This window comes from Paraburkholderia sp. BGA-UO-ETr-F21 (genome assembly GCF_059567925.1).
Map to the genome: position 1 here is coordinate 113951 of NZ_JCAQOY010000017.1, position 200128 is coordinate 314078.

General features: G+C 62.1%; 171 protein-coding genes, 1 tRNA gene and 2 pseudogenes (1 of these 174 only partly in view). 94 read left to right on the forward strand and 80 right to left on the reverse strand.

The window, feature by feature from the left end:
• The 4 genes in view from AC57B1_RS12960 to cobC are tightly spaced (at most 36 nt apart) and all read left to right on the forward strand, a layout consistent with a single transcriptional unit that may run on beyond the window.
• Window positions 1-771, forward strand: partial view of an ABC transporter ATP-binding protein gene (locus tag AC57B1_RS12960; protein WP_496417678.1) — the 3' portion only. The gene continues 66 nt to the left of window position 1, outside the view; only the last 771 of its 837 coding nucleotides appear in the window; the start codon falls outside the window, past its left edge; the stop codon is at window positions 769-771.
• Between the two features lie 36 nt (window positions 772-807).
• Entirely contained in the window at window positions 808-1869 is a 1062-nt protein-coding gene (gene cobT, locus AC57B1_RS12965) for a nicotinate-nucleotide--dimethylbenzimidazole phosphoribosyltransferase (protein WP_496417679.1), read from the forward strand.
• Between the two features lie 33 nt (window positions 1870-1902).
• A complete protein-coding gene (locus tag AC57B1_RS12970) occupies window positions 1903-2679 on the forward strand; it encodes an adenosylcobinamide-GDP ribazoletransferase (RefSeq protein ID WP_408186376.1) in 777 nt (258 codons plus the stop codon).
• Window positions 2664-3254, forward strand: a complete 591-nt coding sequence (gene cobC / locus AC57B1_RS12975; protein WP_408186375.1) for an alpha-ribazole phosphatase — start codon at window positions 2664-2666, stop codon at window positions 3252-3254. The genes AC57B1_RS12970 and cobC overlap by 16 nt, the downstream gene beginning before the upstream one ends.
• 28 nt (window positions 3255-3282) lie before the next feature.
• Here cobC and AC57B1_RS12980 read toward each other — a convergent pair whose 3' ends face one another.
• From AC57B1_RS12980 to cobU, 4 genes are read right to left on the reverse strand one after another with little or no spacing between them, the layout of a single operon-like run.
• A complete protein-coding gene (locus AC57B1_RS12980) occupies window positions 3283-4194 on the reverse strand; it encodes a cobalamin-binding protein (protein ID WP_496417754.1) in 912 nt (303 codons plus the stop codon).
• 59 nt (window positions 4195-4253) lie between these two features.
• On the reverse strand, window positions 4254-5333 hold the full coding sequence (gene cobD / locus AC57B1_RS12985) for a threonine-phosphate decarboxylase CobD (protein WP_496417680.1): 1080 nt from the start codon (window positions 5331-5333) through the stop codon (window positions 4254-4256).
• Complete coding sequence (cbiB, locus tag AC57B1_RS12990; protein WP_408186373.1) at window positions 5326-6261, reverse strand: adenosylcobinamide-phosphate synthase CbiB; 936 nt, start codon at window positions 6259-6261, stop codon at window positions 5326-5328. The genes cobD and cbiB overlap by 8 nt, the downstream gene beginning before the upstream one ends.
• Window positions 6261-6815, reverse strand: coding sequence for a bifunctional adenosylcobinamide kinase/adenosylcobinamide-phosphate guanylyltransferase (gene cobU, locus AC57B1_RS12995; protein ID WP_408299267.1), 555 nt, complete (start codon window positions 6813-6815; stop codon window positions 6261-6263). The genes cbiB and cobU overlap by 1 nt, the downstream gene beginning before the upstream one ends.
• A gap of 277 nt (window positions 6816-7092) precedes the next feature.
• Between cobU and AC57B1_RS13000 the strand changes: the two genes are divergently transcribed.
• On the forward strand, window positions 7093-8553 hold the full coding sequence (locus tag AC57B1_RS13000) for a cobyric acid synthase (RefSeq protein WP_496417755.1): 1461 nt from the start codon (window positions 7093-7095) through the stop codon (window positions 8551-8553).
• Window positions 8554-8696: 143 nt separating this feature from the next.
• Window positions 8697-9113 carry a DoxX family protein gene (locus AC57B1_RS13005; protein WP_496417681.1) on the forward strand — a complete coding sequence of 139 codons (417 nt, stop codon included), beginning with the start codon at window positions 8697-8699 and terminating at the stop codon, window positions 9111-9113.
• 80 nt (window positions 9114-9193) lie between these two features.
• On the opposite strand, the gene AC57B1_RS13010 is transcribed toward AC57B1_RS13005, so the two are convergent.
• Window positions 9194-9613 (reverse strand): PaaI family thioesterase, encoded by a 420-nt coding sequence (locus AC57B1_RS13010; RefSeq protein WP_091796430.1) that lies wholly within the window; start codon window positions 9611-9613, stop codon window positions 9194-9196.
• 210 nt (window positions 9614-9823) lie between these two features.
• On the opposite strand from AC57B1_RS13010, the gene AC57B1_RS13015 reads away from it, so the two are divergent.
• On the forward strand, window positions 9824-10462 hold the full coding sequence (locus AC57B1_RS13015) for a ParA family protein (RefSeq protein ID WP_091796429.1): 639 nt from the start codon (window positions 9824-9826) through the stop codon (window positions 10460-10462).
• Window positions 10463-10646: 184 nt separating this feature from the next.
• On the opposite strand, the gene panD is transcribed toward AC57B1_RS13015, so the two are convergent.
• From panD to AC57B1_RS13035, 4 genes are all read right to left on the reverse strand, one after another.
• The gene (gene panD / locus AC57B1_RS13020) at window positions 10647-11033 is read right to left on the reverse strand and encodes an aspartate 1-decarboxylase (RefSeq protein WP_074285121.1); all 387 of its coding nucleotides are present in this window, start codon (window positions 11031-11033) and stop codon (window positions 10647-10649) included.
• A gap of 51 nt (window positions 11034-11084) precedes the next feature.
• A complete protein-coding gene (gene panC, locus AC57B1_RS13025; RefSeq protein ID WP_091796428.1) occupies window positions 11085-11918 on the reverse strand; it encodes a pantoate--beta-alanine ligase in 834 nt (277 codons plus the stop codon).
• A gap of 187 nt (window positions 11919-12105) precedes the next feature.
• Window positions 12106-12981, reverse strand: coding sequence for a segregation and condensation protein A (locus AC57B1_RS13030; RefSeq protein WP_496417682.1), 876 nt, complete (start codon window positions 12979-12981; stop codon window positions 12106-12108).
• Window positions 12982-12985: 4 nt separating this feature from the next.
• Window positions 12986-13171 (reverse strand): DUF3460 family protein, encoded by a 186-nt coding sequence (locus tag AC57B1_RS13035; protein ID WP_007175923.1) that lies wholly within the window; start codon window positions 13169-13171, stop codon window positions 12986-12988.
• A 551-nt stretch (window positions 13172-13722) separates the two neighbouring features.
• On the opposite strand from AC57B1_RS13035, the gene AC57B1_RS13040 reads away from it, so the two are divergent.
• Together AC57B1_RS13040 and AC57B1_RS13045 are read left to right on the forward strand one after the other, a co-directional pair.
• On the forward strand, window positions 13723-15558 hold the full coding sequence (locus AC57B1_RS13040) for an autotransporter assembly complex protein TamA (protein ID WP_408299272.1): 1836 nt from the start codon (window positions 13723-13725) through the stop codon (window positions 15556-15558).
• Between the two features lie 28 nt (window positions 15559-15586).
• On the forward strand, window positions 15587-19891 hold the full coding sequence (locus tag AC57B1_RS13045; RefSeq protein ID WP_496417683.1) for a translocation/assembly module TamB domain-containing protein: 4305 nt from the start codon (window positions 15587-15589) through the stop codon (window positions 19889-19891).
• Window positions 19892-19996: 105 nt separating this feature from the next.
• Here AC57B1_RS13045 and metG read toward each other — a convergent pair whose 3' ends face one another.
• Together metG and AC57B1_RS13055 are read right to left on the reverse strand one after the other, a co-directional pair.
• Window positions 19997-22129: a methionine--tRNA ligase gene (metG, locus tag AC57B1_RS13050; protein WP_496417684.1), complete on the reverse strand. Its 2133-nt coding sequence runs from the start codon at window positions 22127-22129 to the stop codon at window positions 19997-19999.
• Window positions 22130-22519: 390 nt separating this feature from the next.
• Window positions 22520-23173 (reverse strand): YiaD family glycine zipper/OmpA-like lipoprotein, encoded by a 654-nt coding sequence (locus tag AC57B1_RS13055; RefSeq protein WP_091796422.1) that lies wholly within the window; start codon window positions 23171-23173, stop codon window positions 22520-22522.
• Between the two features lie 349 nt (window positions 23174-23522).
• Between AC57B1_RS13055 and apbC the strand changes: the two genes are divergently transcribed.
• From apbC to AC57B1_RS13080, 5 genes are all read left to right on the forward strand, one after another.
• Window positions 23523-24611 (forward strand): iron-sulfur cluster carrier protein ApbC, encoded by a 1089-nt coding sequence (gene apbC / locus AC57B1_RS13060; protein WP_408186365.1) that lies wholly within the window; start codon window positions 23523-23525, stop codon window positions 24609-24611.
• Window positions 24612-24752: 141 nt separating this feature from the next.
• The gene (locus AC57B1_RS13065; RefSeq protein ID WP_007175917.1) at window positions 24753-25286 is read left to right on the forward strand and encodes a superoxide dismutase family protein; all 534 of its coding nucleotides are present in this window, start codon (window positions 24753-24755) and stop codon (window positions 25284-25286) included.
• A gap of 367 nt (window positions 25287-25653) precedes the next feature.
• Window positions 25654-26223: a dCTP deaminase gene (gene dcd, locus AC57B1_RS13070; protein WP_007175915.1), complete on the forward strand. Its 570-nt coding sequence runs from the start codon at window positions 25654-25656 to the stop codon at window positions 26221-26223.
• Window positions 26224-26310: 87 nt separating this feature from the next.
• Window positions 26311-28596: an arginine/lysine/ornithine decarboxylase gene (locus tag AC57B1_RS13075; protein ID WP_091796420.1), complete on the forward strand. Its 2286-nt coding sequence runs from the start codon at window positions 26311-26313 to the stop codon at window positions 28594-28596.
• A gap of 47 nt (window positions 28597-28643) precedes the next feature.
• A complete protein-coding gene (locus AC57B1_RS13080) occupies window positions 28644-29330 on the forward strand; it encodes a lysozyme inhibitor LprI family protein (RefSeq protein WP_496417756.1) in 687 nt (228 codons plus the stop codon).
• 36 nt (window positions 29331-29366) lie between these two features.
• Here the strand turns inward: AC57B1_RS13080 and AC57B1_RS13085 are convergent, their stop codons facing one another.
• Together AC57B1_RS13085 and AC57B1_RS13090 are read right to left on the reverse strand one after the other, a co-directional pair.
• The gene (locus AC57B1_RS13085) at window positions 29367-30293 is read right to left on the reverse strand and encodes a bestrophin family protein (protein ID WP_496417757.1); all 927 of its coding nucleotides are present in this window, start codon (window positions 30291-30293) and stop codon (window positions 29367-29369) included.
• A 71-nt stretch (window positions 30294-30364) separates the two neighbouring features.
• Complete coding sequence (locus tag AC57B1_RS13090) at window positions 30365-31207, reverse strand: EamA family transporter (RefSeq protein WP_408344807.1); 843 nt, start codon at window positions 31205-31207, stop codon at window positions 30365-30367.
• A gap of 190 nt (window positions 31208-31397) precedes the next feature.
• Here AC57B1_RS13090 and gcvA point away from each other — a divergent pair, with 190 nt between their 5' ends.
• Together gcvA and AC57B1_RS13100 are read left to right on the forward strand one after the other, a co-directional pair.
• A complete protein-coding gene (gcvA, locus tag AC57B1_RS13095) occupies window positions 31398-32318 on the forward strand; it encodes a transcriptional regulator GcvA (protein WP_496417685.1) in 921 nt (306 codons plus the stop codon).
• Between the two features lie 545 nt (window positions 32319-32863).
• The gene (locus tag AC57B1_RS13100; RefSeq protein WP_408299288.1) at window positions 32864-34015 is read left to right on the forward strand and encodes a porin; all 1152 of its coding nucleotides are present in this window, start codon (window positions 32864-32866) and stop codon (window positions 34013-34015) included.
• Window positions 34016-34158: 143 nt separating this feature from the next.
• On the opposite strand, the gene AC57B1_RS13105 is transcribed toward AC57B1_RS13100, so the two are convergent.
• The 5 genes from AC57B1_RS13105 to AC57B1_RS13125 all read right to left on the reverse strand — a co-directional run bounded on the left by AC57B1_RS13105 (window position 34159) and on the right by AC57B1_RS13125 (window position 42508).
• On the reverse strand, window positions 34159-36984 hold the full coding sequence (locus tag AC57B1_RS13105; protein WP_496417758.1) for a 2-oxoglutarate dehydrogenase E1 component: 2826 nt from the start codon (window positions 36982-36984) through the stop codon (window positions 34159-34161).
• A 493-nt stretch (window positions 36985-37477) separates the two neighbouring features.
• Entirely contained in the window at window positions 37478-39019 is a 1542-nt protein-coding gene (locus AC57B1_RS13110) for an efflux transporter outer membrane subunit (RefSeq protein ID WP_091796409.1), read from the reverse strand.
• The gene (locus tag AC57B1_RS13115; RefSeq protein ID WP_496417686.1) at window positions 39016-40092 is read right to left on the reverse strand and encodes an HlyD family secretion protein; all 1077 of its coding nucleotides are present in this window, start codon (window positions 40090-40092) and stop codon (window positions 39016-39018) included. Before AC57B1_RS13115 ends, AC57B1_RS13110 begins: the two co-directional genes overlap by 4 nt.
• A gap of 11 nt (window positions 40093-40103) precedes the next feature.
• The gene (locus tag AC57B1_RS13120) at window positions 40104-41729 is read right to left on the reverse strand and encodes an MFS transporter (protein ID WP_496417687.1); all 1626 of its coding nucleotides are present in this window, start codon (window positions 41727-41729) and stop codon (window positions 40104-40106) included.
• Window positions 41730-41833: 104 nt separating this feature from the next.
• Window positions 41834-42508, reverse strand: a complete 675-nt coding sequence (locus tag AC57B1_RS13125; RefSeq protein WP_496417688.1) for an antibiotic biosynthesis monooxygenase family protein — start codon at window positions 42506-42508, stop codon at window positions 41834-41836.
• Window positions 42509-42930: 422 nt separating this feature from the next.
• Here AC57B1_RS13125 and AC57B1_RS13130 point away from each other — a divergent pair, with 422 nt between their 5' ends.
• Window positions 42931-43863 (forward strand): LysR family transcriptional regulator, encoded by a 933-nt coding sequence (locus AC57B1_RS13130; RefSeq protein WP_091796401.1) that lies wholly within the window; start codon window positions 42931-42933, stop codon window positions 43861-43863.
• Here the strand turns inward: AC57B1_RS13130 and mug are convergent.
• Together mug and AC57B1_RS13140 are read right to left on the reverse strand one after the other, a co-directional pair.
• Window positions 43824-44354 (reverse strand): G/U mismatch-specific DNA glycosylase, encoded by a 531-nt coding sequence (mug, locus tag AC57B1_RS13135; protein WP_496417689.1) that lies wholly within the window; start codon window positions 44352-44354, stop codon window positions 43824-43826. The genes AC57B1_RS13130 and mug overlap by 40 nt on opposite strands.
• Window positions 44351-45376, reverse strand: coding sequence for a GlxA family transcriptional regulator (locus tag AC57B1_RS13140; RefSeq protein ID WP_496417690.1), 1026 nt, complete (start codon window positions 45374-45376; stop codon window positions 44351-44353). Before AC57B1_RS13140 ends, mug begins: the two co-directional genes overlap by 4 nt.
• A gap of 509 nt (window positions 45377-45885) precedes the next feature.
• Between AC57B1_RS13140 and AC57B1_RS13145 the strand changes: the two genes are divergently transcribed.
• The 8 genes from AC57B1_RS13145 (at window position 45886) to AC57B1_RS13180 (ending at window position 55065) form a co-directional block, all read left to right on the forward strand.
• Entirely contained in the window at window positions 45886-46464 is a 579-nt protein-coding gene (locus tag AC57B1_RS13145) for an AraC family transcriptional regulator (protein WP_496417691.1), read from the forward strand.
• 76 nt (window positions 46465-46540) lie between these two features.
• Window positions 46541-48403 (forward strand): biosynthetic-type acetolactate synthase large subunit, encoded by a 1863-nt coding sequence (gene ilvB / locus AC57B1_RS13150; protein WP_496417759.1) that lies wholly within the window; start codon window positions 46541-46543, stop codon window positions 48401-48403.
• A gap of 123 nt (window positions 48404-48526) precedes the next feature.
• Window positions 48527-48826 carry an ArsR/SmtB family transcription factor gene (locus AC57B1_RS13155; RefSeq protein WP_408299364.1) on the forward strand — a complete coding sequence of 100 codons (300 nt, stop codon included), beginning with the start codon at window positions 48527-48529 and terminating at the stop codon, window positions 48824-48826.
• A gap of 231 nt (window positions 48827-49057) precedes the next feature.
• Window positions 49058-49495 (forward strand): MarR family winged helix-turn-helix transcriptional regulator, encoded by a 438-nt coding sequence (locus AC57B1_RS13160; protein WP_496417692.1) that lies wholly within the window; start codon window positions 49058-49060, stop codon window positions 49493-49495.
• Window positions 49496-49555: 60 nt separating this feature from the next.
• Window positions 49556-51118: an efflux transporter outer membrane subunit gene (locus tag AC57B1_RS13165; protein ID WP_496417693.1), complete on the forward strand. Its 1563-nt coding sequence runs from the start codon at window positions 49556-49558 to the stop codon at window positions 51116-51118.
• Window positions 51119-51162: 44 nt separating this feature from the next.
• Window positions 51163-52416 (forward strand): HlyD family secretion protein, encoded by a 1254-nt coding sequence (locus AC57B1_RS13170; RefSeq protein ID WP_408344841.1) that lies wholly within the window; start codon window positions 51163-51165, stop codon window positions 52414-52416.
• Between the two features lie 94 nt (window positions 52417-52510).
• Window positions 52511-54070, forward strand: a complete 1560-nt coding sequence (locus AC57B1_RS13175; protein WP_408344844.1) for a DHA2 family efflux MFS transporter permease subunit — start codon at window positions 52511-52513, stop codon at window positions 54068-54070.
• Between the two features lie 86 nt (window positions 54071-54156).
• Window positions 54157-55065 (forward strand): LysR family transcriptional regulator, encoded by a 909-nt coding sequence (locus AC57B1_RS13180; protein WP_496417694.1) that lies wholly within the window; start codon window positions 54157-54159, stop codon window positions 55063-55065.
• A gap of 16 nt (window positions 55066-55081) precedes the next feature.
• Here the strand turns inward: AC57B1_RS13180 and AC57B1_RS13185 are convergent, their stop codons facing one another.
• Window positions 55082-55615 (reverse strand): cytochrome b, encoded by a 534-nt coding sequence (locus AC57B1_RS13185; protein WP_408344850.1) that lies wholly within the window; start codon window positions 55613-55615, stop codon window positions 55082-55084.
• Entirely contained in the window at window positions 55612-56673 is a 1062-nt protein-coding gene (locus tag AC57B1_RS13190; RefSeq protein ID WP_408344853.1) for a catalase family peroxidase, read from the reverse strand. The genes AC57B1_RS13185 and AC57B1_RS13190 overlap by 4 nt, the downstream gene beginning before the upstream one ends.
• 331 nt (window positions 56674-57004) lie before the next feature.
• Between AC57B1_RS13190 and AC57B1_RS13195 the strand changes: the two genes are divergently transcribed.
• Entirely contained in the window at window positions 57005-57307 is a 303-nt protein-coding gene (locus AC57B1_RS13195; protein WP_496417695.1) for a hypothetical protein, read from the forward strand.
• A 124-nt stretch (window positions 57308-57431) separates the two neighbouring features.
• Here AC57B1_RS13195 and AC57B1_RS13200 read toward each other — a convergent pair whose 3' ends face one another.
• From AC57B1_RS13200 to zwf, 3 genes are all read right to left on the reverse strand, one after another.
• On the reverse strand, window positions 57432-59348 hold the full coding sequence (locus AC57B1_RS13200) for a bifunctional transcriptional regulator/glucokinase (protein WP_091796378.1): 1917 nt from the start codon (window positions 59346-59348) through the stop codon (window positions 57432-57434).
• The gene (gene pgl, locus AC57B1_RS13205; protein WP_408344859.1) at window positions 59326-60033 is read right to left on the reverse strand and encodes a 6-phosphogluconolactonase; all 708 of its coding nucleotides are present in this window, start codon (window positions 60031-60033) and stop codon (window positions 59326-59328) included. The genes AC57B1_RS13200 and pgl overlap by 23 nt, the downstream gene beginning before the upstream one ends.
• 180 nt (window positions 60034-60213) lie before the next feature.
• On the reverse strand, window positions 60214-61677 hold the full coding sequence (gene zwf / locus AC57B1_RS13210; protein WP_091796374.1) for a glucose-6-phosphate dehydrogenase: 1464 nt from the start codon (window positions 61675-61677) through the stop codon (window positions 60214-60216).
• 543 nt (window positions 61678-62220) lie between these two features.
• On the opposite strand from zwf, the gene AC57B1_RS13215 reads away from it, so the two are divergent.
• The 4 genes from AC57B1_RS13215 (at window position 62221) to AC57B1_RS13230 (ending at window position 66673) form a co-directional block, all read left to right on the forward strand.
• Window positions 62221-63468, forward strand: coding sequence for an ABC transporter substrate-binding protein (locus AC57B1_RS13215; RefSeq protein ID WP_091796372.1), 1248 nt, complete (start codon window positions 62221-62223; stop codon window positions 63466-63468).
• Between the two features lie 200 nt (window positions 63469-63668).
• Window positions 63669-64607 carry a carbohydrate ABC transporter permease gene (locus tag AC57B1_RS13220; RefSeq protein ID WP_091796369.1) on the forward strand — a complete coding sequence of 313 codons (939 nt, stop codon included), beginning with the start codon at window positions 63669-63671 and terminating at the stop codon, window positions 64605-64607.
• The gene (locus AC57B1_RS13225; protein WP_091796367.1) at window positions 64597-65454 is read left to right on the forward strand and encodes a carbohydrate ABC transporter permease; all 858 of its coding nucleotides are present in this window, start codon (window positions 64597-64599) and stop codon (window positions 65452-65454) included. Before AC57B1_RS13220 ends, AC57B1_RS13225 begins: the two co-directional genes overlap by 11 nt.
• 103 nt (window positions 65455-65557) lie before the next feature.
• Complete coding sequence (locus AC57B1_RS13230) at window positions 65558-66673, forward strand: ABC transporter ATP-binding protein (RefSeq protein WP_408187306.1); 1116 nt, start codon at window positions 65558-65560, stop codon at window positions 66671-66673.
• 78 nt (window positions 66674-66751) lie between these two features.
• Here AC57B1_RS13230 and AC57B1_RS13235 read toward each other — a convergent pair whose 3' ends face one another.
• Entirely contained in the window at window positions 66752-67669 is a 918-nt protein-coding gene (locus tag AC57B1_RS13235; protein WP_091796363.1) for a LysR family transcriptional regulator, read from the reverse strand.
• A 122-nt stretch (window positions 67670-67791) separates the two neighbouring features.
• Window positions 67792-68451, reverse strand: a complete 660-nt coding sequence (locus AC57B1_RS13240; RefSeq protein ID WP_408187305.1) for a glutathione S-transferase family protein — start codon at window positions 68449-68451, stop codon at window positions 67792-67794.
• Between the two features lie 283 nt (window positions 68452-68734).
• On the opposite strand from AC57B1_RS13240, the gene fliD reads away from it, so the two are divergent.
• Complete coding sequence (fliD, locus tag AC57B1_RS13245; protein ID WP_496417696.1) at window positions 68735-70243, forward strand: flagellar filament capping protein FliD; 1509 nt, start codon at window positions 68735-68737, stop codon at window positions 70241-70243.
• Window positions 70244-70340: 97 nt separating this feature from the next.
• Here the strand turns inward: fliD and AC57B1_RS13250 are convergent.
• A pseudogene (locus tag AC57B1_RS13250) lies at window positions 70341-70643 on the reverse strand (trimeric intracellular cation channel family protein); the annotation flags it as partial.
• Between the two features lie 284 nt (window positions 70644-70927).
• Between AC57B1_RS13250 and AC57B1_RS13255 the strand changes: the two are divergent.
• Window positions 70928-72766: a GmrSD restriction endonuclease domain-containing protein gene (locus AC57B1_RS13255; RefSeq protein WP_496417697.1), complete on the forward strand. Its 1839-nt coding sequence runs from the start codon at window positions 70928-70930 to the stop codon at window positions 72764-72766.
• A gap of 76 nt (window positions 72767-72842) precedes the next feature.
• On the opposite strand, the gene AC57B1_RS13260 is transcribed toward AC57B1_RS13255, so the two are convergent.
• The 3 genes from AC57B1_RS13260 to trxB all read right to left on the reverse strand — a co-directional run bounded on the left by AC57B1_RS13260 (window position 72843) and on the right by trxB (window position 75425).
• Window positions 72843-73463 carry a trimeric intracellular cation channel family protein gene (locus tag AC57B1_RS13260; protein ID WP_091800716.1) on the reverse strand — a complete coding sequence of 207 codons (621 nt, stop codon included), beginning with the start codon at window positions 73461-73463 and terminating at the stop codon, window positions 72843-72845.
• A 13-nt stretch (window positions 73464-73476) separates the two neighbouring features.
• Window positions 73477-74244 carry a Smr/MutS family protein gene (locus tag AC57B1_RS13265; protein ID WP_496417698.1) on the reverse strand — a complete coding sequence of 256 codons (768 nt, stop codon included), beginning with the start codon at window positions 74242-74244 and terminating at the stop codon, window positions 73477-73479.
• A 179-nt stretch (window positions 74245-74423) separates the two neighbouring features.
• Window positions 74424-75425 (reverse strand): thioredoxin-disulfide reductase, encoded by a 1002-nt coding sequence (gene trxB / locus AC57B1_RS13270; protein ID WP_408187302.1) that lies wholly within the window; start codon window positions 75423-75425, stop codon window positions 74424-74426.
• 345 nt (window positions 75426-75770) lie between these two features.
• On the opposite strand from trxB, the gene AC57B1_RS13275 reads away from it, so the two are divergent.
• Entirely contained in the window at window positions 75771-78083 is a 2313-nt protein-coding gene (locus tag AC57B1_RS13275) for a DNA translocase FtsK (protein WP_408344874.1), read from the forward strand.
• A gap of 425 nt (window positions 78084-78508) precedes the next feature.
• On the forward strand, window positions 78509-79246 hold the full coding sequence (lolA, locus tag AC57B1_RS13280; protein WP_496417699.1) for an outer membrane lipoprotein chaperone LolA: 738 nt from the start codon (window positions 78509-78511) through the stop codon (window positions 79244-79246).
• Between the two features lie 81 nt (window positions 79247-79327).
• Here lolA and AC57B1_RS13285 read toward each other — a convergent pair whose 3' ends face one another.
• Entirely contained in the window at window positions 79328-80248 is a 921-nt protein-coding gene (locus AC57B1_RS13285; protein WP_408187202.1) for a LysR family transcriptional regulator, read from the reverse strand.
• A gap of 172 nt (window positions 80249-80420) precedes the next feature.
• On the opposite strand from AC57B1_RS13285, the gene speB reads away from it, so the two are divergent.
• Window positions 80421-81410 (forward strand): agmatinase, encoded by a 990-nt coding sequence (gene speB / locus AC57B1_RS13290; protein ID WP_496417700.1) that lies wholly within the window; start codon window positions 80421-80423, stop codon window positions 81408-81410.
• A 112-nt stretch (window positions 81411-81522) separates the two neighbouring features.
• On the opposite strand, the gene cytX is transcribed toward speB, so the two are convergent.
• On the reverse strand, window positions 81523-82839 hold the full coding sequence (gene cytX, locus AC57B1_RS13295; RefSeq protein WP_496417701.1) for a putative hydroxymethylpyrimidine transporter CytX: 1317 nt from the start codon (window positions 82837-82839) through the stop codon (window positions 81523-81525).
• A 344-nt stretch (window positions 82840-83183) separates the two neighbouring features.
• Between cytX and AC57B1_RS13300 the strand changes: the two genes are divergently transcribed.
• The 5 genes and pseudogenes from AC57B1_RS13300 to AC57B1_RS13320 form a co-directional block, all read left to right on the forward strand.
• The gene (locus tag AC57B1_RS13300; RefSeq protein WP_091796345.1) at window positions 83184-84497 is read left to right on the forward strand and encodes a replication-associated recombination protein A; all 1314 of its coding nucleotides are present in this window, start codon (window positions 83184-83186) and stop codon (window positions 84495-84497) included.
• Window positions 84498-84598: 101 nt separating this feature from the next.
• On the forward strand, window positions 84599-85894 hold the full coding sequence (serS, locus tag AC57B1_RS13305) for a serine--tRNA ligase (RefSeq protein WP_408344886.1): 1296 nt from the start codon (window positions 84599-84601) through the stop codon (window positions 85892-85894).
• A 161-nt stretch (window positions 85895-86055) separates the two neighbouring features.
• Window positions 86056-86145, forward strand: a tRNA-Ser gene (locus AC57B1_RS13310).
• A gap of 181 nt (window positions 86146-86326) precedes the next feature.
• The gene (locus AC57B1_RS13315; RefSeq protein ID WP_496417702.1) at window positions 86327-86743 is read left to right on the forward strand and encodes a hypothetical protein; all 417 of its coding nucleotides are present in this window, start codon (window positions 86327-86329) and stop codon (window positions 86741-86743) included.
• 28 nt (window positions 86744-86771) lie between these two features.
• Window positions 86772-87119: pseudogene (locus AC57B1_RS13320) on the forward strand (integrase core domain-containing protein); the annotation flags it as partial.
• Window positions 87120-88258: 1139 nt separating this feature from the next.
• Here AC57B1_RS13320 and AC57B1_RS13325 read toward each other — a convergent pair.
• Window positions 88259-89278: a helix-turn-helix domain-containing protein gene (locus AC57B1_RS13325; RefSeq protein WP_408344897.1), complete on the reverse strand. Its 1020-nt coding sequence runs from the start codon at window positions 89276-89278 to the stop codon at window positions 88259-88261.
• 195 nt (window positions 89279-89473) lie between these two features.
• Between AC57B1_RS13325 and AC57B1_RS13330 the strand changes: the two genes are divergently transcribed.
• The 7 genes from AC57B1_RS13330 (at window position 89474) to AC57B1_RS13360 (ending at window position 94482) form a co-directional block, all read left to right on the forward strand.
• Window positions 89474-89836 (forward strand): hypothetical protein, encoded by a 363-nt coding sequence (locus AC57B1_RS13330; RefSeq protein ID WP_408344900.1) that lies wholly within the window; start codon window positions 89474-89476, stop codon window positions 89834-89836.
• Window positions 89837-89928: 92 nt separating this feature from the next.
• Complete coding sequence (locus AC57B1_RS13335) at window positions 89929-90105, forward strand: hypothetical protein (protein WP_496417703.1); 177 nt, start codon at window positions 89929-89931, stop codon at window positions 90103-90105.
• Between the two features lie 43 nt (window positions 90106-90148).
• Window positions 90149-90415, forward strand: coding sequence for a transposase (locus AC57B1_RS13340; protein WP_496417704.1), 267 nt, complete (start codon window positions 90149-90151; stop codon window positions 90413-90415).
• Between the two features lie 176 nt (window positions 90416-90591).
• A complete protein-coding gene (locus tag AC57B1_RS13345) occupies window positions 90592-91893 on the forward strand; it encodes an NAD(P)/FAD-dependent oxidoreductase (protein ID WP_496417705.1) in 1302 nt (433 codons plus the stop codon).
• A complete protein-coding gene (locus AC57B1_RS13350; RefSeq protein WP_496417706.1) occupies window positions 91890-92744 on the forward strand; it encodes a DUF1365 domain-containing protein in 855 nt (284 codons plus the stop codon). Before AC57B1_RS13345 ends, AC57B1_RS13350 begins: the two co-directional genes overlap by 4 nt.
• A 12-nt stretch (window positions 92745-92756) precedes the next feature.
• On the forward strand, window positions 92757-93968 hold the full coding sequence (locus AC57B1_RS13355) for a class I SAM-dependent methyltransferase (RefSeq protein ID WP_496417707.1): 1212 nt from the start codon (window positions 92757-92759) through the stop codon (window positions 93966-93968).
• A 1-nt stretch (window position 93969) separates the two neighbouring features.
• Entirely contained in the window at window positions 93970-94482 is a 513-nt protein-coding gene (locus AC57B1_RS13360; RefSeq protein ID WP_408187210.1) for a chalcone isomerase family protein, read from the forward strand.
• Window positions 94483-94524: 42 nt separating this feature from the next.
• Here AC57B1_RS13360 and AC57B1_RS13365 read toward each other — a convergent pair whose 3' ends face one another.
• The 3 genes from AC57B1_RS13365 to AC57B1_RS13375 all read right to left on the reverse strand — a co-directional run bounded on the left by AC57B1_RS13365 (window position 94525) and on the right by AC57B1_RS13375 (window position 98107).
• Window positions 94525-95595 (reverse strand): alpha/beta hydrolase, encoded by a 1071-nt coding sequence (locus tag AC57B1_RS13365; RefSeq protein WP_496417708.1) that lies wholly within the window; start codon window positions 95593-95595, stop codon window positions 94525-94527.
• Window positions 95596-95682: 87 nt separating this feature from the next.
• Complete coding sequence (locus AC57B1_RS13370; protein WP_496417709.1) at window positions 95683-97008, reverse strand: Nramp family divalent metal transporter; 1326 nt, start codon at window positions 97006-97008, stop codon at window positions 95683-95685.
• 121 nt (window positions 97009-97129) lie between these two features.
• The gene (locus AC57B1_RS13375) at window positions 97130-98107 is read right to left on the reverse strand and encodes a ferritin-like domain-containing protein (RefSeq protein WP_496417710.1); all 978 of its coding nucleotides are present in this window, start codon (window positions 98105-98107) and stop codon (window positions 97130-97132) included.
• Window positions 98108-98509: 402 nt separating this feature from the next.
• Between AC57B1_RS13375 and map the strand changes: the two genes are divergently transcribed.
• The 7 genes from map (at window position 98510) to AC57B1_RS13410 (ending at window position 103164) form a co-directional block, all read left to right on the forward strand.
• Window positions 98510-99295 carry a type I methionyl aminopeptidase gene (map, locus tag AC57B1_RS13380; protein ID WP_091796311.1) on the forward strand — a complete coding sequence of 262 codons (786 nt, stop codon included), beginning with the start codon at window positions 98510-98512 and terminating at the stop codon, window positions 99293-99295.
• 173 nt (window positions 99296-99468) lie between these two features.
• Window positions 99469-100002 carry a GNAT family N-acetyltransferase gene (locus tag AC57B1_RS13385; protein ID WP_496417711.1) on the forward strand — a complete coding sequence of 178 codons (534 nt, stop codon included), beginning with the start codon at window positions 99469-99471 and terminating at the stop codon, window positions 100000-100002.
• A 245-nt stretch (window positions 100003-100247) separates the two neighbouring features.
• Entirely contained in the window at window positions 100248-101090 is an 843-nt protein-coding gene (gene minC, locus AC57B1_RS13390) for a septum site-determining protein MinC (RefSeq protein ID WP_408344930.1), read from the forward strand.
• Window positions 101091-101192: 102 nt separating this feature from the next.
• The gene (gene minD / locus AC57B1_RS13395) at window positions 101193-102008 is read left to right on the forward strand and encodes a septum site-determining protein MinD (RefSeq protein WP_006048490.1); all 816 of its coding nucleotides are present in this window, start codon (window positions 101193-101195) and stop codon (window positions 102006-102008) included.
• A 14-nt stretch (window positions 102009-102022) separates the two neighbouring features.
• On the forward strand, window positions 102023-102277 hold the full coding sequence (minE, locus tag AC57B1_RS13400; RefSeq protein ID WP_091796304.1) for a cell division topological specificity factor MinE: 255 nt from the start codon (window positions 102023-102025) through the stop codon (window positions 102275-102277).
• 334 nt (window positions 102278-102611) lie between these two features.
• Window positions 102612-102923: a YXWGXW repeat-containing protein gene (locus AC57B1_RS13405; protein WP_496417712.1), complete on the forward strand. Its 312-nt coding sequence runs from the start codon at window positions 102612-102614 to the stop codon at window positions 102921-102923.
• Between the two features lie 10 nt (window positions 102924-102933).
• Window positions 102934-103164 carry a hypothetical protein gene (locus AC57B1_RS13410; protein ID WP_496417713.1) on the forward strand — a complete coding sequence of 77 codons (231 nt, stop codon included), beginning with the start codon at window positions 102934-102936 and terminating at the stop codon, window positions 103162-103164.
• On the opposite strand, the gene AC57B1_RS13415 is transcribed toward AC57B1_RS13410, so the two are convergent.
• A complete protein-coding gene (locus AC57B1_RS13415; protein ID WP_496417714.1) occupies window positions 103158-104699 on the reverse strand; it encodes a chloride channel protein in 1542 nt (513 codons plus the stop codon). The genes AC57B1_RS13410 and AC57B1_RS13415 overlap by 7 nt on opposite strands.
• 210 nt (window positions 104700-104909) lie before the next feature.
• Here AC57B1_RS13415 and waaC point away from each other — a divergent pair, with 210 nt between their 5' ends.
• Both waaC and AC57B1_RS13425 read left to right on the forward strand, forming a co-directional pair.
• Window positions 104910-105914, forward strand: coding sequence for a lipopolysaccharide heptosyltransferase I (gene waaC, locus AC57B1_RS13420; protein WP_408344936.1), 1005 nt, complete (start codon window positions 104910-104912; stop codon window positions 105912-105914).
• A gap of 536 nt (window positions 105915-106450) precedes the next feature.
• Window positions 106451-106588, forward strand: a complete 138-nt coding sequence (locus AC57B1_RS13425) for a hypothetical protein (protein ID WP_177205004.1) — start codon at window positions 106451-106453, stop codon at window positions 106586-106588.
• Between the two features lie 35 nt (window positions 106589-106623).
• Here the strand turns inward: AC57B1_RS13425 and AC57B1_RS13430 are convergent, their stop codons facing one another.
• The 5 genes from AC57B1_RS13430 to AC57B1_RS13450 all read right to left on the reverse strand — a co-directional run bounded on the left by AC57B1_RS13430 (window position 106624) and on the right by AC57B1_RS13450 (window position 112052).
• A complete protein-coding gene (locus AC57B1_RS13430) occupies window positions 106624-106803 on the reverse strand; it encodes a hypothetical protein (RefSeq protein WP_496417715.1) in 180 nt (59 codons plus the stop codon).
• Between the two features lie 201 nt (window positions 106804-107004).
• Window positions 107005-108312 carry an MFS transporter gene (locus AC57B1_RS13435; protein ID WP_091796293.1) on the reverse strand — a complete coding sequence of 436 codons (1308 nt, stop codon included), beginning with the start codon at window positions 108310-108312 and terminating at the stop codon, window positions 107005-107007.
• 490 nt (window positions 108313-108802) lie between these two features.
• Window positions 108803-109261, reverse strand: a complete 459-nt coding sequence (locus AC57B1_RS13440; RefSeq protein WP_408344939.1) for an energy transducer TonB family protein — start codon at window positions 109259-109261, stop codon at window positions 108803-108805.
• A 433-nt stretch (window positions 109262-109694) separates the two neighbouring features.
• A complete protein-coding gene (argH, locus tag AC57B1_RS13445; protein WP_496417716.1) occupies window positions 109695-111101 on the reverse strand; it encodes an argininosuccinate lyase in 1407 nt (468 codons plus the stop codon).
• Between the two features lie 138 nt (window positions 111102-111239).
• The gene (locus AC57B1_RS13450; protein WP_091796285.1) at window positions 111240-112052 is read right to left on the reverse strand and encodes a helix-turn-helix transcriptional regulator; all 813 of its coding nucleotides are present in this window, start codon (window positions 112050-112052) and stop codon (window positions 111240-111242) included.
• Window positions 112053-112221: 169 nt separating this feature from the next.
• Between AC57B1_RS13450 and AC57B1_RS13455 the strand changes: the two genes are divergently transcribed.
• On the forward strand, window positions 112222-112974 hold the full coding sequence (locus tag AC57B1_RS13455; RefSeq protein ID WP_408187219.1) for a class I SAM-dependent methyltransferase: 753 nt from the start codon (window positions 112222-112224) through the stop codon (window positions 112972-112974).
• 119 nt (window positions 112975-113093) lie between these two features.
• Here AC57B1_RS13455 and ppc read toward each other — a convergent pair whose 3' ends face one another.
• Window positions 113094-116336, reverse strand: coding sequence for a phosphoenolpyruvate carboxylase (gene ppc / locus AC57B1_RS13460; RefSeq protein ID WP_496417717.1), 3243 nt, complete (start codon window positions 116334-116336; stop codon window positions 113094-113096).
• 402 nt (window positions 116337-116738) lie between these two features.
• Here ppc and hemC point away from each other — a divergent pair, with 402 nt between their 5' ends.
• Genes hemC through AC57B1_RS13475 form a run of 3 tightly spaced genes read left to right on the forward strand, consistent with a single transcriptional unit; the run spans window position 116739 to window position 120948 of the window.
• Window positions 116739-117737, forward strand: coding sequence for a hydroxymethylbilane synthase (hemC, locus tag AC57B1_RS13465; protein ID WP_091796279.1), 999 nt, complete (start codon window positions 116739-116741; stop codon window positions 117735-117737).
• Window positions 117737-119755 (forward strand): fused uroporphyrinogen-III synthase HemD/membrane protein HemX, encoded by a 2019-nt coding sequence (hemDX, locus tag AC57B1_RS13470; RefSeq protein ID WP_496417718.1) that lies wholly within the window; start codon window positions 117737-117739, stop codon window positions 119753-119755. The genes hemC and hemDX overlap by 1 nt, the downstream gene beginning before the upstream one ends.
• Before the next feature lie 2 nt (window positions 119756-119757).
• Window positions 119758-120948 (forward strand): heme biosynthesis protein HemY, encoded by a 1191-nt coding sequence (locus AC57B1_RS13475; RefSeq protein ID WP_496417719.1) that lies wholly within the window; start codon window positions 119758-119760, stop codon window positions 120946-120948.
• Between the two features lie 173 nt (window positions 120949-121121).
• Here the strand turns inward: AC57B1_RS13475 and AC57B1_RS13480 are convergent, their stop codons facing one another.
• On the reverse strand, window positions 121122-121586 hold the full coding sequence (locus AC57B1_RS13480) for a hypothetical protein (RefSeq protein WP_496417720.1): 465 nt from the start codon (window positions 121584-121586) through the stop codon (window positions 121122-121124).
• An 800-nt stretch (window positions 121587-122386) separates the two neighbouring features.
• On the opposite strand from AC57B1_RS13480, the gene AC57B1_RS13485 reads away from it, so the two are divergent.
• A complete protein-coding gene (locus AC57B1_RS13485; RefSeq protein ID WP_496417721.1) occupies window positions 122387-124015 on the forward strand; it encodes an HNH endonuclease in 1629 nt (542 codons plus the stop codon).
• A gap of 187 nt (window positions 124016-124202) precedes the next feature.
• On the opposite strand, the gene AC57B1_RS13490 is transcribed toward AC57B1_RS13485, so the two are convergent.
• The 5 genes from AC57B1_RS13490 to AC57B1_RS13510 form a co-directional block, all read right to left on the reverse strand.
• Window positions 124203-125813 carry an ORC-CDC6 family AAA ATPase gene (locus tag AC57B1_RS13490; RefSeq protein ID WP_496417722.1) on the reverse strand — a complete coding sequence of 537 codons (1611 nt, stop codon included), beginning with the start codon at window positions 125811-125813 and terminating at the stop codon, window positions 124203-124205.
• A gap of 5 nt (window positions 125814-125818) precedes the next feature.
• Window positions 125819-126538: a hypothetical protein gene (locus tag AC57B1_RS13495; protein ID WP_496417723.1), complete on the reverse strand. Its 720-nt coding sequence runs from the start codon at window positions 126536-126538 to the stop codon at window positions 125819-125821.
• Between the two features lie 281 nt (window positions 126539-126819).
• Window positions 126820-128139, reverse strand: a complete 1320-nt coding sequence (locus AC57B1_RS13500) for an MFS transporter (protein ID WP_408297434.1) — start codon at window positions 128137-128139, stop codon at window positions 126820-126822.
• Window positions 128140-128293: 154 nt separating this feature from the next.
• Window positions 128294-129052 (reverse strand): SDR family oxidoreductase, encoded by a 759-nt coding sequence (locus AC57B1_RS13505; protein WP_095417145.1) that lies wholly within the window; start codon window positions 129050-129052, stop codon window positions 128294-128296.
• Between the two features lie 51 nt (window positions 129053-129103).
• Window positions 129104-130543 carry an aldehyde dehydrogenase family protein gene (locus AC57B1_RS13510; protein ID WP_496417724.1) on the reverse strand — a complete coding sequence of 480 codons (1440 nt, stop codon included), beginning with the start codon at window positions 130541-130543 and terminating at the stop codon, window positions 129104-129106.
• Between the two features lie 252 nt (window positions 130544-130795).
• Here AC57B1_RS13510 and ppa point away from each other — a divergent pair, with 252 nt between their 5' ends.
• On the forward strand, window positions 130796-131323 hold the full coding sequence (gene ppa, locus AC57B1_RS13515; protein WP_496417725.1) for an inorganic diphosphatase: 528 nt from the start codon (window positions 130796-130798) through the stop codon (window positions 131321-131323).
• Between the two features lie 289 nt (window positions 131324-131612).
• Here ppa and AC57B1_RS13520 read toward each other — a convergent pair whose 3' ends face one another.
• On the reverse strand, window positions 131613-133196 hold the full coding sequence (locus tag AC57B1_RS13520) for an aldehyde dehydrogenase (NADP(+)) (protein WP_496417760.1): 1584 nt from the start codon (window positions 133194-133196) through the stop codon (window positions 131613-131615).
• A 647-nt stretch (window positions 133197-133843) separates the two neighbouring features.
• Between AC57B1_RS13520 and AC57B1_RS13525 the strand changes: the two genes are divergently transcribed.
• The 4 genes from AC57B1_RS13525 to AC57B1_RS13540 all read left to right on the forward strand — a co-directional run bounded on the left by AC57B1_RS13525 (window position 133844) and on the right by AC57B1_RS13540 (window position 138104).
• A complete protein-coding gene (locus AC57B1_RS13525) occupies window positions 133844-134659 on the forward strand; it encodes an enoyl-CoA hydratase/isomerase family protein (protein ID WP_408345352.1) in 816 nt (271 codons plus the stop codon).
• Window positions 134660-134735: 76 nt separating this feature from the next.
• The gene (locus tag AC57B1_RS13530) at window positions 134736-136103 is read left to right on the forward strand and encodes an MFS transporter (RefSeq protein ID WP_496417726.1); all 1368 of its coding nucleotides are present in this window, start codon (window positions 134736-134738) and stop codon (window positions 136101-136103) included.
• A 43-nt stretch (window positions 136104-136146) separates the two neighbouring features.
• The gene (locus AC57B1_RS13535; protein ID WP_496417727.1) at window positions 136147-137094 is read left to right on the forward strand and encodes a hydroxymethylglutaryl-CoA lyase; all 948 of its coding nucleotides are present in this window, start codon (window positions 136147-136149) and stop codon (window positions 137092-137094) included.
• A gap of 110 nt (window positions 137095-137204) precedes the next feature.
• Window positions 137205-138104, forward strand: a complete 900-nt coding sequence (locus AC57B1_RS13540) for an MBL fold metallo-hydrolase (RefSeq protein ID WP_408344984.1) — start codon at window positions 137205-137207, stop codon at window positions 138102-138104.
• A gap of 40 nt (window positions 138105-138144) precedes the next feature.
• On the opposite strand, the gene AC57B1_RS13545 is transcribed toward AC57B1_RS13540, so the two are convergent.
• Window positions 138145-139056, reverse strand: coding sequence for a LysR family transcriptional regulator (locus tag AC57B1_RS13545; RefSeq protein ID WP_408344987.1), 912 nt, complete (start codon window positions 139054-139056; stop codon window positions 138145-138147).
• Between the two features lie 336 nt (window positions 139057-139392).
• On the opposite strand from AC57B1_RS13545, the gene AC57B1_RS13550 reads away from it, so the two are divergent.
• The 3 genes from AC57B1_RS13550 to AC57B1_RS13560 are packed head-to-tail and all read left to right on the forward strand — an operon-like array spanning window position 139393 to window position 144360.
• Window positions 139393-141432: a hydantoinase/oxoprolinase family protein gene (locus tag AC57B1_RS13550; RefSeq protein ID WP_496417728.1), complete on the forward strand. Its 2040-nt coding sequence runs from the start codon at window positions 139393-139395 to the stop codon at window positions 141430-141432.
• On the forward strand, window positions 141429-143177 hold the full coding sequence (locus AC57B1_RS13555; RefSeq protein ID WP_496417729.1) for a hydantoinase B/oxoprolinase family protein: 1749 nt from the start codon (window positions 141429-141431) through the stop codon (window positions 143175-143177). Before AC57B1_RS13550 ends, AC57B1_RS13555 begins: the two co-directional genes overlap by 4 nt.
• Before the next feature lie 31 nt (window positions 143178-143208).
• Complete coding sequence (locus tag AC57B1_RS13560; RefSeq protein ID WP_496417730.1) at window positions 143209-144360, forward strand: CaiB/BaiF CoA transferase family protein; 1152 nt, start codon at window positions 143209-143211, stop codon at window positions 144358-144360.
• Between the two features lie 75 nt (window positions 144361-144435).
• Here the strand turns inward: AC57B1_RS13560 and AC57B1_RS13565 are convergent, their stop codons facing one another.
• From AC57B1_RS13565 to AC57B1_RS13575, 3 genes are all read right to left on the reverse strand, one after another.
• On the reverse strand, window positions 144436-145425 hold the full coding sequence (locus AC57B1_RS13565; RefSeq protein ID WP_496417731.1) for a D-2-hydroxyacid dehydrogenase family protein: 990 nt from the start codon (window positions 145423-145425) through the stop codon (window positions 144436-144438).
• 113 nt (window positions 145426-145538) lie between these two features.
• Window positions 145539-146900: an MFS transporter gene (locus tag AC57B1_RS13570; protein WP_408345358.1), complete on the reverse strand. Its 1362-nt coding sequence runs from the start codon at window positions 146898-146900 to the stop codon at window positions 145539-145541.
• Between the two features lie 109 nt (window positions 146901-147009).
• Window positions 147010-148212 (reverse strand): CaiB/BaiF CoA transferase family protein, encoded by a 1203-nt coding sequence (locus AC57B1_RS13575; protein WP_496417732.1) that lies wholly within the window; start codon window positions 148210-148212, stop codon window positions 147010-147012.
• Between the two features lie 575 nt (window positions 148213-148787).
• Between AC57B1_RS13575 and AC57B1_RS13580 the strand changes: the two genes are divergently transcribed.
• Window positions 148788-149888, forward strand: coding sequence for a LacI family DNA-binding transcriptional regulator (locus AC57B1_RS13580; RefSeq protein WP_496417733.1), 1101 nt, complete (start codon window positions 148788-148790; stop codon window positions 149886-149888).
• A gap of 91 nt (window positions 149889-149979) precedes the next feature.
• Here AC57B1_RS13580 and AC57B1_RS13585 read toward each other — a convergent pair whose 3' ends face one another.
• A complete protein-coding gene (locus tag AC57B1_RS13585; RefSeq protein ID WP_408345003.1) occupies window positions 149980-150735 on the reverse strand; it encodes an IclR family transcriptional regulator in 756 nt (251 codons plus the stop codon).
• Between the two features lie 130 nt (window positions 150736-150865).
• Between AC57B1_RS13585 and AC57B1_RS13590 the strand changes: the two genes are divergently transcribed.
• The 3 genes from AC57B1_RS13590 to AC57B1_RS13600 all read left to right on the forward strand — a co-directional run bounded on the left by AC57B1_RS13590 (window position 150866) and on the right by AC57B1_RS13600 (window position 155291).
• Window positions 150866-152044 carry a fumarylacetoacetate hydrolase family protein gene (locus AC57B1_RS13590; RefSeq protein WP_496417734.1) on the forward strand — a complete coding sequence of 393 codons (1179 nt, stop codon included), beginning with the start codon at window positions 150866-150868 and terminating at the stop codon, window positions 152042-152044.
• A gap of 72 nt (window positions 152045-152116) precedes the next feature.
• Window positions 152117-152914 (forward strand): 4-hydroxy-tetrahydrodipicolinate reductase, encoded by a 798-nt coding sequence (dapB, locus tag AC57B1_RS13595; protein ID WP_496417735.1) that lies wholly within the window; start codon window positions 152117-152119, stop codon window positions 152912-152914.
• A 277-nt stretch (window positions 152915-153191) separates the two neighbouring features.
• Window positions 153192-155291 (forward strand): FUSC family protein, encoded by a 2100-nt coding sequence (locus AC57B1_RS13600; protein ID WP_408345012.1) that lies wholly within the window; start codon window positions 153192-153194, stop codon window positions 155289-155291.
• A 30-nt stretch (window positions 155292-155321) separates the two neighbouring features.
• Here the strand turns inward: AC57B1_RS13600 and AC57B1_RS13605 are convergent, their stop codons facing one another.
• Both AC57B1_RS13605 and AC57B1_RS13610 read right to left on the reverse strand, forming a co-directional pair.
• On the reverse strand, window positions 155322-155648 hold the full coding sequence (locus AC57B1_RS13605; RefSeq protein ID WP_496417736.1) for a GIY-YIG nuclease family protein: 327 nt from the start codon (window positions 155646-155648) through the stop codon (window positions 155322-155324).
• 9 nt (window positions 155649-155657) lie between these two features.
• Complete coding sequence (locus tag AC57B1_RS13610; protein ID WP_408345018.1) at window positions 155658-156827, reverse strand: GNAT family N-acetyltransferase; 1170 nt, start codon at window positions 156825-156827, stop codon at window positions 155658-155660.
• A gap of 133 nt (window positions 156828-156960) precedes the next feature.
• On the opposite strand from AC57B1_RS13610, the gene AC57B1_RS13615 reads away from it, so the two are divergent.
• Both AC57B1_RS13615 and glnK read left to right on the forward strand, forming a co-directional pair.
• The gene (locus tag AC57B1_RS13615) at window positions 156961-158649 is read left to right on the forward strand and encodes an NAD+ synthase (RefSeq protein ID WP_496417737.1); all 1689 of its coding nucleotides are present in this window, start codon (window positions 156961-156963) and stop codon (window positions 158647-158649) included.
• Between the two features lie 136 nt (window positions 158650-158785).
• Window positions 158786-159124 carry a P-II family nitrogen regulator gene (glnK, locus tag AC57B1_RS13620; protein ID WP_006048444.1) on the forward strand — a complete coding sequence of 113 codons (339 nt, stop codon included), beginning with the start codon at window positions 158786-158788 and terminating at the stop codon, window positions 159122-159124.
• Between the two features lie 262 nt (window positions 159125-159386).
• Here glnK and AC57B1_RS13625 read toward each other — a convergent pair whose 3' ends face one another.
• The 5 genes from AC57B1_RS13625 to AC57B1_RS13645 all read right to left on the reverse strand — a co-directional run bounded on the left by AC57B1_RS13625 (window position 159387) and on the right by AC57B1_RS13645 (window position 164431).
• A complete protein-coding gene (locus tag AC57B1_RS13625; protein ID WP_095417013.1) occupies window positions 159387-160538 on the reverse strand; it encodes a porin in 1152 nt (383 codons plus the stop codon).
• Window positions 160539-161128: 590 nt separating this feature from the next.
• On the reverse strand, window positions 161129-161908 hold the full coding sequence (locus AC57B1_RS13630; protein ID WP_091796244.1) for an ABC transporter ATP-binding protein: 780 nt from the start codon (window positions 161906-161908) through the stop codon (window positions 161129-161131).
• A gap of 46 nt (window positions 161909-161954) precedes the next feature.
• On the reverse strand, window positions 161955-162668 hold the full coding sequence (locus tag AC57B1_RS13635) for an ABC transporter permease (protein WP_091796242.1): 714 nt from the start codon (window positions 162666-162668) through the stop codon (window positions 161955-161957).
• Window positions 162665-163354 carry an ABC transporter permease gene (locus tag AC57B1_RS13640; protein ID WP_496417738.1) on the reverse strand — a complete coding sequence of 230 codons (690 nt, stop codon included), beginning with the start codon at window positions 163352-163354 and terminating at the stop codon, window positions 162665-162667. The genes AC57B1_RS13635 and AC57B1_RS13640 overlap by 4 nt, the downstream gene beginning before the upstream one ends.
• A 300-nt stretch (window positions 163355-163654) precedes the next feature.
• A complete protein-coding gene (locus AC57B1_RS13645; protein ID WP_496417739.1) occupies window positions 163655-164431 on the reverse strand; it encodes an ABC transporter substrate-binding protein in 777 nt (258 codons plus the stop codon).
• A 493-nt stretch (window positions 164432-164924) separates the two neighbouring features.
• Between AC57B1_RS13645 and AC57B1_RS13650 the strand changes: the two genes are divergently transcribed.
• Window positions 164925-165635, forward strand: a complete 711-nt coding sequence (locus tag AC57B1_RS13650; protein ID WP_496417740.1) for a pirin family protein — start codon at window positions 164925-164927, stop codon at window positions 165633-165635.
• A 172-nt stretch (window positions 165636-165807) separates the two neighbouring features.
• On the opposite strand, the gene AC57B1_RS13655 is transcribed toward AC57B1_RS13650, so the two are convergent.
• Window positions 165808-166353 carry a Spy/CpxP family protein refolding chaperone gene (locus tag AC57B1_RS13655; RefSeq protein ID WP_496417741.1) on the reverse strand — a complete coding sequence of 182 codons (546 nt, stop codon included), beginning with the start codon at window positions 166351-166353 and terminating at the stop codon, window positions 165808-165810.
• A 220-nt stretch (window positions 166354-166573) separates the two neighbouring features.
• On the opposite strand from AC57B1_RS13655, the gene AC57B1_RS13660 reads away from it, so the two are divergent.
• Window positions 166574-167299, forward strand: coding sequence for a response regulator (locus AC57B1_RS13660; protein WP_012432166.1), 726 nt, complete (start codon window positions 166574-166576; stop codon window positions 167297-167299).
• Window positions 167283-168602, forward strand: coding sequence for an ATP-binding protein (locus AC57B1_RS13665; RefSeq protein WP_496417742.1), 1320 nt, complete (start codon window positions 167283-167285; stop codon window positions 168600-168602). Before AC57B1_RS13660 ends, AC57B1_RS13665 begins: the two co-directional genes overlap by 17 nt.
• A gap of 101 nt (window positions 168603-168703) precedes the next feature.
• Here the strand turns inward: AC57B1_RS13665 and AC57B1_RS13670 are convergent, their stop codons facing one another.
• Window positions 168704-168970 (reverse strand): double-stranded DNA-specific endonuclease, encoded by a 267-nt coding sequence (locus AC57B1_RS13670; RefSeq protein WP_007175813.1) that lies wholly within the window; start codon window positions 168968-168970, stop codon window positions 168704-168706.
• 144 nt (window positions 168971-169114) lie between these two features.
• On the reverse strand, window positions 169115-170806 hold the full coding sequence (locus AC57B1_RS13675; RefSeq protein ID WP_408345037.1) for a sensor domain-containing diguanylate cyclase: 1692 nt from the start codon (window positions 170804-170806) through the stop codon (window positions 169115-169117).
• A 708-nt stretch (window positions 170807-171514) separates the two neighbouring features.
• Here AC57B1_RS13675 and AC57B1_RS13680 point away from each other — a divergent pair.
• Window positions 171515-173266 (forward strand): ABC transporter permease, encoded by a 1752-nt coding sequence (locus AC57B1_RS13680; RefSeq protein ID WP_091796226.1) that lies wholly within the window; start codon window positions 171515-171517, stop codon window positions 173264-173266.
• A 19-nt stretch (window positions 173267-173285) separates the two neighbouring features.
• Window positions 173286-174632, forward strand: a complete 1347-nt coding sequence (locus tag AC57B1_RS13685) for an ABC transporter ATP-binding protein (protein ID WP_091796224.1) — start codon at window positions 173286-173288, stop codon at window positions 174630-174632.
• A gap of 103 nt (window positions 174633-174735) precedes the next feature.
• On the opposite strand, the gene AC57B1_RS13690 is transcribed toward AC57B1_RS13685, so the two are convergent.
• The 3 genes from AC57B1_RS13690 to AC57B1_RS13700 form a co-directional block, all read right to left on the reverse strand.
• Window positions 174736-175305: a hypothetical protein gene (locus AC57B1_RS13690; protein ID WP_408345042.1), complete on the reverse strand. Its 570-nt coding sequence runs from the start codon at window positions 175303-175305 to the stop codon at window positions 174736-174738.
• On the reverse strand, window positions 175302-175880 hold the full coding sequence (locus AC57B1_RS13695; protein WP_408345045.1) for a hypothetical protein: 579 nt from the start codon (window positions 175878-175880) through the stop codon (window positions 175302-175304). The genes AC57B1_RS13690 and AC57B1_RS13695 overlap by 4 nt, the downstream gene beginning before the upstream one ends.
• Window positions 175881-176203: 323 nt before the next feature.
• Window positions 176204-177262 (reverse strand): sigma-54 interaction domain-containing protein, encoded by a 1059-nt coding sequence (locus AC57B1_RS13700; RefSeq protein WP_408345048.1) that lies wholly within the window; start codon window positions 177260-177262, stop codon window positions 176204-176206.
• A 373-nt stretch (window positions 177263-177635) separates the two neighbouring features.
• Between AC57B1_RS13700 and AC57B1_RS13705 the strand changes: the two genes are divergently transcribed.
• From AC57B1_RS13705 to otsA, 6 genes are all read left to right on the forward strand, one after another.
• A complete protein-coding gene (locus AC57B1_RS13705; protein WP_408345361.1) occupies window positions 177636-177953 on the forward strand; it encodes an ElaB/YgaM/YqjD family protein in 318 nt (105 codons plus the stop codon).
• Between the two features lie 47 nt (window positions 177954-178000).
• A complete protein-coding gene (locus AC57B1_RS13710; RefSeq protein ID WP_408345051.1) occupies window positions 178001-178270 on the forward strand; it encodes a hypothetical protein in 270 nt (89 codons plus the stop codon).
• Window positions 178271-178577: 307 nt separating this feature from the next.
• Window positions 178578-179978 carry a sigma-54-dependent transcriptional regulator gene (locus tag AC57B1_RS13715; protein WP_091796213.1) on the forward strand — a complete coding sequence of 467 codons (1401 nt, stop codon included), beginning with the start codon at window positions 178578-178580 and terminating at the stop codon, window positions 179976-179978.
• 134 nt (window positions 179979-180112) lie between these two features.
• Window positions 180113-180382 (forward strand): hypothetical protein, encoded by a 270-nt coding sequence (locus AC57B1_RS13720; protein ID WP_496417743.1) that lies wholly within the window; start codon window positions 180113-180115, stop codon window positions 180380-180382.
• A gap of 153 nt (window positions 180383-180535) precedes the next feature.
• Window positions 180536-180748, forward strand: coding sequence for a hypothetical protein (locus tag AC57B1_RS13725; RefSeq protein ID WP_091796209.1), 213 nt, complete (start codon window positions 180536-180538; stop codon window positions 180746-180748).
• A gap of 212 nt (window positions 180749-180960) precedes the next feature.
• The gene (otsA, locus tag AC57B1_RS13730; protein WP_091796207.1) at window positions 180961-182388 is read left to right on the forward strand and encodes an alpha,alpha-trehalose-phosphate synthase (UDP-forming); all 1428 of its coding nucleotides are present in this window, start codon (window positions 180961-180963) and stop codon (window positions 182386-182388) included.
• A gap of 149 nt (window positions 182389-182537) precedes the next feature.
• Here the strand turns inward: otsA and AC57B1_RS13735 are convergent, their stop codons facing one another.
• The 5 genes from AC57B1_RS13735 to AC57B1_RS13755 form a co-directional block, all read right to left on the reverse strand.
• Window positions 182538-183995: an MFS transporter gene (locus AC57B1_RS13735; RefSeq protein ID WP_496417744.1), complete on the reverse strand. Its 1458-nt coding sequence runs from the start codon at window positions 183993-183995 to the stop codon at window positions 182538-182540.
• A 125-nt stretch (window positions 183996-184120) separates the two neighbouring features.
• Window positions 184121-184624: a YbhB/YbcL family Raf kinase inhibitor-like protein gene (locus AC57B1_RS13740; protein WP_408297402.1), complete on the reverse strand. Its 504-nt coding sequence runs from the start codon at window positions 184622-184624 to the stop codon at window positions 184121-184123.
• Window positions 184625-184786: 162 nt separating this feature from the next.
• The gene (locus AC57B1_RS13745) at window positions 184787-185233 is read right to left on the reverse strand and encodes a very short patch repair endonuclease (protein ID WP_091796200.1); all 447 of its coding nucleotides are present in this window, start codon (window positions 185231-185233) and stop codon (window positions 184787-184789) included.
• Window positions 185234-185287: 54 nt separating this feature from the next.
• The gene (gene dcm / locus AC57B1_RS13750; protein ID WP_091796198.1) at window positions 185288-186568 is read right to left on the reverse strand and encodes a DNA (cytosine-5-)-methyltransferase; all 1281 of its coding nucleotides are present in this window, start codon (window positions 186566-186568) and stop codon (window positions 185288-185290) included.
• 289 nt (window positions 186569-186857) lie between these two features.
• Window positions 186858-187184 (reverse strand): hypothetical protein, encoded by a 327-nt coding sequence (locus tag AC57B1_RS13755; protein WP_408186092.1) that lies wholly within the window; start codon window positions 187182-187184, stop codon window positions 186858-186860.
• A gap of 175 nt (window positions 187185-187359) precedes the next feature.
• Here AC57B1_RS13755 and AC57B1_RS13760 point away from each other — a divergent pair, with 175 nt between their 5' ends.
• The 3 genes from AC57B1_RS13760 to AC57B1_RS13770 all read left to right on the forward strand — a co-directional run bounded on the left by AC57B1_RS13760 (window position 187360) and on the right by AC57B1_RS13770 (window position 188925).
• A complete protein-coding gene (locus AC57B1_RS13760; RefSeq protein WP_095420133.1) occupies window positions 187360-187551 on the forward strand; it encodes a CsbD family protein in 192 nt (63 codons plus the stop codon).
• A gap of 210 nt (window positions 187552-187761) precedes the next feature.
• Entirely contained in the window at window positions 187762-187983 is a 222-nt protein-coding gene (locus tag AC57B1_RS13765; protein WP_408345064.1) for a hypothetical protein, read from the forward strand.
• A gap of 234 nt (window positions 187984-188217) precedes the next feature.
• Window positions 188218-188925 carry a glutathione binding-like protein gene (locus AC57B1_RS13770; RefSeq protein ID WP_408345067.1) on the forward strand — a complete coding sequence of 236 codons (708 nt, stop codon included), beginning with the start codon at window positions 188218-188220 and terminating at the stop codon, window positions 188923-188925.
• Between the two features lie 275 nt (window positions 188926-189200).
• On the opposite strand, the gene AC57B1_RS13775 is transcribed toward AC57B1_RS13770, so the two are convergent.
• Window positions 189201-189374: a hypothetical protein gene (locus AC57B1_RS13775; RefSeq protein WP_408345070.1), complete on the reverse strand. Its 174-nt coding sequence runs from the start codon at window positions 189372-189374 to the stop codon at window positions 189201-189203.
• A gap of 244 nt (window positions 189375-189618) precedes the next feature.
• Here AC57B1_RS13775 and AC57B1_RS13780 point away from each other — a divergent pair, with 244 nt between their 5' ends.
• Window positions 189619-190692: an acyltransferase family protein gene (locus AC57B1_RS13780; protein ID WP_408345073.1), complete on the forward strand. Its 1074-nt coding sequence runs from the start codon at window positions 189619-189621 to the stop codon at window positions 190690-190692.
• A gap of 208 nt (window positions 190693-190900) precedes the next feature.
• The gene (locus AC57B1_RS13785; protein WP_496417745.1) at window positions 190901-191929 is read left to right on the forward strand and encodes a methyltransferase domain-containing protein; all 1029 of its coding nucleotides are present in this window, start codon (window positions 190901-190903) and stop codon (window positions 191927-191929) included.
• Between the two features lie 66 nt (window positions 191930-191995).
• Here the strand turns inward: AC57B1_RS13785 and AC57B1_RS13790 are convergent, their stop codons facing one another.
• The 3 genes from AC57B1_RS13790 to AC57B1_RS13800 all read right to left on the reverse strand — a co-directional run bounded on the left by AC57B1_RS13790 (window position 191996) and on the right by AC57B1_RS13800 (window position 195119).
• The gene (locus AC57B1_RS13790) at window positions 191996-192205 is read right to left on the reverse strand and encodes a hypothetical protein (protein ID WP_091796186.1); all 210 of its coding nucleotides are present in this window, start codon (window positions 192203-192205) and stop codon (window positions 191996-191998) included.
• A 78-nt stretch (window positions 192206-192283) separates the two neighbouring features.
• Window positions 192284-193027 (reverse strand): YoaK family protein, encoded by a 744-nt coding sequence (locus AC57B1_RS13795; protein ID WP_091796184.1) that lies wholly within the window; start codon window positions 193025-193027, stop codon window positions 192284-192286.
• 175 nt (window positions 193028-193202) lie between these two features.
• On the reverse strand, window positions 193203-195119 hold the full coding sequence (locus AC57B1_RS13800; protein WP_496417746.1) for a TonB-dependent siderophore receptor: 1917 nt from the start codon (window positions 195117-195119) through the stop codon (window positions 193203-193205).
• Here AC57B1_RS13800 and AC57B1_RS13805 point away from each other — a divergent pair.
• The 3 genes from AC57B1_RS13805 to AC57B1_RS13815 all read left to right on the forward strand — a co-directional run bounded on the left by AC57B1_RS13805 (window position 195079) and on the right by AC57B1_RS13815 (window position 197139).
• Window positions 195079-195663 carry a hypothetical protein gene (locus tag AC57B1_RS13805; RefSeq protein WP_496417747.1) on the forward strand — a complete coding sequence of 195 codons (585 nt, stop codon included), beginning with the start codon at window positions 195079-195081 and terminating at the stop codon, window positions 195661-195663. The two genes, AC57B1_RS13800 and AC57B1_RS13805, sit on opposite strands and share 41 nt — an antisense overlap.
• 469 nt (window positions 195664-196132) lie before the next feature.
• Window positions 196133-196714 (forward strand): Panacea domain-containing protein, encoded by a 582-nt coding sequence (locus AC57B1_RS13810; RefSeq protein ID WP_496417748.1) that lies wholly within the window; start codon window positions 196133-196135, stop codon window positions 196712-196714.
• A gap of 68 nt (window positions 196715-196782) precedes the next feature.
• Window positions 196783-197139, forward strand: coding sequence for a hypothetical protein (locus AC57B1_RS13815; protein ID WP_496417749.1), 357 nt, complete (start codon window positions 196783-196785; stop codon window positions 197137-197139).
• 112 nt (window positions 197140-197251) lie between these two features.
• Here AC57B1_RS13815 and AC57B1_RS13820 read toward each other — a convergent pair whose 3' ends face one another.
• Both AC57B1_RS13820 and AC57B1_RS13825 read right to left on the reverse strand, forming a co-directional pair.
• Window positions 197252-197461 carry a hypothetical protein gene (locus tag AC57B1_RS13820; protein ID WP_496417750.1) on the reverse strand — a complete coding sequence of 70 codons (210 nt, stop codon included), beginning with the start codon at window positions 197459-197461 and terminating at the stop codon, window positions 197252-197254.
• Between the two features lie 255 nt (window positions 197462-197716).
• Window positions 197717-199096: a hypothetical protein gene (locus AC57B1_RS13825; RefSeq protein ID WP_496417751.1), complete on the reverse strand. Its 1380-nt coding sequence runs from the start codon at window positions 199094-199096 to the stop codon at window positions 197717-197719.
• Between the last annotated feature and the right edge of the window lie 1032 nt (window positions 199097-200128).

A 200128-nucleotide genomic window follows, 5' to 3' on the forward strand; every position in this document is an offset into this window, starting at 1 on the left:
CGCACTTTGCTCGACGCTTTCACGCACACGTTCTACGAAGGCGAGATCTGGTGCGTGGCCGGCCCGAACGGAGCAGGCAAGACGACGTTGCTCTCCACGCTGGCAGGTCTGTTGCAACCGTCGGCGGGCCATGTCGAACTCGACGGCTTGCGCGTGGCCGACTGGCCGCCGCTCGCGCTCGCGCAGCGCCGCGCGCTAATGCCGCAAAGCGCACCGGACGCATTCAGCGCGAGCGTGTTCGATATCGTGATGCTGAACCGCTTTCCGCATCTCAGCGGCTGGGGCTGGGAGCGCGAGGCCGATCGCACAGCGGCGCATGCGGCGCTGGACCTGCTGGGCCTTGCCGCCTTTGCCATGCGTGATGTGCTCTCGCTCTCCGGCGGAGAGCGTCAACGCGTGGCGCTCGCGGCGGTGCTGTGCCAGGACGCGCCGTTGCTGCTGCTCGACGAACCGTTGTCGCATCTCGATCTGCATCATCAGATCGACTGCCTCGAGGCGCTCGCCGCGTGGACGCGAGAGCCTCGGCGTACCGTGATGTTTTCCTGCCACGACCTGAACCTCGCGCGCCGCTTCGCAACGCATGCGCTGCTGCTCGACGGCGCCGGCGGCGTTTATGCCGGACCGGTCCGCGACGTATTGACGCCCACGCTCGCAAGCCGGGCGTTCGGTTACCCGTTGATCCTGATTCGCGACGGCGAACACGAGGCGCTGATTCCTGCGCCGCGCGCCCGTCACGAATCGTCTGCCGGTCATGACACGGCCGCAGGCTGATTGCTTCATCCCAACATACTCTTTGCAGACACGCTTATGACTTCATCGCCACGCTTGCCCGGACTGCCCGAAGTCGAACCGCTCGATCAAACGCTGCGCGCCGAGCTGCAGCGCATCATCGATACCAAGACCAAGCCGCCCGGCAGTCTCGGCCGGCTCGAAACGCTCGCGCGTCAGATGGGCCTGATTCAGCGCACCACGCATCCCACCGTGACGCGCCCGGCGATGATCGTTTTCGCCGGCGACCACGGCGTGGCCGACGAGGGCGTGAGCCCGTATCCGCAAGCGGTGACCGCGCAAATGGTCGCCAACTTCCTCGCGGGCGGCGCGGCGATCAATGCATTGAGCCGCGTATCGGGCATCGAGCTCGAAGTGGTCAATGCGGGCATCGCGACGCCGCTGCCGTTGGTGGAGGGACTCGTCGACATTCCGATTGCGGCGGGCACGCGCAACTTCGCGCGTGAACGGGCCATGACCCGCGACCAGGCACTCGCCGCCATGCAAGCGGGCGCGGCGCGCGTGCGGCATCACGCGGCGCTCGGCACCAATGTGATCGGCTTTGGCGAGATGGGCATTGCGAATACGTCGGCGGCTGCGTGTCTGATGAGCCGCTTGTGCGGCGTGCCGATCGACGAATGCGTCGGCCGTGGAACGGGTCTCGACAACGCGGGGCTCGCGAGGAAGCGCAACGTGCTGGCCTCGGCGCTTGCGTATCACCCGATGTCCAGCGATCCGCTCGACGTGCTCGCCACCTTCGGCGGCTTCGAGATCGCGATGATGGCGGGCGCCTATCTCGCGGCGGCCGAGGCACGCATGACAATTCTCGTCGACGGCTTCATCGCGGGCTCGGCCTTGCTGATCGCCGACGCACTCACGCCGAGCGTGCGCGAGTACTGCGTGTTCGCGCATGCGTCGAACGAAGCGGGGCATCGTCGCATGCTCGATCATTTCGGCGCGCTGCCGTTGCTCTCGCTCGATATGCGGCTCGGTGAAGGCACCGGTGCGGCGCTCGCGGTGCCGCTGCTGCGCGCGGCAGTGGCGTTCGTCAACGAGATGGCGAGCTTCGAATCGGCCGGCGTCGCGAATCGCGATGCGTGATCGTTCGGATAGACACGCTCGCGCGGCACGGTCATGAACCCGCTCACGGAACTGCGCTATTTCTTTACGGCGCTCGGCTATTTCACGCGCGTGCCCGTGCCGCGCTGGGTCGGCTATGAACCGCATTATCTGAATGCGGCGGCGCGTTATTTTCCGCTCGTCGGCGTATTGATCGGCGGATTGAGCGCGCTGGTCTATCTCGCCGCGCTGCACGTATTGCCGGCTGGCGTGGCGGTGCTGCTCTCGATGGCCGCGTCGCTCATCGTGACCGGCGCGTTCCATGAGGACGGTCTCGCGGATTGTGTCGATGCGTTCGGTGGCGCCTATACGCGCGAAGATGCATTGCGAATCATGCATGATTCGCGCATCGGTGCTTTCGGCGCCATTGCGCTCGTGATTGCGCTCGCATTGAAGTGGCAAACGCTCGCCGCCATGCCGCCGATGCGTGCCGCAAGTCTGATGATTGCCGGGCATGCGGCGAGCCGAACGTGTGCGATCAGCTATCTGGCCACGCTCGACTACGTGCGAGCCGAAGGCAAAGCCAAACCGGTGGCGCAACGCCTGAACGGCGGTGCGTTGGTGAGCGCCGCGATGTTCGGCTTGCCGTGGCTGCTGTGGCCGAACGGACTCGCTGCGCCGGACTGGCGCTTCGCGGGCTCGGCGCTGGTGGTTCTGGTCGTACTTCGCGTGGCAATGGGCCGTTATTTCGTCAGACGCATCGGCGGTTATACCGGCGACTGCCTCGGTTTCGCGCAGCAAATTTTTGAGTTGAGCATTTATCTGGTGGGGCTGATATGGATATCGTCCTGATTCGTCATCCCGCGGTCGCGCTCGATGCGGGCGTGTGTTACGGCCACAGCGACGTGGCGCTCGCCGAAGCTGCCGAGGTGTCGTCGACAGCGCTCGCCTTGAAGCTCGCCACTTTGCAGGTGCCCGCGCCACGCGTGCTGTTGTCGAGTCCTTTGAAGCGCTGCTCGGCGCTGGCTGCCGAGATGGCGAACGACTTCGGCTGTGTGATCAGTCACGACGATCGTCTGATGGAAATGAACTTCGGCGATTGGGAGGCGCAACGCTGGGACGCCATCGATCGCGAGCTACTCGACGACTGGGCGGCCAACTTCGAACATGCGCGTGCGCACGGCGGCGAGAGCGTGGCGCAGTTCGTCGCGCGGGTGCGGGCATGGCTCGACGCCTTTGCGCTCACGCGCGAGTTGTCGCCCGCCTATGTGGTTACGCACGCGGGCGTGATGCGGGCCATCGCGTCGATCGTGCTGGACGTGCCGCTGGAGCGCTGTCTGCGATGGTCGCTCGATATGAGCGGCATTGTCTGGTTGCGCAGAAACGATGAAACGCAGCACTGGTCGCTGGTGCGGTGGAATGCGTAAGTCGTGCAGGGCGCTGATCGCCCTGGCATCATGGCGTGGCGGACTTTCTGCGTGAGCGCGCCACGTCGAGGTCTTCGCACATTTGCTTCGCGCCTTGCGCGATGCGTGGCGCCGGGCGGTTGATCAGATCGCCGTCGATCGCAAAGAGGTTGTTGTTCGCCACCGCGGTCAGGCTCGGCCACGCTCGCCATGCGCCGAGTTGCGGCAAGGTGGTATCCGGTTTCGTCGCGCCCGGTGCTGCGGTGACGATGGCCTCCGGATTCGCCGCGAGCACCGCTTCGGTCGAAACGGTCGGCACCAGCGGTTCGAGTCTCGCGAATACATTGCGGCCGCCGCACAGCGCGATCACGTCGCTGACCATATGCTCGCCGTTGAGCGTCATCAACGGTTGATCCCAAACCTGATAGAACACGCTGACGGGCGGGCGGCTCGCATACCGGCTGCGCAGCGCCGCGATGTCCTGGCGGTAGGCGGCCGCCGCGGCATTCGCCACTGGCGACGTGCCGAGCAATTGTCCAAGCTTCGTCAGCGACACGGCCACGTCGTCGAGATGGTGCGGTTCGCTGAAGAACAACGGAATGTGCATTTCGCGCAGGCGATCGAGCTGACGCTGCGCATTGCCGTGCCGCCACACCACGATCAGATCGGGCTTCAGCGCGACGATGCGCTCCAGATCGAGCGCCTTGTTATCGCCGACGCGCGGCAACTGTTTTGCTTCCGGCGGATAGTCGCTGTACGACACCGCACCGATCACCTTGGCGCCGCCGCCCGCCGCATACAGCAATTCGGTGACGTGCGGCGCGAGGCTGATTACACGTTGCGCGGGAGCGGGCAGGGTGACGGTCGTGCCGGTGTCGTCAGTCACTGAGATGGCGGCAAACGCATGCAACGCGTTGATGAAGAGCGCAGTGGCGAGGGTGAAGCGGACGAGTCGGTTCATCGGGCGAAAATGCGGCAGACGTTTGATGAGCGTGGCAAGAATGCGAGGTCTGTGCTGCATCAACCCGCTCGCGTGGGATCGATCTCTCGAACGGCGTCGCGCAAACTCTCGTTAAAGCGGGTCCATTCGGTCTCGCTCGCAGGCAAGCCGAATCGAACGCTGCCCGAGGGCATGAACAGACGCGTCCACACGCCGCGCCGCGCCAGCGCTTCATGCAAAGCGGCGGCGCGTGCGTCGACGGTCCACGCGAAGAGCGGCGTGCTGCGCGTGTCGAAACCTTGCGCATGCAACAGGCCGACGAGGCGCGCGCTTTCGGCGTCGAGCCGCGTTCGCATCTGCCGTTGCCAGACTTCGTCGGCAAAGGCGGCTTTAACGGCGTGACGGGCCGGGCCACTGACTGTCCACGCGCCGAGCGTGCTGCGCAAACGTTCGAGCAGCGCAGGCGCGCCGAGCACGAAACCCGCGCGTACGCCGGCGAGGCCAAAGAACTTCCCTGGCGAGCGCAGCACGAGCAGGCCGTCGTGATACGTGCTCGCCGCTAGCGACGCCGCCGGCATCGTATCCGCAAAGGCTTCGTCGACCAGCAGCGTGCCGCCGCGCGCGCTCAACTGGGCATGCCAATGCAACAGCCTGGCGGCGCTCAAACGGGTAGCGGTCGGATTGTTCGGATTCACGACGACTGCATGCGTGAGCGCGTCGGGCAACGTTTCGTGAGAGACGTCGAGCACCATCGTCTGATGGCCGGCGCGTTCGAATGCGGGCGCGTATTCGCCGTACGTGAGCGGCGCGATGCCAACCCGTGCACGCGGCAGCAGCGCGGGCAGTGCGCGAATCGCCGCCTGGCTGCCCGCAACGGGCAGCACGTGCGCGGCATCGGGTGCGCCGTAGTAGCGCGCGGCGCAGGCGGCGAAATCGTCGCCGTCGTCGGGCAGGCGGCGCCACGCGTCGGCGGGAACCGGTGGGACCGGATAGCCGTGCGGATTGATCCCCGTCGACAGATCGAGCCACGCTGCGTACGGAATGCCGTAGCGCCTTGCCGCTTCGTGCAGGTTACCGCCGTGCGCGACGGTGTCGATTGCGGTGGCCCTTTCGGTCGGCTCATCGGCTTCGTTCGCACAGCCGTTCAGTCGATCAAACATGGAACGGCACGCTCAGCAACGCCAGCACGATCAGCACGGCAAGCCAGAGAATGACCGTGCGCTCGACCAGCATCAACGCGGCGTTCACGTCGCCGGCGTTGGCCGCGTGTCCGAAGCCGAGTGTCGGCCGGTATTCGACGGCGCCGTGATACACCGCCGGGCCGCCGATCATAACGTTCAGACTTCCCGCGCCGGCCGCCATCACCGGCCCGGCATTCGGGCTGTCCCAGCGTGGCGCCTGGTCGCGCCAGCAGCGCCACGCGGTGTGCGTGTCGCCGAGCAGCGCGTAGCTGGCGGCGGTCAGTCGCGCGGGAATCCAGTTGAGCACGTCGTCGATACGCGCGGCGGCCCAGCCGTAGCGCAAATAGCGAGGCGTGCGGTATCCCCACATCGCGTCGAGGGTGTTGGCGAGACGAAACCCGAGTGCGCCCGGGCCGCCCGCGATGGCGAACCAGAACAGCGCGCCGAAGATCGCGTCGTTGCCGTTTTCGAGTGTGGATTCGACGGCGGCGCGTGACAGCGCGCCTTCGTCCGCATGCTCGGTTTCGCGCGAAACGATGCGCGCGGTCAGCAGGCGCGCCTGGGGTAGGTCGCGCTGCGCCAACGCCTGCGCGATCGGCGCAATGTGATCGTGCAGACTGCGCGCGCCGAGCGCGAACCACAGCAGCGCGATATGCACCGCGCAGGCCGCGAAAAAAGGCAGCACGGCAACCAGACACCAGGCGATCAGCACCGGCGGCATCACGGCTAGCGACCACGCCAGCAGACCCTTGAGCCGCAAGCGCCGGCCGGTGTTGTAGCGCGTTTCGAGACGCAGCGCCCATTTGCCGAATCCCACCAGCGGATGAGCGATGCGCGGCTCGCCGAACCAACGGTCGACCACCACGCCCGCGGTGGCCAGCGTCACGAGTAGCGGGAGCGAGAGCATTACGCGTGGCTCGCGGTTTTCAACGCGAGCGGCAAACCGGCGACCATCATCGTGGCTTGCGTGCTCAGCGCGGCGATGCGCTGGTTGAGCCGCCCGAGTTCGTCGACGTAAAGACGCGTGGCCGCGCCGAGCGGCACGACGCCCAGGCCGATTTCGTTGCTGACCACGATGACCTTGCCTTTGGCGTTGACGAGCGCCGATTCGAGCGCGGCGACGCGTGCGTGATATCGATCGACCGGCATGGCGTCGCCTTTAGGCGGACAGAGCAGGTTGGCGAGCCACAGCGTCAGGCAATCGATCAAAGTGCAGTGGCCGGGCGCGTCGCATTGCGTCACCGCGCCGGCGAGATCGACGCCAGCTTCGACCAGTTGCCAATGCGCCGGACGCCGTTCGCGATGGTGGGCGATGCGCGCGTTGAATTCGGCGTCGTCCGACGTGGGCGCGGTGGCGATGTAGGTGACGGGCAGGGCGCTGCCGGTGGCAAGCTGTTCGGCGTGCACGCTCTTGCCTGAACGGGCGCCGCCGAGAACGAAGGTGAGGTCGCGGGAAGTCATCGCGTGATTGTACCGGCGTGCAGTGCGGGCGGGCGCGATGGGATAATGCCGCCTTCCATGCGTAGCGTGGCAGTGCATCGCATGCGGCCGACGCTGCGCGGCTCCTTACGGGCACACGCCGATGCCTGATGAAAACGCTCGGCTGGCGCCCCGCATGAGCGCTGCGTTGCCGCCTGCTTCATGTCTTGCTTCATTATCTGTCTACCGCCAAACCCGACACTCCGTGACCACCACTTCGACCTCGCATGACGCCGTACCCGTGCCGCGCGGCACGCTGATGATCCAGGGCACCACGTCCGATGCCGGCAAGAGCACGCTGGTCGCCGGTTTGTGCCGGCTCGCGCGCCGCGCCGGGGTGCGGGTCGCACCGTTCAAGCCGCAGAACATGGCGCTCAACAGCGCGGTGACCGTGGACGGCGGCGAGATCGGCCGCGCTCAGGCTTTGCAGGCGGTGGCCGCTGGCATTGCCGCGCACACCGATCTGAACCCCGTGCTGCTCAAGCCGACCAGCGACCGCGGCGCGCAGGTGATCATCCACGGCAAGGCGCGCATGAATCTCGACGCGCGTGCGTATCACGACTACAAGCCCGTCGCCTTCGAAGCGGTGCTGCAATCGTATGCGCGTCTGCAGGCGGCGTACGACACGATCTTTGTCGAAGGCGCGGGCAGCCCGGCCGAAATCAATCTGCGCGACCGCGATATCGCCAACATGGGTTTTGCGGAGGCCGTGGATTGCCCGGTCGTGCTGGTGGCCGATATCGATCGCGGCGGGGTGTTCGCCCATCTCACGGGCACGCTCGCTTGTCTGTCGGCGAGCGAGCAGGCGCGGGTGCGCGGTTTCATTATCAATCGCTTTCGCGGCGACATCAGTTTGCTGCAACCTGGTTTGGACTGGCTGGAGGCGCAGACCGGCAAGCCGGTGCTCGGTGTCGTGCCTTACCTGCACGGTCTGACGCTGGACGCGGAAGATATGCTGCCGCCCGAATTGCGCGCGGCGCACAGTGGCGGCGCGGCGCGCATGCTGCGGGTGGTCGTGCCGGTGCTGCCGCACATCAGTAATCACACGGATTTCGACGCTTTGCGCGCGCATCCGCAGGTCGATTTTCAATACGTGCGAAGCGGCACACCGTTGCCGCCGGCCGACCTGATCATCCTGCCGGGCTCGAAGAACGTGCCCGGCGACCTGGCATTTCTGCGCGCGCAAGGCTGGGATGCGGTGCTGCAAAAGCACTTGCGCTATGGCGGCCGGGTGATCGGCATTTGCGGCGGCATGCAGATGCTGGGGCGCGAAGTGGCCGATCCGCATGGCGTGGAGGGCGCGCCGGGTACATCCCCGGGACTCGGTTGGCTCGATTACTCGACGGTGCTCACGCGCGACAAGACGCTGAAGAACGTGACCGGCCGCCTCGCGTTGCCCGGCTCGCCCGACGTGGCCGGCTACGAAATCCATATGGGCGAGACTTACGGGCCGGCGCTGGACACGCCCGCTTTGCAACTGGGCGACGCGCGGGATGCGCGCCCCGACGGCGCGATCTCCGCCGATGGCCAGATTCTCGCTACCTATGTTCACGGCCTGTTCGACACACCGTCCGCCTGTGCCGCGTTGCTCGCGTGGGCCGGTTTGAGCGATGCCGAGGCAATCGACTACCCGGCGTTGCGCGAGGCGTCGCTGGAACGCCTCGCGGACACGCTCGCCGAGCACCTCGATCTGCCGAGACTTTTTGCTGCGATTGGTTGATCAGGATCAACGAGGAAGGCTGGATTAAATCTTATTGGGAAATAATCAAAGCTTGGGTGGTAGTTTTTCGCTTCATATGGTTCGAATAGAGTGCTCACATCGACGGCCGTTTTCCGCGCCGTCTCTCTCTTCGAGGACCTGTCATGAACCCGAACCGTTCCGCCGATCTGGCCGCTCTACTCCTTCGCGTCGCCCTGGGCGTGCTCTATCTCGCTCACAGTCTGCAAAAGATTTTCGTCTTCACGCTGCCGGGCACGGCGCAGTTCTTCGTCTCGTTGGGCTTGCCGGGTTGGCTCGGCTATGTGACGGCCTTCGTCGAACTGTTCGGCGGCATTGCGCTGCTGCTCGGCGTGCAGGTCCGCTGGGTCGCGCTGGTGCTGCTGCCGTTCATGCTCGGCGCGATGTCGCAGCATCTTCAAAATGGCTGGGGTTTTGCGTCGCCGCACGGCGGCTGGGAATATCCGGCGTTCTGGGCGGTGACGTTGGTGGTGCAGTCGCTGCTCGGCGGCGGGGCGCTGTCGTTCGGTGGGGTGAAGGCGCCGCGGGCGGTGGCCGCCTGAGCGGTTAGCTGGATCGTTGGAAAGGCACGCGCCGTAAGGCCGCGTGCCTTTTTTCATGGCGCCGTCCTACCGTCGCCCCATCAATACAAAACGATCTGCGTACACCGGAACAACGCCATTGTCTTGCCCTTCGGATCCGTGACCGTGGCGTCCCACACCTGCGTGCTGCGTCCCAGATGCACGCTCTTCGCGACCGCGCGGATCGTCCCCTCGGTCGCCGTGCCGAGAAAATTGCTTTTCACCTCGATGGTCGTGAAATTGCGCGCCGTCTCTGGCAAATGCGCGAGGCAGGCGTAGCCGCAGGCGGTGTCGGCGAGGCCGATCACGGTCGCGGCATGCAAAAAGCCGTTCGGCGCGAGCAACTCCTTGCGCACGGTCAATTCCGCGATCAACTCGCCTTCGTCCAGCGACAGGACATGCACGCCCAGCAGGCCGGGCAGCGAGCCTTTCTGGCGTTCGTGGAGGCGTTCGACGGTGTATTCCGGGCGCAGTTTGCTCATGAGATTCGGGTCCTGGTTGGATAAATCGGCAGCGCACGGTGGCCATTTAGCCGTCAGGGGGCTTCGGCCAACGTGCATTTGTCGATATTATCAACGGCTGGATCGGCAGGTGTGCCTGAAAACCGGTCCGGTTCCGGGCACACTTGCGCATGTCAGAGCAATACGCGGCAAACCGGCTGGCGGGGCCCAGCCTTCTTTCCGGGAGAATTCATGACGGTGATCGTGGTGGCGAATCCGAAGGGCGGCGTGGGCAAAAGCACGCTGTCGACCAATCTGGCCGGCTATTTCGCCGCAGCTGGCGAATGGGTCGCGCTGGCGGACCTGGACAAGCAGCAGTCCGCGCACGCGTGGCTGTCGCTGCGGCCCGACACGCTGCCGGCCATCGAGACCTGGGAAGTCAATCTGGACGAGCCGGTCAAGCCGCCCAAAGGGCTGGAGCACGCTGTCGTCGACACACCGGCCGGCCTGCACGGCAATCGCCTGAGCATCGCGCTAGATCTGGCCGACAAGGTGATCGTGCCACTCCAACCGTCCATGTTCGATATTCTCGCCACTCAGGAATTCCTCGAGCGGCTGGCCAAGGAGAAGGCGGTCAGAAAAGGCGCCATCGAAATCGGTGTGGTCGGCATGCGCGTGGATGCGCGCACGCGCTCGGCGGAGCAACTGCATCGCTTTGTCGAGGGGCTGAAACTGCCGGTGCTGGGTTTTTTACGCGACACGCAGAATTACGTGCAACTGGCGGCCCACGGGCTGACTTTGTGGGACGTCGCGAAAAGCCGTGTGGAGAAGGATCTGGAGCAGTGGCAGCCGATCGTCGAATGGACAAGCGGAGCCGGCAAGAAGGGTTGAGGCGGCAGGGCTGGTGGCCGCGCCGCCTGCCGGATCAGGCCGTCCACGCAGTGAATTCCCTCGCGGATCGCCTGCGCGGCAGGCGTCTCAGCGAACTACAGAGCGGGACGATGAAGCTAGGCTACGGCGCTGAACGAAAGAGCTGGACGACAGCGCTGAAAGAGCGAGCTGAACGACAGAGCGTTCAGGTCCAGTTCTGCGTCGGCACGTGATCGCGGCTGCCCTTGATCTTGTTGTTGTCGTCTACGAATACCAGGTCTGGCTTCCAGCCGGCCCTCAGTTCCGCTTCATCCACCACCGCGAACGCCGCGATGATCACCAGGTCGCCCAGCTGCGCGCGCCGCGCGGCCGAACCGTTCAGCGAGATCATGCCGCTGCCGCGCTCGCCCTTGATCGCGTAGGTCGAGAAACGCTCGCCGTTGTTGATGTTCCAGATGTCGATCCGCTCGTTTTCGACGATGTTCGCCGCTTCCAGCAAATCTTCGTCGATCGCGCACGAACCCTCGTAGTGCAGTTCGCAATGCGTGACCGCGACGCGGTGGATCTTCGACTTCAGCATGTTGCGTTGCATGACCAATCCTGTGTGATTTCTTATGCGTGTCGACGTCTGTCCAAGACGACTTCAGATTTCAAGGTTGTCGATAAGACGAGTGGCGCCGAGCTTGGCGGCAGCCAGCACGACCAGTTCCTCGTTCGCGTCTTGCGGACCCGGCGGCAGCAGGTTCGAACGCTTGCGCACCGCGATGTAGTCGGGTTGCCAGCCGCGCGCGGCCAACGCCGCCATCGCCGCCTGTTCGATCTTCCTGAAGTCGCGCTCGCCGCCGAGCACGGCTTCGCGCACGCGGTTCAGTTCAGCGGCCAGCACCGGCGCCTCGGCGCGTTCGGCGGCCTGCAGATAGCGATTGCGCGAGCTGAGCGCGAGGCCGTCGGCGTCACGCACGGTTTCGGCGGCGATGATGTCGGTGGGCAGCGCAAACTGGTTGCACATGCGGCGCACGATCATCAACTGCTGGTAATCCTTCTTGCCGAACACCGCGACGCGCGGCTGCACGCACGACATCAGCTTCATCACGACCGTGCACACGCCCTGGAAGAAGCCCGGCCGGAATTCGCCTTCGAGGATGTCGCCCAGATCGTGCGGCGGATGCACGCGGTACTCCTGCGGCTCGGGATAGAGGTCTCGCTCCGTCGGCGCGAACAGCACGTAGACGTTTTCCTTCTGGAGCTTTTCGATGTCCGCTTCCATCGTGCGGGGGTATTTGTCGAAATCCTCGTTCGGACCGAACTGCAGCCGGTTGACGAAGATGCTCGCCACGACCGGATCGCCGTGCTGACGCGCGAGGCGCATCAGCGACAGATGGCCCTCGTGCAGATTGCCCATGGTCGGCACAAAGGCGGTGCGATTCTGGCCGCGCAACTGGTCGCGCAATTCATGGATCGAGCTGATGACTTTCATGATCGGACAGGGATTTCCTCGCGCGGCGCGAGACTGGGTGGACGCAAAACCCTAAGGAATCGCGCGGGCCGCCGCCTCACTGGTAATGACAGGTTCGGAGCGCGGGATTGTAGTGGATTTGAGCGGCTGCCGCACCGAAAAGAGGCTTACTCTCCCGCGCAGCGGAATTGTGCCCCGTTTGAGGGCCTCAGGCGGGCAGGTAGGCGAGGCGCACATAGATCGGCGCGAATGGTTCCGCCTGGGTGATTTCGACGAGCGACTCGCGGCACAGTTCGAGCACGGCGATGAAATTCACCACCACCACCGGCACGCCTTTGCTCGTGTCGAACAGGTCGGAGAACTCGACGAAGCGGGCGTTTTGCAGCTGCCGCAGGATCGAGCTCATATGCTCGCGCACCGAAAGCTCTTCACGCGAAATCTTGTGATGCTGGACCAGCTTGGCGCGCTTGATCACGTCGGCCCACGCGGCGCGCAGGTCTTCGCTGTTCACGTCGGGAAAACGCGGCGTGATGCTTTGCTCGATATAAACCTCGGCGCGCAGAAAATCGCGCCCGAGCTGCGGCAACTGGTCGATGCGCTGCGCGGCGAGCTTCATCTGCTCGTATTCGAGCAGGCGCCGCACGAGCTCGGCACGCGGATCTTCGGCTTCTTCGCCGCTGTCGGCCTTTTTCACCGGCAGCAGCATGCGCGATTTGATCTCGATCAGCATCGCGGCCATGAGCAGATACTCGGACGCGAGTTCGAGATTGGTCTGGCGCAACTGGTCGACGTAGCCGAGGTACTGCACCGTGACGTCCGCCATCGGAATGTCGAGCACGTTGAAGTTCTGCTTGCGGATCAGGTACAGCAGCAGATCCAGCGGTCCTTCGAACGTTTCGAGAAACACCTCGAGCGCATCCGGCGGAATGTACAGATCCGTCGGCATCTTGAAGAGCGGCTCGCCGTACAGGCGTGCAAAAGCAATGCCGTCGACGGTGTCGGGTGTCGAATCGGTGGCGGGCGCGGCTAGCGCGGCGTCGGCGGGGGCCGGCACTGCGCCGTGTGCCTCGTCGGCGTGACTCACGCGCTTAGAAGTTCTGATAGTACGAGTAAGGCGTCTGTTCTACGCGCGAAGCTTTCTGCTCGGCGCGTTCTTCGAGATCGATCGGCTGTTTGTCCCACAGCAGCGCGCGGCCGCGGCGTTGTTCGGCTTCCAGATTGGGTTTCTGTTGCTTGAGCTGGTTCAGGAACTGGGTGATGTCCGATTGATACATGGCTCGACGTCCGTGGTATGGGAATTGGCGGCTGCCCGGCGGTCATTCGCCAGACACCACTGCTATCCGATAATTTTACCGCATGCGCGGCCCGCGGTCGAAAAACGGCGGCGGTGCCGGGCGGCCGGCGCACCAGAATGTCCGGAACCCGTGCGGCGCGGCGGGCGTCAAAGGCGGGCGCGGCGCCGGCAGGGTGGCTTGCAGGCGGCGTTGAGTTTGCGTCGAGGGGGCTGGGTGCGACGTTGGGTTTGCGTCGAGGTGGCTTGCAGGCGGCGTTGGGATTGCGTCCAAGGTGGCTTGGAGGCGGCCTTGAGTTTTGCGCCCAAGGTCGCCTGGAAGTGGCGTCATCGCAGCGGTATCTCCGCCGCGGGCGTCAGGGTGCTGCGCGGCGAGTCACGGCGCGCGCGAACCGGACGGGGAGGCCCGCCCGCACGCCGCGGACGCATTTTTAGAGATCTCGCGGCGGCTCGCCGATGTGGTCAAATAGCGAGCTTCGGCCGCCGCGGCGCGCCCGAGCGATAAAATTCATCAACCACGGCCGGAGGTCCTGTTTGGCGGGGTGTGCGATCGACAAGCCGCGGCTGCGGCGCGGCAAGGCCGGTGACGGGCATGGGCTTGTCACGCCCATGCGGCACTGGCTGCGCGCGTGGCTGGCTTTCGGCCTCGTCATGCTGACGCTGGCGGCCGGCAACGCTCATGCGGCGAAAGCCGCGGCCAGCTACAAGGTCGATATCGAAGCCACGCCGCGCGCTCTGCGCAAACTGCTCGAAGCCCATCTGGATATCGCGCGTTTCGCCAAACGTCCCGATATCAGCGACGACCAGTTCGAGTTTCTGATCACCGCCACGCCTCAGCAGGTGCGTGATCTGGCTTCCACGCAGGGCTATTTCACGCCGGTCGTGCGCACCGACGTGCGCACCGTCGACGATACGAAACGCGTCACGGTGAGCGTCGATCCCGGCCCGCAAACCCTCATCACGTCGATTTCGCTGTCGTTTCGCGGGCCGGTGCTGACCGAGGATCCAGCGCAGGAGAATGCCGCACGCTTTGCGTTTTCGTTGCACGAAGGCGATCCGTTCTCACAAGGCGAGTGGGACGACGCGAAAAATGCGTCGCTCAAGGCCTTGCAGTCGCGCCGCTATCTGGGCGCGAAGATTTACCACTCGGAGGCGCGCGTCGATCCGCGCACGCATGAGGCGAAACTGTCGGTTACGTACGAAAGCGGGCCGACCTTCACGATGGGCAAGCTCGACGTATCCGGCACGCGGCGCTACCCGGAACAGATCGTCGACAATGTGAACCCGATTTCGGTGGGCGATATTTACGACGTGCAGCGCGTCGCCGAATTACAGCGCCAGTTGCAAAACACGCCGTACTACGCAAGCGTCGCGATCGACGTGGATAGCGACCCCGCCAAACCGGTCGAGACGCCCATGCACGTGAAGGTGTCGGAGTATCCGTACAACAGCATTCGCGGCGGCGTAGGCTATTCGACGGACAACGGCCCGCTGGTCCAGGGCGCCTATTCGTACCTCGACACGTTCGGCAAAGCGTGGCCGTTCACGGTCCAGGGCCGCGTCGACCAGGTTCAGCAATACGGGCAAATCGAACTCTCCATGCCACCGGGGCAGCGTGCGTGGACCAACAGCATGTTGGCGTCCTACACCACGACCGACGTTTCCGATACGCGTATCTACAGTATTCGCGGCGGCGTGCAGCGAGCCCGGACCTCGCAATTCATCGACTACAACTACGCGCTGCTGTTCTACCAGGACCGGCTCGATCAGAACTCGGCCGCGCCGACTACGAGCCGCGCGCTGGTGCCGTCCTGGTCGTGGACCCGGCGCAACACCGACGACCCGCTGTTCCCGCGCAAGGGCAACCTGATTCACGTCGAGGCAGGCTTCGCGGTCAAAGGCGTGCTCACCGACCAGACCTTCATTCGCGGCTACGCGCGCGGCCAGCAGTATCTGCCGATCGGCAAGGAAGACCTCGTGCTGATTCGCGCCGAACTCGGCGGCGTGTTTACGAGCGGCAGTTCGAGCGGTATTCCGGCCTCGCTGCTGTTTCGCGCGGGTGGTTCGAATTCGGTGCGCGGCTATAGCTATCAGAGCATCGGTAATAACGTCGATGGTTCGGTGCTGCCCACCAAGTATCTCGTCACGGCAACCGCCGAATATCAGCATTGGTTCAACCACGACTGGGGCGCGGCCGCGTTCTTCGACGTCGGCACCGCCACCGACACGTGGGGCGAAAAGGTCTTTTATCCGGGCGTCGGCGTCGGGGCGCGCTGGCGCAGCCCGGTCGGCCCGGTCAACGTCGATGTCGCCTACGGGATTCGCAACAGGAGCGTGCGACCGTACCTGACGCTCGGCATTGCCTTCTGATGGAAACCTGCTTCTACATGAACCCCGCATGACCACGGACGTTTCCGCCCAACCTCCCGCGCAGCCGCCCGGTGCTCCACCAGGAGAGCCGCCCGGACAGCCGCCGCCACCCGAGCCGCCGGCGAGGCGCAGGCTCGGCCGGCTGCTGCTGAAAACATTCGCGTGGACGGTGGCCGTGGTGGTGCTGTTGCTGGCGTTGGCGGTGGGTTTGCTCTACGGCGCACTGACGACCGAGCGCGGCACCGCCTATGCATGGCAGGCGGCGGTGAAGCTGCTGGGCGGCAAGCTGAGCGGCACGCTCGAAAGCGGCGCGCTCGCCAACGGCCTGCAATTGCGCCAGGTGCGCTGGCGCAGCCTCGACGGCAGCGGCACCGATATCCAGATCGACCGCGTGGCGGGCCGCTGGGCACTCACGCGCGAACCGTGGCGGTTCACCATCGAGTATCTGCATGTCGGCACGGTGGACGCGCGCATCGGCGCATCGTCGTCGAGCAGCGGGCCGATGAAGCTGCCGCAAGACTTGCGCTTGCCCATGCAGCTCGACGTCCGCGATGTCCAGCTCGACAAACTGCTGCTGCATCAGGGCGCGTCGACAACCGAGTTGTCGCGCTTCGTGTTTCATGGCCGCAGCGACGGGCGCCATCACGAGGCCGCGATCGAGCGGCTGGATACGCCGTTCGGCGCGGTGACGGCGACGGCCAGACTCGACGGCGTGCGGCCGTTTCCGCTGAGCGGGGACGTCGGCTATTCGGGCAAGGTCAACAACGAGGCGGTGCAGGTGGGCGGCCATCTGAGCGGTTCGCTGGAGAATCTCATCGCGGAACTCGATGCGAGCGGCATGAAGCTCGCGGGTCACGCGAGGGTCGAGGCCGAGCCTTTCGGCGACGTGCCTTTACAGCGCGCCACGCTGACTTTCGATCACATCAACCCGCAGGCCTTTGCGCCCGGCGCCCCGCAGGCCGATCTGGCCGTGCGGGCGGAATTGCAGCCGGTCGGGCAGGGTGCGGACGTGGCGCGGAAGAGCGAGGCGGGTGCGGCCAGCACGGCACAGCCTCCCGTTGCCGCAAGCGGCAAACACGGCGCTCAGTCTCACGCGTCTGGCAAAAGCACCGCCGGGTTTGCGGTTGCCGGGCATGTCTCGATCGTCAACGCCAAACCCGGCGCGATCGACCAGAACCTGCTGCCGCTGATCGACGCCAACGCGGACGTGCGACTCGACGCCCAGACGCAGCGTATCTCGAACCTGAACGTGCGCCTCGTGAAGAGCGCCACGCTCACCGGCGGCGGCGCGCTGAGCGGCAAGCGCGGACAGTTCGATCTGCGGGTCGCCGGGCTCGACCTGAACGCACTGCAAGCGACGGTGCGGCCCACGCAGCTTTCCGGTCCCATCGGCATCCGCCTGAACGACGACGTGCAAAGTCTGACGCTCGACCTGGCCGACCCGAAAGCGGCGCTACGTGCCCAGGGCAAGATCACCTTCGATCCAGCCCGCATGAGCTTCAACGACGTGCGCATCACGTCGGGCAAAGGCCGCATCGATCTATCCGGCGCGCTCAAGCACGACGCGAATTCCACCTACAACGTGAAAGCGCAACTGACCGATTTCGATCCGTTGACGCTGGCTTCGCAGATGCCGTCGCGCACGCCGGTGGCCGGCCCGGCGCCGGCGGCGAGCAGTGCGCAAAAGAGCGCAAGCGCGGAGGCCGCGGCGCAAGCCGGCAGTACCGCCGGCGCGAAAAGCGCCGCGCCCGCTGACAAAGCCGCCGCCGCCGTGAAAAACACCGCGAAGGCGGCAGTCAAAACCGAAGTGGTCCAGCGCAAAACGCCGTCGCCGAAACGCGGCGCGCCACCTGCCCGCAAGATCGAGGCGCGCGTGAACGGCACGCTCACCGCGGCCGGCATGCTCGGGCCGGTCTTCACGACCAAGGCCGACTTCAAGCTCGGCCCGAGTGTGTACGACGGCCTGCCGCTAACCGGCGGCGGCACGATTCAACTGGCGGGCTCGCGCATTCTGCCGAGCCGCGCGAACCTCTCGGTGGCGGGCAACCAGGTGGATCTGCAGGGCAGCTTCGGCGCGCGCGGCGACCGGCTGAAGTTTCGCGTCGATGCGCCGGAACTGGAGCGCCTCGGCTTCGGCCTCGCGGGACTCGTCGCTGCCGATGGCGACATCACCGGCTCGTTCGCGCATCCGAATGTGGTGCTGAACTACAAGGCGGACAGCGTGGTGTTCAGCAGCAACCGCGTCGGTCATGCGGAAGGGCACGCTGAATTGCGCGACGGCGCGAACGGCGCGCTCGTCTTCACCACCGACGCGCGCAATCTCAGCGCGGGCGGCGTCGATCTGAGCACGCTCACGGCGCGTTTGTCCGGCACGCGCGCCAATCACACGCTCGAGGCCGCGGCCACCGGCAAGCTGCAGGACCGTCCGCTCGATCTCACGCTCGCCGCCAACGGCAAGCTGACCGAAGCGCGCGACGGCACGCGCTGGGACGGCACCGTCACCCGCCTGCAGAATCGCGGCACGCCTTCGCTGAATCTGGAGTCGCCGCTCGCCGTCAGCGCCGGGCCAAGCCACCTGACGCTCGGGGCAACGAGGCTCACGCTCGAAGGCGCGGTACTGAGCCTGAAAACCTTCGCCTTCGACCATGGCAAGATTCAGTCGACGGGCAGCCTGACGGGCATTTCGGCCGTGCGGTTGCAGGATCTGCGGCGCGAGATCACCGGTGAGCCGCCCGTCGTCAAAACCGATCTGGTGTTCGACGGCGACTGGGACTTCGCGCTCGGCAGCACGGCGAGCGGCCATATCCAGCTGAAGCGCCGCAGCGGCGACGTCACGGTGGAAATTGGCCGGGGTCTCGCTTCGCTGGGTATCACGGATATCACCGCGCGCGCCGAGTTCAGCGGCGGCAATCGCCTCAACGCCACCGTGCACGCGCAGGCGAGCCGCATCGGCGTGATCGACGCGGATGCGCACACCACGCTGGTCATGCGCGACGGCTTCCTGACCGTCAGCGAAGAGGGCGCGCTGACCGGCAATGTGAATGCCAATGTGCCGTCGCTGAAAACGACCGGCGGCCTGTTCGGTCCGAGCTATCTGCTCGACGGCCACCTCGCGCTCAAGCTCGCGCTCGGCGGCACCGTCGCCAAACCGAACCTGACCGGCTCGCTGCTCGGCGAGGGCCTTTCCGCGACGATGGTCGACCAGGGCGTGCAGTTGAAGGACGGCGTGGTGCGCATCGCGTTGTCGCACAATCTGGTCGACTTCCAGCAGGTCGAATTTCATGGCGCGAGCGGCACGCTGCGCGCAACGGGCCGCGTGCGTCTGGACGGCGCCGAGCCGGACCTGACTGCGAGCATTGTTGCGGACAAGCTCGAACTGTTCGCGGCGCCGGATCGTAATCTGTCGCTGTCGGGCAGCGCGAGCGTGGCGAATGGCGGGACGCTGGGTGGTATGGAGATCAACGGTAAGTTCATGGTCGATCACGCGTTGTTCGATATGCCGGAGCAGTCCGCGCCGAAGCTCGGCGACGACGTGGTGGTGGTGCGTCCCGACGGGTCGGTGGCGGGCGAACGGACGCGGCCCGTGGCGGGCACCAACAAGCCGATCGGCCCGTTCGCGCCGCGCGCCAATATCGACATCAACCTCGGTAACAGCTTCCGCTTTCGCGGGCAGGGCGCCGATCTGGGCCTGAGCGGTACGATCACCGCCATGAGCGCGCCGAATCTGCCGCTGCGCGCGGTGGGGAACGTGCGTGTCACGCCGGGTTCGACCTACACCGCGTTCGGCCGCAAGCTCAATATCGAGAACGGCTTTTTCACGTTCAACGGTCCGGTGGCCAATCCCGGCATCAACATCCTCGCCATGCGCCGCAATCAGCAGGTGGAGGCGGGCGTGCAGGTCACGGGCACGGTTCAGTTCCCGACCGCGAAGCTGGTGTCGGAGCCGAGCGTGCCGGACAACGAAAAGCTTTCGTGGCTGCTATTCGGTCACGGCACGGATCAGGGCAACAACCTGGGTCAGCAGAGCACCATGACCACGGCGCTCGCGTTGCTCGGCAGCGCGAGCGGCAAGCGGATTGCGCAGACCTTCGGGCTGGACGAGTTTTCGATCGGCCGAAGCGAAGTCGGACTGACCGATCCGCAAGTCGTGATGGTGTCGAAGGCGATCAACGAGTGGCTCGTGATCGGCTACGAACAGGGGCTGCAATCGGCGAGCAATGCGATCAAGGCGACGGTCAACCTCACGCGCTACTGGTCGGTCGCGGCTTACGGCGGCACGTTCGACGGCGTCGATCTGCTCTACACGCGTCGCTTCGACCGGATCCGTTGGTGAGGCGCGTAATGCGGACTTGAACCGCCGCGCCCAGGCAAAAAAAACGGCACGCCCTTTGGAGCGTGCCGTTTTCATTCGTGCCTGCGGCGTGAGCCCCCGCGCGCTTTACTTCACGCGCATGCCCGGCTTCGCGCCGCTATCCGGTTCGAGCACGTAGAGGCCCGGTTCGGCTTTCTCGTCGGTCGCGGAGGCGGCCAGCACCATACCTTCGGACATGCCGAACTTCATTTTGCGCGGCGCGAGGTTGGCCACCATGACCGTCAGCTTGCCGACCAGTTGCTCCGGCTGATACGCGGACTTGATGCCCGAAAACACGTTGCGGGTTTTCTCCTCGCCGACGTCGAGCGTGAGTTGCAGCAGCTTGTCCGACCCTTCCACCGCCTTGCAGTCGACGATCTTCGCAATGCGCAAATCGATCTTCGCAAAGTCGTCGATCGAGATGATGCCAGGCGTTTCGTCGTTGGCTGCGGCCGCTTTGGTTGCCTTCGATTTGGACTTGGCGTCGGCCGGCGCGGCGGCTGTCGGCGTAGCTTGCAGCGAGTCACGATTGGCCGCGATCAGCGCTTCGATCTGCTTCGGATCGACGCGCGTCATCAGATGCTTGTACGCGTTGATCGGCCGGGTGGAACTGAGCGGCACGTTGGCGTCCGCCCACACCAGCGGCTCGATGCCGAGGAAGCCTTCGACCGCTTCGGCGAGCTTCGGCAGCACCGGCTTGAGCGCCAGTGACAACAGGCGGAAGGCTTCAATGCTCACGGTGCACGTTTCGTGCAGCGCGACGCCGTTCGCCGGGTCTTTGGCCTGATCCCACGGCTTGGCGGAGTCGACGTACGCGTTCACGGCGTCGGCCAGTTCCATGGTCTGACGCAACGCGCGGTTGTACTCGCGGGCTTCGTAGTTCGCGGCGATTTGCGGCACGGCGGCGCGCAACGAGGCGAGCAGCGGATGCTGCATCGCGCTGTCCTGCACGCGGCCGTCGAAGCGCTTGATCAGGAACCCGGCGGCGCGGCTCGCGATGTTCACGTACTTGCCGACCAGATCGCTGTTCACGCGTGCCTGGAAGTCGTCGAGGTTCAGGTCGAGGTCTTCCATCGTGCTGTTCAGCTTGGCCGCGAAGTAGTAGCGCAGCCATTCCGGATTCAGGCCCGTTTCGATCACGCTTTGCGCGGTGATGAAGGTGCCGCGCGATTTCGACATCTTCGCGCCGTCCACGGTCAGGAAGCCGTGCGCGAACACGTTGGTCGGCGTGCGGTGGCCCGAAAACTCGAGCATGGCCGGCCAGAACAGCGTGTGGAAATACAGAATGTCCTTGCCGATGAAGTGGTACTGCTCGGCCTTCGAACCCTTGCGGACCCACGCGTCGAAATCCAGGCCGCGTTTTTCGGCGAGGTTCTTGAAGCTCGCGTAATAGCCGACCGGCGCGTCCAGCCACACGTAGAAATACTTGCCCGGCGCCCCCGGAATTTCGAAACCGAAATACGGCGCGTCGCGCGAGATGTCCCAGTCGGCAAGCTTGGCTTCGCCGGCGTCGCCGAGCCACTCGCGCATCTTGTTGGTGGCTTCCGGCTGCGCCAGACCGCCCACCCATGCGCGCAGGAAATTCTCGCAACGCGGATCGGAGAGACGGAAAAAGTAGTGCGTCGAGGTCTTGCGAATCGGCGTGGCGCCCGAAACGACGGAATACGGATTGATCAGTTCGGTGGGCAGATAAGTCGAACCGCATACTTCGCAGCTGTCGCCGTACTGGTCTTTCGCGCCGCACTTCGGGCATTCGCCCTTGATGAATCGATCCGGAAGGAACATTTCCTTGACCGGGTCATACGCCTGTTCGATATCGCGCGCGTCGATCAGGCCGGCTTCCTTGAGCGCCAGATAGACGTTTTCGCTGAGAACGCGGTTCTCTTCGGAGTCGGTCGAATAGTAATTGTCGAACGAAATCCCGAAGCTGTCGAAATCGCGCTTGTGTTCCTGCCAGACGCGGTCGATCAGCTGCTTCGGCGTGAGACCCTCTTTCTCCGCGCGCAGCATGACCGGCGTGCCGTGCGTGTCGTCGGCGCCAACGTAGTAGACCTCGTGCCCGTGCATTCGCAACGTCCGGACCCAGATGTCCGTCTGGATATATTCGACCAGATGGCCAATATGGATTTGCCCGTTCGCATACGGAAGGGCCGACGTGACGAGAATCTGGCGGCGGCCTGAGGGCGCGCCTACGGAGAGATCGGTTGCGGGTGCTGACATAAGGATGATGGGAGCCTGCGGTGGGACGAAGGGTTGATTCTAGCAGGGCAGGCACCCGGCGCGGGGCGGGCCGGGTGGGGCGCGGCCTGAGTCGTAGCCGGCCAGGACGGTATGTGCCCGGGAGGACTACCACGGCGCGTAAACCGAGCGCCCAAAAAAAACCGGGGCTATTAACCCCGGAGCAACAACGACAAGAGGAGAATGGTGACGCGGCGGCATCGCCAGCCACGTACCGTAAAGACAGACAGCGGATTTTCCGCAGAGTTCGAAATTTTTTTCGTTCTCGTGCGAGATTCCTTTCTCCCGCCTTCCACGGCTTTCTCAAGCAGAGCGCTCGCGGGCGCTGCAGCCCCGGCGAGCGGTTTCCTCCAATCTCCTCAAGTACTGTGCTTATTGCGTGGCGTGCTGAGCCGTGGCGCGCAGATAGATTTCCACGCGGCGGTTTGCGGCACGGCCGGCTTCGGTGTTGTTGTCGGCGATCGGCTGGGTCTGGCCCATGCCTTGTGCCGACAGGCGCTGCGGCGCGACGCCGCGCTGGCCCAGGTAACCCGTCACGCTTTCGGCGCGGTTGACCGACAGCGTCTGGTTGTAGGCCGGCTGGCCCGTGCTATCCGTGTGGCCGACCACCTGAGCGATCAGTTCCGGATTCTGCTGCATGGTTTGCGACAGTTGGTCCAGCACCGGCGCGAACGACGGCTTGACTGCGTAACTGTTGGTGTCGAACGTCACCGAGCTCGGAATGTTCAGCTTGAGCGAGCCGTCCGGTTGTTCCGTGATCTGCGTGCCGGTGCCCTTGGTGGCGCCCGACAGCTTGTTATGAATGGCTTGCCAGTTGTAGCCGGTAATGCCGCCCACCGCCGCGCCGACACCAGCGCCGATCGCCGCGCCCTTGCCGCCGCCGAAGATCGCGCCCAGCGCCGCGCCAGTACCAGCGCCCACCCCCGTACCTACCGCCGTGTTGGTGCCCTGTTGGGTGGCGCAGCCTGCCAGCAATGAACCGGCAACGGCAAAGACAGCCAGGCGAGTCATGATTTTTGCATTCATTTTAAATTCCTCTTGAGTAAAGCGAGTCAGGCAAAAAAGGCAGCGACAAGCGACCAATCTATACGGCGAACATGACGGCAGTAAAGCCGTCGGCTCGATAATAGGAGAAGTCCTACACCTGATTCAGCCTCGGTCCGACAGTGAAGAAGGGTCTTCCGGCAAGGCGTGGCGCCAGCCACTACAATGGTGGTTGAAGCACGCAGCGATGCGGCCCCATTGCGTTCCGCCTGCCCGAAGGGTGCCCGGCGCACCGGGTTTTCGCAATGCTGTCTAACAATTTCTTTCAAATTCCGGCGCGTGGCCGAGACTTCGATTCCGCTGCGCCGCAGGTGTTCCCCACGGAGTGTCAATGAGTATCGATCGGGCTTTGGTCGACGCTGCCCTCGCAGCCGTCGCTGACCCCAACACCGGCCGGCCGTACGCGGCGGCCAGGAACGTCAAGAACGTCGCCGTGCAGGGTGACACGGTTAGCGTCGAGGTGGTACTCGGCTATCCGGCCATGCGTCAGTTCGACGCTATCCGCGCGCAGTTCGCCGATGCGCTGCGCGCCGTGCCCGGTGTGGCCGACGTGCAGGTGCAGGTGTCGCAGCAGATCGCCGCGCATACCGTGCAGCGCGGTGTGAAACTGTTGCCGAACGTCAAGAATATCGTCGCGGTGGCGTCGGGCAAGGGCGGGGTGGGCAAGAGCACCACGGCCGTGAACCTGGCTTTGGCACTGGCGAGCGAAGGCGCATCCGTCGGCATTCTCGACGCGGACATCTACGGCCCGTCGTTGCCCATGATGCTTGGCATCGTCGGCCGCCCGGAGTCGCCCGACGAGAAGTCGATGAACCCGATGACAGGCCACGGCTTGCAGGCCAACTCGATCGGCTTCCTGATCGAGCAGGACAACCCGATGGTGTGGCGCGGCCCGATGGCCACTTCCGCGCTGGAACAGCTGCTGCGGCAGACCAACTGGCACGATCTCGACTATCTGATCGTCGACATGCCGCCGGGCACCGGCGATATCCAGCTGACCCTCTCGCAACGCGTGCCGGTGACGGGCGCCGTGATCGTCACGACGCCGCAGGATATCGCGCTGCTCGACGCGAAGAAGGGCCTCAAGATGTTCGAAAAGGTCGGCATTCCGATTCTCGGCATTGTCGAGAACATGGGCATGCATATCTGCTCGAACTGCGGCCACGAAGAGCATATCTTCGGCGCCGGCGGCGGCGAGCGCATGGGCAAGGAATACGGCGTCGACGTGCTCGGCAGCCTGCCGCTCGACATCGCGATCCGCGAGCAGGCCGACTCGGGTAAACCGACCGTGGTGGCGGACCCGCAGGGCCGTATCGCGGAGATCTACCGGTCGATCGCGCGCAAGGTGGCGATCCATATCGCCGAGCGCGCGCGCGACATGACGTCGAAGTTTCCCAACATCGTCGTGCAGAACACCTGAGAAAACGCTGGGGCGCTCCTGACAGCTCTTCGGACACGGGCCCAAGGCGTCTGTTTGCGCCTGGTCTCGCGGTATCATGTCGACTTCACGAGTTCGGCTCGGCGGCCGCAGGGGCGGCCACCAGGCCGGCAAGAGGATCGCATGGGAAAACGAATCGACGGGCAGGCGGTGCATGCGTTCATCGTCCTGGCTGCCACCAGTGTGCTGTTATGCGGCTGCAGCGCGTTCCTGAGACCACAGGAAAAACGCGCCGACGCGCAGCTGCTGCCCACCGTGGGCAATCAGGCGCGCGGCCTCGTCACGTTCATCGAGCGCTCGGACGGCGTGCAGGTCACCTACAATCTCGCGGGCATGCCGCCCAATAGCGACCACGCATTGCAAGTGCACGAACGCGGCGACTGCAATGCCGCGGACGGCTCCAGCGCGGGCCAGGTGTTCTCGCCGGCCGCCGAGCGTCTGAAAACCGGCGCGCGGGTCGAAGGCGATCTCGGCAACATTCACGCGGACGCGAACGGTGTGGCCACGGGCTTCATCGTCGCGCCGGACGTCTCTCTGGACGGCATCCGTTCGGTGCTGCAGCGCGCGGTTCTGCTGCATCACGACGCGACCGATCCGTACGCCTACCCGCAGCATGGCGCGGGCCCCGCGCTCGCTTGCGGATTGATTCGTCAATGAGTCGCCAGATCAGCCGCGAATGAACCGCGAACGCGCCGCGCAGTCGCGGGCGGTGCGCCTCGCGAGTGCTCGGCAAGGCGGTCTCGAGACAGGCCAAGCAAGCGTTCCCGGCCCCACCCGCAGCAGCATTCTCACTATCGCGTAAAATAAGCGCCTTTCGTTCGGCAGCCCGGCCGGAATGCCCGCCCTGGCCACGCTGCCACGGCATTCAGCCGGGAGCGTAGCGCGTCTGAACGGCACGCCGTCAGGGCCCGCACCCGCCAGTGAGCGCAGTGCGGGCGCGCACGCAGTTAGCCCCAAGTGACCCGGGACTTACCGGGTTGTTATCCGTCACACCCCTGTCATTCACGTCGAGCAGCGTTCACCTATGACTATCAAATCCGACAAGTGGATCCGGCGCATGGCCGAGTCGCACAAGATGATCGAGCCGTTTGCGCCCGATCAGGTTCGCGTCTCCGAAGACGGCCGGAAGATTGTCAGCTACGGCACGTCGAGCTACGGCTACGACATCCGCTGCGCCGACGAATTCAAGATCTTCACGAACATCAACTCGACCATTGTCGATCCGAAGAATTTCGACGAGAAGTCGTTCGTCGACTTCAAGGGCGATGTCTGCATCATCCCGCCGAATTCGTTCGCGCTCGCGCGCACGGTCGAGTATTTCCGCATTCCGCGCAGCGTCCTGACCGTGTGTCTGGGCAAGTCCACGTATGCGCGTTGCGGGATCATCGTCAACGTGACGCCGTTCGAGCCGGAATGGGAAGGACACGTCACGCTCGAATTCTCGAATACGACACCTTTGCCTGCGAAAATCTACGCGAACGAAGGCGTCGCCCAAGTGCTGTTTTTCGAAAGCGACGAGATTTGTGAAACGTCGTACGCGGATCGCGGCGGCAAATATCAAGGCCAGCACGGCGTCACGTTGCCGAGAACGTGACGTCCGCAGCGTACTGAACCACCAGCCATACCGGGTGACCGCTGCAATTGACACAATGCAGCGGTCGTTCTTTTTGGAGAATCGCCCATGAAGTTTCGTTTTCCCGTCGTCATCATCGACGAAGATTTCCGCTCCGAGAACATCTCGGGTTCCGGCATCCGGGCTCTGGCCGAAGCCATCGAGAAAGAAGGCGCGGAAGTGCTCGGGTTGACGAGCTACGGCGATCTGACCTCGTTCGCGCAGCAGTCGAGCCGCGCCTCGTGCTTCATCCTTTCGATCGACGACGACGAGCTGCTGCCGTACGTCGATAACGTGGTGGTGGAAGGCGAGACGCCGGAGCTTGCGGCCGCGATCGTCGCGCTGCGCGCGTTCGTGACCGAAGTGCGCCGCCGCAACGCCGACATTCCGATCTTCCTGTACGGTGAAACGCGCACCTCGCGTCACCTGCCGAACGACATCCTGCGCGAACTGCACGGCTTCATCCACATGTTCGAGGACACGCCGGAGTTCGTCGCGCGCCATATCATCCGCGAGACCAAGGTGTATCTGGATTCGCTCGCGCCGCCGTTCTTCAAGGAACTGGTGCAGTACGCGGACGAAGGCTCCTATTCGTGGCACTGCCCGGGACACTCGGGCGGCGTCGCGTTTCTGAAGAGCCCGCTCGGCCAGATGTTCCATCAGTTCTTCGGCGAGAACATGCTGCGCGCGGACGTGTGCAATGCCGTCGACGAACTCGGCCAGCTGCTCGATCACACGGGTCCGGTGGCGGCCTCTGAACGCAACGCCGCGCGCATCTTCAGCGCGGACCACGTGTTCTTCGTGACCAATGGCACATCCACGTCGAACAAGATCGTCTGGCATGGCACGGTCGCGCCGGGCGACATCGTGCTGGTTGACCGCAACTGCCACAAGTCGATCCTGCACGCGATCACCATGACCGGCGCGATTCCGGTGTTCCTCACGCCGACGCGCAACAACTTCGGCATCATCGGGCCGATTCCGCGTAGCGAGTTCGAGCCGGAAAACATCAAGAAGAAGATCCTCGCGAACCCGTTCGCCCGCGAAGCCCTCGCGAAGAATCCGGAACTCAAGCCGCGCATTCTGACCATCACGCAAAGCACGTACGACGGCGTGATCTACAACGTCGAGATGATCAAGGAAATGCTCGGCGACTGGCTCGACACGCTGCACTTCGATGAAGCCTGGCTGCCGCACGCCGAATTCCACGAGTTCTATCAGGACATGCACGCGATCGGCGCGGGCCGTCCGCGCATCGGCGCGCTGGTGTTCGCCACGCACTCCACGCACAAGTTGCTGGCCGGCATTTCGCAGGCTTCGCAGATCGTCGTGCAGGATTCGAAGAACAGCCGCTTCGACAAGCATCGCTTCAATGAAGCGTATCTGATGCATACGTCCACCAGCCCGCAGTACGCGATCATCGCCTCGTGCGACGTGGCCGCGGCGATGATGGAAGCGCCGGGCGGCACGGCGCTGGTCGAAGAGTCGATCGCGGAAGCGTTGGATTTCCGCCGCGCGATGAGCAAGGTCGACGCCGAATACGGCGACGACTGGTTCTTCAAGGTGTGGGGCCCGGAGACGTTCGCCGAAGAGGGCATCGGCTCGCGCGAAGACTGGATGCTGCGCCCGAACGACGCGTGGCACGGTTTCGGCCCGCTCGCCGAAGGCTTCAACATGCTCGACCCGATCAAGGCGACGATCGTCACGCCGGGACTGGATATGGACGGCGGCTTCGGCGAGTCAGGCATTCCGGCCGCGATCGTCACGAAGTATCTGGCCGAGCACGGCATCATCGTCGAGAAGACCGGGCTGTATTCGTTCTTCATCATGTTTACGATCGGCATTACGAAGGGCCGTTGGAACTCGATGGTCACCGAACTGCAGCAGTTCAAGGACGACTACGACAACAACCAGCCGCTGTGGCGCGTGCTGCCCGAGTTCGTCTCGCATCACCCGATGTACGAGCGCGTCGGCCTGCGCGATCTGTGCGAGCAGATTCACAGCGTCTACCGCGCGAACGACATCGCGCGTCTCACGACCGAGATGTACCTGTCGAGCATGGAACCGGCCATGAAGCCGTCGGATGCGTTCGCCAAGCTCGCGCACCGCGAAATCGACCGCGTGCCTATCGACGAACTCGAAGGCCGCGTCACGTCGATCCTGTTGACGCCGTATCCGCCGGGCATTCCGCTGCTGATTCCGGGCGAGCGCTTCAACAAGACCATCGTCAACTATCTGCGTTTCGCGCGCGAGTTCAACGAGCGCTTCCCGGGTTTCCACACGGACATCCACGGGCTTGTCGGCGAAACGATCAACGGGCGCATCGAATACTTCGTCGATTGCGTGCGCGGCTGACCGTGCGGCAAGTGACGTCCCCGTCGGGCACGCGCCCCGCTCGGCGTGTGGTCTGCGCGCTGTCGCTGGTCGCGGCGGCGGTATTCGGCGCGGCGTCGTTGCCGGCGCATGCCGAAGTCGCCGCCGCCGATCCGATCGATGCGTCGATGCGCGCGTGCCTCGCGCGCAGCGACATGTCGTCGACCGCGGGGCAGGTGCAGTGCATGGACAACGCGCGCATCGGCTGGAAGACCGCGTTGGACAACGCATGGCAGCAGCTTCAGCAGAAGTTGCCGCCCGCGCAGCGTAAGCAGTGGGAAAAGAGCCAGGCGAGCTGGCAGGCCTCACGCGACGCCGAGAAGCAGTTGCTCGCGGCGGTGTTCGCCACGACGCGCGGCTCCATGTACGTGCTCGCCGAAGCCGATATGCAGTTGCAGCCGGTACGCGACCGCGCGCTCGCGTTGCGCAGCGCGGTCGCGAAGGCAAACGCGGCTGGCGATCCGCCGCCCCGGGTGCGCGCCTGCGGTGCGGACGCGCAGTGCGAACACGCCATGTTCGATCTGAACCGCTACTACCGCCGCTTGCAGTCGAAGATGCCGGCGCGCACGCGTCCCACGTTGACGCGCGCGCAGAAGGCGTGGACCGCCTATCTGAATGCCACGACGCCGGTGATCGACGAGCGCGGCCGCATCGATATCATCGGCGCGCGGGTGGCGACGCTCAAGCGCTTGTCGGAAACAGCCGGCAACAGTTGAGCGTGCGTTGGGCGGCGCGCTTCAGGTGAAGCGCGCTCAGTTGAGTATGTAGCCTTCGGCTTCCGGGTTCGGCAACGGGAGAGCCGGTTCGCCGAGCAGGTCGCGCATGGAGTCCTCGATCACCGTCGACATCATGTGAAGTGCGAGGTCGTTGTCGTCGGTGCCGAAAGGCTCTTCGATCTGCGACGCAATGGCTTCGTGCGCCATGAACGTGTAGGCCACAAACACCGCGAACACGGGCGTGAAGATGCCGATGCTGTCCACCAGTCCAAACGGCAAGGACGCGCAGAAGAAGTACACCGTGCGGTGAATCATCACCGAGTAGGCGAACGGCAGCGGCGTCGAAGCGATGCGCTCGCATCCGCCGATCACATCCGAAAGTCCATTCAGATTCCGATCGAAAGCGATGACCGCCATCGGATCGATCGCGCCTGCGCGAGCCTGTCGTTGCACCCATTCGCCAAGGTAGAGCATCAAGGTGGCCGGCTTGTAGCGCGACGCCATGACGCGCTCGAAAAGCGCTTGCGGCAGGCGTGCGGCGAGGTCTTCGTGCGGGTCGCTTTTGCGCAGTTGATGACGCAGCGCGTGGGGAAGGGCGCTGAGCGCGGTGAAAAATTCCCGGACGTCTTCTTTCGGCAACGGCCGGGATGGCAAGGTGAGCACCTGACGGATGAGCGAGCGCGACTCGTTCAGCAGTTGTCCCCAAAGCTTGCGAGCTTCCCACCAGCGGTCGTAGCTGGCGTTGTTCCGGAAGCCGAGAAAAACCGCGAGCGCAATGCCGATCAAGGAGAACGGCGCGGTGGTGTTGAGATTCAGCGAGATCGGCAGCAGATGGTCGTGAGCCGCCACGGCCACGATCGAAATGCAGAAGATCAGAAAGAGCCGCGGGAGCAATCGCGGCAGGACTGAGCCCTGCCAGGCGAGCAGCATGCGAAACCAATGGAGATGCGGGCGGATGATCATTGGGGTGTTTTTTTGCGCCTGAGGCCGCGGGATGCCTATTATCGCTTTTTTGTGTTTCGAGTTTTGCGGCTTTAAAGCCCCAGACAAACCGCCCCCGCCGCAACGATCACGCACGCGAGCCAGCGCTGTGCGCTGACTGTTTCCCGCAGCAACACCCGCCCGATCAGCACCGCGAACACCACGCTAGTCTCGCGCAACGCCGATACCGCGCCCATCGCGCCCGACTGCATCGCCCAGATCACGATGCCATATGCCGCGATCGACACCAGGCCACCGGCGAGCGAGGAACCCACGGCCATCGGCGTTACCCAAACCGGTGTGCACAGCGCCGAGAGTCCGCGCATCGCGATGAACAACACGGGCATCAGCCAATAGAACAGGAACATCCACGCGGTATAGGCGAGTGCGCGGCCGTCCGATAGCCGCACGCCCATGCCGTCGACCACGGTATAGAGCGCGATCGTCGCGCCGGTTGTCAGCGCGGCCAGCGCACTCGCGCGCGATACACGCCCACCTTGCAGCGCGATTGCGATGATGCCGCCGGAGATCATCACGATCCCGAGCGCGTGCAAGGGGCCGATCGCTTCGTGAGCGAAAAGCGCCGCGCCGAGCGTGACGAGCAGCGGCGATGAGCCGCGCGCGATCGGATACGCTTGCGCCAGATCGCTGCGCCGGTACGCCCGCACGAGGGTCGCGTTGTAGACGATATGCAAGAGCCCCGACGCGACGATATACGGCCAGGCCGCGCCGCTCGGCGACGGCGTGAACAGGACCACGAGCGAGGCGACCGCCGCGATGGCGATGCTCATCCACGTCATGGAGAGGAAGCGGTCCCGGTTGCCGTGCAGCATCGCATTCCAGCTTGCGTGGAGCAGGGCGGCAACCAGAACGAGACCGCCGGTGTAACTGAGCATTGAGGCTCCAGACTCGAAAGGGTGTGGGAGATTGCGCGCCGCGAAAGGCAAGAAGTGGCCGTCCGATGTTCTCGCTGACCGTTTATGGCTGTCGCCGCTCAAATCGGCCGTGCAGCAAGCAGGATATCTATCTTGTCGTTCGTCAACAAACGAGTTAAATTGGGTCGTCGTGTTAGATAAACTATCGTGAATGAAACGGGTCCTGCCTCCACTCAATGCATTGCGTGCCTTCGAAGCTGCAGGGCGGCTCGGCAGCTTCAAGGAAGCGGCAGCCGAATTGCACGTCACGCACGGAGCTGTAAGTCAGCACGTGCGTCTGCTCGAGGAGTGGCTGGGTGCACCGTTATTCGAACGGCACAACCGGCGTGTGGCGCTGACTCCCGCGGCGCGGGCGTACCTGGAGGAAATCGGTCCGTTGTTCGAGCAGTTGTCGCAAGCAACGGCGAGATATGGCTTCCCCGCAACGCTCTCGCGAACCTTGACCGTGAATGCGCCCGCCACGTTCACGCTGCGCTGGCTGGTGCCGCGACTGGCCGCGTTCCGCGCCGAGCATCCGGACGTGGAGGTCAACGTGGTGACCTCGAACGAGTCGGCGGAGAGTCTGAAAGACGTCTATGACATCGTCATCCGGGGTGGTCCGGATACGTTCTATGGCTATTCGATGCGGCCTTTCCTGTCTGAAGAGCGGATCCCGGTTTGTAGTCCGGCGCTATTGCAGCGACTGCCGCTTCGAATACCCGACGATATGCGGCAGCATACGTTGCTGCACACGTCGAGTCTTCCGCGGCTTTGGCCGGACTGGCTGGCAAGCGCAAAGCTTCCCGCACTCAGGCCGGCTGCCGCGCTCACTTTCGACCATTTCTATCTGACGTTGCAGGCTGCCATCGACGGGATAGGCATTGCGATGGGGCCGACTGCGCTGGTATCCGACGATCTTGCGGCTGGCCGGCTTGTCGCGCCTTTCGCTGGGCCGCGTCTGCCGTCGCGGAGCTATTGCACCTATGTTCCGGATGGCAAGTCCGCGGACGACCTGGTCGTGCTGTTCCGCTCATGGCTGGAACGCGAGGGAATGCGGTCCCAAACTGCGACGCCGTGCCAAAACGCGGACTAGTTGAGCGATCTGCCGGCAGAGTGTCCGGCTTTCTCAAGCGTACTCGCAACGAGTAGGCGCGAGCTGCGACTCGACTATCAACTCATGGTATCCGACAGCGTCTGTCTGACGCATGGCTCGCGTCGATGCGGACGACGGCCTTGTCCGGGAATGCCGCTCATTAGCCTTCACAGTCGATCACGGAATGGTGAAGTCCGTGTCGCAAACTGGAAGGGTCTGTTACACGGCATAGATGAATCGCAGTAACCCGGTTCGCGCGAAGACTAATGAGAATCTGTTTTCTTGCGCTTTGCAGTGCAGAGAGGATGAGTGGCTGGTCAAGCGAAAATCGCCACCCGTCAACGGTTTTCACAACATATCCTGTACCGGCAAAGTAATTAGGATGCCGTTATATAAAGTCGTCACGACGCCATCGTCAAAAAACCAATAACACGATCGGTGATTTGTATATGACAAGAGATCAGTTCCGCTGCAGCGGACAGACTTCTAGCATCGACTCCCTCTGACGGCACAACTCGCACTGTCACCATTTCCCGGAGTCAACTTTGACCAAGAAGCTCTTCCTGGGCGCTACTGTCGCGGCCAGCCTGATCGCTCCGCTGGCGCATGCCCAGAATTCAGTCACACTTTATGGCCTGATTGACGCCGGCATCATGTACACGAACAACGTCAAGAAAGGCTCAAGCGCAGGCTCTCTCATTCAGGCGACGAGCGGCAACATCAACGGTAGTCAGTTCGGCCTGCGCGGCAACGAGGATCTCGGTGGCGGACTGCATGCGATCTTCGTGCTCGAGAACGGCTTCAACATCCAGAACGGCAAGCTCGGGCAGAACAACCGCCTGTTCGGGCGGCAGGCTTACGCCGGTATCGATGCGGCTCAGTACGGCACGCTCACATTCGGCCGCCAGTACGACTCGGGTGTCGACTTCGTCGCGCCGCTCTCCGAGGTGGCGTCGACGTTCGGGAAGACGGGCTTCGCTCACCCATTCGACAATGACAACCTGGACTACTCGGTACGCATCAACAACGCCGTCAAGTTCAATAGCCACAGCATTGCGGGGTTGAAATTCGGAGCGCTTTACGCGTTCTCGAACAGCACGGACTTCAGCTCGAATCGCGCCTACAGTGTCGGTGCAAGTTACGGCAACGGACCGTTGAACTTTGCCGCCAGCTATTTGCAGATCAATGGATCGAATAGCACCAACACATCGGGCGCAATCGACACGGCTGAATCGACAGCCAACGGCACCGGTGGATTCGTGCTCGGCGCGGATGTGCAGCGCGTTGCCGCCGCGGGTCTGAACTACGCGTTTGGCCCGGCCGTACTCGGCTTCGTGTATTCCCACAGCCAGTACCAAGGCACGAAGTCATTCGGGTCGGCCGGTGGCACAGTGCGCTTCGACAATTTTGAAGTCAACGGCCGCTACGCACTGACGCCGGCGCTGAAGCTGGGTGCCGCTTACGTCTACACCGACGGTCATGCCACTCGCACGACGACCTATGGCGCAGACCCCAAGTGGAATCAGGTCAATGCGCAACTGATCTATTCACTCTCGAAGCGAACCGATGTCTACGCGGAAGGGATGTTTCAGCATGTGAGCGGCAAGCAGTACGTTGCGTTTATCAATACATCGGGCGGCGCGTCGTCGACTGCAAACCAGGTGGTTGGAACCGTCGGATTACGAACCCGGTTTTGAGGGGCTCAGCGAGGAGGGCGGCACGCCGTGAAGATACATCGTGATCGAAAGTCAGGGGCACGCGAATTCACATCCGCGCCCCTGTGAGCTTGCCAGCGAAGGCGAATCAGCGACATCGTCTCCGATTCGCCTTCACGGCCGCCTTACTCCTCGATAGCCGCATGCAGGAATTTTTCCTGACGCGCAGCATGCATCGACCGGTAACCCGGTGCAGTCGATGCCGTCGCCTCCGGCCCGACATAGCGCAGCGCCGCGGGTGCCTTCACAATTTCCAACAGCGGTTCCAATACGAAATTCCACGCACCCTGGTTTTTCGATTCTTCCTGACACCACACCACATCCTTCAGATTCGGATACCGCTCCAGTTCCGCACTGATCCGCTTTCCAGGGAACGGATACAACTGTTCAACGCGAATCAACGCGATATTGTCTTTCTGGGCCTTGCGCCGACGCTCCAGCAGTTCGAAGTAGACCTTGCCCGAACACAGGATGACCCGGTCCACCTTGGACGCTGCTTCCTGGGTAGGCGACTCGCCAAGAATCTCGTTGAATCGGCCTTGCGCGAGATCCTCGAGGTTGCTGACAGCCTCAGGGTGGCGCAGAAGCGACTTCGGCGTCATCACAATGAGCGGCACGCGATCACGCAGCACGGCTTGCATACGCAACAGATGGAAAATCTGCGCCGGCGTCGTGGGCTGCACAACCCGCATGTTTTCCTGGGCACACAGTTGCAGATGGCGCTCGAGTCGGGCGGACGCGTGTTCCGGACCTTCACCTTCCTGACCATGTGGAAGCAGCATCGTCAAGCCACTGTGTTGCCCCCACTTTGCAGCGCCCGCGGACAGAAAGTTGTCGATCACAACCTGCGCGCCGTTCGCGAAGTCGCCGAACTGCGCCTCCCACATCACGAGCGCGTTTTGTCGAACAACCGAGTATCCGTATTCGAAGCCCAGCACCGCGGCTTCCGACAGAACCGAGTTGGTGACCGAGAATCGCCCCTGGTCATCCGACACGTTCTCCAGCGGCACGTAGGTGCCCTCTCCCCGAATCGACCGCTTCTGATCGTGAAGCACCGCGTGGCGATGGCTGAACGTGCCCCGTTCACTGTCCTGCCCACTCAGACGTACATCGATTCCGGCGGAAAGCAGGGAAGCGAAAGCGAGATGCTCGGCCATACCCCAATCTAGTGGACGCTTGCCTTGCGCCATCTCGCGGCGGGCGCTCATCACTTTCCCAACGAGCGGATGCAGCGCATATTGCCCAGGTACGCTCGTGATCTTCAATGCGAGCTTCTGAACGAGATCTGGCAACGGAGCCGAGTAATAGATGCGGTCGACGTTTCCATCGAGCAACTGCGGCCAGGTCACCTCTTCGCTCTTTGTATCGACCGGCTTCTTCTCTTCGTTGGCTTGCGCAGCGTCAAGATGCTCACGGTAGTCGTGGACATATTTCTCCACGTCTTCGGTCGTCACGACCCGTTCGTCCACGAGCTTCTTCGCGTAGAGCGTGCGGACACCCGGATGGCCTGCAATGGAGCGATACATCAACGGTTGAGTGATGTTCGGCGTGTCCTGTTCCTGGTGACCATGACGGCGGAAGCAGACCAGATCGATAACGACGCTCTTCCCGTACACGGCGCGAAAATCGATCGCGAGGCGCGTCGCGGCAACCACTGCCTCGGGGTCGTCGCCGTTCACATGCAGGATCGGCGCCTCGATCATCTTGGCAATGTCGGTGCAATAGAAAGACGAGCGCACATCGCGCGGATCGGACGTGGTGAAGCCCACCTGGTTATTCACCACCACATGGATCGTGCCGCCGGTGCCGTAGCCTCTGGTATTCGACAGGTTCATCGTCTCCATGACGATACCTTGCCCCGAAATCGCGGCGTCCCCGTGAATCTCCACTGGCAGGACCGCAGCCGCGCCTTGCCCCAATACTTCGGCGCGCGCGCGAGCGATCCCTTGAATAACCGGGTTCACGATTTCGAGGTGCGAAGGGTTGAACGCGAGTGTGACTTCCGCTGGCCCGGTTGCAGTCGGGAGCAGGCCGGTAAAGCCCTTGTGATATTTGACGTCACCCGCCGGGAGAAGATGCGCGGTTTTTCCGTCGAACTCGTCGAACAACGCAGCCGGCGGCTTTCCGACAATATTGACGAGAACGTTCAGTCGCCCACGGTGCGCCATGCCGAGAATCGAGCTCTTGATGCCCTTGGTGGCGCCGTACGCAACCAGCTCATCCAGCAGCACGATGAGCGACTCGCCACCCTCGAGCGAAAAGCGTTTCTGACCGACGTAGCGGGCATGGAGGTATTTTTCAAGGCCCTCGGCTGCTGTCAGCCGTTCGAGGATGTGCAGCTTGTCGCCGGTATCCAGGGGCGCCTTCGCACGCGAAGACTCGAGACGCATCTGCCACCAGCCACGCTGATCGGGATCGGCGAGATGCATGAACTCGGCGCCCAGCGTCCCGCAATACGTTTCTGTGAGCGCCTGCACCAGATCGCCGAGCGTCGCGTCTTCGTCGGAGAAGTAAGTGCCGGACATGCTGAACTTCGTGTTCATGTCCGCGTGGGACAGGTCGTAGTAGCCCGGGTTCAGATCACGCACCGGCGCCGGCGCGCTCCAGCGCAGTGGATCGAGATGAGCGTTGCGGGTGCCGACCATGCGATAGGCCGAAATCAGTGCCTGCACCGCGACCTGCTTCTGCGCGAAACGGAGTACGTCGTCCTCCGAGCGTCCTCCGGTCCGCACCTGTCTGGCCAACTCGACAAAGCGCGATACGACCGGTGCGTGCGCAACGTCGCCTGCGTCTGATCCATCCACCGCGGGCACGCCCTGCAACGCGTCAAAATAGCCTCGCCATTCATCCGACACTGTGTTCGGGTCGGCAAGGTATGCCTCGTATTGCTCCTCGACGTAAGGAGCGTTGCCTCCAAACAGGAAGGAGGTACTGCGATTGCGCATCATCATGATGACTCTGTCCTCAGCCGGGACCATGCCCGATATCCGCCACGAATTTACCCAGGGCAGCACCCGTTTCCGCCTTGGCCACGCCAAAGCTTTCGCAGGGACACGAAGACAAAACTTGGATGCGAAACGAGGTGAGATTCCACGCCACGTAATTCGCGTCAACTTGTGCAAGACCCCGTGACTCATGCCACCAGGTCCCTGTGCCCGCCAGGACCAGCAGTCTCCTGACTGCTGGTAAACACAGTCTATGTTTTGCGGGTCCTTTCTGACGCTTCGATTGTGATGGCTTTGGGACACTCTTCGTTGGTTCCTGGCCACGACGCCAGCGCTTCCAGAATCTCGTATGTGTGCAAGGTCGAGCTGGTTCGACGCGAGATCGAGCCGCCAGAAACGGCGTTCAATCTCGCCCGATGCGACGCTTCGGCTCTGCACAGGCGCGCAGTGAGAACACGCCAGGCCGACGCCCGTCACTCAGCAGTCGGCCGCGCTCCAATCAACGCGACGCCTGGGGGTTGGCGTAAGTGGACTCCCAGCCGCCGCCCAGCGCTTTGCAGAGGGTGATCAGGTTGGCGGCTGCGCTCGCCTTGCTTTGTTCCAGGTTGCTCTCGCCGTCGAGCAGCTGCTTCTGCACGTTCAGCACGTCGAGATAGTCGAGCGCCCCGGCCTTGTAGCGCTGCTGCGCTATCGAGAGCGCGCGCTGGTTGAGCGCAACCACCGTCGTCAGCTTGTCGCGGCGCAGCTGCTCGGCATCGTAGACGACAAGCGCATCGTCCACTTCGCGCCAGGCGTTGAGCACGGTGTGTTTGTATGCGACCGCGGCTTCCTGTTGTTGTGCCTCGCGCAGGTTCAGTGTTCCCTTGAGGCGGCCGCCCTCGAAGATCGGCATCGTAATGGAGGGGCCGACAACAAACTGTCCGGACGCCCAGTTGGCAAGACTCGAAAGCTGAAGACTCTGAAAGCCCGCGCTGCCATTCAGCGATATGCGCGGATAGAAGTCGGCTTTCGCCATGCCGATCGACGCCGTGGCCGCATGCAACTGCGCTTCCGCCTTGCCGATGTCGGGTCTGCGTTGCACCAGTTCAGACGGAAAGCCGATCGGCACCTGTAGCGGTAGATCGGGCACGTCGCGCGGTTCGGCGAGCGTTTGCCGAAGCGCGCCTGGTTCCTCGCCGAGCAATACGCCAATCGCGTTGATCGTGGTCTCGCTTCGCGACTCGAGTGTCGGAATCAGACTTTCGATCGACGCCACCTGCGCGGATGCGTTGGCCACGTCGAGATCCGTCGTCACGCCTTCATGCGCGCGTACTTGCGTGAGCTTCGTGGCGTTGCGAGCAATCTCCAGATTCTGTCTCGCGATCCGCAGCAGCGACTGGGTGTCGCGCAACTCGATATAGTCTCGCGCGAGTTCAGCACGAGCAGACAGCAGAATTGCGTTCCGGTCCTGGTAAGAAGCATCCGCCAGCGCGGACGCGGCTTCGACACCGCGTCGAACTCCGCCCCAGATATCGATTTCCCAGGACGCGTCGAAACCGGCCTGATAGAGGTTGTATGCCGGCGAACCTTTGGAGCCCGGCAGCGGCGCCACGCCAAGCGGCGCGCTGCCCGAAGCGGATTGCGGCTGGGATTGGGTCGGGCTGACGCCGAGCAGCGACAGAATGCCATTCGGACTTCCGCGTTCGCGGTTGTACGAGGCTGCACCGTCTAGCGTCGGATATTCCGCTGCCCCCGCAACGCGCTGTTCGGCCCGGCTTTGCCGAAGGCGTGCCGACGCCGCGGCCACATCGAGGTTCGCATCGGCCAGTTTCTGTTCGAGCGTGTTCAACGTGGGGTCGTTGAACAGCGTCCACCAATCGGGATTGAATCCGGCCTCGACGGCCTTGCTCGAGGCTTGTGCGGATTGGGTGCGCTCAAAGACCTGCGCGGGCGTCGACGCCTTTGGACGTTCGAAATCCGGTCCAACGGTGCAACCCGCTATCACCAGACACGCCAGTATCTCCAGCGCCAACACGCGGAAGGAAAAGTCGCTCGCATTCATTTTTTATCTCCCGCCTCCGCCAACGTGTCGGCGTGCTGACCGACGGCGACTTCCGTTTCGACAGACAGCCCCACGCTCAGCGCGGACGCCGCCTCCTGGCCTCGGTCGATGGTGATCTTGACAGGCACGCGTTGGACGACCTTGGTGAAGTTGCCCGTCGCGTTATCGGGTGCGATCGGCGCAAAGCTCACACCGGTTGCGGGAGCAAGACTATCGACACGGCCGCGGATCACAACGCCAGGAAAGCTGTCGACCTTGATCCGCACACTTTCGCCAGGCCGCATGTGGGTGATCTGGTTTTCCTGGAAGTTGGCGACAACGTAGGCGTCGGAAAGTGGCACGATCGCGAGAATCGTCGCGCCTGGCGTCACGAATGCGCCGACTCGCGCGGAACGCCGTCCGACCTTGCCGTCCACCGGCGCATGAATCTCCGTATACGACAGGTTGAGCTTTGCCTGCTCAAGCGCCGCCCCGGCACGTGCAAGCGCGCCGGCTGCCTTATCGCGCTGGGTGCGCAGCACGTCCAGGTTCTGCTCGGTCGATGCCAGCACGGCCCGATCGTGCGCCTCGTGCGCGAGTTGCTCGGCGAGCGCGCTCGACGTGTGCTGTTGCTCCTGCGCTGTCCCCGCACCGGCTTCCGAGAGGTTCTGGTACCGCGCGGCGTTGGCCCGTGCGAATTCGATCGACGCATCGTCGGCCTTGAGCGTTGCGCGCGCCTGCTCGACGAGCGAGGGCTGCCGCGCGATCTCGGCGTCATAGTTCGCGACGGCGGCCTGTGCCGCGGCCACGTCCGCCTCCGCACTCATCAAAGCGGCCCGGAAGTCGCGGTCGTCGATGCGGACCAGCAATTGCCCCGCTTTGACCGCCTGGTTGTCGTTGACGAATACGTCGGATATCTGGCCGGCGACACGCGGCGCCACGAGCGTGAAATCGGCCTCGACATAAGCGTCGTTGGTGGATTCGGTATTCGAGCCGCCTGACAGGCTTGAGCAAGCCCATGCGCCTACGCCGACCGCGACGACCAGCGCGGCGATACGAACGATTTTGAGGGGAGATCGAGCAATGGTTGACATGATATCGGCCCTTAATGGGAAGAGGGCGGCGTAGTGCTCCACGGCGGGTAAATACGCACGGGCAACACTGGCACGAGGAAAAGAAGCGCGATGGCCACACCAGCCATCACGCGATAGAGATCCGCCGAGGTCAGTACCACTGCCTGCTCGTGGATCCGGTGAGCGAGTTCGCCGAGACTGTGAGTCGCGTCGACACTCTGGCTAGTCACGAGCGCGTGGTTGCCTAAATGGTCCACGAGCATGTTCGAGTGAAGACGTTCGCGATGCGTGCCCAACCCTTCGATGAGCGCCGTCGCCACGGCCGCGGAAAATGTCTTGAGCGAGTTGAACATGGCCGAAGCGAATGGACCGTCGGTCGGCGCCAGGCCCGTCGTGACGCCCATCAGGATCGCGAGAATCACCATGGGCTGCGCGACGATCTGTATGGATTGAAACCAGTAGAAGTTGTCGCGGATCCACTCGGACGTGATGAAACTACCCATCAGGCACGTGGTGATCATGAGAGACAAGCCAATGGCCATGACCCAGCGGTGGTCGACCCGCCGCAGGTTCAGGACGGCAGCTGTCAGAGGCAGTGCGATCAACAGCGGGAGCGCGACCAGCAACGACAAGGGGGCGGTCTGCAGCGGCCGGTAGGCGTGAACCCTGGCGAGATATTGGCCGGGGATGGCCGCCACGCCGACCAGCAGTATGACCGCGCCTAGGAGTGTCGTCAGTCCATGCGCGAAGTTTCTGCGCGACAGCAATTGCAGCTTGAAGAAAGGCAGCGGGTGAAACCACTCGTTGACAAGGAACGTGGCGAACAACAGCGCCCCGCCAATAAACATCACGCGAATGAACCCGGAGTCGAGCCAATCGAGACGATCACCTTGTAGAAGGCCGATCACGAGCATGGCGACGGCCGGGAATCCCGTCAGAAAGCCGGTCCAGTTGAATGCGCCGAGTCGTTCGAGTTTGAGCGGATCCGCCGGAAGCCCTTGCTGGATCGCCACGCAGCTGACGATGCCAAGCGGCACGATTTGCCAGAAGGCCATTTGCCAGCCGACGTACTCGGTCCACAAAGCCGCCAGCGGTGTGCCGAGCGCCGGTCCGAAGGTGGCCGTGAGCGCGTACCCGGCGAGTCCGTACAGTTTTACTTTCGGCGGAAGATAGCGCAGCGCCACGATGATCAACATCGGGGGAAGGCATCCGCCGGCGATCCCCTGAAGAACGCGCAACACATAGAGCGTGAGCAGGTTCGGTGCAAAGGGGCAAAGGATGCCGAGGAACATCGTTGCGATTACGGCGGCGATCGTAAACCGCTTGAGCGTGAAGGTGATCCCGAACCACGGAGCGAACACCATCGTAGCCACGTTAGCCGCTTCGAACAGGGCGGTCAGCCAGGTGCCGTCGTCGTGACCGATCGAAAGCGCGCCCTGGATATCCGCCATCGACACGGCAGTGACCTGCTCGTTGAGAATAGCCAGCAGCGACGCGAGCAGCATGCCGACGAGGCCGGTGGCGAGTCGAAGCGAAAGCGCGGATTGACGGGGCGTCGGCTGCGCAGGAGCCGCTGTCCCGGGCACGGCTGCGGGCGCTTGCGAGCGCTCGACGATCGGTGCGTGCGCCTCAATGCTCGAAGGATTGCCAGTAGTCATAGGGGCCTCGTTACTGCTCATGTTCAATAGGGCATCTAAGGATCGGCGCCGGAACTCGTATGAGAGAGAAGATGCCAGGATCCGCGCTCAAACGAATCCAATCCTCACGGCTTACGCTGTACCTCTTCAAAGTATTGCGGCGCTTCGCGGCGATCGAACATGCCGTATTCGCGGACAATGCGGATACTCCGCCGGCGCAAGCCATCCGCCGTTTGCGCAGCGCGTTCGAACGCTTCGACTGCCGCCTGGTCTTGCCACGTCACCACTACGATCACGTCGCCGGGTGTCATCAGTGCGTCGAATACGTCCCATGAAACGAGGCCGGGCGCGTTCGTATCGACGCCAAGCGACTTCGCCACTCCTTCTGCCCCGGTCTGCTCGAGCCACGCCGGCGAGCACTTCGCATCGAGCAGCGTCACTGCGGTGCCACTGCCCGCTTCAGTGACATCCAGGCGCTGCTCGCGCAACACCTGCCCGGCGGGCAGCTGGTTATCGCTGACTACCTGGCCAATGCGCAAGCGGTAGTCGGCAAATACGCGGTCACGCGCGGCTTGTTGTATCTTGTGGTGCGCCGTCGTGGTGCGCCAGCGCACGAGCGATTTCTCGTCGCGCCAGCTCGACAGCGAAAGAAGCCATCCTTCGCGCGTGAGACTCGCATAGCGGTTGTTATCGATGAATCCTTCGATCTTCTCGAGTTCAGGCCGCAACATTTTGGCCATGCCGAGGTAGGCGTCGAACTGTTCGGGTTTCGGGTTGACTTCAAGCATTGCGGAGAACATGAGGACCTCTTACATTGAGTTGGCAATACGACGCGATGTGTTGAATCGAATGCGCGCTGCGGGCGCCTTTGGCCGATTCGTTGCGGTATTGCAGATAGCAGGCGCGTACAGGCATTGTGCGGGACGGGCCGATTAATGGGAGTCCAGGCTAGTTGAGTATTGGGCCAATGAATTGGCGATTTTTGCCAATTGGCAATGAATCGCCGGATAACCCTCACTGCCTGAAAGAGTGTCTTTCGAAGCGATGAGGTGATTGGTTCGGTATGGAAAATATGTGGAGGCGGATTCTCAAACGTGGAAAGAATCTGGCCTTGGACAATTTGTGTCTTCTTTGAGCCACTCGGCGTCGTGGCTCGTTACCATGCGGATCACTGCGCATAGAATCACGACGTGTGGACGTGGTGAAAAAGGTAAGAAGCGGAATGGAAAGATTGCGTGAGATGGAGGTCTTCGTTGCCATCGTCGACCGGGGCAGCTTTACTGGTGCGGCCGAAAAATTCAGCATGTCAGCCGCAGCGGTGTCGCGAGCGGTCAGTGCGCTGGAAGCCCGTCTCGGCACGCACCTGCTCGCCCGCACGACCCGCTCGGTTCGTCCGACCGATGCGGGCATGACATACCTTGAAGCCTGCAGGAAGGTGCTGGACACCATCACGGACGCGGAATCGATCATCGCAGCCGACCAGCTCAATCCCGTCGGTACGTTGACCGTCTCCGCGCCGGTGCTGTTTGGCCAGCGCTATGTCGCTCCTCTGGTCAACGCTTTCGCACTGCGTTATCCGGACGTCAACATCAATGCCGTGTACGTCGATCGAACTACGCGGCTCCTGGAGGAGGGGGTGGATATTGCGATTCGCGTCGGCCACCTTGGGGACTCCTCGACATTCGCCATACCTTTGGGATTCGTGCGGCGTTGCACGTACGCCGCGCCCTCTTATCTGGCGAGGCATGGGGAACCTCTTCACCCCAGAGATCTGACCCATCACCACTGTGTGTCTTTCACCGGCGTCTCGCTTCCACTCGAGTGGGTGTTCAACGAAAATGGTTCGAGATTGCCCGTCAGATTCCGGCCGCGGATGATCGTCGACCTTGGCCCTGCTGCCGTTCTCGCGGCCGTCGAAGGTGTGGGGATAATCCAGTTGCTGTCGTATCAGGCGGCTCCCGAGGTGCTCGAAGGCAAGCTCCAACCTGTCCTGACGTCATTCGAACCCGAGTCGATCCCGGTGAGCCTGCTTCATGTCGAGCGGCGAAGCAGCAGCGGCAAGATTCGCGCGTTCGTGGATTTCGTTACGGAGACCTTACGCAACAACACGCACCTTCAAGGCGTGGACGTGACTGCGATACGAACTTCCCGGTAGGCGGACACCAGTGCATCAAGGTCGAAGCCCCTGTTCAGTCCGCTCGGATTGGGCAATACCCACGCGCATGCGCCTCCGAATGGCTCTGTTTGTCGCCCCCAATCGATAGAGCGTCTGCCGGAGATCGCGGCAAGCGCCATCTTTCCGAGGAAAACGACGTGCCGTGGCGCGTACCGTTCGACCTTCCGCCGGAAACCATCGCCGGCCAGTTCGATCTCCGTTCGCACAAGCTCGTCGGCACGCGCCGTCGGACGTGAAACCACCGTGGTGAGACCGTAGCCATATCGAAGAACCGTGTAGTCGTCTTCGGGCTGAATCTGTTCGGGAGTGAAGCCTGCGAGATGCATGACCCGCCAGAAGCGATTGCCTCGGCCTGCAAAGTGGTGACCCGTGGATGCCGCACGAATGCCTGGATTGATTCCGCAGAAAACTAGCGTCAAGCCTGGTTCAAGGAGATCGGGAAGAGCCTGAGGGTAGCCGCCGTCGGTCACGGATGAGACAGTCCTTGAAAAGAGACCTGCTTGTCGGCACCGTTGGTTCCCCATCGCTGCGTGGCTGTCTCGCCGCGAAATCGCTGCCGATATTGTTTCGGTGTCACCGCGAGCCGCCGGGAGAAGGTGGTGCGCATATGCGTGGCGCTACGGAAGCCGCATTTGAATGCGACGGTCTTCAGCGGGGCATCCGAGTCTTCGAGCAACTTCCTCGCCGTGTCGACGCGAACCTGCTCGACAAATACGGACGGCGTCACCTTTGCATGCTTCGCAAATAGTCTGGAGAAGGTTCGCCGGCTCACGGCAACCGCGCTCGCGAGTTGTTCGATGGATAGCGCATCGGTTATATGCTCGGTCACATACCGGTGCACTTTGCCGATAATCGGGTCTTCGTCCCGCCCGGTGCCAATGTACGGGCTGTACTGAGACTGGCCGCCTTCCCGCTGGATATAAACCACGAGGCGTTTCGCGACACGCACCGCCAGCTCGTGTCCCCAGTCTTCCGCGACTAGCGCCAGGCACAGATCGATGCCGGACGTTACGCCTGCCGACGTAAAGAGGCGTCCGTCTCGAACGAAGATCTTGTCGGGCTGCACGCAAGCCTGCGGAAATTCATTAGCGAGACGGCCCGCGTCCGCCCAATGCGTTGTCACTTCCTTGCCGTCCAGCAGTCCCGCATGCGCAAGCACGAATGCCCCATTGCAGACAGAGCCAAACCGCGTCGCGTCGCGTGCCTGACTCCGCAGCCACGCCAGAAAGTCACTGGAAGGCTGAGCATCGGGCAATTGGGGACCTCCTGCGATCAGAAGCAGATCCCATTGCGTGTCGAGGTCCATATAGCCGAACGGTACGTAGAGCTGCATTCCGTTCGAGCAGGTCACCCCGCCGGCCTGAGGACCCACCAAAGAGACTTCATATCTCTGTTGGTCGGGGAGGATCGTGTTGGCTTCCGCGAACACGTCGAGAGGGCCCGCAACGTCGAGCGCCTGAACACCATCGAATATGACAATGGCGACTTTCATGCCGTGACCTTCATGGAGTGAGTAGGCCCGTCTCCGATACCTGCGATTCGATTGGCTTTACCTGAAAGAGCGGGCCAAGCCTCTCAGCCTCTACTGACGAGCGGTAACCGAGCTTAACGCAACAGGCGGAAAACAGGGATGCACAGGGCGGTAACTCACTTTTGCGTCCAGGTTACAAAACAACCGGGTTCGAGCAATGCCAAACGGCCATGGACCCTCCGGACGCAGCGCAACAAAACGCAATACGAGCGACAACCTCACCACGGCGCCGCGGTTGGCCCAAATCTCACGTGGATTGGCCCAGCATGGCGACAAGCACGTGTTTTCTCTGCCGTGCCGGCTCATTAAACTGGGTCACCAGCCTGACGAAGAGCCGGACGCCGGGGAAAGGGGCAGCCATGGACGGATTTGTCACGCTGAAGGAACGCCATACTTCGCGCCGCCTCGCCGGGCCTGACGCGGCGGGATGCGCGGCGCTTAGGTTCAGTGAATTCATGGAGTAACGGAGCATGCATGTCGCGATGATGCTGTACGCCGGATTCCGGCTGCTCGAAGTGACGGGGCCGATGGATATCTTTCACGAAGCGAACCGTCTGTGCGGTGCAACGTTGTACGAGCAGCATCTCGTGGGACCGTCGCCTGGGCCCGTCATGTGTTCGAGCGGGGTAGCAGTCCGCACGACGGAGAGCCTGCTGGACGCACATGCTGCTTTCGACATTGTCGTCGTCCCCGGTTGTCCGGTGCTCGGGTCGAGCCTGGAACATCATGAATTGGTGGACTGGCTCAGGAATGCCGGACGCGGAGTACGAAGGCTCGCATCCGTGTCCAACGGGGCTTTTCTGATCGCGCGCGCCGGCCTCGCTGATCATCGTTTGTTGACCACGCATCGGCGCGACGCGCAGCGTCTGTCCATCGAGCATCCGTTCGTGCACGTCGCGAGCGATCAAGGTTGTCTGAAGGACGGCAATCTGTACTCGTCATGTGGCGTAAGTGACGGTATTCAGGTGGCCTTGGACCTGGTCAGGGAAGACCTTGGCGAAGAGTTCGCCAGAAGCATTACGAAGTCATTGTCGAGGCGCCGCGAATGAGCGCCAACTGGAAAGGAAGTCGTCCTTTGATTCAGGCTGCTGGTCCTGTCAGCGCCGATTTGCCCGCGAGCCAACCATGAGCCGAAACCCAATCATTACTTCACACGCCGATCTGACGCCGGCGAATGCGACCGAAACGCTGTCGGGCGCGGACATCATCCTGCGCGTGCTCGCCGAGCAGGGCGTCGACACACTCTTTGGATATAGCGGCGGGGCGATCTTGCCGACCTACGACGCGGTGTTTCGCTACAACGAAATGAACGCGGCCCATGTGGAGCGTCAGATCAAGTTTGTCGTACCTGCCAATGAACAGGCCGCGGGCTTTATGGCGGCAGGTTATGCGCGAGCCAGCGGAAAAGTCGGCGTGTTCATGGTGACGTCGGGGCCGGGCGCGACAAACGCGGTGACGCCAATCGCCGACTGTAACGGCGATTCGGTGCCTGTCGTGCTCATCTGCGGGCAGGTGCCGCGTGCCGCGATAGGCAGCGACGCGTTTCAGGAGGCGCCCGTCTTCAACATCATGTCGGCGTGCGCGAAGCAGGTGTTTCTCGTCACCGATCCGTTGAAGCTCGAGCCAACGCTGCGAACCGCTTTCGAAGTTGCCCGCACCGGTCGGCCGGGTCCGGTCGTGGTGGACGTGCCTAAAGACATCCAGAACTGGACGGGGCCCTATCATGGGCGAGGCACACTGCATTTTCGCGGCTACTCCGATCGGCTGCGCATGGTGGCTAAAGGCGCACGGTTGGAAAAGGCCAAAGCTGCCGACTTTTTTGATCTTCTGCGGCAGAGTGAGCGGCCGCTGCTTTATGTCGGTGGCGGCGTGATCACGGGGCGTGCGACTGCGGTGCTAACGGAGTTCGCCGAGCGCCACGGCATTCCAGTCGTGACGACACTCATGGGGCTTGGCGCCATATCTGCAAAACACCCGCTGTGTCTCGGCATGCTCGGCATGCATGGGGCCGCCTGCGCGAACTACGCCGTTGAAGACTGCGATTTTCTCATTGCTGTGGGCGCACGATTCGATGATCGCGTCGCCGGTGGACGGCCTGACTCATTCGCTCGCGGTGCGCGCCATGTCGCGCATATCGATATCGACGAGGCGGAGATCAACAAGGTCAAGCGTGCGCACTGGACTCACGTGGGCGATGCGAAAGATGCCTTGCAGTCTTTGCTCGAGCACAGTCCGGCGAAGCAGTCGTCTTCTGGCTGGCTCGACCATGTGATGGCGTTGAAGCAGACCTTCGGAATGAACTACGACCGTAAGAACCCTGCGATTCAACCGCAGTGGGTTATCGAAAAGCTCAGCGAAATCACCGGCGGACGAGCGATCATCAGCACGGGCGTCGGCCAGCATCAGATGTGGGCCGCGCAGTTTTTCGAGTTCGTCGAGCCTCGAAGCTTCCTGACATCGGGAAGCATGGGGACGATGGGTTTTGGGCTGCCCGCAGCGATTGGTGCGCAACTGGCGCGACCGGATGCGCTCGTGATCGACATCGACGGCGATGGAAGCATCCGGATGAATGTCGGCGAACTGGAGACGGCAAGCACGTACGGCATTCGCGTCAAGGTACTGCTGCTCAACAATCGCGGTGACGGAATGATCCGGCAGTGGCAGCGTCTCTTTTACGACGGGCGAATGTTTGTCAGCGACAAGGCGCTCTATCGCAAGGACTTCGTGATGGCGGCACAGGCCGATGGGTTCGAGTTTGCCCGTCGCGTCGAGGTGCTGTCCGAACTCGAGCACGCGTTGCGGGCGTTCGTTGAATTTGAGGGACCGGCTTTCCTGGAGGTGATGATCGACGAGAACGCCGATGTGTTTCCGATCGTAGGTCCGGGGCAAAGCTACGCGACGATGAATACTGGTCCCTTTATCCCGTCTCGAACCGGGCAGACACAAATTCAGGGCGTAGCACGAAAAAGTGCTGCGGATATGTTCTAGCGAAAACGAGCGCCGGTGCCGCAAGGCGTGACACGACCTTGGCCGCGACCGCGATAGGTGAAGCATTTCGTCCCTACCCGTTGCCTGGTCGAGCAGCTTCTATCGAGACGTTCTTCGAAAGCTATGGTTGACGAGAATTTGATTCATAAGGCACTCGCAAACCCGTTCCGGCGCGAGATTTTGCGGTGGCTAAAGGCCCCCCGCGAATACTTCGCGCAAGGCTACATCGATCTCGATTGCGGTGTGCCGGCGAACGCAATCCTCGCGCGCAGTGGGCTATCTCAATCGACCGTCTCGGCGCACGTTGCGGCATTGGTCGCGGCGAAACTGCTGGTGTCGACCCGCGTTGGTCAGTGGATGTTTCTGTCGCGCAACGAAGACGTCATTCGCGCCTTTGCGGAACAGATGAGGTCGCATCTATAGCCACAGCGTGTGTCGACCGAAGTGCCGCCCACCTTGGCAGGCTCGCTGCCGTGCGACGCTTCGTGCTCGCTTCTATTGCGACTGCCAAACCCGCGAGGCGGATTCGTACGGAGAAACGCCCACTTCAGGACTCTTTGCCCCGGATTGACCCCCCAAAAAATATTTCCGCACTCCAGTTGACAGTATCTGACTTTGCAGATAATGTTGAGTCTGTCGATTGAGGAGCGGAAGATGAACCACTACACGAAGGACAACTTCCGGGCGGAGGAAAGCATTGGCCTTGCGCTCACCAAAGCCCGTAACATTCTGGTGGCGGAAATGGACAATGCCTTGAAGGACCTGGATATCTCTTCCCAGCAAATGGGCATCCTGCTGTCGCTCAATGGCGGGGTCGCTTCCACGCCGTTTGAGTTGTCGAAGTTGCTGGGCGTCGATACCGGCCTGATGACCCGTTTGCTCGACAAGCTGGAAGACAAGGGCTTGCTCGAACGCTCGCGCAGCCTGGAGGATCGCCGGGTAGTCAACCTGACGCTGACGAAGAAAGGCAAGCAGGTCGCCGCACAACTGCCGGAAATCGCACCCGGCGTCCTGAATGGTCGTCTGAAGCACTTTACGAAGCAAGAGTTCATCGAGTTGGGCCGCCTGCTTAACAAATTCCTTGAGGACTGAGCGGCATTTTTTTTACCTATATATCTGACAGGTCAGAAAACGAAATCGCAATTAAATGGAATGACGGTCGGCAGGCGAGTGGCGAAGGCTAGCGTTTCCGTGATGTTCGCCGCCGTGTTGTCTGCGTGCGCGAACTACGCCGGCATTACGAGCGACAAGCAAATGACGCCGCCGCAAACGCTCGCCACCCAGCAGAGCATTCCGTCGGACGACGGACATTGGCCGGCCGCCGCTTGGGCCGACCAGTTTGGCGACGCGCAGTTGAAAGCCCTGTTGGCAGAAGCCCTGAAAGGCAGTCCGTCGCTCGCTCAGGCGCGCGCCCGTGTGGCGGCCGCCGCCGCTTATACGGAGACGGCAAAGGCGAGCACGCTGCCGAATGTCGGCGCCAGCTACTCGTTCACGCGCCAGCAGTATTCGGGTAACGCTCTGGTCCCGCCGCCGTATGCCGGCTCGTGGCAATCGGAAAACAAGGGGCTGCTGTCGGCCTCGTACGACCTCGATCTGTGGGGCAAGAATCGCGAGGCGCTCAAGGCTGCCATGTCGCAGTTGCAGGCGAGCGAGGCGGATGCCGAGGTCGTCAAGCTGACGCTCACCTCGGCTATCGCCCGCAACTACAACCAGCTCGCTCGCCTGTACGCATTGCATGACATTGCGCAACAGGAAGTCGGGCAGCGCGAACAGATCGACCGCATCACGGCCGGCCGTATCGCCAGCGGGCTGGATACCGAAGTGGAGCGCAAGACCGCGCAGGCCAATCTGGCCAGCAGCCGGGCCGCGCTGGCTTCGCTCGACGGCAGCATTGTCACGACGCGCTATCAGCTGGCGGCGCTCCTCGGCGCGGGTCCGGACTGTGGCCTGGCGATCGCCCGGCCTGCGCTTGGCATCGGCGACGAGGTGCGGTTGCCCGATAACGTGCCGGCCGATCTGGTGAGCCGCCGCCCCGATCTTGTCGCGGCCCGCTGGCGTGTCGATGCGTTCACGCACGACGTGAAGGAAGCGAAGGCCGAGTTCTACCCCGACATCAACCTGAGCGCCGCGATTGGGCTGGATGCCTTCGGTTTCGGCCGCTTTCTGACCGCTGCGAGCCGCACCGTCAGCGCGGGCCCGGCGATCCATCTGCCGATCTTCGACGGTGGCGAACTGCGGGCGCAACTGAAAGGGCGATATGCGGACTTCGACAATGCGGTGGCCGGTTACAACCAGACACTCGTTACGGCGCTGTCGGAAGTTGCCACGCAGTTCGCCGAGATCCGTTCGACCGACGTCCAGCTCGGCGATGCGCAGGCCGCCCAGGAAGCGGCGCGCAGTGCCGACCAGTTGGCGCTCACGCAATACAAGGCCGGCCTCACGAACCAGCTCACGGTGCTGAACGCCGATACCAACGCGCTCGCCGCCGACCAGGCGGTCGCCAACCTGAAGATGAACCGCCGCGATCAGCAGATCGCGTTGGCTGCGGCACTCGGAGGCGGGTATGTCGACACCGCTGCCGCCAGCGCAGGCAACCCGAACGCAACCTCGAGCGGCAACACAAACGCAACCGCAAACGCAACCGCAAACGCAACCGCAAACGCAACCGCAAACGCAACCGCAACACAGATCAGCCCAGTCGTCGCCGCGCGCTAATACGACTGTCGCGACCCCTTTATATACTGCCAGGAGTGATTGAAATGAGCGATACGACCGCCGCCGAGCGCACTACGGCGCAAGCAGAACCCGTCGAGGTTGAAAATCCCCGCAAGCGCAAGCTGATGCTGGCGCTCCTTGCGGCCGCCGTTGTCGTGTCAGGCGCTGGCTATGGCGCTTACTATTTCACGGTGGCGCGCTTCTACCAGTCCACCGATGACGCGTACGTGAGCGGCAATCTCGTGCAATTGACGCCGCAGGTCAGCGGCACGGTGGTCGCAGTCAACGCCGACGATACGCAGGTCGTCAAGCAGGGCGACCCGGTGGTGACGCTGGACGCCGCCGACGCAAAGATCGCGCTGTCGAACGCGGAGGCGACGCTCGGTCAGACAGTTCGGCAAGTGAGCGGCCTGTACGTGAACAACGATTTCTACGCGGCAAATATCGCGCAGCGCGAGGCCGATCTGGTTCGCGCCAACGACGACCTGAAACGCCGTCAGGCGATTGCGGGAACCGGCGCAGTGTCGGGCGAAGACATCGCCCATGCCCGCGACGCCGTCAGCTCTGCTCAAGCCGCGCTCGACGCCGCCCGCCAACAGGCCGAAGCGAATCACGCGCTGACAGACCGCACCACGATCGAACAGCATCCAAACGTGCAGGCTGCGGCATCGAAGGTACGCGACGCCTACCTGAACTATGCGCGCAATACCTTGCCCGCGCCGGTCACCGGTTATGTCGCGCGGCGTTCGGTACAAGTGGGCCAGCGCGTGGCGCCCGGCACGCCGCTGATGGCCATCGTGCCGCTCAACGGGGTCTGGGTGGACGCGAACTTCAAGGAAGGCCAGCTCACGCACATGCGGATCGGCCAGCCGGTCACGCTCACGGCGGATGTCTACGGCTCCAGCGTCGAATATCACGGCAGGATAGAGGGCTTCTCGGCCGGCACGGGCGCCGCCTTCGCGGTGCTGCCGGCGCAGAACGCCACCGGCAACTGGATCAAGGTGGTGCAGCGCCTGCCGGTGCGCGTGCTGCTCGATCAGCGTGAACTCGATGCGCATCCGTTGCGGATCGGTCTGTCGATGCAGGTCGATGTGGATACCCATGACGAGTCCGGCACCCAACTCGCCGCGGCCACGAACACGACGTATCGCACGGATGTGTTCGCCCAGTATGGTGCGGCTGCCGATGCGGAGATCGCCCAGATCATCGCGCAGAACATGCCGGCCTCGCGCGTCGCCGCATCAGCCGCGCCGCAAAAGACCGTCGCGCACCGCGACGCGTCGCGCCATGCCGGCTGAAAGCAGTAAGCGCGCAAATTTTTTTATCGAATTAGCTGACTGGTCAGATAGCTGCCGGCGACCCTGATCCTCGTATCTCAAGATGGGTGATGAAATGAATCAATCCAATCCCGCTACACTTGCGCCGCTGACGGGCGGCAAGCTGGCGCTGGCGACGCTCGCGGTGGCGTTGGCCACTTTCATGAACGTGCTGGACTCGTCGATCGCCAACGTCGCGATTCCGACCATCGCGGGCAACCTCGGGGTGTCGGTGGACGAGGGTACATGGGTGATCACGCTGTTCGCCGCCGCCAATGCCATTTCAATTCCGCTGACCGGCTGGCTCACGCGGCGCGTCGGGCAGATCAAGCTGTTTGTCGGGGCAATCCTGTTGTTCGTGCTGTCGTCCTGGTTGTGCGGTATTGCGCCGAATCTTCCGGTGCTGCTCGCCGCGCGGATCGTCCAGGGCGCGGTGGCCGGCCCGCTGATTCCACTGTCGCAGGCGATCCTGCTCGGTTCTTATCCGAAGGAAAAGAGTTCGACCGCGCTCGCGTTATGGGCGATGACCGCCACCGTCGGCCCGATCGCCGGCCCGGCGCTGGGCGGCTGGATCACGGACAGCTACTCCTGGTCGTGGATCTTCTACATCAATATCCCGGTGGGGCTGTTCGCCGCCGGCGTGACGTGGGCGATCTACCGCGACCGTGAAACGCCGACCATGCGTCTGCCGATCGATAAGGTCGGACTGCTCTCGCTAATCGCCTGGGTCGGCTCGTTGCAGGTGATGCTCGACAAAGGCAAGGATCTCGACTGGTTCAACTCGCCGGTCATCATTGCGTTGACCGTGTTCTCGCTGGTCAGTTTCGTGTTCTTCCTGATCTGGGAGTTGACCGAGAAGAATCCGATCGTCGATTTGAGGCTCTTCGCCGGGCGCAACTTCCTGGGCGGCACGGTGGCGATCTCGGTCGCGTATGCGGTATTTTTCTCGAACCTGGTCCTGTTGCCGCAATGGATGCAGGAGTATCTGAGCTACCGCTCAGTGGATGCCGGGCTCGTCACCGCGCCGCTCGGTATCTTCGCCGTGCTGCTCGCACCAGTGATGGCCAGGATCATGCCGAAGTCCGACGCCCGCGTGCTTGCCACGCTCGCGTTTCTCGGTTTCGCGGCCGTGTTCTTCATGCGCTCGCGCTATACGACCGGTGTCGATACGTTCACGCTCGTGATTCCTACCTTGCTGCAAGGCATTCCCACCGCGCTCTTCTTCGTGCCGCTGACTTCGATCATTCTGTCCGGCCTGCCCGCGGACAAAATTCCCGCGGCTGCGGGTTTGTCGAATTTCGCCCGGGTTTTTGCGGGCGCCGTGGGCACGTCATTGTTCAGCACGGGTTGGAACGATCGCACGATCCTGCACCATGCACGCCTTGCCGAGCAGAGCAGCGTCAACAATCCGACCTTCGTGGGAGGGCTCGACTCGCTGCACGGCATGCTTGGCGGCAGCACGCAACAAGCGCTGGCGGCGTTTGAGAACTCGCTCAACGGTCAGGCGGCGATGCTCGGTCTCAATGACATCTTCTGGCTCTCGGCTGTGATCTTCATTGCGATCATTCCACTGATCTGGTTGACGAAACCCGGCAAGGGTGGTGGCGGGAGTGCCGCGGCCGCTGGTGCGCACTGAACCGGGGCCGTCGTCGAATCTTAGGCAGCTCCCGGATTTCGCATCCCGTTTCATGCACACGCTTTTTTCGATGCCAGCGAAAACACATGATGGACAAGATTGCCGCAATGAAGGCTTACGTGAAGGTGGTCGAATCGACCAGCTTCGCGAGAGCCGCCGAAGTTCTGCATACGTCCGCAGCCTATGTGACCCGTATGGTTCAGGTCCTCGAGTCGGATCTGGGCGTAAAGCTTCTCATCCGCACCACCCGGCGTAGCAAGCCGACGGATGCGGGCGTTCGGTACTACGAACGTTGCGTCGCGCTTCTTCGGGATCTGGATGAAATGGACGCCGACGCTCAGGCCTCCAAGGGAAGCAATAGCGGGGTAGTCCGCGTCAGCATGCCCTCGCTCATTGCGAAGTCGGCCGTCATCCCGGCACTACCGGATTTTTTTGCCAATCACCCTGAGATCCGGCTGGACATCAGCATTGCTGATCATCATTCCGATCTGATCGAAGAGGGGTTGGACTGCGCCGTGCGCGTGGGAGCGGTGAGCGAACCCGGGCTGGTCGCCAAACCGCTTGGGCATTACAAGACGCTGACCTACGCGTCGCCCGACTATATCCGGCGCCATGGCGAGCCCTTCGCACTGGATGACCTTGGCGATCACATTGGCGTGAGCTATGCCATGAAGTCGGGCCGCATCAGAAGCTGGGAGTTTTTCGAGGGAGACGAGGTTCGCGCCGTTCCGCTGAAGAGCGCGATCCTCGTGAACGACGCGGATACCTACGTGGCGTGCGGGATTGCGGGCCTTGGGCTCATACAGGGCAGCTCCTTCGTTCTCGACGCGCATGTGCGAGCCGGCCGGCTAAAGAAGGTGCTGAGAGACTATCCGCTCAACCCCCGCCCCGTGTCCGTTGTGTATATGCCCAATCGAACCAAGCCAAGGCGGGTCGACATTTTTATCGACTGGCTGATCGATTTGTACTCGATTCAACTCGCCGACCAAAGCTGACCCGCGTTGGCGGCCCTCAACGCCAGGGCGCCATTGCCTGGAAAACACCGTCACGCCTGACCAGCGCGTGCAGAAGCGCCGCTGCCAGATGAAGCACGATCAGCGCAAAGAAACACAGCGCGAGCGTTCTGTGCGCGTTCCACAGCAGCGTGTGCAACGCATCGCTATGCGGCAGGAAGGAGGGCAGATGTATCCCGAACACCACGACGGGATAGTCCGCGGCCGACAGCATGCCCCATCCAATTAGCGGAAGCCCGATCATCAGCAGGTAGAACGCGAGATGCGACAGCCGGGCGGCGAGTTTCATCGGTTCCGGCATCGACGCCGGCAGCGGCGGCGCGCCACGCATGAATCTGATCACCAGGCGAATCAGCGCCAGCACAAGAATCACGATACCCAGCGGCTTGTGGATGGACACCAGTGAAAGATAATCCGGGCGAATGGTGGACACCATCCCGACACCGATAAATAGCATCGCCAGAATGCAAATTGCCATGAGCCAGTGAAGAGCGCGCTGCAGCGGTGTAAAGCGATCGTGGATCGGGGTCATTGCGTGGCTCCTTCCGCCGGATGGCGCGGATAGTCCTTCTCCTCGGCGGTCCGCCGGTTGAACGATACGGAATAGGCGGCCGAGCGCGCGGCGGGAAACGGGTCGTCCGACACATGCATGCCTGACGGCAGCACGGTGGGATCGAAGTTGAGATCGCGACATGGCCCGTCAGCCTCGGGTTCGATGGCGTTGACCACCAGCGTGCCGGCCTCGACTTGATGGCGATCTTCAGGCCAGGCCTTGCTGGGGTCCGCGGTCGGGTCACCGGGGTTGGCGACCGTGACGACCATCGTCCACCGTTGCGGCGCGCTGTGTACCCGCTGCGTAATATCCGCGGCGAGGAAGTCGGCGGCGCGCGCCTTCAACTGGTCGGCGGGCACGGTCTCGGGTTGCGCGGCGGGCACGAACGACCAGCGCACGGCCTGGTCCTGGCCTGCGGCATTGGTGAAGATAAAGCTATTGAGACTGTTATACCGCTCCTGCGCATAAGAGCCCGTCCAAGGCGCGCTGCCGGCCCACGCCACAAAAGCGCCGAACTCCGGATGCGCGGCGGCAAAATTCTTCATGGCGTCCGGGTCGCTCTTGTCGGCCGAGGCTTGAAGCAGGCCGTAAAAGGCCTGCGGCGTGGCGACCGGGAAGACGGGAGCGTCGATCATTGCCGTACGCCATTCGCTGCCATCCGGTGCGACGATGCGCAGACTCAGGCCGCGCACCCGAACGGTGGCGTCCGGGGCCTTGGGATCGGCCGTAGCGAGGTTGAAACGTCCCGTGACCGGATAGGAGCCGGACGCGAGCATCGGGGCCTTGGACAAGGCCGCAGCCGCGCCATTCGAGTCGAAGGTGCCGGTGAAGCAGATGCCCTTGGCGTGATTGCGCCGGAAGCCGAGAGCCGCGCCGCCCGGCGGCGCTAATCCGTTGACGATCTTTGCGGGCGTCAGGCGTCCCGGCGAGAGCCAGCCGGCCGTGAAGGCGAAGGCCGCGACCAGCGCGGCCACGACGATTGCTATCAGGACCAGCGAACGGAATGTGGACGCACTGGAAGTTGGTCTGTCGGCCATCGATCTCTCCTGATCAATGATTTGGCTGAGAGGAAACCTAACGAGGTGGCGACAATAGTGCCATTGTTCTATCGATTTTGCTGAGAGGGGTACCCGGCGACGCAACGCGCGAAAAACCCGCTGCGAGCGGCGAGCTTCGCGCGGGCACCTGGCTCAGGCGGACGCGCCACATGGCAAGTGCGACGTAGGCAAACCCCTACAGCGCACGATGTTCGGCTACGTCATTCTCGGGCTGCTCTGATTTAACTTCGTGAGTGCCTAACCAATACTGAATTCACAGACCTGTGGAGCGAATGTCCTCCTCAGCCCAACTGGAATTCAGGAGCACGACATGAATGCCGACAGCCTTTCCTTGCGATCTCTCGTGGATAAATGGCTTGCGCCAACGCGTTCGATGCCCGCGCGGGTGACGCAGATCGGCCGGTTGCTCGCAACGCATGGTCGCTATGTGCGACTGGAAGGTTGCACTTCGAGCGGGCCGCTGACGATCGTGTTCTTCCGGCATGACAACGGCTCATGGTTTGTGTTTCCGCCCACCCCCGCAGCGCCCGCCATGTGTGGGCATGTCTTCGTGCTGCCGATGGAATGTTCCGCGCGATTTGCCATGAGTCGCGGCGACCGCGCTCAACACTAGCGATACGCGGCGCATTGCTGCAGCGTCGCTCAAGGGCGACACTGACCGACCACTATGACTTCAAGGACAGGCGAGCACCGCGGGTAAAACAACTCACTCCCACGGCGCAGCCCATTTCCCAACGTCAATCCCGCGCGGAAGAAGCCGCGCCGTGGCTCAGCCAATCCAGCACGGCGGTCGCATCATCATCCGCACCCTGGCGCGCCTTCGCGACCGTTTCCGCCACATCCGCGCTAGGCACGGCACGACGAATGGCCACGCCGACAGCCAGGATATCGATCATCACCAGATGCAGAATCCGCGAAATCATCGACAACTGCGACTCGCGAATTTCAATGTGATCGGTTTCGAGCGCGACGGTGGCCCGCTTGGCCAAAGGCGTATTGCTCGACGTAATCGCGATCACCTTGGCGCCCGCCTGCATGGCTACATCCAGCACGCGCAGCAGTTCAGGCGCGCGCCCCGACTTGGACACCGCAACGATCACATCGCCCTTGCCGAGCAAGGCCGCCGACGCCGCCTGCATGTACAGATCGCCGTAGGCAATCGTTGGGATGCCGAAACGGAAGAACTTGTAGTGCGCGTCCTGTGCGACGATGTTCGAATTGCCGAGACCATAGAACTCGATACGCCGCGCGCCGTTCAACAGGTCGATGGCCCGTTCGACGTGCTCGAAATTCAGGTGCTCTCGCAACTGCAAAATCGCGGACACGGTGTTGTCCAGCACCTTCGCGCCGAAGTCCGTAGCCGTGTCGCCCAGATGCACCTGGCTGTGGCTCACTGGAATCGTGCCGGTCAAGCCCGTTGCCAGCTTCAGCTTGAAATCGGACAAGCCCTGGCAGCCGAGCGAACGGCAAAAGCGGATCACGGTAGGCTGGCTCACGTCGGCCTTGCGCGCGATATCGACGATCGGATCGTTGATGATCGAACGCGGATGATTCAGCGCGAGATCGGCCACGCGGCGCTCGGCCGGCGTCAACGCATCGCGCATCTGGCGAATCCGCTCGAATACCGCCGATGAACTGCCGCCCGCGCGGTTCGACAACTGCTCGGCGAGAATCGCGGAGACGCCGAGAAACGCCGGATATTCAGCGGTAATCACATACGTCGGCACGTTCTGCAGGTAGGCTTCGAAGCGACCCTTGGCTTCGAAACGCTTGCGAAACGACGAGCGCGCGAAGACCTCGCCGAGTCGCGGCACCACGCCGCCGCCGATATAGATGCCGCCCAGCGCGCCGAGCGTCACCGCGATATTGCCCGCGAAGGTGCCGAGAATGCCGCAGAACACGTCGACGGATTCGGCCGCGAGCGGCTCGCCTTCCAGCGCGCGCTTGACGATCTCGATCGTGTCGACGTTGGCCGCAACGCGCTTCTTGTCGCGGCCCGCGAGCGCGCGGTAAATCACTTCGATGCCGGGACCCGCGGCCACACGTTCGAACGACACGTGCGACCACTTCTTGCGCGCGTATTGCAGCACGATGTCTTCGCGTTCATCGGCCGGCGCGAAGGTGGCGTGACCGCCTTCACTGCCGAGCGCGATCCAGCGGTCGTCGGCGGGAATCAGGCCGGACACGCCCATGCCGGTGCCCGGGCCGAGCAGGCCGATCACACTGTTTGGACGGCGCGCGCCACCGCCCACCTGCACGCGTTGCGCGTCGGTGAGGCCGGGCAGGGCCATGGCCAGCGCCGTGAAGTCGTTCACCACCAGCAGCGTGTCGAAGCCGAGCGCGCGGCGCGTGGCTTCGATCGAAAAGCTCCAGTCGTGATTGGTCATGCTCACCTGGTCACCGTCGACCGGGTTCGCAATCGCGATCGCCGCATGATTCACGCGGCCGATCTTGGTGTCCTTCAGATACTTCTTGATGACTTCGGCAACGCCCGGATAGTCCGCGCACGGATAGACCTTCACCGAGCCGATTTCGCCCGGGCTCGTCTCCAGCGCAAAACGCGCATTGGTGCCGCCGATGTCGGCCAGGAGCCTCGGTCCATCGGCGTGCTGGCCCGCGCCCGGAACAGCCTTAGTTTGCACACCAGTAGACATCGAGTCTCACTCCCTTGTCGTTCGCCAACTGTGAGATGGCATTTTTTTGTAGCGCAGCGGTGGCGGCGTTCAGCACGTCCATTTTGCGCGGTCCGGCGATCAGCAAAAACAGATGCTTCACTTCTTTCAACGCGGATAGCGACCAGCTTACGCGCGCATGCGGCGCGCTGCCAGGGTGCACGGCGACAAAGCGCTCGCGGGTGGTGATCGCATGGTCCCATTCGGGCGCGTCGGCAAAGATCGACGCCGTGTGGCCGTCTTCGCCCATGCCGAGAATCGCGACGTCCGGCACGACGCCAAAGCGCGGGTCGGCGTTCAGCGCGGCGACGTGAGCGTTCAGTTCCTGCGTGGTGTCCGTGAGCGGCCAGAAGGCCGCGTTTTTCGCGGCGTTCTGCAACAGCGTGGCGTGCACCAGTTGCGAGTTGCTCGCGCTGTCCGTTTCCGGCACCCAACGGTCGTCGACCAGTGTCACGGCAATGCGTGCCCAGTCGAAGGTTTGCGTGGACAACGTCTGCAGAAACGGGCGCGGACTGCTGCCGCCGGACACTGCAAGCATTGCGGGGCGCGCGCCGGTGGTTGACCCGGCGGCCTGTGCGGCGAGCGACGCATGTAACGCGTCGCCAACCGCTTTCGCCAACGCGTCGGATTGGGCGCGTTGATCGTCGAAAGCGTGAAGCTCGATCACTTCTCCTCCGTGCTGCTTTCTTGTTGGATCTGCGGAATGTGCCGTACTGCTCTCACGCGATGCCTGCGAGGTGGATGACCTGCAGGCGCCCTCGTGATACCGGCGCCATTCCGTTCAGTTCGTCGGTGGGTCTTACAGGCGGCGCGTCATGTTCCGTGGAATACGACGTGCCGCCGTGATTCAATTCTCTTCTTCGAGCCAGCAGGTGCCATGTTGCGCCAGCATCGCGCTCGACGCCGCCGGTCCCCACGTGCCCGAAGCGTACGGCTTGGGCGGCTTGTTCGACACTTTCCATTCGTTCAGGATCGGTTCGACCCAGCGCCACGCGGCTTCCTGCTCGTCGCGCCGCACAAACAACGCGAGGCGGCCGTTGATCACGTCGAGCAGCAGACGCTGATAAGCCTCCATCTGTCCTTCGCGGAAGAACTGGTCGAACGCGAGATCGAGGTGGACGCTGGCGAGGTTCATGCCTTCGCCGGGCTGCTTGGCGAGACAGTAGAGGCGAATGGTTTCGTTCGGCTGCAGACGGATCACGAGGCGGTTCGCGCCGGCACGCAGCGCGGAAGCGCCGAGCGCCGAATGCGGCACTGCACGAAAGTTCACCACGATCTCGGCGACGCGATCGGCGAGGCGCTTGCCGGTGCGCAGGAAAAACGGCACGCCGGCCCAGCGCCAGTTTTCGATCTCGACCTTCAGTGCGACGAAAGTTTCGGTCGTGCTGTCCGGCCTGACGCCAGACTCCGTTGCATAGGCCGGCACCGCGGTGCCGCGGATCACGCCCGAATGATACTGGCCGCGCACGGCCACCTTGCCGATGTCGCGTGGGTCGATGGGCTTCAAGGCGCGCAGCACGCGCAGCTTTTCATCACGCACCGAATCCGAATCCATGGAGTGGGGCGGCTCCATCGCCACGATGGAAAGCAGTTGCAGCAAATGGTTCTGCACCATGTCGCGCAGGGCGCCGGTGTTGTCGTAGAAGTCGCCGCGCGCTTCCACGCCGAGTTCTTCGGCGATCGTGATCTGGATGCTTTCAACCCACTCGCGGCGCCACAGCGGCTCGAACAGGGCATTGCCGAAACGCAGCGCCAGCAGGTTCTGCACCGGTTCTTTACCGAGGTAGTGGTCGATCCGATAGATCTGTTCTTCGGCGAAGATTTCACCGACTGCATCATTAATTGCGTTGGACGACTTGAGGTCATAGCCGAGCGGCTTTTCCAACACGATGCGGGCGTTCTCGTTCAGTCCCACCGACGCGAGCGCATGGCAGATCGGCACGAACAGCGACGGACCCGTAGCCAGATAGAACACGCGAATGCCAGGCAGATCCTGGATGGCGTCGCGCAAGTGCACGAAGTCTTCCGCTTTGCCGAGGTCGATATTCACGAACTCGATGCGGTTCAGAAAGCCCGCCCACGCCGTTTCGTCCACACCGTTCTTCGACACATGTGGCTTGACGTGTTCGTTCACCCACTGGAGGTACTCGCTGCGATCCGCCGCGTGCCGGGCCACCGCCACGATCTTGCCACTGTCGGCCAGCATGCCGCCTGCACGGTGTGCTTCAAACAGTGCCGGCAGGATCTTGCGCATCGACAGATCGCCGGTTCCGCCGAAGAGAACGAAGGTGAAACTTGAATCGGTTTGCATGAGTCTCCGTCGATGTCCTGGGGCCGCCGAAGTTGAACAGTTGAGCGACCGTAGTCCGATAAAATTTTTTTTGACACTGAATTGTAGTTTAACTACAATCCAAATCAAGAGGTAACGCTAATTCGATGAAAAAAGCGTGCGCTGCAAGTCCAGATGCGCGTTTTCCCGAATCGGCAGGCGTCCCCTGCATGTTAACGGACATTGCGTGTCGGTACGCGCCAGCACGCCCTGCGGCCCTTGTGGAAAGCCGGGCAGTTGAGCGGCTTTCCGTAATGGTCGCACCAGGTTGACGTGCAAGGCACCTCGAGTCTGCCGCGCGCGACGCGGGCAGGCAAAAATCAAAAGAGGAGACAGTCAGTTGCATCCCGAACCACTCATCTCTTGAGCTTCCAGCGGCCGAAAATCGGTCCGCCGGCACATGCCTCGCGCATGCGCCCGACCGTGCTCGATCGCCCAGTGTTTTGCCTGTTTGAACCAACCACAGCACCCTGGCGACATCAGGGGCCATTTGTTTTTTGTTCAGGTGTCTGGAGGAGATAAGCAATGAAATTTCGCGCGATCATGGGCGCTTTGTGCGCCGCAGGTCTGATGTGTGGCGTCTCGGCCGTGCAGGCTGCCGAGTCGATCGAAGTGTTGCACTGGTGGACTTCGGGCGGCGAATCGAAAGCCGTCGGCGTCCTCAAGGACGACATGACGAAGCAGGGTTACACGTGGAAGGACTTTGCGGTTGCGGGTGGCGCCGGCGCGGCTGCCATGACGGCACTCAAGACGCAGGTGATCTCGGGCAACGCGCCGAGCGCTGCGCAGATCAAGGGTCCGCTGATCCAGGACTGGGCGCAGCAAGGCGTGCTGGTGCCGATCGACTCCGCCGCGGGTGACTGGAAGAAGAACCTGCCGCCGGAAATCGACAAGATCATGCACGCAGACGGTCACTACGTCGCCGCGCCGTTCTCGGTGCACCGCGTGAACTGGCTGTACATCAACAAGGCAGCGCTGGACAAGGCAGGCGGCAAGGCGCCGACCACGTGGCCTGAGTTCTTCGCCGTGGCCGACAAGATGAAGGCCGCGGGCATCCAGCCGATCGCGATGGGTGGCCAGCCGTGGCAAGACCTGACGCTGTGGGAAGACGTCGTGCTGTCGCAAGGCGCGGACTTCTACAAGAAGGCGCTGGTCGACCTCGACGAAAAGACGCTGACCTCGGACAAGATGGTCGGCGTGTTCGACACGGTCCGCAAGATTCAAGGTTATTTCGACGCAGGCCGCACGGGCCGTGACTGGAACCTGGCAACGGCCATGGTCATCAACGGCAAGGCCGGCATGCAGTTCATGGGCGACTGGGCGAAGGGCGAATTCGCCAACGCCGGCAAGAAGTCGGGCTCGGACTACATCTGCGCCGCTGTGCCGGGCACGGAAAAGTCCTACACGTTCAACGTCGACTCGTTCGTGTTCTTCCAGCAGAAGGGCGCGAAGGCGGCAACGCCGGGTCAGCTCGCACTGGCCAAGACGATCATGTCGCCGGAGTTCCAGGAACAGTTCAGCCTGAACAAGGGTTCCATCCCGGTTCGTCTGGGCGTGTCGATGGCCAAGTTCGACGACTGCGCGAAGAAGTCGTACGCGGATGAACAAGTGGCGATCAAGTCGGGCGGCTACGTGCCTTCGCTGGCACACGGCATGGCGCAACCGGATGCAGCAGCCGGCGCGATCTCGGACGTGGTCACGAAGTTCATGAACTCGCAGCAGGATTCGAAGAGCGCGGTTGCCGCGCTCGCGAAGGCAGCGAAGACCAAGTAAGTGAAGTGAATGATGCGGCGCGCCCGGCGGTTCATCAACGGGCACCGGGCGCGCCCTTCACGTCGCTGATTGCCGGGGTGGAAGTCCTGGCATTGGCAGGCGGCTTCAGCCTGGTTTCATAGAGTCACACCTATGCCGTTGCGGCCTCGCGTCTTCCGGCGCGAATGTCCTGGCGGCACAGTTTCAGCAGGAGTCGAGTAGTGACTGCTTCTATCAGCGGAAACGGGAAAACGGCCTCCGTCACCCGCCGCGCGTCGCCCATGGCGGCCCTTGCCGATCGCTGGATTCCGAAGCTGGTGCTCGCACCCAGCGTCGTGATCAGCCTGATCTTCGTGTATGGCTTCATCGCCATTACTGGCTATCTGTCGCTGTCCAATTCGCGACTGATGCCTCGTTATGAATTTGTCGGTCTCGACCGTTATCGCGAACTGTTCGATAACGACGTGTTCTGGACGTCGGCTGCGAACCTCGGCTGGTTCGGCATCCCGTTCATCGGTATCTGTATCGGCCTCGGTCTCTTTCTCGCGATCCTGCTCGATCAGCAGATTCGCAATGAAGGCGCGCTGCGCGCCGTGTTCCTGTACCCGATGGCGCTGTCGTTCATCGTGACGGGTACGGCATGGCAATGGATCATGACGCCGAGCATCGGCCTCGAGAAGGTGTTTCACGACTGGGGCTGGACGAGCTTTTCGTTCAGCTGGCTGGGCGATCCGGACAAGGCGATTTTCTGCGTCGTGATCGCGGCCGTGTGGCAGTCCACCGGCTTCGTCATGGCGCTGTTCCTGGCGGGCCTGCGCGGTGTGGACGGTGAAATCTTCAAGGCCGCGCAGATGGACGGCGCGGGCTTGCCCACCATCTACCGCAAGATCGTGATTCCGAGCATGCGCCCGGTGTTCTTCTCCGTGCTGCTGATTCTCTGCCACATCACGATCAAGACGTTCGACCTGGTGGTCGCGTTGACCGCGGGCGGTCCGGGCACGTCGTCGTCCCTGCCGGCTATTTTCATGTACACGTTTTCGTTCAATCGCGGGCAGCTGGGCGTCGGCGCGGCATCGTCGATGATGATGCTCGCCACTGTCGTGGCCGTGCTCGTGCCGCTGATGTATCTGGAATCGAGGAGCACCCGCAATGCAGCCTAAGATGACGATCAGCCGTGCCGTCATTTACGCGGCCTTGATTCTGTTTGCCCTGTATTTCCTGTTCCCGTTGTACGTGATGCTGTCCACGTCGTTCAAGGACATCGATCAGCTGCGCACCGGCAACCTGCTCACGCCGCCTACGCACTGGACCGTCGAGCCGTGGATCAAGGCATGGAGCGGCGCCTGCACGGGCGTGCGTTGCGACGGCATGCAGCCGTTCTTCATGAACTCGGTGCGGATGGTGATTCCCGCCGTGCTGATCTCGTCGATCATCGGCGCGTTCAACGGTTATGTGCTCACGCATTGGCGTTTCCGTGGCGCGGATCCGATCTTCACGATGATCCTGGTCGGCTGCTTCATTCCGTTCCAGGCGATCCTGCTGCCGATGGCGCGTTTCGAAGGCTTTCTCGGCCTGTCGAACACGACCACCGGCCTGGTGGTGGTGCACGTGATCTACGGTATCGCCTTCACCACGATGTTCTTCCGCAACTTCTACGTGAGCATTCCGGCTGAACTCGTGAAGGCGGCGCGTATCGACGGCGCGGGTTTCTTCACGATCTTCACGAAGATTCTGCTGCCGGTTTCGCTGCCGATTTTCATGGTGTGCCTGATCTGGCAATTCACGCAGATCTGGAATGACTTCCTGTTCGGTATTGTGTTCTCCGGTGTCGATTCGATGCCGATCACGGTGGCGCTGAACAACCTCGTGAATACCTCGACCGGCGTAAAGGAATACAACGTGGACATGGCCGGCGCGATCATCGCCGCACTGCCCACGCTGCTGGTGTACATCATCGCCGGACGCTATTTCGTGCGCGGCCTGACGGCGGGCGCAGTGAAGGGCTAGACGCCAGGCTCAACCATCCGAGCGCGGCGGCTTCTGTTCGATTCGAAGCCGCCGTCACCCGAAGACGTTTTCAAGCAGTACCAGAGACAAGAGGATTCACAGCATGGCAAGCCTTTCCATCCGTGACGTGTACAAAACTTACCCGAACGGGGTGCCGGTCCTGAAGGGTGTCAATATCGACATCGAAGACGGCCAGTTCCTGATTCTCGTCGGCGGTTCGGGCTGCGGGAAGTCGACGCTGCTCAACATGATCGCCGGCCTCGAAACCGTGACCAAGGGCGAAATTCAGATCGACGGCAAGACGGTGAACAACCTGTCGCCGAAAGATCGCGATATCGCGATGGTGTTCCAGTCGTACGCGCTGTATCCGTCCATGACGGTGCGCGAGAACATCTCGTTCGGTCTGAACATCCGCAAGGTGCCGAAGCAGGAGCAAACGCAGATCGTCGACCGCGTGTCGAATACGCTGCAGATCACGCACCTGCTGGATCGCAAGCCGGGACAACTGTCCGGCGGCCAGCGTCAGCGCGTGGCCATGGGCCGTGCCTTGGCGCGCGATCCGGTCATGTTCCTGTTCGACGAACCGCTGTCGAACCTCGACGCGAAACTGCGTATCGAGATGCGTTCGGAAATCAAGCTGCTGCATCAACGCCTCGGCACGACGATCGTCTACGTGACGCACGATCAGATCGAAGCCATGACGCTCGGCGACCGCATCGCGGTGATGAAAGACGGCATCGTGCAGCAGTTCGGCGCGCCGCAGGAAATCTACGACTCGCCGTCGAACCTGTTCGTGGCGGGTTTCATCGGCGCACCGCCGATGAACTTTATCCAGGGCAAGCTGGTCGAGCAGGGCGCGGGCGTGGCGCTCGAACTGGATACGGGCGTCGCGCGCACGGCGCTGAACCTGCCGTTCGACTCCGCGAAGGTGAAGTCGCACGTTGGCCGTGATGTGATTCTCGGCCTGCGTCCGGAGCGCATCACCGACGCGCGTGGCGCGCACGGCGACAACGCGAAGCTGCAGCCGATCGAAGTGAAGGTCGACGTGATCGAGCCAACCGGCCCGGACACGCTGGTGTTCGCGCAGGTCAACGGTAAGCGGATCGTGAGCCGCGTGCACCCGGCCTCGAATCCGCAACCGCTGACGAACACGACGCTGCTGTTCGATACCTCGAAGGCGGTGCTGTTCGATCCGACCAACGAAGAGCGGATTGCCTGAGCGGAAAGTCTGGATCGAGTTTGAAGAAAGCCCCTTGCGCTGCGAAGCGCAAGGGGCTTTCTGTTTTGCGGACGCCGCTCACTGGTCCGTAATGCGCAGATCCGGATTGTTGCGCGCCAGTTCGGTCACCCACTCGATAAATGCGCGTAGCCGCGAACTCAGATTGCGGCGGTGCGCGTAGAGCACCGATAACGGCGTACCGGGACTCGTGTAGGTGGTGAGGATTTCCTTCAACGCGCCCTGGTTGATGAGATCGGAGACCATGAAGCGCGAGGGCTGGATGATGCCGTGGCCGAGCACGGCCGCGCCGATATACACGGAGCCGTCGTTCACCGCGAGCACGCTTTTCAACGTGACCTTGGCGATTTCGCCGTCCACTTCGTATTCGAACGGGAACGTCTTGCCCGTGCGGGCGGACACGTAATTGACCGCGCGGTGCTCGCTCAACGCTTCGAGCGTGGTCGGCTCGCCGTATTTCTCCAGATACGCCGGCGACGCGCACGTGACGATGCGCGCCTGGCCGATCCGACGTGCGACGAGACTCGACTCTTCCGGCGTGCCCATGCGGATCACGCAGTCCACGCCATCCTGAATCAGATCGATGTTGCGATCGGCGAGGCCGAGCCGCACGTCGATCTCGGGGTATTGCCGGTAGAAATCATCGAGCGCGGGCAGCAGCAGCGCGCGGGCCAGCGTGCCGGACGTATCCACGCGAATCGTCCCGGCCGGATTTTCGCGTTTGTTCGACAGCGACGATTCGGCGTCGACGACTTCGGCGAGAATGCGCACGCAGCGCTCGTAGAACAGCGCGCCGTCTTCGGTGACGCTGACCTGGCGCGTCGAACGGTTCAGCAGACGCACGCCGACATGTTCCTCCAGCGCCTGGATGGTGCGGCTGACTTTGGCGCGTGGCAGGTCGAGCGACTCGGATACTTTGGTGAAGCTGTTCGCCTCCACCACACGCGTAAATATCTCCATCGCTTCGAAACGGTCCATGTTTTGCCTTATGAGTGATTGCCGGAAGTAGGTTTCGAAGTGAAGTGTATAGGTTGGAAAAATTGTTGTCGCATAGGCTGAGAGTCGGCCGCCCGCACAGCGCCTCTGCCGGGCCGTCGTGCTCAATCCCGATCCGGCGCGCCGAGCGGGAAAAACGCGCGATAGGGGCGCGCTTCATCCACCGCGCGCGCAAACGACGGCCGCGCCAGCAGCCGCTTGCGGTAAGCGAGCACGTGCGCAAACGCCGGGCCGATGGCGTGCGTCCAGTCGGCATAGAAGAGGAATGGCGCGGCGCCGCAATCGGCGAGGCTGAAAGTGTCGCCGGCGGCCCATTCGCGCTCCGCCATCACTTTGTCCAGCCAGCCGTACGCGGTGTCGAGCATGGCGCGCGCCTCGGCTACGGCGCGCGGGTCGCGCTCCGGCTCCGGGCGCATGCTGTCGTAGACGATCTTCTGCTGCGGCGTCGAAATGTAGTTGTCGAAGAAGCGGTCCATGCCGCGCACTTCCAGCGCCGCGCGGGCGTCGGCCGGCACGAGCGGCACCGGTCCGGGATGATAAAGGCCCAGGTATTCGATGATGATGCTCGCCTCCATGACCGTCCGGCCGCCGTCCACCAGCAGCGGAAACCGTTTGATCGGCCAGAGCGCGGCGAATTCGGCCATGACTTGCGGGTCGTCGTGCGCGAGCAGGCGTAATTCGAATGGTGTGCCGTTCTCGTAGAGCGCGGTCAGGACCTTCTGGCAGTACGAGGAGAACGGATGGGCGTAGAGCTTCAGGGGCATCGTGTCACCTTGAACGGTTGAGATTGCTGGGCGCGCTGCGCGCGGTGACGGCCTGATCGACCGTTTACTTCACGACGAACGGCGGCGCCGCAAATCGACAGCCATGAGGATCGATTGGCCGGCATTCGCTACGACAAACCGTCATAAAACTATGAAGAAAGATGGTGTAACATTTGAAAACTTTGTAAGAGACGCCGACGTGACCGGATAAATGGTGCGACAGAAGCAAGCTCGGGGCGTCACTCAAATCAACAACGAATAATTCGACGCACGGGGGCTTCAGATGTCTACGATCACGTCTTCGGTGAACAGCGCGACCTCGAACGCGCAGAGCCAGGTTCAGCAAGCGGCGCAATCCATTATCAGCGGTTCGACCGGCAACTCGTCGATGGACGTGGCGTCGCTGGTCTCGGTGCTCGTGAACGCCAGGACGGCGGGCCAGGCGGCGGCGCTGCAAGCAAGGCAAACCAGCGACAACACCACCTTATCCGCCTACGGCGCGCTGACTTCGGCGTTGTCCGCGTTGCAGGCGGCGCTCAAGAATCTGTCTGACGGAACGACGTTGTCCACCTTCGCGGCTACCGCGAGCGCCAAGGGCCTCGACCCGAAAGCAGGTCCGGGCGCGGTGGCCGGCAGCTATACGATCGATGTCACACAGATCGCTTCGTCGCAAAGCCTGTCTTCGGCGGCGTTCGGTGCGGCCACGCAGCTCGGCACCGGCACGCTGACCATCTCGGTCGGCGGCAAGTCGATGGATGTCGCGATCGACAGCACCAACAACACCTTGAGCGGGATTGCCGGCGCGATCAATAAAGCGGGCAACAATCCCGGCGTCACGGCAACGATCGTGACCGGTACCGGCGGGGCGCACCTCGTGTTGCGTTCGTCTAACACCGGCTCGGCCAACACGATCAACGTGGCCACCAGCAACGTTCAGAACGATGCGGGCCTGTCGAGCCTCGGCGTGACGTCGACGCCCGGGGCGAACGGCGCGCCGTCCACGATCGTTTCGTCGGATGCCGGCCGGGCGTGGCGGCAGAGTGAAGCCGCGCAAGACGCGCTGCTCACCATCGGCGGGATCGCGGCGCGCAGCGCCAACAATGCCGTCACCGATGCGATTTCCGGCGTCACGCTGAATCTGTCGAGCGCGTCGGTCAACAACCCGCAGACGCTGACCATCGCGCCGGACACCACCGGGCAGAACACGGCCATCACGAATTTCGTCAATCTGTACAACACCGTTGTCACCACGATCGGCAAGCTGTCCTCGTACGACAAATCGTCGAAGACGGGCGGCGCGCTGCTGGGCGACTCGACGTTGTTGACGGTGAAGAACGCGCTGGCTTCGATCGTCAGCGGCGGGGTTGGCCAGGGCAGTTCGGTGGTGACTCTCGGCCATATCGGCATCGCCCTCAAAGGCGATCCGGCGGACGGTACGCTAGTCGTGGACAATGCGAAACTGACTACCGCGCTCAACTCCAGCTCGGCGCAGGTTGCCGCGTTGTTCAATTCCACCAATGGGATCGGCGCCAAACTGAACAAGAGCATTGCCGAGTTCACGCGCACGGGCGGCATTATCGACACGCGCAACTCCGCGCTGAATGCCGACCTGAAGAGCGTCACCGCGCAGCAAAGCAAGTTGAGCGACTACGCCACGCAATTGACGAAGCAGTACCAGAGCCAGTTCACTGCACTGAATACGTTGATGGCGACCATGAACAACAACTCGGCGTATCTGACGGCGTTGTTCGGCGGCTCGAAGAGCGCGGGCGCGCTGGCGACCAACAAGTAGGGTTGAAGGGCGGGGCGGCGGCCGGTTCGCGTGCGGTACGCCGCGGGTCGAGGCGGGCCGTGCCGCCCGCTGGCTTGTGCGGGAGCTTGTGCGGCAGCTAGTGCGGCAACCGCACATCAAGCCTGAACGTCACCAGCCTTGCAAGCAGGATAAAGGCGGTGGCGATCAGCACGCTATACACGGTGTCGAAGTCGAAGTAATCCATCAGCACATACAGCCAGCAGCCGACGAACGCGCAGGTCGCATACGGCCGTGAGTCGCGCAGAATCAGCGGCACCTCGTTGCACAGCACGTCACGAATCACGCCGCCGAAAACCCCCGTCAGCACGCCCATCAGCACCGAGGTGAACCACGGCATTTGCGCGTCGTGCGCGATCGATGTGCCGGCGATGCTGAAGAGGGCTTTGGGCGGAGGACTTGAAGGGCGCACATGGTTCGGTCGGAGAGCGAAGGATCCTACGCGAAACAACTCGCATCACGTCGACATCCGCCATTTCATCAGTTACGCATGCGCACCGGTTTAAGTTTTCCCAGTGAAGGTTCACCAGTGCAATTGCGATTGTCGGTTGGAAGATGTAGGTGTTTTCCGGGATATGTCAAATTTGATTGCAAAGGTCGCCATTCAGTTAATTTTTCGGCCGAGTGGCGTTAGCATTGCGAAGGTTTTCCCGGCACCACTATTAAATGCTGAGGAAGATTGAAACCTGCGAAATCACCTCTCTCGGACCGGACCTTGAGCCGGTTTTGCTTGTGCTTTGCCATGAGCAGGTAAAAGTATTTGATGATTACGATAAGGGAATAATTGTGTCTAAGGCAGAAGCGTCCGTTGATGAGCTCGTATCGATGATCGAGCGTGGCGAACTTCGACTCCCTGAAATGCAGCGGCAGTACGTCTGGCGTTCAACGCGCGTTCGGGATTTGCTCGACTCCCTTTACCGCGGTTACCCTTCCGGTGCGATTCTGCTTTGGGAAACTAATGAAGAGATCGCTTTGCAAGATTTTGCGGTCAGCCAAAGCGCGAATCCGTATAAGAGCACACGTCTGTTGCTCGACGGCCAACAAAGGCTTACGTCACTGTCCGCGGTCATCAGAGGGGAGCCCGTCCGGGTGCGCGGACGACAGCGTCCAATTGACCTTCTTTTCAATCTTGAACATCCTGATCAGCTCACATTGATCACTGAGGTCGAGGAAAGCAGTCTCAACACGGAAGACGTTGAAGATGATGACGATATTGCGAATGAGGATGCAGATTCTGACGAAGATGAACTTCTCAAGCGATTCAACAAAATGACCTTTGTGGTATCGACGCGAAAGCTGGAGCAAATGCCCCAATGGGTAAAAGTCTCGGAAGTATTCAAGAATGACAGTGACGCGCCTTTTCTCAAACACGCCGGTGTTTCGGATTTCGATGACCCGCGGTATGAGCGATACAGCCAACGTTTAGCGAAGCTCCGGGCCATACGCAAGTACGTGTATCGGATGGACGTGCTCGAGCGCACCCTGTCGTACGATGAAGTTACTGAAATCTTTGTTCGAGTTAACTCACTGGGCGCAAAGCTCAGGCGCTCCGATTTAGCGCTCGCTCAAATTACGGCGAAATGGCGACACTCGCTCCAGACATTTTTGGATTTTCAGACCGACTGCGCAAAAAGGGGATTCGATCTTGATCTCGGACTTCATCTCAAGAACCTCATGGCTTTTGCGACAGGGCAGTCGCAATTCTTGACCGTGGGCAGTCTGTCGGCAAACAAATTAAAAACGGCTTGGAAGAGCTCGTGCGAAGGCATGCATTTCGCGCTGAATTTCCTGAAGAGCAACGTGGGGATCGAAAGTCCGGTTCTTCTATCTTCGCCTTTTTTGTTGGTCGTCTTGGCATATTTTGGACATTTGCACAAATATAAGGTGAAAGCCCAAGAAGCCTCTCAATTACGCTATTGGATCTTGGTCGCCAATGCCAAAGGTCGCTTTTCTCGAGGATCGAGCGAAACGATCCTTAATCAGGATCTCGCAATCCTTCGCGACGGCGGCAATGTTCAAGACCTTATCGACAGGCTGAGATTGCAATTCGGGCGCCTTGACATCGCTCCCGAAGAGTTGGAGGGGCGAAGCCAGCGCAGCGCACTCTTCAAGACGATGTTCCTTGCGTTTCGCGCAGCGGATGCAAAAGATTGGCGTTCAAACCTTGCAATTGCACTAGATCATTCAGGGAGCCAGCATCACCTACAGTTTCATCACATCTTCCCGAAAAAACAACTTTGCAAGGATTACTCCGTGCGTGAGGCCGATGATATTGCGAACTTAGCTTTTATCGGCGGAAAGACAAATCGTGCGATCAGCGACAAGCTGCCTTCCAAATATCTGCCATCCTATATAGAAGAGCACGGACGCGGGCCGTTTGTCGCTCAGGCAATTCCGACAAAAGATTCATTGCTTGAGTTGTCAGCGTACAAGCAGTTCCTGACACAACGGCGCAAGTTGATCGCCGCCAGGCTCAATGAGTTTTTGGAAAACTGCCGGGTGTGACGAGGTCGGATCATGCGAAACTTTCGGGATCTGCTGACCAGTTGAGAGCGACGACTTCTCATAGGCCTCGATGCGCTCAATGCGGCAACCGCACATCAAGCCTGAACGTCACCAGCCTTGCAAGCAGGATAAAGGCGGTGGCGATCAGCACGCTATACACGGTGTCGAAGTCGAAGTAATCCATCAGCACATACAGCCAGCAGCCGACGAACGCGCAGGTCGCATACGGCCGTGAGTCGCGCAGAATCAGCGGCACCTCGTTGCACAGCACGTCACGAATCACGCCGCCGAAAACCCCCGTCAGCACGCCCATCAGCACCGAGGTGAACCACGGCATTTGCGCGTCGTGCGCGATCGATGTGCCGGCGATGCTGAAGAGCCCAAGGCCGATCGCATCCGCGACCAGCAGAACCCGTTCGGAAAGCAGACGCGAGGTCATTTTCAACAGCATCGGCGCGAACAGCGACATCACGAAGATCGCGATCAGATAGCCCTGATGCTCGACCCAGTAAAACGGCCGCCGCTCCAGCAGCACGTCGCGCAACGTGCCGCCGCCGAAGGCCGTGGCGATCGCCACCAGAAACGTGCCCACTGTGTCGAGCCGGCGGGTTCTCGCTTCGATGAAACCGGAAATGGCGTATGCGAAAATCGCCAGCGCCTCCATGAGGGTCAGCGCGAGGGTCAGCCTCGGATGGATCACCGCGGCTCCGTCAGGATCTGGTGTGAGCCGGCAACGCGCCCGGCTGCAGCAGCACGACCACCGCGCCGGCGCCGCCGTCATGCGGGCGCGCCTGGCAGAACGCGATGACCTCGGACTTCTGCACGAGCCACGCGCGTACTTTGCCTTTCAACACAGGCTCCTTGCCAATGGATCCCAGACCCTTGCCGTGGATCACGCGCAAACACCGCAAGCCGCGCTTCACCGATTCGCGGATGAATTCCGCCAGCGCCTCGCGCGCTTCCTCGCGCCGCATGCCATGCAGGTCGATTTGCGCCTGCACGATCCAGTCGCCGCGCCGCAGTTTGCGCACGACTTCCTGGCTCACGCCGGGACGGCAGTAGGACAGCGTCTCGTCGGTGTCGAGCAGGACTTCGGGATCGTACTCGTCCGAGATCGCTTCGTGCAGCACGGCTTCTTCGTCGAGTCTGGTTTGCACCGGCAGCGGTGGCGGCGGATTGCGCGGCAGCGTGGCGCGCGGCGGCACGGCTAGCGGCGCGACCGCCCCAATCTCGCGGCGAAACAGATCGGCGTCCGCCGACGCTTCGCGCTGCGCGGCCGCGGCGGCCGCCTTTTCACGCTCGCGCCGTTGCGTGTCGACTTTGAGCGCATCGCGCAATGCGCCGAGGCCGGCGAGACCGGCGAGACCGGCGGCCGGTTCCACCTTCGGTTTGACGGCGGGCGCAGCCGGCTCGGGCGCGGGACGCGCCACGGCTCGCGCGCGCTTCGGTTCGCTCGGATGGGGCTGATTCTTCGGCATAGGGGTAAGACACGCAGAAAAGTGGACCGGTCGCGCGACGTTTGCTTGCGACCGGAATGCAAAAAGGCCGCCGGCTTTTCAGCCGCGGCCTTTCTTCTGACAGGCGGCCGGGCCATGCCCAGCCGTCATTTTACCGTTGCGCCAATCTTCCTGACCGGCTCGCTCGCCGGCGTGGCTGATTAACGCTCGGCTTCCTGGCTCATGGCGTGCTCGCCAGCCATCTCGTCGATGGTTTCCAGATAGCGCTGCGCGTCGAGCGCGGCCATACAGCCCGTGCCCGCGCTGGTGATCGCCTGACGGTACACGTGGTCCTGCACGTCGCCCGCCGCGAACACGCCCGGCACGCTGGTGGCGGTCGCAAAACCATTCAGGCCGCCCTTGGTGATGATGTAGCCGTTCTTCATCTCCAACTGGCCCGCGAAAATATCCGTGTTCGGCTTGTGGCCGATCGCGACGAACAGGCCCTGCAGCGCGATGTCTTCGGTGGCGCCCGTTTTCGTGTTCTTGATACGCAGACCGGTCACGCCGGACTGGTCGCCGGTCACTTCTTCGAGCGTGCTGTCCCACTTGATCTCGACGAGGCCTTCCTTTTCCTTCGCCAGCAGACGGTCGATCAGGATCGGCTCGGCGCGGAACTTGTCGCGGCGATGGATCACCGTCACCTTCTTCGCGATACCGGACAGGTAGAGGGCTTCCTCGACCGCGGTATTGCCGCCGCCGATCACGGCCACATGTTGTTGCTTGTAGAAGAAACCGTCGCAGGTGGCGCAGGCCGACACGCCCTTGCCCATGAACGCTTCTTCCGACGGCAGCCCGAGGTACTGCGCCGAGGCGCCGGTCGAGATGATCAGCGAGTCGCAGGTGTATTCGCCCGAATCGCCGATCAGGCGGATCGGCTTCTCATCCAGCTTGGCCGTATGGATGTGGTCGAAAATAATTTCGGTGTTGAAGCGCTCGGCGTGCTCCAGAAAGCGTGCCATCAGTTCCGGGCCTTGCACGCCGTTGGCGTCGGCAGGCCAGTTTTCGACGTCGGTCGTGGTCATGAGCTGGCCGCCTTGAGCGAGGCCCGTGACGAGCACCGGCGCGAGGTTCGCGCGCGCCGCGTAGACCGCAGCCGTATAGCCGGCGGGACCGGAACCGAGAATCAGAACCTTGGCGTGTTTCGTGGAAGTTGCGGGCATGATCGAATCCTTTTACGGCGCCCGGCTCGCCCATGCGAGGCCGCGCGACTTGAGCTGAAACTATAGTTGGGTATCAGTCCGGCATTATAAAGGGCGAGGCGCCGGCCCGCTCCATGAAGCTTTCCGATCGCACCGATAGCGTCGCCTCGCACCCCGCAGCGCCTTTCTGTGGCCAAACGGCCAAGTTACCGTCATTTACAGCCTCGCGCGGGACACTGCGTTTACAATAGGCCGGATCGAAGTTCCCGGAAGCCGGGATCGGGCCCGAAGCCCCGCCGGTCGAGGTTCGGCTGCGGTTCAGGCAACCACCCAAGCCGGGAATCGGGCACACACGCAACAGGATCAATGGCAAAAGCTCCCTATTCCGCGAGCGCGCAGGCATTGCCGCACCGCATGTCGCGCCTTTTCACCGAAATCCGCTGGATCCTGCAGGTGGCGCTCGGCGTCTTCCTGCTCATGGCGCTCGTCAGCTATAGCCGGCGCGATCCGAGCTGGACCCATGCCGCGCAGGTCGACCATATCGCCAACTGGGCGGGCCGCGTCGGCGCGTGGACGTCGGACATCCTGCTGCTGCTGTTCGGCCTGTCCGCCTACTGGTGGATCGTGCTGCTCGGCCGCCATATCTCCGCGAACTACAAGCGCATCACCCGTCACGAGGAAGAGCAGGAAGACGCGCCGCGCGAGAGCTGGCTTGCCGACGCGTTCGCCTTCATGCTCGTGCTGCTGGCGTGCGACGGCATCGAGGCATTGCGCATGTGGTCGCTCAAAGTGCAGTTGCCGCGCGCGCCGGGTGGCGTGATCGGCGAGGCCGTTGCGCGCGGCGTGTCGCATGCGCTGGGTTTCACGGGCGGCACGCTGGCGCTCTTGATCGTGCTCGGCATCGGCCTGTCGCTGTATTTCCGTTTTTCGTGGCTGTCGGTGTCGGAGAAGGTCGGCGAATCGATCATTTCCGCGGTGACCTTCGCCAAGCTGCGCCGCGAGGCCGGCCGCGACCGCAAGTTGGGCGAAGCGGCCGCCGTCAAGCGCGAAGGCAAGGTCGAGAAGGGCCGCGTGCGGATCGAGGAACACGAGCCGGTCATGATCGTGCCGCCGGTCGTCACGCCGGCCAAGTCGGAGCGCGTCGAGAAGGAGCGGCAAGTGCCGCTCTTCACGGACCTGCCGGGCGATTCCACCTTGCCGCCCATTTCGCTGCTCGATGCCGCGCCCGCCGCGCAGGAAACCATTTCCGCGGATACGCTGGAATTCACGTCCCGTCTGATCGAGAAGAAGCTCAAGGACTTCGGCGTCGAAGTGAGCGTGGTCGCGGCGTATCCGGGCCCGGTGGTCACGCGCTATGAAATCGAGCCGGCCACAGGCGTGAAGGGCAGCCAGATCGTCGGTCTCGCCAAAGACCTCGCGCGTTCGCTGTCGCTCGTGTCGATCCGTGTGGTCGAAACGATTCCGGGCAAGAATTTCATGGCGCTGGAGCTGCCGAACCAGCGTCGGCAGACCGTGAGTCTCTCGGAGATTCTCGGCTCGGCGGTGTATGCGGATGCCGCATCGCCGCTGACCATGGGCCTCGGTAAAGACATCGGCGGCAAGCCGGTGTGCGCCGACCTCGCGAAGATGCCGCACTTGCTGGTGGCCGGTACCACGGGCTCGGGCAAGTCGGTGGGGATCAACGCGATGATCCTGTCGCTCCTCTACAAAGCGAGCGCCGATCAGGTCCGCATGATCCTGATCGATCCGAAGATGCTGGAAATGAGCGTGTACGAAGGCATTCCGCATCTGCTCTGTCCGGTGGTGACGGATATGCGCCAGGCCGGTCACGCGCTGAACTGGGCGGTCGCCGAAATGGAGCGCCGCTACAAGCTCATGAGCAAGCTCGGCGTACGTAACCTCGCCGGCTACAACAACAAGATCGACGAAGCCGCCAAGCGCGAGGAAAAGCTGCCGAATCCGTTCAGCCTCACGCCGGACGATCCGGAACCGCTCACGCGCCTGCCGAACATCGTGGTGGTGATCGACGAACTGGCCGACCTGATGATGGTGGTCGGCAAGAAGGTCGAAGAGCTGATCGCTCGGATCGCGCAGAAGGCGCGCGCGGCCGGCATTCACCTGATTCTGGCGACGCAGCGTCCGTCGGTGGATGTGATCACCGGTCTCATCAAGGCCAACGTGCCGACGCGGATGGCCTTCCAGGTGTCCTCGAAGATCGACTCGCGCACGATTCTCGACCAGCAGGGCGCGGAATCGCTGCTCGGCATGGGCGACATGCTGTATCTGCCGCCGGGCAGCGGTTTGCCGGTCCGCGTGCATGGCGCGTTCGTGTCGGATGAGGAAGTGCATCGGGTGGTCGACAAGCTGAAGGAACAGGGCGAGCCGAACTACATCGAAGGCATTCTCGAAGGCGGCGTGACGGGCGAGGGCGACGAAGGCTCGGCGGGCGCCGGGGGAACCGGATCGGGCGACGGCGAGTCGGACCCGTTATACGACCAGGCGGTCGACGTCGTGCTGAAGAACCGCCGCGCGTCGATCTCGCTGGTGCAGCGGCATTTGCGCATCGGCTATAACCGCGCGGCGCGCCTGCTCGAGCAGATGGAGAATTCGGGCGTGGTCTCGGCCATGTCATCGAACGGCAATCGCGAGATTCTGGCGCCGGCGCGGGAAGCGGAATAAGCCGACGGGCAGCGAGATCGCAGCGAGGCGGCGAATATTCTCGCCCCGGCGCGGCAGCGCGGATTGACCGACGGCAGCGAGTTCGCAACGAAGTGGCGAATGCACTGTCGGCGGCGGCGAGACGCGGACGCCTCATTAGCGTTGCCAAAAGGAAAGCAAACCACGCGTCGTGGCGTTGAGGCGTCGCTACCACTGCGAAGGCTCGTTTGGCGAGCCATGCTTTGCGTCTGTGAAGGGCCGGTTGCTACCCTAAGGCTCGTTTAAGGCGGGGTGGCTAAGCTGCCCCTACGCGCTTGGGTACGGCAAATGGGACGCAGGCTCGCTGGCATTGCGGCAGCTCCTCGCCAATGGTCGCGCAGGCATCGCCCAATGCGCAGGCAAGCGGTCACGACCGCTCAACGAATTCAATCAAGGGAGAAAACTATATGCAGCTATTCGCGCAGCAGCACGCTCGAGAGAAGGCTCAATCCGGCCGTTTCGGCCAACTCGCGCGGACCCTCGCGCGTGGCGTGGGCAGTGTGGCGATCGGCGCATCGGTGCTCTTCGCATCGCAGGCATTCGCGAGCGGCACCGAGCAGCTGAAAGCGTTCGTCGCGCAAGTGCATTCGGCGCGCGGCACCTTCGTGCAGCAGGAAGTGCGGGTGCCAAGCAAGGCGCAGCAGGGCGCGAGCGGCACGCTGTCCACTACGGGCACCGGCAAGACCGGCACGTCGAGCGGCACCTTCACCTTCGCGCGTCCCGGCAAGTTCATCTGGCAATACGAGAAGCCCTATGCCCAACTGCTGCAGGCGGACGGCGACAAGCTCTACGTGTACGACAAGGATCTGAATCAGGTGACAGTGCGCAGTCTCGGCGGCGCGCTCGGCGCGAGCCCGGCGGCGATCCTGTTCGGCAGCAACGATCTCGACAAGAACTTCACACTGCGTGACGCGGGTGTGAAGGCCGGCATCGACTGGCTCGAACTGACGCCGAAGGCGAAAGACACGCAGTTTCAGCGCGTGGGCATCGGCTTCAAGGACGGCAATCTCGAAGCGATGGAATTGCACGACGTGTTCGGCAACGTCACGCTGCTGACCTTCTCGAATATTCAGAAGAACCCGCCGCTGCCGGCCGACGCCTTCAAGTTCACGGTGCCTAAGGGCGCGGACGTGATCAACGGCTAAACCGCCTGCGGGTGGCATGTGACAGGCAGAAAGCCGCGCTCCGTGCGCGGCTTTTTTCATGGCGGGCCGCTAGCGTTGCCGCTACTCATCCACCTGCAAAACCTGCACAGGATGCGCGGCCTTCATATCGTCGATAAACGCTTCGACGATATCCGTGCGATGCTGCCGCGCGCGCGTGACCATATGAAACGCCACGCGGTAGCGCATCTGCGCAGGATTCAGCGCCGCGAGCAACCCTTGCTTGACGAACGGCGCCGCGAAATGCCCCGGCAGATAGCCGAGGTGATGCCCGGAGAGCACCAGCATCGCGACGGCTTCCATATTGTCGGCGACGGCGGTGACATTCTGCGGCGTGGTCGAGCTTTCGGCTTCGGGCAGCGGATAACTGCGCCACGCCCACTCATGCTGTGCAGCCTCGGCTGGCGGCACCTCGCCCGCTTGCGCGAACAGCGGATGCCCTTTCGCGCAATAAGCGAACTGATCTTCCGCGAACACCTCGGTATATTCGAGTGACGGCACGCGGTGCCAGAAATAGCCGATGCCAATCTGTATCCGCCCATTGAGCAGCAGTTCTTCGAGTTCACCCGGCGAGCGCACCAGAATCGAAAACCGCACCGATTGATCGCGTGCCCGGAACCGTCCGATCGCATCGCTGATGCGCGCGCTCGCGGACACCGGCGTGTGGCCGATCATGCCGATGTCGAGCGTGCCGACCAGCTTGCGGCCCACGTTGCGCGCCTGCATGCCGAAGGTGTCGACGGCCGACAGCAGCGCGCGGGCGGCCTCGATGAACTGCTCGCCGCGCGCGGTCAGGCTGAAGCCGCCGCGGCCGCGCTCGCACAGCCGGTAGCCGAGGCGCGTTTCCAGTGTGGCAAGCTGCGTGCTGATGGTCGACTGGCCGACGTTGAGGGTCGCCTGGGCCGGCGACACGCCGCCCGCGTCGACAATGGCAAGAAATACGCGGATCAGCCGCAGGTCGAGATCGGTGAGTTGGGAGAACATGGGTCGTCAGGATACATCGCCGGGAATCAATGTGAAGTTTATTCTGTTGCTATTTTAACTTCTGGGAAACTGCTCAAGAATCGAGATTCGCCCGGCAAGGTGCGGTTCAGATGCTTCTCCTCGGCCGGTCTGCAAGATTTTGCTTGCTGCCCTTTTTCATTGCCGAGACACGATGAATACCTCTTCCTTCATTAATCCCGAAGCCGGTGAACGGCCGCAGCCGCTGTCCGGCAACGCGATGCCCCGCTGCGGCGGCATTGCGACGATGATGCGGCTGCCGAACGTTGGCTCGGCCGGAGGGTTCGACGCCTGCTTCGTCGGCGTGCCGTTCGATCTCGGCACCTCGAACCGCACCGGCGCGCGCTTCGGGCCGCGCCAGATTCGCAGCGAGTCCGTGCTGCTGCGCCCCTACAACATGGCGACGCGCGCCGCGCCGTTCGATTCGCTGCGCGTGGCCGATCTCGGCGACGTGGCGATCAATCCGTACAACCTGCACGATTCGATCGCGCGCATCGAAACCGCGTACGACGAAATTCTTCAGCACGATTGCAAGCCGATCACGCTCGGCGGCGATCACACCATCGCGCTGCCGATCCTGCGCGCGATTCATCGCAAGCACGGCAAGGTCGGCCTGATTCACGTGGATGCGCACGCCGACGTCAACGACACGATGATGGGCGAGAAGATCGCGCACGGCACGCCGTTCCGCCGCGCGGTGGAAGAGGGCTTGCTCGATTGCGATCGGGTCGTGCAGATCGGTTTGCGCGGCACGGGATACGCGGCGGAAGACTTCGACTGGTGCCGCGATCAGGGTTTCGAAGTCGTGCAGGCCGAAGCCTGCTGGAACCAGTCGCTCGTGCCGCTGATGGCGCGTGTGCGCGAGCGCATGGGCGACGGCCCGGTGTACATCACGTTCGACATCGACGGGATCGATCCGGCTTTTGCGCCGGGCACGGGGACGCCGGAAATCGCCGGTCTGACGGTGCCGCAGGCGCTTGAAATCATTCGCGGCTCGCGTGGGCTGAATATCGTCGGTTGCGATCTGGTCGAGGTCGCGCCGCCGTACGATCCGTTCGGCACGACCGCGCTGCTCGGCGCGAATCTCGCGTTCGAATTACTGTGCGTGTTGCCGGGCGTCGAGTATCGGGCTTCCACGCGTTGAGGTAATCTCACAACGTCTCGCAATGAAAAAAGGCCTGCAAATGCAGGCCTTTTCGCGTTTCTGAACGACTGCCGCGACTGCCGCGACTGCCGCGACTACCGTGCCTCAAGACTCACGCATACGCCGTCTTGCGCGCCGACACGAACGCCAGATAGCACACCGCGCCGATCACCAGCGCCGGCAAGGTCGCGCCGAGATTCGGCAGCCACTGGTTGATCGCCTGATATGCAGCGATGCCGATGGCCCACGCGAGAAACGCGCTCAGATGCCAACCGCTCGAGAAGCCGTAACGGCCACGCACGTCGGCGAGCGCGCCCACTTCGATGCGGCGCTTGCGCAAGATGAAGTGATCCACCAGCACCACGCCGAACAGCGGCGCGAACACCGAGCCGATCAGCAGCAGGAAGTTCTGATACTTCGCCATCGGCACGGCCAGGGCGATCAGCGTGCATAGCGCGCCGAACGCCGCCGACAACATGGGCACGCTGCCGCGCGTCCAGAAAGTGCCCGTCGAGACCGCGGCGGAGTGAATGTCGGCGAACGCGTTGTCGACTTCGTCGATCAGGATCAGCAGCAGCGCGAGACCGTCGCCGGCTTGCGCCAGGGCGCCCGTCAGCAATGCGTCGCCGCCGCCCGCCGCGAGGCCGTAGATCGCGCCGAGCGCGTAAAACCAGATGTTGGCGATGCCGTAGCCGAGCAGCGTCCCGCGGAACGTTTCACCCGGACGACGGCCGAAGCGCGTGTAGTCGGCGATCAGCGGCAGCCACGACAGCGGCATGGCCACCACCAGATCGATGGCGCCGCCGAACGACATCTCGCCCGTGCCGGGGCGGCGCATCAGCGCGGCCAGATTGTGTGTGGCGAGCAGATTCCACGTGAGCCACGCCGCGCCCGCGAGCAGCAGCCAGATGCCCCACGTGCGCAGAAAGCGCCGCACGAACGAGAGCGGACCGCTGATCGCCAGCAGCGTCGCGAGCAAGCCGAAGATCACGGTCCAGATGAGCGGCATGGAGAGGCCGAAGGCCTGCTTGGCGAGGGCGTCGGCGGAATCGCGCATGACGATCACTTCGAACGAGCCCCAGCCGACCAGTTGCACCGCGTTCAGCACGGCGGGCACCGACGCGCCGCGCACGCCGAGCGTCGGGCGCAGCGACGACATCGCCGCGAGCCCCGTATCCGTGCCGATCACGCCGGCCAGCGCCAGTAGCACCACGCCGATCACGCTGCCGATCACGATCGCCAGCAACGCGTGCGGCAGCGAGAGCCCCGGCACCAGCAGCGCGCCCGCTTGCGCGACCAGCAGGCCGATGCCGAGCGAAAACCAGAGCGCGAACGCGTCGCCGGTGCGGAACGCGCGGCGCGCATCGGGCACCGGCGTGAGCGGCGCGTAGGTGGAACCGGCGTCGCCGGCGATTGGATCTTGTGCCATCTGGTCTTGTCCCTGTTGGTGTTGCTTGCCGACTTGCCTGCGAAGTTGCGTCGGCGGTTGCGTTTGCTGTTATGTCCGCGGTGGGGCTTCGCTTGCGTGTCCGGTTGCGCTGTGCTGTTGCTCGGTCTGCTTGCGTCGTCCGTCCGCGCTATCCATTTCCGGATTTTTGCACGGGCTGCGCCGCCCGAGTCGTCCCGCGCGTCGCGCGGCCTCTTCGTCCGGGCGCCGTCACTGTCATAATGCAGGACGTTGCCCGCACTTTCGCGTGCTGGCGTGGCTCACCGGCAGTACGCCGCCTTCACACGGACCGCGTCCGGAAAAGCCGAGATTATCCCCAAAACGTCATGTTTGAAGAAACCCGTGCCAATGTTCCGCTCGCCGAACGCCTGCGGCCCCGCAATATCGACGAAGTGATCGGCCAGAAGCACCTGCTCGGCCCGAACAAGCCGCTGCGCGTCGCATTCGAATCCGGCGAAGCCCATTCGATGATTCTCTGGGGCCCGCCCGGCGTCGGTAAAACCACACTCGCCCGGCTCATGGCCGATGCCTTTCACGCTGAGTTCATCGCGCTGTCCGCGGTGCTCTCGGGCGTGAAGGATATCCGCGAGGCGGTCGAGACCGCGCAGATTCATCGCGCGAACGGGCATCAGACGCTCGTGTTCGTCGACGAAGTGCATCGCTTCAACAAGAGCCAGCAAGACGCGTTCTTGCCGCACGTCGAGTCGGGGCTGTTCGTGTTCGTCGGCGCGACGACCGAGAATCCGTCGTTCGAAGTGAATAGCGCATTGCTCTCGCGTGCTGCCGTTTACGTGCTGAAAAGCCTGACAGACGAAGAGCAGCGCGAGTTGCTCGAGCGCGCGCAAAAGGAACTCGGCGGCCTCACGTTCACCGACGAAGCTCGCGACGCGCTGATCGGTTCTGCCGACGGCGACGGCCGCAAGCTGCTGAACAACCTCGAAATCGTCGCCCGGGCGGCTTCGCAGCAGAAAACCACCGAGATCGACGGCGCCTTGCTCGGCAGCGCGCTCGCCGAAAATCTGCGCCGTTTCGACAAAGGCGGCGACGCATTCTACGACCAGATCAGCGCGCTGCATAAATCCGTGCGCGGCAGCAGCCCGGACGGCGCGCTGTACTGGTTCTGCCGCATGCTCGACGGCGGCGCGGACCCGCGTTATCTGGCGCGCCGCATCGTGCGCATGGCGTGGGAGGATATCGGTCTCGCCGATCCGCGCGCCGCGCGCATCGCGCTCGACGCCGCCGAGACCTACGAACGCCTCGGCACGCCCGAAGGCGAACTGGCACTGGCGCAGGCCATCATCTATCTGGCGGTCGCGCCGAAGTCGAATGCCGGGTACAACGCGTATAACGAGGCGCGCCGCTTCGTCGGCAAGGATCAGTCGCGCGGCGTGCCGGTGCATCTGCGCAACGCGCCGACCAAGCTGATGAAGGAACTCGGCTACGGTCACGAGTACCGCTACGCGCATGATGAACCCGATGCGTACGCGGCCGGCGAGACCTATCTGCCGGAGAACATGCGCGATCCGCATTGGTACGAGCCGACGCCGCGCGGTCTGGAGGGCAAGATCGGCGACAAGATGGCGCGTCTGGCCGAACTCGACGCGCAGTGGCGCAGCGAAAACAAGCCGAAGAAGGGGTGAGGGTTGGCGGCCGCATTCGCACGCTGACCATCTAACGCACCGGCCGCGCGCGCCGGTGCGCTAAAATCCCACCTTCATACAACGAACACCCGCCCCATCCCATGCTCGACATCCAGCTGCTGCGCAAAGACCTCGACGGCGTCGCCAAGCGCCTCGCCGACCGCGGCTATACCCTCGACGTGGCGGCCTTCACCGCGCTCGAAGCGGAACGCCGCGACACCCAGACCCGTACCGAAGAAATGCAGGCGCGCCGCAACAGCCTGTCCAAGCAGATCGGCGCGATGAAAGGCAAGGGCGAGGACACCTCGGCGCTGATGGCCGAAGTGGGCGGCATCGGCGACGAGATGAAGGCGTCGGCAGCCAGGCTCGACGATATCCAGAAGCGTCTGTCGGACCTGCTGCTCGGCGTGCCGAACCTGCCGCACGAAAGCGTGCCGATGGGCAAGGACGAAACCGAAAACGTTGAAGTGCGCCGCTGGGGCTCGCCGCGCCAGTTCGAATTCGAGGTGAAGGATCACGTCGATGTCGGCACGCCGCTCGGTCTCGATTTCGAGACCGGTGCAAAGCTCTCGGGCGCGCGCTTCACCCTGCTGCGCGGCCAGATCGCGCGGCTGCATCGTGCGCTGGCGCAGTTCATGATCGACACGCACACGCAGCACCACGGCTATACGGAGGTCTACACGCCGTATATCGTGAATCCGGAAATTCTGTACGGCACCGGCCAACTGCCCAAATTCGCCGACGATATGTTCCGCGTCGAGAAGGGCGGTGAGGAGAACACGGTCACGCAATATCTGATTTCCACATCGGAAATTTCGCTGACGAACACGGTGCGCGACAGCATTCTCGAAGCGGACGCGCTGCCGATCAAGCTGACCGCGCATTCACCGTGCTTCCGCTCGGAAGCGGGCTCGTACGGCCGCGACACGCGTGGTCTGATCCGCCAGCATCAGTTCGACAAGGTCGAGATGGTGCAGATCGTCGCGCCGGAAGCGTCGTACGACGCGCTGGAACAGATGGTCGGCCACGCTGAGACGATTCTGCAGAAGCTGGAACTGCCGTACCGCGTCATCACGTTGTGCACGGGCGACATGGGCTTTTCGGCCGCCAAGACGTATGACCTGGAAGTGTGGGTGCCGGCGCAGAACACGTATCGCGAAATTTCGAGCTGCTCGAACACGGAGTCGTTCCAGGCTCGCCGCATGCAGGCGCGTTATCGCAATGCGCAGGGCAAGCCGGAACTGGTGCATACGCTGAACGGTTCAGGTCTGGCCGTGGGCCGTACGCTCGTGGCAGTGCTGGAAAACTTCCAGAACGCCGATGGTTCGGTTACCGTGCCGACGGCGTTGCGTCCGTACCTCGGCGGTGTGGAACGGCTGGAATTGCCGGCTGCCTGATTCGAGCGCGGCTGGCCGCCAAGCCCCTTTGAAAAATTTTTGACGAGGGGCTTGGAAAAGCAATTCAGCTGTTCTATAATCTTTCTCTCCCAAGCAACGACCCGCTTGGATCTGGCGAAGCAGCGACCTCGGCAACGTGGTTACCGCAAGTTGGAAGACCCGGAAAGGTGGCAGAGTGGTCGAATGCGCTGGACTCGAAATCCAGTGTACCTTTAGGGGTACCGTGAGTTCGAATCTCACCCTTTCCGCCAAATTTAAAAACCCCGCAGAATGAAAATTCTGCGGGGTTTTTGCTTTGCCGCTCACGAATCGACTATCAAAATAGTTTCCTGCATCTAGGGGGCGTTTGCTGCACGTTAACCGCTTCGTGCATGATTCCCGTTCCTGCGTGGGTCAAGCGTGACGCGATTGACCATCATTTTTCGGATGCTTATGAAATCCCTTTTTGCCGTTGCGCTTCTCGCTCTGCCTTTGGCCGTCCATGCGGAAGTGACGAGTGAAACGTTTTGCTTCAGTTCTGGCGGTGCCAAGTCAGTCAACTTCGAGATGCGCACGTATTACGATTCGTCCAGCAAATTCTCGGCCGGATTCGTCAGATACCAGAACGCGAAGCAGCCGATCCCGCTTGTGCTCGCCAATTCTGCAAGCGACACGCTCGAAAAGAATGCGCCAGATCAGGAAACCACGACGTGGATCGAGGTATTCAGCGGACAAGTGTCCGGCGAGTACGAAATGATCACTCAAGGAACGGACGTGTCCTCCATGGTCTACACCAGCAAGAAGAAAAATCAAAAGATTGGATTCCTGCTTAATACCGGTGCGATGGCGCAGGGTAGTTGCAAGTGGTAACTCGTCTAATGCGCAGACTAGGCATGAGTCATGGTTCCGACACGGTCCACCAGCCGGCGTAATCGTGCATAGCGACCCGTGGTAGCCAGTATTGCACCGGCCTGCTTCAGGACACGTTGAAGACCTGCGGCATGTGTTCGTCGATGAGCCGACGTGGAAATAGTTGGGATAATTCGCCGACGGAACGTCTATGGGTTTCGCTGAAGGTAGCACGCATGCACGGACGACACTTCGCCACCCGGCGAGCAGCAACGGATGAGGTGATTGACTGGTTGGGCTTTTACAATGCGCGCCGGTTGCATTCAACGCTCGATACGTCAGCCCCATGACATTAGAAAAGAACTGGTTCGCAGCTCAGAGAGGCGAACCCGCATAGTTCACCAGCTATGGGATTCGTCAAACGAGGGCAAGGTCACTCGGGGTCCCTCCCCGGGCCAGTCACCACTCCACCTTCCCCAGCCGGTCAGCGGCAGTCGCCATCGCGCGCGACGCACGATGCATGTCTCATGCACATATCCACCACCCGTTGCACGCCGCGGCATTCGAATATCTCCCTGGTTCATCCCGCAACCAAAGCGCTGTGCAATCAATTTCCTATGCACTCGCCATGAGGCTTCTCCATGACCAATGTAAATATTCCGCTGCCGACCGTCACACACGACCCAACTGGAAATCGGAACGACTTCATACCGCAACCCCCTCCAGCAGTTCCCCCTGGCCGGTACTTGCACTTCGACGATCGAGGGAACTTGCGGAGCATGAGTCGCTTCGACGGCAACGGCCGGCATGCTCAGGAAACCATCGGTTCGGACGGGAGCAGGTATTTCGTCACGACCACCGATCACGACACGCAGTTCCATCTGATCAACCCCAGAGACCCGGCGACGGGAGACCGGCTCCACTACGACTTCACGATGGCCGGCGCCGACCCGCAAGGGTCCGCCATTCCTCCCCCGAATCCGAAAGCCGGGTCACCGACCACCTTCACTCATTACGACAATGGCAAGGTGAAGGACATCTACGTACCGCAACCGCCTCCATCCGTTGCGCCGGGCAAGTATGTGCAATTCGACACGCAGGACGACCTGGCGGGCATGGATATGTTTGATGGCAACGGCAGACACGTGTTTCAGGAAACCTTCGCCCCGGACGGGAGCACGTACGCCGTCATCAACGACGACAAGAGCTCGTGGTTCCATCTGTTCTGGCCCAGGATTGATGCAAATGCGTCAGCCGCGAAAGGAGTCGAGGTGGACCTCAATTCGGGACGCGGTGTCATGGACTTCACGATCCCCGGACGGGACGCCGCCGAAAGCGGCACGAGGCAGGCAACCGGCGTTGAACCAACGCGCCTGTTAGAGAATTGCCGTGGACCGCGATGGTCCGCTCAATCGGCGCCACGCGGTAGCGGTCGAAACGCAGGCACGCCGATGCGTACTGTGCCCGCATCGTCATCGAGAGAATTGCAGCTCAGCTCCGCTAAAGCATGGGCGGTTCTGACGCGCCGCCATCAAGTCACGCCGCCGAATATAGCCGCTCGCATTCGCGCGTCACGACGCCGTAGCATTCGCAAACCTGATGTTCCAGCGCGGCGCGGTCGATCACTTCAATGTGCCCGCGGTTATAGCGGATCGCGCCAACCGCTTCCAACTGCTTCGCGACCTCGGTCACATTCCCTCGACGCACACCCAGCATGTTCGCGATCAATTCCTGCGTCATTTGCAATTCGCTGCTGTCGAGGCGGTCCAGACTCAGCAGGAGCCACCGGCAAAACTGCTGTGCAATCGAATGATGGCGATTGCAAACGGCAGTCTGGGCCATCTGCGTAATCAGCGCTTGCGCGTAACGCAGGAACAGTCGCCGGATATAGCCGCCGCGCGCGAACTCTTCTTTGGCGAACTGCGCGCTGAGACAGTACGCGTCACCCGCATTCTGGACGACCGCCCGATTCGAAACGGTGTCTGAGCCCATGAAAACCGCCACGCCGAGCAGCCCGTCGTTGCCGACTACCGCAATTTCGGCCGACTCGCCGTTCTCCATGACGTGCAGCATGGAGATGATCGCCGTGGTAGGCAGATAGACCTGAGTCAGGCGCTCGCCAGGTTCGTACACCACTTTTCCAAGCGGCAGGGAAACAGGAGTGAGGTGCTGCATGATTCGCTCCCGCTCCTCGTCGGGCAGATGCGCGAGCAACTGATTAGCCTCGCGTGGCGGCGGGGTGTCGCTCGAAAGAGCGGCCGCGCGATCCCTTGCCTGCCTGCCGCGCGACACACGCTCAGTCAGGACGAGATGCTGCTTCGCCAGTTCGTCGCGGTTCTGTTCGGGCAACAGGCTGAGCACCGCCGAGCGCAACTGGTCATGTCCTAGCGCATCGAGAATTTTGAGCTTCGTGAGCGTGCCCAGATCGCTCTTGCCCGTGCGCCATGCCGAAATTTGCGCGCGCGTCAGCCCTAGGCTTTCGGCCAGTTGAGCATCGCTGCCGAACTCGCCCAGCCGTTTCACGTCGTCGTACAGCGCGTGCCAATCGAATGTCATTGCATGCGGGCAGAAAGGATTGTCAAATACATTTGACGCGGGTAAGGTGGTATGAAATACTGCCTCACGACAGAAACGACTAAATAATCACGTAAAAGTGACAATAAGGGTTATAGCACAGGGTCACGCGCGCCATGTATGCAGCGTGTCGGCGCATCTGTCCAGCTTGCCTTCAGGGTTAACCGGAGCTTTCGCTTGAGCGAGTTCACATCGTATGTGCGGCTGCCGCATGCGCCGGCAGCCGACGTTTCCCTCACCATTGCCTCCGAAGCAATCGACAGCGCCCAGTTCGCCGCGCGTCAGGTCGAGTTCATACGCCACGTGTTCGGGTACATCGCTTATCTGCGCGAGCAGGCAAGAGAAACGCCGGTGTCCGACGCGTTCTTGCCGGCATTTGTCACGCTGCTCGAAGTGCTGCAACTCAACGCGCCAGTCGAAGCAGATCAATGCGCGGCCCAGCTTATCCGGATCATGAAAGTCACGTTTCCCGATCTCGATTTCGATGCGGCACAGATTCTGGAGCCGTCCATTGCGAACAGCAAACGGCCCGATGCATAAACAATCCTGGCGCTCGCGCTCCGTCATTCGGTCATAGCGGCGCGCGCAACAGCCAATCCCGTTTTCTCGCGTAACGGTGATGTGAGTCGCACATGGTCTCTCAAGATCAGGACGATAAGCCTGGCGAAGTGAAAGCAGAGCGGCGCGGTACGCTTGCGTTTGCCAATACGACTTTCGACGATGTGCTGATCTGGGTAGGCACGGCCGCCGCGATCCTTCTCATGCTGGCGTTCGTGGTTGGTGGTTGGTGTCTGGACAGAGCGATATGACGTGACGTCACCAGGGCGAAAAGCATTTCTTGTCGAGTTCTAGATGCCGCATATTCCTTTATCAGACGAAGATTGGGCCAAGATCGAACACCTGTTTCCCCATGTCGCGAAAACAGGTGTCGGGCGCCCACGGCGCGATCCGCGCGGAATTCTCAACGCGATATTCTGGGTCACGCAGACAGGCGCCAAATTGCATCACCTGCCTGCGCACTATCCGCCTGCCCAGAGCTGTTACATCAAATGGCTCGAATGGAGACGAGCCGGCTTGATGTCGAAAGTCATGGAAACCTTGAACGAGACCGTCTCCTGACGCTGCTACGGGCGCCCACGGGCGCCGGCCGCGCCGATGCCCGGCAACTTCGCTTGTCCGCAATTTGCCCCGCCTTTGCATCCAATTCCGCCCTCGCTGCGTAAATCCCCTCAAGGACGCGCAAGCCCCGCCACACCCCCCTAACCGACCGCGCGCCCCCAACAGGAGACGCGCCCATGACCCATTCCGCACCGACCTCACCACTACCGCGCGGCTCGCGGGTCGCGGTTATCGGCGCCGGGATTTCGGGTCTGGCCAGCGCCTATCTTCTCGCGCGCAACCATCGTGTCTCGCTGTTCGAATCGGCCGGCTACCTGGGCGGCCACACCAACACGGTGGACGTCTCGCTCGAAGGCCACACGCATCCCGTCGACACCGGCTTTCTGGTGTTCAACGACCGCACCTATCCGAACCTGATCGCGCTGTTCGATGAACTGGGCGTGCGCTCGCACCCGAGCGAGATGACCTTCTCCGTCTCGCTCGACGAAGGGCGCCTCGAATGGGCCGGCACCAGTTTGAACACGGTATTCGCGCAGCGCCGCAACCTGTTTTCGCCGACCTTCATCGGCATGCTGCGCGACATCATGCGCTTTAACGGCAGCGCGCAACGCAACCTCGAACTGGCGACGCAAACGCGCGCGTCGATGGGCGAACTGCTGACGCAAGGCGGTTACGGCGGCGCGTTCCAGCGTCAATATCTGCTGCCGATGGCCGCTGCGATCTGGTCGAGCGCCACCGCCGATATCCTTGCGTTCCCGGCCACGACGTTCTTGCGCTTTTGTCTGAACCACGCGTTGCTGCAGGTGAACCGCCGGCCGCAGTGGAAGACCGTGGTTGGCGGCGGCCGGGAATACGTGCGGCGCATCGCCGGCACGCTCGACGATGTCCGCCTCGGCACGGCAGTGCGTGGCGTGCGGCGCGATGCCGACGGCGTGGACGTCTTCACGGACAGCGGCACCGAGCGCTTCGACGCACTGGTGCTCGCCACGCATGCGCCGACCACGCTGCGCCTGCTGGAAGACGCCGATCACGACGAGCGCGGCGTGCTCGGCGCCGTGCGCTATCAGCCGAACGTCGCGGTGCTGCACACGGATATGAATCTGCTGCCGCGTCGTGAGCGCGTGTGGTCGGCGTGGAATTACCTGGGCAGCCGCGGCGTCGACGGCACGCATCCGGTGTGCGTGAGCTATCTCGTCAATCAGTTGCAGCCGCTGCCGTTCAGGACGCCGCTCGTCGTCACGCTCAACCCGGTGGCGCAGCCGGCGCCGGGCACCGAACTGCGCCGCTTCGTCTACGATCATCCGCTGTTCGATCTGGCTGCCATCGACGCGCAGCACCGTCTGCCTTCACTGCAAGGCAAACGCCGCACCTGGTTCGCGGGCGCGTGGACGGGCTATGGTTTTCACGAGGACGGTCTGAAATCGGCGCTGCGCGTGGCCGCGGATTTCGATGCATCGCCGGCATGGGCCAAGCTATGAAACCGCCCAGCGATCACGACAGCGACGCCGCTCCGGCAGCCTGGCTTTTGACCGGCAAGGTGATGCACGAGCGTCTGCGGCCGAAGCATCATCGCTTCATCTACCCGGTGTTTTACATGCGCTGCGATCTGGATCGGCTGAGCTCGCTCGAGAGCGGCTGGTTCGGTATCAACCGTTGGCGGCCGCTCAGTCTCTATCAGCGTGACCACGGTCCGCGCGACGGCAGCGACCTCGCCACATGGATGCGCGCGCAACTATCGGCTGCCGGCATGACGGAAGCGAACGGCCGGATCTGGTTGCAAGCTTTCCCGCGCGTGTTCGGCTATGCGTTCAATCCGGTCAGCTTCTGGTTTTGCCACGATCGCGACGGCCGGCTGCGCGCGCTGCTCGCCGAAGTGCGCAATACGTTCGGCGAGCGCCACAGCTATCTGTTGAGCGCGGACGGCAATGCGCCGATCACCGCCGACACGCGGCTCGTGTGCCGGAAAGTGCTGCACGTGTCGCCGTTTTGCCGCGTGGAAGGCGGCTACACCTTCCGCGTCAAGGAAGCACACAGCAGCGCGTCGGTCTCGATCGACTATCGCGACGCGGACGGTCTGCTGATCCGCACCGCACTAGGCGGCCGCTTGACGCCACTGACCCGCGCAAGCGCGCTCGCCGCACTGCTGCGCCAGCCACTGCTGACGGTTGGCGTGGTCGCGAAAATTCACTGGCAGGCCTTGCGCCTCGCACTCAAAAAAGCGCCGTTCTACGGCAAGCACCCCGCGCCGGGCCGCACCGCCGACGCGCCCACCGATCATGCCGCAGCCGGCCAACCCACCGCCGCTGCGCGCCCCGTTTCATCCGATTGAGGAGATTTCGTCATGGCGCTTTCAAGAACCCTGAGCGGGCACCAAACCGCCCCCGCGTCAGGCCGTCTGTTTCTCTCCTTGCTCGAACGGATCCAGGTGGGGCATCTGGTCCTGATCACCCCCGACGGGCAACAACGAGTGTTCGGCGATTCGCATGCGGCGCCCGGCGCGCGCCTGGAGATGCATGACTGGCGCGCGTGCGGCGCGATTCTGCGCAAAGGCGATATCGGTTTCGCCGACGCATGGCGCGCTTTCTGGGTCGATACGCCCGACCTGGCCGCGCTGCTGCGAGTCGCGATCCGTAACGAGCGAGCGCTGCAACGCACGGTGTATGGCGGCTGGCTCGCGCAACTCTGGTACGGGTTGCGTCACAAGCTGAGGCCGAACACGCGCTCGGGCAGCCGGCGCAATATTCACGCGCACTACGATATCGGCAACGCGTTTTACGCGCAGTGGCTCGACCCGACCTTCACCTATTCGAGCGCGGTGTTCGACGACAATTTCCATCAATCGCTCGAAGACGCGCAGCATGCGAAATATCAACGCATCATCGATACGCTCGGTTTGCGTGAAGGCATGCGCATTCTGGAAATCGGCTGCGGGTGGGGCGGGTTTGCGATGCACGCGGCACGCCTGGGCATTCATGTGCATGGCGTGACGATCTCGCCGGCGCAACTCGAATTCGGCCAGAAGCGCGTGAGCGAAGCCGGCTTGAGCGAGTATGTGCAACTCGAACTGCGCGACTACCGGACCTTGACCGGGCAGTACGACGGCATCGTTTCGATCGAAATGTTCGAGGCGGTCGGCGAAAAATACTGGCCGGCGTACTTCCACATTCTGCGCGAACGTCTGCGGCCGGGTGCTCGCGCGCTGGTGCAAACCATCACGATCGACGACTCGCACTTTGCCGCTTATCGCGCGACGAGCGACTTTATCCGCGAGTTCATTTTCCCGGGCGGCATGCTGCCGAGTCCGCAGCGTTTTGCTCAGGCGGCGCGGCGTGGCAAGCTCGCCACTTGCACGTCGCTCGCATTCGGGCGCGATTACGCGGAAACGCTGCGCCGCTGGCGCGCCGCGTTCGAAGCGCAACTCGACACGATCCGCACGCAAGGTTTCGACGAGATTTTCGTGCGGACGTGGCGGCTGTATCTGGCGTATTGCGAAGCCGGCTTCGACGAGGGCCGCACGGACGTCATGCAGTTCGTCCTCTCGAAGGCGGACTGACGTGCGCTCGCTCGCGGCGCTTGTGCTGGTGTTGTGGGCAAGCGCGGCCTGCGCCGACTGGCGCGCCGACGTAGAGGCCGCGAAACTCGTCGGCGAGGGCGATTTCAGCGTGCTCGGCTTTCGGCTCTATCGCGCGCAAATGTGGAGCGAACGCGTGCCGGTCGATTACGACGCGCGCTTTGCGCTGCATATCGTCTACGCGCGCGGCATCACACGCGAGCGCCTCGCGGATACCGGGATCAGCGAGATCAAGCGTCTGGCGGGCGCACCGATTCCAGCCGATACATTGGAGCGCTGGCGCGCGAACATGCTGCGGGCCTTCGTGGACGTCGGTCCCGGCGACCAGTTGAGCGCGGTGTTTCTGCCCGACAAAGGCGTGCGTTTTTATGCCGGCGAGCGCATGACTGACGAAGTCGACGATCTCGCGTTCGCGCGTGCTTTCTTCAGTATCTGGCTCGATCCGTCGACGCGTGCGCCCACTTTGCGCAAGCAATTGCTCGGCACGGCGCAGTAGCTTCGCGCTCCACTAAGTCGCGGCTCACCGCACGCGCTGCGCTTATTCGTCGTGGCCCAAGTTGCTTTGCTTCTGGCAATCGGCGCCGCCAACGGGTGTCGATGCGGCCGTCAGATCGTCACACGGCGCCGTGGATGCTTTCGCGCGTTGCCGGCGTATCTGATAAACGTTGCTCTGCACGCTGGAAGAGGCGGGCAACGATTGCACACCGCCGGCAGCGTCACGCGAACGCCGCGCCTGATTCATTGCCTGTGCGTCGATAAACGCACTCGTATCGTCGAGCACTGGCGCAAAGCTCCGCAAAGGTCCCGCCATCGCGCCCACCAGCAGCGCATGCCCGACCCGCGGATAGTGTTTCACTTCCACGTCCGTGTCGCCCGAAGCACGCAGTTTCGCCGCGAGCCGGTCAGTGTTGCCCGGATCGACGGTCGTATCGCGCTGGCCTGCGGCGAGGAACATGGGGGGTTCATCGCCTTCCACGAAATTGATCGGCTGGCTCGCGGCGCGCAACGCGGGCGGGAAGATTTCTTCGAGCGTGGCGTCCTTCAGCGGCAGAAAATCATAGGGCCCGGCAAGGCCGATCACACCGCTGATGTCGCGCTTGCTCATTTGCTGCGCGGCGAGATAGCGGCCGTCGGTAGCGAGCAGCATGGCGATATGCGCGCCCGCCGAGTGGCCCATCAGAAAGATCCGCGACGGGTCGCCGCCGAATTCGGCCGCGTGATCGCGGGCCCAGCGCACGGCGCTGGCGGCATCGTCGACAAAGCCGGGGAACGCCGTGTCGGGCCACGTCCGATAATCCGGCAGCACGGCGACGAAGCCGCGCGAGGCCAGCGCCGCGCCGACGAACAGATAGCTGCTGCGCGAGCCGTTCTGCCAACTGCCGCCGTAGAAGAACACCACCACCGGCCGACCGTGCGAACCGGCCGGCGCCACGCCGGCGGCGGGCATATACACGTCGAGCCTCTGGCGCGGCGCGTTGCCGTAAACAAGGCCGTTCTCGGCCTGAAAACTCTTGTGCGATACGGCGGCGTTGAGCACGCCTGCCGCGCTGCAGCCGCCAAGAGCAGCGAGCGCCAGCGCGGCGGTCAAGGTCAGCAGGCGTCGTGGCATGAGAGTAGCGTCCGTCCGAAAGATTCGTTCGAACAATGTACGCAGCAACCGCGCAACCGGATGCAGTCCTGCCAGGGTCCTACAGACTCATCCGGCGTGAAACGGCGGCCACGGCGAAATGCCGGCCACCTGCAGCAGCAGAATGAGATTGAGCGCCAGCACGACGATAGTGCCGAGCACGGCCGCCGCGGTCGTCGCCCGGCGATTCCGGTAGCGGCCCATCAGATCTCCGCGCGAGGTGAACCATACCAGCGCGATCATCGGGACGGGCAGGGCGATGCTGAGCACCACCTGGCTGAGCACCAGCGCGCGCGTCGCGTCGACGCCGCAGGCCACCACCACGAAGGCCGGCACCATCGTAATCAGCCGGCGCGCCCACACGGGGATATGAAAGCCGACGAAGCCCTGCATGATCATTTGCCCGGCCATCGTCCCGACCACCGAACTCGACACGCCCGAGGCGATCAACGCCGCCAAAAAAAGCCCCGCAGCGGCGCCGCCCAGCAGCGGCGTGAGCGTGCGCCAGGCGGTCTCGATGCTGGCGATCTCCGGATGCCCGGCATGAAACGCGCTCGACGCCATGATCACCATCGCCATGTTGATCAACCCGGCCACGCCGAGCGCGGCCACCACTTCGATATTCGAGAATCGCAGCAGCTTGGCACGCTCGCCTTCGTTGCGCGGCTTCACGCGATTCTGCGTGAGCCCCGAATGCAGAAACAGCACATGCGGCATGACCGTCGCGCCGATAATGCCGACCGATATCGTCAGCGCGTTGCTATCGGGCATGCTAGGCGTGAACGTATGCGCGACCACTGACGGCCAATGCACCGGCGCGATCAGCAACTCGGCGAGATACGATAGTCCGATCACACCGATCAGCGCCGCGATCGCCAGTTCGAGCGGCCGGAAGCCGCGCTTTTCGAATTGCAGCAAGCCATAGGTGACGGCGGCGGTGATCAGCATGCTCGACATCATGGGTAGATGCGTCAGCAACGAAACGCCGATCGCGCCGCCGACGAACTCGGCGAGATCGGTGGCCATCGCCGCGATTTCGCTGATGCCCCACATTGCGAGCACGTAGCGGCGTGGCAGCGCCGAGCGGCATAATTCGGCGAGATTGCGCCCGGTCACGAGGCCGAGTTTGGCGGAGAGCGACTGGAACAGCATTGCGACGACGTTCGCCACCGCCACCACCCACAGCAGCGAATAGCCGTAACCGGCGCCCGCCTGAATGTTCGTGGCGAAGTTACCCGGGTCCATGTACGCGATCGACGCCACCACTGCGGGCCCCACGAACGGCAGCGCCGCACGCAGACCGCGGCGTCTTCCCGCCAGCGTTTCGCGAATGTCGAAACAGGTCTGCTCGGTGAGGGTTTGCGCCACGGCGCCCTGACCGATCGCTTCGTTCATGACTGCTCCTGTACGTCGTCAAGCGTTCAAGGCAATGCAAATGAAGGCCGGCCAACGGGTGAGCGCGATCGTTATCGCGGCAACCCGTTGCCGATGCAACCGGCCCGTCAGGCTGCGTGTTTCAGGCGCTCATGTTGAGTGAGCCGTTCACGCCATTCGGGAAGAAGCCGCCTTTGGTCGCCGCCGAACTCGTCAGATAGACGATGTTGAGGACGTTGCTGTAATTGCGGCTGAATGCGAGCCCATTGGTGTCGAGCGGCACGATGTTGGACGTGCCGGCGGTTGTTCCCGAGATGCCCTGATCGTCGTGGCCGTTGTGGTCGAGGCTGTCGCGTGCGGCAGAAATCGCGTTGGCGGCGGTGACGAGACTTGTCATGTCGATCCCTTTCGAATACAGCACGGTACGCACGAGGCCGGCGTGATAGGCCTCGGCCGCGAGAATGCCGGCCGCCGCCTCGAGGAACGTCTTGTTGGTGATGAGCGGCGAGGCGCCTTTGTAAGCCGTCACGCCGACGTCTTCGAAAATGAACGCGCCGAGCAGGAAGTTGTTGTCGCTGGCATACGGGTTGAACGCCGTGCCCGCGGGTACGAGTCCCGCAGCGCGCGCCGCATTTGAGAATGCGCCGTTCGGATCGGTGCCGCCGATGTCGATCGCGGGCATGGCAACAGCCGCCGAACCCAACGCACTGCGCAGGAAGGTGACGTGCTCGCGCTCGTCGTTGGCAATCTCGTTGGCGTACGCTTTGACGACCGGATCCTGGAACGGCACCTGCTGCCCCGCGATCACCGTGCCCATCGTGCCGACGCCGGTGGTCATGCTGGCGGCGAGTCCGGCGCCCGTCGTCGCATACGTATAGAACTGCGATTCGAGGTACTCCAGGTTCAGCGCGAAGTTCAGGATCTCCGCATCGGTCGGTGCGCTCTGGGCCGACACGCTCGATCCCGAACCGCCGCCGCACGCGCTGATCAGCGTGCCGCCGACGAGTCCCAGACTCAAGCCTCCGGCGTTGCGAAAGAACTGTCTACGTTGCAGGCGGCGCTCGACGCGTCGATCGAATGCATCAATAAGGGATGCTGATTTATTGCTGGACTCCGACATGGCGATGCTCCTCAAATGGTTCGCTGTCAGTGCCGCGATCTTGTGCCGACTACGCGTGGACAAAGGCCATCCACGCGATGCAACGACGCAAATCGCGGACGCAAAGAGGCCCCCGTTCTTCTGAGAAGAACTAAACGATGCAGGGAGAAGAGCGAGTCCTCAACCGCCTTTACGGAACGAATCTGCCGCTAGATGCAAACCTCACAAAAGATTTCTGTGTGCGTTCGCAGCATGATGTGCGCTGAGGTGACAAGCGGTAGCGGTGGCGTGTCTTGCCGCGTGACAGATATTCTTCGGCGCGGCCAGTTTCGCGCGGCTCGCGCAAGCCCTGCCGCGATCCTCTGTACAATTGGCCGATCGATTGAACATCGACCTCCCATTCGACCCATATCGACCGAATTCATGGCCATTACCTACAAGACTCCCGACGACATCGCCAAGCTGCGCATTTCCGGCCGCCTCGCGGCCGACGTACTGGCAATGATCGGCGAGCACGTCAAGGCCGGTGTCTCCACTGACGAACTGGACGCACTGTGCAACGACTACATTGTCAATACGCAAAAGTCGATTCCGGCAAATGTCGGCTATTTGGGATTTCCCAAGACCGTTTGCACCTCGGTGAACTCGGTCGTGTGCCACGGCATTCCGAATCGCGGCGAGATCCTGAAAGACGGCGACATCATCAATATCGACGTCGCAATCATCAAGGACGGCTACTTCGGCGACACGAGCCGCATGTATTGCGTGGGCCAGCCGAGCACGGTGGCGCGCCAGCTGATCGACACGACCTACGAAGCGATGCTCGCCGGCATCCGCGAAGTGAAGCCGGGCGCGACGCTCGGCGACGTGGGCCATGCGATTCAGAAGATCGCGCAGCGCGACGGCTTCTCGATCGTGCGCGACTACTGCGGGCACGGTATCGGCAAGGTCTACCACGAAGACCCGCAGGTACTGCATTACGGCCAGCCGGGGCAGGGCGTGCGTTTGAAGCCCGGCATGGTCTTCACGATCGAGCCGATGATCAACGCCGGCCGCGCCGGCACGGCGGTGCAGCGCGACGGCTGGACCGTGGTCACCAAAGACCGTTCGCTGTCGGCGCAATGGGAACACATGATCGCCGTGACCGAAGAGGGCTACGAACTGCTGACGCCGTGGCCGGACGGCACCGGCAGCTACGAAGCGCCGTGAGCGTGTGAAAGGTCGTGCCACCTCTGGCCGCAAGGCCGAGGCGGGCGCGCGAAATGCTGCGGAGTTTGTCCAGAGCTCCGTGCGTGCTCCCCACAATCCGGTAAAGAATGATTTGACTCTCGCGCCGGTTCGGTTAAAGCTACGCCTTAGGGTTTCAAGGGGTTTTCGTCTGCATGAGTCCGTCATTGACCGTTCGCCGTATCGCCGCTGATCAGGGCGCCGTTTTCCGCGAACTCCGTACCGCGTCGCTGCGAGAGGCACCGTATGCCTTCGGCGCCACGCTCGAGGACGCGTTGTCGGCCGACGCCGCCAGTTTCGACACCACCGCCGCGGATCATGCGGTTTCCTTTGCCGTCACCACTTTCATTCTTTACACCGAGGGCCATCCGGCCGGACTGATCGAAGCGCATTTCGACGACACCGCGGCGCGCCGCGCGTTCGTCTGCGAGTTATGGGTGGCGCCGGCCGTGCGTCACCTGCGTGGCGGCGAGTTGCTGGTCGATTCGGCCGCCGCGTGGCTCGCCAATGAAGGCGCCACCGAAATCTACGCGTGGGTCGCCGACGCCAATCGCAATGCCATGCGCTTCTACGAGGCGCTCGGCTTCGGTCCGACCGGCGAGCACCGGCGTGTAGCGCGTGCGCCGGATCAGGCGGAAAGCCTGCTGGTGCGCGACGTGCCGACCACCTCACAGGTGTTTCAGCAGTGATCCCGCGAGCGGCGCGTCAGCCTGCCGCTCGATTCCCATTCGTGTCTTCTGAGCGAGCGTCGCCGGGTCATCGGCGCGAAGCGCGGCTTCCGCGGCTACCTCGTTGCCCACTGCAAAGCCGTGGCGGCTCTACCGGGTGGCTCGCGTATGGCCGCATCCTCATCGCGTCGGTCCGCTCTCCCGGCAAAAAAGCTGGCCGCGCGCGTCGACGCCTGTAAAATACGCAAAAATTTTTGCCGAACGCTATGTCGCCCAAGAAATCGCCCTTTTTCGAACTTCGCAGCGGCTCTGTCGACACGCTCCTGTTCGTGGTCAAGACAACCGACCTCGACGCCATGCGTGCCGAATTGACCCGGCGCTTCGAGGCGACCCCGGAGTTTTTCGCTAACGACGTCGTTGCGATCGACGTGCGGCGCCTCGCCGAGAACGAACGCGTGCCGCTCGCCGACATCGCGCAACTGCTCGACAGCGTGCGCATGCGGCCGGTCGGCGTGGTCGCCAACGCGCAGCAGGCCTGGGCAGCGGAGTCCGCGTTGCCGCTGCTCGAAGCACGCGACCGCCGCGGCGCCGCTGCTAAATCCGCTGACGAAGACAACGTCGCCGCTGCGGCGCCGGCTGTTACCGCCGCAACGGCCACGCCGCCGTCGGACCTGTTCGAAGCCGCCGCGCTCACGCCGGAAGGCGGCACGCCGGCTTCGGCCGCCGCCGTCGAGCCGGCTCCCGCCGCTGAGCCGGTGCGTCTTGCCACTTCGTCGCAAACCATGGTGGTGGACAAGCCGCTGCGCTCCGGGCAACGCATTTACGCCAAGGGCGACCTGGTCGTGCTCGGTCTCGTGAGTTACGGCGCGGAAGTGATCGCGGAAGGCAACATCCATATTTACGCGCCGTTGCGCGGCCGGGCGCTGGCCGGCGTGCAGGGCAATCACGACGCGCGCATTTTCTGCACGTGTCTCGAACCGGAACTCATCTCGATCGCGGGCATCTATCGAACGACTGAGAACCCGCTGCCGGCCGACGTGCTCGGCAAACCGGTGCAGATCTGGCTCGAAGAAGAGAAATTGATGATCGAACCGCTGCGGCTCACGTAATCGACGTGAAGCGCGCTGCCTCGATCCATTGCGGCACGCGGCGTTTCACGGCAAATATGGCCGCACATAATTGATGAATTTGACGAACACAAGGTAAGGGTAATGGCAAAAATCATTGTGGTGACTTCGGGCAAGGGTGGCGTGGGCAAGACGACCACGAGCGCGAGTTTTGCATCAGCCCTCGCTCTGCGCGGCAGCAAAACCGCCGTGATCGACTTCGACGTCGGCCTGCGTAACCTCGACCTCATCATGGGTTGTGAACGCCGCGTGGTGTATGACCTGATCAACGTGATCCAGGGTGAAGCGAACCTGAACCAGGCGCTCATCAAGGACAAGAAGTGCGAAAACCTCTTTATCCTGCCGGCCTCGCAGACGCGTGACAAGGACGCGCTGACCATGGAAGGCGTCGAGAAGGTCATCAACGACCTGATCGCGATGGACTTCGAATTCATTGTTTGCGATTCGCCGGCCGGTATCGAATCGGGCGCGCTGCTCGCCATGCATTTCGCCGACGAAGCGTTGATCGTGACGAATCCGGAAGTGTCGTCGGTGCGCGACTCGGACCGCATTCTCGGCATTCTGTCGTCGAAGACCAAGCGCGCGATCGAAGGCAAGGAGCCGATCAAGGAACACCTGCTGATCACCCGCTATAACCCGAAGCGCGTCAGCGAAGGCGAAATGCTGTCGCTCACCGACATCCAGGAAATTCTGCGCATCGACCTGATCGGCGTGATTCCGGAATCGGAAGCGGTGCTGCACGCATCGAACCAGGGCTTGCCGGCGGTGCACCTGGACGGCACCGACGTGGCCGAAGCCTATAAAGACGTCGTGTCGCGTTTCCTCGGCGAGCAGAAATCGCTTCGCTTTACCGACTACCAGAAGCCCGGGCTGCTGCAGCGCCTCTTCGGCACCAAGTAAGGGGAGCGCACGTAATGTCGATTCTTTCGTTTTTGCTGGGCGAGAAGAAGAAGTCCGCGTCGGTAGCGAAGGAACGCCTGCAGTTGATCATCGCGCATGAGCGCGCCGGCGGCCATGCGCCTGCCGATTACCTGCCTGCGTTGCAACGCGAACTGGTGGCCGTAATCTCGAAGTACGTGAAGATTTCCAATGACGATATTCGCGTGAGCCTCGAACGCCAGGACGATCTCGAAGTGCTCGAGGTCAAGATCGAAATACCGCAGGCCTGATTGTTCAAGGCCTGTCTCTTCCCGCAGCCGGTTTCATGTGACGCGCCGCGCGCTTCGTTGCGTTGCGTCTGGATGACGTAACGCGCGGTGGCGCGCGAGCGCGCCGGCTCGCGCCGCTACGCTGTTCCTCTTCGTTGTTCCGGCTGCCTCGGTCATTGGATTCGCATGCAAGTGCGTCGGCTGCGTTGGCTGCTTTGGCGCGCGCGTTTGCCGTGCGTCGAAATAATCCGTTGCACTTCAGCGTACGGCGTTACACGCCTACGGTCAGCCGCTGCGTCCCCTCGCGCATTAAACCGGTAACGCCGCTTTCGGTGTTCACCTACAGAGGGACAACATGAACAAGACCTTTCGTTTGCTGCTCGCCAACACCGTGTTGATCGCTGCCGGCGCGGCCTCCGTGGCCTCGGCATCGGCCGCGGAAGTCGTCGTGATCGCGCCGTCCGCGCCGCCGCCGGTGCGCTACGAAGCGGCGCCGGCGCCGCGCGTCGGCTATGTGTGGGATCACGGCCATTGGCGCTGGGATCATGGCCGCTATGTGTGGATTGGCGGCCACTGGCAAGCCGAGCGCGTCGGCTATCACTGGGTGCCGGGCCACTGGGTCGCGCACGGTCCTAACTACCACTGGGTCGAAGGCCACTGGGCATAACGCCACGGGCTTGAACCATGCGCGTCGCGGCACGTCAGATGCCGCGCGCCACTCCTTCCATCTCGACGACGCAGGCGCCGTGTACGCACTCGGCGTAGCGGCAGCCCGCGCGCTTCAGGAAACCCTTGTGATGAAAAAGAATCTGCTTCTGATCGCCGTTCTGGCGGTCATGCTGGCCGGCTGTGTCGTCGTGCCGGGCCGGCCGTTGTATGTGCACGCGCCGGGTGTTGTTGTCTACTGACGCGGTGCGGTGTTGCCCTTGCCTTCGGCGCGAGCGTCTTCGTCGACTTCCGCGTTGCTCGAGCCGGGCGCAAGGGCTTCGGGTGCTTCGGCTCCGAGTGCTGCGACTTCGGGCGAATTGGCTTGGGGCGCTTCGCCTTCGGGTGCGCTGACTTCGGGTGCTTCGGCTTCCGGCGCTTCCACTTCAGGCGTTCCGACTTCAGGCACTTCCGGCACCGATACGGGCGCCGGCTGCGGCAGCGGCGCCATATAACGCGCCGCCAGCGACTCATACAACGGCGGCGCGAACACCCGCGACACGCGGCTCGAAATCAGCGCAGTGGCCATCAGCGAGATCACCAGCGCATGGCCGTTGATCATCTCCATCACGATCACGAACGAGGTGATCGGCGATTGCGTGACGGCGGCCAGATAGCCGACCATGCCGAGCGCGATCAGCATGGGTAAATCCATCGAGCCGAACACCCCGTGCAGCAGATTGCCGAAGCCCGCGCCGATCGACAGCGACGGCGCGAAAATGCCGCCCGGAATGCCCGGCAGGTATGAGCTGACCATCGAGATCATCTTCATGAACGGATAGAACACCGACAACTGCGTGTGCCCGTCGAGCAAGCCGCGCGCTTCCGCGTAACCGCTGCCGAAAGTCGTGCCGCCCGACATCAGACCGATGGCCGCGATGACCAACCCGCACAGCGCGGCGAACGCAACCGGCCGCTCACCATGCAACTGACGCAGCGGCGCCGGAATCCAGCGCGCGGTGTTCAGCAGCAGCCAGCCGAACGCGCCTCCCGCGAGGCCGGTGACGACCGCCGTGAGCAGCACGGCAAGCGCCATCAGATCGGGGAAGTGCGCGCCGATCTGAATGGTGCCGAAATAGGTGTAATTGCCGTTCAGTCCGAGCGCGATCACGCCGGCGATGATGATCGCGGTAATCAGCACGCCACTCGTGCGGGCCTCGAAACTGCGCGTCAATTCCTCGATCGCGAAGACGATCCCGGCGAGCGGCGTGTTGAACGCGGCGGACAAGCCCGCTGCCGCGCCGGCCAGCACCAGTTGCCGTTCGATCAACGCATTCGAGCGCGGATAGAGCCGCCGCAGATTGAACATCAGCGCGGCTCCGACCTGCACGGTCGGACCTTCGCGGCCAATCGTGAAGCCGCCGAGAATTGCCAGAAACGACACGGCGATCTTGCCGAACAGAATCGGAAACGACAGCAGCCGCGCGCCGTATTCGCCGGGTTTCGAGTGAAGGATGGCGATGACCTGCGGAATGCCGCTGCCTTCGGCACCGCGGAAAAATTTGCGTGTGAGCCAGACGGCCAGCGCGCCGACAGCGGGCGTGACGATCAGGGGCGCCCACACATGCTCGTGTTGAAGCAAGCGGAATTCCCCGTAACCCCAGTCGATCAACCTTGCATACAGCACGGCGACGAGGCCGACCGCGATCGCGCCGAGCCAGAAGACGCCGTATTGGCGCCAGAGTCGCCGTGCACGGCGAACGATGTTGGACGAGCGAAGCGGAAGTGGCACGGACATGGGCGAGTGCTGGCGCAAAGGGGCCAGTATAAGGCGCGCGAGGCCCATAAATCGGTGTGAAAGTATTTTGAAATGGTGTAAAAGGCTGCGTGTATGGCTCCGACGTAAGCCTCCGTATTAATGACCGACGTCCGCGCTGCGCGGTTCGGTAAAGGTTGTCCCTTCCGTCGGCTAAAATGTCTTGATGTTCGAACAACTCACAGGTCTTCAATGAAGCGCGTCCTTATCGTCAAGGTCACTTCACTCGGCGATATCGTGCAGGCTCTGCCCGTCGTTGCCGATATCAAACGCGCGTTTCCCGGCGTTCAGGTGGATTGGGCCGCCGACGAAGCATTCGCCGAAGTGGTGCACTGGAGCGAGAACGTGGACCGCGTGCTGTGCGCGCCGTTGCGCCGCTTCAAGAAAGCGCGCCGTTGGGCCGATTTCAAATCGATCTGGGCGTCCATCGCCGAATTGCGCGCGTATCGCTACGATTTCATCATCGACATTCAGGGCGTGTACAAGAGCGCGATCATCGCGTTTCTGGCACGCTCGTCGCGGCGCATCGGCTATCAGGCACCGGACCTGGGAGAGCGCGGCGCCGCGTTCGCTTATACCGGGCGCTTCGGCCGGCGTCCGAAGTGCAACGCGTGGCATGGCATGCGGATCAACGCGGGCGAGGCGCTCGGCTATCAGATAGAAGGGCCGGCGGTGTTCAAGCTGCGTTTGCCGGAGGCAGGGAAGCTGCCGTTCGCATCGACCGGTAAGCCGGTCGCGGCGTTCTTTCACGCCACGTCGAAAGACGACAAGAAGTGGCCCGTGGGCCACTGGGTTGCAATCGGCCGCGAGTTGACGCAACGCGGTTTTCAACTGGTGTTGCCGTGGGGTTCGGAAGGCGAGCGGCTCGAAGCGGAGCAGATCGCGTCGCAATTGCCGGGCGCGACCGTGTTGCCGAAAATGAGCGTCACCGAAATCGCGCAGATGATCGACGCGTGCGCCCTCGTGATCGGCACCGACACCGGCTTCGTGCATCTCGCGCATGCGCTGCAGAAGCGCACGGTGATGATCTTCGTGGCGACCCCGCCGGCGCACTACGGCATCGAATCGCCGTTCCGCTCCATTTCGATCGGCGACGGCAAGTCAGTGCCGTCCATCAGCGACGCGCTCGAAGCGATCGACTACGTGCATACCGAGCCGCATGACGTGGCCGTGCAACACGGCTCGACCGCTGCCTGAGCGCAGCGTGCGCGGTCTTTCTCACGCAATCGTTTGCTCGAAAAGAAAAGAGGCGTGACGTACAGTGCCCAAACCAATGAGCGCTGCCTCGTAACGCCTCCAAAAAACGCCCGCGTCGGGGAACAACGGGCGGAGAGGAATCGTCGCAACAGGCGCCGCGCATTACACGCCTGTTAAATGTGTCGCTTTTCGTTGGGTGCCTACTTGCCTACGCAGCTAATTCGCGCGTCGTGCGAAGGCGTTACCGCTGTGCATTCGTTTCGCCACAAGCCGGGTCGCGTTTGCAGTTTGCACTGCGTATGCGCTGCCAGCAAGGCCCGCGCCGCCCCGACACATTCAAACCAGTATAGGCGGTGTTTTCCTCTGATGTGAATTCGTCTCGAGCCCACACGGAACGCAGAGTGTTGCAGGCGACGATCATGTAACACCTTCGTGATCTTCCCTTACAAATGGCAACGCTTGCGCGAGGCGCCGTCGTGTCCAATCGAGTCATTCGGGGTTTCGGCTCGAATGAATCTGACTCGATGGAGAACAAAATGAAACGTTTAGTCTTGAGCCTGATCGCAGGCACGCTGCTCGCAACGGCACTCGGTGGCTGCATCGTCGCACCCGCACCCGGCTACTACGGCGGTGGTGGTGGCTACTACCATCACGGCGGCTACTACTACCGATAAGGTTTCCTGCTGAGGGCTGCGGCCCTCAGCGCTTGTCAGGCCAGCAGCATTTCATACGCGACGACCGCGGCGATGGCCGCGGCATTCGCCGCCAACGCTTCGACGACAATGCCCTTCCATGTCGCAGGACGAAAGCGCAATGCAAGCAACAATGAACCTAGCAGCGCCAGCGCAATGATCATCACGATGTCCGCGTTGTGAAGATGAATATTCATGCGTGCCTCCCTGCTCGCCATAGGGTTATTTGAGTCGAGTATAGGCATGTCAAAAAGACGCGCAAGGCAGGGAATTTACTCAGGAATGCTCGGCAAGCGGCGGGTGTGAAGCGGAGGCGGTGGATGCCGCCGCAGCAGCGCGAGAATTGCACTCTGCAGCAGCATCGCGGGGAGAAGCGGGCGCCAAGGCGGCGCTTGTCGTTACATCAAGCGTGTATCGCGCGTTTCACGCATGCACAGCACGCCGATCATGCTGACCGCCGCTGCGATCGACACATATGCGCCGACCCACGGCAGCCCGCCGCGCGCGGCGAGCATTTGCGCGATATACGGCGCCACGGACGCGCCGAGAATCCCGCCGAGGTTGTACGACACGCCCGCGCCGGTATAGCGCACGTTGGTCGGGAACAGCTCCGGCAGCAGCGCGCCCATCGGCGCGAAGGTCACGCCCATCAGGAACAGTTCGATGACGAGGAACAGCAGCACGAGCGACGTCTGTCCGCTGCCGAGCAGCGGCGCCATCGTGAAGCCCGACAGGATCGCTGCGATGATGCCGACGATCAGCACCGGCTTGCGTCCATAGCGGTCGGCGGCCCAGGCCGACAGCGGCGTGGCGAGCGCCATGAACACCACGGCGATGCACAGCAGGCCAAGGAACGTCGGACGCGGAATGTGCAGCACGGAGACGCCGTACGACAGCGAGAACGTGGTGGCGTTGTAGAACAGCGTGTAGCAGACCACCATCGCCAGCGCGCCGAGCAGAGTCGGCACCCAGTGTTGCGACAGCAGTGTGGCGATCGGCACCTTGACGCGTTCCTGGCGCTCAATCGCCGCCTGGAATGCCGGGGTCTCGGCGATTTTCAGCCGCACGTACAGGCCGAGCGCGACCAGCACGGCGCTCACGAGGAATGGCACGCGCCAGCCCCAGCTGCGGAACTGCTCGTCGCTCAACGAAAGCGCCAACGCGAAGAACAGGCCGTTGGATGCCAGAAAGCCGATCGACGGCCCGAGCTGCGGGAACATGCCGAACCAGCCGCGTTTGCCGGCCGGGGCGTTCTCGGTGGCGAGCAGCGCCGCGCCGCCCCATTCGCCGCCCAGGCCGATGCCCTGGCCGAAACGCAAGATGCACAACAGGATCGGCGCGAGGCTGCCGATCGAATCGTAGCCCGGCACGAAGCCGATCAGCGTGGTGGACACGCCCATGACTAGCAGCGAAGCGACGAGCGTCGACTTACGGCCGATGCGGTCCCCGAAGTGACCGAACAGGAACGAGCCGATCGGCCGCGCCACGAAGGCAATGCCGAACGTGACGAAGGCCGACAAGGCCTGAGCCGTCGCCGAGCCATGCGGGAAAAACACCGGTCCGATGACGAGCGCCGCGGCGGTCGCATAGACGTAGAAATCGTAGAACTCGATCGCGGTGCCGATAAAGCTCGCGAAGATGATCCGCGAACTCTTGTTCTGCCCGGCCGCGTTGGGCTGGGCCGCGGAAATCGGCGAAGTGGACATGCAGGGTCTCCATGTGTCGTGATGCCGTAAAGCGCCCCGGTGCGTGAGCGGGCGGTGCGCGTGAGGGGCGGCATCTTTGTTTGGGTTCGCGCCTCGCTTCTCGCGCGGCCGGTGGGCGGTCACGTGGCGTGCGGGCGACTAAGCGACAGCTTACAACGGCAACCGGCGAAGTCTGCCCGCGAACGCGGCCCCACCAGGGGAATAACCAGGCGGGATGCGGGCGGCCAGCAAGCCGAGGCGGCCGGTGCGGCGCGACGCACCGACTATGTGGGATCAGGGGCGGCGCGCGTCGTTCATCGAGCAGGCGGCGCTCGCGGATGGCGCGGGCGGCCGCTGCGATCGGACTCTTGCCGCGCCGGCGGGTGAGCGGGCGGCGTGAGCCGTGCCGGAAGGCTCCGGCGCAGGGAATCGGAAAATTATAGCGAGCGCGGCGGCGGCGCAGCAAGGCGGCTGCGGTTTGGCCGCGTGCGTTGCGGGATTTTAAGCGCGTTCAATCGATAGTTAGCGCTTGCGGCGAAGCGAGCTCGCGGAGCTGGAATTTGCCGTCGTCGTTGAATAGCCAGTCTTCGAAAAGCTCGAGCTGGCCGCGGCCGTTCAGCAATTTGCCGGGCGGTTGCGGCAGCGGCGCGGCGCGGCGCAAGGTGGCGAGCGCGGTGCTCTCGGCTTCGTCGTCGCCATTGGTGCGGTACACCGACGACTGCACTACGTGACCGTTGCGGTCCACCGTGAACGAGACCACGACGAGCGAGCGCAGCATGGCTTGCGGCGTGCCGCGCAGCACATAAGACGGATTGCGTTCAATGATGCGTCTTGCCACCGCATCGCGATACTGGTCCAGCGTCGCGCTGTTGACGGCCGCGGGCGTCGAGACGACCGGGTGAGGTGGCGGCGTGATAGTGCAGCCGGCCAGCGCGATGCCCAGCGCTGCGGCGAACAGCATGCCGCGCATAGGCGCCTGCCAGGCGCTGAAGTCTGAAGCACGGCGTGCAGTGAGGCGGCGAAGGTGACGTGTGCGGGTGAGCATCGTCGTTGGAGAAAACATGGGGCAGGGTCTAACTTGATGGTAGTCAAAATACGCCAGGAAGCAATTGGCGTTCGCCCGGTGTTCGTGGCCGAGCCCCTGTAATAGCCTGAAATATGAGCGGATTGGTGCGCGGCGAAAACACGCCTACACTTCGATGGCCTCTTTCGAGAGGCATCGGTGGAAGTCTTTCATTTAGCCCGCTTCGCGCGGGCTTTTTCTTTTTGCGCAGCGGAAAAACAAAAGGCGAACCCGATAACGAGTTCGCCTTTCTGTTTGCAAGCCGCAAGCCCTACGCAAGAAGGTGCGCGGCAAGCAATGAGCACATTGTCGCCGGCTCACCGCATGCCGCGCGCCTCCCTTACTTCAACGCTTCACGCGCCGCCTTCACCGCTGCGAGCACCTGCTCCGGCGCCGTGCCACCCGGATGATTGCGGCTCGCCACCGACCCTTCCAGCGTCAGATACGAGAACACGTCTTCACCGATCAGATGCGCGACGTTCGGCAACTCCTTACGCATTTCCTCAAGCGTCAGATCCGCCAGGTCGCAGCCGCGATCCGCGCACACACGCACGGCGAGCGCCACCGCTTCGTGGGCGTCGCGGAACGGCAGGCCGCGCTTGACCAGATAGTCGGCCAGATCGGTTGCCGTCGAGAAGCCTTGCAGCGCAGCGTCGCGCATGGCTTGCGGCTTCACCGAAATACCGGCGACCATTTCAGCGAAGATGCGCAGCGTATCCGCAACCGTATCGACGGTATCGAACAGCGGCTCCTTGTCTTCCTGATTGTCCTTGTTGTACGCGAGCGGCTGGCCTTTCATCAGCGTGAGCAGCGCGATCAGATGGCCGTTCACACGGCCGGTCTTGCCGCGCGCGAGTTCGGGCACGTCCGGGTTCTTCTTCTGCGGCATGATCGACGAACCGGTGCAGAAGCGGTCGGCCAGATCGATGAAGCCGACGCGCGGGCTCATCCACAGCACGAGCTCCTCGGAGAAGCGCGAGATGTGCGTCATGACGAGCGCCGACGCCGCCGTGAATTCGATCGCGAAGTCGCGGTCGGACACCGCGTCCAACGAGTTCGCGCAGATGCCGTCGAAGCCCAGCGTCTTCGCCACCGCGTGACGGTCGATCGGATAGCTGGTGCCGGCGAGCGCAGCCGCGCCGAGCGGCAGACGGTTCACGCGCTTGCGGCAGTCGATCATGCGCTCGGCGTCGCGCGAAAACATTTCGACGTAAGCGAGCAGGTGGTGGCCGAACGTGACCGGCTGCGCCACTTGCAGGTGCGTGAAGCCCGGCATGATGGTCGACGCGTTCTTCTCCGCCATGTCGAGCAGGGCCGTGCGCAATTCGGTCAGCAGGCCGCCGATCCGGTCGATCTCGCCGCGCAGCCACAGGCGGATATCCGTCGCGACCTGGTCGTTACGCGAGCGGCCGGTGTGCAGACGCTTGCCGGCGTCGCCGATCAGCGCGGTCAGGCGTGCTTCGATGTTCAGGTGCACGTCTTCCAGATCGAGTTGCCACTCGAACTCGCCTCGCTCGATTTCGCCCTTGATCTGCGCCATGCCGCGTTGGATCGCGGCGAGGTCGTCGGCGGCGATGATCTTCTGCTCGGCCAGCATCGAGGCGTGCGCGAGCGACCCTTCGATATCGACGAGCGCCAGACGCTTGTCGAAGAAAACCGACGACGTGTAGCGTTTGACGAGCTCCGACATCGGCTCCGAGAAGCGAGCCGACCAGGCTTCGCCTTTTTTGTGCAGTTGGGACGTCATGGTGTTGGGCAGTTAAGCGGCAGTTGAGCGAGCGGTGAGGAGGCTGACGGCGCGCATGCACGTACCGTGCGAAGCAGCCGCCTAAGCGGAGAAAGACAGGGATTTTAACACCGGCGGGGCGTCAAGCCAGTTCATCGCCTACTCACGCACCAGCACCACGAGCTTCAAATCCTCCCGATGCGCCGGCTTGAACGTGATCTGGTCGTACACGATGCGGCCTTCGCGCGGATGGTTGAACTCGCGCCGTCCGCCTTCGCGGCCGCCCACGTCCTGCGAGGCCCAGAAGCGCGCGAACGCGTCGCTCGCCGCAGTGAGCGAGTCGATCAGCCCGCGCGTGGGCGCGTCGTTCAGATGGCGGATCGAGTCGGCGCGAAATTCTGCGGCGAGCCGCCGCGCACGCGTTTCCCAATCGACGATCAGCTCGCGCGCGGCCGGTTCGGTGAACGTGTAGCGCAGCAGATTGCGGTCGTGCGCGCCATCCAGCCAGCCCACGAACAGGTCGGCGGCGCGCGCATTCCACGCAAGCGCATTCCACTGACGGTCGAGCACGTAGGCCGGCGCGTTCACGAGTTGCACGGTTTCCAGCAGGGTGGCGGGGGCGTCGGCGGCGGCCGGATCGGGCTCTGCCGGGTCGCGCTGGGCGGCCAGTTCGAACAGATAGGCCCGCTCCGCGCGCGACAGTTGCAAGGCCACCGCGATGCGCGCGAGCGCCTCGGCGGAAGCGGAAACCGGGCGCCCCTGTTCGATCCACGTGTACCAGGTGGGACTCACGCCGCACAGTTGCGCGACTTCCTCGCGCCGCAGTCCGGGCGTGCGGCGGCGCGGACCGGGCGGCAGGCCGACCGCTTGCGGCGAAAGCCGCTCACGGTGCGCGCGGATGAAGTCGCCGAGCGCGCGGGCCGGCGTGGCGTCGAGTGGCGGCGGGTGGTCGGCGGAAGACGGCGTGGTCATTCTGAGCGGGCGGTTGGTGTTGGGCCGGCGAAGCGCAGGGAGGTAATAGAGATACCAGAATAATTGCTTAACTTGTACTGGTACACGGCGGGCTCTATTGTAGCGATGTAGCGGCTGGAACGGCACGACGCCTGCCAGCGCTACCCGACACCCCTAACCGGAGCCTTCCATGAAGCATCACGATCAGGTCGCCGACGCCTTCGGCTCGACCGCCGCCGCTTATCTGACGAGCCCGACCCATGCCACCGGCGCCGATCTGCGGACGCTGGCCGAAGCGATCGCGGCGACGCCGGATGCGACGGTGCTCGACATGGGGTGCGGCGCGGGCCACGCGAGTTTCGCGGTGGCGCCGCACGCGAAAGCGGTGGTCGCGTACGACATCGCGCCGCCAATGCTGGCGACGGTGGAGGGCGCCGCGAAAGAGCGCGGCCTCGACAACATCCGCACGCAGCAGGGCGCGGCCGAGGTGCTGCCGTTCGCCGATCATTCGTTCGACTGGGTGATCAGCCGGATGAGCGCGCATCACTGGCACGACGTGCCGCTCGCGCTCGCCGAAGTGCGGCGCGTGCTGAAGCCGGGCGGCAAGGTGCTGTTTATCGATATCGCCGGCAGCGATCATCCGCTGCTCGACACGCATATTCAGGCGATCGAGTTGCTGCGCGATGCGTCGCATATTCGCGATTACCGTGCCGACGAATGGCTCGCGTTATTCGCCGCGGCGGGTCTTCAAGCATCGATTCGCGAACGTTGGCGCATCGATATCGAGTTCAGTTCGTGGGTGGCGCGCATGCGCACGCCGGAGCCGCGTGTGGTGGCGATTCGCTCGATGTGGGCGTCCGCACCGGATGAAGTCCGTCAATATTTCGACGTGCAGGAAGACGGCTCGTTCAAGCTCGACGCGTTGATGATCGAGGCGCAATGAAAAAAGCCGGGCGCGACGTTATTCGTCGCGCCCGGCTTCTGCAGTTAGCCCCAAGTGGCAGTCAATCAGGCGCGCCCCAATGTGTGCACTCAGTTGCCTGCCCTTAGCGGCCTGCGCGCTTAGCCCGTATTACGCAAGCCCGCCGCAATCCCGTTGATGCTCAAATGAATCCCGCGCCGCACGCGGGCGTTGGTGTCGCCCCCGCGGTGACGCTTGAGCAACTCAACCTGCAAGTGATTCAGCGGATCGAGATACGGGAAGCGGTTCTTGATCGAACGCGCGAGCAGCGGATTCTCCGCAAGCCGTTCGCTCTTGCCCGTGATCTCCGACAATACCTTCGACGTACGCTCCCATTCCGCGACGATCCGCTCGAACACGTGCTTGCGCAGCTTCTTGTCGGACACGAGCGCGGCATAGCGCGAGGCGACCGCGAGGTCGGTCTTCGCCAGCACCATGTCCATGTTCGACAGCAGAGTCGAGAAGAACGGCCACGTCTTGTGCATTTTTCGCAGCAGCGAGAGACGGCGCGTGCGTTCGGCGTCGCTCGGCGCGCCGTCCAGATACGCGGCCACCGCGCTGCCGAATCCGTACCAGCCGGTCAGCAGCAAACGGCATTGGCCCCACGAGAAACCCCACGGAATCGCGCGCAGATCTTCGATCTTGCGTTGCTTCGGATCCTGCAGTTTGCGCGAAGCGGGACGGCTGCCGATATTCAATTCGGCAATCTCCGCGATCGGCGTCGACTCGAAGAAATACTCCTTGAAGCCGGGCGTTTCATAGACCAGCGCGCGATACGAGGCCATTGCCGTATCGGACAACTGCTGCATCGTCTCTTCGAATGCAGGCAGTTGGGCCGGCGCGATGCCGTGCGGCAGCAACGACGCTTCGAGCGTCGCGGCGACCACCGTCTCCAGATTGCGGCGGCCGATCTCCGGGTTGCCGAACTTGCTGGCGATCACTTCGCCTTGCTCGGTCAAACGGATCTGGCCGTCAACAGTGCCCGGCGGCTGCGACAGAATCGCCTGATAGGTCGGGCCGCCTCCACGGCCGACGGTGCCTCCGCGTCCATGGAACAGGCGCAGCGTCACGCCGCGTTCGTTGAAGAGCGACACCAGCGCGAGTTCGGCGCGGTACAACTCCCAGTTCGACGTGAGGAAGCCGCCGTCCTTGTTGCTGTCCGAGTAACCGAGCATCACTTCCTGCTCGTTGCCCTGATGTTCGATCAGCGCGTCCACGCCCGGCAGCGCGATCAGATCGCGCATGATGTGCGGCGCGTTACGCAAGTCGGGGATTGTCTCGAACAGCGGGATCACCATCAGGGCCGCCTGAGCCGGATCGTTCGCATTGCCGAGGCAACCGCGCAGCAGGCCGGTTTCCTTTTGCAGCAGCATCACTTCCACCAGATCGCTCACCGTCTCCGTGTGCGAAATGATGTAGTTGCGCACCGCGCGCGCGCCGAATTTCTCGCGCGTGCGGCGGGCTTCTTCGAGCACGCCGAGCTCGCTCTTCACGAGGTCCGAGTACTCCGCGAACGGCAGACGCAACGGACGCGGCTGCGCCAGTTCCGAGAGCAGCACGGTGAGCTTGTCCGCTTCGGAGAGCCCCGCATAGTTTTCTTCGACGCCCGCGCGACGCAGCAGCTCGGTAATCACCGCTTCGTGAACGTCGGAGCTCTGACGCAAGTCGATGCTCGCCAGATGGAAGCCGAACACTTCGGCGGCGCGCGCGAGCGGCGACAGACGCGGTGCGGCGAGCGGTGCGCCGTGATGCTCGGCGAGCGAATCGATCAGCACGTGCAGGTCGCGCACGAATTCGGAGGAGTCGGCGTAGGGCTTGGCGCGAATCGGCGCCGCGCCGCGGCCCGCGCTGCGCACCGGCACGCTGCCTTCGCCGAGACGCACGCGCGCGCTTGCCGCGAGGCGCGTGTACATGCCGATCAACGCGCGGCGATACGGCTCGTCCGTGCGATGCGGCGACTGGTCGGGCGAGATTTCCGCGAGTTCTTTCAGGGCGTCGCTGGCGCCGGCCAGCAGGTTCGACACCGACAACTCGGCGCCGAGCTTGTGCACCTGTTCCATGTAGTGCTCGAAGATCACCGCGGCCTGGCGGGTGATCGCGTTTTCGAGCGTTTCGGCCGTGACGTTCGGATTGCCGTCGCGGTCGCCGCCGATCCAGCTGCCCATCTGGAAGAACGGCGGCAGGCGCGCTTCGAGGCCGTGCTCGGCGAGCGCTTCTTCGATATCGGCGTAGAGCGCCGGGATTTCTTCGAGGAACGTGGCGCGGTAGTACGACAGCGCGTTTTCGATTTCGTCGGCCACGGAGAGACGCGAATCGCGCAGCATGCGCGTTTGCCACAGCGACGTGACGCGGGCGCGCAGCATCGCTTCGTTGTGCGCGCGTTCGCGGTCGGTCAGTTGCTGGTCGCGTTCGGCGAGCAGGCGCGCGACGTCGTGCTGCGCGTCGAGAATGCTCTTGCGCTGCACTTCGGTCGGGTGCGCGGTGAGCACCGGCACGATCAGCGCGTTGTTGAAGAACTCTTGCAGGACCGGCGTGGCGGCCGCGCCCGCTTCGACGAGGCGCTCGAGCGAATGGGCGATCGTGCCCGGCTGCGAGGTCGAGCCGGCCAGCTCGTGAATCCGGTGACGGCGATTGCGGTGGCGGTCTTCGGCAATGTTCGCGAGATGCGAGAAATAGCTGAAGGCGCGCACCACGCTGACCGTCTGTTCCGGGCTCAGCGAGCGCAGCTTCTTGTCGAGCGTCTGCGCGGCGGCGCTGTCGTCTTCGCGGCGAAAGCGCACGGCCGTCTGACGGATCGTTTCGACGACGTCGAACACCGCGTCGCCTTCCTGCTCGCGCAGCACGTCGCCGAGCAGGCGTCCCAGATAACGGATGTCCTGGAACAGCGGATGGTCCTTGTCCTCGCGCGTGCGGCCATTGCCTTTCGGCGCGGGCGCGGCGGTCTGCTCCGTCACGGCTTGCAGCGTGGGCGCTTGCGCGGCTTTCTCGGCCTTCTCGGTCTTCTGTGCGGCGACGATCTTGACCTTCGTGGAGCCGGCCTTGGCCGATTTCTGCGCCGGGGCCTTGGATGCCGGCTGCGCTGTCTTGTCCGCCGCCTTATCCGTTTTGACTGCCTTCACAGCCTTGTCCGTCTTGACGGGCGTGGACGTTTTGGCGGGCTTGCCGGCTTTGGCGGCGTTGGCAGCCTGCGCGGCTTTGCCGGCGCGTTTGGCCGGTGCGGGCTGACTGGCGGCGGCAGCAGAAGCGGCGGCAGAAGCGGTGGGCGCCGCGGCGGCGTCGGCCGCTCGAGCGTTGGGCGATGCAGTGTTGCGGCGGGCAGGGCGCGCCGGTCCGGAAGACGTCACGATGGGTTTCCTCAGGGAAGCCAGGGTCTGTTGAGTGATGAACTGCTACTGCGGAACTGCACTATGAACTGCAACGTGAACAGCAAGTGAACTGCAAGAAGCGGTCTGCGCCGATGGCGATACGCCTGAGAGGAACTGCGCGCCTTCATGCTGCCGAGCGTTTGCACGACGCGCATGTGAAGCGCTTGCGGCACGTTGCGCCGCATTGCATCATCCCGCATGCCGGAGCACGGTGCGCGAACGACCGTGCTTGAACAGGCGGGGTCTGGGCCGGCGCGCGCCGCGCGAAGCCCGTCTCCTCCATCGATACCGCTTCAGCACGGCGCTCCACTGCGTCTTGAGACGCGAGAGCGCGTGCTAACATTGATTGTTATTACATCCCGTCATTCGATCAGCAAGCTAATGAACACCGAGACGTTTTCCACGCCACCCCACACGCTTGTGATTGCGTCGCGAGAGAGCCGCCTGGCCATGTGGCAAGCGGAGCATGTGCGATGTGCGCTGCACAAATTATATCCATCTTGTGACGTAAAAATCCTCGGAATGACGACACGTGGCGATCAAATTCTCGATCGCACTTTGTCGAAGGTTGGTGGTAAGGGCCTCTTCGTCAAGGAACTGGAAGCCGCTTTAGCCGACGGCCGCGCCGACCTCGCCGTGCATTCGCTCAAGGACGTGCCGATGGCATTGCCCGAGGGCTTCGCGTTGTCCACCATCATGGAGCGCGAAGATCCGCGCGATGCGCTGGTCTCCAATACATACGACTCGCTTGCCGCGTTGCCCGAAGGCGCCGTGGTCGGCACTTCCAGCCTGCGGCGCGAAGCCATGCTGCGCATGCGCTATCCGCATCTCGAAGTGCGGCCTTTGCGCGGCAATCTGGACACGCGCCTCGCCAAACTCGATCGCGGCGATTACGCGGCGATCATTCTGGCGGCGGCTGGTTTGAAGCGTCTGGGTCTTGGCGAGCGCATCCGCGCGTTGCTCGATCCCGAAGACAGCTTGCCCGCAGCGGGGCAGGGCGCGCTCGGCATCGAGATTCGCGCCGACCGTGCGGACCTCGCGGCATGGCTCGCGCCGCTGCATCACGAACATACGGCGGCTGCCGTCGAAGCGGAGCGCATGGTCTCGCGCGCGCTCGGCGGCAGTTGCGAAGTGCCGCTCGCCGCGTATGCCACCTGGCACGACGGCGCGCTGCATCTGCGCGGCATCGTCGCGACGCCGGACGGCCAGCGCGTGTTGAGCGCGCACGCGTCGGCGCCCGCGCCCACCGTCGAGCATGCGCTCGCGCTCGGCCAGGAAGTCGCGGACGCGCTCGCGCAGCAAGGCGCGATGGACATCGTTCGCGCACTCGGCACCGCCGGCGGCGCCGCTGCGGCGGACAGCGCGGTGACCGGCGAGTGATGGCGGCCGATACTCCCGGCAACGCATCCCCAGCCGTCGACAAGGCGGCGTTCACGGTCGTGATTACACGACCGGCCGGTCAGTCGAACGAACTGATCGCACGGCTCGCCGAAGTGGGCCTCGCCACGCTCGACTTTCCATTGATCGACGTCGCACCCGTCACGGACGACGCCCCCTTGCGCGCGGCGCTGAGTTCGCTCGAACGCTATGCGCTCGTCGTGTTCGTGTCGCCGAATGCCGTCGATCACGCCTTCGCCCACAGCGACACGATCTGGCCGCATGCGCTGCCGATTGGCGTTGTCGGTCCCGGCAGCGTGCAGGCGCTGGCGCGCCACGGCGTGAGCGCGCCGGCGTACAACGTGATCAGCCCGCCCTCCGGCGCGGATGAAGAAGCCGCGCGTTTCGATTCCGAAGGCCTCTTCGCGGCGATCGACATGGCGCTCGGCGCGACGAACCTGGAAGGCAAACGCGTGCTGATCGTGCGCGGCGACGGCGGCCGCGAATGGCTCGCCGAGCGTCTGCGTGAAGCCGGCGCCGAAGTCGAGACCGTCGCGGCGTACCGACGCCTCGTGCCGGAACCGTCGATAGGCGGCTGGGCGCGCGTGCACGAACTGCTCGCGGGCGAGCCGCATGCGTGGCTGCTCACCAGTTCCGAAGGCGTGCGCAATCTGCACGAACTGGCGCAAGACCACCTCACCGTCGACGAAATCGTGCAGCTCAAACGCGCCACGCTCGTCACGCCGCATCCGCGAATCGCGCAGACCGCGCGGGCATTGGGTTTTGATAGCATTACGGTGTCCGGCGCGGGCGATGAGCGCATTGTCCGCACCCTGCTTGCCGCCGTCCCGACCGTAGTTCAACCGGTACCGTCCAACCCGGCTCATTCACCGGCTAAATCACGCATGACTGAAACGAACGCATCCACGAACGCTTCACCCCAGCCTGCCGCGACCACTGCGTTGCCGCCGAATCCACCCTTCACGCCCTACGAAGCGCAAAAGCGTTCTAGCGCGAGCGGACCGCTGCTGTGGTTTGTCGTCGTGATCATTGCTTGCGCCGCGGGCGTGGGCGGCTATGCGCTCAATCGCAAGGTGGAGCGCACCGAGCAGCAACTCGTGCAGCGCCAGCAGGCCAACGACACGCAGACCAACGAGCTGCGCATCAAGACGGACCAGGCGCTCGCCACCGTGCATCAATCGGACTCGCAGGTCGCGCAACTGGAAGGCAAGCTTGCCGATGCGCAAAGCGCGCAGCAAGCGCTGCAACAACAGTACGCGGATCTCGCGCGCAATCGCGACGACTGGACGCTCGCCGAAGTCGGCCAGATGCTCTCCGCCGCGAGCCAGCAGTTGCAGCTCACCGGCAACACGCAGCTCGCGCTGTTCGCGCTGCAAAGCGCCGACACGCGCCTCGCCGCGTCGGACAGCCCGCAAGCGGTCGCCGTGCGCAAGGCCATCGCGCAGGACATCGACAAGCTGAAGGCCGCGCCGTCCACCGACCTCACGGGTCTGGCCATCAAGCTCGACAACGCGATCGATCACGTGGACGACCTGCCGCTCTCCGGCGAAGCACCGATCCCCCATGCCACGCCGCAAGCCGCAACGTGGGCCGATACGGCTAAGGTGGCCGCGGCCACCGGCGAGCCGCGCTGGAAGGTGTGGTGGCGCGAGGTAAGCACCGGCATCGGCCAGCAGTTGACGAGCCTCGTGCAGGTGCGCCGTATCGACAATGCCGACGCGATGCTGGTCACGCCCGATCAGGGCTATTTCGTGCGCGAAAATCTCAAGCTGCGCTTGCTGTCCGCGCGTCTTGCCTTGCTCTCGCGCAACGAGACCACGCTGAAGTCCGACCTGCTGGCGGCGCAGAATGCGCTGACGCGCTACTTCGACAATTCGTCGAAGAAAACCCAGACCGTGAGCGATCTCGTCAAGCAGGTGCAGGCGGGCTCGACCGCGGTTGAACTGCCGAATCTGAGCAACAGTTTGCAGGCCGTCAATCAATACCGGAGCCGAGGTTAATCATGGCGATCCGGGGACTTCTATGGCTTGCATTGCTGTTCGCGATTGCCGTGGTGCTGGCGGTGGTGGGACGCTTCGATATGGGGCAGGTGCTGCTGATCTATCCGCCGTACCGCGTGGACATGTCGTTGAATCTGTTCCTGGTCGGACTGGTCGTGCTGTTCATCCTGCTGTATGCGCTGTTGCGCATCTTCCGCAATATCTGGCGCATGCCGCAACGCGTGGCCGCGTATCGCGCGCGTTCGCGGGTCGCGAAAGCGCATGCCGCGCTGCGTGATGCGATCGGCAACCTGTATGCGGGGCGTTTTTCGCGCGCTGAAAAGGCGGCCAAAGACGCGCTTGCGAATGGCGACAACAAGGGCGCAGCCGGTTTGATCGCGGCCACCGCCGCGCATCGCATGCATGAATATGCGCGGCGCGACGAATGGCTCGCGCAGATCAACGAAGCCGACTGGCAGGACGCTCGCCTGATGGCCACCGCCGACATGCGCGCGGATGGCCGCGACGCGGACGGCGCGCTGACCGCGCTGACCGAAATGCAGTCGCAGGGCGCGCGGCGGATTCACGCGCAGCAGATCACGTTGCGCGCGCAACAGCAGTTGAAGAACTGGGGCGAGGTGCTCAAGCTCGTTAAGACGCTGGAAAAACGCGAAGCGATTCATCCGGCCGTGGCGGTGCGCTTGCGTCAGATCGCGGCGGAAAACCTGTTGCGTGACCGGCGCCACAATGCCGACGCGCTGCTGGAGTTGTGGAATTCGCTGTCGGCCACGGAACGCCATTCGCCGCGTCTCGCGGATCTCGCCGCCGAGTTGCTGGTGGCGCTGAACCGTCCGCAGGAAGCGCGCAAGATCGTCGAGGAAGCGCTGGCGCAAAACTGGGACGCACGTTTGCTGCGCCGCTATCCGGATACGGCGGGCGGCGACGCGTTGCCGCTGATTCAGAAGGCCGAAGCGTGGCAGAAGGATCGTCCGGAAGATGCGGACCTGATGTTCGCGCTGGGCCGCTTGTGCCTGCATCAGCAACTGTGGGGCAAGGCGCAATCGTTCCTCGAACGCGCGCTGAAACTCGCGGACAACGAGACGCTGAAGATTCGCTCGCATCGCGCGTTGGCGCGTTTGCATGAACAGCTCGGCGATACGGAGAAGGCGAGCCAGCATTATCGCGAGAGTGCGTTGGCGATGAATATTGTTTGAGGGTTTTTGGGGCGGCGTGTTTGTTTTCGGTGCGCTGCTTTGAGAGCTTGAGACGGCTGGTTTTTTAGTTCGTGAGTTGATGGGTTGATGGCCGCAGCGGATGCTGCGGCCATTTGCTTTTGTGCTGGCGGTTGCCTGTTAGGCGAGGCTCGATTTGATCGCTTGGTGTGGTCTTAGTGCGGCGCGGTGGACGGCTGTTGCACGGTCACGGACGGCGACTCGATCGCGCTTTTCGTGGAGGGCTTTTTGCGGGGCGACGCTTTGGTTGCTTCGATCGACGCCTCCGCTCGCTGCGACGCTTTAGTCAGCAAGTTCGTCGCATGCTGCGCCGTGAGGCGGCTGCGCGCGACGCCTTTCGCGTCGAGTGCAATCACCTGGAACAACTCACGGTCGTATTCGAGATCCTGCTGATACTGCTCGGCCGTGTCCACCAGCAATTCGAGCAGCGTCTGACGACGCTTTCTTTCGTCGTGGGTAATCGCAGGATTTCTAACTATCGATGACGCCAGTGTGATCAACGTGTCCAGTTGACCCAACTGCCTGTCGCATAAATCGAACGCGGAAAGGGCAAGCTTTTCGTACTGGAGGGCGTCGACGGGCGGACGCGAAGCCGGTTGATTTTTGACGGGCCTGGTCATGGTGCGATCTCCTTGTTGGTGGGGTGGATCGCCCGGACACGCTTCTTTGGGGGGAGGGGTGAGCGGGCACATGGCAGGGTGACAGACCGGTGTTACGTCAAGCCGGCGAGCCTCGCGGCTCCCCTACCAAAGCCCGCCCATTGAATATAGACGTGCAGAGATAGACGCACTCCCGCCTGAGCGGGGTGCGGACGTAACAAACAGGCTGTCATTCCTGATCGCCGGGTGTTTCCCGACGACTTGGTGATTATAAGGGAGTGGGGCTGTCTCGGATTTAGTGTTGGGGGGTAAATGGTGGTATTGGCTGAAGGGATAAGGGCGAGTAGGGCAAGAGGATGACGGTCGGTATTTTGTCTATAGCCACGCAGTTTCGTAGGTAGTTGACTGGCCTTTGTGACTTGCCCCGCTCCCTCGCATACCGGTCTTGTAAGTACCCGGGATTTGAAAGCGCGAGGGGAAGATGCTAATCCCCAACTGTCGTCGGCGAAGCCGCGCTGCAATTGTCGCGTTCGGACTAAAACGGCCTTTTAAATGCTATGGCTGGCCCGCAACTCTGCATGCGCGACCAGGCCGCGTTGTCATACTAGCGATCGATTTGTGTGGCTGCGTGCCGTTTTCTCAGTCGACGTACTGATAGATCGTGGCCGCTGTCATGCGTAGACTGAGGATGTTCCTGCGTGCGGCTCGCGGCCAGTACGCATAGGGGCACGGAATAAAATCTCCATTTCGGCTGGGTTGGCGACGGCTTCCTGTTTTGGCAATTCATAGATTGAGCTAAAGACTCTCACGGACAAAGGGCAATGGCCACGGTATTTCAAGTAACAAACGACGATCGTTCTAGATTGGATGCGCGATTCTCCGTTGACCAAGCAGACATCATCATGCACAGCCGCGGCGGCGCGAAAGGTCAAAGCGCGGCATTAAACACGGACTACAGCAGGGGTTTGCTCGTATTGCTCACCCGACTGTCTCAAGCAGAAATTCCCGTGCTGGGCGCGTGGGTGGATAGTGCAACCGTCCAATCACTTCCGCTCGCTACACGATCGATTCTGAGTAACACAGAAGGGAGCCTGCCCCCAGATGAGATCGGTCGCCTGCTGGCTAGCCGCATGAAGGACATTCGCGGTGATTCTAAGTCGTCCGCAAAGGGTGGTAACTCCACCAAACGAATCAGAATCGCGACCGGCTTCAGCGGATCGAGCGAAGATCTGGCTGCGAGGGTGGGAGGAATCGCACTGAAAGGAGAGAATCGAAGCGCGGACAGGCTGCCCGCTGACGTGCTACGCAAAGCGACGCCCGAATATATTCGGCGCGCAGTCCAAGAAATCTTAGCTGGCAAAGAGACGACTGGTTTTGGCCCGTCAACTGACTATGACCTGATTGCAGACGACGGCCGCGTCCTTCCGCCCAAGGCAGTCTTCGGCCTTGCACTTTCAATGGCACTTGGCAACGTACCCATTGAACCGAGGCATTTTACCGCCGGTGGTTTGTGCTTCGCTCTGTTGCGGGCGGCGGGATATAAGGTTGTCAAAAAGGGAGAAAAGCCGCCGTCCCCGGACGGCCCTACTGATAAGACGTGGCCCGAGGGAGACGTCAAGACCGATTCGTCCCTTGCGTTGGAGACGTCCACCGTAAAACGGCAAGTATGGGCACTCGCGGATGAAATAAACGATGCGATGGGCAGTCTTCATATCGAACCGCATCAGCAAAACACAGCAAAGCAAAACATAAGTATCACCGGCCCTAAAGAAGGGGAGAGGCTGTACATCAAACCCGCGCGTCACGGCTACTCGGTAGGACTGGGGGGTAACTCTCTGGTCGCCAGAATGGAGCCTTTCATGAAACGTCTAATTGGCCGAGAGCGTGACGGCTACGCCCACGCGCACCTGAGCCGAGAACCTTACTGGCACGTCAGGGATTATTCTCAAGTTCGCGAAGCAGCATATGAATTTGCCGGCACGACCATCTCTCTGAATATTGACGAGCCGGCACGTGACGTTGTCGCGATTGAGCGGCGGGAGGATTTAACGCGGACGCAGCGCGAGACCTTGATCCAAGCTCGGCTTGGTCAAGGAACCTACCGAAAGCAGATGTTGGAGTTGTGGGACGGCCAATGTGCGGTGACAGGTCTCACCATTCAATCGGCCCTAATCGCAAGCCATGCAAAACCGTGGGCCGAAAGCACCGATGAAGAGCGGCTGGATCCATGCAATGGTTTGCCGCTGACGGCAACGCTCGACAGACTTTTCGACAAATACCTCGTTGCTTTCTCGCCGGACACGGGCAAGATGCTGATCTCAGGCCGGATCGACGCGGCAGCTCGAGCGATCCTTGGTATCCCGGCCAACCTGAGAAAAAAACCTAGCGCGCAGCAGGCTCGATATCTCAGGCTCCACTTGGACCGGTTCGAATTGCAGGAGGTCTGTTGACTTTGCGGAGCCGAGTTGCGGGGGCCAATGGTGAGTGTGGGCGACCAACTCCTGCCCCATCACGACCGGCCGAGGCCGACCCGATTCGGTCATCCGGTCAAGCCATAAATAGGCGTTCGATCCGACGGCGCGCCGGTGCCGGGAGATCGGCAGCCTTCGCAATTTAGTTTGGCGGCCGTGTTCGTTATCAGCCCGACAGATACTCGAGTACTGCGGCGACCGCTGCATTGCGCATTCGACGCGCACGCACATCTCCAACGTAATTTGCCTCTTTAAGCTTCGCCTCTGTCGCATTTAAGACATCGCGCACAGTCTTCAGCCCAAGCTCTGCTAACTTTTCTAACTGCCATGCCGTCAAATCCAGTACAGTGGCCGGCCTGTCCAGTTGAACATTGAGCGCCAACTCCATGCCGTCGTTCGTGATTTCCGATGCCTGGTCTGTCAGCTTTTTATACGATGGAAAATTCGACCCATATTCGGTCATTCTCTTTGGAGTCAATTGCTTCGCAATTTCAAACGCCGAATTTGTCGGAGATACCTCCAGCGCGAAAAGACAGCCTAAATTAATCACGTAGCGCTTTCCGATTTCGGCCCGGCTTGCCTTGATGCCGGTCGCATGCTCCACCACAATGCCAGTGTATGCAAGGACTCGCAAAGCTTCTTTTACCAGTTCCGGCGCGTCTCTATGAATCCAAAAGAAAGCGGACGTTGCTTTGTCGGAAGCCAAATATTGTTCATTTTTCGCATGGATGTCTGGAAGCACCTGGGTCTCAATAAAATCTCTACCCCAATCAATTAAAGCTTTGTGTCCCAGATATTTTTCAGACAGCGTAGAGTGCTCGGCCCAGATATCGGTTCGATAAAATTCCCTAATTGTCTCGTTTACTTGTTGAGAATTGACTTTCGGACATTGAGCAATCGTTTTCAGCAACAGACGTGGATTGCCAGTCGCAGCGTAAGCCAGAGTGGCGAAATTCTTTCCATACTGCGCTATTTGAGCGAGAAGGTTGCTGTCCGCCTGTTTTTGGACAATTTCCCGCATATTTTCTACATAGTCATCGGCGAGAATGTCGCGATCGATGGTAAGCATCGTTGCGTCGTGAACCGGTTGAAAAGTCTCGCCGAATGTCGTTACGCCCGGATAAACCGCAGCATTGCAAGTAATGCAGTGCGAGCGCAGATCTCTAAACATCGTAAAGAACTGCCGCTGTTGTTCTGGCAAAAATATGTGGGCGGCCTCATCGAAGAGAAGGGCAAAGCGAGAAATATCGAGTTCCTCGCCCAAATCTTCTAATGCTTCCTTGAAGTCATCAATACTAGGAAGATCGTCTGCGTCCACCGCGATTTTCGGCGTTTTCCAAGAGGCTTCGTATGCGTCAGCGATTTCCTCAATCTTCGTGCGCCCAATCGACGTCGTCACGGCCCCCCCAGCAAGCAGCCCAATTGTCTTGGGCATGCCACCTAGCAGGCCGGCTTTTGCTAGGCCTCTCATCACCGACGAGCAAATTCTTGCGAGCATCCAATGTTTAAACTGGTCCGGATCGGACGACTGCAGCAAGGAACTTCTGACGAAGCTGATGTAAATCGGGAACACGCGATCCGATTCAAACGCATCCATGAGTTCCTTTTGTGCCACTCGAAGCAAGAATGACTTGCCCACGCCTCGACTTCCTACCAAAACGACGGGATTTCTATTTTTCAGCGCGTCAACGATCTGCCGGTCTTTCGAGGTTTCAACGAAATAATCAAGCACCTCTTCAGGCCGGATATCCTCGGTTCGAAAGAAAAAGTCTGCCATGGTTATCAGCCCACCGCTGGTTGTGAGAAGATTGCCTGAACCGGCGGCAAATTTCCAAGCGCATCCGTAATTATCGGCTCCATTCGATCCGTTGCCTCTTTAGTAACGTAATTCAGGTAGCGAGCGGAGAAGGCAAAAATAATCGCCAATCGCATTGTTTCCGCTTTTTCATGCCAAGAAAAAAAAGCTTGTTTTTGAAATGCAATGTCAGCAGGAAGAATTGCATGAGTGCCGGCATTTCCGTGCACAAACTCCGAGCATTCACGATATACAGCCTCAGCAATCGCTAAATATTGCTTGGCACAGTCCGAAAATGCCGGATTAAATGCCTTAATAAAATTAGTCGAAAATACGCCGCTTTGCGGATCTTTCAATGCATTCCAGTTTATATCTTTCGAGTCTTTCGCCCACATTCGATAGTCGATTTCGTGCGCCGAAAATTGCACGGTAGCAAGCATGAGTTCGAAGAAAAGCCTAAGTCCACCGAAAGCGTGCCTATATTGACCGGAAGTCAATGCAAAAAGGGCGAATTGATATTCTTTTACTGCAGAATCGAGGACGGCCGCTTCTGGCCGATTCGCGATAGCCATTTTTATCGAATCGTAATCGAGAAGATAATTATGGGACGTTACTAGCGCCTCACTTGCCCCGGTCGCGCCGACCATCGTTTCTATGACGATGTCCGAGTTCTTTAAAAGAGCACGATAATGCTCGATTACATCCATTAGGATCCCCTGTTCTGCAACGAATATGGCGCGAGGACAACAAAAAATAGCTATCACCCTCTAGCCGCACGCAATGCCACGTGCCCGCCGACCGATTGCGATTGTCGGCGATTCTGAGGCGATTGTCGAATGGCTGATTGCCGACTACCGCCTCGCGCCGTCGGCAGTAGTTGGCGAAACTCTGTCGAAACCAACGTATCCGGCGATGAATTGGTCGCACCTTCGCACACCAACGCAAAGCCTCAGCAGTGAATCCCCGCCAAGGCTCGCACCTCACCCCCTCACTTATTAACCATCTTCGCCGGCACACTAACCGCCAGCAACCCACCCAGCACCATAAACGCCGCCAACATATACATCCCCGAATCATTAGCCGCCGTAGCCTGCTTCAACCACCCCACCGCATACGGACTCAAAAACCCCGCCAGATTCCCAATCGAATTAATCATCGCGATCCCAGCCGCCGCCCCAGTCCCCGCCAAAATCGCCGTAGGCAAACTCCAAAACAGCGGCAGGGTAGTAAGAATCCCCATAGTCGCAAGCGTCAGCGAAGCCATCGCCAGCACAGTGTTATGCGTCCACACGACCGAAAGCACCAACCCAATCGCCCCCGCAAACGCCGGCAGCGCAATATGCCACCGCCGCTCCCGCTTCCTATCCGCACTACGCGACACAAACACCATCGCCACCACAGCCCCCGCGAACGGAATCGCCGACAGCAACCCGATCATGAAAGCATCCGTCACCCCAGTCGCCTTAATAATCGTCGGCAACCAGAAGCTCACCCCATACAACCCCATCACAAACGAGAAGTACGTCAGACTGAGCATCAACACCCGCCCACTCGTGAGCACCTGACGAATCGGCATGTCATGCTTGGTCGCTTCCTCCGCGGACACATGCCGCTCGAGCAACTGCTGCTCTTCCTTGGTCAGCCACTTCGCCTTCGAGATCCGATCGTCCAGCATGGCGAACACCATGATCCCGACGATCACCGAAGGAATCCCTTCGAGCAGAAACAGCCACTGCCAGCCATGCCAGCCGTTCAAGCCGTTAAAGGTCTTCAGGATATAACCCGACACCGGCCCGCCGATCACACCCGACAACGCAATCGCCGTCATGAACCACGTCGTCATGCGGCCACGCCGATGCGACGGATACCAGTACGTCAGATAAAGAATGATCCCAGGAAAGAACCCCGCTTCAGCCAGACCGAGCAGAAAGCGCATCACATAAAACATCGTCGGCGTAGTCACGAACATGGTCAGCATGGAGATCACGCCCCACGACACCATGATCCGAGCAATCCACACCCGTGCGCCGACCTTATGCAAAATCACATTGCTCGGAATCTCGAAGATGAAATAGCCGACAAAGAAAATCCCCGCGCCGAAGCCGTACACCGCATCGCTCAGCCCAAGATCGCTGGTCATTTGCAGCTTGGCGAAACCGACGTTGACGCGATCCAGATACGCGACCACGTAACAGAGCATCAGAAGCGGCGCGAGCCGCCAGGTGACCTTGCGGTAGGTGGCCTCTTCGAAAGTGGAAGGTGGCGCACCCGCGCCGGGATGGTGGAGCGGATTTGCGGGACTAGCCATGGTGTCTCCTCTTTTCTTGTGGAATTGAAGTACCGCCGTCGATCGATTCTATCCGCGCTCAGTGCTTTGCATGACGAATCGATACCGGGGGAAAACACTGACTGCGGCGAGGGCGGCGCGGCGGCCGCCCTCGCAAGAATGGCCCAGCGCGGCGCTACACGCAGCGCCCGCCGTCCACTTCGAGACACACGCCGGTGATGAACTCTGCCTCGTCCGAGGCCAGATAAAGCGCGGCGTTGGCAATATCCTGCGGCGTCGAGAAACGCCCGAGCGGAATGCCGGCGAGAAAGCGCTGGCGATTTTCCGGCGTATCTTCCACGCCCATGAATTCGGACAGCAGCGCCGTCTCGCCGATCACCGGATTCACGCAGTTCACCCGAATCCGGTCCGGACCCAGCTCGACCGCCAGCGACTTGCTCGCGATAATCACCGCGCCTTTGCTGCCGTTGTACCAGACGAGCCCGGGGCGCGGCCGCACACCCGCCGTGGACGCAATATTGATGAAGCAGCCGCCGCCTTGCTCGCGGAAATACGGCACGAATTCCTGCACGCTCCAGTAGATGCTTTTCACATTCACCGCATAGACGCGGTCGAATTCGGCTTCCGTGACTTCCATCACCGGCTTGTTGCGATGCGTGGTGCCGGCGTTGTTGACGACGATCTGCACGCTGCCGAAGTCTTCGAGCGCGGCCTCGCGCAGCGTCTGCCAGTCCTCACGCTGGGCGACGTTACCCGCCACCGCGATCGCCTTGCCGCCGGCCAGCGCGATTTCGCTCGCCACGCGCTCGGCGGCCGGGCCGTTCAGATCGTTGACCACCACGTTCGCGCCTTCGCGCGCGTAGGTCTTCGCAATGCCTTCACCGAAACCCGAGCCGCCACCTGTGACGATGGCTGTTTTACCTGTCAACCGCATAGTGTCTCCGTTGTTCGTTGTGGATCGTGATGCCAATGCGTGCCGCGCCCGCTAACCGTGCCGGATGGCAATGGTCTTCAGCACGGTGAACCCATAGAGCGCTTCGAAGCCTTTTTCGCGTCCGTGGCCCGAATGCTTGACGCCGCCGAACGGCAATTCCACGCCACCGCCCGCGCCATAGTTGTTGATGAACACCTGGCCGGAGCGCAGGCGGCGCGCGAGCCGCATCTGCCGTGCGCCGTCGCGCGTCCAGATGCCGGCGACCAAACCGAATGGCGTGCCGTTGGCGAGATTCAAAGCTTCGTCTTCATCGCTGAAGGACATAGCGGCCAGCACCGGTCCGAATACTTCGTCGCGCGCGAGGCGGTGGCTCGGGGGCACGTCGCGCAACAGCGTGGGCGCTTGGTAGAAGCCGGCTTCCGGCGCTTCGGGAATCACCTCGCCGTGCGCCGCCATTGCGATGCCGTCGTGTTGCGCATCGTTGAGGAAATCCCACACGCGACGCTGCTGTTTCGCGCTGATCAGCGGCCCGCAGTCGAGGTCGGCCTGCGAAGGGCCGACGCGCAACGCGTGAAACGCGCTGCTCAGCCGGTCGAGCAAGGGCTCGTAAATAGCCCGGTCGATCAGCACGCGGCTACCCGCCGAGCAGGTCTGCCCGGCGTTTTGCACGATCGCCGACACCAGCACGGGCAGTGCGGCGTCGAGGTCGGCATCGGCGAAAACGATTTGCGGCGATTTGCCGCCGAGTTCCAGCGTGACCGGCACGTGATTCTCGGCGGCCATTTGCGTGACGAGCTTGCCGGTATCCGGCGAGCCGGTGAACGAAATGTGATCGATGCCCGGATGACGCGCGAGCGCCGCGCCCGCTTCATGGCCGTAGCCGGTGACGATATTCAGCGCGCCGGCCGGCAAACCGGCCTCGGCGGCGAGTTCGGCGACGCGCAGCACGGACAGGCACGCATCTTCGGCCGGTTTGACGACGCAGGCATTGCCGGCGGCGAGCGCCGCGCCCACGCTGCGCCCGAAAATCTGCATGGGGTAATTCCACGGCACGATATGGCCGGTCACGCCGTGCGGCTCGCGAATGGTCAGCACCGTATAGCCGGTCTGGTAAGGCAGCGTTTCGCCGTGCAGCTTGTCCGCCGCGCCGGCGTAAAACTCGAAATAGCGGGCGAGGGCGGCCGAATCGCCGCGCGCCTGCTTGAGCGGCTTGCCGGTGTCGCGGGCTTCGAGTTGGGCGAGTTCCTCCTGGCGCGCGGCGACCAGCATGGACAGCCGGTACAGAATGCGGCCGCGTTCGGCGGCGCTGGCCTGGCCCCAGGGGCCTTCGAACGCGCGGCGCGCGGCGTGCACGGCGGCGTCGATATCCGCCGCGGTGCCGCGTGCGAGTTGGGTGAAGGGTTGGCCGTCAGAGGGATCGAGTACGGCGATCGTCTCGCCGCCTGATGCGGCGGACCATTCGCCGCCGATGAAATGCCGGGCTTCTTCCATGCAGGCTCCTTGAGATGTCACGAGCACCGCGCGGCGGTGACGTGGTGTTCACAAACGAGAGGCACAATCGAGAGACGCCCGACGATTATCACCCCGATGATACGAGGGATGCCATTAGGTGATTGGCTATAATGGCGTATTCAGCACTGTCCGGCCGCAGCGCCGCTGCTCGAGGCGAGTTTCACGTTGCATCCCTTCGAGCAAGCGCGCCGCACGCCGTGTTCCGAATTCCATCCCGACCAGAGAGCGCTCATGAGCTTCAATAACGTCCCCGCAGGCAAAGACCTTCCGCAAGATTTCAACGTCATCATCGAAATCCCGGCGCAAAGCGATCCGGTGAAGTACGAAGCCGACAAGGAAACGGGTCTGCTCCACGTCGATCGTTTCATCAGCACGGGCATGCGCTATCCGGCTAACTACGGCTACATTCCGCAAACGCTGTCGGGCGACGGCGACCCGGTCGACGTGCTGGTGATCACGCCGTTCCCGCTGCTGGCAGGCTCGGTGGTGCGTGCCCGCGCCCTCGGCATGCTGCAAATGACCGACGAATCCGGCGTGGACGCGAAGCTGGTTGCCGTCCCGCACGACAAGGTCTGCCCGATGACCGCCAACCTGAAATCGATCGACGACGTTCCGTCGTACCTGAAAGATCAGATCAAGCACTTCTTCGAGCAATACAAGGCGCTGGAGAAGGGCAAGTGGGTGAAGGTCGAAGGCTGGGCGGATATCGAAGCCGCGCACAAGGAAATCACCGAAGGCGCGGCGAACTACAAGAAGTAAGCTGCGTAATCGCAAACTGATGGATTGACTTCGCTTTGCGGAGAACAGATCCACCATGAGAGGCAAGCCGCAATGGCTTGCCTCTTTGCGTTTACGCGGTTGATATCTGCCTGTTGCAATCGTGTTTTTCATTCAAGATTGCGTGATTTACAAAATTATTTGAATTTTGTATTTATTTGGTGGGGTTTTTTTGCGAATGCAACGCTGTGTTGTTTCGCAGGCGTAGCCGGTCGGCTTCATGTTTCGAGGCGTGGATATAGGCGGGCCGAGGTGGCCCGCCGGACTGCCTTTACTCGGCAAGTGCCAATTTTCCGTCCATCAAGCGATTGATTCCGAGCGGATTGTCCGCCTTCAATGCGGCTGGCAACAGCGCTTCGGGCAAGTCCTGATAGCTCACCGGGCGCAGAAACCGATTGATCGCAAGACTGCCGACCGAGGTCGAACGACCGTCGGCAGTGGAAGGGTAAGGGCCGCCATGCACCATCGCATGTCCCACTTCGACTCCCGTTCCAAAGCCATTGACCAGAATGCGCCCGGTGCGCCGTTCGAGCGTAGGCAGGAAGCGTCGCGCTTCCGGGTAATCAGGCTCGTCAATGTAAAGTGCGGACGTCAATTGCCCTTCGAGCGATTCGAGCAGGTCCAGCATCATGGAAAGGTCGACGCATCGGACGACAAGCGAGGACGCACCAAAAATCTCCTCCTGCAGTTCAGTGTGTTTGCGAAATGCGTCTGCCGTCGTGGAGAAAAGAGCCGCACGTCCCTGGTTTGAGGCTGTAGGCGAGCCGCCGCGAGCGAGCGTCCGGATCTCGGCGTGAGCCGCGGCCTCGGCGACAGCCGCTTCATAGGCTTTGTGGATGCCAGGCGTCAGCATCGTCGAGGCCGGCGTCTCCTCCAGGGCGCCCGACGCGGCAGCGATAAAACGGTCGAGGTCAGGTCCGTCCACGGCGAGAATCAATCCGGGGTTCGTGCAGAATTGCCCCGCGCCCAGTACCAGCGACTGCACGAATGCCTTGCCGATCGCCTCGGCGCGATTCTTCAGCGCGGTGGGAAAAAGCAGGACCGGGTTGATGCTGCTCATTTCCGCGTAGACGGGGATAGGTTCCTTGCGGGCCGCGGCAATTGAAATCAGGTCGGTGCCCGCGCCACGCGAACCCGTAAAACCAACCGCCTTGATGCGATGGTCCTTCACCAGACCCTGACCGATTTCACGTCCGCTGCCGAAGAGAAGAGAGAACGTCCCTTCCGGCATGCCACATTCCTTGACGGCCTTTTGCACAGCTAGCCCGACCAGTTCAGAGGTGCCCGGATGGGCGGAGTGCGCTTTGACCACCACGGGACACCCGGCAGCAAGGGCCGACGCAGTGTCACCGCCGGCCACGGAAAACGCCAGGGGGAAGTTGCTTGCGCCAAAAACAGCCACGGGGCCAAGTGCGAGGTTACGCAGCCGCAGGTCGACGCGCGGCATCGGTTTGCGTTCCGGCATAGCCGGGTCGATACGGGCGCCGATAAAGTCGCCTTGGCGGACCACGTCGGCGAACATGCGCAATTGACCGACAGTGCGGCCACGCTCGCCTTCAATGCGGGCTCGCGGCAGTCCGCTTTCGCTGACACAGCGTTCAATCAACGCGTCGCCGATTTCGAGGATATTCGCGGCGATGGTTTCGAGAAACTCAGCACGAGCGACGAGGGTGGTCTCGCGATAGGTGTCGAACGCCGCCCATGCCAACGCGCACGCTTCGTTCAGGTCGGCTTGGCTTGCGCCGCCGAATGCGGGCTCCATGGGGATTCCGGTTGCTGCATTGACCGCCCTGGTCGAACCATTCGTACCGCGAACGACTTGATGACCTATCAGCAGATTGCCAAAGATTTGCATGATTCTGTCCTGGAGTGCGGCACGCCGCCTTCTTTCATCAGTGTTTTGCAGGCAGCGAGGCCGCACTGCCGGATTTCGTCATCGAAAAGAGGCCGCCAGTGTTCATAAATCCTGGCGGCGTTTTCAACGTCGCTTGCCGTGTAGGCGTCAACTACTGTGCGAATGCCGTGGGGGTATGCAGATCTGGCGTGTCACCGAGGGGATCTCCTGTACGTTGGCGCTGCGCTCGTTCTTGACGATTGCGCCGAATATACGACCCTGCAGAACGCGCTGTATAGCGAATAGTTTCCATCGCGTTATCGCTTTCTGGAATCACCTGGTGAAGCTCGATGCGCCCCTTTCGAGGCTACTGGTTATCACCGATATAACCTATCACGTTCACGTGATTGGAAGGTTTCATTACCCGCGCACAAGCCGTATCAGTACACTCGAATCACTAGAAGGTGCCTCTTGCCAATCTCGAATTGACGATGTCGCGAGCCACCCATGTCCGGGTGGCAATTCGATGTCGGTGACGCGCTCACGACACCTCCGCATTGTTGGTCACCCGGCCTTACCGTGCCTCATAGCAAGCGTGTCCAATTGGCTGGCAGCAGTTGCTTGACCGGCGCAGTTATTCATTTGATAGACCTGCCACAGGAGTGACATTGAAGATAGCTCAACACCTTGACCCGGCCGCGATTAGTACGCTGGCGCTGGAAGAAATCGATGGCCAGATTCTTGTGATTCGGTTGAACCGTCCGGAAGTGTCGAACGCAATCAGTACCCCGATGGGCCAGGAGCTGATTAAGGTCTTCGGCGCTCTGGAAGTTGACCCTGCCCAATACCGTTGTGCGATTTTGACCGGGACCGGCGAACGAGCCTTCTGCGGCGGCGCCGACCTGAAGCAACGTGACGGCATGACGGACCAGCAGTTCAGCACGCAGCACTACCTGTTCGAAAGAATGGTGCGCGCCATCACGCACTGCCCGATTCCTCTCATTTGTGCTGTCAATGGCTCGGCCGTGGCAGGCGGACTCGAGTTGCTGCTGGCGTGCGACTTTGCTTACGCATCGAAGAAGGCCGTGTTTGGATTTACCGAGGTCAAGCGCGGCATCATGCCGGGCGGCGGTGGCACCCAACAGCTTCCGCGCACGATCGGTACGCGTCGCTCGAAGGAACTGATCTTTCGTGGTTCGAAGTTTTCGGCGGAAGAAGCGCTTGCCTGGGGCGTCGTCAACCAGTTGTACGAACCGGGTGAGGTGCTGGCGCGCGCGATTGAAGCCGCCCGCGATATCTGCACGAGCGCGCCGCTCTCTGTCTCTCAGGCAAAGAAGGCCATTGACCTTGGCATGCAGAGCGACCTGAACACGGGTCTTTACATCGAAATAGAAGCCTATAACCGGCTTATTCCGACGGAAGACCGTCTGGAAGGCATCAGCGCATATAACGAGAAGCGACAGCCCGTCTTCAAGGGTCGCTAGTCGCATAAGAAGGGAACGCCGTCAGTCGTCGCTGGCGACCTACTAACCGGCCCCCTGTCGGCCGGAGGAGACACGCATGAATATGCCCACCGACGCTGCGGCGAGCCCGCAAGCCGAGCAGACATACCGCAAGATCACCAGGCGTTTGATTCCCTTCCTGTTCCTTTGCTACGTGTTCGCTTTTCTGGACCGTGTGAATGTTGGCATCGCACAGCTCGACATGAAGCACGACGTGGGCTTCAGCGACTTCACTTACAGCATCGGAGCAGGGATTTTCTTCCTCGGCTACGTGCTGATGGAAGTGCCAAGCAATCTCCTCCTGACAAGAATCGGCGTGAAGCGCACGTTCTCGCGAATCATGTTCCTGTGGGGCATCCTGGCAGCAGCGACCGCGTTCGTGACGCTTCCCGTGCATTTCTACACCGTGCGTTTCCTGCTTGGCCTCGCCGAGGCCGGCCTCTACCCGGGGATCATCTTCTACCTGACGCGCTGGTATCCCGTGGAGCGCCGTGCAAAGGCCATCGCGATCTTCACCTGCGCGACAGGTATTGCAGGTTTGATTGGTGGACCGATGTCGGGTTGGCTGATGACTCACATGGAAGGCGTTCGAGCATTACACGGCTGGCAATGGATGTTCGTCGTGCAGGGCTTGCCGGCAAGCTTTCTGGGCATTGTCGCTTTCTTCTTCCTGGATGATGGTCCGCAGAAGGCGAAATGGCTGAGTGATGTGGAAAAGGCCCAAGTACTGGCCGACATCAAGAAGAGCTCGGGCGTGAGTGATCAGCATGCGGAGCACACGTTCGGGCGTGCACTTCTCGACCCACGCGTGTATGTGATGGGATTCGTCTGGTTCGCACAGATTGCGGGTGTATTCGCAATCGGCTTCTGGTTGCCCACGCTCATCAAGAGCACGGGGGTGAACAGTCCGCTGGAAATTGGTATCTACTCGGCGATTCCGTACTTCGTGAGCTGGATTGCGCTCATTGGAATGAACTGGAACTCCGACCGGACAATGGAGCGTCGCTGGCACTGCGGCATCACGATGATTATCGGCGCAGTTGGACTGTTCGCGGCCGGCCTGATTCACGGCAGCCTTGCTTGGTCCATTGTCGCTCTTTCGGTCGCAACGGCCGGAATTCTGGCGCCCAATCCTCTCATCTGGGCGATTTCGACGGATTACATCCGCGGTAGCGGCGCTGCCGGCGGCGTGGCTTTGGTGAATTGCATCGGTCTGCTCGGCGGGTTCGTCAGCCCGATGATTATCGGCTCGATCAAGACAGTCACTCACAGCATGGTCGGAGGCCTCGGCGCGATCTCGTTGCTCATGGTCATTGGTGCGCTTGCCGCGATTCTTCTCGCGCCCAGAACGACCGGGGCCAAGTCGGTAGCCGAGCTTGCCGCCGAGAAGCTGGAGGACTCGGCAGCGGCGAACGCAATGCTTTGACAGGTGCCCGGCCGGGTCATCTGGATACGAAGGAGATTTTGAAATGACAACGCGTGAAAAGGTGCAGGTACGCGAAGTGGGTCTGCGCGACGGTCTGCAAATGGTCCAAACGATTCTGTCGACCGAACAGAAGCTGGAGTGGTGCCGCCGGATGGTGGATGCAGGGTCGGTCGAAATCGAGGTGACTTCATTCGTGCCGCCAAAGATCGTCCCGCAATTCGCCGATGCATCCGAGGTCGCACGTGGCGCGCTGGAGATACCCAAGCTTCACGCCGCTGCACTCGTGCCCAATCTCAAGGGCGCACAGCGTGCGTTAGAAGTTGGTTTGCGAAAAGTGCACTACGTGCTTTCCGCCAGTAACGAGCACAACCTAAAAAACGTTCGTCGAACGACTGCGGAGTCTGCCGAAGATTTCCGACGCATTGTTCTGGCGCGTGACGCGGGCGACAGTGCGACGCGCGGCGTGACGCTCGGCGCGGGCGTGGCGACAGCTTTCGGATGCACCATTTCCGGCCGGGTCGAGGAGAGTACGGTCCTTGGTCTCGTCGAAACACTTCTGACGGCTGGAGCCGACGAAATTACGATTGCAGACACGGTAGGCTACGCAAACCCCGGACAGGTCAGAGCATTGATGCGCAAGGTTCTGGCCATTACGGAAAACGTACCGGTCGCCTGCCATTTTCATGACACCCGCGGGCTGGGTCTTGCCAATGTCTTCGCCGCGCTGGACGCGGGGGTGCGCAGCTTTGACTCGTCACTTGGCGGTCTTGGCGGATGTCCGTTCGCGCCGAATGCCACCGGGAACATCAACAGCGAAGATGTGGTGTTCCTGCTGGAATCCGAAGGTCTCGATACCGGTATCGATATCAATGCGCTGCTGGCAATACGGGAGATGATCGCAGGCTGGTTGCCCGGTGAACCGTTCGCGGGTGCGATCGCGCGTGCGGGCCTGCCAAAGACATTCGACTTGCGCGAGCCGGCGTTGGCCTGACGCCGACCTCGACGGGTGACGAGAGGGCGCATGCATGCATTGAGGGTTTTTCGCCCGTCATGTCTTGCGTCCCGGAAACACGATTTTTGAATGGAAAGAAGGAGCGCGCAGTGCACGTCCAGAAAATTGGCGATATCGAGATTCGCAAAGTCAGCGAGATCGATAGCCTGGAATTCGAGCCGAACTGGCTCTTCCCTACCGTTGACCTCGACTTCGTCAAGGAACAGCGCAGTTGGCTCGGCCCCCATCTCATCGAGCCGACGGAACTCAAGCTGTATCTTAGCTTCCACAGTTACGTGGTCAAGACCCGTCACCACACCATTCTGGTAGACACGTGCAATGGCAATCACAAGCATCGGCCGTCGATGCCATCGTGGAGCAATCTGCAGACGCCGTATATCGAGAATCTGGCCGCAATCGGCATCCGACCGGAAGATATCGACTACGTCATGTGCACGCATCTACATACTGACCACGTCGGCTGGAATACCCGTCTCGAAGATGGCCGCTGGGTTCCGACCTTCCCGCGTGCGAAATACATCTTCTCGCGCGTCGAGTACGACCATCTGCTGAAGCTGCATCAATCGAACCCTGAGATGCCGGTCAACCGGGGCTCGTTTGTGGATAGCGTGCTGCCTGTCGTGGAACACGGCCAGGCGATGTTCGTGGAAATGGATCACTGCTTTGAGCACGAACTCGGCAAGGACGTATGGTTCTCTCCGGCAGTGGGCCACACGGCGGGTCATGTCCTGGTGCATATCGGGCATGAACACGGCGAGCACGCTGTCATGACCGGGGACGTTATTCATCACCCAATCCAGTTCGTTGATCCCACGCTTGCGAATGCCGCGGATTTCGACGCCAGGCTGGCCCATGAGGCGCGCTTTAACGTGATGAGCCGGTATGCAGACACGTCAACGAAGATTCTGACTGCCCACTTTCCGTCGCCAACGGCGGGGCGGGTAGTGAGTCACGGCGATGCATTCCGCTTTGCCTTCGACAAGGAATAACCGTCGCGGCGCTCAGCACCTCGAATTCCAGCGTCAGCAATCAGAGCTCTGCAATGCGGCTCTGACAAAGTTCGATGAACTTCTGCACGGGCTGCGTCAAGGTTGCGCCGCGGCGCGTCGCAATTCCGTACGGGGCGCCGCGTCGCTCGATGTGGATGGGGAGAATGTTGAGCAGGCCGCCGCCCGCGAAATATTCGGCCACCTTACGGGGTATCAGGCCGACCGTACCGCTGCCGGTGCGAAGTAGCGAAAGTGTGGCGAACGTCGACGAGGTCTCCATCGCATAGCGCGGAAAGCTCAGACCTTCGTCGTCGAGCAACTGCTCGAAGAGCGAGCGCATCGGCAAGGTGGCTTGCGGAACAATCCATGGATTGCCGATGATATCCGCGAGCCGCACCTCGGTTTCATTGCCGAGTGGGTCACTGCCGTCGACCACGACGCAGATCTCTTCCACTTCAAGCGGAATGAAATCGTAGGCTTCCGGGTGGACGCTGACGCTGGGTCGCCCGATTACGAGGTCAAGCAAGCGCTGATCGAGCATTGCCAGCAGGCGTGCACTGTTGTCCTCCCACACTTCGATGGATGTGTCCGGTTGTGCTTCGCGTAGTGCCTTGACAGTCGGCGCGAGCCACACGGGCAACGATCCCATTACGGCGCCGATGGCGAGCGTCCCGCCGCCGCCTCGCAGGATTGCCGCCAACTCGTCGCGCATCGTTCCGACATCCGCCCGAAGCGTTCTGGCGTGGCGTATTACGCAGCGGCCCAAATCGTTAGGAACAATTCCACGGGGCGAACGGGAAAACAGTTCGACTCCGAAGATGGCCTCGAGCTCTTGCAGCGATTTGGTAATGGCCGGCTGCGAAAGGGACATTTGCTGCGCTGCCTTGCGTAGCGACCCATGGTCGTCGAGGGCGATAAGCAGCGCGATATGAGCCCCGCGCAGACGCCGCAAGATCGCATCGTTACTGGTTATCACGGATATAACCCCAGACGTTCACGTGATTGAAACCTTTCATTATCTGCTTCCGATGGTGCGTCAGTACACTGGATTTGTCGGTGGACGCATGGGTGATTCGCACGGCGATCTACTCGATGCGGAACGTCGGAACGTGTGATGTCGGCGTTCCAACTCGCAGTGATAACGTGCGCGAATCACTGCTTCGAAGTGTAACCGCGATTCTTGCCTCGATGCATGTGGCCAGCACGGTTGCCGCTGTCGAAGACCAGGTTGCGACGTCCGACCGGCACTTTCCCAGAGGCGCATGCCTGGCAACGGAGAAATACAAGCGTGAAACGGATAGGAATTGACGTCGGCGGCACCTTCACCGACGTGGTGATGATAGACGACGCGACCGGCAAGGTATGGTCGACCAAGGTACCGACAACACCGAAAGACCGGGTCATCGGAACGGTCGAAGGGTTCCGGAGAATCCTTGAAATCTCAGGGTCGATGAGTGCGGACATTTCGTTTCTTGGCCACGGAACGACCATGGCCACGAATATGGTGGTCGAGGGTACGGGTGCGAAGACTGCGTTGGTCACCACTCGCGGATTCCGCGACATCCTCGAACTGCGTCGTGCATCCCGCCACGATCGTGCAGATCTCTACGACTTGTTGTTCGACAACCCGCGAGCCCTGGTCGAGCGCCGTTGGCGACTCGAATTGACAGAGCGTCTGCGATTCGACGGCAGTGTCGAAACGCCGCTCTCGCGCGCAGAACTGGTAGCGATAGCCGAACGCATCCGCGAGTCGGATGTCGAGGCGGTGGCGGTGTGTCTGCTGCATGCGCACGTCAACCCGGAACATGAGAAGGCGGCTGTCTCGGCGCTCCGTGAGATGCTGCCCGAGCGCTTCGTGTGTGCCTCGCACGAGGTCAATCCTGAAGCGATGGAGTACGAGCGGACCAGCTCGACCGTCATCAATGCGATGCTCGGACCTGTGTGTGGCCGATACATCGGCCGTCTCGTGGACGCGCTCGCGCAATTGGGGTTCGCCGGCAAGTTCCTCTTCATGCAATCGAACGGCGGCCTTGCGAGCGCGGCGCGAGTCGCGGACCGTCCCATCGTGCTGCTGGAGTCGGGGCCGGCAGGAGGCGTCAGCGCCGCCATCCGCAATTGCGAGCGCGGGGATTTGCGCAACGCCATTCTCGGCGACATGGGGGGCACCACGTTCGACGTCTCGCTCATCCGGGATTTTCGACCTGAAATCCGCAACAAGAGCCTTCTGCATAGCTATACGGTGCGCTCGCCCAGTATCGACATCGATTCCGTGGGCGCGGGCGGCGGCTCGATTGTCTGGATCGACGCGGGCGGAGGTGTTCGCATCGGCCCGGAGAGTGCGGCTGCCGACCCAGGACCGGCATGCTACGGCCGCGGTGGCAAGCGCCCCACGGTGACGGACTGCAATCTCGTGCTCGGTTATATCGACCCGAACAATTTTCTCGGTGGCGAATTCCAGCTGGATGCAAAGGCGGCGTGGCAAGTAGTCGAGGAGGTGATCGCGAAGCCGTTGGGCATGTCGGTTCCGGAGGCGGCACAGGCCGTGCGCTCGGTTGCAAATGCCTTGATGGCACAGGCGATTCGCATCATGACGGTCGAGCGTGGATACGACCCGCGCGAGTTTTCATACATTTGCTACGGCGGCGCGGGCCCGGTTCACGCGGTGGACCTCGCCCATGAAATGGGAATTCGCCGGGTGGTGATTCCACCGTTGCCGGGCCTATTCAGTGCATTCGGAATGATGGTCGCGGACCAGCAGTACGACTATCAGCGCCCCGTCGAATGTGAGCTCGCCAAGCTTGGCGATGACCGACTGCATGCGGGGTTCGACGCGCTTCTTGCGCTCGGCCTGAGCGAAGCAGAGCGCCACGGCGTCGACGCAAACACGACCCGCGCCGTACGACTTGCTGATTGCCGGTATGCCGGCCAGCCGGACGTCATCACCGTCGAGGTGCCCGACGACGCTTCATGCGCCAGGCTCGCCGGCGAGTTTGAAGCGGCTCATCAGCGTCTCTGGAACTTTGTGAGTCAGGACAAGCCGATCGTGGTCGCCAACCTGCGCTTGCAGGTCATCGCTACAAGTGGTTGGCGAGGTGGGATGGCGCTCCTGGATCAGCAAGCCGCCGTTGCTCCCATCCGTACCCGCGACGTGTATATCGACGGCAATGTGCGGCGCTTGCCGGTGTTCGCCCGCAGCCGGCTCCCGATAGGTGCCCGGATCGACGGCCCCGCGGTTATCGAAGAGCACAGCAGTTGCGCAGTATTGAAGGCATCGCACACAGCGCGTGTCGACGACGACTTGAACCTTGTGATCGAACTGGCGGCATGAACATGGACATCGTGACCTACGAAATCATCCGCAGCAGCCTGTATGCGGTTGCGCGAGAAATGAAGATTGCCATGATGCGCACGGCGGGAAGTCCGCTGATGCACGCCAGTGGCGATTCGTCTGCGGCAATTTTCGACGCCGACATGCAACTCGTCGCTCAAGGCAACGATATCCCGACGATGTTGGGCTCAGCGGTCGTCTCCACCCGGGTTTCGGTCGAAGCGATCGGACGGGAAAATCTGCGCCCCGGCGACGTGATTGTCAGCAACGACGCCTACGTGGGCGGCGGCAATCATCAGCCCGACGTGCAGTTCACGCGCCCCGTATTTGTCGACGGCGAAATCGTCGCCTTTGTGATGACCCGTGGGCATTGGACCGACATTGGCGGGCAGTCGCCCGGCAGTTATGCCATTGCCACGTGGGATGTTTTCGCTGAGGGCATCCGCATTCCGCCCGTCCTGCTGTACCGGAACGACGAGCCGGTGCGCGATGTGCTCGAGATTCTGACGCGCAACAGCCGGAACTCCCATGAGCTGCGCCTCGATATCCAGGCGCAGTATGCAGGAACGTTTGTCGGTGACCGACGTATCGTTGACCTCGTGGCGAAATATGGCGCCAAGGCATTGCGCGATGTGATGAGCCAGAGCCTCGACCACTCCGAAAAGCTCATCCGCGCGGAAATAGCGAAGATTCCCGATGGTGTCTACGAAGCCGAGGAATATCTCGACCCGATCGAAGCACCAGGATGGAAGCATGAGCGTCCGCATCTGAAAGTCAAGGTGACCGTTGAGAACGACCACATCACCTTCGACTTCACAGGCACGGGTGCTCAGGTTCGCGGCGGTATCAACTGTCCGTTCCCGGTCACGTGTAATAGCACATGGTTCACGGTTAAAGCCTTGACGGACCTTAGCATTCCAATCAACCAGGGGTGCTATCGGCCTGTGACGATCATCGCTCCGCAGGGTAGCGTCCTTAACTGTGAATACCCGGCGTCCGTCGTGTCCGGCAACACCGAAACATCGCCGCGAGTCATCGACCTGCTGCTGAAAGCCCTTGCGCCCGCAGTGCCGGATCGCATCCTGGGACAAAGCAATTGCGCGGCATGTGCTGGCATTTTCAGCGGGCGTGATACCAACCAGGCTCGCGTTGCCGAAACCGGGCAGACGTTCGTCACGATGCACGACGTTCACGCGGGCGGCATGGGTGCCCGGGCGGCGAAGGACGGAGTGAGCGGCATCCGCGTGTATGTCGGCAATGCGGGCAGTCAGTCGATAGAAATGATTGAACGGTCGTCACCTTTGCTGGTTGAGGAGTGGTCGCTTGTCCCTGATACGGGTGGTGCGGGTCGGCAGCGCGGCGGGCTGACTTCGCGCCGGGTTTATCGGGTCGAGTATGACGAGGCCACGTTCACGGTTTCAGGCGAGCGTGGCCACACCGCGCCGGAAGGTCATTTCGGCGGCCTCGCAGGTAGCAACTTCGTATGCAGGATAGCGCGGGCGGACGGGCAGGAAATGGCTGTGCCCGCGAAAGGCGGACAAACGGTCGTGTACCGGAATGACCGCGTTGTCGTGCAGCCCGCTGGTAGCGGGGGATTCGGTGAGCCGGTCGAGCGTGACCGTTCACTCGTTCTGGCTGACGTTGCTAACGGTTACATCACGCGCGACGCTGCAACTCGCCTTTACCAGATCGACCACGAGCTGATTCAGACCGGGCAATGTGAAGTCGCTGCGGAGGCAACGTAAGCCGGTGACCGGAAACAAACGGAGTAGCGAAATGACGAAGCAGCTTCCACTCGACGGCATCTGCGTCGTCGAGATTGGACACAGTCTCGCCGCGCCTTACGCGGGCATGGTGTTGAGGGCACTCGGTGCGGAAGTAATCAAGATTGAGAGTGCAGGGAGCGGGGACTATGCGCGAGATTGGGGGCCTCCGTTCATCGATGGCGCCGCAGCCCTCTTTCACGCGGTGAATCACGGCAAGTCGAGTATCGCCATGTCGTTGTCAGACCCGCTTCAGGCAGAAGCGCTACGTGAGCTGATCGTCCGGAAGGCCGATGTAGTGCTGCAGAATCTGAAGGCGGGCGGAACCGAGAAATATGGCCTCGGCTCGGAGCAGATGCTCGCGCTCAAGCCGTCGCTGGTGTACTGCAATCTCGGTGCATTCGGCACGGTCGGCCCGCTGCGGGACAAGCCAGGTTATGACCCGCTCGCTCAGGCATTGAGTGGCTTGATGAGCTTCATGGGACAGGCGGACCAGGCGTTGAGCCGCATTCCCATCTCGGTCAACGACATGGGAACCGGGCTGTGGGCGGCTATCGGCGTCCTGTCGGCACTTTTCAGGCGGCAATCGACTGGCGTGGGCGAGGTCGTTTCTGTCTCGCTGTACGAGACCGCGCTGTCATGGGGCGGCATGCAGATAGCAGACTACCTGGCCTCGGGCGTTCTGCCCGGCCGGTGGGGCTCGGGAACCGCCGCGATCGTTCCTCACCAGGCGTTTGATTGTTCCGACTCGACGATCATGGTTGCAGCAGGCAATGACCGGCTCTTTCGTCGGCTCTGCGAAGTTCTGGCCGTCAACGCGTTGGCGGACGACAGCCGCTTTGCGACCAACGGAGCACGGGTCAGCAACCGCGTTGAACTGATTGCGTTGCTGCAGAACGAATTCAGCAGGAACGCGTCCGCGCATTGGCTCGAGCGGCTCGATAAAGCAGGGATTCCGTGCGGCCCGATACAAACGGTCGACCAGGTCGTCGTGCATGAGCAAACGAAAGCACTGGACATCCTGCAAACAACCGAAGACGGCGCCGCTATGTTTGTTGGGTTGCCCATATCGTTTGGCGGAAAGCGGCCGTCTGACGCCGGCTCGACACCGAAGCTCGGCGAGCACAATCATCTGCTCACGGACGCACTTCAGGAAACGCCCTGAGTGTGCACGGCGGCCGGCTTGCCGCCTGCACGCATGGCGGGGCAAGCTGGCCGCATTCCCCGCTCAGGATACGAGTCAGGAATGGGTGGATTGGTAGCTGATTTCACGCTTCGTTGAGCTCAGCGTGCGAATCGGCTCGCCTTTCATCCAGGCACGGATGTTTTCGACAGATTCGCCATAGTAGAACTCGTACGAACCTTCGGTAACGTATCCGATGTGCGAAGTTGCGATTACGTTCTCCATGGTTCGATACGGATGATCCGCGGGCAGTGGTTCGACATCGAATACGTCCATAGCGGCCCCGGCAATCTGCTTGCGATTCAATGCGGCAATCAGGGCTTCCTCATTCACGATCGGGCCGCGCGCCGTGTTGACAAGGAGCGCGTGAGGCCGCATCAGCGAAAGCTCGTGTGCGCCAACCAGATTTCGTGTGCGCTCCGAGAGGCGAACGTGAATAGACAGGATGTCACTCGACGCAAGCAATTCGTCTTTTGATACGTATTGAGCACCGTGCTTGGCGGCGGACTCTGCCGTCATGTTCTGGCTCCACGCGATTGTCTTCATACCGAACGCCTGGGCGACGCGGGCGGTCACGCTGCCGGAGTAACCTAATCCAAGCAGACCGATGGTCTTGCCGCTCAGATCTCTGCCCACGGAGACTTGCCATCCACCGTTTCTGAACGAACTGACTTCGCTCGGAATGTGACGTGCCGCGGCCAGGATGAGCGCCCACGTGTGTTCAGCCGCAGCGGTCAGCGAGGACGCAGTCCCGCAGACGGTAATGTGCAGTTCGTCCGCCGCTTCAATATCGATGGCGGCGTTCCACGGGCCGGTGCTTGCCAGCAATTTGAGGTTCTTGAGTCTCGATAGCACGCTTCTCGGAAACCAGGTCCGTTCCCGCATGACGCACAGAATGTCATACGGCTGAAGCCGTTCGACCAGCTCATCCTCATTGTCGATATGGTCGGTAAAGACGGTGATGTCGGCTTGCTTGCGCAGGCTGTCCCAATTGCCGAACTTCAGCGAGGTGTTCTGGAAGTCGTCGAGTATGGCGATTTTGTGCATGAGATTCTTCACTGTTGATGCCGGATGAGCGGCGCAGCGCCGCATCCGGCGGGTCGTTCAAAGATGAGGATGACCGCTGCCTGCTACCCAGCTGGCAATGTGTCCATTGGCGTTCATGCTGTCGTGACAGCCTTCGGCTTGAACCCGACGAACATGACGATGATTCCGAGGAACAGAACCGCAGTCATGACGTAGAGGCCGCTATTGAGCGAGCCTGTCAATGTCTTCAGCCATCCGATGACGAAAGGGCTGCAGAAACCGCTGAGCAGACCGATGCAGTTCACGAACGCAATGCTTCCCGCGGCAGCGGGCGAACCGTGAAGATAGTCGGCGGCAATTGACCAGATCAGCACGTTTATCGCGAAGATGCCGACACATGCGACGGTCAGCAGGACGATGGTCAACACCGCCGAGCTCATTGACTGCGATACGAGAAGTAGCGCTATCGCACCGATAACACCGGCGATGGTCGCGTGCCAGCGTCGCTCAAGCATCCGGTCGGAGTTGCGGCTGATCGCGATCATGCCGATGGCGCCAATGCCGTAAGGGATGGCCGATAGCCATCCGAGCTGCGAGAGATTGGATATGCCCGAACTCTTCATGACGGTCGGCAGCCAGAACGTGACCGAATAGGTGCCGCAAACAAAGGCGAAATCGATGAAGGCAAGCATGTAGACCTTGGGATCGGCGAGGGCCTGCGCAAGTGTTCCGTGCCCGTGCTGGTCGTTCTTGCGTTTGCGTTCGGTTTCCACTCGAAAGCCTTCCCGGAGCGTATTCTTTTCCGCTTCGGTCAGCCATTTCGCTTTGTCGATGTTGTCATCCAGAATGAAGAGCGTAAGGATGCCGAGTGCGACCGCGGGCAGTGCCTCGACGATGTAGAGCCACTGCCACCCCGCCATGTTGGCGACGTTCGCAAGCCTCGTCATCGCCCATCCGGAGATGGGACCGCCCACCAGGCCGGCAATGGGGAATCCAACCATGAAGCACGAAATAATGACGCCGCGCCGGTTCTCAGGAAACCAGGAGCTGAGATAGAAAATCACGCCGGGAAAGAAGCCAGCCTCGAATACGCCGAGCAGCAATCGAACCATGTAGAACTCGTTCACGTTGGTGACGAATGCCGTGCACGTCCCGACGATTCCCCAGCAAATCATGATTCGAGCGATGGTCTTTTTTGCGCCCATGCGCTTCAGAAGCAGGGCGCTCGGCACTTCGAGCAGGCAATACGAGAGGAAGAAGATGCCCGCGCCCAGACCGTATACGGCATCGCTGAAACCAAGGGCGTCCTGCATCTGCAGTTTCGCGAAGCCGACATTGATGCGGTCGAGAAATGCGACCACATAGCAAACGAAGAGCAACGGCACGATGCGAAGAGCGACGCGTAGGTAAAGCCTGCGCTCCTCAGCGCTAGCGGCCGCTACGGACGGGAGTTCGTCCGATGAAGCCGGAGTAGGTTCAAGAAAGGTCTGGCTCAATTTGCGTCTCCTGATTGTCCCGATTCGCCTGCGGATAAGGCCAGCGTCCGGGAATCTTTTGATGGAAGTATATGAAACCGAACTTGGCTCGTAAGGAATACAACTCGTATCAATCGCTTTCCTGCCGCAATAGCGCGTCGGCACGTTCGTGTGGCGGCGGCTTTGTCAGCAAGTGGTTGTGCTCACCAAGGCCGGGGGTATTGCCCGGCAACGGTGGCCGGTGGCCGTTGAACGAGACAGGCAGTGCGACGGTTCTGGTTCGTCCATCGGGCGTCTCTCGAAGAATGTCGAGCGAGATCGTCTGTTCGTCCTTGACCACGCAATCCACTGTCTGCAACGGACCACACGGAATGGATTCGACCTCGAGCGCGCGAAGCCAATCGCTCGCGGGCATTTGAGCAAATCTGGCTTCCAGCAGAGGAATGAGTGCCTTCCGGTTCAGGACGCGGTCGCCATTGGTCGAAAATCTCGGGTCATCGGCAAGCGAAGGGAGGTCCATCACTTTGCACAGACGCCGATACAACGTGTCGTTGCCTGCGGCGACGAGGATTGCTCCATCCGCGCAGTCAAAAACCTGGTAGGGCACGATGTTCGGACTACCGGAACCGATACGGGCGGCCTCCGGACCGCCGGCAAGGCAATCCGAAAGGGGCACCGTCATCCACGCAAGGGCGGTTTCAAAGAGCGACACGTCGACGACCCGTCCGCGCGCAGGGTCACCGCGACCCTTGTCGCGGAGCGCGGCCAGCACGCCGATAACGGCCCACATGCCCGTGCCCATGTCGTTGATCGAGACGGGAACACGGCTGGGCGCGTCGTCTGCGTGCCCGACGAGGCTCATCATTCCGCTGTAGGCCTGCACTAACGGGTCGTAACCCGGCTTGCTCCGCAAAGGGCCTGTCGCTCCAAAGGCACCGAGGTTGCAATAGACGAGCGACGGGCACAGTTCCGTCAGCTCCTTTGCCCCCAGGCCATAACGGTCGAGATTGCCGGGCTTCAGATTCTGAAGAACCACATCGGCGTTGGCGACGATGAATTCCCGAATGAGTCTGCTGCACGTCGGGTCGCTGAAGTCGGCGCTGATGCTTTCTTTGCCATGGTTCATGGCGTGGAAGAGCGCCGAAGCGCCGTCGATGAAAGGAGGCCCCCATCCGCGGGCGTAGTCTCCTTGGGCCGCGTTTTCGATCTTCACGACGCGAGCGCCGAGGTGCGCGAAGATGATGCCCGCGTACGGCGCCGCGAGGCTGTGCCCAATCTCCACGACGCAGATGCCCTCGAGCGGGAGCGGCTGCGTCATTTGTCCCTCAGCCATGGCGCATCCCCCGGCCAGAATTGGCTTGGCTCGCTAACCGGAGCGTTCGTGCGGTGGGTGGGCAATTTCCCGGGGTTGCGCTTCTGAGGTAAGTCATGGTGTCTCGTCGATGAAATTATGAAACGTTTCCAAATCTAAACGTAATACTAGAAGCTCTTTTATCAACGTTGCTTGCATGGAAATGAAACGTTTCCAATGATAGTTCGAAGAGCGTCTTTGTCAAGGCGGTAGTTCCCTGGCGAACCCACGGTAGTTTTTGGGAATGCCGCGCGGAGGACCAGCCGCCGCGGAAGCAAGCCTCGAAGGGGAGTTCCGGTCACCTTGCTTGACAAAGCACGCACAGCAGGGAAAATTGGGAACGTTTCCACTTCGTCGCCGGATCGACTGCGACGCGAGTGCGATGGTCTCGTCGGCCAGATAGGCTGCGAGGCCAGGTTTGAACGTGGGCCGACCGTGCGGGGCGTCGGCTTTCCCTTGGTGTACGTTTTCGCCGCTCAACTCCCTCAAGGGGCAAGCTCAACGAAGGCGGTACACAGCAGTTCCGCTCATGGCCTCACTCAGGCTTTGCCGACAGAATGAGTATCGAATCCAAAGGCAACATGACACGCCGAGCTTCGGCCGCAGTCGACGTCGCGTCGCTTGACGACGACCGCAAGCCATCAATCCGCGACGTCGCGCAATTAGCGAACGTCAGTCTGGGAACAGTCTCGCGTGTCATCAACGCGCATCCCAACGTGCGTGAGGACACACGCAAGCGCGTGAAGGCTGCCATCGTCGAACTGGGCTATGTGCCGAATATGGTGGCCCAGAGCATGCGCAACAACAGGTCGATGACGTTCGCCTGCGTCATGCGCGATTTCACCGTCCCTGTGCTCAGTCTGTTCGTCGACTCCATGCAAAAAGAGATTGATGGATTTGGCTTTTCGCTGATGGTCGCCTCGAGCTACCACGACCCGAAGCGCGAAGTGGAACTGCTGCTCGGCTTCCAGCAGCGACGCATTGATGGCCTGGTGATCGCCACATCGTCAGAGGAAGACCCAGCACTTCTGACGATGCTGCGGGAAGCGCAATTTCCAATCGTGTTGCTCGATCGCGAACTGCCCGCAGAGCTTGATTCCGTCACGGTCAATCACGCCGCGGGTGTCCGGCAGGCGGTGCATCATCTGGCCGACCTTGGGCATCGCCGCATTGCGATCATTTCCGGTGAGCCAGGCGTGCATCCGACTCAAAGCCGTTTAAAGGGCTTTGGCGATGCGTTCAAGGAGCGTGGGCTGATCATCGAACCAGAATTGATTCGGCACGCGACGTTTGCCCGGGACGCCGGCTATACGGAGACCCGTCATCTGCTGGAGCTAGCCAGGCCGCCGACGGCAATCGTTGCCGGCGGAACGTCGTTGCTTCCTGGTGTGATGCAAGCAACGCGCGAACGTGGACTCGTGATCCCGCAAGACCTATCGGTTATCGCCGGAGCGGACAGCGACGTCGCGCTTCTCGCGACACCGGCGTTCACGGTTGTTCGCTGGAGCCATGACCAACTGGGTAAGGCCGCTGGGAGATTCCTGATGGAGCGGTTGGACAACCCAAAGCTGCCGAGACGAAGACTGACAGTCGACGCCGAACTCGTAATGCGGGGCTCTTGCGCGGCACCGCGTCGAACCGCGGCGCTGAAGAGTTGACCTTATCGCTTGTCGACTGTGATTGACCGGCGGAGACCTCGGTCCGAGTGTCCCGCCGTTCGACTTCTTTCGGTCGCTTGCCGGCGCTCGGTCAAGCACTTCCAAGACGAGCGCCGATTTGCAATGCCATCCGTGAGATAGCCAGACGGATTCGCTTTTCACGCTTTGGGTCGACCCGGCCGGTTGGGATGCTCGTGCTGACGGCAAGCCTTTTGCCATAAGCGGTTTGTCCGACATACGCGGCAAAACAGGCCAGCCCGGCGGCCGATTCCTCGAATTCGCTCGCTTGACCTGTTTCGCGAACGCCTTCGAGTTCGCGGAGCAACGCTGCGCGTCGTGTAATGGTCCGCGGCGTCAGTGCGGCGAGCCGTTCAGGGAGAAGTGCGATCAGGTCTGCTTGAGGAAGCGTGGCGAGCAGCGCCTTCCCTAGCGCGGAGCAGTGTGCCGGAAGTCGCGAGCCAAGGTCCGATACGAGACGGACTGGACGTCGGGAATCCTCCCGGGCAATGTAGACGACGTCTGCTCCGTCAAGCGTTGCCAGTTGCACGACTTCGTCGTGTGTTGCAACGAACGCTGCCGCCAGTGCGCGGAATATGGACTGGTAGCCGTCGTGACGCACATAGGCATTTCCCAACTCGAAAAGCTTCACACCTATCAGGTAGCCGTCGCCTCGCTTTTCGACCCAAGCCTGCCGCTGGAGTGAATCCAGCATCAGATAGAGCGTGCTGCGCGATAGCCCGGTTGCGTCGAGCAACGCCGCTACGCGAACGGGTTCTCTCGCACGAGCCAGAATGTCGAGAACTTCCTGGGCCCGGCGCAGAGCGGGTACCTCGTAGACCTTTTCCATCGCGACTGCATTCAGTGGGAGTTGATGGACGACTGTCCAACCTGTTGGACATATTAACAGCATAATGGACGCCTTCGAATCGTGGGCATAGGATGCGCGCATTCCTTTGCGTGACGGGTGACGAACATATATGGCTATTTCTTCATACTCCTACCTTCCGGCAGATGCGGAACGGGCAGTGCTCGTAGGTCGAGTCTGGCGGCCGGAGCCGCACAACGGCCCGGCGGTGATTGCGATTCGACGGGGTGAGGTCTTCGACATCACCGGCACTGTTCGCACGACGGCCGACCTTTTCGACCGTCGCGACGCACTCGACATTGCCCGTAACGCGCCTGGCGAGACGCTGGGAAGCGTGGACGAACTAATAGCGAAAAGCCTCAACCCGGAGGCGGTTGGACTCCGGTTGCTCGCGCCGTGTGACGTCCAGGCGATTAAGGCCTGCGGTGTGACGTTTGCGGTCAGTCTGCTTGAACGCGTTATCGAGGAGCAGGCCGGCGGCGATGCGAGCAAGGCGAACGAAATCCGGGAGACGATAAACGCGCTGATTGGCGCGGACCTTTCGAAGATCAAGCCGGGCTCGGAAAGCGCGCAGAAATTGAAGGCCGAGATGGAGCGGCGGGGTGCGTGGTCCCAGTACATGGAGGTCGGTATCGGCCCGGACGCGGAGGTATTCTCCAAGGCGCAGCCGATGTCGGCTGTCGGTCTCGGCGCCGATATCGGTCTCTACAAGACGTCGGTCTGGAACAATCCCGAGCCGGAGATTGTGCTGGCAGTCAGCAGCGCCGGTCGAATTGTTGGTGCAACGCTGGGAAACGATGTCAATCTGCGAGACATAGAAGGCCGGAGTGCGCTGTTGCTCGGGAAGGCAAAGGACAATAACGGCTCATGTTCAATCGGACCGTTTATTCGCCTTTTCGATGACCATTTCACGCTTGACTCCATCCGCAGGGAGAGCGTGTTGCTGAAGATCGAGGGGCCCGATGATGGTTTCGTGCTCGAAGGTGTCAGTCACATGAGCGAGATCAGCCGCGACCCGGCTGACCTCGTGAATCAGACGTATGGTCCGCATCATCAGTATCCTGATGGCTTCATGCTTTTCCTCGGCACCATGTTCTCTCCCATCAAGGACCGGGACGCCAAGGGCGCCGGATTTACTCATCATCTCGGTGACGTCGTGACTATTTCGTCGCCGTCGCTTGGCTCATTGGTGAACACCGTTAGGCGGTCTGGCGAGATTGTTCCGTGGACATTCGGTGTCCGCGCTTTGTACGGAAACCTGGAGGCGCGAGGTCTGCGCGGCACTGCCTGATTTGCCTGGCGCTGAAGTGTGCGTCATGGGTGTGCGTCATGGGCGTGTCCCACGCGCCTCACGGAGAAATTGATGAGAATCGCAGTAGCTGGCGCAACGGGCCGCATGGGACGGATGCTTATCGAGGCCGTCTTGAATGCGGATGATGCAACCCTCGTTGGTGCATTGAGCAAGGAGGGAGGTTCCGCGTTGGGCCAGGATGCCGGGGCATTTATCGGTAAGACTACGGGCGTCGTCATCACTGACGACGTTGATGCTGTCCTCGCATTGTCCGATGTCTTGCTCGATTTCACGCGGCCGCAGGGGACGCTCGCTTACCTGAAAGCAGCGCAGCGCCACGGCGTAAAGATGGTGATCGGAACGACGGGCTTCGATGCTGCGCAGCTGGACTTGATAACAGAAGCGTCGAAGAGCATCGCCGTGATGTTTGCTTCCAGCACGAGCGCCAGCCTGAATGTGACGCTTCAGCTCATTGCATTGGCTGCCAGAAACTTTTCCGAGGGTTACGACATTGAAGTTGTCGAGGCTCATCACCGCTACAAAGTGGACGCACCTTCGGGAACCGCTTTGACGATTGGAGAGACGATTGCCGACGCGCTTGGCCGCAAGTTGGCGGACTGCGCGGTGTATGCCCGGGAAGGGGCAACTGGGGAAAGAGCTCCGTCAACTATCGGGTTCTCCTCCATTCGCGGCGGTGACATCGTTGGGGAGCACACGGTGTTGTTCATGGGTGACGGGGAGCGAATTGAAATTACGCACAAGACGCTCAACAGATCGCCCTATGTTAGCGGCGCATTGCGCGCCGCGCGTTACCTGATGGGGTTTGATGCCGGCCTGTTTGATATGCATGACGTCTTGCGGCTGCCTTGAGCTGGAAGCTGCGCCACGTTGGGTGGCTGGAAAGAACCGCGCGAGCCTGTAAGGGCCGCGCGGTTTTTTCATGGCCTGTCGATGCACGAGGCCGTCGCGCCGACTAGGCTTGAGAGGATGCATAGACGCAGTGCATCGAAAGGATGAACCGAATGCATTTTTATAATTAGGTGTAAACCCTTATCATTGGGCAGCCGCCGCGTCGACATTGTCGTGTCGGTGTTTCTCAATGCGCCGATGCGGCGCCAATCCCCGTTCCCTTGAGCCCACCGTCCGGATGCTGAATCGCAAGTCCAACCCGTCGTCGTCTTCGCAGCGCTGGTCGAACTGGCTGTATGCCGTCGCGAGCGCGATCTACCGCAAGCGGCCGGTCTGGATGGTGTCGTTTTCGACGAGCGAGGCCAGTCTGTCGGAAGGCTTGAGAGCGGCTTGCGCATCCACTGCCATGCTCGCGCTCGGCAATGTACTGCACGAACCGATGTTCGCGTGGGCCGCGATCGGCGCCTTCTGGACCTGTCTTGCCGATGCCGCCGGCTCCAACCGCGCCCGCTTTGCATCGATGATGGGTTTCGCGGTGCTGTCCACGCTGTGCGGAGGCTTGACCTCGTTCGCGTCCGCAGAGGGAACGGTGGTCGCCGCGCTCGCGGTGCTGCTGTTCACGAGTCTCGGCGCGTTCGGCAGAATCTGGGGCGCGGCTACATCGCAGGTGACGATTCTCGTGGCGACCGCCTGCGTCGTGATGGTCGATCGGCCGATGCACGATGTGCGGCAAGGCATGGCGTTTCTCGGCGTCTATCTCGTCGGTTGCCTGTTCGCCGTCGCGCTGAGTCTGACGGTCTGGCGCATTCATCCGTTCGGCACGAGCCGCTCGACGCTGCGTGCCGTGTATCTGCGTCTGGCGGATATCGCGCTGGATAGCGCCCGGCTGCTCGAACGGCGCGCGGCCCGCGGCGAGTGGGCCACGCATGCGGCGAAGTTTCGCGCCGATGCGCGAGCCGCGCTCGAACGTTCGCGCAAAGTGCTGGCGCGGGTGCCCGCGTCGAGAACGGGCGGCCGCGAAACGTACGACACGCTGCTCGGCTTGCTGACCGATGGCGAAGCGTTGTTCGCGTATCTGATCGCCGTCTCCGGCGCCTGTGAGCGAGCGCCGGATAACGCATGGCGCGCCAAACGCGCGGCGCGGCTGCTGGCCGTCATGGGCGACTTGTTGCGCGACATCGGCGCGGCCGTCAACGATGCGCAGTGGGAGCGTCTCACTGCGTTGCAATTGCGCCTGCGCCGCTTCGCGAAGCGGCTCGAAACCGCGTTGTCGGAACCGGTGTCGCTGAAGTCCGATTTCGAACTGGTCGACTTCGCGCCGGTGTATGCGCAGCCCGAAGGTTGGCGCGACAGCGCCGCGCGGCTCTTCACGCGCATCTGGGCTACGTTCAAAGCGAACCTGTCGGTCGAATCCGTTGGCTTGCGGCATGCGGCCCGCGTCGGTGTGACGACCACCGCCGGCTTTCTCGTGATTCGCGCGCTCGGGCTGCCGTTCGGCTACTGGGCGACCATGGCGACGCTGCTGATTCTGCAGCCTTCGATTGCCGCGACCTGGCCGCGCAGTATCGAGCGGGCGGCGGGCAGCATCGTCGGCGGCGTGCTGGCGGCGGGCATCGGCTACGCGATCCATTCGCCGCTCGGCATTTCCCTCGCGGTGTTTCCGCTGGTGATGGCGACCATGGCGCTGCGTCCCGTCAGCTACAGTCTCTTCGTGCTGTTTCTCACGCCGACCTTCGTGCTGGTAGCCGACTTCGCGACGCCCGGCGCCAGCGAATTCGTTTATGCGATCACGCGGCTCGGCAACAACGTGCTCGGCTGCGTATTGGCGCTGCTGGCCACGTTCTATCTATGGCCGACGCGCGAAAAGATCGACTACCGCGCGTATCTGGGCGAAGCGGTGCGCGCCAATCTCGCGTATCTGCGAGCCGCGCTGGCGTCGCCTCGCCGCAGCGAGAAGGATATGGAGCGCTTGCGCCGGGCCGCAGGTCTGGGCAGCAATAACGCGGAAGAAGCGATCGGCCGGATGCGCCTTGAGAAACTCGAGGACTCGATGGCCGATACCGTGACGCTGACGGTGCTGAGCGTGTTGCGCAGAATGGCCGGCACCGCGACGCAACTGCGCCTGAGTACGAACCGGCGCGACACGCACGACGAACTCGACGCGTGGATCGCGACCGTGAGCGCGGATATCGACGCCGCGTTGGATCGGACCTTGCGGCCGGTGCGCCACGCGCTGCCGGCGCGGGATGGGCTGACTTCGCTTGAGGCTGACGCGGTGGGGGAGCTTGCGTTGATGCATCGGCTGCTGAATGAGCGGATGCGAGAGGCGAGGGGATAGCGAGCCTGAACGAAGCCGAACGGCCCTCGTTCAGGACGCGCCGGTTGCCTGCTCCGTCGCCTCATCAACAACCACTTCAGGCTCCGCCAACGGCATCACAGACTCAAGCGTGCGCAATCCCGCCGCCAACGCCCGCTTCTCCGACGCCGCGAGACGCTTGACCCAATACTCGGCGCGCGACGCGCTCGACCGGTCCGTCAATTCAAACGACGCCAGCACCCGCAACGGCTTGCGCGAACGCGTATAACGCGCGCCTTCGCCGCTGACGTGTTTGTCGAAGCGCGCCTGCACATCGACGGCAATGCCGGTATAAACGCTGCCGTCCGAGCATTCGAGCAGATAAAGAAACCACGCCATAAACGCGCTTCAGCCTTTGAACGGATTGTGTTCGCGCAGCTCATCCACATACGCGTGGATGCTGTTCTTTTCGTTGTCGAGAAAGTGGCCGACCGCATCCGCGAAAGCAGGGTGGGCGAGCCAGTGCGCCGAGCGCGTCACCGTGGGCAGGAAACCGCGCGCCATCTTGTGTTCGCCCTGCGCGCCGCCTTCAAACGCACCGAGCTTTTCCTCGATGCAGAATTCGAGCGGCTGGTAGTACGCGGTTTCGAAGTGCAGGCACGGCACATGTTCGAGCGCGCCCCAATACCGGCCATACAGCGTGCCGCCGGTTTTCGCGTCGCGCTGATACACCACCAGCGAACTCGCGATCGGCTTGCCTTCGTATTCGGCGATCACGAGCAGCAGATTCTCCGGCATCGACGCGCCGATCATGCGGAAGAAGTCGAGGTTCAGATACGGACTCGAAAAGTGCTCGCGGTATGTCTGCCGATAGCACTTGCTGAAGAAACGCCAGTCCGCGTCCTGAATGTCCTCGCCGCGAATCCGGCGCATCGTCACGCCGGCCTCCTGCACTTTGCGGCGCTCGGCGCGAATGTTCTTGCGCTTCTTCTGTTCGAGCGTGGAAAGGAAATCGTCGAAGTCGCGATAGCCGTCGTTCAGCCAGTGAAACTGCACGCCTTCGCGTTGCATCATCCCCATGTCGGTGAGCGCGTGGGCTTCCGTTTCGGTGGGAAACAGCACATGCAGCGACGACACGTCGGCCTGCTCGGCGAATGCCATCAGCGTGGCCGCCAGATGCTTGAGCGCATGCGTATCCGCCGATAACAACCGGTTGCCTTGCACCGGCGTGAACGGCACGGCGCACAGCAGCTTCGGGTAGTACGGCAAGCCGTTGCGCTTGTAGGCGTCAGCCCAGGCCCAGTCGAACACGTACTCGCCGTACGAGTGCCCCTTCAGGTACACCGGGGCGGCGGCCACCAGCTTGTCCGTGCGCGGGTCCGTCAGCGTGACGAATTGCGGCGCCCACCCGGTATCGGCGACGGCGCAACGGGTCGCATGCAGCGCGCTCAGGAACTCGTGCCGCAAAAACGGCGTGGGCTGCGACTGCTGGGCGAGGAGGGCATTCCATTCGGCGGCGTCCACCTCGGAGGGCGACGCCAGAATGCCCGTGCGATAATCAAAGCGTTCCTGGTTCAATCTGTGTGACTGTTCCCAATGAGCGGCGCGGCGCATTAGGCGCTACGTCGTTCGTTTATCCGATTTGTCCATTCCGTCGAGCTAACCAGCCGCGGTACTCGCAAGCCACGTCGGCTTGCCTGTCGATCCTGCCATGAAGACCCGAATCGCTCTTGCCCAAATCAATGTCACCGTCGGCGACTTCGCCGGCAATGTCGAAAAGATTGTCGCCGCCGCGCGCACCGCGCACAACGGTGGTGCGAAGCTGCTGATCGCGCCTGAACTCGCGCTCTCCGGCTATCCGCCCGAAGATCTGCTGCTGCGTCCCGCGTTTTATGCCGCGAGCGCGGCGGCGCTGGCCGACCTCGCTTTGCAACTGAAACCGTTCGCGGGCCTGCATGTGATCGTCGGCCACCCTTTCCGTGACGTGGAGCACGGCCATGGTAATGCAAACGCGCCGATCGAGCGCGGCGTGCCGCCGGTGGATACGTTCAACGCGGCGTCGCTGATCGTGGATGGCGAAGTGCGCGGCACGTATCGCAAGCAGGATTTGCCCAATACGGAGGTGTTCGACGAGAAGCGCTACTTCGCGTCCGATCCGCAGCCGTTCGTGTTCGAACTCGACGGCGTGAAGTACGGCGTGGTGATCTGCGAGGACGCATGGCATGCGTCGGCGGCGCAAATGGCGAAGGCGGCGGGCGCGCAGGTCGTGCTGATTCCGAACGGCTCGCCGTATCACCTGAACAAGGAAGCGGTGCGTTTCGACATTCTGCGCGCGCGGATTCGCGAGACTGGCCTACCGATGGTCTACGTGAACATGGTCGGCGCGCAGGACGAATTGGTGTTCGACGGCGGCTCGTTCGTGCTCGACGCGCAAGGCGAACTGGTCGCCAAGATGGCGCAGTTCGAGGAAGCGACCGCGATCGTCGAATTCGAGAACGGCACGCCGTTGCCGGCGGCGATCGCGCCGGATCTGTCGATCGAGGCTCAGGTTTATGCGGCGCTCGTCATGGGCGTGCGCGACTACATCAACAAGAACGGCTTTCCGGGCGCGCTGATCGGCCTGTCGGGCGGCGTGGATTCGGCGCTGGTGCTGGCCGTTGCGTGCGACGCGCTCGGCGCGGACCGCGTGCGCGCGGTGATGATGCCGTCGCGCTACACGGCGGACATTTCCACGACGGACGCCGCCGAAATGGCGCGCCGCGTCGGCGTGCGCTACGACGAAATCGCGATCGCGCCAATGTTCGACGCGTTCCGCAGCTCGCTCGCGGAGGAATTCGCGGGCCGCGCCGAAGACGCGACCGAAGAAAACATTCAGGCGCGCATTCGCGGCACCTTGCTGATGGCGCTGTCGAACAAGTTCGGCTCGATCGTGCTGACCACCGGCAACAAGAGCGAAATGGCGGTGGGCTACTGCACGCTTTACGGCGACATGGCCGGCGGCTTCGCGGTCATCAAGGACATCGCGAAGACGCTTGTTTACCGGCTCTGCCACTACCGCAACCAGGCGACCACCTTCAGCAAGCAGGACATCATTCCCGAACGGATCCTGACGCGCGCACCGTCGGCGGAACTGCGCGAGAACCAGACCGATCAGGACAGCTTGCCCGAGTACGAAGTCCTCGACGCGATCATGCGCATGTACATGGAAGAGGACCGCTCGCTCGCCGAAATCATCGCGGCGGGCTACGCGGTGGAAGACGTGAAACGCGTCACGCGCCTCATCAAAATCAACGAGTACAAGCGCCGCCAGGCGCCGATCGGCATTCGCGTCACGCATCGCGCGTTCGGGCGCGACTGGCGTTATCCGATCACGTCGCGCTACACCGAACCGGTGGAGTGAGCCGCGCCGAACCCTCGGCCGATCGCTGCGGACTCAACCAAACCACGCGCCGGATTGCCGCAACGCATCCGGCGCGGCGTAGAATAAAAATCATCCATTTCCCTTTCACTCTTCCAGACACGAGACGAGGTCCGCCATGAAGCGCATCACTGCAGTCATCAAACCGTTCAAACTCGACGAAGTGCGCGAGGCGCTCGCTGAAGTCGGCCTCACCGGGCTGACTGTGACGGAGGTCAAAGGCTTCGGCCGGCAGAAAGGCCATACCGAGCTCTATCGTGGTGCAGAGTACGTGGTCGACTTTCTGCCGAAAGTGAAAATCGAAGTGGTGGTGGCGGATAACCAGTGCGATCAGGTGATCGACGCGATCATCGGCGCGGCGCGCACCGGCAAGATCGGCGACGGCAAGATTTTCGTCGCCGACGTGGAGCGCGTGATCCGTATTCGCACCGGCGAAGAAAACGAAGCAGCGGTTTAAACCGCCTGACTTCGTAGCCTTGAAGCAGGGACCGAGCGCGGCGGCCTTAACAAACTGCGCTCACAAGCGCGACGTGAGCCGGGCATGCACCGAGGCGGTGCGTCAAGGTGGAAGGCAAAACCGTCCGCTCAAATAAAAAACGGTGCGATACCCTTTCGGACATCGCACCGATACGCGCCTCTCGCAGCAGCGTGAAAAAGATTCTCTTGAAGAATTCTTGACTACAACCCCGGAGGGAGTCCCTCCGGGGAGCACCGTTCGATTAGAACGAGTGTTGAATACCTGCGTACACGCCAGTCTGGCTATGACCCGGCAGCGGGTTGTCCGTGCTGGTTGCCGTACCTGCGTTGTTGGCATTCAGGCCGTAGTTAGCCGTCTTGCTGTTTTGCGTCGTTGCAACCTGGAGGTCCAGCAGCGTGCGCTTGGACAGGTTGTACGAGCCGCCGACCGTGTAGATCGTCGCGTTGCCTGCGCCATTGTTGCCGTTCACGTGGTAGACCGCAGCGATCAGCGCCGCTGCCGGCGTTGCTTGCCACGTCACACCGCCCCATTCGTGATCGAGCGTGGTCGGCTGGCCCGGCAGAACGTTCTGTGCACCTGCCGAACGGACAGCCTGGTAAGCAGCCTGAATCTTGAACTGACCCAGGAACACGTTCACGAGAGCCGAGTATTCACGCGATGCCGCGAACACGCCGTTACCGATGTTGGCCGTATTGACCGCGCTCGGGTTCGGGCCGTACAGCGCGCCGTTAGCCGGATTGCGGATTTCGTCGTAAATACCGCGAACCTGGAACAGCGAGTTCGTGTAGGTGACCTGTGCGCCAGCTTCGCGACCTTGAGCGGTCGTGCCGTTGCCGTTCCAGCTCGTTGCGTTCGACAGCGCGTATTGACCGTAGAAGTCAAAGCCCGCGATCTTCGGCGACTGGTAAGCGAAGTTGTTGCTCGATTGCGGCCAGTTGCGGCCACGCACCAGCGATGCCGACGACCAGTTCGATTGACCGAACGGGTCGAAGTCCCACACGCCGTTCGAGATGTACAGCATGCGACCCATCGTGAACGTACCGTACTGGTCGTTCGACAGGCCGACAGTTGCCCAACGATTGAAGAGACCGCCGCCGCCAGGGCCTGCACCCGTCATGGTGTTGAAGGAGCCTTCCAACTGGAACAGGACCTTGTTGCCGCCACCGATGTCCTCAACGCCCTTCAAGCCCCACAGGCTGGTACCCCAGTCGCCGCTTTCAGCGCGCCAGCGGTTCGTGCTGCCAGTTGCCTGACCATTTGCACCCACGCCTTGCGGAACGCCCGTCATGTACTCAATACCGGCGTCAAGGCGGCCGTACAGCGTCACGCTGCTTTGGGCGTGCGCAACAACACCGGCTGTCATCAGCGCAGCGGCGAGCAAAGCTTTCTTCATCTTCTCCTCCATACCCTGTCAAAAAGTGAAACCCAGTACTGCGAATGGTGCTCGGCCGCGAGTTGCGCCGAACAGAAATCGGTACCAGGGAGATTAGCGGGTGGATTGGGTCTCCTGCCGTGACGTGTAGCCTTGGGGCTATCTGGTCGTCATGCCGATCCCTCGCCGACCGGTTCTCCTCTGTGCTTTGAAGTAAAACTACTTTTAATGAACTTTGTTTTGCTACTTTGGTTACTAATTTATCAAAAATACACTTCACTGGGAGAAGAAATTAGTACCGGCCTCGATTGATGTCTCCAAATTGCAATAAGAATATGGGCGACGACCCGTCGCAACACCGGCGAAAATCGTGAAAACCCTTATGCGACAAGGGAATCACGGTTCGGCACAGGTAGCGTTAAGGATTGCCACTATTGACGCCTTAGATGCGGCAGAGTAAGGCGGAAAGGCGGGGGTTCGAGGCGGGTGGGAGGCGGTTTCCGTGGCCGAAAACGCCAGAATGCACAGGTCACCGAAACAAAAAAGGCGCCGGTAAGCGCCTTGTAATACTACTTCGACTACAGCCCAGATAATGGGTTATTCGTGGGCCGTTATTTGAGGCTGCCGGAGAGGAATTGTTTGAGCCGTTCGCTCTTCGTGTTCCTGAACACTTCGTCGGGATGGCCTTCTTCTTCCACGCGGCCTTGATGCAGAAACATCACGTGATTCGACACGTTGCGCGCGAACGCCATTTCATGCGTGACGACGATCATCGTGCGGCCTTCTTCGGCGAGCGTCTGCATGACCTTGAGCACTTCGCCGACCAGTTCGGGGTCGAGCGCGGAGGTCGGTTCGTCGAACAGCATCACATCCGGATGCATGGCCAAGGCGCGCGCGATCGCCACGCGCTGCTGCTGGCCGCCCGACAGATGCGACGGGTACTGTTTTTCGAGGCGCGGCGCGAGCCCGACCTTTTCCAGATATTCGCGCGCGCGCTCTTCGGCTTCCTTGCGCTTCAGTCCCAGCACGTTCACGGGCGCCTCGATGATGTTCTCGAGCACGTTCATGTGCGACCACAGGTTGAAGTGCTGGAACACCATCGAGAGCCGGGTGCGCACGCGTTGCAACTGCTTCGGGTCCGACACGCGTAATGCGCCGTTCTTGCCGATCTGCGTGCGGACTTCTTCGCCATCCACGAAGATGCGGCCGGAGTTCGGCTGTTCGAGGAAGTTGATGCAACGAAGCATCGTGCTCTTGCCCGAACCCGACGAGCCGATCACGCTGATTACGTCGCCGGCATTGGCCCGGAGCGACACGCCCTTGAGAACTTCGTTGTCGCCGTACTGTTTGTGAAGCTCGTCGACGAAGAGCTTTTGCTTCTTGGTGTTCATCTGAATCCTTGGGCGTGCTGACTTACTGAGGGCGCGGTGCCTTGGGTTACTTGCCTTGCGGCCGCAGGTAAGCGAGCCAGCGGCGCTCGGCGCGGCGGAACAGCCACACGAGCGCGAACGAAATGCACAGATAGAGCAGGGCGGCGATACCGAACGCATTGAACGACTGATACGTGGCGGAGTTCACGTCGCGCGCGATCTTGAGGATGTCCGGCACGGTCGCGGTAAACGCGACGGTGGTGGCATGCAGCATCAGGATCACTTCGTTGCTGTAGTACGGCAACGCGCGGCGCAATGCCGAAGGCAGAATCACGCGCCGGTACAGCGTGAATGACGACATGCCGTAAGCGCGTGCCGCTTCGATTTCGCCATACGGCGTCGCCTTGATCGCGCCGGCGAAAATCTCGGTGGTGTACGCGCAGGTGTTCAGCGTGAAAGCGAGCAGCGTGCAATGCATGCCGTCGCGGAAGAACGCGTTGGTGAGCTCGTGATTGCGGATGATTTCGAGGCTGTACAGGCCGGTGTAGCAGAGCAGCAGCTGCACATACAGCGGCGTGCCTCGGAAGATATACGTATACAGCCACACGAGACCGGCGAGCCACTTCTTCTTCGACACGCGGGCTACCGAAAGCGGAATCGACAGGCAGAAGCCGAGCCCGATCGACACCACCAGCAGCCACAGCGTGATCGCCACGCCGGTGATGCGGTAGCCGTCGGTGTAGAGATAATTGCGCCAGTATTCCTGAATGATCTCGATCATAGATCCGCCTTTCGCACGCCGGTCGAGTAACGCTTTTCGAGGTACATCAGCACGAAGTTGGACACTGTGGTGATGACGAGATAGATCGCCCCTGCGAACAGGGTGAAGAAGAAGAACAGCAACGTGCCCTTGCCCGCGTCCTGCGAAGCCTTCACCACGTCGGCGAGGCCGATGATCGACACCAGCGCGGTGGCCTTGACCATCACCTGCCAGTTATTGCCGATGCCGGGCAGCGCGAAGCGCATCATCTGCGGGAACATCACGCGGGTGAACACCTGCCAGCCGGTCATGCCGTAAGCCGCGCCGGCTTCGAGCTGACCGCGCGGCACGGCGAGAAACGCGCCGCGGAAGGTCTCGGTGAAGTACGCGCCGTAAATGAAGCCGAGCACCGCGACGCCGGCCACGAACGGATCGATGTCGATCTGATCCCAGCCGAGCAGGTCGGTCAGGTTGTTCAGCCAGATCTGGATGCTATAGAACAGCAGCAGCATCAACACCAGATCGGGCACGCCGCGCACGAGTGTGGTGTAGACGGTGCCTACGCCGTTCGAGATGCGGTTTTTCGACAGTTTCGCCGCCGCGCCGAGCAGGCCCAGCACGAAAGCGAACGCCAGCGACAACACCGCCAGTTTGACGGTTTGCCAGGTGCCGTTGAGGAGCAGCGGGCCGTAGCCTTGAAGGAACATAGGGGGTCCTTGACGATGCGTTTGCGACACACCGCGAAAGACGCGGCCAACTCTGCGCCGCGTTTGCCGCGAGCTGGTGGCTCGCTGTGACCGGCGGCGCACAGCGCACCGCTGTGCAAATCATGACTGCATGGCCGTTGCCGGTCTTGCAGCGCGCTTTTCGACTCTTGGGGTGAAGCTACGGGTGAATCTACTGCCGACTGTATTACGAAGCCTCGTGAAAGCCCATGCGGGCGTGCCCCGAGTTTCGTGGGTGCTGCTTCCGGTGTCCGGGCTCTGTGTTAGAGCCCGGCTTCGGACTCAATGCCCAGGATAGATGTCGAAGTCGAAGTACTGCTTCTCGAGCTTCCTGAACGTTCCGTCCTGATGAACCTGCGCCAGCGCCCGGTTGAACATCGCCTTCAGCTCGGCGTCGTCCTTGCGCAGGCCGATGGCCGTGCCTTCGCCGATCGTCTTCGGATCCTTCACTTCCGGGCCGGCCCAGCCGAAGCCTTTGCCGCGCGGCGTCTTCAGAAAGCCGGCGTCGGCCTGCACTTCGTCCTGCAACGCGGCGTCGAGACGCCCCGAGGCGAGGTCGGCGTACACCTGATCCTGATTCTGGTAGGGCACCACGGTCACGCCTTTGGGCTCCCACCAGACCTTGGCATAGGCTTCCTGCGTCGAACCCTGCTCGACACCGACGCGCTTGCCCTTCAGCGAGGCGGCCGTGGGCAGCAGCGGCGACCCGGTCCGCGCGATCATGCGGGCCGGGGCGTCGAACAGCTTGTCGGAGAAGTCGATCTGCTCGCGGCGCTTGTCCGTGATGGTCAGCGACGACACGATCGCGTCGAACTTCCTGCCCTTCAACGCGGGAATGATGCCGTCGAGATCCTGTTCGACCCACACGCATTTCACGTTCATCTTCGCGCACAGGGCGCGGGTCAGGTCGGCGTCGAAGCCGACCACCTGGCCGTTGGGGGCCATGGATTCGAACGGCGGATAGCTGGCGTCCACCCCGATTCGCACGGTCTTCCACTCTTTCGCCATCGCGCCGGTGGCCATGACTGCCAATGCCACACACAGTGCGAGCTTCTTCATGTTTCTCCTGGGGCAAACTGATCGTCGTGGTGCTCCGATCTCGACGACCGCCGGTTCGTGGCCGGCCGTCGCTATTCTAGGCGGTCAAAATTGTCGCGCCGCCCGCTGATCCTGCTTCGCGGCGAGCCGCGTCCATTTGATGCCGCGATGAGTCTGGCGCAGGTCTGGAACCCGCTGCGCATCCATCACGGTCCGCCGTGGCGGGCCCGCTGACGTGCCTTCGGCGCCCACGCAATCTCGAAAAGCGCGGTATTTTACCCGAACAGGGACGGGGCGCCAGTGCGGGGCGTCCGCGGCGGTGAACCGGCGGGTGCGGACGTTGTGCGAGCGCGACGCTAACAGCGCAACAGCGCAACAGCGCAACAGCGCCGCAGCGCGCCAACTGCCGATTGCACTCATTGATGAAACGATCCGGTGCACTCACGCCGATTGTTTAGCGCAGGCTCTGCCCATACATTCCCGACATCGCCATTTACTCACCGGGAGTTCCTCCATGTTCGAGATTCGCCGCTCCGAAGAACGCGGTCACGCCAACCACGGCTGGCTCGACTCGTATCACAGCTTCTCGTTTGCCGACTATCGCGATCCCCAGCACGTCCACTTCGGCCCGCTGCGGGTCATCAACGAAGACCGCATCGCCGGCGGACAGGGTTTCGGCACGCACGGCCATCGCGACATGGAGATCGTCACGTATGTGCTCGAAGGGGCGCTGGCCCACCGCGACAGCATGGGCAACGGCTCGACCATCCGTCCCGGCGACGTGCAGCGCATGAGCGCCGGCACGGGCGTGCAGCACAGCGAGTTCAACGCGTCGCAGGACGAACCGGCGCACCTGTTGCAGATCTGGGTGATTCCGCAATGCGCGGGCGACCAGCCGGGCTACGAGGAAAAGCGCTTCGACGCCGCCGACAAGCGCGGCCGTCTGCGCGTGGTCGCTTCGCCCGACGGCCGCGACGGCTCGGTGACGATTCACGCGGACGCGTCGATTTACGCGGCGCTGCTCGATGGCGCGGAAACGGCCACGTTCGCGCTGCCCAAAGGCCGGCTCGCGTATGTGCATGTAGCGCGGGGCGCGGTGACGGTGAACGGCGAAGCGCTGCGCGCGGGCGACGCCGCCAAGCTCAGCGAAACCGATACGGTGACACTGGAGAAGGGCGATGACGCCGAAGTGCTGCTGTTTGATCTTGGGCCGCTGAACGGCTAAGTCGCAAGCTGCCGGTTAGCGCGGCCGTCTTCGCATAAAGGACGATCGACGCGCGCGCTGCGAGCCCGCTGTGTAACAAAAGAAACGCCACGGAAGGCAAACCTCCGTGGCGTTTTTGCATCTGGCAGAGCAGGCGGCCGCGCCAGCCGCTTGCCTGCCGTGAACTGTCTACTTATTGATTGGCCGCAGGCGCCGATGCCGGCCCCTTGCGATGCTCCCAGCGCTCGTGCATCTTTTCATGACGCGACTCCATCTTCGCAAAGCGCTGCTTGAGTGCCGTGCTGACGGTGGTCTTCTGCTGGTCGTTCAGGCCGTTATAGAACTTGAGCCACGCGTCCGTGGTTTGCTGACGCAGTTGCGCGTCTTTCTGCTCGACCTGCTGGTGTGCGGCGGCCATGGCGTTCAGATCCAGGATCGGCTGCTGCTGCGCGGCCTTGAACTGGTTCTTGATCTGGTCATGATTGGCGCGCATGGCCTCGTGGTTCTGCTTCATGGTGTCCAGCGCGGCTTGCCACTGCTTTTCCTGATCCGCGTTCAGCTTCAACTGGTCGTGCAGTTGCGTCAGTTCCTTCATGAAGTGGCCGTGCCAGCCGCCGGGGCCGCCGGGACCACCGGGGCCGCCATGATCGGCGGGTTGTGCGGCATAAGCAGCGCCCGCGCCGATGGCGAGAGCGGTGGCGGCAACGGCGAGAACGCGCGACATCTTTTTGGTGGACATGTGAGACTCCCTGTAATGGAATAGCCGACGATGCAACCGGTTAAAGTGAACGGCCTGCATTCGGTAAGACACAGCGTAGAGAACTGCGCGATTCGCTGTGTTACGTGGCTGGACGCGGACGTTACGGCACATTACGCATGCCTTTCACCGTAACACCCGGTAACCCTTGAGGCCCGTCTGAAATCGAAAACCCTTCCTGCTGCGCGTTAAACTTCATCCCATGGCTACTCAAATACTTGTTGTCGACGACGACGTCGAATTGCGTGATCTGCTGCGCGACTATCTGGCCCGTCAGGGCATCGAGGTATCGGTGCTGCACGACGCGGGCTCGCTCGAGCGCAGGCTCGAACGCGAGCGTCCCGATCTGATCGTGCTCGACCTGATGATGCCGGGCGTCGACGGGCTCACCGCGCTGCGCAAGCTGCGCGCGTCGGGCGACGACATCCCCGTGATCATGCTCACGGCGCGCGCGGACGACGTGGATCGCATCGTTGGTCTGGAGCTCGGCGCGGACGACTACCTCGGCAAGCCGTTCAATCCGCGCGAGTTGCTGGCGCGCGTGCAGGCGGTGCTGCGCCGCCGCCGCACGCTGCCTTCGGCGGCGGCGCCGGAGCAGCGCGAGCCGTTCAACTTCGGCCGCTTCACGCTGGATTTCCAGTCGCGCACGCTGCATCTGGAAGACAAGCCGCTCACGTTGTCGGGCAGCGAATTCGCGCTGCTGAAGATTTTCGTCAATCACCCCATGCGCACGCTCACGCGCGAGCGCCTGCTCGAACTGCTGCACGGTCCGGAATACGACGGCACCGACCGCGGCATCGACGTGCAGGTCTGGCGTCTGCGCCGCATTCTCGAAACCGACCCGTCCACGCCGCGCTTCATTCAAACGGTGCGCGGCCGCGGCTACGTGTTCGTGCCCGACGGCGAACAGCATGCGCCGGCCCATTGATTCGCTGTTCGGACGGCTGGCGCTGCTAGTCGTCGCGGTCCTGCTGCTGTCGCATTTCGCGTGGTACGCGCTCATGCGCCTCGAGCGCAGTCAACTGCAAACACGCTACGCGGTCGAGGAAGCCACCTTTCTCGTCGACGCGGTGCGTCAGCACGTCGCGCGAACACCGGATCAGCCGTTGCCGTCACGTGTGAAGCTGGTCGACCCGGCGAGCCCGGAAGTGCCGCCGGAGAGCGCGGACATGCCGCCGCCGCTCGAACGTTTCGTCGAAGACGTGCGCGACCGCATGCCGTCCGGCACGCAGGTGCGCGTCGGTGTGCCGGGCCGTCCGCCCACGCTGTGGGTGCGTGCCATCTCCGATCGCAGCTGGATCGTGGTGCCGGTGCAGCCGTTGCGCACGCCGCGCTCGCTCGATCGTACGGTGTTGTGGCTTGCGATCATTTTCTCGTTCGCGGTCATGGCGGCGCTCTTCGCCGCGTGGGCGCTGCAGCAGCCATTGCGCTCGCTCGCCCAGGCGGTGGCGCGTTTCGGCCGCGGCCTGCCGGTGCCGCCGGTGCCGGAGCGCGGCCCGCGTGAGTTGCGTCAGCTGACCCACGGTTTCAATCAGATGGTCCAGGAAGTGGCGCGCACGGAGAACGACCGCGCTGTCATGCTCGCAGGTGTCGCGCACGATCTGAAAACGCCGCTGGCGCGTTTGCGGCTGCGCGCCGAGATGATGGACGAAGTAAAGGTGCGCGACGGCGTGGTGCGTGACGTCGATTCCATGACGCATATCGTCGACCAGTTTCTGGTGTTTGCGCACGACGGCGCCGATCGCAGCGAGCCCGTCGAAGTGGATGCGCAGTGCGAGCGCGTAGTGCGCAGTTATCGGGCGGTGGCGTCCGGCGCGCCCACGGTGCAGACCGAACTCAACGCAGGGCCGGCGTTCCTGTTGCCTGCCGCCACGCTCGACCGGATTCTGTCGAACCTGCTCGACAACGCGCACGCGTACGGCGCCCCGCCGATCGTCGTGGCCACGGCGCGTACTGCGCAAGGCTTCACCTTGTCTGTGAGCGACAACGGCGGCGGCATCGCGGCGCAGGATCTGATCAACGCCAGCCGGCCGTTTGTGCGGCTCGATCCGGCGCGCGGCGGCAACGGCCATAGCGGCCTGGGGCTCGCCATTGTCGAGCGCTTGGTGCGTCGTGCGGGCGGGGAATGGGAAATCGGCAACCACGGCGGCCGTGGTTTGCGAGTCTTGATGAGCTTTCCGTTCGAAGTGTTGCCGCGGGTCGCGGCAACCTCGGAGAATGCCTGGTCGTGAATGGCGCCTGGCGATTGGCGGCGCGGCTCGGACTTGAGCCGCCCGCACCGCGCGCCGCGATCCCAACGCAAGGTTCGCAGGCGCGGACAGACGGTGGCGCGCTAATCTGAAAACAACGTATTCAGCGCATTCGCCGCGTCGCTATCCACGGTATTCCACGTCACCGTTTCGGCTTCGAAAATGTAATGCGTGGTGTACTTGCCGAGCCGCGCCAGGATCTCCTCCTGAATCAGTTCCGGCGCCACGTCCAGCTTCAGATACCACGCGGTGGACGACAGGCGCGTCTGGAACGCGCCGTATTCGGCCAGCAGATGGTCGAACGCGTCAGCATCCTGATCGCGACAGACGATGACCAGATTTCCCTTCATGCGAATCTCCGTAAGAGCGGTAGCGGCAACCTCGATATCAAGGTCGATCATACCTGCTTCATTACGAGACGCCCGAAGGCGGATCTTGCGTTGCGTCAGTTTCTTGCGTAGTGGCCGAGGCGCCGGCGGCCACCGGCGAGCGCGTTACCAGACGTTGGCCACCGTGCGGGCGGGCGGCGCGGTGTCGTCGGGCGGCAAGGCTTCGGTGCGGTCGCGGCCGCCCGATTTCGCCGCGTAGAGGGCCGTGTCGGCGCGGCTCATGATGCGCTCGGGCAGATCGTCGGGCGAGAGTTCGGTGATGCCGATGCTCACGCTCAAGCCCACGGAAGCGGGCAACTTCGGTGAAGGCATTGCTTTCAGGCGCAGCCGCAGGCGCTCGACGACTTCGCGGCCGCCGGCCAGATCCGTGGCCGGCAACAGCAGGCCGAACTCTTCGCCGCCCAGCCGGCCGATCGCATCGGCGCCGCGCAACTCGGCGCGGCAGGTGTCGACGAAATGCTCCAGCGCACGGTCGCCGGCTGCGTGGCCGAAGCGGTCGTTGATCTGCTTGAAGTGGTCGAGGTCGGCGATCGCCATGCACAACGGCTCGTTGCTCACGTGCGCGCGTTCGATCTCATGACGCAGCAAGTCGAGGAAGTAGCGCCGCGACAGCGCGCCGGTCAGCACGTCGTGACGGGCCTCGGCCGAGAGCAGCGTATTGGCGGATTGCAATTGTTCGGCAAGATCGCGGGTCGCGCGATGGTGGCGCCGCTCGCGCACGTACGACACCGTGATGACCCACGCCAGCGCGACCGTGCCGGCGAGCGTCAGGAACACCAGCAAATGATCGCGCTTGTGATTGCGCAGCAGTTCCGGCCAGGCCGCGAGCGGATCGACCAGATGCGCCGACAGCCCGGAGTTCAGGCCGCCGCGCGCCTGATAGAGTGACGGCACGGGGCGCTCGGACATGCCGAACAGTTGTCCGGCCACGGCGGAGGGCACCCACGGCGCCTGTTCGCGCACCTGGGCGTCCACTCTGATCTGGATGTCGGGGAAGCTGTCGCGCAGATAGATGGTCTTGCGCTCGGCGGGACTCATCTGCGCGACGCGTGAGTTCGGCAACGCGCGGCCTTCGAGCGCGCTGTTGTGCGCCATGATGATGACGCCGTTGTCGTCGGTGACGAAGGTGCCGGCATGCGCGACCCAGTGGCGCAGCCGCGCGATCCCGACCTTGGCGACGACCACGCCGACCAGCAGGCCGTCCGCATAAGCCGGCGCGGCGATGAAAATGCCGGGCTCGCCGCTTGAGCGGCCGACGCCATAGGCTTCGGAGAAGGCGCCGAGCAGCGCGTTCGTCAGGTAGCTGCGCACGCGCATGTCGGTGCCGACGAACGAGCGCTCGGCCGCGAACGGGTTGTTGATCGAGTTGCTGGAGGCGACGCAGATGCCGTTTGAATTGACGAGCCAGATCTGGTCGAGCCCGGAGAAACCTTGTGCGTCGTGCAGGAAGTTGCTCACGGCGGTCATCTTCGCGTCTTTTAGCAACGCGGCGCGCAGGGCGGGTTCCGTCGTTTGGTCGTTCACGGCATAATTCTGGGATTGCACCAGAGCGCGCTGGACCACGTCCATTTCGGCCATGGTCGCGGGGATGGCCCGAGACATCGCGAGGTCGCTGGCGATCACTTCCGCCATGTTGTCGACGATCGACGTGGACATTTGCCGCTGCGCACGCAGGGCCGCGTCCAGCTCTTGCTGTACCATCCGGTCCGCGACCATGCCGGCCACGAACCAGCAAACCAGTACGATCAGCATAAAGCTGACCGGCCCGGTTGCCTGGCGCAAGGTTGTCCTGTTCATCGACTCTCTGATCCGTCTGGCTGTGACATGCAACTAGCTCATTCGTGGCAGCGCGCCGGCGCTGTTTCGCCCCTGCGCAAGCGCTCGGCAAAACGCCGCCGCTGTGGCCCGGGATAAATCGACGGCAGGCGTCGTCTTCTGATTTTAACCGTCATGGGGCCAGACGCCATTGTTATTGCGGGAAAGCGAACTACCCGCACCGCGCCCATCAGGTTCTTAACGGCGGCCCGGCCGGTTTCTTAATGGCAGTACGGGTTTTCCGGGGGCCGCCGATGCGATCCGGGCCACCGCCGCCCGGCTGAAGATGTGGCCTGCGCGCGACGATGAACGGCCTGCCGCTTGACGTACGCGCGCGGCCCTCAAGGGCGATAGCGGCACGTCCCCCGTTATTTATCGCGATTTACCGCGAAAGGTTGTGCCTGAAACATAGGATGGTGTAGTGTCGTGCCGTCCAAAACAAGGAAAGCTCGCCAGCCTACGGGCGGCGCCCGCGGCGACAGGAGTCGGGTTTGAGGGTTGCGGTCCTGGGCGGCTCGTCCACGGACACATCCTTCACCGGTCCACGTGTCTCCAACGCTAACGATTTACCGCGCACACGCGTTTTGCCATGCCTGATTTCCGCTTTCCGGACCGATCTTCAGACCGCCGCGCCGAAGCCGCGGCCTCCTTGTCGTTTGCGAACTGCTGGCTCGACGGGGAGGGCATCTGATGGATTTCAGCTTCAACCTCAAGCGCACCGCCAATGCGTCGGCATGGCGGGTGCTGCCCAATCGCTGGGACTTCGTCGCCTTCCCGCTGATCATCTGCGTGATCGCCATGGCGGCGATCGGTTTTCACGAGACCTTGGCGCCCATGTCGACGCTCAAGACTCAGACCATCTCGCTCGATCCGGCGAATCTGCCTGAGTACGCCATGCGCACCACGCTGCGCATGCTGGCGGCCATGGTCGCCTCGCTGATCTTCACGCTGGTGTATGGCACGCTGGCGGCCAAGAGCCGCCGCGCCGGGCTCGTGCTGGTGCCGATCCTGGACATCCTGCAGTCGGTGCCGGTGCTCGGCTACATATCGTTTACAGTCACCTTCTTCCTCGCGTTGTTTCCCGGCCGTGTGCTCGGCGCCGAACTGGCGGCGATTTTCGCGATCTTCACGAGCCAGGCGTGGAACATGACGTTCAGCTTCTATCAGTCGCTGCGCACGGTGCCACGCGATCTCGACGAAGTCTCGCGCGGCTTCCACCTCACTTCATGGCAGCGCTTCTGGAAACTGGAAGTGCCGTTCTCGATGCCGGGCCTCATCTGGAACATGATGATGTCGATGTCGGGTGGCTGGTTCTTCGTGGTGGCCTCAGAAGCGATCACGGTCGGCAACCGCACGATCACGCTGCCGGGCATCGGCGCGTATCTGGCGCAGGCGATCTCGGACAAGAACCTGCATGCGATCGGCTGGGTGATCCTCGCCATGACGGTCGTGATTCTCGCGTACGACCAGTTCCTGTTCCGGCCGCTCGTCGCGTGGGCCGACAAGTTCCGCATGGAAAACACCAGTTCGGGCGACGCGCCGGAATCGTGGCTTCTCGATCTGATTCGCCGCACCCGCCTGATCCACCGGCTGCTGGTGCCGCTCGGCTGGATGTTCGCGCGAGCCGCGCGCGTGCCGCTGCGGCTGCCGGCCATCCAGGGGCCGCGCTTCCAGATCCCGCAGATGCAGAAGAGCTCGCGCGTCGGCGATATCGTATGGGCGGCGCTGGTGCTGCTCACCACCGTCTACGTGGTGTACCGCGTCTTCATGTATGTGCGCACCGGTGTCTCGCTGGATGAAGTCTGGCACGTGTTCGTGCTCGGACTCATTACGCTCTTGCGCGTGGTGGTGCTGATCGCGCTGGCCTCGGTGGTGTGGGTGCCGGTTGGCGTGCTGATCGGCTTGCGCCCGGCGCTCGCCGAAAAGATCCAGCCGCTCGCGCAGTTTCTCGCCGCGTTCCCGGCCAATCTGCTGTTCCCGGTGTTCGTGATCGCGATCGTGCGCTTCCACCTGAACCCGGACATCTGGCTGTCGCCGCTGATCGTGCTCGGCACCCAGTGGTATATCCTGTTCAACGTGATTGCCGGCGCGACCTCGTATCCGAACGACTATCGCGAGGCGGCCAAGAACTTTCATATCCGCGGCTGGCAGTGGTGGCGTCAGGCGATTCTGCCGGGCATTTTTCCGTATTACGTGACGGGCGCGATCACCGCGTCGGGCGGCGCGTGGAACGCGAGCATCGTCGCGGAATTCGTGCAGTGGGGCGACACCAAAGTGGCCGCGCACGGCTTGGGCGCTTACATCGCGCAGTCCACCGCCGCGGGCGACTATCCGAAGATCATCGTGGGCATCGCCGTGATGTCCCTGTTCGTGACACTGTTCAACCGCCTGCTGTGGCGTCCGATGTACGCCTACGCCGAAGCCAAGCTCCGGCTTGATTGAAATTTGAAGGCAAAACGCGATGCAAAATCCTAAAGCTGCTATGACCGCCGCGCCGATCCAGACGCCGCCGAAGCCGCCGCGCCTCGGCGAAGAGATCCTGCGCGTCAAGGACGTGTGCCGCGGTTTCAACAAGTCGCAGGGCGAACTGCTCGTCCTCGACGACGCGAACCTGTCGCTGCGCGAAGGGGAGATCGTCGGCTTGCTGGGCCGTTCGGGCTCGGGCAAGTCGACGCTGTTGCGCATCATCGCCGGTCTGATCGAGCCGACCGATGGCGAAGTCACGTATATGGGCAAGCCGCTCAACGGTCCCGCAAAGGGCGTCGCGATGGTGTTTCAGACCTTCGCGCTGTTCCCGTGGCTGACCGTGCTGCAAAACGTGGAAGCGGGCCTCGAAGCGCAAGGCGTCGGCGCGAGCGAGCGGCGCACGCGCGCGCTCGCCGCGATCGACCTGATCGGTCTGGACGGTTTCGAAAACGCTTATCCGCGCGAACTGTCGGGCGGCATGCGCCAGCGCGTCGGCTTTGCGCGCGCGCTGGTGGTCGACCCCACGCTGTTGCTGATGGACGAACCGTTCTCCGCGCTCGACGTGCTGACCGCCGAAACGCTGCGTACCGACCTGCTCGATCTGTGGACGCAAGGCCGCATGCCGATCAAGGCGGTGTTGATCGTCACGCACAACATCGAGGAAGCGGTGTTCATGTGCGACCGGATCCTGGTGCTGTCGTCGAATCCGGGCCGCGTGATCGCCGAGATCAAGGTGCCGTTCAAGCATCCGCGTAATCGTCTCGACCCGGCGTTCCGCCGGCTGGTGGACGAGATCTACGCGAAGATGACCGCGCGTCAGACCGACGAAAAGACCAAGAAGGGCCTCGAGTTGCACAGCTGGCTGCCGCATGTGTCGACCAACCTGATGGCCGGTCTGATCGAAACATTGGCCGCGGCGCCGTACCACGGCCGCGCCGACATGCCGGAAATCGCCCGTTCGCTGCATCTGGAGGTGGACGATCTGTTCCCGGTCGCCGAAGTGCTGCAGCATCTCGGTTTCGCCGACGTGCGCGAAGGCGATATTTTCCTGACGCCGCCGGCGCGCGTGTTCGCCGAGTTCGGCACGCAGGAGCGCAAGATGATGTTCGCCGAGCATCTGCTGCGGCATGTGCCGCTCGCCGCGCGAATCAAGAAGGTGCTCAACGAACGGCCGGGGCATCGCGCGCCGCGTGTGCGCTTCGAGCAGGAGCTGGAGGATTTTCTGTCGGACAGCGCCGCGGAAGAGACGCTCGACGCGGTCATCAACTGGGGCCGTTATGGCGAGATCTTCTCGTATAACGACCAGACCGAAATCTTCAGTCTGGAAGACGTGGAGTCTTGAGCGCGCTTGAGTAGCGTTCGAGCCGATCGGATCGAACGTCGCGCCTCGCGCTGAAGCGAAACAGGAACGGCAGGAGACCCTGCCGTTTTTTATTGCCGCGCGCCTATTGCAGATTGCCCCAGCGCGGAACGGCCGGTTCGGCGGACGCCCACTTCCAGCCCTTGTCCTGTTGGCACGCGCTCGCCGTGTACCAGTCCTCATGCGCGCTCGGGCCGTCGCCGTCCTGCACCGAGAACACGAATTCCTTGCAGAGCGCGAGGGCCGAACCGAATGCGCGCGTTACGCGAACCTGGCCGTGGCCGTTCTCGATCGGCAGCGTGTGCTTGACGGCCCAGGGGCGCGTCTCCCCGACCGGCATGGCGCCCGCCAACGCGGCGATCATGTTCTGCTGATCGGTGTGCATGGTGCGCATATAGTGGCCCACGGCCTCGTCGGTCGCCGCCTGTACGGCAATGCCGACACCGATGCCGATCGCCGGATTGGACGTCACGAGACCCGACGCGACACCGGCCGCCGCGCCGCTTGCCGCGCCCACCGACGAGCAGCCGCTCGTCATGACACTCGCGCCGACGCACAGCGCGCCGGCCAGCACGAGCCGCAGCCGGCTGCTGGACCACGTCGCGAGGCGCACGCGGCGCGCCTTGAGTCCAGCCGTATGCGAACGCGCCGTCATTGCAACGCGCCCCAACGTTCGGTGGCGGGTTCGGCCGATGCCCATTTCCAGTTCTCGCCGTCGCGGCAGATCGAGGCGACATAAAAAGCGCTGCTGGCCGGCACATTCTTGGTGGCCGTCTGGTCGACGGAGAAGACGATTTCCTTGCAGTCGAGCGCGCCCGTGCTGATCATGCGGCTCACGGTGACGCGGCCGTGTTCGTCGTCTTCGATCGGCACAGAGTGGGTGACGCTCCATGGCGCCACTGCGCCGACGTCGAGCGGCCCGGCGATTTTGGCGATACCGTCCTGCGTATTCGTGTGAACCACGCGCTCCGAATACTGCACGCCGGCCCGCGCCGCGGCGACTGCGCCGAGGCCGATGCCGGTCGCGACAGCCGCGTTGTTCGTCACTTTTGCCGCGAGCGCGGCGCCTGCGATACCGGCGCCGGCGGTGGCGCCTTCCGAGTAGAGCGAGCTACAGCCGCTCAACGCCGACGAGATCGCCACGACGAGAGCAACGAGTGCCGAGGCATTGGGACGACCACGCCCGGCGGTTTGTTTTGCCCATTCGGCCCAGACCATACTTTTTTGCATTTCCCTGTCTCTGCTCCTGCAAGTGCCTTTCGTTCACGCTCGATAAACACCGAATGAACGAGTAACACGCGTTCCCCACCTAGCAATGCGTGTGCCGCATTTTGCAGGATGCTATTTGTAATTGGCAGAGGGAAAATGCAAGCAATTGCAAAAGATGGTGCGAGCAAAATCGGTTTCTGTTGGGCGTAAATCGATTTTGATTGGTGGTGCGAAGGGATTGGATTCGGAATTCAGCGCGCGCAAGCAAGGGCTTTTTGCAAGCGCTGTCGATGCACGATATCGGTACTCACGCGGCTTTTCCACGTGAGTACCGTGTCACGAAGTTATTGCTCGGACTCGTCTTCCGCGCTTTCGTCGCCGTATGCGCTCAAGCGGTTGTACAGCGTCTTGAGACTCACGCCAAGGGCTTTGGCCGCACGCCGTTTGTCGCCGCCGCAATATTTCAGCGTGCCGAGAATGATCTGTTTTTGCGCGTCGGCGAGCGGCGTGCCGATCCATACGCTCATCGCATCGCCTTGGGTCATGGGCTTTTTCACCCGCGACGCGAGATGCGGATGCGGCAGCTCCACCGTCTTCTCCGCGAGAATGAAGGCGCGATACACCGCGTTCTTCAACTCGCGCACGTTGCCTGGCCACGACCAGGTACGCAGCGTTTCGATCGATTTTTTGCTGAAGCTTTTGCTCGTGCCTTCCTGCTGATTGAGCAGCGCGAGGAAGTGCTGCGCGAGCAGTTCGCGATCGTTCTCACGCTCGCGCAGTGGCGGCGCGCGTAGCGGGAAAACCGCGAGCCGGTACATGAGGTCTTCACGCAGACCGTTTTCCTTGACCGCGACCGCCGGGTCGCGATTGGTCGCGGCGATCACGCGCACGTTGCCGCTGATCAGGTCATTGCCGCCCACGCGATAAAAGGTGCCCGTTTCGAGCGCGCGCAGAAGCTTGACCTGACGCACCGGCGCCATTTCGGTAATCTCGTCGAGGAACAGCGTGCCGCCGTTCGCATGTTCGAAGTAGCCGATGCGGCCCTGCACCGCGCCAGTAAAACTGCCTTTTTCGTGGCCGAACAGTTCGGCTTCGATGAGTTCGTCGGGAATCGCGCCGCAGTTCACGGCGACGAATGGCGCGTCCTTACGGCCGCTTTGATCGTGAATCGTGCGGGCGATCAATTCCTTGCCCGTGCCCGATTCGCCGATGATCAGCGCGGTCGCGTCGGTGCCGGCGACGCGTTCGATCTGCTCGTACAGATCCAGCATCACCGGTGACGAGCCGTACAGCAGGCCGTACGACTTCAGTCCCGCGATGCCGTCCGCGACGCGCTGCTTCGCCTGTGCCGAGCCATTGCCGCCGGCGGAGACGGTGGGCGAGTCCAGGTCGATTGACGCCATAAACGGGGGTCCTGTGCAAATGTGTTCGTTGTTGCGGCGCGCAGGCCTGGGAACGAGATAAACCAGTCAAGCCGCTATCTCTCAAAGATTGATTTAACCACTTTGGCACCGTTTTCGGCAAACGATGTGAAGGCCTGCGGATAGATTCGTTTTTAGTCGGTCAGAAAGACCCTGACGCAGCGTCCGTCTTGGGGTTCAAGGTCAAAGTTACCGGGCACGGCGTTTGCGACTTCCACCCGACACGCGTGTGCTTTTTCTCGCGATCCGATGCCATTCGATGGCTCGTCCCTGCGGGTGACGCTTGCCGATCCGCAGGCCCGGCAGGCTTGCCGGAAAGCTCACGCGAACGCCGAACTCAGACCAGGAGTGAATGATGACTGACACCACGCAACAGCTTGCACTCGGCGGCCAGAAGATTGTCGAAGATCTGCGGGTGCTGCTGAAAGACTCGGAAGAAATGCTGCGGCTTGCCGCCAACGTGCCTGGCGAGGGCGTCGACGCGCTGCGCGACAAGCTGGGTACGCACGTCGAAACCCTGCAATCGGCGCTGGGCGACGCGCAGCAGAATGCGCAGCGTCGTTACCGGACAGCCACCGTCAATACCGAGCGCTATGTGCGCCACAATCCTTGGCGTTCGATCGGCATTGCCGCGGGCGTCGGCTTCGTGCTCGGCATCCTGACGACGCGCTAAACGCGCATTCCGGTACCAATTCGCTTGATGAAGACAAGGAGTTCACGATGGCACGACCTAAAATCGGCATTTTCGGCGCGCTGATGGCGCTCGGCGGCTTTCTGGCTGTCCGTTATGTGCAGCGTAGCCGAGCGGCTCAAATCCCGGTGGCGCGTGAATTGAGCCGTTGGGAAAACGAAGGCGGTACGGTAGCGGCGCCGGCAACCCCGGCAGCCAATGCGGCTCCGGCGGCCGATGTGAGCCCGGGCGCGCATGGCGCCAACGGCTCCGCGTATCCGAACGGCAACGGCGGAGCATGGCCGTTTCCGCGCAGTTGAGGGCACTGTTTGAACAGCGTGGCCGGTGTGCCGCCCTGGTGGGCGGCGCCCGGGCGCATTGTTAATTTTGTCTCGATAAAGCCGTATAATAGGCAAATAGACAACAATGTCGGTTTATGTCGGGGGTTTTGGCTTGGCATTGTTGCAATATTGAATCAAGTCGGTGGTTGGCGTGTTTCCCTGAGGTTGGTGGGCGCTCACATTGGAGCACCTGGCAGCCCGGCAAAACGCCAAGCCGTCGGCGCGCTTTTCAGCATGCGCCTTAGCATGTATTCCCACACCCACGCTTGCAGGCTTTCGAGACGCGATGCCACATGTACTGATTGTCGATGACGATGCCGGTACCCGCGAGGCGCTTTCCGCCATCATCGGGGAAGACGGCCTGACCACTGCCACCGCGGGCGATTTGCGCGAAGCGCGCATTCAACTGGTCCGGCAGATGCCGGACGTTGTCTTTACGGACCTGAAGCTGCCGGACGGCAGCGGGGTCGATCTGTTCGAAGATCTGGATCCGCGCTCCGGCGTGGAAGTGATCGTGATTACCGGCCACGCCACGGTCGAGTCGGCGGTCAACGCGCTGAAAATGGGCGCCACCGACTATCTGGTCAAACCGATCAACATGCAGCGCGTGAAGGCGATCCTCTCGCGCCTGCCGCGCGCCGGCGACCTGAAGGCGGAAATCGGCACGTTGCGCGGCGAGTTGCGCCGCATGGGCCGCTTCGGTCTGATGCTCGGCAATTCGCCGGCCATGCAGGAGGTCTATGACCAGATTGGCCGCGTCGCGCCGACCGCGGCTTCGGTCATGCTGGTGGGCGAGTCGGGCACCGGCAAGGAAGTCGCTGCGCAAACGCTGCATCAGCTCAGCTTGCGCCGCAAGCACGCGTTTCTCGCGGTGAATTGCGGCGCGATTTCGCCGAACCTGATCGAATCGGAAATGTTCGGCCACGAGCGCGGCTCGTTCACCGGCGCGGACCGTCAGCACAAGGGTTATTTCGAGCGCGCGAACGGCGGCACGCTGTTCCTCGACGAAATCACCGAAATGCCGATCGAGTTGCAGGTCAAGCTGTTGCGCGTGCTGGAAACCGGCATGTTCATGCGGGTCGGCACGACCAAGGAAATCGAAACGGACGTGCGCCTGATCGCGGCGACCAACCGCGATCCCGAGCAGGCCGTGCTGGAAGGCAAGCTGCGGCTCGACCTTTACCATCGGTTGAACGTGTTTCCGATCAGTTTGCCGCCGTTGCGCGAACGCGGTAAGGACGTGGAACTGCTGGCGCAGGCTTTCCTCGACGAACTCAACGAACGCCACAGCACCAAAAAGCATTTCCCCGCAGCCGTGAAGGACATGCTGATGTCGTACCCGTGGCCGGGCAATGTGCGCGAGTTGAAGAACTACGTGCAGCGCGCGCACATCATGTCGGGTTCGGATTCGGACAGCACGGCGACCGTGCCGCTGCAGATCACGCTGTCCAAGCCCGCAGCCGGCACCGCGATTACGATTCCGTTCGGCACGTCGCTTGCCGAAGCGGACCGTCAACTGATTCTGGCGACGCTCGAGCAGTGCGGCGGCGTGAAGACGCGGGCCGCCGAGATCCTCGGCATCAGCCTGAAGACGCTGTACAACCGCCTGGTCGAGTATGGCAACGACGCGCGCGAAGACGGTGATGCCGCGGACGAATCGCGCGCGCTGGGCGGCGCGGACGCTTAATCGTCGCTGCGTGTCAGCGGCGTGCCACCCGCGCCGCTGACATCGTTCACACCGCCGATGTGATCCTGCCGGGCGCGTCCGTAACGGCACAGGCCTTGCTGCATTCCAGTGGAACGCAAACGAGGACAAATAACATGCCGCAATACGCTGCCGCTCCCGTGCTTCCCTTGCCGATGCATGCTCACCGCCCTGAGCCGATCGAGCCGCCATCAGCTCCTCCGATTGCGCCACCGAGTCCCGGCGAGCCCGACACCATTCCTGTTCCGAGTCCTGATCCGGGGCCGCAACCGATCGAGCCCATCGAACCGGTCGCCCCGCCGATTGGCGATCCTCCGCCGCAGCCCACGCAAACGCCACAAGCCAGTCAGGGTCGGCCGTCGCCGTCGCTACGCATGCAACTCTGACGCATTCCGTGCGTTGCGCCACAGTCCGACGTCGAGAATTTATGTACTTGTTACAAAGCCGGCGCATCTTTTACCGGCAAATTACCTTGGCGGCCCCTAGACTGTATTGATGCCGCAAAACTGGCGGCAGGCTTCCCCTTGGAGGCGTGGATCATGAGACATCCAGCACTGCGACGTTCAGCCCGTCATTCGAAGCGCGATTCCCGGCCGGGCGGCAGCAAGGACAGCGCAACGGCGTCGCCCGATCCGGCGGGACAGAACCGCGTCGCGCCCGATGCGCCGCCAGACGGCGAGCACAACCAGGGCGGCGTGCGGCCAGAAGGGCTTGAATACCAGCGTGACCTGGGCTCGGAGCAGGACGCCTGAGCCGGTTCGACGGCCGGTAAGAAGCATTCCGGTTTCGTCAGATAAAACAGAAGAAATTTCTTCGTGGCGGAGCGGCGCCGCGCGTTCTTGCTCGCTTGTCACATTTGCATACATTTTTATTTCCAACATCTCTAAAAACGGCACGCGACTTGCATGCACCTTTTTGGCACATATCCGTATGCAACGAAACAACTGAACTAGGTGGAGCACCAATGAGCAGACTGATCGTGGTATCGAATCGTGTCGCGCCGACGCAGGAAGGCCGTCCCGCAGCGGGTGGCCTCGCTATCGGCGTGCTGGACGCGTTGAAGGAAACCGGCGGGGTCTGGTTCGGCTGGAGCGGCGAGACGGTGAGTGAGCCAAGCGCTCCGGTGATCGAGAAACAAGGCAACGTGACGTACGCGACGGTGGGTCTCACCAAGCGCGACTACGACCAGTACTACCGCGGTTTTTCCAATGCGACGCTGTGGCCGACGTTCCACTATCGCAATGACCTGTCGCGCTACGACCGGCAGGAATATGCGGGCTATCAGCGTGTGAACGCGACGCTCGCGAAGCAACTCAAGGAGTTGCTCAAACCCGATGACATCATCTGGGTCCACGACTATCACCTGCTGCCGTTCGCGCGTTGTCTGCGTGAACTGGGCGTGAAGAATCCGATCGGCTTCTTCCTGCATATTCCGTTTCCGGTGCCGGAAGTATTGCGGACCATTCCGCCGCACGAAGAACTGGTCAAGGCCATGTGCAGCTATGACGTGATCGGCTTCCAGACAGAGGCGGATCGCCAGTCGTTCGTCGACTTCATCGAGCGCGGCCAGCACGGCACCTCGAGCGAGGACGGCATGGTGCACGCGTACAACCGCTTCCTCAAAGTGGGCGCGTATCCGATCGGAATCTATCCGGACGCGATTGCCAAGGCCGCCGAACAGTTCACCGACCGTAAGCCGGTGCGCAGCCTGCGCGACGGCATGCGCGGGCGCAAGCTGATCATGAGCGTGGACCGTCTCGACTATTCGAAAGGTCTGGTGGAACGCTTCCAGGCCTTCGAGCGGCTGCTGCTGAACGCGCCGGGTTGGCACGGTCGCGTGTCGCTGGTGCAGATCGCGCCGCCGACGCGCGCGGACGTGACGACTTACCAGCGGATTCGGCAAACGCTCGAGGGCGAAGCCGGCCGCATCAACGGCCGGTTCGCGCAGCTCGACTGGACCCCGATTCAGTATCTGAATCGCAAATACGAGCGCAATCTGTTGATGGCGCTATTCCGCCAATCTCAGGTCGGCTACGTGACGCCGCTGCGCGACGGCATGAATCTCGTCGCGAAGGAATATGTCGCCTCGCAGGATCCGGCCGATCCTGGCGTGCTGGTGCTGTCGCAATTCGCCGGCGCCGCCGAGCAGTTGCCGGGTGCGCTGGTCGTCAATCCGTTCGATCTGTCGCAGATGGCCGAAGCGCTGGAGCGCGCATTGTCGATGCCGCTCGCAGAGCGACAGGCGCGGCATGCCGACATGATGGCGCCGATGCGCGAGAACAATCTGTCCGTCTGGCGCGATACGTTCCTCGCCGATCTGCGCAACGTTGCGACGGCCTCTTCGGTGGCGGCTAAAGCGGTAAAGCTCGCTGACGTGACCGCGTCGTCGTAGCCGGATTAGCGGCCGCGCGGCTTGCGGTTGCGCCGCGCGTGCTGGTCACGTCGTTGAAGCTATGTGGATGGTTCTGGATGAGAAGAAGGGCGCGAATCGCGTGATGCGAAACGCGCCCTTTTTGCACGGCTGTGTTCGAACGACTCGGGTCAAGCGTTCAGGCCACTTGCGCGATGCCCCGGCTGCACCACGCGCATCGTGCTGATCACGGCGGCGAGTGCCGAGAAGCACGCGGCGACATAGAGCGCGATGGTCGGCCCGTGTTGCGGCGCAACGCCGAAGATCAGCGCGACCAGCGCCGCGCCGAGCGTCTGCCCGGTCAGGCGCGCGGTGCCCAGCATGCCGCTCGCACCGCCGCTGCGCTCGCGCGGCGCGGAGGACAGCATGGTGCGATTGTTCGGCGACTGGAAGATGCCGAAGCCCGCGCCGCACAGCGCCATGCGCCACGCGATCTGCATGGCGTCGGGATGCGCGCCGAGCGTGGCGAGCAATATCAGCCCCGCCGTCATGGCGGCCAGTCCGACGCCGCCCAGCCATCCCGACGACACCTTGTCCGACAGAAAGCCCGCAATCGGCGCCGCGATGATGATCACGGCCGGCCAGGGTGTCATGAGCAGCCCGGTTTCCACCTGCGACAATCCCAGCGTTTCCTGCAACAGAAAGGGCAGTGACACGAAGGCGAGCATCTGCGCGCAGAACGAACAGACCGAGGTGCCGATCGAAAGCGCAAAGATGGGAATCCTGAGCAAATCGACCGGCAGCAGCGGCGCCGGCTGTGTCAACTGACGGCGCACGAAGAAATAGCCAATCACCACGGCCGCAATCACCTCGATCGCGGCGTAGCCGAAGCGCTCGCCGTGGCCGAGTCCGTCGACGGCAAAAATCAGCAGGCCGAATACGAACGCGTTCATTACCGCGCTCAGGTAGTCGTAGGGCGATTCGTGACCGCGGTTCATCGGCAGCGCCTTCAGGCCGCCGACAATGGCCGCGATGCCGATCGGCACGTTGATCGCGAACAGCCACGGCCACGAGGCGACGGCGAGCACGCCGGAAGCGACGGTCGGTCCGACCGCCGCCGACACCGCGACCACCATCGCGTTGATCGAGACGCCACGCCCGAGCTGACCGGGCGGATAGATCATGCGCACCAGCGCCGTGTTCACGCTCATGATGCCCGCCGCGCCGAAGCCTTGAATCACGCGGGCGAGCGCGAGCGTCGGCAGCGAAGTCGACATCGCGCAACCGAGCGAGGCCACCGTGAACAGGATCAGCCCGCCGAGGTAGATGCGCCGGTAGCCGATGCGATCGCCGAGCGAGGCAAGCGGCAGCAGCGAGATGGTGATCGCGAGCTGATAGGCGTTGACGACCCAGATCGAACCCGCGGCGCTGGCGTGCAGGTTGCGCGCGATAGTCGGCAGCGCCACGTTGGCGATCGCGCTGTCGAGCACCGCCAGCGTGAGGGCGAGCGCAATGACCAGCATTGCCCAGTAGCGCTGCGGAACCGGCAGGCCTTGTTCGGTGTTGTCCGATAACGCGGTGTCGGGGGCGAGTGTGGCGGCCGCTTCGGGAGGATGGGCGCCGTCCTTGCGCGATGGTTGTGCGTGCATCGATTGTTCGAGTTGTAGGGGAAGGCTCACCGGTCACGCGACGAGTCACGCGCGTTGCTCGCCGCCATCGAAAGAGCCGGCCGTCGCAACGACGATGCCGGCGCGCCGGCATCGCGTCTCGCGCATTATTTGAGTTCGTACAGGCCGGTATGAGTGGTCGAGTCGAGTTCGTTCAGATGCGTCATGAAACGCGCCACTGCGTTGGTGGTGTCCGCGTTGATCGGCAGATGCGGCACCCGCAGCGCGTGCAGACGGAAGATGTAGCGGTGCGCCTTGTCGCCACGCGGCGGCGCGGCGCCGCCGAAGCCGACCGTGCCGTAATCGTTGCGCACCTGCAGCGCGCCATGCGGCAGCAACGAGCCGTCCGCCTTGCCGGCATTGCGCGGCAGCGAGCGGGCGTCGGCCGGAATGTTCACCACGACCCAGTGCCAGAAGCCGCTGCCGGTCGGCGCGTCGGGATCGTGAACGGTGAGGGCGAAACTTTGGGTGTCGGGCGGCGGCGCTTCCCACTGCAATGCCGGCGAGATGTTTTCGCCGTCTACGCCGAACGCCTTGTCGTGATATTCGTGGGCTTTCGGCATGAAGCCATTGGTGGGAAATTCGTCGGACCAGAGACGGAATTCTGCCATGATGTGCCTCCCTTCTTGAGTGGTTCTGGGATGGTCGGGGCGAGTGGTTGTGGAACCGCTTTGCAGCGCCGCGCGCCACGCATAAGTGCCCCGAGTTAGCCAATCGAGTGTATCACCAGCGGGCTTGGCGCTCGCGCGGGCAGGAAGGTCTACAAGCGGCTTTCAGCCGCGTTCCTCGAAGCTCGGCGCGTCGCTCTTCAGCCAGTCGACGAGCCGCTGCAAGACCCCTTCGATATCGCGATTCGCGCCACGCAAAGCGCATTCCCACACCACGGCGACGCGCCAGCCGCTCGCGAGGAGCGCCGCGCGAACCTTGTCGTCGTTGCTGCGATTGCGGCCGATCTTGTCGCGCCAGAACTCCGGCCGCGTTTGCGGCCATTTGAAAAGACGACAGTCGTGGCCGTGCCAGAAACAGCCATGCACCAGCACGACAGCGCGGTAGCGCGGCAACACGATATCCGGGCGTCCCGGCAGATCGCGCGCGTCAAGACGGAAGCGGAAACCCTGGCGATGCAGCAGGCTGCGGATCAGAATTTCGGGCTTGGTATTGCGCCCGCGGATGCCGGACATCATCCGGCTGCGCGTCGCGCTATCGACGATATCCACCATGTCTAGCGCCGGGCCGGTGCGTCGACAAGCCGCGCACGCACACCTATTGATCGCTCACGCGTACAGCGAAAGAGTTTGCTTCGAGCCATGGCGCGTCTCCTCGGCGAGCAGCGTTTGCACATGCGGCAGCATGATGCGCGCCACTTCGCGCATGACCGGCATCACGACGCTGTTGCCGAACTGCCGGTAGGCCTGCGTGTCGCTCACCGGGATTCTGAAGGTATCGGGAAAGCCCATCAGCCGCGCGCATTCGCGTGGCGTGAGGCGGCGGGGCCGCAGCGCCTCGCCCTGATAGACGAGGATTTCCGAACCGTCCTTGTGATAGCGCGCCGACAGCGTGCGCGTCACACTGTTCGGATAAGCCATGCCGAAGCCGAAGCCGTTGCCCGCCGCGCGGTGTTTCTCCGCGTAATTCTGCAGATAGGTCCAGAGGTTCGGCGTGAGCGTGTACTTGGGTTGCACGCGCCGGCTCGCGTGATCGAAGAAACGGTCGTGGTCCCACGGCAGCACCGGCTCGCTGCCGTCTGTGCGATGCAGGATCGAGCCAAGGCGCGGGCCGTTGTCCGGCAACTGCAGATCGTCCCACGAGAACGAGGTTTTGCCGCGAAACCCGACAATGATGATCCGCTCCCTGTGCTGCGGCGTGAAATGCTGGCCGTCCACCACGCGATAGTGCACTTCGTAGCCCAACTCGTCGCGCAAGGTCTGCAGGATCACGTCGAAGGTGCGGCCCTTGTCGTGCGACAGCAGATTCTTCACGTTTTCCAGCAGGAATGCGGCGGGACGCTTTGCCGCGATAATCCGCGCGACGTCGAAAAACAGCGTGCCCTGCGTGGTGCACTCGAAACCATGCGGCCGGCCGAGCGCGTTCTTCTTGCTCACGCCGGCGATCGAAAACGGCTGGCATGGGAAGCCGCCGAGCAGCACGTCGTGGCTCGGCACTTCTTCAGCCGGAAACGAGACGATATCGCCGATCAGCGCGTGCTCGCCGCCGCTCGGGTAATTCTCGCGATACGTCTTGGTCGAAAAGTCGTTCCACTCGCTGGTAAAGACGCAGTCGCCGCCATGCGCCTCGAAGCCCATGCGAATCCCGCCGATGCCGGCGAACAGGTCGATAAAGCGGAACTGGGCGCTGTCGCCCGCGCTGCGCCTGGCTCGCGCCCGGTTTTGCAGCAGATCGCGCAAGGCGGGTTCCAGCATCGCCGGGCAGGGTGTTTCGCCTTTTTCCCAGCGACGCACCGTCTTGATGTCCTTGCCGACATGCGCGGCGATTTCGCGTTGAGTGAAGCGGGCGCGCGCTTGCTGGAGCAATGCGAGCGGTGCGGCGAGGGTCACGGGCGTCCTTGCTGGGAATTTTTGCGGACATTATGACCTAAGGTCGTCCCATTTCCCTATTTTTTGCTTCGCTTGGGCAGAAAATTTCCAGCGTCGGCACGCGTTGTCCACGGGAGGTCCGCGCCTAAATGCGGCTGTCACAGTTGCGCGTGTAAGCTTCCAGCGTGACGCAAAATCCCTGCGTTGCGACGTGTTGAGGCCGCGACATGGTTCGCGGCCGTTTTTTTAAGTCGTGAGCAATGGGGATATGGCCGGCCCGGAAGAGTCGGCGGCTCAGGCCCGCAGCGCCTCAGGCAGTGTGGTGGGCGCTGGCCGGATAGGGTGGCGGAAAGAGGGCGGCGGAGGCCGGGGCCAGTGCGTCCCATGCCAGTTGAGGTTCGGCCTGGAACTGGTCGAGCTGAAGCAGAAGGCTGTCGACCGCGCACAGTTGTGCATGTGACAGATTGCCGGCGTCGAGCAACTGGTAGAGGCGCTTGCGCCAATACGCGGCCGACAGGATCGGCCCGCCCAGATCGCCGTGTAAAGACGGCCGCATCACACGCGCAATGTGCGCAATGTCCCGATCGATCAGTGCAGCTTGGGACGACCCCGAAAGCGTAATCAGTGTTCGGTCCATGGCTCCTCCATGGCACCCTTTACGGCAGGCTGCGCCGGAACTTTAGGGCTATTTGAAAATATTTTTTGCAGCGCTCCTTGGGGCAGATCGGCGACGTGCGGCCTCGGGCACACCCGTTGCTGAATACGGATACTGGCGTAATCTCGCGCCGGCATTCCAAATAGTGGAGCCGAATATGAACAAGGACCAGGTGAAGGGTGTGGCCGAGCAGGTCAAGGGCAAGGTCAATGAAGCAGTCGGCAAGGCCACGGACAATCCGGGCAAGGAATTGAAGGGCGACCTGCAACAAGGCGCGGGCAAGGTGCAGAAGGCCTATGGCGACGCTAAGGAAGACGCCAAGGACAATGCGAAGCGCAATGCGCCGTAATCGGCTGCGACCAGATTGACGGAAAAGGCGCTTCGGCGCCTTTTTCCGTTTCTGAGCGGTGCCTTCGACCTTGAGCGCCTTGTCTTCGACAGTGGGCTATCGTGCCGATGGCGATTTTCGCCTGGGAGTAACCCGGGGTCGGCACGCGGAGCATTCCGCACGCGGAGCGTCGCCTTTAGACTTGGCGCATCCAACACGGAGACGGCGCCCATGACACCCGAGAAAATTCTTTCGATGTTCGAACGGCAATACCTGGAGGGCAAAACGCCCGTCGATCTGGAGCAGACCTGCGCGAGTTTTGCGAGTTGGCTGGCCGTGGCGTGGGAGTTGCTCGACGCAGAGCAGAAGACGCTGCTCCTGACGATCGGCGCAACTCTCTGGCGGGAAGGTTATAACTTGCGCGCCGGCACGGCGACCAAGGATTTGTGGTGAGTCGCGGCCGGCGAGCGTTGCTGCGTTCGCAGTGCGATGCTCGCAATACGTCGACGCACGAGCGCGCCGTGCCGGGGTTGCCTCTGAGCCGCGCGCCGACGCGTTGCGCCAAGTCGGTTTATATTTGGCGATCCCGCGTTGGTATTTTGGGCGCCGGTCCTCCGGCCGGCGCCGAAGCCCGATGCCTCATGCCCCTATCAGGCCGCAACACTCGCACAAGGGTTACATCGTCACATGACCGATCTATCTGCTTTTCCGATCACGAATAAATGGCTTGCTGAGCATCCAGACCGGATTCAGCTCTACTCGCTGCCTACGCCCAATGGCGTGAAGGTGTCGATCATGCTCGAAGAGACGGGTTTGCCGTATGAACCGCATCTCGTGCGCTTCGATACGAACGATCAGATGACGCCGGAGTTTCTGTCACTCAATCCGAACAACAAGATTCCGGCGATCATCGATCCGAATGGGCCGGACGGCAAACCGCTGCCGCTGTTCGAATCCGGCGCGATCTTGATCTATCTCGCGGACAAGAGCGGCAAGTTCATTCCGCAGGACGCCGCCGGCCGCTATGAAGCGCTTCAGTGGGTGATGTTCCAGATGGGCGGAATCGGGCCGATGTTCGGTCAGGTGGGTTTCTTCCACAAGTTCGCCGGCAAGGAGTATGAAGACAAGCGTCCGCGCGATCGTTACATCGGCGAAGCGAAAAGGCTGCTCGGCGTGCTGGAACGGCAACTCGAAGGACGCGACTGGATTCTCGGCGATATGTACTCGATCGCCGATATCGCCACCTTTCCGTGGGTGCGCAATCTGATTGGCTTCTATGAGGCGGGTGAGCTCGTCGGCATTCAGGATTTCCCGAACGTGACACGCGTGCTGGCGGCATTCGTCGCGCGACCGGCTGTCGCGAGGGGTCTGGAGATTCCGAAGCGGCCCGCGTAGGCGAGTCGTGAGGCCGGGCGGGGAGTTGGCGTCCGGCCGTGGTTTGATGATGTCACCTCGCGAGTTGCGTTAGGTCTCAGTACCCATTGGTCTGCTTCGAGACCGGCGGTAGTGGGCAGCAACTCGCGCTGCGCGAGTTGCCCGGCTGCTCCGTCAGGGTAAAGCGCCGGGTGTTATGGTTGAGCGGGGATCATTAGGATGCCAAATATAAAATTCCCTTGCTGAACCATGTGCCGCTTATTCCGCGGTCAATAAGAGTACGTCGGCCTTACTCATCACCGACCCAAAGGTGTCTGGCATGTCGGCGTGAAACTCGACTTGCCTGCTATCGGCGGTGAGCCCGTGAAATATTCGTTCTGGAAGTCGATCAACAGCAACGCCGTGCGGCTGGCGATGAGCGAGGCCAGGGCCCAGGCATGCGGGATGCTGCGCAGTGTTCGGTTGGACATGCGGTTCTCTTTGATGGTGGTCGGAAAGGAACCGGGTCTAGGGTAGGGGACACATCGCAACAACGCCGCGGGCAGGTCTAAGTCTGAGCGTGATTTGCACAGATCGCAGGTCGTTTTCTCTTCTTGAAGGTACTCGCTGACTAGCTGAATCGTTATAGCCTCAGCCTTACCAAATATCTCAAGAAATCATTGATTGTCGCTATCCGCGTAGCGCGATAGTTCGCCGCACACTCCGGAATAGGTCATGGATCAACCGCAGCATCTTCGGATTGCCGGGCTCGACGGCCTGCGCGCACTGTCCGTTATAGCGGTCTTTCTTGCGCATACTGGCCTTGCGGGTGTGGTGGGAGGCGGATATGTCGGCGTCGATGTATTTTTCGTTTTGAGCGGCTACCTCATCACAGGCTTGCTCGTAGCGGAGCATTCACGCACCGGGCGGATCGATTTGCCGGCGTTTTATTGGCGGCGCGCCCGGCGCCTTTATCCCGCTTTGTGTCTGATGCTTGTCGGCGTCACACTCTATTGTCTGATATTTCCCGCTGCCTTCAGGGTTGGGTGGGAAGTCTTACCGGCATTCTTCTACGTGATGAATTGGGTTCGTGCGCTCGGGATCTACGACGCTCATCTCACCGGACATGCATGGACATTGGCAGTCGAGGAGCAGTTTTACCTGGTTTGGCCGCTGATTCTGCTGGTTGTGTTGAAATTCTGGCCACGTCGCGCCTTGATCACGTTTGCCCTTCTGACCGTTGCGGTGATCTGTTGGCGCTCGTATCTCATCTCGCTTGATCTTTCCATGGCCCGCATTTATTGCGGCTTTGATACTCATTCCGACGGGCTTCTGATCGGCGCTTTGCTGGCAGTGATGCCTCGCCGATGGGCAGTCAGGGCCGGGAAGTTGTGGCCGGTTGCTGCTGTGTATCTGTCTTTCGTATTGCTCAGCGAAACCGGCATTGAGTTTTCGTTGCGAGCGGTGGGATATCCGCTGACGCCATTGGCCGCGGCATTCATCGTCGCGAAGGTCGTCACGCAACAGCGCTCCGCTCTGGTGCGGGCGCTCAGCATTGCGCCGCTAGCGGGGTTCGGTCGTGTTTCGTACGGCTTTTACCTCTGGCATTACGTTGTGCTGCAGTCGATGCTCTACGGTGGGCACGAAACCATGGGCGCATTTTTCGGCGGATTTTCTCATCCGAGAATCGCCATGGTGACGATCACATTCGGTGTGTCAATCGCACTGACCCTTTTCTCGTGGTTTGTCATCGAAAAGCCGGCCATGCGATTGCGTTCCCCTTGGAGGCGCAACGTGGCGATGGCTTGAGCCGATGGCACGGACGCGAGCTTCACGCTCATGAGCGTACGAGCCTCGCCAAATGGGCGGCATTTACCTCGTATTCGGCTACGGATAGTCGAGCGATTACCCTTCAATTATTTAGTTTTTGTGTAAGCCAGTAGAGATTGTTTTATTCGCCGGTCGGGCAAGGCATGGTAAGTTGCGTGATGGTCGGCCCATTGCAGAGAGGTGGTTCATGAATCTGGTTACGACGCTTCGCCGCGGGCACCTTCTGAAACACATCGATCTGTCGGGCGTCGGCCTGGAGATTGGGCCGTATGACCAGCCGACCGTCTTCAAGTCGGAAGCGGACGTTCGGTATCTGGACTGGAAAGATAAAGAGCAACTGGTGCAGGAGTGTACGCATCCTGACATGATCGTCGACATACCCGATATCGATTATGTGGTTCATTCGAATCGGTACTGCGACTATATCGCCGATAAGTTCGACTACATTATCGCGAATCATGTGATGGAGCATGCGCCGAACATGATTCAATGGCTGTCCGATCTGTGCGACATGATGCAGCCGGGCGGCGTTCTGTTTCTCGCGCTGCCGGACAAGAAGTTCAGTTTCGACAAGTACCGCCAGGATACGGCGCTGAGCCATTTTGTGGCCGAGTATCTGGCGGGCGTCGAGGACATTCCGCGCGAACATCAAATCGAATGTGAAATCTACTACGACGAAGCATTCGTCAACAAGCCGATGCATGTGGCGGATAAGCTGGATATGAACCGCATCAAGGAGAAGCTGAAGGCGCCGCCGCATGTCGGCATTCACAGCCATGTTTTCGAAAGCGGCACGATCGTATCCAAGGTTTTGAAGCCTATCCTCATGATGGGTTTCGTGGAATTCAATCTGGTCGACTTTGTGCCTGCGCGCGGCGAGACCGGCGGAGAAATGATCATTGTTCTTCGCAAGGAACCGCCTCGCGTGGAACTGGCGACCGAAGAGTTCTACAGTGCTCCGGTGCAGACGACGCATACGTCGAACACGGCTGACACCGTTGACGCGGTCGCCACGGCGCAGCGGTTGGCCGATGCCGAGAAAGCCGTTGCGGAATTGCGCGCGAGGCTGGCAGTGATGCAAGAGGAAATCGCATCGAGGACGTCGACGATCAGTGCGCTCGAGTCGTCCACATCCTGGCGAATCACTGCACCCTTGCGCGCCGCGGTGACCAAGCTTCGAGGGCTCGGCTCGGGCGGGCGAAACGTCTCGTATTGAAGGGCCACGTCGAAGCGATTCTTGCACGTTCGCCATGAGACATCTTCGACCGGCCGCTGTCAGTTGTCAGTGCAAATCCGCGGGGTTGCCACCCATCGCTCGATAAAGATCGCGCACAAACTCTTCGCTGATCACGTCCCATTCCGGTGAGGCATAAAGCACGTCCTCGGGGTTCTTCTTGCCCTGTGCGTGCCGCAGTGTGCGCACGGTCAATTCGAGGGCCATCGCCTCTTCATAGAGAGGGTGGCCGGGGCGGAGGCGGTCGTCGTTGTCCATGCCTGATTTTCGGCAGCCGCCGAACAAACTTTAGATGCAGCCTCGCAAGCGCGCATGGAATGGCCGCGTGGCGTTTGTCTAAGCCCGATAGGCGCGCATGTCGTCGACGATTGGGACAACGGCAAGAGTAAGAAGGACGATCGCGAGAGGAATGGTCGACACAAATCCCAAATGCCTGAAGCCTACAGCGCCGGCAACGCCGCCCCCGAGGAACGACAGCAACAAGGATCCGAGAAGTGCCAGTTTCTGTCGATCGCCCCGGACCGGGTTGCCGGACGCACCACCGAAATTCCAGTAAAACAGCTTGCCAAGCTCGATGCCAATATCGGTTACCAAACCGGTGACGTGCGTCGTCCGAATCTCCGCCTTCGAGATTTTGGTGATCATGGCATTCTGCAGCCCCATCACGTAGCAGAGAAGACAAACTGTAGCCGGGACGAACAGCACACGGTGCTTCTCCAGATTCGAGCCGAGCAAACCGAAGAGTAGAAGCAGTGACGCCTCGAGCATCAATGGCATTGCATACTGACTATGCAAGTGCTTGCGGTGCCCCCAATTGATCAGGATCGCCGAGGTGGCCGCTCCGACAAGGAAGGACATTAAGGAACTGAATCCGGCCACCACCACGTCGATGTCGCCAAGCGCGAAGTTATCGGCAAGCGACGACACGATGCCGGACATGTGTGATGTGTACTGACCCACAGCAAGGAATCCGCCGGCATTGGCCGCCCCGGCGACAAACGCGAGCGAACGCCCAAGGCGGCGATTGGTCTCGTCGTTGCGCTCTGGCTTGGTCAAACCGCGAAGGTAATTGATGGGCATGTGATTACCCTCGGTATCGGCGCTTGGTATCGGCGATGTGGCCAACACATGTTGCGTAGGTGTGAGTCGATGCTAACACGAAACTATGCTGATTCTTCTGGCCTGGCGTCGCGCGTTTGGCCTCTGTCAAGCTGACGGCCGCGGTAGGGCGATCGACCTCGGCGCATCGCGACACTCAATAGCTGTATCCCAGTGTGAGCATCACGGAGCGATCGTCGCCAAGCGCCACGGCGTTGCTCAAGCCACCCGTGTAGTAGTGCTTGTTGAAGACGTTGCTCACACGCAGCGCGGCGCGCCAGCGCGGCGCTGTGTAGCCCACGCCCACATCGCTGACCACGAAGCCCGGAATCGTCATGCCATACGCGTAGAGATTGCTCTGGCCGCGCACGCCGCCGTTGATTTCCCAGCGATACAGTTCACCCGGCAGCTTGTAGCGCGCGAACACATTGAAGCTGTGGCGTGGCACGTTGTTGATCCGTTCGCCGTCGGTCGAAGGTGTCTGGCCGCCGTCGTCGGCAATTACCGCCGACGTGTACGCGTAGCCGCCCGTCACGCTCAGATGATTCGTCGGCGCGGTGTTGAAACTGAATTCGAAGCCGCGCGAATGCTCCTCGCCCACAGCGATGCTGTAGCCGTCGTTGTTCGGATCGTCTTCGAGCACGTTGCGCCGGCGCAGATCGAACGCCGCGACCGTCACGCTCGTGCGGCCCTTCTCGATGTCGAACTTCACGCCCGCTTCCCACTGCTTGCCCGTTTCCGGATCGAACGCGTTGCCGTTCACGTCCGCGCCGCTGTTCGGATAGAACGATGTCGCGTAGCTCACATACGGTCGCACTCCCGGATACAGTTCGTACATCAAGGCAACCGAGCCGGTCGTGGCGTTCGAAGGATTGCGGCTGCGCGTGTCGGTGAGTTCGTTGAGCACGTCGCTCGACGCGCTGTCGTAGCGCACGCCCGCGAGCACACGCCAGCGCTGGCCGAGCGCGATCTGGTCGCGCGCATAGAAGCCGAGATCGCGGATCGTCGTGTATGTATGCGTTTTCGGCGTGGACGGGCAGGTGATCGTGCCCGTGTAGACCGGGTCGTACATGTCGATCGAGCCGACCGTGCAGGTGGTCGAGGCGGCATCCTCCCGGCCGCGCATGTAGTCCATGCCGAAGGTGAGTTCGTGGCGGCCGAGCGCGGTGTCGAAGGTCTTCTGCGCGTTGTTGTCGAGCGAGATCGTGTCGCCGGACCATTGCGAGTCGGTGGCCGTGCGGTTCAGCGTGTAGCCGTTCGAGGCGAGCTTGCCGTTGGCGACGAGCTGGCCGCCGAGTGAGAACTGTTGCCAACGGAAGTTCTGATTCACCGTCCAGCCCGAATCGAAATGATGCGCGAAGGCGTAGCCGACGCGCGCCTCGTGACCCGAGTACGGCTGCTGATCGGGCTCGCCGGTAAAGGTGCTGCGCGCGAGGCTGCCGTTCTTGTTCGCGAGCACCGAGCCGGACCACGGCAGGCCTTGCTGGCGGATGTAATTGCGCTCCTGGTAGCTCGTCAGGATCGTGAATTCCGTGCGCGGGCCGAGATCCAGTGATAGCGACGGCGCGATATAGCGATTGCGCGACCAGACGTAGTCGGTGGCGTCGTTCGAGTTCATCGCAAGCGCGTTGATGCGGAACGCGGCCTTGCCGTTTTCCGAGAGCGGCGTACCCATGTCGACGCTACCCTGGTAGTAACCGCGGCTGCCCGCGGTGACATCGACGTCGGCGAAGGTATAGGTTTCCGGGCGCTTGCTGACCATGTTGACCATGCCGCCAGGCAGCACGAGCCCGGAGAGCAGCGTGGCCGGTCCTTTGAGCACTTCAATCTGCTGCAGGCCGAAGATCTCTTCAGCGAAGCGGTTGTTGATGGCGGTGCGCAGGCCGTCGAGATACACGGAATCCGACGCCGTCTGGCCGCGAATGATGAAGTCGTCCCAGCCGCGTCGGCCATATGTGCCCGAGATAACGCCTGGCACGTCGTGCAACGCGTCGTTGAGCGTCTGGGCCTGTTGCGCGTCCAACAGGTCGCGCGTGACGACGCTGATCGATTGCGGCGTTTCGTTCAAGGGCACCGACGATTTCGTCACCTGGGCGGAGGCGGGCATGTCGAACGCGGTCCCGGACACGCCGCTCGCGGTGATCTTCACGACGGGCAATTCGGCCGGGTCAGCCGGGTTTTGCGTACTGCCCGTACTCGCGGGCATGGTGGCGGATTTGCCGGTGCCGGTTTTCGGTGCGTTTGAGGTGGTGCGACTCGCGTCATCCGATGCGGCGGCTTGCGCGAAGGCGAGCGTGGGCGCCGCGGAGAAGGCAATCAGAAGTGCGGCATGGATCTGGCGGAAGCGCATCGAAGAACCCTTGTCGAAATGCGAATCATTATTAATTGAGTCGCGAATCCTACTACGGGTTATTCCCTACAATCAATGCGTGTTGTATCGACGCGAATATTTAGCGCGCTTGCGTTTTATTGGCAAAGCGGTGTTGTTGCCGTACCCGGTCTTGGCCAGCGATACGGATAGTGGCGGTCATGACGCTATTGAGACGAAAGGCGGTCATGGCTGGGACACCCGTTGGTACGTTTCTGGGTGCGCCACGGATACCAATGATGCCTTGTAAGGCTTGCTGGGCAAGGGTTTCGGCCGAATTGCCGCCGAGTTCCTGGTCCCTGACAGAACTCATACGTCAAGGATGGTGGTGAGGTTTGGCCATTTTCCGGATTTTTATACCCCCACCCGTACCCCTAAAATCTGTCTCATGAGGAAATACGGGTGCGATTCCCTTTGTCGCATGGTTGCGTCAAACTGGCAACAGATTTCCAGAATTTGACGCCATGTTCCAATTTTGTAACGAAATTGGATGATTTTGCCAAGCAGCACGCCTTGGGCAGCGAGGGGATGACCGCTGGGTAGCCCTAGCGGGCTCCTGGCATCGAGTGTGCTTGGTAAAAGCAGTCGCAGATGTTTCGCGGGAGAGTGGACCGCGGCGGTCAACTTTCCTGCGGGGAAGCCGTTATTGTGATAGACACGTAGTTCTGACGCAGTTAGGCTCTTGACAAATGGAACGCGCTGGTCCCGGAGGTTTCGCAATGTTTTCCCACTTGTTCGACGAACGCAAGGCCTTGGATGCGGCGATGTATCTGCTCGTTCGTAACCAGGGGGCAATGGGCGTGGCGAAACTCAATCGTCTGTTGTACCTCGCCGAGCGCGAATCATTCAAGCAATATGGCGAACCATTGACCGGCGATCAATTGCTTGTCTTAGAAAGAAGCCCGGTCCTATATGGCACCCACCAGCGTTTGGGCGGTGATGTGCCTGGCTGGGAAAATCGTATCAACAGCTTAGCGAATCGTGAAGTCGAGGTGAGAATACCCATTTTCGCCGAATCTCCGGAAATTTATTTTGAGCATTCGACTCGGCTGAGCAACGCTGACATCGAAATTTTGGATTCGGTTTGGGCGATGTTTGGCAAGATGACGGAGTCGGCGCTTGCCGACCATATTCACATGAAGTGTTCGGAGTGGACCGACAGTAATGCGATGCCGTCGTCAGTCACTCACGAGAAGCTTTTTCGCGCGCTTGGCTACACTGACGACGTCGTTGCAGCTTTGCTGGACCGGCTTGAAGAGATCGACGCCATCAACGGCAACTTCCCTCTCGCCTCTGCGTGACGACGACTACCGGAGTGTCTTGGACTGCCCGCGCTGGAGCCGCATTTCTGGCTCCTTCCGGGCCGGGCATGTTCAACCATCTCTACGTGGTTCTCAACGACCCCGTCCAGTTTCCCAACAGTGGAAGCCAACCCTGCGTCTGCATCGTGAACTTCTCCTCGGTTCCGAAGAACGTGAATGCGCCTTATGACAACACTTGCATAATTACGGCCGCGTCGGGAGCGCATGGTTTTTTGCAAGCCGACAGTTACGTCTACTACCGTATGGCACGGGAAGAATTTGCGAAGGACGTGGAAGCTCGCGTGGCAAGCGGCATCTACATTCCAAAGCCGCCGGACTTTGCGCCTGCCATCGTTCAGCAGATTCTAGCTGGACTGAGAAAGTCGAATTTCACCCCTAAGAACATAGCGGCGCTGCCAATCTAGGTTCGAATGATCGGCTCTCGGATCAGTACCGTCAGACCGCATGCGCCGCTTTCTCTGAGTCTTTCCGCGCTGGGCTTTTTCTGCTGGCGATCACTATCGCCCATTGTCCAGGTCAGACCAAGTCAACCGGATCTTCTCCCATCGCCCGCAGCAAGTCGCGCAGGAATTCATCGGTGGCGTCTTCGCGCTCGGCCGAGCCGGCCGGCAGGTCTTCGGGATTCTGCTTGCCCTGCGCTCGGCGGGTGGTGCGGACAGTCATTTCGAGAGCCATCGCTTCGTCGTAGCGAGGATGGCCGGGGCGGAGGCGGTTATCGTCATTCATGCATGATTTTCGGCACCCGTTGAAAAAACTTTGTACTTGCCGGTGGTAGGACGCTGCTGGTATACGGCCGTCGCTCCGTTATGATGTTTGGGAACGCTCCTTATTACATCCTGGGGAGTGCCATGAAGCAGATCCGATTGCGTGTCCCACGCGAGGAAGCCGCCGACTTGCCGGACGATCTGACGGCGTGGGTAGCCGTCTCAGGCGTTGATCCAGGATGGATGTGCCTCGGCTTCCTGCGTGGGCATTCCGGTTTCAGGGTCCAGTTTTCACATAACCGAGCAATCCTTCGGCGACTTGCCCTTCGCATCCCGGATCCGGGCTGACGAAATGGTCGGTATTGTTTCCTGCGATGCAACGATAGATAGCTCTGGTGTTCGCGACCGCGCTAGGTGACAGAAAACCGATAATTCCTTGTGGCTGTTGGTTTTCGCATCCCGAGTCTCTCGACAGAAAATTATCGTTGCCCGCTTTGCACGCAAACAATGGGACTTCACCGGCTACCGGCCCCATGTCAAGATACCCCAAGGTCGACTCGAGTCTATACGAGCAACTGGGTTGCACGTAACCTGTCGTTACCAAGTGGTCGTTGTAGCCACTTCCGCATATGGTTGAGATATACCGATTCAACGGCAAGGTTTGAGGTGTCGGCTTCCACGTGACCACGCTTAGGTCCCACGTATCGGGATTGTTTGTGCCCGCTCCAAAATAAACCGCAATTGTTGGCAGGGTGATATTTACGTTACCAAAGCCATCGCGCTGCAAACCCGGATTGTGATTCATATAGAACCCCGTCATTGCCGATCCCATGAAGCCCAGCACTTCCCAAGTGCCTTTCCCGGCGAGCAAGTCCGACGCCGGCATCCGCGCCAACATAAGTTGATACGCTTCTCGATCTCCCGGGCGGTATGGTGCAGTCTCTCGAACGGCATAAAACATCCCGCTCTGGTAGTCGTAGGCAAAATCGGCATTTGCCGATAGTGCTATGCCTGCGTTATTCGCATCAGAAATCAACGTCGGCGGCCCAAAGTTGATTCCGTCGTCTGTATGGCGAACATATTCGCGACCTCCTTGGCCGCCTGTAGTGTCGGTATAGAACACGAACGTGCCTGCATTTCCGTCGCTTTTGTAGGTTGCCGCCTGTCCCGCTCCGTATGAGCCGTCAGCTTGCTGCGGTCGTATGACCGGCTGGCTGTATTTAACCCAATTCACGCCGTCGTTTGAATATGCAAGCCCGATGCTGTTATTCGTTCCATTGGCGAGATTGGTCGCCGTGTAGTACATCGCGTACGAATATGTGACGCCGTCTTCAGGATTCTTGAAAACGCCCTGAATCACAGAAGGGTCACACGTGAACTGACCATCCCATTTGCCTGGCGACGGCACGAGTACTCGCGTAACGGGCGACCATTGGCCGGTAGCGTAGTCATAGTATCGGTACTGAATGGTGTCTGTCTGAACCTGTGAGTCGATGCCACACCACCAAAACTTCTCGCTCTTCGTGTCTCCGATTATTGAGGGGCCGTAGTCGTAACCGGTTCGACTGAAAATTGGGTAGCCCCCTGGTAGACCATAGTCCGCGAGCGCGGAGATAGAAACGCAAAGCAACATCACAAATATGTAAATTTTCTTCACGTGCGCTCTCCGAATGTGCGGCTTTTGGTTTAATGCCTGGATAGCTTTTTTTGATTTGCGACTTTCGTAGGTAGTGCGTATTCGACCAGTTTTTTATCCGACCAACTCTGAAGGAGGCAACACCTTCGCTTGCGATGGGGCATGGAATTTTTTCAGAGAATAGAGCCCGCTGATGAAGTGCGCAAGATAATTTGTAGGTGGGAACGCGATTTCGAATCGCCGCCTTTGACCCAGCCAACGCGTATGCATTTTGATTTATCTTGCAATCCGATTCTGATGAATCGGGGGATTACACCAGATTGAGTTGTAGGGCCATGGGGGCGCCATTGGGTGTACGGTTCAAGAGATGGCGGGAGCGTCTAAACAGATTTGTGCGCGCTAAATGATGATGTGTCCGGCGCGCAGCCCTTCGTCGGTACGTTTCATCGCGACGACCTCAGCGACGACGAAATTGCAGAGTAGTTCGCGGCGAGCATTGTCGACCGTGGCGCTCACGTCGCGCTAATGCTCGTCGATCAGCATGTCGTAAAGTGCGCGGCAGGCGTTGCGAGCCACCCGTTAAACATTGCCATGTATGTCAAGTGAACGAGTGGCTACTTCTCGCCGTTAAGGAAACAGACCGGGCAGGAGAGACGCCCGTGCAGCCCCTAGCTTTGACCAGCGGTCGGCAAAGTGTTGGATCTCCATGGGCGGCGCGTCGATCGCCTCAAGGTGATCCAGCAAGACGTGGAAAAGCGGAGCGTTCTGAATGTCGCCTCCGTAGGCGGTATGCGCCATGTTACCCGGACGTACACGAGAACGTCAGTTCCGCCTCCTGCGGCGTCCATCCCCGTACGCCATGCGTCTGCATATCGACCTGATGCATCTGCTTTCCCTTTTTGCTGCAGTACTCGTCGGCGCGCTTTAGGCTGGGCGCGATCAAATCTGAAGTGCAACACCTTCCTCGTGTAAGGTGCGCACATGCAAAAAAGAAGAACGTATCAACAGCTTCAGCCTGAAGAGCGCATGACCATTGCAAGCATGAAGCAGCAG

Excerpts from the sequence above, each read along its gene's own strand:
- panC (WP_091796428.1), bottom strand. The coding sequence starts at position 11,918 with ATGAAAGTCATCAGCTCGATCCATGAATTGCGCGACCAGTTGCGCGGC.
- AC57B1_RS13510 (WP_496417724.1), bottom strand. The coding sequence starts at position 130,543 with ATGGAAGAAGCCCGGCATTTCATCGGCGGCGAATGGTCCGCCGCATCA.
- AC57B1_RS13385 (WP_496417711.1), top strand. The coding sequence starts at position 99,469 with ATGAGTCCGTCATTGACCGTTCGCCGTATCGCCGCTGATCAGGGCGCC.
- AC57B1_RS13685 (WP_091796224.1), top strand. The coding sequence starts at position 173,286 with ATGCAAAATCCTAAAGCTGCTATGACCGCCGCGCCGATCCAGACGCCG.
- AC57B1_RS13275 (WP_408344874.1), top strand. The coding sequence starts at position 75,771 with ATGGCAAAAGCTCCCTATTCCGCGAGCGCGCAGGCATTGCCGCACCGC.
- AC57B1_RS12980 (WP_496417754.1), bottom strand. The coding sequence starts at position 4,194 with ATGAACCGACTCGTCCGCTTCACCCTCGCCACTGCGCTCTTCATCAAC.
- cytX (WP_496417701.1), bottom strand. The coding sequence starts at position 82,839 with ATGGCACAAGATCCAATCGCCGGCGACGCCGGTTCCACCTACGCGCCG.
- AC57B1_RS13645 (WP_496417739.1), bottom strand. The coding sequence starts at position 164,431 with ATGAAGAAGCTCGCACTGTGTGTGGCATTGGCAGTCATGGCCACCGGC.
- AC57B1_RS13675 (WP_408345037.1), bottom strand. The coding sequence starts at position 170,806 with ATGAACAGGACAACCTTGCGCCAGGCAACCGGGCCGGTCAGCTTTATG.
- AC57B1_RS13720 (WP_496417743.1), top strand. The coding sequence starts at position 180,113 with ATGCCGCAATACGCTGCCGCTCCCGTGCTTCCCTTGCCGATGCATGCT.
- AC57B1_RS13200 (WP_091796378.1), bottom strand. The coding sequence starts at position 59,348 with ATGTCTACTGGTGTGCAAACTAAGGCTGTTCCGGGCGCGGGCCAGCAC.
- AC57B1_RS13585 (WP_408345003.1), bottom strand. The coding sequence starts at position 150,735 with ATGGAAAAGGTCTACGAGGTACCCGCTCTGCGCCGGGCCCAGGAAGTT.
- cobD (WP_496417680.1), bottom strand. The coding sequence starts at position 5,333 with ATGTTTGATCGACTGAACGGCTGTGCGAACGAAGCCGATGAGCCGACC.
- AC57B1_RS13625 (WP_095417013.1), bottom strand. The coding sequence starts at position 160,538 with ATGAAGAAAGCTTTGCTCGCCGCTGCGCTGATGACAGCCGGTGTTGTT.
- cbiB (WP_408186373.1), bottom strand. The coding sequence starts at position 6,261 with ATGCTCTCGCTCCCGCTACTCGTGACGCTGGCCACCGCGGGCGTGGTG.
- AC57B1_RS13520 (WP_496417760.1), bottom strand. The coding sequence starts at position 133,196 with ATGCAAATCTTTGGCAATCTGCTGATAGGTCATCAAGTCGTTCGCGGT.
- AC57B1_RS13765 (WP_408345064.1), top strand. The coding sequence starts at position 187,762 with ATGACACCCGAGAAAATTCTTTCGATGTTCGAACGGCAATACCTGGAG.
- AC57B1_RS13335 (WP_496417703.1), top strand. The coding sequence starts at position 89,929 with ATGGTCTCTCAAGATCAGGACGATAAGCCTGGCGAAGTGAAAGCAGAG.
- AC57B1_RS13190 (WP_408344853.1), bottom strand. The coding sequence starts at position 56,673 with ATGGCCGACAGACCAACTTCCAGTGCGTCCACATTCCGTTCGCTGGTC.
- AC57B1_RS13325 (WP_408344897.1), bottom strand. The coding sequence starts at position 89,278 with ATGACATTCGATTGGCACGCGCTGTACGACGACGTGAAACGGCTGGGC.
- AC57B1_RS13500 (WP_408297434.1), bottom strand. The coding sequence starts at position 128,139 with ATGGCTAGTCCCGCAAATCCGCTCCACCATCCCGGCGCGGGTGCGCCA.
- AC57B1_RS13415 (WP_496417714.1), bottom strand. The coding sequence starts at position 104,699 with ATGTCCGTGCCACTTCCGCTTCGCTCGTCCAACATCGTTCGCCGTGCA.
- AC57B1_RS13170 (WP_408344841.1), top strand. The coding sequence starts at position 51,163 with ATGAGCGATACGACCGCCGCCGAGCGCACTACGGCGCAAGCAGAACCC.
- ppa (WP_496417725.1), top strand. The coding sequence starts at position 130,796 with ATGAGCTTCAATAACGTCCCCGCAGGCAAAGACCTTCCGCAAGATTTC.
- AC57B1_RS13735 (WP_496417744.1), bottom strand. The coding sequence starts at position 183,995 with ATGCACGCACAACCATCGCGCAAGGACGGCGCCCATCCTCCCGAAGCG.
- AC57B1_RS13505 (WP_095417145.1), bottom strand. The coding sequence starts at position 129,052 with ATGCGGTTGACAGGTAAAACAGCCATCGTCACAGGTGGCGGCTCGGGT.
- argH (WP_496417716.1), bottom strand. The coding sequence starts at position 111,101 with ATGACGTCCCAACTGCACAAAAAAGGCGAAGCCTGGTCGGCTCGCTTC.
- AC57B1_RS13115 (WP_496417686.1), bottom strand. The coding sequence starts at position 40,092 with ATGTCAACCATTGCTCGATCTCCCCTCAAAATCGTTCGTATCGCCGCG.
- AC57B1_RS13455 (WP_408187219.1), top strand. The coding sequence starts at position 112,222 with ATGAAGCATCACGATCAGGTCGCCGACGCCTTCGGCTCGACCGCCGCC.
- AC57B1_RS13640 (WP_496417738.1), bottom strand. The coding sequence starts at position 163,354 with ATGTTCCTTCAAGGCTACGGCCCGCTGCTCCTCAACGGCACCTGGCAA.
- waaC (WP_408344936.1), top strand. The coding sequence starts at position 104,910 with ATGAAGCGCGTCCTTATCGTCAAGGTCACTTCACTCGGCGATATCGTG.
- AC57B1_RS13125 (WP_496417688.1), bottom strand. The coding sequence starts at position 42,508 with ATGTTCTCCGCAATGCTTGAAGTCAACCCGAAACCCGAACAGTTCGAC.
- AC57B1_RS13000 (WP_496417755.1), top strand. The coding sequence starts at position 7,093 with ATGATCCAGGGCACCACGTCCGATGCCGGCAAGAGCACGCTGGTCGCC.
- AC57B1_RS13670 (WP_007175813.1), bottom strand. The coding sequence starts at position 168,970 with ATGAAGGGAAATCTGGTCATCGTCTGTCGCGATCAGGATGCTGACGCG.
- AC57B1_RS13440 (WP_408344939.1), bottom strand. The coding sequence starts at position 109,261 with ATGCGCGGCATGCTGTTCGCCGCAGCGCTGGGCATCGCGCTGGCCGGC.
- AC57B1_RS13255 (WP_496417697.1), top strand. The coding sequence starts at position 70,928 with ATGCTGAGGAAGATTGAAACCTGCGAAATCACCTCTCTCGGACCGGAC.
- minD (WP_006048490.1), top strand. The coding sequence starts at position 101,193 with ATGGCAAAAATCATTGTGGTGACTTCGGGCAAGGGTGGCGTGGGCAAG.
- dcd (WP_007175915.1), top strand. The coding sequence starts at position 25,654 with ATGACTATCAAATCCGACAAGTGGATCCGGCGCATGGCCGAGTCGCAC.
- lolA (WP_496417699.1), top strand. The coding sequence starts at position 78,509 with ATGCAGCTATTCGCGCAGCAGCACGCTCGAGAGAAGGCTCAATCCGGC.
- cobC (WP_408186375.1), top strand. The coding sequence starts at position 2,664 with ATGGATATCGTCCTGATTCGTCATCCCGCGGTCGCGCTCGATGCGGGC.
- AC57B1_RS13285 (WP_408187202.1), bottom strand. The coding sequence starts at position 80,248 with ATGTTCTCCCAACTCACCGATCTCGACCTGCGGCTGATCCGCGTATTT.
- AC57B1_RS13660 (WP_012432166.1), top strand. The coding sequence starts at position 166,574 with ATGGCTACTCAAATACTTGTTGTCGACGACGACGTCGAATTGCGTGAT.
- AC57B1_RS13225 (WP_091796367.1), top strand. The coding sequence starts at position 64,597 with ATGCAGCCTAAGATGACGATCAGCCGTGCCGTCATTTACGCGGCCTTG.
- zwf (WP_091796374.1), bottom strand. The coding sequence starts at position 61,677 with ATGCAAACCGATTCAAGTTTCACCTTCGTTCTCTTCGGCGGAACCGGC.
- AC57B1_RS13045 (WP_496417683.1), top strand. The coding sequence starts at position 15,587 with ATGACCACGGACGTTTCCGCCCAACCTCCCGCGCAGCCGCCCGGTGCT.
- AC57B1_RS13725 (WP_091796209.1), top strand. The coding sequence starts at position 180,536 with ATGAGACATCCAGCACTGCGACGTTCAGCCCGTCATTCGAAGCGCGAT.
- AC57B1_RS13775 (WP_408345070.1), bottom strand. The coding sequence starts at position 189,374 with ATGTCCAACCGAACACTGCGCAGCATCCCGCATGCCTGGGCCCTGGCC.
- AC57B1_RS13090 (WP_408344807.1), bottom strand. The coding sequence starts at position 31,207 with ATGCTCAGTTACACCGGCGGTCTCGTTCTGGTTGCCGCCCTGCTCCAC.
- AC57B1_RS13745 (WP_091796200.1), bottom strand. The coding sequence starts at position 185,233 with ATGGTGGATATCGTCGATAGCGCGACGCGCAGCCGGATGATGTCCGGC.
- dapB (WP_496417735.1), top strand. The coding sequence starts at position 152,117 with ATGAGAATCGCAGTAGCTGGCGCAACGGGCCGCATGGGACGGATGCTT.
- cobU (WP_408299267.1), bottom strand. The coding sequence starts at position 6,815 with ATGACTTCCCGCGACCTCACCTTCGTTCTCGGCGGCGCCCGTTCAGGC.
- AC57B1_RS13630 (WP_091796244.1), bottom strand. The coding sequence starts at position 161,908 with ATGAACACCAAGAAGCAAAAGCTCTTCGTCGACGAGCTTCACAAACAG.
- AC57B1_RS13740 (WP_408297402.1), bottom strand. The coding sequence starts at position 184,624 with ATGGCAGAATTCCGTCTCTGGTCCGACGAATTTCCCACCAATGGCTTC.
- AC57B1_RS13715 (WP_091796213.1), top strand. The coding sequence starts at position 178,578 with ATGCCACATGTACTGATTGTCGATGACGATGCCGGTACCCGCGAGGCG.
- AC57B1_RS13535 (WP_496417727.1), top strand. The coding sequence starts at position 136,147 with ATGACAACGCGTGAAAAGGTGCAGGTACGCGAAGTGGGTCTGCGCGAC.
- AC57B1_RS13480 (WP_496417720.1), bottom strand. The coding sequence starts at position 121,586 with ATGACCAGGCCCGTCAAAAATCAACCGGCTTCGCGTCCGCCCGTCGAC.
- AC57B1_RS13140 (WP_496417690.1), bottom strand. The coding sequence starts at position 45,376 with ATGAAAGTCGCCATTGTCATATTCGATGGTGTTCAGGCGCTCGACGTT.
- AC57B1_RS13530 (WP_496417726.1), top strand. The coding sequence starts at position 134,736 with ATGAATATGCCCACCGACGCTGCGGCGAGCCCGCAAGCCGAGCAGACA.
- AC57B1_RS13230 (WP_408187306.1), top strand. The coding sequence starts at position 65,558 with ATGGCAAGCCTTTCCATCCGTGACGTGTACAAAACTTACCCGAACGGG.
- AC57B1_RS13755 (WP_408186092.1), bottom strand. The coding sequence starts at position 187,184 with ATGGACCGAACACTGATTACGCTTTCGGGGTCGTCCCAAGCTGCACTG.
- AC57B1_RS13665 (WP_496417742.1), top strand. The coding sequence starts at position 167,283 with ATGCGCCGGCCCATTGATTCGCTGTTCGGACGGCTGGCGCTGCTAGTC.
- AC57B1_RS13580 (WP_496417733.1), top strand. The coding sequence starts at position 148,788 with ATGAGTATCGAATCCAAAGGCAACATGACACGCCGAGCTTCGGCCGCA.
- AC57B1_RS13710 (WP_408345051.1), top strand. The coding sequence starts at position 178,001 with ATGGCACGACCTAAAATCGGCATTTTCGGCGCGCTGATGGCGCTCGGC.
- AC57B1_RS13105 (WP_496417758.1), bottom strand. The coding sequence starts at position 36,984 with ATGATGATGCGCAATCGCAGTACCTCCTTCCTGTTTGGAGGCAACGCT.
- AC57B1_RS13815 (WP_496417749.1), top strand. The coding sequence starts at position 196,783 with ATGTTCAACCATCTCTACGTGGTTCTCAACGACCCCGTCCAGTTTCCC.
- AC57B1_RS13435 (WP_091796293.1), bottom strand. The coding sequence starts at position 108,312 with ATGTCCACTTCGCCGATTTCCGCGGCCCAGCCCAACGCGGCCGGGCAG.
- otsA (WP_091796207.1), top strand. The coding sequence starts at position 180,961 with ATGAGCAGACTGATCGTGGTATCGAATCGTGTCGCGCCGACGCAGGAA.
- AC57B1_RS13650 (WP_496417740.1), top strand. The coding sequence starts at position 164,925 with ATGTTCGAGATTCGCCGCTCCGAAGAACGCGGTCACGCCAACCACGGC.
- AC57B1_RS13795 (WP_091796184.1), bottom strand. The coding sequence starts at position 193,027 with ATGCCCATCAATTACCTTCGCGGTTTGACCAAGCCAGAGCGCAACGAC.
- AC57B1_RS12970 (WP_408186376.1), top strand. The coding sequence starts at position 1,903 with ATGAACCCGCTCACGGAACTGCGCTATTTCTTTACGGCGCTCGGCTAT.
- map (WP_091796311.1), top strand. The coding sequence starts at position 98,510 with ATGGCCATTACCTACAAGACTCCCGACGACATCGCCAAGCTGCGCATT.
- AC57B1_RS13120 (WP_496417687.1), bottom strand. The coding sequence starts at position 41,729 with ATGACTACTGGCAATCCTTCGAGCATTGAGGCGCACGCACCGATCGTC.
- AC57B1_RS13340 (WP_496417704.1), top strand. The coding sequence starts at position 90,149 with ATGCCGCATATTCCTTTATCAGACGAAGATTGGGCCAAGATCGAACAC.
- AC57B1_RS13705 (WP_408345361.1), top strand. The coding sequence starts at position 177,636 with ATGACTGACACCACGCAACAGCTTGCACTCGGCGGCCAGAAGATTGTC.
- AC57B1_RS13155 (WP_408299364.1), top strand. The coding sequence starts at position 48,527 with ATGGTTGACGAGAATTTGATTCATAAGGCACTCGCAAACCCGTTCCGG.
- AC57B1_RS13085 (WP_496417757.1), bottom strand. The coding sequence starts at position 30,293 with ATGATCATCCGCCCGCATCTCCATTGGTTTCGCATGCTGCTCGCCTGG.
- AC57B1_RS13490 (WP_496417722.1), bottom strand. The coding sequence starts at position 125,813 with ATGGCAGACTTTTTCTTTCGAACCGAGGATATCCGGCCTGAAGAGGTG.
- trxB (WP_408187302.1), bottom strand. The coding sequence starts at position 75,425 with ATGCCCGCAACTTCCACGAAACACGCCAAGGTTCTGATTCTCGGTTCC.
- serS (WP_408344886.1), top strand. The coding sequence starts at position 84,599 with ATGCTCGACATCCAGCTGCTGCGCAAAGACCTCGACGGCGTCGCCAAG.
- AC57B1_RS13635 (WP_091796242.1), bottom strand. The coding sequence starts at position 162,668 with ATGATCGAGATCATTCAGGAATACTGGCGCAATTATCTCTACACCGAC.
- AC57B1_RS13010 (WP_091796430.1), bottom strand. The coding sequence starts at position 9,613 with ATGAGCAAACTGCGCCCGGAATACACCGTCGAACGCCTCCACGAACGC.
- AC57B1_RS13165 (WP_496417693.1), top strand. The coding sequence starts at position 49,556 with ATGACGGTCGGCAGGCGAGTGGCGAAGGCTAGCGTTTCCGTGATGTTC.
- AC57B1_RS13820 (WP_496417750.1), bottom strand. The coding sequence starts at position 197,461 with ATGAATGACGATAACCGCCTCCGCCCCGGCCATCCTCGCTACGACGAA.
- hemDX (WP_496417718.1), top strand. The coding sequence starts at position 117,737 with ATGGCGGCCGATACTCCCGGCAACGCATCCCCAGCCGTCGACAAGGCG.
- AC57B1_RS13175 (WP_408344844.1), top strand. The coding sequence starts at position 52,511 with ATGAATCAATCCAATCCCGCTACACTTGCGCCGCTGACGGGCGGCAAG.
- AC57B1_RS13615 (WP_496417737.1), top strand. The coding sequence starts at position 156,961 with ATGAAGACCCGAATCGCTCTTGCCCAAATCAATGTCACCGTCGGCGAC.
- AC57B1_RS13680 (WP_091796226.1), top strand. The coding sequence starts at position 171,515 with ATGGATTTCAGCTTCAACCTCAAGCGCACCGCCAATGCGTCGGCATGG.
- glnK (WP_006048444.1), top strand. The coding sequence starts at position 158,786 with ATGAAGCGCATCACTGCAGTCATCAAACCGTTCAAACTCGACGAAGTG.
- apbC (WP_408186365.1), top strand. The coding sequence starts at position 23,523 with ATGAGTATCGATCGGGCTTTGGTCGACGCTGCCCTCGCAGCCGTCGCT.
- cobT (WP_496417679.1), top strand. The coding sequence starts at position 808 with ATGACTTCATCGCCACGCTTGCCCGGACTGCCCGAAGTCGAACCGCTC.
- AC57B1_RS13760 (WP_095420133.1), top strand. The coding sequence starts at position 187,360 with ATGAACAAGGACCAGGTGAAGGGTGTGGCCGAGCAGGTCAAGGGCAAG.
- AC57B1_RS13770 (WP_408345067.1), top strand. The coding sequence starts at position 188,218 with ATGACCGATCTATCTGCTTTTCCGATCACGAATAAATGGCTTGCTGAG.
- panD (WP_074285121.1), bottom strand. The coding sequence starts at position 11,033 with ATGCAACGCAACATGCTGAAGTCGAAGATCCACCGCGTCGCGGTCACG.
- ilvB (WP_496417759.1), top strand. The coding sequence starts at position 46,541 with ATGAGCCGAAACCCAATCATTACTTCACACGCCGATCTGACGCCGGCG.
- AC57B1_RS13560 (WP_496417730.1), top strand. The coding sequence starts at position 143,209 with ATGACGAAGCAGCTTCCACTCGACGGCATCTGCGTCGTCGAGATTGGA.
- AC57B1_RS13555 (WP_496417729.1), top strand. The coding sequence starts at position 141,429 with ATGAACATGGACATCGTGACCTACGAAATCATCCGCAGCAGCCTGTAT.
- AC57B1_RS13075 (WP_091796420.1), top strand. The coding sequence starts at position 26,311 with ATGAAGTTTCGTTTTCCCGTCGTCATCATCGACGAAGATTTCCGCTCC.
- AC57B1_RS13485 (WP_496417721.1), top strand. The coding sequence starts at position 122,387 with ATGGCCACGGTATTTCAAGTAACAAACGACGATCGTTCTAGATTGGAT.
- AC57B1_RS13065 (WP_007175917.1), top strand. The coding sequence starts at position 24,753 with ATGGGAAAACGAATCGACGGGCAGGCGGTGCATGCGTTCATCGTCCTG.
- AC57B1_RS13655 (WP_496417741.1), bottom strand. The coding sequence starts at position 166,353 with ATGTCCACCAAAAAGATGTCGCGCGTTCTCGCCGTTGCCGCCACCGCT.
- AC57B1_RS13450 (WP_091796285.1), bottom strand. The coding sequence starts at position 112,052 with ATGACCACGCCGTCTTCCGCCGACCACCCGCCGCCACTCGACGCCACG.
- AC57B1_RS13300 (WP_091796345.1), top strand. The coding sequence starts at position 83,184 with ATGTTTGAAGAAACCCGTGCCAATGTTCCGCTCGCCGAACGCCTGCGG.
- AC57B1_RS13790 (WP_091796186.1), bottom strand. The coding sequence starts at position 192,205 with ATGGACAACGACGACCGCCTCCGCCCCGGCCACCCTCTCTATGAAGAG.
- AC57B1_RS13110 (WP_091796409.1), bottom strand. The coding sequence starts at position 39,019 with ATGAATGCGAGCGACTTTTCCTTCCGCGTGTTGGCGCTGGAGATACTG.
- AC57B1_RS13365 (WP_496417708.1), bottom strand. The coding sequence starts at position 95,595 with ATGCCACGACGCCTGCTGACCTTGACCGCCGCGCTGGCGCTCGCTGCT.
- AC57B1_RS13015 (WP_091796429.1), top strand. The coding sequence starts at position 9,824 with ATGACGGTGATCGTGGTGGCGAATCCGAAGGGCGGCGTGGGCAAAAGC.
- AC57B1_RS13425 (WP_177205004.1), top strand. The coding sequence starts at position 106,451 with ATGAAACGTTTAGTCTTGAGCCTGATCGCAGGCACGCTGCTCGCAACG.
- gcvA (WP_496417685.1), top strand. The coding sequence starts at position 31,398 with ATGAAACGGGTCCTGCCTCCACTCAATGCATTGCGTGCCTTCGAAGCT.
- AC57B1_RS13130 (WP_091796401.1), top strand. The coding sequence starts at position 42,931 with ATGGAAAGATTGCGTGAGATGGAGGTCTTCGTTGCCATCGTCGACCGG.
- AC57B1_RS13195 (WP_496417695.1), top strand. The coding sequence starts at position 57,005 with ATGAATGCCGACAGCCTTTCCTTGCGATCTCTCGTGGATAAATGGCTT.
- AC57B1_RS13215 (WP_091796372.1), top strand. The coding sequence starts at position 62,221 with ATGAAATTTCGCGCGATCATGGGCGCTTTGTGCGCCGCAGGTCTGATG.
- AC57B1_RS13345 (WP_496417705.1), top strand. The coding sequence starts at position 90,592 with ATGACCCATTCCGCACCGACCTCACCACTACCGCGCGGCTCGCGGGTC.
- fliD (WP_496417696.1), top strand. The coding sequence starts at position 68,735 with ATGTCTACGATCACGTCTTCGGTGAACAGCGCGACCTCGAACGCGCAG.
- hemC (WP_091796279.1), top strand. The coding sequence starts at position 116,739 with ATGAACACCGAGACGTTTTCCACGCCACCCCACACGCTTGTGATTGCG.
- AC57B1_RS13565 (WP_496417731.1), bottom strand. The coding sequence starts at position 145,425 with ATGCACAAAATCGCCATACTCGACGACTTCCAGAACACCTCGCTGAAG.
- AC57B1_RS13055 (WP_091796422.1), bottom strand. The coding sequence starts at position 23,173 with ATGAATGCAAAAATCATGACTCGCCTGGCTGTCTTTGCCGTTGCCGGT.
- AC57B1_RS13475 (WP_496417719.1), top strand. The coding sequence starts at position 119,758 with ATGGCGATCCGGGGACTTCTATGGCTTGCATTGCTGTTCGCGATTGCC.
- AC57B1_RS13810 (WP_496417748.1), top strand. The coding sequence starts at position 196,133 with ATGTTTTCCCACTTGTTCGACGAACGCAAGGCCTTGGATGCGGCGATG.
- AC57B1_RS13600 (WP_408345012.1), top strand. The coding sequence starts at position 153,192 with ATGCTGAATCGCAAGTCCAACCCGTCGTCGTCTTCGCAGCGCTGGTCG.
- AC57B1_RS13350 (WP_496417706.1), top strand. The coding sequence starts at position 91,890 with ATGAAACCGCCCAGCGATCACGACAGCGACGCCGCTCCGGCAGCCTGG.
- AC57B1_RS13690 (WP_408345042.1), bottom strand. The coding sequence starts at position 175,305 with ATGACGGCGCGTTCGCATACGGCTGGACTCAAGGCGCGCCGCGTGCGC.
- AC57B1_RS13240 (WP_408187305.1), bottom strand. The coding sequence starts at position 68,451 with ATGCCCCTGAAGCTCTACGCCCATCCGTTCTCCTCGTACTGCCAGAAG.
- AC57B1_RS13405 (WP_496417712.1), top strand. The coding sequence starts at position 102,612 with ATGAACAAGACCTTTCGTTTGCTGCTCGCCAACACCGTGTTGATCGCT.
- AC57B1_RS13145 (WP_496417691.1), top strand. The coding sequence starts at position 45,886 with ATGCATGTCGCGATGATGCTGTACGCCGGATTCCGGCTGCTCGAAGTG.
- AC57B1_RS13375 (WP_496417710.1), bottom strand. The coding sequence starts at position 98,107 with ATGTCGGAGTCCAGCAATAAATCAGCATCCCTTATTGATGCATTCGAT.
- AC57B1_RS13695 (WP_408345045.1), bottom strand. The coding sequence starts at position 175,880 with ATGCAAAAAAGTATGGTCTGGGCCGAATGGGCAAAACAAACCGCCGGG.
- speB (WP_496417700.1), top strand. The coding sequence starts at position 80,421 with ATGAATACCTCTTCCTTCATTAATCCCGAAGCCGGTGAACGGCCGCAG.
- AC57B1_RS13495 (WP_496417723.1), bottom strand. The coding sequence starts at position 126,538 with ATGGATGTAATCGAGCATTATCGTGCTCTTTTAAAGAACTCGGACATC.
- AC57B1_RS13575 (WP_496417732.1), bottom strand. The coding sequence starts at position 148,212 with ATGGCTGAGGGACAAATGACGCAGCCGCTCCCGCTCGAGGGCATCTGC.
- AC57B1_RS13160 (WP_496417692.1), top strand. The coding sequence starts at position 49,058 with ATGAACCACTACACGAAGGACAACTTCCGGGCGGAGGAAAGCATTGGC.
- AC57B1_RS13235 (WP_091796363.1), bottom strand. The coding sequence starts at position 67,669 with ATGGACCGTTTCGAAGCGATGGAGATATTTACGCGTGTGGTGGAGGCG.
- minE (WP_091796304.1), top strand. The coding sequence starts at position 102,023 with ATGTCGATTCTTTCGTTTTTGCTGGGCGAGAAGAAGAAGTCCGCGTCG.
- metG (WP_496417684.1), bottom strand. The coding sequence starts at position 22,129 with ATGTCAGCACCCGCAACCGATCTCTCCGTAGGCGCGCCCTCAGGCCGC.
- AC57B1_RS13315 (WP_496417702.1), top strand. The coding sequence starts at position 86,327 with ATGAAATCCCTTTTTGCCGTTGCGCTTCTCGCTCTGCCTTTGGCCGTC.
- AC57B1_RS13785 (WP_496417745.1), top strand. The coding sequence starts at position 190,901 with ATGAATCTGGTTACGACGCTTCGCCGCGGGCACCTTCTGAAACACATC.
- AC57B1_RS13355 (WP_496417707.1), top strand. The coding sequence starts at position 92,757 with ATGGCGCTTTCAAGAACCCTGAGCGGGCACCAAACCGCCCCCGCGTCA.
- AC57B1_RS13700 (WP_408345048.1), bottom strand. The coding sequence starts at position 177,262 with ATGGCGTCAATCGACCTGGACTCGCCCACCGTCTCCGCCGGCGGCAAT.
- AC57B1_RS13180 (WP_496417694.1), top strand. The coding sequence starts at position 54,157 with ATGATGGACAAGATTGCCGCAATGAAGGCTTACGTGAAGGTGGTCGAA.
- AC57B1_RS13780 (WP_408345073.1), top strand. The coding sequence starts at position 189,619 with ATGGATCAACCGCAGCATCTTCGGATTGCCGGGCTCGACGGCCTGCGC.
- AC57B1_RS13430 (WP_496417715.1), bottom strand. The coding sequence starts at position 106,803 with ATGAATATTCATCTTCACAACGCGGACATCGTGATGATCATTGCGCTG.
- AC57B1_RS13185 (WP_408344850.1), bottom strand. The coding sequence starts at position 55,615 with ATGACCCCGATCCACGATCGCTTTACACCGCTGCAGCGCGCTCTTCAC.
- AC57B1_RS13035 (WP_007175923.1), bottom strand. The coding sequence starts at position 13,171 with ATGTATCAATCGGACATCACCCAGTTCCTGAACCAGCTCAAGCAACAG.
- minC (WP_408344930.1), top strand. The coding sequence starts at position 100,248 with ATGTCGCCCAAGAAATCGCCCTTTTTCGAACTTCGCAGCGGCTCTGTC.
- AC57B1_RS13005 (WP_496417681.1), top strand. The coding sequence starts at position 8,697 with ATGAACCCGAACCGTTCCGCCGATCTGGCCGCTCTACTCCTTCGCGTC.
- AC57B1_RS13370 (WP_496417709.1), bottom strand. The coding sequence starts at position 97,008 with ATGAACGAAGCGATCGGTCAGGGCGCCGTGGCGCAAACCCTCACCGAG.
- AC57B1_RS13265 (WP_496417698.1), bottom strand. The coding sequence starts at position 74,244 with ATGCCGAAGAATCAGCCCCATCCGAGCGAACCGAAGCGCGCGCGAGCC.
- AC57B1_RS13590 (WP_496417734.1), top strand. The coding sequence starts at position 150,866 with ATGGCTATTTCTTCATACTCCTACCTTCCGGCAGATGCGGAACGGGCA.
- AC57B1_RS13605 (WP_496417736.1), bottom strand. The coding sequence starts at position 155,648 with ATGGCGTGGTTTCTTTATCTGCTCGAATGCTCGGACGGCAGCGTTTAT.